At 66.1% G+C, this 230686-nt stretch carries 200 protein-coding genes, 2 tRNA genes and 3 pseudogenes (2 of these 205 running past the window's edge); 112 read left to right on the forward strand and 93 right to left on the reverse strand.

Going from position 1 to position 230686, the window contains the following annotated elements; translation table 11 throughout:
* A pseudogene (locus M1248_RS01420) lies at positions 1–1354 on the reverse strand (helix-turn-helix transcriptional regulator); it reaches 1894 nt to the left of the window's first position.
* A gap of 177 nt (positions 1355–1531) precedes the next feature.
* On the opposite strand from M1248_RS01420, the gene M1248_RS01425 reads away from it, so the two are divergent.
* Positions 1532–2386: a maleylpyruvate isomerase N-terminal domain-containing protein gene (locus M1248_RS01425; protein WP_317147344.1), complete on the forward strand. Its 855-nt coding sequence runs from the start codon at positions 1532–1534 to the stop codon at positions 2384–2386.
* A 114-nt stretch (positions 2387–2500) separates the two neighbouring features.
* On the opposite strand, the gene M1248_RS01430 is transcribed toward M1248_RS01425, so the two are convergent.
* Positions 2501–2574: transfer RNA gene (locus M1248_RS01430), tRNA-Gly, on the reverse strand.
* Between the two features lie 119 nt (positions 2575–2693).
* On the opposite strand from M1248_RS01430, the gene M1248_RS01435 reads away from it, so the two are divergent.
* The 6 genes from M1248_RS01435 to clpX all read left to right on the forward strand — a co-directional run bounded on the left by M1248_RS01435 (position 2694) and on the right by clpX (position 7645).
* A tRNA-Pro gene (locus tag M1248_RS01435) sits at positions 2694–2767 on the forward strand.
* Between the two features lie 51 nt (positions 2768–2818).
* The gene (gene tig, locus M1248_RS01440; protein ID WP_317147464.1) at positions 2819–4219 is read left to right on the forward strand and encodes a trigger factor; all 1401 of its coding nucleotides are present in this window, start codon (positions 2819–2821) and stop codon (positions 4217–4219) included.
* Positions 4220–4326: 107 nt separating this feature from the next.
* Positions 4327–4929 (forward strand): ATP-dependent Clp protease proteolytic subunit, encoded by a 603-nt coding sequence (locus tag M1248_RS01445; RefSeq protein ID WP_163737391.1) that lies wholly within the window; start codon positions 4327–4329, stop codon positions 4927–4929.
* Positions 4926–5609 carry an ATP-dependent CLP protease proteolytic subunit ClpP2 gene (gene clpP2, locus M1248_RS01450; RefSeq protein WP_163729801.1) on the forward strand — a complete coding sequence of 228 codons (684 nt, stop codon included), beginning with the start codon at positions 4926–4928 and terminating at the stop codon, positions 5607–5609. Before M1248_RS01445 ends, clpP2 begins: the two co-directional genes overlap by 4 nt.
* Positions 5610–5672: 63 nt before the next feature.
* A complete protein-coding gene (locus M1248_RS01455; RefSeq protein WP_317147345.1) occupies positions 5673–6062 on the forward strand; it encodes a hypothetical protein in 390 nt (129 codons plus the stop codon).
* Between the two features lie 302 nt (positions 6063–6364).
* The gene (gene clpX / locus M1248_RS01460; protein ID WP_163729800.1) at positions 6365–7645 is read left to right on the forward strand and encodes an ATP-dependent Clp protease ATP-binding subunit ClpX; all 1281 of its coding nucleotides are present in this window, start codon (positions 6365–6367) and stop codon (positions 7643–7645) included.
* Positions 7646–7850: 205 nt separating this feature from the next.
* Here the strand turns inward: clpX and M1248_RS01465 are convergent, their stop codons facing one another.
* Complete coding sequence (locus tag M1248_RS01465) at positions 7851–9155, reverse strand: nucleotide disphospho-sugar-binding domain-containing protein (protein ID WP_317147346.1); 1305 nt, start codon at positions 9153–9155, stop codon at positions 7851–7853.
* Positions 9156–9308: 153 nt separating this feature from the next.
* Here M1248_RS01465 and M1248_RS01470 point away from each other — a divergent pair, with 153 nt between their 5' ends.
* Complete coding sequence (locus tag M1248_RS01470) at positions 9309–9812, forward strand: nuclear transport factor 2 family protein (RefSeq protein WP_317147347.1); 504 nt, start codon at positions 9309–9311, stop codon at positions 9810–9812.
* A gap of 88 nt (positions 9813–9900) precedes the next feature.
* Positions 9901–10965: a dihydrodipicolinate reductase gene (locus M1248_RS01475; RefSeq protein WP_410506601.1), complete on the forward strand. Its 1065-nt coding sequence runs from the start codon at positions 9901–9903 to the stop codon at positions 10963–10965.
* 26 nt (positions 10966–10991) lie between these two features.
* On the opposite strand, the gene M1248_RS01480 is transcribed toward M1248_RS01475, so the two are convergent.
* From M1248_RS01480 to M1248_RS01495, 4 genes are all read right to left on the reverse strand, one after another.
* The gene (locus tag M1248_RS01480) at positions 10992–11618 is read right to left on the reverse strand and encodes a TetR family transcriptional regulator (RefSeq protein ID WP_317147349.1); all 627 of its coding nucleotides are present in this window, start codon (positions 11616–11618) and stop codon (positions 10992–10994) included.
* Between the two features lie 128 nt (positions 11619–11746).
* The gene (gene fdhD / locus M1248_RS01485) at positions 11747–12571 is read right to left on the reverse strand and encodes a formate dehydrogenase accessory sulfurtransferase FdhD (protein ID WP_317147350.1); all 825 of its coding nucleotides are present in this window, start codon (positions 12569–12571) and stop codon (positions 11747–11749) included.
* The gene (locus M1248_RS01490; RefSeq protein ID WP_317147351.1) at positions 12571–14934 is read right to left on the reverse strand and encodes an FdhF/YdeP family oxidoreductase; all 2364 of its coding nucleotides are present in this window, start codon (positions 14932–14934) and stop codon (positions 12571–12573) included. Before M1248_RS01490 ends, fdhD begins: the two co-directional genes overlap by 1 nt.
* Before the next feature lie 83 nt (positions 14935–15017).
* Positions 15018–16421 (reverse strand): HNH endonuclease signature motif containing protein, encoded by a 1404-nt coding sequence (locus tag M1248_RS01495; RefSeq protein WP_317147352.1) that lies wholly within the window; start codon positions 16419–16421, stop codon positions 15018–15020.
* A gap of 209 nt (positions 16422–16630) precedes the next feature.
* Here M1248_RS01495 and M1248_RS01500 point away from each other — a divergent pair, with 209 nt between their 5' ends.
* The gene (locus tag M1248_RS01500) at positions 16631–18805 is read left to right on the forward strand and encodes a glutamine synthetase III (protein WP_317147353.1); all 2175 of its coding nucleotides are present in this window, start codon (positions 16631–16633) and stop codon (positions 18803–18805) included.
* 87 nt (positions 18806–18892) lie between these two features.
* Here the strand turns inward: M1248_RS01500 and M1248_RS01505 are convergent, their stop codons facing one another.
* The 3 genes from M1248_RS01505 to M1248_RS01515 all read right to left on the reverse strand — a co-directional run bounded on the left by M1248_RS01505 (position 18893) and on the right by M1248_RS01515 (position 20705).
* The gene (locus tag M1248_RS01505; protein WP_163729787.1) at positions 18893–19162 is read right to left on the reverse strand and encodes a metal-sensitive transcriptional regulator; all 270 of its coding nucleotides are present in this window, start codon (positions 19160–19162) and stop codon (positions 18893–18895) included.
* 74 nt (positions 19163–19236) lie between these two features.
* Entirely contained in the window at positions 19237–20112 is an 876-nt protein-coding gene (locus tag M1248_RS01510) for a sulfite exporter TauE/SafE family protein (protein ID WP_317147354.1), read from the reverse strand.
* Between the two features lie 5 nt (positions 20113–20117).
* Positions 20118–20705, reverse strand: coding sequence for a rhodanese-like domain-containing protein (locus M1248_RS01515; protein ID WP_317147355.1), 588 nt, complete (start codon positions 20703–20705; stop codon positions 20118–20120).
* A gap of 207 nt (positions 20706–20912) precedes the next feature.
* Here M1248_RS01515 and M1248_RS01520 point away from each other — a divergent pair, with 207 nt between their 5' ends.
* The 6 genes from M1248_RS01520 (at position 20913) to M1248_RS01550 (ending at position 26807) form a co-directional block, all read left to right on the forward strand.
* Positions 20913–22292 (forward strand): MBL fold metallo-hydrolase, encoded by a 1380-nt coding sequence (locus tag M1248_RS01520; protein ID WP_317147356.1) that lies wholly within the window; start codon positions 20913–20915, stop codon positions 22290–22292.
* 21 nt (positions 22293–22313) lie between these two features.
* Entirely contained in the window at positions 22314–23516 is a 1203-nt protein-coding gene (locus tag M1248_RS01525; RefSeq protein WP_317147357.1) for an FAD/NAD(P)-binding oxidoreductase, read from the forward strand.
* 47 nt (positions 23517–23563) lie between these two features.
* Positions 23564–23926, forward strand: a complete 363-nt coding sequence (trxA, locus tag M1248_RS01530; RefSeq protein ID WP_317147358.1) for a thioredoxin — start codon at positions 23564–23566, stop codon at positions 23924–23926.
* Between the two features lie 291 nt (positions 23927–24217).
* Positions 24218–24631 (forward strand): DUF302 domain-containing protein, encoded by a 414-nt coding sequence (locus M1248_RS01540; RefSeq protein ID WP_317147360.1) that lies wholly within the window; start codon positions 24218–24220, stop codon positions 24629–24631.
* 35 nt (positions 24632–24666) lie between these two features.
* A complete protein-coding gene (locus M1248_RS01545; protein ID WP_317147361.1) occupies positions 24667–25440 on the forward strand; it encodes a sulfite exporter TauE/SafE family protein in 774 nt (257 codons plus the stop codon).
* Positions 25441–25460: 20 nt separating this feature from the next.
* Positions 25461–26807: an MBL fold metallo-hydrolase gene (locus M1248_RS01550; RefSeq protein WP_317147362.1), complete on the forward strand. Its 1347-nt coding sequence runs from the start codon at positions 25461–25463 to the stop codon at positions 26805–26807.
* 8 nt (positions 26808–26815) lie between these two features.
* Here the strand turns inward: M1248_RS01550 and M1248_RS01555 are convergent, their stop codons facing one another.
* The 9 genes from M1248_RS01555 to iolC form a co-directional block, all read right to left on the reverse strand.
* Entirely contained in the window at positions 26816–28201 is a 1386-nt protein-coding gene (locus M1248_RS01555; protein WP_317147363.1) for an aspartate aminotransferase family protein, read from the reverse strand.
* Positions 28202–28329: 128 nt separating this feature from the next.
* Positions 28330–29823: a CoA-acylating methylmalonate-semialdehyde dehydrogenase gene (locus M1248_RS01560; protein ID WP_163729776.1), complete on the reverse strand. Its 1494-nt coding sequence runs from the start codon at positions 29821–29823 to the stop codon at positions 28330–28332.
* Entirely contained in the window at positions 29820–30704 is an 885-nt protein-coding gene (locus M1248_RS01565; protein ID WP_317147364.1) for a sugar phosphate isomerase/epimerase, read from the reverse strand. Before M1248_RS01565 ends, M1248_RS01560 begins: the two co-directional genes overlap by 4 nt.
* Position 30705: 1 nt before the next feature.
* Positions 30706–31725: a Gfo/Idh/MocA family oxidoreductase gene (locus tag M1248_RS01570; protein WP_317147365.1), complete on the reverse strand. Its 1020-nt coding sequence runs from the start codon at positions 31723–31725 to the stop codon at positions 30706–30708.
* Between the two features lie 8 nt (positions 31726–31733).
* Positions 31734–32639 (reverse strand): sugar phosphate isomerase/epimerase, encoded by a 906-nt coding sequence (locus M1248_RS01575; RefSeq protein ID WP_317147366.1) that lies wholly within the window; start codon positions 32637–32639, stop codon positions 31734–31736.
* Between the two features lie 14 nt (positions 32640–32653).
* Positions 32654–34600, reverse strand: coding sequence for a 3D-(3,5/4)-trihydroxycyclohexane-1,2-dione acylhydrolase (decyclizing) (gene iolD / locus M1248_RS01580; protein ID WP_317147367.1), 1947 nt, complete (start codon positions 34598–34600; stop codon positions 32654–32656).
* Between the two features lie 2 nt (positions 34601–34602).
* A complete protein-coding gene (iolB, locus tag M1248_RS01585; protein WP_317147465.1) occupies positions 34603–35490 on the reverse strand; it encodes a 5-deoxy-glucuronate isomerase in 888 nt (295 codons plus the stop codon).
* 2 nt (positions 35491–35492) lie between these two features.
* The gene (locus M1248_RS01590; protein WP_317147368.1) at positions 35493–36386 is read right to left on the reverse strand and encodes an aldolase; all 894 of its coding nucleotides are present in this window, start codon (positions 36384–36386) and stop codon (positions 35493–35495) included.
* A complete protein-coding gene (iolC, locus tag M1248_RS01595; RefSeq protein ID WP_317147369.1) occupies positions 36379–37383 on the reverse strand; it encodes a 5-dehydro-2-deoxygluconokinase in 1005 nt (334 codons plus the stop codon). Before iolC ends, M1248_RS01590 begins: the two co-directional genes overlap by 8 nt.
* 154 nt (positions 37384–37537) lie before the next feature.
* On the opposite strand from iolC, the gene M1248_RS01600 reads away from it, so the two are divergent.
* Positions 37538–38269 (forward strand): GntR family transcriptional regulator, encoded by a 732-nt coding sequence (locus tag M1248_RS01600; protein ID WP_317147370.1) that lies wholly within the window; start codon positions 37538–37540, stop codon positions 38267–38269.
* Between the two features lie 13 nt (positions 38270–38282).
* Here M1248_RS01600 and M1248_RS01605 read toward each other — a convergent pair whose 3' ends face one another.
* Both M1248_RS01605 and M1248_RS01610 read right to left on the reverse strand, forming a co-directional pair.
* The gene (locus tag M1248_RS01605; protein ID WP_317147371.1) at positions 38283–39071 is read right to left on the reverse strand and encodes a TIM barrel protein; all 789 of its coding nucleotides are present in this window, start codon (positions 39069–39071) and stop codon (positions 38283–38285) included.
* Positions 39068–40039: a Gfo/Idh/MocA family oxidoreductase gene (locus tag M1248_RS01610; RefSeq protein ID WP_317147372.1), complete on the reverse strand. Its 972-nt coding sequence runs from the start codon at positions 40037–40039 to the stop codon at positions 39068–39070. The genes M1248_RS01605 and M1248_RS01610 overlap by 4 nt, the downstream gene beginning before the upstream one ends.
* 95 nt (positions 40040–40134) lie before the next feature.
* Between M1248_RS01610 and M1248_RS01615 the strand changes: the two genes are divergently transcribed.
* The 5 genes from M1248_RS01615 to M1248_RS01635 all read left to right on the forward strand — a co-directional run bounded on the left by M1248_RS01615 (position 40135) and on the right by M1248_RS01635 (position 44443).
* The gene (locus M1248_RS01615) at positions 40135–41145 is read left to right on the forward strand and encodes a LacI family DNA-binding transcriptional regulator (protein WP_317147373.1); all 1011 of its coding nucleotides are present in this window, start codon (positions 40135–40137) and stop codon (positions 41143–41145) included.
* Positions 41146–41259: 114 nt separating this feature from the next.
* Complete coding sequence (locus M1248_RS01620) at positions 41260–42246, forward strand: substrate-binding domain-containing protein (protein ID WP_163729767.1); 987 nt, start codon at positions 41260–41262, stop codon at positions 42244–42246.
* Between the two features lie 31 nt (positions 42247–42277).
* Positions 42278–43336: an ABC transporter permease gene (locus tag M1248_RS01625; RefSeq protein ID WP_317147374.1), complete on the forward strand. Its 1059-nt coding sequence runs from the start codon at positions 42278–42280 to the stop codon at positions 43334–43336.
* A gap of 3 nt (positions 43337–43339) precedes the next feature.
* On the forward strand, positions 43340–44164 hold the full coding sequence (locus M1248_RS01630) for an ATP-binding cassette domain-containing protein (RefSeq protein ID WP_163729765.1): 825 nt from the start codon (positions 43340–43342) through the stop codon (positions 44162–44164).
* 126 nt (positions 44165–44290) lie between these two features.
* Entirely contained in the window at positions 44291–44443 is a 153-nt protein-coding gene (locus M1248_RS01635; protein WP_163729764.1) for a hypothetical protein, read from the forward strand.
* Here the strand turns inward: M1248_RS01635 and M1248_RS33295 are convergent.
* Genes M1248_RS33295 through M1248_RS01660 form a run of 4 tightly spaced genes read right to left on the reverse strand, consistent with a single transcriptional unit; the run spans position 44440 to position 50859 of the window.
* The gene (locus tag M1248_RS33295; RefSeq protein WP_410506602.1) at positions 44440–47610 is read right to left on the reverse strand and encodes a long-chain-fatty-acid--CoA ligase; all 3171 of its coding nucleotides are present in this window, start codon (positions 47608–47610) and stop codon (positions 44440–44442) included. The genes M1248_RS01635 and M1248_RS33295 overlap by 4 nt on opposite strands.
* A 20-nt stretch (positions 47611–47630) precedes the next feature.
* Positions 47631–48716 (reverse strand): acyl-CoA dehydrogenase family protein, encoded by a 1086-nt coding sequence (locus M1248_RS01650; protein ID WP_317147375.1) that lies wholly within the window; start codon positions 48714–48716, stop codon positions 47631–47633.
* A gap of 1 nt (position 48717) precedes the next feature.
* The gene (locus tag M1248_RS01655) at positions 48718–49959 is read right to left on the reverse strand and encodes an acyl-CoA dehydrogenase (RefSeq protein WP_317147376.1); all 1242 of its coding nucleotides are present in this window, start codon (positions 49957–49959) and stop codon (positions 48718–48720) included.
* Positions 49960–49962: 3 nt separating this feature from the next.
* The gene (locus tag M1248_RS01660; RefSeq protein WP_163729760.1) at positions 49963–50859 is read right to left on the reverse strand and encodes an enoyl-CoA hydratase; all 897 of its coding nucleotides are present in this window, start codon (positions 50857–50859) and stop codon (positions 49963–49965) included.
* A 249-nt stretch (positions 50860–51108) separates the two neighbouring features.
* Here M1248_RS01660 and M1248_RS01665 point away from each other — a divergent pair, with 249 nt between their 5' ends.
* From M1248_RS01665 to M1248_RS01690, 6 genes are read left to right on the forward strand one after another with little or no spacing between them, the layout of a single operon-like run.
* Entirely contained in the window at positions 51109–52218 is a 1110-nt protein-coding gene (locus M1248_RS01665; RefSeq protein ID WP_163729759.1) for an LLM class flavin-dependent oxidoreductase, read from the forward strand.
* A 30-nt stretch (positions 52219–52248) separates the two neighbouring features.
* Positions 52249–54765: an FAD-binding oxidoreductase gene (locus M1248_RS01670; RefSeq protein ID WP_317147377.1), complete on the forward strand. Its 2517-nt coding sequence runs from the start codon at positions 52249–52251 to the stop codon at positions 54763–54765.
* Between the two features lie 46 nt (positions 54766–54811).
* Positions 54812–55867 (forward strand): alpha/beta fold hydrolase, encoded by a 1056-nt coding sequence (locus tag M1248_RS01675; protein ID WP_163729757.1) that lies wholly within the window; start codon positions 54812–54814, stop codon positions 55865–55867.
* A 23-nt stretch (positions 55868–55890) separates the two neighbouring features.
* Positions 55891–56409 (forward strand): flavin reductase family protein, encoded by a 519-nt coding sequence (locus M1248_RS01680; protein ID WP_317147378.1) that lies wholly within the window; start codon positions 55891–55893, stop codon positions 56407–56409.
* The gene (locus M1248_RS01685) at positions 56406–57494 is read left to right on the forward strand and encodes a 3,4-dihydroxy-2-butanone-4-phosphate synthase (protein WP_163729755.1); all 1089 of its coding nucleotides are present in this window, start codon (positions 56406–56408) and stop codon (positions 57492–57494) included. Before M1248_RS01680 ends, M1248_RS01685 begins: the two co-directional genes overlap by 4 nt.
* Before the next feature lie 37 nt (positions 57495–57531).
* Entirely contained in the window at positions 57532–58302 is a 771-nt protein-coding gene (locus M1248_RS01690) for a glucose 1-dehydrogenase (RefSeq protein ID WP_317147379.1), read from the forward strand.
* Here the strand turns inward: M1248_RS01690 and M1248_RS01695 are convergent.
* Both M1248_RS01695 and M1248_RS01700 read right to left on the reverse strand, forming a co-directional pair.
* Complete coding sequence (locus M1248_RS01695) at positions 58263–59492, reverse strand: TetR/AcrR family transcriptional regulator (protein WP_163737375.1); 1230 nt, start codon at positions 59490–59492, stop codon at positions 58263–58265. The genes M1248_RS01690 and M1248_RS01695 overlap by 40 nt on opposite strands.
* Before the next feature lie 127 nt (positions 59493–59619).
* Positions 59620–60012 carry a limonene-1,2-epoxide hydrolase family protein gene (locus M1248_RS01700; protein ID WP_163729753.1) on the reverse strand — a complete coding sequence of 131 codons (393 nt, stop codon included), beginning with the start codon at positions 60010–60012 and terminating at the stop codon, positions 59620–59622.
* A gap of 546 nt (positions 60013–60558) precedes the next feature.
* Here M1248_RS01700 and M1248_RS01705 point away from each other — a divergent pair.
* The 8 genes from M1248_RS01705 to M1248_RS01740 are packed head-to-tail and all read left to right on the forward strand — an operon-like array spanning position 60559 to position 69881.
* The gene (locus tag M1248_RS01705) at positions 60559–61332 is read left to right on the forward strand and encodes an MlaE family ABC transporter permease (protein WP_163737372.1); all 774 of its coding nucleotides are present in this window, start codon (positions 60559–60561) and stop codon (positions 61330–61332) included.
* Between the two features lie 15 nt (positions 61333–61347).
* Positions 61348–62196, forward strand: coding sequence for an ABC transporter permease (locus tag M1248_RS01710; protein ID WP_317147466.1), 849 nt, complete (start codon positions 61348–61350; stop codon positions 62194–62196).
* 4 nt (positions 62197–62200) lie between these two features.
* On the forward strand, positions 62201–63565 hold the full coding sequence (locus M1248_RS01715) for an MCE family protein (protein ID WP_317147380.1): 1365 nt from the start codon (positions 62201–62203) through the stop codon (positions 63563–63565).
* A 51-nt stretch (positions 63566–63616) separates the two neighbouring features.
* Positions 63617–64642 carry a virulence factor Mce family protein gene (locus M1248_RS01720; protein ID WP_163729751.1) on the forward strand — a complete coding sequence of 342 codons (1026 nt, stop codon included), beginning with the start codon at positions 63617–63619 and terminating at the stop codon, positions 64640–64642.
* Complete coding sequence (locus M1248_RS01725) at positions 64639–65955, forward strand: MCE family protein (RefSeq protein ID WP_317147467.1); 1317 nt, start codon at positions 64639–64641, stop codon at positions 65953–65955. The genes M1248_RS01720 and M1248_RS01725 overlap by 4 nt, the downstream gene beginning before the upstream one ends.
* 11 nt (positions 65956–65966) lie before the next feature.
* Positions 65967–67280 carry a virulence factor Mce family protein gene (locus M1248_RS01730; RefSeq protein ID WP_317147381.1) on the forward strand — a complete coding sequence of 438 codons (1314 nt, stop codon included), beginning with the start codon at positions 65967–65969 and terminating at the stop codon, positions 67278–67280.
* A 38-nt stretch (positions 67281–67318) separates the two neighbouring features.
* Complete coding sequence (locus M1248_RS01735) at positions 67319–68434, forward strand: virulence factor Mce family protein (RefSeq protein WP_317147468.1); 1116 nt, start codon at positions 67319–67321, stop codon at positions 68432–68434.
* Between the two features lies 1 nt (position 68435).
* Positions 68436–69881 (forward strand): MlaD family protein, encoded by a 1446-nt coding sequence (locus M1248_RS01740; protein ID WP_317147382.1) that lies wholly within the window; start codon positions 68436–68438, stop codon positions 69879–69881.
* An 86-nt stretch (positions 69882–69967) separates the two neighbouring features.
* Here the strand turns inward: M1248_RS01740 and M1248_RS01745 are convergent, their stop codons facing one another.
* The 3 genes from M1248_RS01745 to M1248_RS01755 are packed head-to-tail and all read right to left on the reverse strand — an operon-like array spanning position 69968 to position 71804.
* Complete coding sequence (locus M1248_RS01745) at positions 69968–70168, reverse strand: ferredoxin (RefSeq protein ID WP_163729748.1); 201 nt, start codon at positions 70166–70168, stop codon at positions 69968–69970.
* Positions 70165–70572 carry a nuclear transport factor 2 family protein gene (locus M1248_RS01750; protein ID WP_163729747.1) on the reverse strand — a complete coding sequence of 136 codons (408 nt, stop codon included), beginning with the start codon at positions 70570–70572 and terminating at the stop codon, positions 70165–70167. Before M1248_RS01750 ends, M1248_RS01745 begins: the two co-directional genes overlap by 4 nt.
* On the reverse strand, positions 70569–71804 hold the full coding sequence (locus M1248_RS01755; protein WP_317147383.1) for a cytochrome P450: 1236 nt from the start codon (positions 71802–71804) through the stop codon (positions 70569–70571). The genes M1248_RS01750 and M1248_RS01755 overlap by 4 nt, the downstream gene beginning before the upstream one ends.
* A gap of 125 nt (positions 71805–71929) precedes the next feature.
* On the opposite strand from M1248_RS01755, the gene M1248_RS01760 reads away from it, so the two are divergent.
* On the forward strand, positions 71930–73117 hold the full coding sequence (locus tag M1248_RS01760; protein WP_232076123.1) for a LuxR C-terminal-related transcriptional regulator: 1188 nt from the start codon (positions 71930–71932) through the stop codon (positions 73115–73117).
* Here M1248_RS01760 and M1248_RS01765 read toward each other — a convergent pair.
* Genes M1248_RS01765 through M1248_RS01780 form a run of 4 tightly spaced genes read right to left on the reverse strand, consistent with a single transcriptional unit; the run spans position 73114 to position 77118 of the window.
* Positions 73114–74076 carry a Gfo/Idh/MocA family oxidoreductase gene (locus tag M1248_RS01765; protein WP_317147384.1) on the reverse strand — a complete coding sequence of 321 codons (963 nt, stop codon included), beginning with the start codon at positions 74074–74076 and terminating at the stop codon, positions 73114–73116. The two genes, M1248_RS01760 and M1248_RS01765, sit on opposite strands and share 4 nt — an antisense overlap.
* A complete protein-coding gene (locus M1248_RS01770; protein WP_317147385.1) occupies positions 74073–74954 on the reverse strand; it encodes a sugar phosphate isomerase/epimerase in 882 nt (293 codons plus the stop codon). The genes M1248_RS01765 and M1248_RS01770 overlap by 4 nt, the downstream gene beginning before the upstream one ends.
* On the reverse strand, positions 74951–75958 hold the full coding sequence (locus M1248_RS01775) for a Gfo/Idh/MocA family oxidoreductase (RefSeq protein WP_317147386.1): 1008 nt from the start codon (positions 75956–75958) through the stop codon (positions 74951–74953). Before M1248_RS01775 ends, M1248_RS01770 begins: the two co-directional genes overlap by 4 nt.
* The gene (locus tag M1248_RS01780) at positions 75955–77118 is read right to left on the reverse strand and encodes a phytanoyl-CoA dioxygenase family protein (RefSeq protein WP_317147387.1); all 1164 of its coding nucleotides are present in this window, start codon (positions 77116–77118) and stop codon (positions 75955–75957) included. The genes M1248_RS01775 and M1248_RS01780 overlap by 4 nt, the downstream gene beginning before the upstream one ends.
* Before the next feature lie 72 nt (positions 77119–77190).
* Between M1248_RS01780 and M1248_RS01785 the strand changes: the two genes are divergently transcribed.
* The 6 genes and pseudogenes from M1248_RS01785 to M1248_RS01810 all read left to right on the forward strand — a co-directional run bounded on the left by M1248_RS01785 (position 77191) and on the right by M1248_RS01810 (position 84188).
* The gene (locus M1248_RS01785; RefSeq protein WP_317147388.1) at positions 77191–78195 is read left to right on the forward strand and encodes a LacI family DNA-binding transcriptional regulator; all 1005 of its coding nucleotides are present in this window, start codon (positions 77191–77193) and stop codon (positions 78193–78195) included.
* Positions 78196–78508: 313 nt separating this feature from the next.
* Positions 78509–80455, forward strand: a complete 1947-nt coding sequence (locus M1248_RS01790; protein WP_163729740.1) for a 2-oxoacid:acceptor oxidoreductase subunit alpha — start codon at positions 78509–78511, stop codon at positions 80453–80455.
* Positions 80452–81522: a 2-oxoacid:ferredoxin oxidoreductase subunit beta gene (locus M1248_RS01795; protein ID WP_163729739.1), complete on the forward strand. Its 1071-nt coding sequence runs from the start codon at positions 80452–80454 to the stop codon at positions 81520–81522. The genes M1248_RS01790 and M1248_RS01795 overlap by 4 nt, the downstream gene beginning before the upstream one ends.
* A gap of 10 nt (positions 81523–81532) precedes the next feature.
* Positions 81533–82123, forward strand: coding sequence for a molybdenum cofactor guanylyltransferase (gene mobA / locus M1248_RS01800; protein ID WP_197905533.1), 591 nt, complete (start codon positions 81533–81535; stop codon positions 82121–82123).
* 1133 nt (positions 82124–83256) lie between these two features.
* Positions 83257–83490, forward strand: a pseudogene (locus tag M1248_RS01805) (transglycosylase family protein); the annotation flags it as partial.
* A 218-nt stretch (positions 83491–83708) separates the two neighbouring features.
* Entirely contained in the window at positions 83709–84188 is a 480-nt protein-coding gene (locus M1248_RS01810) for a transglycosylase family protein (RefSeq protein ID WP_317147389.1), read from the forward strand.
* A 2-nt stretch (positions 84189–84190) separates the two neighbouring features.
* Here M1248_RS01810 and M1248_RS01815 read toward each other — a convergent pair whose 3' ends face one another.
* From M1248_RS01815 to M1248_RS01825, 3 genes are read right to left on the reverse strand one after another with little or no spacing between them, the layout of a single operon-like run.
* Positions 84191–85357: an FAD-dependent oxidoreductase gene (locus M1248_RS01815; protein WP_317147390.1), complete on the reverse strand. Its 1167-nt coding sequence runs from the start codon at positions 85355–85357 to the stop codon at positions 84191–84193.
* A gap of 22 nt (positions 85358–85379) precedes the next feature.
* The gene (locus M1248_RS01820) at positions 85380–85910 is read right to left on the reverse strand and encodes a PaaI family thioesterase (protein ID WP_163729733.1); all 531 of its coding nucleotides are present in this window, start codon (positions 85908–85910) and stop codon (positions 85380–85382) included.
* Positions 85907–86305, reverse strand: coding sequence for a winged helix-turn-helix transcriptional regulator (locus M1248_RS01825; RefSeq protein WP_163729732.1), 399 nt, complete (start codon positions 86303–86305; stop codon positions 85907–85909). The genes M1248_RS01820 and M1248_RS01825 overlap by 4 nt, the downstream gene beginning before the upstream one ends.
* 144 nt (positions 86306–86449) lie before the next feature.
* Between M1248_RS01825 and M1248_RS01830 the strand changes: the two genes are divergently transcribed.
* The 12 genes from M1248_RS01830 (at position 86450) to proB (ending at position 101944) form a co-directional block, all read left to right on the forward strand.
* Complete coding sequence (locus tag M1248_RS01830) at positions 86450–88444, forward strand: S9 family peptidase (protein ID WP_163737357.1); 1995 nt, start codon at positions 86450–86452, stop codon at positions 88442–88444.
* 10 nt (positions 88445–88454) lie between these two features.
* The gene (locus tag M1248_RS01835) at positions 88455–89708 is read left to right on the forward strand and encodes a saccharopine dehydrogenase family protein (protein WP_163729731.1); all 1254 of its coding nucleotides are present in this window, start codon (positions 88455–88457) and stop codon (positions 89706–89708) included.
* An 82-nt stretch (positions 89709–89790) separates the two neighbouring features.
* Complete coding sequence (locus M1248_RS01840) at positions 89791–90405, forward strand: DUF937 domain-containing protein (protein ID WP_163729730.1); 615 nt, start codon at positions 89791–89793, stop codon at positions 90403–90405.
* Positions 90406–90491: 86 nt separating this feature from the next.
* A complete protein-coding gene (locus M1248_RS01845; RefSeq protein WP_317147391.1) occupies positions 90492–93143 on the forward strand; it encodes a valine--tRNA ligase in 2652 nt (883 codons plus the stop codon).
* Complete coding sequence (folC, locus tag M1248_RS01850) at positions 93140–94552, forward strand: bifunctional tetrahydrofolate synthase/dihydrofolate synthase (protein WP_317147392.1); 1413 nt, start codon at positions 93140–93142, stop codon at positions 94550–94552. The genes M1248_RS01845 and folC overlap by 4 nt, the downstream gene beginning before the upstream one ends.
* Positions 94549–94950, forward strand: coding sequence for a DUF4233 domain-containing protein (locus M1248_RS01855; RefSeq protein ID WP_317147393.1), 402 nt, complete (start codon positions 94549–94551; stop codon positions 94948–94950). The genes folC and M1248_RS01855 overlap by 4 nt, the downstream gene beginning before the upstream one ends.
* Positions 94951–94960: 10 nt before the next feature.
* Positions 94961–95380 (forward strand): nucleoside-diphosphate kinase, encoded by a 420-nt coding sequence (gene ndk, locus M1248_RS01860; protein ID WP_163729726.1) that lies wholly within the window; start codon positions 94961–94963, stop codon positions 95378–95380.
* A 266-nt stretch (positions 95381–95646) separates the two neighbouring features.
* The gene (locus tag M1248_RS01865) at positions 95647–98520 is read left to right on the forward strand and encodes an Rne/Rng family ribonuclease (protein ID WP_410506603.1); all 2874 of its coding nucleotides are present in this window, start codon (positions 95647–95649) and stop codon (positions 98518–98520) included.
* A 188-nt stretch (positions 98521–98708) separates the two neighbouring features.
* Positions 98709–99032 carry a 50S ribosomal protein L21 gene (rplU, locus tag M1248_RS01870; RefSeq protein WP_083125208.1) on the forward strand — a complete coding sequence of 108 codons (324 nt, stop codon included), beginning with the start codon at positions 98709–98711 and terminating at the stop codon, positions 99030–99032.
* A gap of 13 nt (positions 99033–99045) precedes the next feature.
* Positions 99046–99312 carry a 50S ribosomal protein L27 gene (gene rpmA, locus M1248_RS01875; RefSeq protein WP_163729725.1) on the forward strand — a complete coding sequence of 89 codons (267 nt, stop codon included), beginning with the start codon at positions 99046–99048 and terminating at the stop codon, positions 99310–99312.
* A gap of 92 nt (positions 99313–99404) precedes the next feature.
* A complete protein-coding gene (gene obgE, locus M1248_RS01880) occupies positions 99405–100850 on the forward strand; it encodes a GTPase ObgE (RefSeq protein ID WP_317147395.1) in 1446 nt (481 codons plus the stop codon).
* Entirely contained in the window at positions 100847–101944 is a 1098-nt protein-coding gene (gene proB / locus M1248_RS01885) for a glutamate 5-kinase (protein WP_163729723.1), read from the forward strand. The genes obgE and proB overlap by 4 nt, the downstream gene beginning before the upstream one ends.
* A gap of 54 nt (positions 101945–101998) precedes the next feature.
* Here the strand turns inward: proB and M1248_RS01890 are convergent, their stop codons facing one another.
* From M1248_RS01890 to M1248_RS01905, 4 genes and pseudogenes are all read right to left on the reverse strand, one after another.
* Positions 101999–102661, reverse strand: a complete 663-nt coding sequence (locus tag M1248_RS01890; protein ID WP_163729722.1) for a hypothetical protein — start codon at positions 102659–102661, stop codon at positions 101999–102001.
* A gap of 8 nt (positions 102662–102669) precedes the next feature.
* Positions 102670–103506 carry an NAD-dependent protein deacetylase gene (locus M1248_RS01895; RefSeq protein ID WP_163729721.1) on the reverse strand — a complete coding sequence of 279 codons (837 nt, stop codon included), beginning with the start codon at positions 103504–103506 and terminating at the stop codon, positions 102670–102672.
* A gap of 129 nt (positions 103507–103635) precedes the next feature.
* Positions 103636–104094, reverse strand: a pseudogene (locus M1248_RS01900) (Hsp20/alpha crystallin family protein); the annotation flags it as partial.
* 120 nt (positions 104095–104214) lie between these two features.
* Complete coding sequence (locus M1248_RS01905) at positions 104215–104754, reverse strand: isochorismatase family cysteine hydrolase (protein WP_317147396.1); 540 nt, start codon at positions 104752–104754, stop codon at positions 104215–104217.
* Between the two features lie 43 nt (positions 104755–104797).
* Between M1248_RS01905 and M1248_RS01910 the strand changes: the two genes are divergently transcribed.
* On the forward strand, positions 104798–106840 hold the full coding sequence (locus M1248_RS01910) for an NAD(+) synthase (protein ID WP_317147397.1): 2043 nt from the start codon (positions 104798–104800) through the stop codon (positions 106838–106840).
* Here the strand turns inward: M1248_RS01910 and M1248_RS01915 are convergent.
* The 5 genes from M1248_RS01915 to M1248_RS01935 are packed head-to-tail and all read right to left on the reverse strand — an operon-like array spanning position 106837 to position 110170.
* Positions 106837–107439 (reverse strand): methyltransferase family protein, encoded by a 603-nt coding sequence (locus tag M1248_RS01915; RefSeq protein ID WP_163729718.1) that lies wholly within the window; start codon positions 107437–107439, stop codon positions 106837–106839. The two genes, M1248_RS01910 and M1248_RS01915, sit on opposite strands and share 4 nt — an antisense overlap.
* Positions 107440–107469: 30 nt before the next feature.
* Positions 107470–108081, reverse strand: coding sequence for a cation transporter (locus M1248_RS01920; protein ID WP_163729717.1), 612 nt, complete (start codon positions 108079–108081; stop codon positions 107470–107472).
* Positions 108081–108410 (reverse strand): ArsR/SmtB family transcription factor, encoded by a 330-nt coding sequence (locus M1248_RS01925; protein ID WP_163729716.1) that lies wholly within the window; start codon positions 108408–108410, stop codon positions 108081–108083. The genes M1248_RS01920 and M1248_RS01925 overlap by 1 nt, the downstream gene beginning before the upstream one ends.
* Positions 108411–108467: 57 nt before the next feature.
* Entirely contained in the window at positions 108468–109292 is an 825-nt protein-coding gene (locus M1248_RS01930; protein WP_163729715.1) for an enoyl-CoA hydratase/isomerase family protein, read from the reverse strand.
* A complete protein-coding gene (locus M1248_RS01935; RefSeq protein ID WP_317147398.1) occupies positions 109289–110170 on the reverse strand; it encodes a ribokinase in 882 nt (293 codons plus the stop codon). Before M1248_RS01935 ends, M1248_RS01930 begins: the two co-directional genes overlap by 4 nt.
* Before the next feature lie 73 nt (positions 110171–110243).
* Here M1248_RS01935 and M1248_RS01940 point away from each other — a divergent pair, with 73 nt between their 5' ends.
* From M1248_RS01940 to M1248_RS01975, 8 genes are all read left to right on the forward strand, one after another.
* Positions 110244–111515 carry a glutamate-5-semialdehyde dehydrogenase gene (locus M1248_RS01940; protein ID WP_317147399.1) on the forward strand — a complete coding sequence of 424 codons (1272 nt, stop codon included), beginning with the start codon at positions 110244–110246 and terminating at the stop codon, positions 111513–111515.
* 14 nt (positions 111516–111529) lie between these two features.
* On the forward strand, positions 111530–112405 hold the full coding sequence (locus tag M1248_RS01945; protein WP_163729712.1) for an AAA family ATPase: 876 nt from the start codon (positions 111530–111532) through the stop codon (positions 112403–112405).
* A gap of 10 nt (positions 112406–112415) precedes the next feature.
* Positions 112416–113864 carry a vWA domain-containing protein gene (locus M1248_RS01950; RefSeq protein ID WP_163729711.1) on the forward strand — a complete coding sequence of 483 codons (1449 nt, stop codon included), beginning with the start codon at positions 112416–112418 and terminating at the stop codon, positions 113862–113864.
* Positions 113865–113972: 108 nt separating this feature from the next.
* A complete protein-coding gene (nadD, locus tag M1248_RS01955; protein ID WP_286201663.1) occupies positions 113973–114593 on the forward strand; it encodes a nicotinate-nucleotide adenylyltransferase in 621 nt (206 codons plus the stop codon).
* Positions 114590–114991, forward strand: coding sequence for a ribosome silencing factor (rsfS, locus tag M1248_RS01960; RefSeq protein WP_163729709.1), 402 nt, complete (start codon positions 114590–114592; stop codon positions 114989–114991). Before nadD ends, rsfS begins: the two co-directional genes overlap by 4 nt.
* Entirely contained in the window at positions 114988–115656 is a 669-nt protein-coding gene (gene gpgP / locus M1248_RS01965) for a glucosyl-3-phosphoglycerate phosphatase (RefSeq protein WP_163729708.1), read from the forward strand. The genes rsfS and gpgP overlap by 4 nt, the downstream gene beginning before the upstream one ends.
* Positions 115646–116374 (forward strand): diglucosylglycerate octanoyltransferase, encoded by a 729-nt coding sequence (gene octT, locus M1248_RS01970; protein WP_163729707.1) that lies wholly within the window; start codon positions 115646–115648, stop codon positions 116372–116374. The genes gpgP and octT overlap by 11 nt, the downstream gene beginning before the upstream one ends.
* Positions 116365–117201 (forward strand): DegV family protein, encoded by an 837-nt coding sequence (locus M1248_RS01975; RefSeq protein ID WP_317147400.1) that lies wholly within the window; start codon positions 116365–116367, stop codon positions 117199–117201. The genes octT and M1248_RS01975 overlap by 10 nt, the downstream gene beginning before the upstream one ends.
* On the opposite strand, the gene M1248_RS01980 is transcribed toward M1248_RS01975, so the two are convergent.
* From M1248_RS01980 to M1248_RS01990, 3 genes are read right to left on the reverse strand one after another with little or no spacing between them, the layout of a single operon-like run.
* Complete coding sequence (locus tag M1248_RS01980; protein ID WP_163729705.1) at positions 117198–118250, reverse strand: dihydrodipicolinate reductase; 1053 nt, start codon at positions 118248–118250, stop codon at positions 117198–117200. The two genes, M1248_RS01975 and M1248_RS01980, sit on opposite strands and share 4 nt — an antisense overlap.
* Before the next feature lie 10 nt (positions 118251–118260).
* Positions 118261–119067, reverse strand: a complete 807-nt coding sequence (locus tag M1248_RS01985) for an SDR family NAD(P)-dependent oxidoreductase (protein ID WP_163737348.1) — start codon at positions 119065–119067, stop codon at positions 118261–118263.
* 31 nt (positions 119068–119098) lie between these two features.
* On the reverse strand, positions 119099–119683 hold the full coding sequence (locus tag M1248_RS01990) for a PaaI family thioesterase (RefSeq protein WP_163729704.1): 585 nt from the start codon (positions 119681–119683) through the stop codon (positions 119099–119101).
* 118 nt (positions 119684–119801) lie between these two features.
* Here M1248_RS01990 and M1248_RS01995 point away from each other — a divergent pair, with 118 nt between their 5' ends.
* Positions 119802–120503 carry a PadR family transcriptional regulator gene (locus M1248_RS01995; protein WP_232076121.1) on the forward strand — a complete coding sequence of 234 codons (702 nt, stop codon included), beginning with the start codon at positions 119802–119804 and terminating at the stop codon, positions 120501–120503.
* On the opposite strand, the gene M1248_RS02000 is transcribed toward M1248_RS01995, so the two are convergent.
* A complete protein-coding gene (locus tag M1248_RS02000) occupies positions 120504–122207 on the reverse strand; it encodes a 3-ketosteroid-delta-1-dehydrogenase (protein WP_317147401.1) in 1704 nt (567 codons plus the stop codon). It lies immediately after the preceding gene.
* A gap of 100 nt (positions 122208–122307) precedes the next feature.
* Between M1248_RS02000 and M1248_RS02005 the strand changes: the two genes are divergently transcribed.
* Genes M1248_RS02005 through M1248_RS02015 form a run of 3 tightly spaced genes read left to right on the forward strand, consistent with a single transcriptional unit; the run spans position 122308 to position 124565 of the window.
* A complete protein-coding gene (locus tag M1248_RS02005; protein WP_163729702.1) occupies positions 122308–123456 on the forward strand; it encodes a Rieske 2Fe-2S domain-containing protein in 1149 nt (382 codons plus the stop codon).
* Between the two features lie 35 nt (positions 123457–123491).
* Positions 123492–123743, forward strand: coding sequence for a ferredoxin (locus tag M1248_RS02010; protein WP_174262243.1), 252 nt, complete (start codon positions 123492–123494; stop codon positions 123741–123743).
* 9 nt (positions 123744–123752) lie between these two features.
* Positions 123753–124565 carry an SDR family NAD(P)-dependent oxidoreductase gene (locus tag M1248_RS02015; protein WP_317147402.1) on the forward strand — a complete coding sequence of 271 codons (813 nt, stop codon included), beginning with the start codon at positions 123753–123755 and terminating at the stop codon, positions 124563–124565.
* A gap of 3 nt (positions 124566–124568) precedes the next feature.
* Here M1248_RS02015 and M1248_RS02020 read toward each other — a convergent pair whose 3' ends face one another.
* From M1248_RS02020 to M1248_RS02055, 8 genes are read right to left on the reverse strand one after another with little or no spacing between them, the layout of a single operon-like run.
* Positions 124569–125351: an SDR family NAD(P)-dependent oxidoreductase gene (locus tag M1248_RS02020; RefSeq protein WP_163729699.1), complete on the reverse strand. Its 783-nt coding sequence runs from the start codon at positions 125349–125351 to the stop codon at positions 124569–124571.
* A gap of 11 nt (positions 125352–125362) precedes the next feature.
* Positions 125363–125794: a nuclear transport factor 2 family protein gene (locus M1248_RS02025; protein ID WP_163729698.1), complete on the reverse strand. Its 432-nt coding sequence runs from the start codon at positions 125792–125794 to the stop codon at positions 125363–125365.
* Positions 125795–125806: 12 nt separating this feature from the next.
* Entirely contained in the window at positions 125807–126883 is a 1077-nt protein-coding gene (locus tag M1248_RS02030) for a hypothetical protein (protein ID WP_163729697.1), read from the reverse strand.
* Between the two features lie 12 nt (positions 126884–126895).
* Positions 126896–127897: an alpha/beta hydrolase gene (locus tag M1248_RS02035; RefSeq protein ID WP_317147403.1), complete on the reverse strand. Its 1002-nt coding sequence runs from the start codon at positions 127895–127897 to the stop codon at positions 126896–126898.
* Positions 127894–128748, reverse strand: coding sequence for an SDR family NAD(P)-dependent oxidoreductase (locus tag M1248_RS02040; RefSeq protein ID WP_163729695.1), 855 nt, complete (start codon positions 128746–128748; stop codon positions 127894–127896). Before M1248_RS02040 ends, M1248_RS02035 begins: the two co-directional genes overlap by 4 nt.
* On the reverse strand, positions 128745–129230 hold the full coding sequence (locus M1248_RS02045; RefSeq protein WP_163729694.1) for a polyketide cyclase: 486 nt from the start codon (positions 129228–129230) through the stop codon (positions 128745–128747). Before M1248_RS02045 ends, M1248_RS02040 begins: the two co-directional genes overlap by 4 nt.
* A gap of 28 nt (positions 129231–129258) precedes the next feature.
* Positions 129259–130836: an acyl-CoA synthetase gene (locus M1248_RS02050; RefSeq protein WP_163737343.1), complete on the reverse strand. Its 1578-nt coding sequence runs from the start codon at positions 130834–130836 to the stop codon at positions 129259–129261.
* Between the two features lie 11 nt (positions 130837–130847).
* Positions 130848–131999, reverse strand: a complete 1152-nt coding sequence (locus tag M1248_RS02055) for an acyl-CoA dehydrogenase family protein (RefSeq protein ID WP_317147404.1) — start codon at positions 131997–131999, stop codon at positions 130848–130850.
* Positions 132000–132099: 100 nt separating this feature from the next.
* On the opposite strand from M1248_RS02055, the gene M1248_RS02060 reads away from it, so the two are divergent.
* Positions 132100–134022, forward strand: coding sequence for an NAD(P)/FAD-dependent oxidoreductase (locus M1248_RS02060; protein ID WP_317147405.1), 1923 nt, complete (start codon positions 132100–132102; stop codon positions 134020–134022).
* Positions 134019–134906 (forward strand): SDR family NAD(P)-dependent oxidoreductase, encoded by an 888-nt coding sequence (locus tag M1248_RS02065; protein ID WP_317147406.1) that lies wholly within the window; start codon positions 134019–134021, stop codon positions 134904–134906. The genes M1248_RS02060 and M1248_RS02065 overlap by 4 nt, the downstream gene beginning before the upstream one ends.
* Here M1248_RS02065 and M1248_RS02070 read toward each other — a convergent pair.
* The 8 genes from M1248_RS02070 to M1248_RS02105 form a co-directional block, all read right to left on the reverse strand.
* Complete coding sequence (locus M1248_RS02070) at positions 134903–135535, reverse strand: Dabb family protein (protein ID WP_317147407.1); 633 nt, start codon at positions 135533–135535, stop codon at positions 134903–134905. The two genes, M1248_RS02065 and M1248_RS02070, sit on opposite strands and share 4 nt — an antisense overlap.
* Positions 135528–135875 (reverse strand): hypothetical protein, encoded by a 348-nt coding sequence (locus tag M1248_RS02075; protein ID WP_163737337.1) that lies wholly within the window; start codon positions 135873–135875, stop codon positions 135528–135530. The genes M1248_RS02070 and M1248_RS02075 overlap by 8 nt, the downstream gene beginning before the upstream one ends.
* Entirely contained in the window at positions 135868–136803 is a 936-nt protein-coding gene (locus M1248_RS02080) for an alpha/beta hydrolase (protein ID WP_317147408.1), read from the reverse strand. The genes M1248_RS02075 and M1248_RS02080 overlap by 8 nt, the downstream gene beginning before the upstream one ends.
* Positions 136800–137618: an IclR family transcriptional regulator gene (locus M1248_RS02085; protein WP_163737334.1), complete on the reverse strand. Its 819-nt coding sequence runs from the start codon at positions 137616–137618 to the stop codon at positions 136800–136802. Before M1248_RS02085 ends, M1248_RS02080 begins: the two co-directional genes overlap by 4 nt.
* Positions 137619–137765: 147 nt before the next feature.
* Positions 137766–139229: an FAD-dependent oxidoreductase gene (locus M1248_RS02090; protein WP_163729689.1), complete on the reverse strand. Its 1464-nt coding sequence runs from the start codon at positions 139227–139229 to the stop codon at positions 137766–137768.
* Between the two features lie 3 nt (positions 139230–139232).
* The gene (gene bphC, locus M1248_RS02095) at positions 139233–140141 is read right to left on the reverse strand and encodes a biphenyl-2,3-diol 1,2-dioxygenase (protein WP_163729688.1); all 909 of its coding nucleotides are present in this window, start codon (positions 140139–140141) and stop codon (positions 139233–139235) included.
* 3 nt (positions 140142–140144) lie between these two features.
* The gene (locus M1248_RS02100) at positions 140145–141323 is read right to left on the reverse strand and encodes an acyl-CoA dehydrogenase family protein (protein ID WP_163729687.1); all 1179 of its coding nucleotides are present in this window, start codon (positions 141321–141323) and stop codon (positions 140145–140147) included.
* Between the two features lie 88 nt (positions 141324–141411).
* A complete protein-coding gene (locus M1248_RS02105; protein ID WP_174262060.1) occupies positions 141412–141681 on the reverse strand; it encodes a 2Fe-2S iron-sulfur cluster-binding protein in 270 nt (89 codons plus the stop codon).
* Positions 141682–141810: 129 nt separating this feature from the next.
* Between M1248_RS02105 and M1248_RS02110 the strand changes: the two genes are divergently transcribed.
* The 3 genes from M1248_RS02110 to M1248_RS02120 are packed head-to-tail and all read left to right on the forward strand — an operon-like array spanning position 141811 to position 145060.
* Positions 141811–143430, forward strand: coding sequence for a flavin-containing monooxygenase (locus M1248_RS02110; protein ID WP_163729686.1), 1620 nt, complete (start codon positions 141811–141813; stop codon positions 143428–143430).
* Positions 143427–144230: a mycofactocin-coupled SDR family oxidoreductase gene (locus tag M1248_RS02115; protein ID WP_317147409.1), complete on the forward strand. Its 804-nt coding sequence runs from the start codon at positions 143427–143429 to the stop codon at positions 144228–144230. The genes M1248_RS02110 and M1248_RS02115 overlap by 4 nt, the downstream gene beginning before the upstream one ends.
* Positions 144231–144232: 2 nt before the next feature.
* Positions 144233–145060: a mycofactocin-coupled SDR family oxidoreductase gene (locus M1248_RS02120; protein WP_163729681.1), complete on the forward strand. Its 828-nt coding sequence runs from the start codon at positions 144233–144235 to the stop codon at positions 145058–145060.
* A gap of 3 nt (positions 145061–145063) precedes the next feature.
* On the opposite strand, the gene M1248_RS02125 is transcribed toward M1248_RS02120, so the two are convergent.
* Positions 145064–145921 (reverse strand): alpha/beta fold hydrolase, encoded by an 858-nt coding sequence (locus M1248_RS02125; RefSeq protein ID WP_163729679.1) that lies wholly within the window; start codon positions 145919–145921, stop codon positions 145064–145066.
* Positions 145922–146036: 115 nt separating this feature from the next.
* Here M1248_RS02125 and M1248_RS02130 point away from each other — a divergent pair, with 115 nt between their 5' ends.
* On the forward strand, positions 146037–146447 hold the full coding sequence (locus tag M1248_RS02130) for a hypothetical protein (RefSeq protein WP_317147410.1): 411 nt from the start codon (positions 146037–146039) through the stop codon (positions 146445–146447).
* A gap of 28 nt (positions 146448–146475) precedes the next feature.
* Here M1248_RS02130 and M1248_RS02135 read toward each other — a convergent pair whose 3' ends face one another.
* A complete protein-coding gene (locus tag M1248_RS02135; RefSeq protein WP_317147411.1) occupies positions 146476–147207 on the reverse strand; it encodes a hypothetical protein in 732 nt (243 codons plus the stop codon).
* 158 nt (positions 147208–147365) lie between these two features.
* Between M1248_RS02135 and M1248_RS02140 the strand changes: the two genes are divergently transcribed.
* Genes M1248_RS02140 through holA form a run of 3 tightly spaced genes read left to right on the forward strand, consistent with a single transcriptional unit; the run spans position 147366 to position 150690 of the window.
* Positions 147366–148190 (forward strand): ComEA family DNA-binding protein, encoded by an 825-nt coding sequence (locus M1248_RS02140; protein WP_163729675.1) that lies wholly within the window; start codon positions 147366–147368, stop codon positions 148188–148190.
* 5 nt (positions 148191–148195) lie between these two features.
* On the forward strand, positions 148196–149731 hold the full coding sequence (locus M1248_RS02145; RefSeq protein WP_317147469.1) for a ComEC/Rec2 family competence protein: 1536 nt from the start codon (positions 148196–148198) through the stop codon (positions 149729–149731).
* Between the two features lie 17 nt (positions 149732–149748).
* Positions 149749–150690 carry a DNA polymerase III subunit delta gene (gene holA / locus M1248_RS02150; protein WP_163737323.1) on the forward strand — a complete coding sequence of 314 codons (942 nt, stop codon included), beginning with the start codon at positions 149749–149751 and terminating at the stop codon, positions 150688–150690.
* A gap of 35 nt (positions 150691–150725) precedes the next feature.
* Here the strand turns inward: holA and rpsT are convergent, their stop codons facing one another.
* Positions 150726–150986, reverse strand: coding sequence for a 30S ribosomal protein S20 (gene rpsT / locus M1248_RS02155; protein WP_083125256.1), 261 nt, complete (start codon positions 150984–150986; stop codon positions 150726–150728).
* Positions 150987–151275: 289 nt separating this feature from the next.
* Here rpsT and M1248_RS02160 point away from each other — a divergent pair, with 289 nt between their 5' ends.
* The 3 genes from M1248_RS02160 to M1248_RS02170 are packed head-to-tail and all read left to right on the forward strand — an operon-like array spanning position 151276 to position 154672.
* Positions 151276–152856 carry a circularly permuted type 2 ATP-grasp protein gene (locus tag M1248_RS02160; protein ID WP_410506609.1) on the forward strand — a complete coding sequence of 527 codons (1581 nt, stop codon included), beginning with the start codon at positions 151276–151278 and terminating at the stop codon, positions 152854–152856.
* Complete coding sequence (locus M1248_RS02165) at positions 152856–153833, forward strand: alpha-E domain-containing protein (RefSeq protein WP_163729671.1); 978 nt, start codon at positions 152856–152858, stop codon at positions 153831–153833. Before M1248_RS02160 ends, M1248_RS02165 begins: the two co-directional genes overlap by 1 nt.
* Complete coding sequence (locus M1248_RS02170; RefSeq protein WP_163729669.1) at positions 153833–154672, forward strand: transglutaminase domain-containing protein; 840 nt, start codon at positions 153833–153835, stop codon at positions 154670–154672. Before M1248_RS02165 ends, M1248_RS02170 begins: the two co-directional genes overlap by 1 nt.
* 2 nt (positions 154673–154674) lie before the next feature.
* On the opposite strand, the gene M1248_RS02175 is transcribed toward M1248_RS02170, so the two are convergent.
* The 3 genes from M1248_RS02175 to M1248_RS02185 all read right to left on the reverse strand — a co-directional run bounded on the left by M1248_RS02175 (position 154675) and on the right by M1248_RS02185 (position 157769).
* Positions 154675–155631 (reverse strand): alpha/beta hydrolase, encoded by a 957-nt coding sequence (locus tag M1248_RS02175; RefSeq protein ID WP_174262058.1) that lies wholly within the window; start codon positions 155629–155631, stop codon positions 154675–154677.
* A gap of 217 nt (positions 155632–155848) precedes the next feature.
* Positions 155849–156712, reverse strand: coding sequence for a ribonuclease Z (locus M1248_RS02180; RefSeq protein WP_083125259.1), 864 nt, complete (start codon positions 156710–156712; stop codon positions 155849–155851).
* A 37-nt stretch (positions 156713–156749) separates the two neighbouring features.
* Positions 156750–157769, reverse strand: coding sequence for an aldo/keto reductase (locus M1248_RS02185; RefSeq protein ID WP_317147412.1), 1020 nt, complete (start codon positions 157767–157769; stop codon positions 156750–156752).
* Between the two features lie 162 nt (positions 157770–157931).
* Here M1248_RS02185 and M1248_RS02190 point away from each other — a divergent pair, with 162 nt between their 5' ends.
* Positions 157932–158360: a CBS domain-containing protein gene (locus M1248_RS02190; RefSeq protein ID WP_163729665.1), complete on the forward strand. Its 429-nt coding sequence runs from the start codon at positions 157932–157934 to the stop codon at positions 158358–158360.
* Positions 158353–158961 carry a GNAT family N-acetyltransferase gene (locus tag M1248_RS02195; RefSeq protein ID WP_163729663.1) on the forward strand — a complete coding sequence of 203 codons (609 nt, stop codon included), beginning with the start codon at positions 158353–158355 and terminating at the stop codon, positions 158959–158961. The genes M1248_RS02190 and M1248_RS02195 overlap by 8 nt, the downstream gene beginning before the upstream one ends.
* A 99-nt stretch (positions 158962–159060) precedes the next feature.
* On the opposite strand, the gene M1248_RS02200 is transcribed toward M1248_RS02195, so the two are convergent.
* Positions 159061–159660, reverse strand: a complete 600-nt coding sequence (locus M1248_RS02200) for a type II toxin-antitoxin system PemK/MazF family toxin (RefSeq protein ID WP_163729661.1) — start codon at positions 159658–159660, stop codon at positions 159061–159063.
* A gap of 95 nt (positions 159661–159755) precedes the next feature.
* Here M1248_RS02200 and lepA point away from each other — a divergent pair, with 95 nt between their 5' ends.
* Genes lepA through M1248_RS02215 form a run of 3 tightly spaced genes read left to right on the forward strand, consistent with a single transcriptional unit; the run spans position 159756 to position 163103 of the window.
* Positions 159756–161603 (forward strand): translation elongation factor 4, encoded by a 1848-nt coding sequence (gene lepA, locus M1248_RS02205; RefSeq protein WP_163737317.1) that lies wholly within the window; start codon positions 159756–159758, stop codon positions 161601–161603.
* A gap of 16 nt (positions 161604–161619) precedes the next feature.
* Positions 161620–162333, forward strand: coding sequence for a sensor domain-containing protein (locus M1248_RS02210; protein ID WP_163729659.1), 714 nt, complete (start codon positions 161620–161622; stop codon positions 162331–162333).
* A gap of 56 nt (positions 162334–162389) precedes the next feature.
* Entirely contained in the window at positions 162390–163103 is a 714-nt protein-coding gene (locus tag M1248_RS02215; protein WP_317147414.1) for a sensor domain-containing protein, read from the forward strand.
* Between the two features lie 101 nt (positions 163104–163204).
* Here M1248_RS02215 and M1248_RS02220 read toward each other — a convergent pair whose 3' ends face one another.
* Positions 163205–165211, reverse strand: a complete 2007-nt coding sequence (locus tag M1248_RS02220) for a glycoside hydrolase family 15 protein (RefSeq protein WP_163729655.1) — start codon at positions 165209–165211, stop codon at positions 163205–163207.
* Positions 165212–165278: 67 nt separating this feature from the next.
* On the reverse strand, positions 165279–166502 hold the full coding sequence (locus M1248_RS02225; RefSeq protein WP_163729653.1) for an FAD-dependent oxidoreductase: 1224 nt from the start codon (positions 166500–166502) through the stop codon (positions 165279–165281).
* A 32-nt stretch (positions 166503–166534) separates the two neighbouring features.
* Here M1248_RS02225 and M1248_RS02230 point away from each other — a divergent pair, with 32 nt between their 5' ends.
* The 6 genes from M1248_RS02230 (at position 166535) to M1248_RS02250 (ending at position 170872) form a co-directional block, all read left to right on the forward strand.
* Positions 166535–166735: a hypothetical protein gene (locus M1248_RS02230; protein ID WP_083125268.1), complete on the forward strand. Its 201-nt coding sequence runs from the start codon at positions 166535–166537 to the stop codon at positions 166733–166735.
* A gap of 136 nt (positions 166736–166871) precedes the next feature.
* Positions 166872–166964 carry an Ms4533A family Cys-rich leader peptide gene (locus tag M1248_RS33300; RefSeq protein ID WP_350310121.1) on the forward strand — a complete coding sequence of 31 codons (93 nt, stop codon included), beginning with the start codon at positions 166872–166874 and terminating at the stop codon, positions 166962–166964.
* 116 nt (positions 166965–167080) lie between these two features.
* Positions 167081–168112: a sulfate ABC transporter substrate-binding protein gene (locus M1248_RS02235; protein ID WP_163729650.1), complete on the forward strand. Its 1032-nt coding sequence runs from the start codon at positions 167081–167083 to the stop codon at positions 168110–168112.
* Complete coding sequence (gene cysT, locus M1248_RS02240; RefSeq protein WP_163729648.1) at positions 168109–168987, forward strand: sulfate ABC transporter permease subunit CysT; 879 nt, start codon at positions 168109–168111, stop codon at positions 168985–168987. The genes M1248_RS02235 and cysT overlap by 4 nt, the downstream gene beginning before the upstream one ends.
* Positions 168984–169796 carry a sulfate ABC transporter permease subunit CysW gene (cysW, locus tag M1248_RS02245; RefSeq protein WP_163729646.1) on the forward strand — a complete coding sequence of 271 codons (813 nt, stop codon included), beginning with the start codon at positions 168984–168986 and terminating at the stop codon, positions 169794–169796. The genes cysT and cysW overlap by 4 nt, the downstream gene beginning before the upstream one ends.
* Positions 169797–169813: 17 nt before the next feature.
* On the forward strand, positions 169814–170872 hold the full coding sequence (locus M1248_RS02250) for a sulfate/molybdate ABC transporter ATP-binding protein (protein ID WP_163729644.1): 1059 nt from the start codon (positions 169814–169816) through the stop codon (positions 170870–170872).
* A gap of 19 nt (positions 170873–170891) precedes the next feature.
* Here the strand turns inward: M1248_RS02250 and M1248_RS02255 are convergent, their stop codons facing one another.
* From M1248_RS02255 to M1248_RS02285, 7 genes are all read right to left on the reverse strand, one after another.
* Positions 170892–172127 (reverse strand): acyl-CoA dehydrogenase family protein, encoded by a 1236-nt coding sequence (locus M1248_RS02255; protein WP_163729642.1) that lies wholly within the window; start codon positions 172125–172127, stop codon positions 170892–170894.
* 13 nt (positions 172128–172140) lie between these two features.
* Complete coding sequence (locus M1248_RS02260; protein WP_317147415.1) at positions 172141–173247, reverse strand: LLM class flavin-dependent oxidoreductase; 1107 nt, start codon at positions 173245–173247, stop codon at positions 172141–172143.
* Complete coding sequence (locus tag M1248_RS02265; RefSeq protein WP_317147416.1) at positions 173244–174485, reverse strand: glutamine synthetase family protein; 1242 nt, start codon at positions 174483–174485, stop codon at positions 173244–173246. The genes M1248_RS02260 and M1248_RS02265 overlap by 4 nt, the downstream gene beginning before the upstream one ends.
* A gap of 108 nt (positions 174486–174593) precedes the next feature.
* Positions 174594–176033 (reverse strand): APC family permease, encoded by a 1440-nt coding sequence (locus M1248_RS02270; protein WP_317147417.1) that lies wholly within the window; start codon positions 176031–176033, stop codon positions 174594–174596.
* Between the two features lie 88 nt (positions 176034–176121).
* The gene (locus tag M1248_RS02275; RefSeq protein WP_317147418.1) at positions 176122–176931 is read right to left on the reverse strand and encodes an ABC transporter ATP-binding protein; all 810 of its coding nucleotides are present in this window, start codon (positions 176929–176931) and stop codon (positions 176122–176124) included.
* A complete protein-coding gene (locus M1248_RS02280) occupies positions 176915–177943 on the reverse strand; it encodes a glycine betaine ABC transporter substrate-binding protein (protein WP_317147419.1) in 1029 nt (342 codons plus the stop codon). The genes M1248_RS02275 and M1248_RS02280 overlap by 17 nt, the downstream gene beginning before the upstream one ends.
* The gene (locus M1248_RS02285; protein WP_317147420.1) at positions 177940–178803 is read right to left on the reverse strand and encodes an ABC transporter permease; all 864 of its coding nucleotides are present in this window, start codon (positions 178801–178803) and stop codon (positions 177940–177942) included. The genes M1248_RS02280 and M1248_RS02285 overlap by 4 nt, the downstream gene beginning before the upstream one ends.
* Before the next feature lie 344 nt (positions 178804–179147).
* Here M1248_RS02285 and M1248_RS02290 point away from each other — a divergent pair, with 344 nt between their 5' ends.
* Complete coding sequence (locus M1248_RS02290; protein WP_163729622.1) at positions 179148–180554, forward strand: aldehyde dehydrogenase family protein; 1407 nt, start codon at positions 179148–179150, stop codon at positions 180552–180554.
* Here M1248_RS02290 and M1248_RS02295 read toward each other — a convergent pair whose 3' ends face one another.
* The 6 genes from M1248_RS02295 to M1248_RS33305 form a co-directional block, all read right to left on the reverse strand.
* Positions 180555–181556 (reverse strand): LacI family DNA-binding transcriptional regulator, encoded by a 1002-nt coding sequence (locus M1248_RS02295; RefSeq protein WP_317147421.1) that lies wholly within the window; start codon positions 181554–181556, stop codon positions 180555–180557. It lies immediately after the preceding gene.
* A gap of 69 nt (positions 181557–181625) precedes the next feature.
* Positions 181626–183092, reverse strand: a complete 1467-nt coding sequence (locus M1248_RS02300) for an aldehyde dehydrogenase family protein (protein ID WP_163729616.1) — start codon at positions 183090–183092, stop codon at positions 181626–181628.
* 118 nt (positions 183093–183210) lie between these two features.
* Complete coding sequence (locus M1248_RS02305) at positions 183211–183957, reverse strand: sirohydrochlorin chelatase (protein ID WP_317147422.1); 747 nt, start codon at positions 183955–183957, stop codon at positions 183211–183213.
* Positions 183936–184640, reverse strand: coding sequence for a phosphoadenylyl-sulfate reductase (locus M1248_RS02310; protein WP_163729612.1), 705 nt, complete (start codon positions 184638–184640; stop codon positions 183936–183938). Before M1248_RS02310 ends, M1248_RS02305 begins: the two co-directional genes overlap by 22 nt.
* A 27-nt stretch (positions 184641–184667) precedes the next feature.
* A complete protein-coding gene (locus M1248_RS02315) occupies positions 184668–186347 on the reverse strand; it encodes a nitrite/sulfite reductase (protein WP_317147423.1) in 1680 nt (559 codons plus the stop codon).
* 105 nt (positions 186348–186452) lie between these two features.
* Positions 186453–186644, reverse strand: coding sequence for an Ms4527A family Cys-rich leader peptide (locus tag M1248_RS33305; RefSeq protein WP_410506604.1), 192 nt, complete (start codon positions 186642–186644; stop codon positions 186453–186455).
* On the opposite strand from M1248_RS33305, the gene hemW reads away from it, so the two are divergent.
* From hemW to M1248_RS02335, 4 genes are all read left to right on the forward strand, one after another.
* Complete coding sequence (gene hemW, locus M1248_RS02320; protein ID WP_317147424.1) at positions 186643–187821, forward strand: radical SAM family heme chaperone HemW; 1179 nt, start codon at positions 186643–186645, stop codon at positions 187819–187821. The two genes, M1248_RS33305 and hemW, sit on opposite strands and share 2 nt — an antisense overlap.
* A 77-nt stretch (positions 187822–187898) precedes the next feature.
* The gene (locus M1248_RS02325) at positions 187899–188414 is read left to right on the forward strand and encodes a sigma-70 family RNA polymerase sigma factor (protein ID WP_163729606.1); all 516 of its coding nucleotides are present in this window, start codon (positions 187899–187901) and stop codon (positions 188412–188414) included.
* Positions 188407–189105, forward strand: coding sequence for a hypothetical protein (locus M1248_RS02330; RefSeq protein ID WP_317147425.1), 699 nt, complete (start codon positions 188407–188409; stop codon positions 189103–189105). The genes M1248_RS02325 and M1248_RS02330 overlap by 8 nt, the downstream gene beginning before the upstream one ends.
* A 175-nt stretch (positions 189106–189280) precedes the next feature.
* Positions 189281–194461: a type I polyketide synthase gene (locus M1248_RS02335; RefSeq protein ID WP_317147426.1), complete on the forward strand. Its 5181-nt coding sequence runs from the start codon at positions 189281–189283 to the stop codon at positions 194459–194461.
* Positions 194462–194473: 12 nt separating this feature from the next.
* Here M1248_RS02335 and M1248_RS02340 read toward each other — a convergent pair whose 3' ends face one another.
* Positions 194474–196126 (reverse strand): (2,3-dihydroxybenzoyl)adenylate synthase, encoded by a 1653-nt coding sequence (locus tag M1248_RS02340; RefSeq protein WP_317147427.1) that lies wholly within the window; start codon positions 196124–196126, stop codon positions 194474–194476.
* 94 nt (positions 196127–196220) lie between these two features.
* Here M1248_RS02340 and M1248_RS02345 point away from each other — a divergent pair, with 94 nt between their 5' ends.
* Together M1248_RS02345 and M1248_RS02350 are read left to right on the forward strand one after the other, a co-directional pair.
* On the forward strand, positions 196221–199700 hold the full coding sequence (locus M1248_RS02345; RefSeq protein ID WP_317147428.1) for an amino acid adenylation domain-containing protein: 3480 nt from the start codon (positions 196221–196223) through the stop codon (positions 199698–199700).
* A gap of 126 nt (positions 199701–199826) precedes the next feature.
* A complete protein-coding gene (locus M1248_RS02350) occupies positions 199827–201347 on the forward strand; it encodes an HNH endonuclease signature motif containing protein (protein WP_317147429.1) in 1521 nt (506 codons plus the stop codon).
* Positions 201348–201362: 15 nt separating this feature from the next.
* On the opposite strand, the gene M1248_RS02355 is transcribed toward M1248_RS02350, so the two are convergent.
* Positions 201363–202223 (reverse strand): LLM class F420-dependent oxidoreductase, encoded by an 861-nt coding sequence (locus tag M1248_RS02355; RefSeq protein WP_163729595.1) that lies wholly within the window; start codon positions 202221–202223, stop codon positions 201363–201365.
* Positions 202224–202528: 305 nt separating this feature from the next.
* On the opposite strand from M1248_RS02355, the gene M1248_RS02360 reads away from it, so the two are divergent.
* The 6 genes from M1248_RS02360 to mbtG are packed head-to-tail and all read left to right on the forward strand — an operon-like array spanning position 202529 to position 218439.
* Positions 202529–203275, forward strand: coding sequence for a thioesterase II family protein (locus M1248_RS02360; protein WP_163729593.1), 747 nt, complete (start codon positions 202529–202531; stop codon positions 203273–203275).
* Positions 203265–204569: a polyketide synthase gene (locus tag M1248_RS02365; protein WP_163729591.1), complete on the forward strand. Its 1305-nt coding sequence runs from the start codon at positions 203265–203267 to the stop codon at positions 204567–204569. The genes M1248_RS02360 and M1248_RS02365 overlap by 11 nt, the downstream gene beginning before the upstream one ends.
* A complete protein-coding gene (gene mbtD, locus M1248_RS02370) occupies positions 204569–207544 on the forward strand; it encodes a mycobactin polyketide synthase MbtD (protein ID WP_317147430.1) in 2976 nt (991 codons plus the stop codon). The genes M1248_RS02365 and mbtD overlap by 1 nt, the downstream gene beginning before the upstream one ends.
* Positions 207537–212741, forward strand: a complete 5205-nt coding sequence (locus M1248_RS02375; RefSeq protein WP_317147431.1) for a non-ribosomal peptide synthetase — start codon at positions 207537–207539, stop codon at positions 212739–212741. The genes mbtD and M1248_RS02375 overlap by 8 nt, the downstream gene beginning before the upstream one ends.
* Positions 212742–212788: 47 nt before the next feature.
* On the forward strand, positions 212789–217090 hold the full coding sequence (locus M1248_RS02380; protein ID WP_317147470.1) for an amino acid adenylation domain-containing protein: 4302 nt from the start codon (positions 212789–212791) through the stop codon (positions 217088–217090).
* Positions 217087–218439, forward strand: coding sequence for an NADPH-dependent L-lysine N(6)-monooxygenase MbtG (gene mbtG / locus M1248_RS02385; RefSeq protein ID WP_317147432.1), 1353 nt, complete (start codon positions 217087–217089; stop codon positions 218437–218439). The genes M1248_RS02380 and mbtG overlap by 4 nt, the downstream gene beginning before the upstream one ends.
* 1 nt (position 218440) lies before the next feature.
* Here the strand turns inward: mbtG and M1248_RS02390 are convergent, their stop codons facing one another.
* Both M1248_RS02390 and M1248_RS02395 read right to left on the reverse strand, forming a co-directional pair.
* Entirely contained in the window at positions 218441–220189 is a 1749-nt protein-coding gene (locus tag M1248_RS02390; RefSeq protein ID WP_317147433.1) for an ABC transporter ATP-binding protein, read from the reverse strand.
* Entirely contained in the window at positions 220186–222786 is a 2601-nt protein-coding gene (locus tag M1248_RS02395) for an ABC transporter ATP-binding protein/permease (protein WP_317147434.1), read from the reverse strand. The genes M1248_RS02390 and M1248_RS02395 overlap by 4 nt, the downstream gene beginning before the upstream one ends.
* A 107-nt stretch (positions 222787–222893) precedes the next feature.
* Here M1248_RS02395 and M1248_RS02400 point away from each other — a divergent pair, with 107 nt between their 5' ends.
* Positions 222894–223637: a DUF998 domain-containing protein gene (locus tag M1248_RS02400; RefSeq protein ID WP_317147435.1), complete on the forward strand. Its 744-nt coding sequence runs from the start codon at positions 222894–222896 to the stop codon at positions 223635–223637.
* Entirely contained in the window at positions 223637–224293 is a 657-nt protein-coding gene (locus M1248_RS02405) for a response regulator (RefSeq protein WP_163729576.1), read from the forward strand. The genes M1248_RS02400 and M1248_RS02405 overlap by 1 nt, the downstream gene beginning before the upstream one ends.
* Here the strand turns inward: M1248_RS02405 and M1248_RS02410 are convergent.
* Positions 224290–224610 carry a type II toxin-antitoxin system VapB family antitoxin gene (locus tag M1248_RS02410; RefSeq protein WP_163729574.1) on the reverse strand — a complete coding sequence of 107 codons (321 nt, stop codon included), beginning with the start codon at positions 224608–224610 and terminating at the stop codon, positions 224290–224292. The two genes, M1248_RS02405 and M1248_RS02410, sit on opposite strands and share 4 nt — an antisense overlap.
* Before the next feature lie 199 nt (positions 224611–224809).
* On the opposite strand from M1248_RS02410, the gene hrcA reads away from it, so the two are divergent.
* The 6 genes from hrcA to M1248_RS02440 form a co-directional block, all read left to right on the forward strand.
* Complete coding sequence (gene hrcA, locus M1248_RS02415) at positions 224810–225841, forward strand: heat-inducible transcriptional repressor HrcA (protein WP_083125294.1); 1032 nt, start codon at positions 224810–224812, stop codon at positions 225839–225841.
* Between the two features lie 51 nt (positions 225842–225892).
* Positions 225893–227035, forward strand: coding sequence for a molecular chaperone DnaJ (dnaJ, locus tag M1248_RS02420; RefSeq protein WP_317147436.1), 1143 nt, complete (start codon positions 225893–225895; stop codon positions 227033–227035).
* A 6-nt stretch (positions 227036–227041) separates the two neighbouring features.
* The gene (locus tag M1248_RS02425) at positions 227042–227785 is read left to right on the forward strand and encodes a 16S rRNA (uracil(1498)-N(3))-methyltransferase (RefSeq protein WP_163729569.1); all 744 of its coding nucleotides are present in this window, start codon (positions 227042–227044) and stop codon (positions 227783–227785) included.
* 105 nt (positions 227786–227890) lie between these two features.
* Positions 227891–228925 carry a PhoH family protein gene (locus tag M1248_RS02430; protein WP_163729567.1) on the forward strand — a complete coding sequence of 345 codons (1035 nt, stop codon included), beginning with the start codon at positions 227891–227893 and terminating at the stop codon, positions 228923–228925.
* Between the two features lie 12 nt (positions 228926–228937).
* Positions 228938–229474 (forward strand): rRNA maturation RNase YbeY, encoded by a 537-nt coding sequence (gene ybeY, locus M1248_RS02435; RefSeq protein WP_163729565.1) that lies wholly within the window; start codon positions 228938–228940, stop codon positions 229472–229474.
* Positions 229471–230686 carry the 5' portion of a hemolysin family protein gene (locus M1248_RS02440; protein WP_317147437.1) on the forward strand. The gene runs 74 nt beyond the window's last position, so only the first 1216 of its 1290 coding nucleotides appear in the window; it begins with the start codon at positions 229471–229473; the stop codon falls past the right edge of the window. Before ybeY ends, M1248_RS02440 begins: the two co-directional genes overlap by 4 nt.

Genomic DNA, 230686 nt, shown 5'->3' on the forward strand with positions numbered 1-230686 from the left:
AATCCGCCCATGAACACCGCGAGCCGGGTGAACAAGACGCGTTCGGGCTCGGTTAACAGCGCGTGGGACCAATCCACCGAGGCGCGCAGGGTCTGCTGGCGCCGCACTGCCGTGCGAGCACCGCCTGTCAACAGCCGAAAGCGGTCGTGCAAGCCGTGGTGAATCTCGGCCAATGAGAGCACACGCACGCGTGCGGCCGCCAGTTCGATGGCAAGCGGCAGGCCGTCGAGGCGCCGGCAGATCTCCGTCACCGCGGCGGAATTGTCCTCGGTGAGGCGGAAGTCGGGCCGAACCTGCCGTGCGCGCTCGGCGAACAATGCGGCGGCCTCACCGTTCAAGGGCAGTGACGGCACCCGCCAACTCACCTCGCCGCTCACGCCGATCGGCTCGCGGCTCGTGGCCAGGATGGTCACCGCCGGACAGCCACGGAGCAGAGCCATGACCAGCTCGGCGCACGCATCCAACAGGTGCTCGCAGTTGTCCAAGACCACTAGCATGCGGCGTTGTCCGACAGATCGCAGCAGCGCGCCCATCGTCGAATGGGCGGGCTGGTCCCGCACGCCCAGCGCCCGGCTCACCGTTACGGGCACCACATCGGGGTCGGTGATCGGCGCCAAATCGACATAACAGACGTCGCCGCCGAGTTCCGCAGCCACCTGGATCGCCAGCCGTGTCTTGCCGATTCCGCCCGCCCCGGTCAGCGTCACCACCCGACTGTCGGTAAGCAACCGGGTCACTTCGCCGATTTCGGCAGCGCGGCCCACGAAACTGGTGAACTGCGTCGGAAGCTGTTGACTGGCAGCGGTTTCTCGGGCACTGAGCGGCGGGAAGTCGTTGCGCAGGTCGGGGTGGCACAGCTGTACGGCGCGCACTGGGTTGGGGAGATCGCGCGGCGGATGCGAACCCAGGTCGATGAGCCAGCTGTCGGCCGGAAGCAGATCAGTGACCAGATCCTCGGTGGTGCCCGATAGGACGGTTTGACCGCCGTGGGCAAGATCGCGCAGGCGCGCTGCGCCACTGACCGTCGTGCCGATGTAGTTGCCCTCGTCGCGCAACTGAACCTCACCGGTATGCACGCCAATGCGCAGCTGGATCGGAAGTAGGGGTGTCCGTTGCAGCGCCAGTGCACACGCCACCGCGTCGCTTGCGCGGGCGAACGCGGCGACGAAGCTGTCGCCTTCGCCCTGCTCGACCGGCCGTACACCGTTGTGCTTCGCAACGAGCTCCCCACGGTGCGGTTCAACCGCGCGACCGCGGCTGTCATCTCCTCCGGTTGGCTCTGCCACAACCGCGTCGAGCCTTCGGCGTCGGCGAGCAGTAGTGTCACCGTCCCCGTCGGAAGCTCTTCCCCCACGTCATCGCTCCTGCCAGTCGCGCTCATGCTAGCCAGCATCGTTCGTCACCCGAGGGGCGAACATCAGCGGAAACGCGTAGATTGCGCCGCCCGGCGGCGAAGGTACGACCTTCTACTCTCCCCGATCTGCGTCGTCCGGCCGATGTTCTCGCGGCAACGATTTCGGATGGTCGAAGAATGAACACGGCAGTAGAGAATCTGGACCGAAGGGCTGCGTGCGCGGCGATCGGGGCGGCAACCGAGCGATTCACCGCTCTGCTGCGGACAACCGCCGACGTCGGGCGCCTCGCGGCGGGCACCGACTGGACTGTGGCCGAAACCGCCGCCCACGTGGCCGTCGTACTCATTGGGTTCAACGCGGCGGTTGCCGCGCAATCCATCGGGCTCACCCCGGATGAGTACGTCGAAGGGGACTTTCCGACCCGGCTGGCGGCGTGCAACGCCGCCACCCTGAACTTCGTCGAGCACACCGATGCGGAAGCACTTGCGCAGCTGATCAACGCTGAGGGAAGACGGTTCCTGAAACTCGTGACGGCGGCGGACCCGGACCAAGAGTGCGATACGCCGTGGTACGGCGCGGGGCGCACCCGCACCGTGGAATGCCTTGCCGCGTTGGCGCTCGGTGAACTGACGTTGCATGGACGCGACATCGCAGCCGGGACGGACCGTCCGTGGCCGATTTCTGCCGACGACGCGACACTGATCCTCGGCACGGTGTGCCCGCACATGTTGCCCCTGGTGGTGCGGCCCAACGCCGGCATGGCCGCACCCGTCATCTACGAGATCCGGCTGCGCGGCGGGCGGCAGCGTCACAAGCAGCGCTTCGTCCTTCGGGTGGCCGACGGTACTGCGCAGGTGCGTGCCCCGGGAGAGCCGGCGGACTGCATCCTGTCTGTGGATCCGGTGACATTCCTCCTCGTTTCCTACGGGCGGATGCCGTTTCGTCGCGCACTGCTGCGCGGTGGGATCGTGCTCAAGGGGCGCCGCCCCTGGCTCGGGCTGCGCTACAAGGACGCGTTCTTCAACCCGTGAAGTCCGCCAATTTGCAGTAGTTATGACTCGACGCGGCCGGGACGTCGGCCTTCAGCGCCATCGGCGCCGCGACGGCCGTGTCGCAGGGGTCCGCTGACCTCTGCGCTGGCCCTGTGGAGCGGGCGACGGGAATCGAACCCGCGTAGCTAGTTTGGAAGACTAGGGCTCTACCATTGAGCTACGCCCGCGTGTGTTGCACCAGGAGACTGTACCGGCGCCCGCGGAATCATCCAATTAAAGGCTGGGCGCGTCCAGGCCGTAGTATCTCGCGTGGTCGTTCTGTGTTTTGAGAGCGACCGCATCGGCGCGGGGTGTAGCGCAGCTTGGTAGCGCATCCGCTTTGGGAGCGGAAGGCCGCAGGTTCAAATCCTGTCACCCCGACTGCACCCTTACATAGGCAAGACCCACCCAGGATCAATGAGGAGCATGAGCGTGAAGAGCACCGTCGAGAAGTTGAGCCCGACCAGGGTTCGCATCAACGTGGAGGTGCCCTTCACCGAGCTCGAACCCGAGTTCGATCGCGCCTTCAAGCAGCTGGCGAGCCAGGTCCGGCTGCCCGGCTTCCGGCCCGGCAAGGCGCCGCGCAAGCTGCTCGAGGCCCGCTTCGGCCGCGAGGCCATGCTGGACCAGGTCGTCAACGATGCACTTCCCGGCCGCTACAGCGAGGCGGTGACGTCCTCGGATCTGCGCCCGATCGGCCAGCCGGACATCGAGGTCACCAAGAAGGAGTACGGCGAGGACCTCGAGTTCACCGCCGAGGTCGACGTCCGCCCCGAGATCGACCTCCCGGACCTTGACGCGCTGGAGCTCACGGTCGACGCCATCGAGGTCAACGACGAAGAGGTGGACGCCGAGCTGCAGAACCTCCGCGCCCGCTTTGGCACGCTCACCGGTGTCGACCGCGCCGCCGAGGATGGCGACTTCGTCTCCATCGACCTGTCCGCGACCGTCGACGGCGAGGACCTACCCGAGGCCAAGACCGAGGGACTCTCGCACGAGATCGGTTCCGGCCAGCTGATCGAGGGCCTCGACGAGGCCATCATCGGCCTCAAGGAAGGGGAGACCCGCGTCTTCACCACCAAGCTGGCCGCCGGCGCCCACGCCGGCGAGGAGGCTCAGGTCACCGTCACCGTGAAGTCGGTCAAGGAGCGCGAGCTGCCCGAGCCCGATGACGAATTCGCCCAGCTGGCAAGCGAATTCGACACCATCGACGAGCTCAAGAACAGCCTCACCGAGCAGCTACGCACCCGCAAGCGCGTCCAGCAGGCCGAGCTGATCCGGGACAAGGTGCTCGAGGCTCTGCTTGACCAGGTCGAGGTGCCGCTGCCCGAGAACGTCGTGCAGGCGCAGGTGGACGAGGCGCTGCACAACGCCATCCACGGGCTGGACCATGACGAGGCGCGGTTCGCCGAGGCGCTCGAGGCTCAGGGCGGCAGCCGGGAGAAGTTCGACGAGGAAAACCGCACCAACGCGGAGAAGGCCGTCAGCACCCAGCTGCTGGTGGACGCGATCGCCGACAAGCTCGACGTCCAGGTCGGTCAGGACGACGTCACTCAGCGCCTGATGCTGATGTCGCAGCAGTACGGCATGGAGCCGCAGCAGCTGCTGGCCGCCCTGCAGGAGAACAACCAGTTGGCGGCGCTGTTCGCCGACGTCCGTCGCGGTCTGGCTGTGGCTCAGGTCGTCGAGGGCGCCACGATCACCGATTCGAATGGTGAGGTCGTGGACACCTCGGAGTTCTTCGGCCGTGGCGGCGATTCCGAGGCGCCTGAAGCATCCGAGGCCTCGGCCGAAACGGCCGAGGCTGACGAGGAAACTGCCGACGCCAAGTGACGCTGTGAGCGAAAGCGGCCTGTCTAGGGAGTGCGCGCTCGCACAGGTTGGTTAGTGTCGGTGAGTGTTAGGACTTGAAAGAAAGCAGGTATCCAGTCGTGACTGACATGCGTGGTGCATCGCCCGGACTGAACCTCGTCGACTCTGTCTACGAACGGTTGCTCTCCGAGCGCATCATCTTCCTGGGATCACAGGTCGACGACGACATCGCCAATAGGCTGTGCGCGCAGATTCTGCTGCTGTCGGCCGAAGATCCCACCAAGGACATCCACCTCTACATCAACTCGCCGGGCGGATCGATCAGCGCGGGCATGGCGATCTACGACACCATGGTCCTCGCGCCGTGCGACGTCGCCACCTACGCGATGGGGATGGCCGCGTCGATGGGTGAGTTCCTCCTCGCCGCGGGCACCAAGGGCAAGCGCTACGCGCTGCCGCACGCCCGCATCCTGATGCACCAGCCACTCGGTGGCATCACCGGCGGCGCCGCGGACATCGCGATCCAGGCCGAGCAGTTCACGGTCATCAAGAAGGAGATGTTCCGGCTGAACGCGGAGTTCACCGGGCAGACCCTTGAGCGGATCGAAGCCGACTCCGACCGCGACCGCTGGTTCACCGCGCAGGAAGCCCTCGAGTACGGCTTCGTCGACCACATCATCACCAGCGCCAGCGTCAACGGCTCTGGCCCGAGCGCAGGACTAGACAAATGACCGACCACTTGCATCCGCAGACTGACCCTCGCCTTGCACCCCACGGCGGTGCCGTGATCCAGCCGCAGGCCCGCTACATCCTGCCGTCGTTCATCGAGCATTCGAGCTTCGGTGTCAAAGAGTCCAACCCGTACAACAAGCTGTTCGAGGAGCGCATCATCTTCCTCGGCGTGCAGGTCGACGACGCGTCGGCGAACGACATCATGGCCCAGCTGCTGGTCCTCGAGTCGCTCGATCCCGATCGCGACATCACCATGTACATCAACTCGCCGGGTGGCTCTTTCACATCGCTGATGGCGATCTACGACACCATGCAGTACGTTCGCGCGGATATCCAGACCGTCTGCCTAGGCCAGGCCGCGTCGGCCGCCGCCGTGCTGCTCGCCGCAGGCAGCCCCGGTAAGCGGCTCGCGCTGCCCAACGCCCGCATCCTGATCCACCAGCCCGCGCTGTCCGGCGTCATCCAGGGCCAGTTCTCCGACCTGGAGATCCAGGCCAAGGAGATCGAGCGGATGCGCACGCTGATGGAGACCACGCTGGCCCATCACACCGGCAAGGACGCTGCGCAGATTCGTAAGGACACCGATCGCGACAAGATCCTGACGGCCGAGGAGGCTAAGGAGTACGGCGTGATCGACACCGTCCTGGAGTATCGCAAGCTGTCCGCTCAGACCGCCTGAGCCCAGCTCCCAGGCCTTACGCCGGCGTCAGTAATGCCGCCGAATCGGGCTCCAGGACCCGTCGTGCATGGCAAGCTGTCGACACCGCGCAACGGGTACGGCGACAGGGGGATTGCCACGATGGTGGGGGTACGACTTCGCGGGGCGGTGCTCGCGGTGCTCGCTTCGGCGGCAGCAGCGGTACTGGTGCAGTTCGGATCTTCCGCGATCGGCGGTGCGCAGCCGCCACCGCCACCGCCGCCACCACCTCCGCCGTGCCCTTACGGCATGTACTGGGACGTGTACACGGTGACGTGCGTGCCTGTCGACGCGACCGTCTACGTGAACCCGCCGAACCCGGTGGTGGGGCCTGCCGGACCCGTTGGTGTCGGCGGAGTCGTCGGTCCGGTGGGACCTGGCCCCGTGGGTCCTGGCCCGGTGGGTCCAGGGCCGGTCGGACCGGGTCGCCGGTAGGGGTTGCGGTATCGGGGACGCGCGGTTGCCGGCAACTCCGACGCGACGGGTACTTTGGTTGCGGACGGCTCCCGAACCGGTAACGGCGGCGACACGCCAGGGGCGCGGCAGCGCGTTCCAGAGGGTTTGCGGGGTGGTTAGGCGATATGTTCTGCCCACACAAGTGAATACCAACTACGCGATTCGGCTTTATCGGTCGCCTCGTGCCGGAACAAGCGGGTAGCGTCGGGATCAACACCCAGTGGGATCTCGAGCGAATCGAATCAGATCTTATTGCGAACAGGAAAGTAGGACTTCACCACATGGCGCGCATCGGAGACGGCGGTGACCTGCTGAAGTGCTCGTTCTGCGGGAAGAGTCAAAAGCAGGTCAAGAAACTCATTGCGGGCCCCGGCGTATATATCTGCGATGAATGCATAGACCTGTGCAACGAGATCATTGAAGAGGAACTTGCTGACGCCGACGATGTGAAACTCGACGAGCTGCCAAAGCCTGCGGAGATTCGCGAGTTCCTCGAGGGATATGTCATCGGACAGGACACCGCCAAGCGCACCCTGGCCGTCGCCGTCTACAACCACTACAAGCGCATCCAGGCCGGCGAGAAGATGCGCGATTCGCGCGCCGAGCCCGTCGAGCTGGCCAAGTCCAACATCCTGATGCTCGGCCCCACCGGCTGCGGCAAGACCTACCTCGCGCAGACGCTGGCGAAGATGCTGAATGTCCCGTTCGCGATCGCCGACGCCACTGCGCTCACGGAGGCGGGCTATGTCGGCGAGGACGTCGAGAACATTCTGCTCAAGCTGATCCAGGCCGCCGACTACGACGTCAAGCGCGCCGAGACCGGCATCATCTACATCGACGAGGTCGACAAGATCGCCCGCAAGAGCGAGAACCCGTCGATCACCCGCGATGTCTCCGGTGAGGGCGTGCAGCAGGCGCTGCTGAAGATCCTGGAAGGCACCCAGGCATCGGTGCCGCCGCAGGGCGGCCGCAAGCATCCGCACCAGGAGTTCATCCAGATCGACACCACCAACGTCCTGTTCATCGTGGCGGGCGCGTTCGCGGGTCTGGAGAAGATCGTGTCCGACCGGGTCGGCAAGCGCGGTCTGGGCTTCGGTGCCGAGGTGCACTCCAAGGCCGAGATCGATACCCAGGACCACTTCGCCGAGGTCATGCCCGAGGACCTGATCAAGTTCGGCTTGATCCCCGAGTTCATCGGTCGTCTCCCGGTCGTCGCGTCGGTGACGAACCTCGACAAGGAGTCGCTCGTCACGATTCTGTCGGAGCCGAAGAACGCGTTGGTAAAGCAGTACACACGGCTGTTCGAGATGGACGGTGTCGAGCTCGAGTTCGACGAAGCGGCGCTGGAGGCGATCGCAGATCAGGCCATCCACCGCGGCACCGGTGCCCGCGGCCTGCGCGCCATCATGGAAGAAGTCCTGCTGCCGGTGATGTACGACATCCCCAGCCGCGACGACGTCGCCAAGGTGGTCGTGACCAAGGAGACCGTCGAGGACAACGTGCTTCCGACGATCGTTCCCCGCAAGCCGCCACGCAACGAGCGTCGCGAGAAGAGCGCTTAGCCCTCACCGCCGCGTTGTGTGGGTCAGCGAGCTCACCAGCCCCCACACGAGGAACGTCGCTACCGCGATGTACTGCAGCTGCTCAACCATGGCTTCACCGTCGTCCGCATGCTCTCTAGCGGCACGCGTAGCCGACTACGCCAGCTGATTTGTGGTGCCTTTTGCGCACGGATGGGTGGGCGGCCGAATGGGTCGGCGCACGGGCTCATCGCTGCACGGCCTGACGCTCGGCGATGACCTCGTCGATCAGCGCGGCGATCTCGGCCACCCCGTCACGTCTCGCGAAGGCCGCCTCCAGCTTCCGCGCGGCACGCAGATAGCTGCCGTCGCCCAGCACCTTGCGGACCGCGGCGCGGATGACCCTCGGGCTCGGCGTCCCGGTCTTGAGGTTGACGCCGGCACCGCTCCACGCAACGCGCGCCGCGACTTCCGGCTTGTCCTCCGTATTGCCGGCGACCACCAGCGGAACACCCATCGACAACGCTCGCTGCACCGCGCCGAACCCGCCGTTGGTGACCATCACGTCGACCTTAGGCAGCAGGACGTCGTGCGGGATGTATTCGGCGACATAGGCATTCAACGGAAGCTGGACCTTCAGCTGGGACACGTCGCGACCACCGGTGGTGGCCACCACGATGACGTCCTCACCGCCGAGCGCATCGATGGTGGGTTCGAGCAGGCGGCCGAGGTCGGCGTTGTCGATGGTGCCCTGGGTGACATGCACGACGGGCCGGTCGCCGTCGAGTTCCGACCACCACGGTGGCGGGTGGAACCCCCGCGCCGGACGGGGATGCACAGCGCCGACGTAGCGCACATTCGAGGGTAGATCACTTCGGGGATAGTCGAATTCAGGCACCGTGGGTGCGATGTAGCGGTCCGCAAGCACACCGGAGTCGAGGATGAACGTCGGCAATTGCCTGCTGTTCAAGCGATCGAGTAGCAGATTGGCCGTGTTCTGGCACTCGCGCAACAGCACCTTGTGCGACAGCGCCGTCAGTGCCCGGTTGCGCAGCCGTCCCAGTGTGGTCGAGGACGGAGTCATGCCCAGACCGAAGGGGGCGGTGTCGCGGCTGCTCAGCATCAGCGGCATCGTGCTGTAGCTCAGCATCGGTGGACGGGCGGCGGAATCACCGAGCAGGAACGGCAGAATCCCGAAGTAGGCGGAATCGGCGAGGATCGCATCGAAGCGCGTCTGTGCCATCGCCTCCGACAGTGCACGCATGAGCAATGGCATCGGCTGAAGGAAGATGCGCTGGATGTCGAAGTTGATTCTTTTGATGCCGGACGTTTCCGCACGACCTGGCAGGTCGAGGTCGAGGCGAGTCAAATCGAAATCGGCCTCCGCGGGAATCGCGGCGGGGATGGCGCCGACGGCTCGAATCTTGTCGGCATGTGCGGCGGCCGTCAGGACGGTGACGCGGTCGCCACGGTCGACCAGACCCCGTGCGACGTTCAGCAGTGGTCCGATGTGGCCGGTGGGGGACAGCGAGGGGATGAGGATTTCTGGCATGCATCGATGCTCGCGATCGGCGCGTGCGCAAGCTTGGAGGTTATCTGGAGAACTGGTGGAGATCGCAGGTAGAAGCGTTAGTGTCGGGCTCTCGGTTGTCGGCGCTGGCTCGTTCTTCGAGTCGGACACTTCACACGCACAGGTAGGGAGACCATGGCAGAGCTGAACGAGCGCGAGCTGGAGGCGCTGGATTCATACCGGCGTTATGTCGCACAGCGTGAACGTTGTGTCGCTGGCGCGGCGCCTTGGTCAACCATCGGCGAGTGGTTCACCGAGGATGCGGTCTTCATCGACCCGGCCTTTGGCCGGGTGCAAGGGCGCGACGAAATCGCGGCGTTCTTCGACCGGTCGATGGTCGGCTTCGAAGGATGGAGTTTCCCAGAGGAATGGACCATGGTCGACGGTGATCGCCTCGTCACGTACTGGTGGAATCGCTTGGCAGGGACACGCGCAGACGGCACGCCATATCAGGCGCCGGCGTTCTCGGTGCTGCACTATGCGGGCGACGGCCTGTTCGACTACGAACTCGACCTGATGAACATCGCCGAAGTGGGCGAGTTGCTGGTCGAGTCCGGCTGGGTGCCGAGTCCGGGTATGGCCGTTCCGGAGCCACACCCCGACCGAAACATCACCCCGCCGCGTCTCGACACCCCATGACGCGGTGAGCCCGAAGTGCCCGCTCTCACTCATGTGATAGTTACTGCTATCTTGACAGTCACTGTCAAACACGACTTGAATGGTCGCCATGGCGATTCGCGTGGTGCAGTGGGCGACTGGTGGCGTGGGACGAGCAGCGATCGAGGGGGTGCTCGTGCATCCCGACCTCGAGTTGGTGGGCGCCTGGGTGCACTCAGAGGGCAAGCACGGCAAGGACATCGGCGAACTCATCGGCCGCGACCCGATCGGTGTCACGGCAACGACCAGTATGGAAGACATCCTCGCTCTCGACGCCGACTGCGTGGTCTACAGTCCGCTGCTGCCGAACGAGGACGAGGTCGTCGCGCTCCTGCGCTCCGGCAAGAATGTGGTCACCCCAGTGGGTTGGGTCTACCCCGATCTGGATAACTGCAAGGCCATCCTCGATGCCTGCGCCGAAGGCGGAAGTACGCTGCACGGCACCGGTATTCACCCCGGTGGCATCACCGAGCGGTTCCCGCTGATGGTCTCGGCGCTGAGTGCTGGGGTGACTCACGTCCGGTCGGAGGAGTTCAGTGATATCCGCACCTACAACGCCCCCGACGTGGTGCGCTACATCATGGGATTCGGCGTCTCGCCCGAAGAAGCGATGGCAGGTCCGATCGTCGAACTGCTGGGCGCCGGATTCAAGGCGTCGGTTCGAATGATCGTGGCGGAGATGGGTTTCGACGTCGATCCCGAACTCGAGTCGGTGCAGGAGGTTGCCGTGGCGACTGCGCCGCTCGATACCCCCGTCGGGGTCATCGAGCCGGGTCAGGTCGCCGCCAGGAAGTTCCACTGGCACGCCGTCGTAGATGGGACACCGGTCGTCACGGCGACAGTCAACTGGTTCATGGGGGAGGAGAACTTCGACCCGGCCTGGAGTTTCGGACCTGAGGGAGAACGCTTCGAGGTCGAGATCACCGGCGACCCTGACGTGTTGCTGACGTTCAAAGGTCTGCAGCCCGACACCATCGAGCAGGGCCTCGTGCGCAACCCCGGTATCGTCGCCACCGCCAACCACTGCGTCAGCGCGATCCCGTACGTCGTCGACGCCGAACCCGGTATCAAAACGTATCTCGATCTGCCCTTGTTGGCCGGCCGCGCCGCGCCGCAGTTCGGCGCTCATCGATGAGAACTATTGAAAGACAGAGGTTCTTGCTATCGCCGACGCCGTGTGGTCCGCGCCGGACTGTCGAGTCCACGGGTGACCAGCTGGAGAGCCCGCTCCGTGAGGGTGTGTAGTGACTCGTTCTGGTCGTAGGTGAGCCACCACTCATAGGCATATTCGGCCGCAGCGACGGTGGCGCGGACGAGTACGCCGGCCCGGATGTCGGACCCGGCGGCGGTGTCGTTGAGACGGAGGGCAACTGCGTCGATGAGCTCGTCGCAGTCTTCGCGACTCAGTAGGGAGGCTCGCCGCAACTCTGCCGGGGCCGACGCCATCGCCCGGCGCCACAGTTCGAGTGTCTCGTCGTCGTCCAGGAACTGCGAGGTGCGGGCAAGGATGGCCGCGGCGATGGAGTCCGCGACGTCCTCGCCGGCGGGGCGGGCACGAAAGTTGGCGACGATTTGCTCGCGTCCACGCTGGGTGGCGCCCAGTAAAAGGTGTTCCTTGCTCGGGACGTGCCGGAAAAAGGTACTCGGCGAAATACCCACCTCTTCGGCGATCGCCTCGGTGCTGACGTTGTCGAAACCCTTTGCGGCGAACAGTCGCAGGGCAGCATGCTGAATGTCGGCGCGCAGTGCGTTGCGTTGCCGCTCGCGCAGCGGAATCGAATCGGGCATGCACACCTCTCAACAGACCGAATTCCTGCCCGGGAGCCACAGTCTTCAGAAGATGACAGTGACTGTCAAGTTAATTGTCACTATTATCCTGGGCGATTTGTGATGCGCTGGTTGCGCTTTCGAGCCGCCTAGTGCGTCACGCGGTCCGGTCTCGTATAGACGTTCATCGACTCACCGCGGAGGAAGGCGACGAGTGTCAGCCCGGACTGGCTGGCGAGGTCGACGGCCAGTGACGACGGCGCGGAAACCGCAGCGAGCACTGGGATGCCGGCCATCACTGCTTTCTGGGTGAGTTCGAACGACGCGCGCCCGCTGACCAGGAGAACGGTGGCGCTCAGGGGTATCCGGTCGTTCTCCAGTGCCCAGCCGATGACCTTGTCGACGGCGTTGTGACGGCCGATGTCTTCCCGCACCACCAACGTGGTGCCGTCGACGTCGAACAGCGCCGCACCGTGTAGTCCGCCGGTGCTGGCGAACACCTTCTGTTCGTCGCGCAAGCGGTCGGGAAGGTCGGAAAGTGTTTCGGCGGCGACCGTGGTCGGGTCGTCGCCGGGGCCGTGCTTGCTGATTGTTCGGACCGCATCCAGTGAGGCCTTACCGCACACGCCGCACGACGAGGTCGCGTAGAAGTTCCGGGTCATATCAACGTCAGGCGGCGGGACCTCCTGCGCCAGGGTCACGTCGAGCACGTTGTATGTGTTGACCTGGTCGGGGCCCGCTCCCTTGCAGTAGCGCACCGTCAGCACATCGTCACGGTTTGCGATGATGCCCTCAGTGAGCAGAAAGCCTTGGGCGAGTTCGATATCCGAGCCCGGGGTGCGCATCGTGACTGTCAGCGGTTTGCCGTCGATCCGAATCTCGAGCGGCTCCTCGACCACCAGGGTGTCGGGCCGGGCGATGGTGTCGCCGGCGGTGACGTGATGGACGCGGCGGCGCGCTGTCACGCGGCCCACTAGCTGACCACCCGATCTTCGGCGCGGACGCCGGCGGAGCGCTCCAGGCGGATCACCACGGCCTTGGACACCGGTGTATTCGACTTCTCGGCAACGTGATCGAGCGGAACCAACGCGTTGGTCTCCGGATAGTAGGCGGCGGCATTACCAACCGGGGTCTCGTACGCCACCACCATGAAGTCCTTGGCGCGGCGCTCCTGGAGTTCGCCGTCGCCCCCGGGGAATTCGGACACGAGGTCGACCCGGTCACCCTCACACAATCCGAACCGCTCGATGTCCGCCTTGTTGACGAACACGACTCGGCGGCCGCCCTTCACGCCTCGGTAGCGATCGTCGAGGCCGTAGATTGTGGTGTTGTACTGGTCGTGGCTGCGCAGAGTCTGCAGAATCAGCCTGCCCTCGGGGATCGGCACCCACTGCAGCGGATTCACGGCGAAGTTGGCTTTGCCTGTGCTCGTGGGAAATATGCGAGAATCACGAGGGCCGTGCGGCAACTGGAAGCCATCGGGTGCGCGGACCTTGTGGTTGTAGTCGTCACAGCCGGGCACCACGGCGGCGATCGCACCGCGGATGGTGTCGTAGTCGTCGTTGAACACTTCCCATGGCACGGGGTGGCCGGGTCCGAGCAGCGTGCGTGCCAGTTGGCAGACGATCGCGACCTCGCTGCGGACGTGATCAGACGGCGGGTTCAGGCTGCCGCGCGACAAGTGCACCATCGACATCGAATCCTCGACGGAAACTTGCTGTTTGACGCCGCGCTGAATATCGCGGTCGGTGCGGCCCAGTGACGGCAGGATCAATGCCGAGCGGCCGTGCACCACGTGGCTGCGGTTGAGCTTCGTCGAAACCTGCACGGTAAGTGAGCAGTTGCGCAGTGCGGCCTCGGTGACGGCGGTGTCGGGAGTCGCCGTCGCGAAGTTACCGCCCATGCCCATGAAGACTTTCGCGTGACCGTCGCGCATGGCGCGGATCGCATCGACGGTGTCGACGCCGTGCTTGCGCGGGCTGACGATACCGAAGTGCTTGTCGAGCGCGGCCAGAAAACTCTCGGGCATCTTCTCCCAAATGCCCATTGTGCGGTCGCCCTGCACGTTGGAATGCCCACGCACGGGGCACAATCCGGCACCGGGCTTACCGATCATGCCGCGCATCAGCAGCACGTTGGTGATCTCCGAGATCATCGGAACAGCGTGCTTGTGCTGGGTCAGTCCCATGGCCCAGCACGCGACGATACGTTCGGAGTCGATCATCATTTGCGCGACCTTCTCGAGTTGCGCACGCTCGATACCGGTCGCCTCCAGCACAACGTCGAGGTCGACGGCCCGCGTCTGGACTTCGTACTCGGCGAAATTCGCGCAGTGCTGCTCGATGAATTCGCGGTCGACAATCTGGACGCGCGGACCGGCCTCGTCCTGGGCCTCCAGTAGCAGGCGGCCCAGCCCCGCAAAGAGCGCCATGTCGCCGCCGAGGCGGATCTGCACGAACTCGTCGGCGATGGGCACCCCGTGGCCGACGACGCCGTGCACCTTTTGCGGGTCCTTGAATCGGATCAGCCCGGCCTCTGGTAGCGGATTGATCGCAATGATTTTCGCGCCGTTGGCTTTCGCCTTTTCCAGCACCGACAGCATGCGGGGATGGTTGGTGCCGGGATTCTGACCCGCGATCACGATCAGGTCAGCGTTGGCGATGTCTTCGACGGTGACCGAGCCCTTGCCCACGCCGATGGCTTCGACCAATGCCGCGCCCGAGGATTCGTGACACATGTTGGAGCAGTCGGGCAGGTTGTTCGTGCCGAAGCTGCGGACCATCAGCTGGTAGAGAAACGCCGCCTCGTTGCTGGTGCGCCCAGAGGTATAGAAGACGGCTTCGTCGGGGTGATCGAGTTCGCGCAACTCGTCGGCGATCAACTGGTAGGCCTCGTCCCATTCGATGGCGCGGTAGTGTTCGTCGCAAGGGCGCAGCACCATCGGGTGGGTGAGTCGGCCCTGCTGCGAGAGCCAGTACTCGGGTCGACCGTCGAGGTCGGCGATCGAGTGCCGCGCGAAGAAGTCGGGGGTGACGACGCGCTTGGTCGCCTCTTCGGCGACGGCCTTCGCACCGTTCTCGCAGAACTCGGCGAACTTGCGGCCGCCATGCTCCTCGGGCCATGCGCAGCCGGGGCAGTCGAAGCCGTGGCGTTGGTTGAGTCGGATCAGCGACGCGCCTGTGCGCCACACTCCCATCGAGTTGAGGCCGCGTTGCAGTGACACCATGACTGCCTTGACTCCGGCCGCCTCCTGCACGGGGCCGGTTGCGACGACCGCATGCTCGTCGTAACTCGCATCGAAGTCACGGGTGACGTCGCGTCGTCTGCCTAACCGCATAAAACCAGCCTAGGTCGTGGTGTCCTCGTCGCTGGCTACCCATGCAACCTCGGGTGTATGCGGGGCCTCGTTCACAGCGGACGCTATGGTCCGCGTTCGTTGTTGCCGTCCCTGTCTGGTGGGCGGAGGAGTAGTTCGGGGCGGTGGTAGTAGTTGATGCGGGTTTGGCCGGTGTCGAGGCCTGGTGGTGGGTGCCATTCGGCGTCGCCGTGGTCGTTGATGGTGGTGGTCCAGCCGTTGTCCTTGTCGACGAGGCGGTTATCCGGCCCACAGGCCAGGGTCATCTCGTTGACGTTGGTGTGGCCGCCGTCGGCCCAATCCTGCAGTGCGTGATGCACCTGGGCGCCGTAGGCCGGCACCGCGCAGCACGGTTTGGTGCAGCCCCCGTCACGGGCGATCAACATGATCCGCTGCGCCGCCGACGCGGTGCGTCGCGCGCGGAACAGGTCCAGGGCTTGTCCGGTGGATTTGTCGAACACCGCCAGCCAGTGGTGGGCGTGGGCGGCCAGGCGGATCACATCTGTGATCGGCATGAGGCTGCCGCCGCCGGTGGTGCCCACCCCGGCGCGGGACTCGAGGTCTTGGAGGGTGGTGCGGATGATGATCGAGGTCGGTAGCCCGTTGTGCTGACCCAACTCGCCGGATTCCAACGCGTTGCGGCCCAGGGCGAGCAGGGCGTCGTGTTGGCGTTGGGCCAGGGTGCGGTGATCGGTATCGATCTGCTCCTGTGAGGGGGTGCCGCTGATGCACGGGGTGTCGTCGTCGGGGTTGCACATGCCCGGTGCGCCCCATTTGGCGAAGATGGGTTCGAGCACTGCCCACGCTTCCGGCGTCAGGTCGCCTTTGATGGAGACCATGCCGTCACGGCCCTGCGGGCCACAAATGAGACCGCGTTTGCGCTGTCGTTCGGTGTCCTCGGGTTCCGGGCCGTCCTGATCCAAGAGGAACAGCATCGTGGTGGCGGCCCTGCCCAGCTCGTAGGGTCCGACACCGACCGCGATACGCACCAAGTCCTGTTCGATCTCCTCACGCGTGGCGGCATCCACGAACCCGGGAAGGCGTCCCATGGCGTCGCGGATCTTGTCCACATGTTCACCGGTGATCTGCCCGGCGGCTTGGGCGGCGGCGGTCGCCGCGAGCACCGGCGCCAACGGTTGACCGGTCAACGCCCGTCGCGGCCCGAGTACTTCGGCTTCGGCCAGGCGGCGGTTGGCCTCGGTCGCTGAGATCCGCCACCGGATCCGCAGCACGTCTTTCCAGTTCTTGGCGCCCAACTCCTTGGGCGTCGTTTCGGTCTGTAGCCGGGCCAGCGCACGATGCCACTGCGCGGGCAGTTGGCACGACAACATCTCCAGCTCGTCGAGGACGTCGAGCAGTTCGCGGTGGGTGAGCATGTCCAGGTCGCAGCCGGCCAGCGACTCGTGGGCGGACCGCAGCGCGGCCATCGCCACCTGAACCGGAGTCGCCAACATGACTCGAACATACATTCGACCACCGACAGCCAGTCGCAATGTGACTGCAGAAACCAAAGTGATGCAACGGGTTTGAGTGAAGTTGTGCGGCGGAGACCCCGAAAGGGTGCGAGCAAACAACTTCTGTCGTTGACGGCGGCGTAACAATCCCGGAACGCGACGTTCCTACTGTGGGCCGGTCACGGTCCGCAAAGAGTGCGGGCAAGAGCGATAGGAAGTTTTCAGTGAGCGGAAATGCAGTGCGTCTGCAGGCGATCAACAATGTCGAGGCGTACGTGCCTCCAGCGATCAGCTTCGTGCCCGGCGAAGAACCGGGTGCGATCTTCGGCTCGAACGTCTTCACCATGGCCGAGATGCGGCTGCGGTTGCCCAAGTCGGTGTACAAATCCGTCGTCGCCACCATCGAGAAGGGCGCGAAGCTGGATCCGGCGGTCGCGGACTCGGTCGCGTCGGCGATGAAGGACTGGGCGCTGTCGAAGGGTGCCACGCACTACGCCCACGTCTTCTACCCGATGACCGGGCTGACGGCTGAGAAGCACGACAGCTTCCTCGAGCCGGTCTCCGATGGCCAGACGCTTGCGGAGTTCGCGGGTAAGACGCTGATCCAGGGGGAGCCGGATGCATCCAGCTTTCCGTCCGGCGGCCTGCGAAGCACGTTCGAGGCCCGCGGCTACACGGGTTGGGACGTCACCAGCCCGGCGTACATCCTGGAGAACCCGAACGGCAACACACTGTGTATCCCGACGGTGTTCGTGTCGATGACCGGCGAGGCGCTGGACTTCAAGACTCCGCTGCTGCGCAGCCAGCAGGCGATGGGTGCCCACGCCGAGCGGATCCTGAAGCTGTTCGGCCACGACAACGTGGCGAAGATCGTCGCGTTCTGCGGCCCGGAGCAGGAGTACTTCCTGGTCGACAGGCACTTCTTCTTGGCGCGACCCGACCTGGTCAACGCGGGCCGCACGTTGTTCGGTGCGAAGCCACCGAAGGGTCAGGAGTTCGACGACCACTACTTCGGTGCGGTACCGGAGCGGGTGCTGGGCTTCATGATGGACACTGAGCGCGAACTGTTCAAGCTCGGCATCCCCGCCAAGACCCGCCACAACGAGGTTGCGCCAGGACAATTCGAGATCGCCCCGATGTTCGAGCGCGGCAACGTCGCCTCGGATCACCAGCAGCTGTTGATGACCGTCTTCAAGACGATCGCCAAGAAGCACGGCATGGAGTGCTTGTTCCATGAGAAGCCGTTCGCCGGCGTCAACGGGTCGGGTAAGCACGTGAACTTCTCGCTGGGCAACGCGGACCTGGGCTCGCTGCTCGTGCCTGGCGATACCCCGCACGAGAACGCACAGTTCCTGGTCTTCTGTGCCGCGGTGATCCGCGCTGTCCACAAATACGCGGGCCTGCTTCGGGTTTCGGTGGCGTCGGCCACCAACGACCACCGTCTCGGCGCCAACGAGGCACCGCCGGCCATCATCTCGATCTTCCTGGGCGATCAGCTGGCCGACGTGTTCGAGCAGATCGCCAAGGGCGCGGCGACGTCGTCAAAGGGCAAGGGCAGCATGATCATCGGCTGTGACACGCTGCCGGTGTTGCCGACCGATGCGGGTGACCGAAACCGCACCAGCCCGTTCGCCTTCACCGGAAACCGGTTCGAGTTCCGCGCGCCGGGATCGAGTCAGACGGTGGCGGTGCCGATGATCATGCTCAACACGATCATGGCCGAGGCACTCGACTATATGGCGACCATCCTGGAGAAGGCCGTCGAGGACGGCGAGGACTTCGACGAGGCCGTCCAGAAGCTGCTGACCGACATCATCACCGAGCACGGCGCGGTGGTGTTCAACGGCGACGGCTATTCGGAGAACTGGCAGATCGAGGCCGCCGAACGGGGCCTGCCGAACCTGAAGACCACGCTGGATGCACTGCCCGAGCTGATCAAGCCCGAGTCCATCGAGCTGTTCGAGAAGTACGCCGTGTTCAACGAGCGCGAGCTGCACAGCCGCTACGAGGTCCGCCTCGAGATGTACGCACTGACCATCGGTGTGGAGGCCAAGCTCGCGCTCGAACTCGGGTCGACGGTCATTCTGCCTGCGGCCGTCCGTTACCAAACCGAGCTGGCGCAGAACGTCGCCGCGCTCAAGGCTGCGGGTGTCGAGCCGGACTTGACGCTGCTTCAGGACGTCAGCACGCCGATCTCGGAGCTGACGGCGGCGCTGGCGGCGCTGAAGGCGGGCTTGGCCGAACACGGTGGAGACTCCGCCGCCGAGGAAGCCGCCCACGCGCAGAGCCTGTTACCGAAGATGGACGCAGTTCGCGCCGCCGCCGACACGCTGGAAAGCACTGTGGCCGACGATCTCTGGCCGCTGCCGACCTATCAGGAGATGCTCTACATCCTGTGAGACTCGCCGAGTGTGGGGGTCCAGTCCGAGCCACTCGGGCATTGGTAACCGCAACCCCCACACTCGGCGACCAACCGGACAAGCGCGTCAGGCTAGTGCCAGGAAGAGCTTCTCGAGTTCTGCCTCACTCATCGGCGGGTCGCCATCGGCGGTAGCCCCCGTGACGCATTCACGTAGGCCGGTGGCAACGATCTTGAAGCCTGCACGGTCGAGGGCCTTGGACACCGCGGCCAGTTGCGTGACCACGTCTTTGCATTCTCGGCCGTCCTCGATCATCGCGATTACCCCGGCCAGTTGCCCTTGGGCGCGTCGGAGCCTGTTAAGCACTGCGGCGATGCTGTCTTGATCACCCACCATTGAAGTGCCCTTTCATTCGCGTGAATCGGTTCATCTCATCGTACCCTCCGGGGTATACCGCGGCTGGTCGCGCGTCAGCCTGTCGCTAGCCCTATTCGGCTCCTGCCGGCGAGTCGGCGCAGTGGACAGAAATCCTGTCGGGTGCATGCGAGGTACAGCGCACCGGCGACGGCCGTGGATACCGCAGCGCCGACACCCACCGCAAGGTGGATCTCTTGGGCCAGGATGACCGAGGACATCGCCAGGACGAACCAGCCGAACGCCTTGCGTAATGCATCGGGGTTGACCCTTGCCGTCAGTCGTGCGCCGACCAGCGCACCGACCACCGCCGCGGCGGTGACCATCAGCGCCGCGGTCCAGTCGATCTGAACGCTCGACAGGTAGCCACCGAGTCCTGCGAAAGACTTCATCGCGATCACCACCAACGAGGTGCCCACGGCAATCGGCATCGGCAATCCTCCGAGGAGCGCCAGGGCCGGCACGACGAGGAACCCGCCGCCGGCGCCGACGAGCCCCGTCACCAACCCAACGCCGAGGCCTTCCGCAACGACCTTGACGACTGGAATGCGACGCGGGGCATTGGATTCCGCGATGTTCTTCCGTCCACGAAGCATGGCAACCGCGGTGGCGATCATCATCAGCGCGAACCCGATGAGTAGTACCGAGCCCGGAATGAACCGGGCCAGGACCCCGCCCAGGTAGGCGCCGGCCATGCCCGCGGCGCCGAATATCAGGCCTGTTCGCCACTGGACGCGGCCGGCGCGTGCGTGCGAGACGGCGCCAACCGCACTGGTGACGCCGACCACCAACAACGACGTTGCGATGGCCTGTTTGGCGTCCATGCCCGCGACGTAGGCGAGCAGGGGGACGGTCAGGATCGAGCCGCCACCGCCGAGCAGACCCAGTGCGATGCCGACGAAGACCGCGAGCGCAACCGTCACGGCAATCATGTCGGCTACCCGACCTTCTGGTCTGGTGACCCGACGAGCTGCGCCACGACGGTCTGGGCGTCACAGGTGGCTCCACGGTTGTAGGGCAGCTTCGACAGCAGCATGCCCATGGCGCAGGTGTTGGACAACGCCGCGAAGGCGAGCCCGCCGCCGACGCCGGCGGCCAGCCACTTGAGCTTGGGGGCGGCAATGCTGCCGAGGATGCTTGTCAGCACGAGAGAGCCGGCGACAAGGCGCACCTGGCGCTCGAGGTCCCAGCGCTGCGCGCCGCGGTTGACCGCGAAACCCTTTGCTTCCCAGGCGGTGATGCCGCCGTCGAGGATGTGCACATTGTCGAGGCCCGCTGTGCGCAGGGTCTCCTCGGCCTGTGCGGCGCGTTGACCCGAACGGCATACCAGCACGACATCTTCGTCGAGGTGCCTGATGATCTCGTCGCGGTGTTCGCGTAGCAGGTCCAGCGGAACGTTGTAGGCGCCTGCGATGTGCGCGGTCTCGAACTCGCCCGGGGTCCGGACATCGAGAACCCGCGGCGGCGCAGCCGAAGTGAGGCGTTCGCTGAGGTCTTGCGAATCGATGGTGGTGGGAGCGGTCATGGTGTTCAGCGTCCTTCCGGCTAGCCGGCGGTGACCAAAGCCTCTAGGACTCTTGATACCGCCGGGGGTATCTTTAGTCATCATGGTAGGCATACCCCCGCGGGTATTGTCAAGTATGGAATAAGATACCCCCCAGGGCACTTGACATACCCATAGGGGTATATGTCAGGATGGCTCTACCCGCAACGGAACGAAAGGACTCGCGCCATGAAATTCGTCCAGTACTACCTGGATTGTCTGTCCCACGCCTCATACCTGGTGGGCGACGAAACAACAGGCCGCGCAGTCGTCGTCGACCCGCAACGCGACATCGCCGAATACCTGGCCGACGCCAAGGAACTGGGTCTGACGATCGAACTCGTCATCGAGACCCATTTCCACGCCGACTTCCTGTCCGGCCACCTCGAGTTGGCCAAGGCAACAGGCGCGAAAATCGTGTTCTCCTCCGTCGCGGAAACCGAGTTCGAGTCGATGGGGGTGGCCGACGGTGAACGCTATTCGCTCGGTGACGTCACACTGGAGTTCCGGCACACCCCGGGCCACACGCCGGAGTCGATGTCGATCGTGGTCTATGAGCACGCCGACGACGAGATTCCCTACGGCGTCCTCACCGGCGACGCCCTCTTCATCGGCGACGTCGGCCGCCCGGATCTGCTTGCCTCGATCGGCTTCACCCGAGAGGAACTGGCGGACAAGCTCTACGACTCGCTGCACAACAAATTGATGACGCTGCCTGACGCCACCCGGGTCTATCCCGCCCATGGCGCGGGCTCCGCGTGCGGTAAGAACCTCTCGACCGACCTGTGGTCGACGATGGGTGACCAGAAGGCGACCAATTACGCACTGCGGGCTCCCGACAAGGCAACCTTCATGAACCTCGTCACCGAGGGGCAGCCGCCAGCGCCTGGCTACTTCGTCTACGACGCGATCCTCAACCGTAAGGACCGCGAACTGCTGGATGAAACCAAGATGCCGGCGGAGATGAGTTACGAGCAGGTCCGCAAGGCGATCGACAACGGCGCCGTCCTGGTCGACGGGCGGACCCCCGAAGAGTTCGCCCTGGGCCACTTGCGTGGCGCGATCAACATCGGCCTCGAAGGCCGTTACGCCGAATTCGCCGGATCGGTGCTGCCGTCCGACGTCGACATCGTCCTGTTCACCGAACCTGGCCAGGAGCTCGAAGGCAAGACCCGGCTGGCCCGGATCGGGTTCGACCGGGTGATCGGCTACGTGGCTGACCCGTTCGAGGTGATGCTCTCGCACCAGGACGACGTCCAGGTGGCCTCTCGATTGACCGCGAAAACGTTCGACCAACGGGCATCTGAGCTCACCGACCTGCAGATCGTCGACGTCCGCAACCCGGGCGAGGTCGAGGCAGGCACGATCCCGAACGCGATCCCGATACCGGTGGGCCAGTTGCCTACTCGGCTGGGCGAGCTCGACGCCACCAAGCCAACCGTCGTCTACTGCGCAGGAGGCTACCGGTCGTCGGTCGCGGCGAGCCTGCTGCGGCACAACGGCTTCACTGACGTCAGCGACATCCTGGGCGGCTTCGGCGCCTGGGACGAATCCCACCAGAACGCCTGAGCAACAAAGGAGACGAACACCATGACCACCACCGCCAAGCACCAGATCCTGATCGTCGGCGGCGGAACGGCGGGCATCACCGTCGCGGCCCGCTTGTTGCGCAAGGGCTACCGCGACGTCGCGGTGATCGAGCCGTCGAGCACGCACTACTACCAGCCGCTGTGGACGCTGGTTGGCGGCGGGCAGGCGAAGGCCTCCACCACCGAGCGTGCCGAGTCATCGGTCATGCCGAAGGGCGCGACATGGATCAAGAAGGCCGCCAACGCCTTTGATCCAGAGAACAACACGGTCACATGCGCGGACGGAGCCACCTACGGCTACGACGTGCTCGTGGTATGTCCCGGCATTCAGCTCGACTGGAAGGCCACCGAAGGATTGGAGGAAGCCCTGGGCCGCGACGGGGTGTCGTCGAACTACCGGTTCGACCTCGCGCCGCGTACCTGGGACTTCATCCGCACCCTGAGGTCGGGCACCGCAGTGTTCACAGTTCCCTCCGGCGCGATCAAGTGCGCGGGCGCCCCGCAGAAGATCGCGTACCTGGCGGCTGACTACTGGCGAAAACAAGGCGTGCTCAAGGACATCGACGTCCACCTGGTCATGCCGGGACCGCGGCCCTTCGGCATCCCCGCGATCGCCGACAGCCTCGATGCGGTCATCGCCGACTACGGGATCCATCTGCACAGCAGCTCCGAGGTGACCTCCGTCGACGCAGCGTCGCACAAGGTCGGCATCACCAGCGTCGGCCCCGGCGGCGCCGACACGATGCTGCCCTACGACGTGTTGCACGCCGTCCCGCAGCAGTCGGCGCCGGACTGGGTCAAATCCAGCCCGCTGTCGACGGGCGACGCGGCGGGCTACGTGGAGATCGACAAGCACACCATGCAGCATGTGCGCTACGCCAACGTGTTCAGCCTTGGTGACGCAGGGTCGTCGCCGAACTCGAAGACAGGCGCCGCAATTCGCAAGCAGGCCCCGGTCGTCGTCGACAACGTCGACTCGTTCCTGAAGAACCAGCCGCTGCAGGCATCGTACGACGGTTACTCGTCGTGCCCCATCGTCACCTCGTCACACGCGATGTTGCTCGCCGAGTTCGACTACGACCTGAACCTCGAACCCTCGTTCCCGATACTCGACCCGACGAAGCCACACCGGGCGTACTGGTACCTCAAGAAGTACGGGCTCCCGTTCATGTACTGGAACCTGATGCTCAAGGGTCTTGCCTAGCAATTCGACTGTGCCACTTGTAAAGAAGAATAAGAACGGAGACTGCAATGACTATCAAGAACCTATCCGGAGCCGACTTCGAGGCCACGATCACCGACAACCCGATCGTGTTGGTCGATTTCTGGGCCTCGTGGTGCGGACCGTGCCGATCCTTCGCCCCGGTCTTCGACCGCTCGGCACAGTCGCATCCGGACGTCGTGCACGCCAAGGTCGACACCGAAGCGGAGGGGCAACTTGCCGCGGCGTTGGAGATCCAGTCGATCCCGACCGTCATGGCCTTCCGTGACGGCGTGCTCGTCTACCGCCAGCCGGGCGCCCTGCCTGCGGCCGCGCTCGAGGACCTGATCACCCGGGTCAAGGCGCTCGACATGGCCGAGGTCCGCGCGAAGATCGCCGCGGCGAAGGCCTGATCCACAAAAGGAGGAACGTAGAAATGTGTTACCCCGAGAAGTGCCCCCGCTGCGGGAAGACGGGCTGGGCCGGCTGCGGTCAACACGTCGACGAGGTGATGCGCGCGGTGCCCGCGGCTCAACGATGCACCTGCGACGGCGATTCCGCGTTCACGCCCAGATCCACCAACACCACCTCGCCATTTCACCGCCGACCAAGGTAGAGGTACCGACATGACCACCATCAAAGGCAGGCTGGACATCGAATACCCCCATGGGTAACCTGGGTCCAGGCAGTGAAAGGAGGCAAACATGGCGCTGGCCATATCGACCACGCTGCGGGCATCGTTCGAGGACGCGGTAGCGATGACCCGAAAGGCGCTTTCCGACCAGGGGTTTGGAGTTCTCACCGAGATCGATGTCACGTCCACGTTGAAAGAAAAGTTGGGCGAAGACATGGAGAACTATCTGATTCTCGGGGCGTGCAACCCGCCACTGGCACACCGCGCGGTCAACGTCGATCGAAAGATCGGGTTGTTGTTGCCGTGCAACGTGGTGGTTCGCTCGGATCCGGCTCACGAGGGCTCCGTGATCGTCGACGCGATGGACCCCCAGATCATGGTTCAGGTGGCTGACGAGCCGGGCCTGCGTGAGGTCGCCGACGACGCCGCCGCAAAGCTGCACGCCGCGATCGACGCGCTGTCCCAGACCGCGCCCGCGAAATAATCGGGCCCCGCGATGTGCGGGCGAAGGTCTAAAAAGTGAACATCGGAATCGCCCTCGCGCTCGGCGCCGTGATCGGTGTCTTGTTGGGTTTGCTCGGCGGTGGCGGATCCATCCTTGCGGTACCGGCACTGGTCTACGTATTGGGCCTCGGTGTCGAACAGGCGATTCCGATGTCGCTGATAGTGATCGGCATCGCCTCCGCGGTAGGTGCGCTACCCAAGATCCGGGCACACCAGGTGCAGTGGCGACTGGCAGGAATCTTCGCGGCTGCCGGTATCCCGGCCACGTTCATCGGAACCGCGATCGGCAAGCATCTGCCGCAGTCGGTCCTACTGATCGGCTTTGCGTTGGTGATGGTCGTGGCCGGAGTTCGGATGCTGAAGGATGCGGGGGACACCGGAACTGCCTGCAGTGTGGGTGAATCCGGAATCAACTGGCGTCGCTGCGCCCCGCGGTCGATCCCCGCCGGATTCGCCGTTGGTCTGTTGACAGGGCTGTTCGGTGTCGGGGGTGGCTTCCTGATCATCCCAGCGTTGGTGCTGATGCTCGGTGTGGAGATGCCGATCGCCATCGGCACGTCACTCCTCATCATCGTCGCCAATTCCGCTGCCGGTGTGATTTCCCATCTGGGCGGGGCCGGCATCGACTGGTCGATCACTGCCGCGTTCGTCGGCACCGCGATTGTCGGCTCGCTCGTCGCCGGTCATTTCGGCACCAAGCTGGAAACGGCCCGACTCCAGCGCTGGTTCGCTTACCTCGTGTTTGTTGTGGCGGCCTACGTGCTGCTGGACACCATCGTTCTTCGCTGAGACCTCTGAAAGGAGATCCCATGAAAATATCCATCATCGAAACCTCTGGGCTGGGCGACCGCAGCTATCTGGTCGACCAAGGTGACACTGCCGTCGTCATCGACCCCCAGCGGGACATCGACCGAGTCCTGTCGCTGGCCCGCGACCGCGGGGTGACGATCACCCATGTGGTGGAGACCCATATCCACAACGACTACGTCACCGGCGGACTGGAGTTGGCGCGCACTGTCGGGGCGGAGTACGTGGTTCCCGCCGGTGACGACGTCGCCTACGACCGCAGGCCCGTCCGCGAGGGCGACGTCGTCGATGCCGGGCCAATTCAGTTGCAGGTCATGCATACTCCGGGCCACACCCACCACCACGTCAGTTATGTGTTGCGCGACAAGACAGGGAACGTCCACGGTGTGTTCACCGGCGGATCGATGCTGCACGGCACCACCGGTCGCACCGACCTGCTTGGTGCCGAACACACCGACGCGCTGACCCATGCGCAATTCCACTCGGTGCGGCGCCTCGCAGATGAGTTGCCAGCCGACACAAAGGTGTTCCCGACCCATGGGTTCGGCAGCTTCTGTTCCGCGACACCGGCGAGCGGTGACGACTCCACCATCGCCGACGAGCTCGTCACCAACCCGGCGTTGACCCAAGACGAGCAGACCTACGTCAACGATTTGCTCGCGGGACTCACCGACTACCCCGCCTACTACGCGCACATGGGTGTCATCAACAAGGCCGGGCCAGCGCCGGTGGACCTGTCGTTGCCCGACCCGGTAGACCCTGACGAACTGCGTGAGCGCATCGAGGCTGGAGAATGGGTTGTCGACCTACGCAACCGCACCGCGTTCGCTGCCGGTCATCTCGCCGGCACCCGTGGCTTCGAGCTGTCGGACTCCTTCGTCGCCTACCTGGGCTGGCTATATGACTGGGGCGAACCACTCACCTTGATAGGTGAGAGCACCGACCAGATTGCCGAGGCCAGAAGGGAACTCGTGCGTATTGGTATCGACGAGCTCGAAGGTGCGGCGGCCGGGGAAGTCGGCAGCCTGAGCGCCGGGGCCGAGCTGCGCTCCTACCGCGTCGCGTCCTTCGCCGACCTCGCCGAAGTCGTCGAATCCGCTGACCTCACCATCCTCGATGTCCGCCAGCAGCCGGAATTCGAAAGCGGCCACATTCCCGGCGCGGTGAACATACCGCTGCACAAGCTCATCGAGCGGATGTCCGACGTGCCCGAAGGCGAGGTCTGGGTGCACTGCGCATCGGGCTACCGGTCCTCGATCGCGGCCTCCTTGATCGACCGGCCGGGGCGCACCGTCGTGCTCGTCGACGACGAGTACGAAAACGCCGAGAAGCTCCAACTCACCACCTGATCGTCCAGTCAGGTGGTGTGGCCGTCGGCAACAGCCAGTGCCGCGTCGAGCATGCGCAGCCCGTCCGCCACCTCGGCTTCGCTGACGTTGCACGGCGGCACCGCGTGGATACGGTTGAAGTTCGCGAAGGGGAGCAGACCGTTGGCCTTGCACGCCGCGAGCGTTTCGCCCATCGCGGGGCTCGACCCGCCATACGGCGCCAATGGTTCGCGGGTCTGCCGGTTGGTGACGAGCTCGATCGCCCAGAACACACCGAGGCCGCGCACCTCGCCCACCGACGGGTGCTTGGCCGCCAGCTCACGCAGGCCCGGGCCGAGCACGTCGCCGCCGATGCGCGCGGCGTTGCCGACCATGCCCTCGTCCTCCATCGCGTTGATGGTGGCGACTGCGCAGGCTGTCGCCAGCGGATGACCCGAGTAGGTCAGGCCGCCCGGATAGGGACGGTCGGCGAACGTCTTGGCGATCGACTCGTTGATCGCCACGCCACCGAGCGGGACGTAGCCTGACGTGACTCCCTTGGCGAACGTGATGAGATCGGGCACGACGTCGAAATGCTGGATGGCGAACCACTTTCCGGTGCGCCCGAAGCCCGCCATCACTTCGTCAGCGATGAAGACGATGCCGTAACGGTCACAGATCTCGCGGACACCCTTCAGGTAGCCGGGTGGCGGCACCATGATGCCCGCGGTGCCGGGCACCGATTCCAGGATCAGGGCGGCGAACGACAGCGGGTTCTCCATCTGGATCAGCCGCTCGAGGTGTTCGAGTGCTCGCTGCGTCTCCTGCTCCTCGTTGTCCGAATGAAACGAGGAGCGGTACAGGAACGGGCCGTTGAAGTGCACGACACCGCTGGTGCCGTAGTCATTGGGCCAGCGGCGTGGGTCGCCGGTCAGGTTCACCGCGGTATCGGTGCCACCGTGGTAGGAGCGATAGCGGGCCAGCACCTTGTACCGGCCGGTGTGCAGCCGGGCCATGCGAACGGCGTGTTCGACGGCGTCGGCACCGCCGTTGGTGAAGAACACCCGGTTGAGATCGCCGGGCGTCCGTTCCGCGATGAGCCGTGCGGCCTCCGAGCGGGCGGCATTGACGTGCGCGGGCGCCACGGTACACAGCTTCGCGGCCTGTTCGGCAATGGCGGCAATGACTTTCGGGTGCTGGTGACCGATGTTCGTGTTGACCATTTGCGACGAGAAGTCCAGCAGCTTGTTGCCGTCACCATCCCACACGTAGGAGCCTTGTGCGGCGAGCACGGTCATCGGTTTCAGTGCGGCCTGCGCCGACCACGAGTGGAAGACGTGGGCGCGGTCGAGTTCGTGTGCGCGCACGCCCTCGGCGATCGCTGTGGCAAGGTCCTGTCCGTTGGGTAGCTGTTGCGGCGCGGTGGACCCTGTCATGGCTGTGCCTGTCTCTGTATCCCCGTGTGTATTGCGGGAAGCCTAGCCCGGCGCCTGCACCGAAAGTACGGTTGTTGACGGCCTTACTCGGACGATGCGTACAACAACCGTACGTTCGGCGTCATTGGCTACTGGTTCTGGGGAAAGCCCAACTCGATGCCGCCGTGGCTGGGGTCGAGCCAGCGGCTGGTGATCGCCTTCTGCCGGGTGAAGAACTGCACGCCGTCCATCCCGTGCGCGTGGCTGTCGCCGAACAGCGACGCCTTCCATCCGCCAAAGCTGTAATACGCCATCGGCACCGGGATCGGCACGTTGATGCCGACCATCCCGACCTGGACCTCGTTTTGGAAGCGCCGCGCGGCCCCACCGTCGTTGGTGAAGATCGCCGTGCCGTTGCCATACGGGTTGGAGTTCACCAGGTCCATTGCGTCGTCGTAGCTCTCGACGCGGATCACCGACAGCACCGGGCCGAAGATCTCGTCGGTGTAGACGCTCATCTCGGGGGTGACGTTGTCGATCAGGGTGGGGCCCAGCCAGAACCCGTCCTGTCCACCGTCGGCCTTGACGTTGCGGCCGTCGACGACGATCTTCGCGCCATCGGCCTCGCCGGCGTCGATGTAGGACGCCACCTTGTCGCGGTGGGCCTTGGTGACCAACGGTCCCATATCGGAATCCTTTGTGCCGTCCCCGGTCTTGATACCTGCCGCGCGCTCGGCGATCTTGGCGACGAGGTCGTCGGCGATCGGTCCGACGGCGACGCACGCGGAGATCGCCATACAGCGTTCGCCTGCCGAACCGAAGCCCGCGTTGACCATCGCGTCGGCCGCCAGGTCCAGATCTGCGTCCGGCAGGATGACGGCGTGGTTCTTCGCGCCGCCGAGGGCCTGCACACGCTTGTCGTGTGCGGTGCCGGTGGCGTAGACGTATTTCGCGATCGGCGTGGAGCCAACGAACGACACCGACTTGACCTTCGGATTGGTCAGTAGCTCGTCGACCGCTGTCTTGTCGCCCTGCAGTACGTTGAACACACCCGGCGGCAGACCGGCTTCGGCCCACAGTTCGGCAATCCACAGCGACGCGCTCGGGTCTTTCTCCGACGGCTTGAGCACGACGGTGTTACCCGTCGCGATCGCGATGGGGAAGAACCACATCGGCACCATGGCGGGGAAGTTGAACGGGCTGATCACACCCACGACACCCAGCGGCTGGCGGATGGAGAAGACGTCGACCTTGGTCGACGCGTTCTCGGTGAAACCGCCCTTGAGTAGATGCGGTATACCGCAGGCGAACTCGACGACTTCCTGGCCTCGGCTGACCTCGCCGAGCGCATCGGAGACAACCTTGCCGTGCTCGCTGGTGATGATCTTGGCCAGCTCACCCTTGCGCGCGTTGAGCAGTTCGCGGAAGTTGAACAGAATCTGCGTGCGCTTGGCCAGCGAGGTATCGCGCCAGGCGGGGAATGCCTCGGCCGCAGCGTCGATCACCGTGCGCGCATCTTCGATGGTGGCCAGCGCCACCTCGCCGGTGACGGTTCCGGTGGCCGGATTGGTCACCGGGGCGGTGGCGGTGCTTGCGCCTGCGAAGGCCTCGTTGTTCATCCAATGGCTGATGGTCTTGCTCATATTTGTCTTTCCGTGAATTTGGAGACGTACTCGGTCATGGTCTTGAGTTGGTAGCGGGAGACGTCGTGGGCGGCCTCGTCCTCGGCGAACACCGACGACACCATCACGGTGTCCGGCCGGTCGTAGAAGCCGATTTCGGCCAGGCCGCCGAAGAACCCGTCCCAGTCGATGTCGCCGTCGCCGATTTTCAGGTGCTGGTGCACCCGCACCGGATTGCCCGGTGGATTCGTGATGTAGCGCAGGCCGTGGCTGCGGTGGTGGTCCATCGTGTCGGCGACGTGCACCAGTCGCAGGCGGTCACCGGCGGCGCGCATGATCTCCGTCATGTCGCCGCCCATGTGAAAAGCGTGGCACGCCACGAAGACCATGCCAATGTTCGGCGAGTTGACGCCACGGATGATCCGGAGCGCTTCCATGCCGTCTTCGACGAAATCGTCTGGGTGCGGGTCGATTCGGACGTCGATGCCTTCGCGTTCGAAGATCGGTACGAGTTCTTCCATCGACCGGAAGAAGGCCCGCTCGGATTCCTCGGGCTTCTCGGGACGTCCGGAGAACTCGGTGTTGATCACGTTGACCCCGAGGTCGACGGTGATCTGCACGACGCGTTTCCAATTGCGCACCGCAGCCTCGCGGGCGTCCTCGTCGGGCCCCGACCACCGCAGCACCGGCAGCACCGACGCGATACCCACACCGGCATCGCTACATGCCTTGCGAAACTTCGCGACCAGATCGTCGTCGGCGCGTGGATGATTGAAGAACGGGATGAAGTCCCGGTGCGGCGTCAGCTGCAGGTACTCATAGCCCAACTCCGCGACCAGCTTCGGGAAGTCGAGCAAGTCATAGTCGTGGTGGAACGGCGTGGGATCGAGCGCGATTTTCATGTCAGGCTCCCGGGATCGAGGCGCGGTCGACCATCGTGACCTCGACGGGCAGCCCGCTGTCGAGCGACTCGACGCCGGCCTCGCAGACCGCGGCGGCGGCGTAGCCGTCCCATGCTGTCGGACCATCGACGTTGAAGCCTGAGCGCACCGCGTCGACCCAGCGCTGAAACTCGGTGTCGTACGCCTGTCCGAACCGCTCCCGGAAACCGGGAGTGATCTGGCCGCCCCAATGGCCGGGGGCACTCTTGCGCACCAGCCCGACATCGAGTCCGATCATGGCACTGCCCTTTTCGGCCACCACCTCGGTGCGCACCTCGTAGGCCACCCCGGTCGTGACGAACAGTTCGACGTCCACGTGCTTGCCGGACACGGTGCGCATGATCGCGATCTGTGGATCGGCAAGCCCCAGTGGCGCAGCGGGGTTCGCCGCGGGCTTGACGATCTGGATGGACGCGATCTCCTCGTCGAACAGGAAGCGCGTGACGTCTACTTCGTGGACGAGGGAGTCACGCACCACCATGGCGCTATCGAACGTCGGGGGTACTGCCGGGTTGCGGTGCGCACAGTGCAGCACCAGGGCGCGGCCGAGTTCGCCGCCGTCCAGCAGTGCCTTCAGCCGGGCGTACTCGTGGTCGAAGCGGCGCATGAAACCTACCTGAATCAACCGCTTGCCCAGCTCGGCCTCGCGCTTCACGACGGCCAGCGAGGTTTCGATGTCGGTGGTCAGCGGCTTCTCGCACAGCACGGGTTTGCCGTGCTCCAGGCAGGCCAGCAGTTGTTTCTCGTGCGTCGGACCCGGCGTGGCGAGGACGACCGCGTCGACGTCCGGGTCGGCGATCGCGTCGAGCGGGTCGACGATGGCACGGCACCCTGGGATGTCTGCGGCGATCTGTTCGGCCTTCTCGGTGATGTAGTCGTTGACCACCGAGACGCGGGCCCCTGAGATCCTGCTGGTGAGGCGGGCGACGTGATCGGCGCCCATCACGCCGACCCCGAGGACGGCTACACGCAAGTCTGACACCGCTTCTCCTAGCTGAATCGAATGGTCCGGACGCCGCACGAATCCAGATAGGACCGGGTGCGCTGGGCGATGGGCAGGGGTGCGTCGACCTCGCAGGGGTACATGTCCTGCTCGACGATCGCGAACACGTCGATGCCGAGCTTCTCGATCTCGGCCAGCAGCGGCGGCATCTCCGGAATGCCAAGTGGTGGTTCGATCATCGCGCCGAGCTTGACGGCCTCGCCGAACGGAAGGTCCTCGGCCTCCACCTTCGCGCGGACCTCGGGGTCGACCTGCTTGAGGTGCAGGTAACCGATGCGCTCCGGGGCACGTCGGATGATCGCGATGTTGTCGCCGCCGCAGTAGCTGATGTGGCCGGTGTCCAGGCAGAGGTTGACGAACTCGCCGTCGGTGCCGTCGAGGAAGCGGTAGACGTGCTCCTCGGTATCGACGTGGCTGTCCGCGTGCGGGTGGTATTGGGCACGCACGCCGTACTTCTCGAACATCGCCCTACCGAGCTCGTTCATGCCCTCGGTCTTCTTGCGCCACTGTTCGGTCGTGAGGTTGCGGTCTTCGAGCACAGCCCCTGTCGACGGGTCGCGCCACATCTCCGGAATAACGACGACGTGCTTGCCGCCGACTGCTGCGGTCAGTCGCGCGACGTCCTCGATCTGCCCCCACACTGCATTCCACGAATCGTCCTGGTGCAGATGCTCGAAGACGGTGCCCGCCGACAGCTTGAGGCTGCGCTTGGCCAACTCGTCCGACAACTGCTTCGGGTCGGTCGGCAGGTATCCGTAGGGTCCCAGTTCGATCCACTGGTAGCCGGACTCGGCGACCTCGTCGAGAAATCGGGTGTACGGCGTCTGGCCTGGATCGTCGGGGAACCATACGCCCCACGAGTCGGGTGCCGATCCAACAAGTATGGTGCTCAACGTCATTCGTCCTATCAGTCACTAGGCTTGATCAAGGGGCGTTGGATCTTCTTCCATTCGGCGTACTTCTCGTACGCCTCCTGGGTGGAAGTCAGGGTAGATACCTCGGATACCGGCACGTCCCACCAGGACTCGCTGTCCGGTGCGCCGATCAGCGGATCGGTTTCGACGTGGATCACCGTGGTGCGCTCGCTGGCTTTGGCCACCTTCACGGCGTCGGCGAACTCCGCGGCGGTACCGACCTTGATGACGTCGGCGCCCAGGCTGGCCGCATTCGCCGCGAGATCCACCGGCAACGTGTCGCCATCGAGACGGCCGTCGCTGGTGCGGTAACGGTACGCCGTACCGAAACGCTGAGATCCCAGTGCCTCCGACAGCGATCCGATCGATGCGAAGCCGTGGTTCTGCACCAGAACGACGATGACCTTGATGCCCTCCTGTACTGCGGTGACCAGCTCGGTAGCCATCATGAGGTAGGAGCCGTCGCCGACCATGACGAACACGTCGCGGGTTTCGTCGGCCATCCGCACCCCAAGGCCCCCCGCGACCTCGTAGCCCATGCAGGAGTAGCCGTACTCGACGTGGTATCCCTTCGGATCCCTTGTCCGCCAGAGCTTGTGCAGGTCACCCGGCATCGAGCCGGCGGCGCAGACGACGACGTCGCGTGGGTCGCTCAGCGTGTTGGCCAAACCAATGACCTGGCTCTGATTGAGCGCCGCGCCGTCCTCGACCGCGTACGCGGCCGAGACGGTGTCGTCCCACTCCTTGGCCAGTGCCGCGGCGCGAGTCCGGTAGTCGTCGGATACCTGGTAGTCGCCGAGCGCCGGGCCCAGTGCTTCAATGGCCTCGCGGGCGTCGGCCACCACACTGATTCCGCCCTGTTTCACCGCGTCCAGCGACGCCACGTTGATGTTGACGAACTTGACATCGGGGTTGTTGAACGCGGTTCGCGATGCGGACGTGAAATCGCTGTATCGCGTGCCGATTCCGATGACGACATCCGCCTCGGTGGCCAGCGCGTTGGCCGCCGTCGTGCCGGTCGATCCGATGGCGCCGACACATTGCGGATGGTCGTACGACAGCGCGCCCTTGCCTGCCTGGCTCATGCCCACCGGGATGCCGGTCTGCTCGCACAACGCGGCCAGCGCCTCGGTCGCAGCGGAATACACGACGCCACCGCCTGCGACGATCAGCGGCTTGCGGGCCGTACGGATCACCTCGGCCGCCCGTGCGATGGCCGACTTCTCGGGCAGCGGCCGCGGGACATGCCAAGTGCGTTCGGCGAAAAGCGATTCCGGCCAGTCGTGGGCCTCGGCCTGCACGTCCTGGGGGATCGACACCGTCGCCGCGCCGGTCTCGACCGGATCGGTGAGCACGCGCATCGCGCCGAGCAGCGCGGCGGGAAGTTGCTGGGGGCGCCACACCCGGTCGAAGTAGCGGGACAGCGGTTTGAAGGCGTCGTTGACCGTCACATCGCCGGACGACGGTAGCTCCAGCTCCTGCAACACCGGTGCGCTGACGCGAGTCGCGAAGGTGTCGGCAGGCAGCAGCAGAACCGGCAGCCGATTGATGGTCGCCAAGGCCGCGCCGGTGAGCATGTTCGTCGAGCCGGGTCCGACACTCGCGGTGACAGCCCACGTCTGCAGCCGGTCCTTCTGCCGCGCATAAGCGACGGCGCTGTGCACCATGGCCTGCTCATTACGGCCGAGCACGTACTTCAGCCCCGGTTCTCTGCCGGCTTCGAAGGCCTCGATCTCGTCCTGCAGCAGTGCTTGGCCGAGGCCCGCGACGTTGCCGTGTCCGAAGATGCCGAAGGCGCCCGCAAAGAACTTGGTGCGCTCACCGTCGCGTTCGACGTACTGGTTGGCTAGGAAGCGAATCGTCGCCTGCGCCACGGTAAGTCGGACGGTGCCCTCGGTGTCGGGCGTCTTCTCGGCCCGCTTCGGTGCGGTGGAGACCACGGCTACGCTCCTGTCTTGTGTAGCGGGAGGCGGGAATCTACGGCCTGGTCTTCCCAGGTGCCGCGGAGCCAGGCGTGCTCCGGGTCGTCGACAATCTTCCAGGCACGCTCGGCGCCGGGTCCGGCCATGACGTTCAGGTAGTACATGTGGTACCCCGGCGCCGCGACCGACGGTCCGTGATATCCGTGGGGCACCAGCACCACATCGCCGGTCCGCACCTCTTCGAGTACCTCGATCGGACGGTCCGGTGTCCCGTACACGCGGTGGTAGCCGAATCCGCGTGAAGCTGTGCCTTCTATGGAAGGGCCTGGCGAAAACTCGAAGTAGTAGATCTCCTCGAGTTCGGTTTCGGTGGGCGTGGTTTCGTCGTGCTTGTGCGCGGGATAACTCGACCAGTTGCCGCCGGGAGTGATGACCTCACACGCGATCAGCGAATCTGCCTCGAAAACCCCTGCGGTGCCGAAGTTGTGGACCTGGCGACTGCAGTTGCCGGTGCCGCGCAGTTCGACCGACACATCGGCGGCGGCAACGCGGCGGTTGGGAAACGACGTCTTGGCCCGGGCGCCGCAGATCGCGAACCGGCCTTCGCCGGCGATGACATACGTCTGGTCGATGCCGATGTAGACCATGTCGGACGGCCCGTCGAACACCGACGCCCGAGGCGCCAGCTCGAATACCTCACCGTTGCACTCGACGGCGCCGCCGCCCGCCAGCGGCAGAATCATCACCTCGGTGTCACCGGTGGTCAGTTCGGCACGGTCAGATGCCCAGTGCCCACCTATTTCCAAGACCTGTAGGGAGGATTCGGACCAACCGGCGGACTCCGGCGTGATGTCGACCGTGAACGGCGGCGTCGCGCTGCGCGCCGGAATGTAGAGCTTGCTGTGCATGGTCACCTCACCATCGATACGGCGGTCGCGACGGCGGAGGCCACGTCGTCGTCCGGGGGATAGAGCAGCGTTCGTCCGACGATGAGCCCCCGCACCGACGGCAGCGCCAGTGCCTTCTCCCAACTCGCGAATGCTTCGTCGGGATCGGTCGGGTCGCCGCCCAGCAGCAGTGTGGGCAGCGTCGTCGCCTCCATCACGCGGTCCATCTCGTCGACGACCGGGAGCTTCATCCACGTGTAGGCCGAGGTCGAGCCGATGCCCTGGCCGATGTGAATCGACTTGATCACTGCGTCGGGGGACAGGTCGTTGCGGACCTTCCCATCGACGCGGGACGACATGAACGGTTCCAGCATCGCGATGAGTCCGTTCGCGGCCAGCTCGTCAACGGCGCGTGCGCACGCCGCCATGGTCGCGACGGTGCCAGGGTCATCGAGATCGATGCGGCACAACATCTTTCCGCCGTTCATCTTCGCCGCGGCGGTGGACGCCGCTGTGGCGGCCGTCATCCTGTCGTCGAGTTCGAAGGACGCGCCGGCCAGCCCGCCGCGATTGAACGACGAGAACACGACCTTGTCCTCGAGCGCGCCGAGCAACACCAGGTCGTCGAGGATGTCGGAGGTGGCCAGAACGCCGTCGACGCCGGGATCGGCGAGCGCCGCGCGCAGCCGGTCAAGCAGGTCGGTGCGGCTGTTCATCGCGGTCTGGCGGGTGCCGACGGCGAGTGCACCGCGGGCGGGGTGGTCGGCGGCCACGATCATCAGGCGACCGTTGCCCCTGATGGTCGGGCGCGTGACGCGGTTCTGCCATGCGCGGGCTATCGCCCCGGGATCGCTGGCACGCAGCTCGGTGATCGCCGCGTAGTCGGTGCATAGTGCGCCGGGCAGTGATCTAGACATTGACCGCCTCCGCCGCTGTACGTTCGGCGAGTTCGGCCACCTCGGCGGCGGTCGGCATCGCTGTCGAGCACTCCAGCCGGGAGGCGACGATGGCACCCGCGGCGTTGGCGTAGCGCAGGGTCTTCTCCAGCGACCAGCCGTGCAGCAGGCCGTGACACAGGCTGCCGCCGAACGCATCCCCGGCGCCGAGGCCGTTGACGACGTCGACCTCGTTGGGTGGCACGGTCACCGAGCTGCGCTTGGTCTTGCCGAGGACACCGCGCGGCCCCTGCTTCACGACCGCCAGCTCAACGCCGAGGTCCAGTAGCGCATCGGCGGCCTTGTGCGGGTTGGATTCCCCGACGGCGATCTGGCACTCCTCGCGGTTGCCCACCGCGACGGTGACATGCTGCAGGGCCCGCTGGACCTGCTCGGTGGCGGCGGCAGGGGAGTCCCAGAACATCGGGCGGTAGTCGAGGTCGAGCACCGTCAGCGGCGCCCGGTCGCGGTGCTGATCCTCTTCGCGCGAGCGCTCATCGCGAGCCGACCATGCCGCGAAATGCGCGCTGCGGCTCGGCTCTTCGGACAGCCCGGTCACGGTCGACCAGTAGAGCCGCGCCGAGTGTACGGCGTCGGTATCGATGTCATCGGCACTGATCTGCAGGTCCGGTGCCTTGGGGCGACGGTAGAAGTACAGCGGGAAGTCGTCGGGTGGGAAAATCTCGCAGAAGGTAACGGGCGTCGGGTATTCGTCGTTGGTCACCACGTGGCGGTTGTCGACGCCGAGGCGGGCCAATTCGTTGCTGACGAACTTGCCGAACGGGTCGGCGCCCACACCGGAGATCAGCGCCGAGCGGTTACCGAGGCGTGCGGCGGCCACCGCGACGTTCGCGGCGCTGCCGCCGAGGAACTTGCCGAAAGTCTCGACATCCTGCAGGCCCACCCCGATCTGCAGGGGATAAACATCGACGCCGCAGCGCCCGATGGCGAGTACGTCATGTGGCTGTGTAGTCGTCAAGGGTCGGCTCTCCACGAGTAGGGGATGGCTGTATATGACTGTGCCCGTCATCACTCGGCCATGTCAATAGTTTGTCCTGACATTCTATCTTTCGATCATAGGGTGCTAGGATTCAGCTACTCTTTGTCTGATCCCTCAGCAGATCGGAGACAACGTGTCCCTGACAGTGGAGCTCGACAGGTCAAGCCCTGTTCCTCTCTACTATCAGCTCGCTCAGGCCATCGAGGCGGCGATACGCGATGGCGAACTCGCGCCCGGTGACCGTTTCGAGAATGAGCTGGCGTTGGCGAAGAGATTGACGCTTTCGCGGCCTACGACGAGGCGTGCGATCCAGGAGCTCGTCGACAAGGGACTGCTGGTTCGCAAGCGCGGTGTTGGCACGCAAGTCGTACAGAATCCGGTTCACCGGCGCGTCGAGCTGACAAGCCTTTTCGACGACCTCGCCCGCGCCGGCCAGGAACCGACAACTCAGTTGCTCGAGTACTCCGTTGGCAAGCCCGACGAGGAGATCGCGCGCGAGCTCAGCATCTCCGAGGACCGCGAGGTCGTCACCATCCACCGACTGCGATGTGCCAACGGCGAACCGCTCGCGGTGATGATCAACCACCTTCCGGTCGAGATCGCGCCCGAAGCGGACGAGCTCGAGACCGTCGGCCTGTATCAGTCGCTGCGTTCGCGCGGCGTGCACATCCGCCTGGCGCGTCAGCGCATCGGGGCAAAGGGTGCCTCGCGCACCGAGGCTCGCCTGCTCGGGGAGAAACTCAACGCTCCCCTTCTGACCATGGCGCGGACCGCGTTCGACGACTCGGGCACTGCGGTCGAGTTCGGTACACACTGCTACCGCGCGTCGCGGTACTACTTCGACACGACCTTGGTCGACCGCTAGCTTTTCTCGCGGGTCACGAGAACGCGGCCCGAAAAGCTTCCAGTGCCGCTTCACTGCCTTCGATGCTGTCGACGGATGCCCACGCCTCCATGCCGATGGTGCCGGTGTAGTTGATACCCCGCAGCGCCTTCGCGATGGCGGGGTAGTTGATCTCGCCGGTTCCAGGCTCGCAGCGTCCGGGGACGTCGGCCACCTGGATCTCGCCGATGGCATCGCCGCAGCGCCGAACCAATTCGATGAGATTCCCCTCGCCGATCTGTGCGTGATAAAGGTCGAGCATCATCTTCACGTTCGGATGCGCGATGCCCTCGATCAGGGCCAACGTGTCCTTGGCGCGGGCCAGCGGGATGCCGGGATGGTCGACGATCGTGTTGAGGTTCTCGACGCAGAACTGCACGCCGGCCTCAGCTCCGAGATCACCGATGCGCTGAAGGGTGCGCAGCGCGGTCAGCCGCATCTCGCCGGTCGCGCGCTGGCGCGGTCGCACGGCGTTTCCTTCGCCGTCGAGTTCGGCGGAATGCAGGTTGAGTCGCGAAACGCCCAGTGTCTCAGCGGCTTTGATGGAGAGCTCCGCGGTGCGGACCACCTCGTCGCAGGTGGACGGATCGATCAGGTCACCGTGGAGGTAGCCCGTCATCGACGTGAAGCGGGCGCCGGTGGCCGCCAGCGCATCGAGGTCTTTGTCGTGCCAGCTCCAGATCTCGACGGCGAAGCCCATCTCGTGGATTCGGCGCACCCGTTCGAGGATCGGTAGCTCCGTGAAGACCATCTCCGACGACACGGCAAGCTCGAAGGTGCTCATGACATCACCGCGTTGAGGACGACCGGTTGTCCCGTCTCCACGGATTCACGTGCCGCCAGGGCGACCTCGAGCGCCACGCGTGCGTCCGCACCGCTCACCGAAGGTTCGCTGCCTGTCGCTACGCAGTCGACGAAATGGGCGAACTGTGCGACGTAGGCGTCGGCGAACAATTCGGTGTTCACTCGGCCGGCATTCTCGGGTGAATTGCCTGCCAGCAGCACCCCATCGGATCCGAACACCTCGCCGCGGATGTCGTAGCCGTAGACCGCCTGGAAGCTCGCCTCCGCGACGGCGAAAGCACCGTTGTCGAACCTGATCTGGACGACCGATGTGTCCAGGAAGCCGTTGTCCGCGAATTGTGGGTGCACCAGAGCGTCGGCCTGAGCGAAGACCTGAGTGACGCGCGCGCCCGGATTGAGCCAGCACAACGTGTCGAAATCGTGAATCAGCGTCTCGTTGAATATCGTCCAAGGTTTCACGCGCGCCGCGACGTCGACCGCGATACCGGGGTCGCGGGTCAGCGACCGCAACATCTGTGGCCTGCCGATCGCACCGTCGACGATTCGGGCGTGCATGTCGGCGAACTCGGCGGCGAATCGCCGGTTGAAACCGACCTGCAGCGCGACGCCGGTGGACCGTGCCGCGCTTATTGCGCGGTCAGCATCGTCGAGGGTGAGGGCCATCGGCTTCTCGCAGAACACGTGCTTGCCTGCGTGGGCCGCGGCGACGACGAGATCGGTGTGAGAAGCGGCCGGCGAGCAGATCGCGACTGCTTCGACAGCCGGATCGGCGATCAGCTCCAGCGGATCGAGGTACGGCCGCACCCCTGAAAAGCCCTCAGCCGCACCGGGAACCGGGTCGGCGACCGCGACGAGCCGGGCATTCGGCAGTCGGCTGGCCAGGGTCTCAGCGTGATAGCTGCCGATCCAGCCTGCGCCGATGAGCCCGAAGGACAGGGAATTGGACATAGTGACTCCGATCGCGACTAGAACGTTCTAGTAGACGGTAGCGATATGGCTGATTCTCGTCAACGAATTCACTAGAACGATCTAAAGTTCATCCCGTGCAGCCCCGACCGACGCTCGCCGATGTGGCCGAACGCGCCGGTGTCTCGCGCGCACTGGTGTCCATCGTCATGCGGGACGCGCCCGGTGCCAGCGAGCAGACCCGAGAGCGAGTGCGCCGTGCGGCCGACGAGATCGGCTATCGGCCCGACCCGCACGCACGCAGACTGCGCCAGCACCGGTCGAAGCTTCTCGGCGTGACGTTCACCGCGGGCGCCGAGTTCCACGCCGAACTCGTCGACGGCGTGTATGTCGCAGCGGACGAACTGGGCTACGACGTCGTCCTCAGTGCGGTGACTCCGCACCGTGACGAGGCGCGCGCGCTGCGGACCCTGGTCGACGATCGCTGCGAAGGTCTGGTGATGATCGGGCCCGATCTACCTGCCGGCGACCTAGCGGAGGTGGCCGTCAAGGCCCCGCTGGTCGTGGTGGCCCGGCGAGTGCGCGGAGTGGATGCGGTACGCAGCGACGACGCCGCAGGTGCGGTTATGGGCATGGAGCACCTGATCGGACTTGGCCATCAGCGCATCCTGTTCCTCGACGGCGGGCGGGCGCCGGGCGCGGCGGAGCGGCGGCGTGGTTACCGCCAAACCGTTCACGCGAGCGGTTTGTCGGAGATGACGTTCCAGGGCGGCCTGACGGAGCGAGAGGGTGCGGCGGCCGCGGTCGCCATGCTCCAGTCAAAGCCTTTGCCGACCGCAGTCTTTGCGTTCAACGACCGCTGTGCGGTCGGCTTCATCGACATGCTGATCAGATCCGGAGTGGCTGTCCCGCAGCAGGTTTCAGTCGTCGGCTTCGACGACAGCCCACTCGCCGGGTTGGCGCATATCGACCTCACGACAATTCGCCAGGATTCCGCGGGCCTGGCGCATCAGGCGGTGCGGCGGTTGGTGGCGAGGCTTGACGATGCCAACCAGGGAACCGCGGCCGCGGGGCCGGTCGACATCACCTGTGAGCCGACCCTGGTGATTCGCGGATCGACCGCATCACGGTCTGACCTCGACCGATAGGTCCGACGTATGACCTGCAGTCCTAATGTCAGGACAAACTATTGACTTTCTGTTGTGAGGCGTATTACATCGACAAAGAGAGGTGCTGCGTCGCACTCGAAACAAGGAGATTCAATGAGGATTAGTCGGCTCGCGGCGATGGCCGGGGTGACCGTGCTCGTACTGGGAATCGCGTCGTGTTCGTCCACCGGCGGTAAGCCGCGGGAGAGCGAAGGCGGGATGGGCGGCGGCACCGTCGACACACCGCGCGCGACGATCGCGATGATCACCCACGAAGTGCCGGGTGACTCGTTCTGGGATCTGATCCGCAAGGGCGCAGAGACCGCGGCGAAGAAGGACAACATCGAGCTGCGCTATTCGAACGATCCTGAAGCGCCCAACCAGGCCAACCTCGTACAGACCGCGATCGACAGCGGAGTCGATGGCATTGCGCTCACGCTCGCCAAGCCCGATGCGATGCGTGCCGCCGTCGCGGCCGCAGAGGCCAAGGGCATTCCTGTCGTCGCGTTCAACGCAGGCGGCGACGCCTGGCAGCAAATGGGTGTCAAGGAGTTCTTCGGGCAGGACGAGTTCATCGCGGGCCAGGCCGCTGGGGACCGGCTCAAGCAGGACGGCGCGAAGAAGGTGCTCTGTGTCATTCAGGAACAGGGGCACGTCGGCCTCGAAGACCGCTGTGCCGGTGTGAAGAGCAATTTCCCCGCGACCGAGAACCTCAACGTCAACGGCAAGGACATGCCGTCGGTCGAATCGACGATCACCGCGAAGCTGCAACAGGACCCGAGCGTCGACTACGTGGTGACGCTGGGGGCGCCGTTCGCGTTGACCGCTGTGCAATCGGCGAAGAACGCGGGCAGCAACGCCAGGATCGGCACCTTCGACACCAACGCCGCGCTCGTCAGCGCGATCCAGGACGGCAGCGTGCAATGGGCCGTCGATCAGCAGCCGTTCCTGCAGGGTTATCTGTCGATCGACTCGCTGTGGCTGTACCTGAACAACGGCAACGTGATCGGGGGCGGCAAGGAGACCCTGACCGGTCCGGCGTTCATCGACAAGACGAACGTCGACGCCGTGGCCGAGTTTGCGAAGGGCGGAACCCGCTGATGAGGACTTGCGCGAAGAAGGAAGTGCACTGATGAGTACCAGTACCGGAGTCGACCTCGCCGAACGTAAGGTCGTTCGCGACGAACGTGTCAAAGAACGAAACCGCATACAACGGATGCTGATTCGCCCCGAGATGGGTGCGCTGATCGGCGCGGTCGTCATCTTCATCTTCTTCTTCATCATGGCGCCGCCGTTCAGGTCGGCCGAATCGCTGGCCACAGTTCTCTACGGCAGCTCGACCATCGGAATCATGGCGTGCGCAGTCGCCCTGCTGATGATCGGCGGTGAGTTCGACCTGTCGGCCGGCGTCGCGGTCACCACAGGTTCCCTGGCGGCGTCCATGCTGGCCTGGAACTTTCATCTGAACCTGTGGGCGGGGGCGGGTTTGGCGCTCATCCTGTCGCTCGCCGTCGGATTCTTCAACGGGTACATGGTGATGAGAACCAAGATCCCGAGCTTCCTGATCACGCTGGGGACCCTGTTGATGTTGACCGGTGCGAATATCGCCGTGACCAAATGGGTTTCCGGGGCTGTCGCCACGCCCAGCGTGAGCGATATGCAGGGCTGGGAGTCCGCCCGTGCCGTGTTCGCGTCGACGCTGACGATCTTCGGGGTGCCCGTGCGCATCACGGTGCTGTGGTGGCTGCTGTTCACCTTGATCGCGACCTACGTGCTGTTCAAGACCAAGATCGGTAACTGGATCTTCGCCGTCGGTGGCGACGCGGAAAGTGCGCGTGCTGTCGGCGTGCCCGTCACCGCGGTGAAGATCGGGCTTTTCATGTTCGTCGGGTTCGCGGCATGGTTTTCCGGCATGCATCTTCTGTTCTCGTACAACACTGTTCAGTCCGGCCAGGGAGTGGGGCAGGAGTTCATCTACATCATTGCTGCCGTCATCGGCGGGTGTCTGCTGACGGGCGGATACGGGACGGCCATCGGTGCCGCGATCGGCGCGTTCATCTTCGGCATGGTGCAGCAGGGCATCGTTTATGCAGGCTGGGAACCAGACTGGTTCAAGTTCTTCATGGGCGTGATGCTGCTGTTCGCGGTCATCGCCAACAACGCATTCCGCAACTACGCCGCTAAGAGGTGAACCATGACCGCAACCGTTGACCAACATGTCGAAGAAGCTCCGTCCGGAGGCAAGGTGCCGCTGGTCGAGCTGAAGAGCATCGGCAAGATGTACGGCAACATCACTGCGCTGAAAGACATCTCGCTGCGTGTGCACGCCGGTGAGGTGACGGGGATTCTCGGCGACAACGGCGCAGGCAAGTCGACGCTGATCAAGATCATCGCCGGGTACCACCCGCCGAGCGAGGGCGAACTGCTCGTCGACGGTGAGCCCGCCCGCCTCGCATCACCGAAAGATGCACTGGGCAAGGGAATCGCGACGGTCTATCAGAATCTGGCCGTCGTGCCGCTGATGCCGGTGTGGCGCAACTTCTTCCTCGGCCAAGAGCTTCGGAAGAAGTCCTTTCCATTCTCGTTGGACTCGAACGCGATGCGTGCCACCACGTTGTCCGAACTTGCGAAGATGGGCATCGAACTGCCCGACGTCGACGTGCCCATCGGCTCGCTCTCCGGTGGTCAGCGGCAATGCGTGGCGATCGCGCGGGCCGTGTTCTTCGGTGCGCGAGTGCTCATCCTCGATGAGCCGACCGCGGCACTGGGTGTCAAGCAGTCAGGGGTGGTGTTGAAGTACATCACCGCCGCCAAAGAGGCCGGTTTCGGCGTGGTGTTCATCACACACAATCCGCATCACGCGCACATGGTGGGTGACCACTTCGTGCTGCTCAACCGGGGTCGTCAGAAGCTGGACTGCACATACGACGACATCACGCTCGAGCACCTCACACAGGAGATGGCCGGCGGTGACGAGCTCGAGGCGTTGTCGCACGAACTGCGCGGTAAAGGCGCATAACCGCGCTCAGAAGAGCCCCGCGACGGAGGTCACGGGGCCCTTCGCGGATTACAGTTCGGTCGCTGTTCACCTCGTAGGCAGTGCGCCGCGAATGACGGCTGCGGGCACAGACGGCACAATGGATTCGTGCATATCGAACCCGATCCGAAACGGCACGCGCCGGTCTGGCGCGACCCGCTGTCTGCGGGGTGGCGTGCGCACCGGGGCCTGCTGATGCTTCGGTTGCGGTGGCATGCGCGCCGCGACGCGCCCGCCCGGCCGCCGCAGCCTTCGAACTAGGTTTCCAACCCCAAGAGCCGTACCGTCTCGGTCCGCATCTCGACCTTGCGGACCTTGCCGGTCACCGTCATCGGGAACTCGTCGACGACGTGTACATAGCGCGGAATCTTGAAGTGCGCGAGCTTTCCGGATGCGAACGCCCGCACGGCGTCGGCGTCCAGTGGTGTGCGGCCGGCCCGCATCCTGATCCAGGCGCAGATCTCTTCGCCGTACTTCTCGTCGGGAACGCCGATCACCTGAGCGTCATCGATGTCGGGGTGGGTGTGCAGAAACTCCTCGACCTCGCGCGGATAGACGTTCTCGCCGCCGCGGATCACCATGTCCTTGATGCGACCGATCACCATGCAGTACCCGTCGTCCCGCATCACCGCCAGATCACCGGTGTGCATCCAGCCGTCGACATCGACGGCCTCGCGCGTGCGGTCGTCGTCGTTCCAATAGCCCAGCATCACCGAATAGCCCCTGGTGCAAAACTCGCCCGGCTGACCACGTTTCACGGTGTGACCGGTTTCGGGGTCGACGATCCTGATCTCTACGTGCGGATGCGCCCGCCCCACGGTGGAGGTGCGGCGGTCTAGGTCGTCGTCGATCAGCGTCTGGCAGGACACCGGCGACGTTTCCGTCATGCCGTAGGCGATCGCCAGCTCGGACATGTTCAGCTCGTTGACGCACCGCTTCATCAGCTCCATCGGGCAGGTCGCCCCGGCCATGATGCCGGTCCGCAGCGATGAAAGGTCACGCTCGCCGAGATCGGGGTGGCCGAGCATTGCGATGAACATCGTCGGTACGCCGTAAAGGGCGGTGCAGCGCTCCTTTTCGATCGCCTCCAACGTCGCGGCCGGGTCGAATCCTGCCGCGGGAATGACCATCGTGGCGCCGTGGGTGGTGCACCCGAGATTGCCCATCACCATGCCGAAGCAGTGATAGAAGGGCACCGGGATGCAGAGCCGTTCGCCGGGGCCGAGGTTGATCAGCTCGGTGACGAAGAACCCGTTGTTGAGGATGTTGTGGTGTGACAGGGTGGCGCCCTTGGGGGAACCCGTTGTCCCCGAGGTGTATTGGATGTTGATCGGATCGCTGGGCTGCAGGCTGTCCATTCGCGTCCGCAAGTCGGCCGCCGACACCTGACTGGCGCGGGCCCGCAGGGCGTCCCAGTCGCCGGTGTCCAAGAAGACGACCCCGGTCACGTCGGGTGTTTCCGGCAGCACTTCGCCGACCATGCTGCGGTAGTCGGAGGTCTTGAACGCGCTCGCTGACACCAAGAGTCGCGTGCCCGACTGGCGGAGCACATACGCCAGCTCGTGGGTGCGGTAGGCGGGGTTGACGGCGACCAGGATCGCGCCGATCTTGGCGGTCGCGTACTGGAGGATGGTCCATTCCGGGCAGTTGGGCGCCCAGATGCCGACGCGATCACCGCGCTCGATACCGCTTGCGATCAACGCCCGTGCGACCAAGTCGATCTCGGCGTTCAGTTCGGCATAGGACCAGCGCCGGCCGCCTGCGACGTCGACCAGGGCCTCCGCGTCGGGATACGTCGTGGCGGTCCGCTCGAAGTTCGCCCCGATCGTCTCGTCAAGCAGGGGAGTGTCGGTCGGTCCCATGGCATACGCCTGGGTACCGGACTCGGCGGCACCGTATTCCTCGCGCAGCCGAGTCTTCAGGACCTTCCCGCTTGCGTTGCGCGGCAACGTGTCGACGATCGCGAGGCGACGCGGGCGCTTGTAGGGGGCGAGGTGCTGCCGGCAATGCGCTTCGATGTCGTCGTCGGTCGGAGGATCGGCAGCGTCGCGCGGGACGATCACGGCCAAGGGCGTCTCGCCCCACTTCACATCGGGTACCCCGATGATCGCCACCTCGGCGACCTTGGGACAGGTGGCGAGCACGTTCTCCACCTCGGCGCAGTAGATGTTCTCCCCGCCGGAGATGATCATGTCCTTCTTGCGGTCGACCACATAGATGTAGCCGTCGGAGTCCTGGCGGACCAGGTCGCCGGAGTGAAACCACCCGCCGCGGAACGCTTCTGCCGTCTCGTCGGCCTTGTTCCAGTACTCCTTCATGACCAGTGGGCCCAGATAGACGATCTCGCCGACCTCGCCCTGGGCGACATCGTTCATCTGGTCGTCCACGATCCGCGTCTCCACGTTGAGCATCGGCGTGCCCACCGAGCCGATCTTGCGCAGCGCGTCCTCGCCACGGAGCAGACACGTGATGGGGCTGCATTCGGTCTGACCGAACGCGGCGATGATCTCGGCGTGCGGGAACACGTCGATCATGGTTCGCAGCAGCGTCGTCGACGCAGGCGCGGCACCCCACCACACGCGGCACAGGCGGGACAGATCCCGGGAGCCGAGATCGGGCATGGCGCAGACGATCTGCCACTGAGCCGGCGTCATCCAGCACGAGGTGACGCGTTCCTCGACGATCGTGGCGACGATCGCGGCGGGGTCGAACCCGCCCGAGGGGGGAATGACCGCGGTGCGGCCGTTGAGGAACATCGGCAGCATCCCGGACACACCGGCCGTATGAAACAGCGGCGCCACTGCCATCCAACAGTCGTCGTCATCGCGGTTTCCCAGGGTGGCGATCGAACTGAAGGCGTGCAGATAAAGGTTGCGGTGGGTGAGGACAGCGCCCTTGGGGAAGCCTGTCGTCCCCGACGTGTACATGATGAAGGCGGGCGCCTCGTCGTCGACCGTGACCTCGGCGACAGCACTGTCGGCGGCGGCGATGATGTCGTCCATATCACCGCCGATGGTGATGACCGTGTCTACCGACGGAGCCTTGGCACATGCCTCTTCCACCGCCGGCGCGAGCGCGATGTCCACCAACACGGCCGCCGCACCGCTGTCCGAGAGCACATATGCGATCTCTTCGGCCACCATCCGGAAGTTCACGGGTACCGCGATGGCGCCGAGACGCAATGCGGCAAGCCAGGACTCGACGAGTTCGATGCTGTTGTATCCGAGGACGGCCACCCGATCGCCATGGCCGATACCGCGGGCGGACAGCGCGTTGGCCAGCCGTGTCACCCGGTCGTCCAGCTCGAAAAAGGTGCACCGTCGTCGCGGATCGACGAACGCGACCTTGTCGGGTCGGACACCGGCATGCCTGCGCAGGACATCGCTGAGCGTGATGCCGGTGCAGGGGGATACGAGCGTGGTCATCATTGCTCCTTTGCGAGTGAGGATCAAAGACCCGCGCGGTCGGCGAGCAGCAGGCGATGATGTGTGCTTCCACCGAACAGCGCCTGGGTCGTCTTGGCGCGTCGGAAGTACAGGTGCAGGTCGTGCTCCCAGGTGAAGGCGATACCGCCGTGCACCTGGATGGCGGAACCGGCGCACAGCGCGAAGGTGTCGGCGGCCTGCGCCTTCACCAGCGGGCCGACGATCCGCAGTTCCGCGTCGTCCGCGGCACTCATCGCGGCGTACATCACAGCCGTGCGCGTCGCATCGATCTCGATCATCATCTCGGCGCAGGCGTGCTTGACCGCCTGAAAGGATCCGATCGGGCGGTCGAATTGCTTTCGGGTGCGGGCGTATTCGACCGCCATCGTGAGACAGGCCTCGGCGCCGCCGAGCATCTCCGCGGCGAGCAGCACCCGTGCGATGTCCATCACCCGCTCGATATCCTCGGGTGATCCCGCGGACAGCGCTTCGGCGGGGGCGTGCGCCAGTTCCAGCCTGGCGACGGGTCGCGTGACGTCGAAGGACGGCAGGTTCACGAGAGTCACCCCCGGCGCATCCGCTGCGACCACGTGCAGGGCGACCACACCGTCGGCTACCGCGGGCACGATGAACAGGTCCGCGACCGAACCGTGCAGGACCGGCCCGCATACGCCGGTGAGGACGGTGCCGCCCTGCCATTCGGCGCGCACCCGTGCCGTCGCGGGGTCGGTGTCGCCATGGGCTGCCACCGCGAGCGCGCCGACCTGGTCTCCGCAGAGCATTCCCTTCAGCAGTCTGCGACGCTGCTCCTCGTCACCGGTGCGGAACACCGCTTCGACTGCAAAGGTCGTGGCCGCCAACGGAACCGGCGTCAGTGCCCGGCCGAGCTCGGAGAACGCGACCGCCGCCTCGACCAAGGTGCCACCCGCACCGCCGTATTCGAGCGGAACGTGCAACCCCGGCAGCTCCAGCTCGTTGCACATCCGCTTCCAGAGCTGGGGGTCGTGGCCCGCGGCGCCGCGGATCATGGCGGGCGGTGCGGCGTCACGGAGAAAACCGTTCAGTGATGCGCGAAAGTCGTCTTGTTCTGTGCTGTAACGAAAGTCCATGTCACCGATTCCCGCCTGCGGCCGCGTGAGGCCGTGGTTCTTTGGGCAGCCCGAGCAGTTGCTCACCGATCACATTGCGCTGGATCTGAGAACTACCGGCGTAGATCGTCGCGGCGCGCGCGTAGAGCAATTCGTCCATCCAGCAGGCCGCCGAGTTGGGTGTGCCCGCCTCCGGAACTATCAGCGCCGCACCGTTGCCCGGACCTTCCGGCCCGAGTGTCTCGACGCCGAGGATCTCGGCGGCCAGCTCGGTGTGGTGCCTGAAGTACTCGCTCCAGATGACCTTGCTGATCGCGGCGTCGGGGCCGGGACGCTGGCCGTCCAGCAGCTGCGTCAGACCGCGGTAGCCCTGGTAACGCATGATCTGGACCCGCGAATAGCACCACGCCAGTCCGTCGCGGATATGCGGGTCGGTGTGCAATCCACGCGCTCTGGCGAGGTCGTTCAACCGCTCGAGGTCCCTCCCGAAGTCGATGGCCGCGGTGGTGATCTGCGCGCCGCGTTCGAAGCCGAGCAGCGTCATCGCGGTCGGCCACCCGTGGCCGATCCCGCCGACCACGTTGGCTGCCGGGGTTCGGGCGTCGGTCAGGAACACTTCGCTGAACGAGGCATGCCCGGCCGCGTTGACGATCGGGCGTACGTCGACGCCCGGTTGGCCCATGGGGACCAGCAGCAGTGAAAGTCCCTTGTGCTTCGGCGCATCGGGAGCTGTGCGCGCCAGAACGAAAATCCAGTTCGCGCATGCGCCTGCGGATGTCCAGATCTTCTGGCCGTTGACCACCCACTCGTCGCCGTCGAGCACGGCCCTCGTCCGCACCGACGCCAGGTCGGAGCCTGCCTCGGGCTCGGAGAAACCCTGACACCAACGGTCCTCGCCGGACAGGATCCGCGGCAGAAAGTGCCTCTTCTGCTCCTCGGAACCAAGTGCGATCAGCGTGTTGCCGATCAGCTCGATTCCGAACCGGTCGTTCTCCGGAGGTTCCGGTGCGCCGGCGCGGGCGAATTCCTCTGCCAGGACGACCTGTTCGATGACGGACAGGCCGGCTCCGCCATATTCCCTCGGCCAGGACACGGCGACCAGTCCGCGGTCCGCGAGGATCTGGCGCCACCGATGTGCGAAAGTCTCCCGGTCTTCCGGCGCCAGCGCACCGCCGCCCGGCCAGCTCTGCGGAAGGTGCTCGGCGAGGAACGTGCGGATCCGGTCCCGGAACGCCTCTGCTTGTTGCGGGTACTCGACGTCCATCGATCAGGGCCGCCGCTTGGCCGCGGGCAGGATCTCGGGTGCGATGCGCCAGTCCTCGAGTCCGTAGTCGACCGTCCCGTAGGACAACTCCCCGCCGGTCACTTCGCTCCAGTGCGCGTGATTGAGCTGATGGATCTTGAAGCAGGCGTCGAGCGCCGTCGAAAAGCCCATCGCGTCGACGGTCTGATTCACCGATTCCTTGATCAGGAGGGCCGCGAGGGTCGGCAACTTGGCGATGCGGCGGACGAACTCGACGGTGCGATCGGCCAGCTCGTCGTTGGGGAACACCTTGCTCACCATGCCGATGGCGTGGGCTTCGTCGGCATCCAGCGAGTCGCCGGTGAGCAGCAGTTCCTTCGCCTTGCGGGGCCCGAACTCCCACGGGTGGCCGAAGTACTCGACGCCGCACATGCCCAGCCGCGTGCCGACGACGTCGGCGAAGACGGTGTCCTCACCGGCGACGATGAGGTCACAGCACCATGCCAGCATCAGTCCCGCCGACAGGACCATGCCGTGGACCTCGGCGACAGTGATCTTGCGCAGATTGCGCCAGCGCTTGGTGTTCTCGAAGAAGTAGTGCCACTCCTGACGGTTGCGGGACTCGACTCCGCCGTACGTTCCGCCGTTGCACTGGTAGGTCGGGTGCTGGTCGGGGCCTGGTGAGCGTTCCCGGACATCGTCGGTGGAGCCCAGGTCGTGACCGGCGGAGAACGACGACCCCGCGGCCCGCAGCAGCACCACTCGCACCTCGTCGTTCGATTCGGCCAGCTCGAATGCGCAGCCCAGCTCGACGAGCATTCCGCGGTTCTGCGCGTTGCGCTGCTTGGGCCGATCGAGCGTGATGACGGCGATCTGCCCCCCGTCGATGACCTCGTATCCGATGTAGTCGAAATCCGACACGGATCACTCCCTTCTTTCGGTGCATCAGGCCGCGCGGCCGCTCGATCGCGGTGACCAGGCGTTTGGGTGCTTGACGTTGGCGAGATTACGCGGCGCGACCGCAATATGTCCATAGCCAATACGCGCTATCAAAAACTTCAGAGACGTAAATCACGATGCAAACTGATGCTTGCGCTCAATGATGTATCTTGCTAGTACTGTGTTGTACATCGCAGTCGGCGGTACCGAAGCATCCCAGAAGGGTTGAAGATGGAGATCGGAATTTTCCTCATGCCGGCACACCCGCCGGAGCGAAGCCTGTTCGACGCCACCCAGTGGGATCTCGACATAATCGAGCTCGCCGACCAGCTGGGTTACGTCGAGGCGTGGGTCGGTGAGCACTTCACCGTGCCGTGGGAGCCGATCTGTGCGCCGGACCTGCTGCTGGCGCAGGCGCTGCAACGCACGAAGAGGATCAAGCTGGCGCCGGGTGCGCACCTGTTGCCGTACCACCACCCGGTGGAATTGGCGCATCGCGTCGCATATTTCGACCATCTCGCGCAGGGCAGGTTCATGCTCGGTGTCGGCGCCAGCGGCATCCCAGGGGACTGGGCCCTGTTCGACGTGGACGGCCACAACGGTGAGCATCGCGAGATGACGCGTGAGGCGCTCGAAATCATGTTGCGCATCTGGACCGAGGACGGACCGTGGGAGCACCGCGGAAAGTACTGGAACGCCAACGGGATTGCGCCGATGTACGACGGCCTGATGCGCCGTCACATCAAGCCGTTCCAGTCGCCGCACCCGCCGATCGGTGTCACCGGCTTCAGCGCCGGTTCGGAAACCCTCAAACTCGCGGGCGAACGCGGCTACATACCGATGAGCCTCGATCTGAACACCGACTACGTGGCCACCCACTGGGATGCCGTGCTGGAAGGGGCGGCCCGCAGCGGGCGTACTCCCGATCGCCGTGAATGGCGACTGGTGCGCGAGGTCGTTGTGGCGGAGACCGACGAGAAGGCGTTCCGCTACGCCGTCGACGGCATGCTCGGCCGCAACATGCGCGAGTACGTACTGCCGACCTTCAAGACGATGGGCATGACGAAGTTCTACAAGCACGACCCCGCGGTGCCCGATGCCGACGTCACGCCGGAGTACCTGGCCGAGAACACATTTGTGGTGGGTTCGGTCGAGACGGTCGTGGACAAACTGGAGGCGACCTACGACCAGGTCGGCGGTTTCGGTCACCTGCTCATCCTCGGGTTCGACTACAGCGAGGACCCCGGACCGTGGAAGGAGTCGATGCGGCTACTCGCGGAGGAAGTCATGCCACGGCTGAACGCGCGCATCGCGAAAAAGCCGGCGGGCGCGGTCGTCTGACGTCGAGCACGGGTAGGAAAGGGCACTGGCGTGGAAGCTCATCAGATCACGGTGCGATATTCGGACGGCACGCAGAAGACGATGCCGGGACGGCCAGACCAGTCGATTCTCGATGCGGCGGAAGAGCACGGTGTCTCGATCGTCAACGAGTGCCAGAGCGGCATCTGCGGAACGTGCGTCGCCACGTGCGCCTCGGGTGACTATCAGATGGGGCGCACTGAAGGCCTGTCGGACGTCGAGCGCTCAGCGCGAAAGGTCTTGACGTGCCAGACGTTCGCCGATACCGATTGCGTCATCGATCTGCAGTATCCGGCCGATGACAACGCGGCGCGACTGGTCACCGGAGAGGGTGTGGTGACCAGTGTGCAGCGGCTGTCGGGCACCACCGCGATTCTGCGGATCGATACCTCGGGCATCGACGACTCGATCACGTTCAAGGCGGGCCAATTCGCTCAGCTGCGGGTCCCGGGAACCGATGTGTGGCGAAATTACTCCTTCGCGCATCCCGACGACGGCCGCACCGAACTGGAGTTCATCATTCGGTTGCTGCCCGACGGCGTGATGTCGAACTATGTGCGCGATCGCGCCAAACCGGGTGACCGAATCGCGTTGCGGTGCAGTAAGGGCGGCTTCTATCTGCGGCCGATCGTGCGGCCCGTCATCCTCGTGGCCGGCGGCACCGGGCTGTCGGCGATCCTGGCCATGGCTCAGAGCCTCGACAGTGACATCGGGAAACCGGTGCATCTGCTGTATGGCGTGACCGCCGCCGAGGACCTTTGCAAGCAGGACGAACTCGACGAACTCGCGCGACGCATCCCCGGCCTTCGGCTGCACACCATCGTGTCCCAATCCGACGCCGGCTGGGACGGCCCCGTCGGGCTGGTCACCGATCTGCTCGACGAATCCATGCTGAGTGACGGCGACGCCGACGTCTACCTCTGCGGCCCAGCACCCATGGTCGAGGCGACGCGAAACTGGCTCGACAACAATGGTATTCATCGCGTCGGTCTGTATTACGAGAAGTTTGTGGCGAGTGGGGCTGCGCGCAGGCGTACCCCGGCGCGCCTGGACTACGCCGAGCTCGACCTGACGCAGGTGCGACGTGACGGTCGCGGCACCGCCGTTGTCATCGGCGGTAGCATCGCCGGTATCGCGGCGGCCAAGGTGCTGACTGAGACGTTCGACCGGGTGATCGTGCTCGAGAAGGACGGCCGTCACTCCCGCCGTGAGGGCCGGCCTGGCGCGGCCCAAGGCTGGCACCTCCATCATCTGCTCACCGCGGGACAGATCGAGCTGGAACGGATTTTTCCGGGCATCGTCGACGACATGGTGGCCGAGGGTGCATTCAAGGTCGATATGGCAGACCAATACCGCATCCGGCTCGGTGGCACCTGGAAAAAGCCCGGCACCAGTGACATTCAGATCGTGTGCGCCGGCCGCCCGCTGCTCGAATGGTGCGTGCGGCGTCGGCTCGACGACGAACCCCGCATCGAGTTCCGATACGAGGCCGAGGTCGGTGACCTCGTCTACGACCGCGACGCCAATTGCGTCATCGGTGTCGCGGTGGACCGTGACGGCGTCCTTGATGTGGTGCCGGCCGAGTTCGTTGTCGACGCATCCGGGAAGAACACGCGCATACCGGAATTCCTGGAGCACGTAGGGATCGGCGCCCCTGAGGTCGAGCAGGACATCATCAACTGCTTCTACTCCACCATGCAGCACCACGTCCCGCCGGAGCGGCAGTGGGACGACAAGGTGATGGTGATCTGTTACGCCTACCGCCCCTACGAGGACACCTACGCCGCGCAGTACTACACGGACAGCTCACGCACCATTTTGTCCACGTCTCTTGTCGCCTACAACTGTTACTCGCCACCACGTACCGCACGCGAGTTCCGCGAGTTCGCCGACCGGATGCCCTCACCGGTCGTGGGTGAGAACATCGACGGGCTGGAGCCCGCGTCGCCGATCTACAACTTCCGCTACCCCAACATGCTGCGGCTGCGGTACGAGAAGATGCGCAACCTCCCGCGTGCCCTGCTGGTCGTCGGCGATGCCTACACCAGCGCCGACCCCGTGTCGGGGCTGGGTATGAGCCTGGCGCTCAAGGAAGTCCGCGAGATGCAGCTGTTGCTCGCCAAATACGGCGCGGGACATCACGACCTGCCGCGCCGCTACTACCGCAAGATCAGCAAGATGGCCGATACGGCCTGGTTCGTGATCCGCGAGCAGAACCTGCGCTTCGACTGGATCAAGGGCGTGCGTGACAAACGCCCGTTCTATTTCGGTGCGCTCACCTGGTACATGGACCGCGTCCTCGAACTGGTACACGACGACCTCGATACCTATCGTGAGTTCCTCGCGGTCGTTCACCTCGTCAAACCGCCCGCGGCCCTGATGATGCCGAAGGTCGCGGGCCGTGTGCTCGGCAAATGGGCGCGCACGAGGTTGTCAGGGCAGCAGACGCTGATCGCGCGCAACTACTCCGATCGGACCGTGCCCGTCGCCGATCGGCTGGACCGTCCCGAGGAAATCGCCGTCGGGTAGGCGGCAACCCCCACACACTGAACCACAACAAGGAGAGGCGACTCGCATGCCGCAGATTCATCGGATGCTCGACTGCCGTGGCACCCGGATCCACGCCGTGGAAGAGGGCGAGGGTCCGTTGGTGGTGCTGGTCCACGGCTTTCCCGAGTCGTGGTACTCGTGGCGCCATCAGATACCCGCGCTCGCGGCGGCGGGGTACCGCGTGGTGGCGATCGATCAGCGAGGCTACGGGCAATCGTCGAAGTTCCGCGTGCAGTCCGCTTATCGCATCAAAGAACTCGTCGGCGACATCCTCGGCGTGATCGACGCGTACGGCGAGAAGCAGGCGATCGTGGTCGGACACGACTGGGGCGCCCCGGTCGCGTGGACGTTCGCCTGGCTGCACCCAGACAGATGTGCCGGAGTCGCCGGGCTCAGTTGTCCCTTCGCCGGACGTGGTGTCATTGCCCTGCCGGGCAGCCCTTTCGGAGAGCAACGCCCGAACGATTATCACCTCGAGATCGCCGGACCGGGCAGGGTGTGGTACCAGGATTACTTCTCAGCGCAGGACGGCATCATCGCGGAGATCGAAGAGGACCTGCGCACCTGGCTCCTCGGACTCACCTACACGGTCTCGGGCGATGCCGTGAGCGCCGCCACGCGTGCCGCCGAGGCGGAGGGGATCGATCTGGCGGCCATGGATCCGCTCGACGTGATCCGCGCGGGCCCGTTGTGCATGCCCGAGGGGGCGCGCCTCAAGGACGCCTTCGTGTATCCGGAGAAGATGCCGGACTGGTTCACCGACGAGGATCTCGATTTCTACACAGGCGAATTCGAGCGCTCCGGCTTCGGCGGGCCGCTGAGCTTTTATCACAACATCGACAACGACTGGCACGACCTGGCCGACCAGGCCGGCAAGCCACTCACCCCGCCCGCCGTCTTCATCGGCGGGCAGTACGACGTCGGCACCACATGGGGAGCCGAAGCGACCGAACGGGCCGAGGAAATGATGCCGAACTACTGCGGCACCCACATGGTGGCCGAGGTCGGACACTGGATTCAGCAGGAAGAGCCCAAGGAGATCAACCGGCTGCTGCTCGACTTCCTGCACGGGCTGCGCTAACGGCAAGGCACGGACGAAAAGACATGCATCCAGTCCACTCCCGCCAACTCGACGACTCGACATTGCGTCGCGTCTTCGGGTGTTTCCCGTCCGGGGTGATCGCCGTCTGCGCGAGCATCGACGGTGAGCCGGTCGGCATGGCGGCCAGCTCGTTCACCACGGTTTCGGTGGCCCCGCCGCTGGTGTCGATTTGCGTGCAGAACACCTCGACCACATGGCCGAGGTTGCGCGAGTGCGAGAGGCTTGGTGTCAGTGTGCTGGCCGAGCACCACAGTGACGCCTGCCTTTCGCTGTCACGCAAGGTCGGGGACCGGTTCGCGGGGGTGCGCTGGACTGAACTGTCCAAGGGGGCGGTGTTCGTCCACGGGGCCACGGCGTGGCTGGACTGCCGCCTGCACTCCGAGCTCCCTGCGGGCGACCACACCATCGCGCTACTGGAGATCTGCGAACTCAGCGCCGATCCGGACACCCCACCACTTGTTTTTCACGGCAGCCGGTTTCGCCGACTCGCCGTCGCGGCAACAGCGGGGGAGCGCGGATGAGAACCTCAGATGTACGGGTGCGGCGCGCGATCGCAGCCGTAGGCGCGGGCCGTCCTGTCGTGGTGACAGACGATGCCGCGCAGGGCTACCTCGTCTTCGCCGCCGAGACCGCGACCTCCACACTGCTCGCCTTCACCGTCAGGCACACCTCCGGCTATGTCCGAATCGCCTTGCCGGGCACCGAGTGCGACCGGCTCGACCTGCCGCCGGTGTGCAACGGCGGCCACCTCGGCGCCACGCAGCGTGTCGCGGTCGATTGGGGCGGGGTTGGCACCGGCATCTCGGCGACCGACCGCGCCGCTACCATCGTGGCGCTCGCCGCGCAGGCGTCGTCACCCTCGGATTTCCGGCGTCCCGGCCACGTCGTGCCCGTCCTGGCCGATGCGGACGGCGTGTTGGCACAACCGGCGGTGGCGGAGGCGGCGGTGGACCTCGCCCGGCTCGGAGGCCGGCGACCCGCGGGCGTCCTCTGCGAGATCGTGTCGGGCGAGCGCGTCGGGGCGATCGCCGACGAGGCCGAGTCGATCGAGTTCGCCGACAGGCACGGGCTCGGTGTGATCTCGATCCCCGATCTCGCACAGTTCCGGCGGCGCACCGAACCGCAGGTCGTCCGGTCAGCCGAAACCCTGCTGCCCCTGGGTGCAGTGACGTCGCGCGCCATCGGTTTTCGTGACACCCACGGCGGCGGCGAACATCTCGTGGCGATCATCGGCGCCGCCGATTCGGATCGCCCGATGCCGTTACACGTGCACGTCGAATGTCTGACCGGAGACGTGTTCGGGTCGTTGGGTTGTTGCTGCGCCGACGACCTCCATCGCGCGGTGACGACGATGACTGCTCGGGGCAGCGGCATGATCGTGTACCTGCGCCCACCGGGTCCGGTCGGCGCCTGCGGATTGTCGACGCGCGACGCGTTGGGTGCGGAGCGGGTTTCGCAGATCGTGGCATGGATATTGCGCGATCTGGGCGTGCATTCGGTCCGGCTGTCCGATGATGCTCCGGGGTTCGGCCTCGTGATGTTCGGTGCCATCCGCGAACACGGTTTGGTCGCCGGGCAACACCGGGTTCTTGCCGTCGCGGGGTGAGAATCGTTATGGCTCAAACACACTCACAAGGAGTCACATGACGCATCCGGACCTTGCTGGCAAGGCCGCCATCGTCACCGGCGCAGGCGCCGGCATCGGTCTCGCGATCGCAGCGCGCCTCGCCGACGAGGGCTGTCACGTGCTGTGCGCGGACATCGACGGCGCCGCCGCCGACGCCGCGGCGATGAAAATCGGCAGCGGCGCGGTCGGTTTCCGGGCCGACGTCAGCGACGAGGAACAGGTGATCGCGATGGTCGAGGCCTGCACAACCGAGTTCGGCGGAGTCGACAAACTCGTCGCGAACGCCGGAATCGTTCATTTCGCGCCCCTGACCGAAACGACCGTCGAGGACTTCGACCGGGTCATCAAGATCAACCTGCGCGGCGCGTGGTTGTGCACCAAACACGCCGCACCGAAGATGATCGAGCGCGGTGGCGGAGCGATCGTGAACATGTCGTCGCTGGCGGGTCAGGTGGCGGCGGCCGGGTCGGCGGCGTACGGCATGTCCAAGGCGGGGATCATCCATCTCAGCCGCGTGACCGCCGCCGAATTACGTTCGGCCAACGTGCGTTCCAATGCAGTGTTGCCCGCGTTCGTCGACACGCCGATGCAGCAGACCGCGATGGCGACGTTCGACGAGGTGCTCGGCGAGCGCGGCGCGGACAACATGATCGCCCGGCTGCAGGGCCGCATGGCCGGCCCGGAAGAGATCGCCGGAGTCGTCGCCTTCCTGCTGTCCGACGATGCGTCGATGGTGAACGGGACAGCTCAGATCGCGGATGGCGGAACCATTTCCGCGCTCTGGTGACCGCGGCTGGTCAGGATCGACAACACGATCGCGGTGATCTCTTCCGCGACGCCCGAATACCGGGTCAGGTGCCAGGTGCGCACGGTGTCGTCGATGAAGCTGATGGCCGCGGCGACGAGGAGTCGTGCCTGCGCGGCCGTGGTTTCGGGCACCAGTCTGCAGATGAGGTCGATCCATACCGCTTCGCGGTCGACCTGGTTGCGTGTGTATGTCTCGCTGACCTCGTCAGAGGCGTGGGAAAGTTCGGTGATCGACACCGACACCAGGTCGGGATCGTCGAGGCTGATGCGGACCCGCCCGGCGACCAGCGTGCGCAGACAGTCCGCCGTGTCGTTGTCGCTGCGCAACGCGCGAATGGTTTCCAGGCTCCACCAGTCATCCAGACGCCCGATGAGGGCGTCGAGGATGGCCTGCTTGGACGAGAACGTGCGATACAAGCCCGGACCCGCAATGCCGGCGCCCTTGCCGATCTCACTCGTGCTGACGGCCGGATAACCCTGAGCGCGGAAGAGACGCGCACCGGTGGCCAGCAGGGTTTCGTGCCGGGAGAACAATGCGCGCCCGTCATCGGGCGTTGGGTCGAGAGGTTTCAGCGCGCTGACGACAGGCGTCCGTGCAGCCGCCATGCTGGCCCGGTTCAGCAGTTCGGACAGCTCATCTCCCGGCAGGCTCAGGTTGTGTCTACCCAGGCTGGTGATGGTGCTGGACACCGCCCAGGCGCGCAATTCGAGATGCTGCGGGCTGAGGTCGGTCACCTCGAGCCGCACGCTGTCGCGAATCCCGGCCACGATGGCGTTGATGCGACGGCGCACCTCGGACCGCTCGACGTCGTCGAGGTAGCGGGCCTCGCGCTGCCAGAGCACGGTCAAAGACCGCGATGCGACGGCGGCCGCCGTCAGGTCGGGCAGTTCGACGCTCAACGGCCGCGGCGCCGACGCTGTCTCGCCCTCGGAGAGCTGCCGTGCGCTCTGATACTGCTCCTGGCCGGTGCGGATAGCGGCGGCGAGCAGAGCCTGCTTGTTGTCGTAGTGCCGATAGACCGCGCGGGCGGTGACACCCGCCGCCTCGGCGATGTCCTCCAGCTTGACCGAATGAAAGCCACGTTCGATGAACAGCCGAACCGCCTGCTCCAGGATCTGCTGCTTGCGGTCCTTCGGCCTGCGCTTGACGGTTGACACCGCAGGCTCCACCACCGCCCGTCGCCTCCCCTCTTGCTCACTCGAACCACCAAATCCTGCCAGACGCCTGCGCTTTGCGGCGGAGACGACATGCGGTGGGACTGCGGACGAGTCGCTGACCATGTCGGGGACCGGTGATCTAGAGCTTGAAGCCGCTCTGGCGCTCAAAATCGGCGAGGTCGAAATAGTCGGTGAAGCGGGTGATTTCACCGTTCTTGACGACGAAAACACCGGTGACGGGCAGCTCGACCTTGCGGCCGTCGTTCATGGTGAAGTAATCGATCCGCTCGGCCAGGACAAGGCCCGGCTCGGCCGCCAGGGTCACGATATCGAGCTTGGCGTACGAGAACGCGTCGAGGAACGCGCGGAAGATCTCTCGGATGCCGTCGATGCCCTCGATCGGCGCCACGGGCGTGTTGTGGTAAACGGCGTCGGCGGCGAAGGCGCCGCAGATGGTTTCGAGATCGCGGCCCTCCCAAGAGCCCAGGAAGTCGCGTACGAGCTTCTCGCTCGCCTCTTTGGTGTCGGTCATGCAACCCCTCCTCGGGTATCGCTTCGCGCACGGCAGCGTCAAGCTCACCGTCCTGCATGTGACGTACAGAACAGTACTATCAAGATACATCCATGAGCACAAGCCGCACTCTTCATCGTTCTTTGTCTATCCTGTGCATTCTATTAGGCGTATCGACTATGGACATAACTGACATCGGCCGCGTACCCTCTCGGATGTCACCGCACAACTTCGACCTGTCGGGATGGCCAACATGAGCAGCTCCACTCGTCGCCGCGGCGCCGAGCCCATGCGGGTCACGCGGGTGCTGCCAGTCGTTGCCGCGGTGGCGCCGCGGGCATCACAGCAAACTGCGCTGACCGTCGCGTGCAGCGGCGTATGCCTCGTAAGGGGGAGACTTATACCTCTTTTTGGAAGCAGCAATCGGACCGTAGGGGTCGATAGCGTTCCGTCTATGCCCTCCATCGATGGCGATTTCCGGCAAACGCACAGGGCACGGATGGTCGAAGCCTCGGCCGGTTGTTTGCAGGATCGCCGCCTCCCGGCAACCGCGCCGTTGGGCTCAGCATGCTGATCTCGGCGCAAACGGCGACCAGGCCCGTGCGTGCGGTCGGCGGGTTCTTGGCCATGTCGATGGACACCTTGGTGTTGATGTTCAAGCCACCGTTCGCGTGGCGTGAGTATCTGGCTCAGTGCTGGTTCGTGGCAAGGGTTTCGACGCTGCCCGCGGTACTGATGACAATCCCGTGGGCAGTGATATCGGGGTTCCTTTTCAACGTCTTGTTGGCCGATATCGGCGCGGCAGACTTTTCCGGTACCGGTGCCGCGATCTTCACGGTGTCCCAGAGCGGTCCGATCGTGACGGTGTTGGTGGTGGCGGGTGCGGGTGCCACGGCGATGTGCGCCGATCTGGGTGCGCGGACGATTCGCGAGGAACTCGATGCGCTACGGGTCATGGGTATCAACCCGATTCAGGCGCTTGTCGTTCCGCGCGTACTGGCGGCCACGACCGTGTCGCTGGCGCTGAGCTCGGTGGTGATCATGACGGGCCTGGTCGGCGCGTTCGTTTGCTCGGTGTACCTGATGGACGTTTCGGCGGGCGCGTGGGTGGCGGGGTTGACCACGCTGACCCATATGGCCGATGTCATCATCTCGATGGTCAAGGCGACCCTGTTCGGATTGATGGCGGGCTTGATCGCTTGCTACCAAGGCATTTCGGTGGGTGGTGGTTCCGCCGGTGTGGGCAGGGCGGTGAATGAAACGGTGGTGTTCGCCTTCCTGGTGTTGTTCTTGATCAATATCATCGTCACCGCTGTCGGCGTCCCGTTCATGGTGTCCTGAGGTGGAGCCGTGACGTTGGGTGTTCCGAGCGGACTTCATCCCCGCTTACAGCGGGCGAGGAAGGCAGTGGTAGCCGGATGGGACCAGATTGATTCGCAGACAAGGTTTTACGCCACCACGCTGGCTGGTATTCCGGATGCCGTCATCAACTACCGCGGCGAGCTGTTGCGAGTGATCGCACAGATGGGATTGGGCAGCGGGGCGCTTGCGGTGATCGGCGGGACGGTGGTCATCGTGGCGTTCTTGACGATGACGACGGGCGCGATTGTCGCGGTGCAGGGATACAACCAGTTGGCTTCGGTGGGTGTGGAGGCGCTCACTGGCTTCGCGTCCGCGTTTTTCAATACCCGCGAGATTCAGCCGGGCACGGTGATGGTGGCACTGGCCGCCACCGTCGGCGCCGGCAGTACAGCTCAGCTGGGGGCGATGCGAATCAATGAGGAGATCGACGCGCTCGAGGCCATCGGTATCCGCAGTGTGAGCTACTTGGCCTCCACCAGGGTGGTGGCCGGAGTGATCGTGGCGATCCCGTTGTTTTGCATCGGGCTGATGACGGCTTTCTGGGCCGCTCGTATCGGCACCACTGCTGTGTACGGCCAGGGGTCAGGTGTCTACGACCACTACTTCTATACGTATCTGAGTCCATCCGACGTCTTGTGGTCGTTGGCCGAGGTGGCTGCGGTCGCGTTGATGATCATGCTGCTGTGTACCTATTACGGTTACACCGCGCGCGGTGGGCCCGCAGGCGTAGGTGAGGCCGTGGGCCGAGCGGTGCGTGCCTCGATGGTCGTCGCATCGGTCCTGATCGTGATCATGACGCTGGCCATCTACGGCCAGTCCGGCGATTTCCACTTGGCCGGTTAGTGGCATGAAGCGAAGGGCAGGGACATACCGCATCGCCACCGGGTGGTGGACGGTGATCTTGTTGACGGCAATCGTGCTGTTTCTGTCCGTAACGGCGGCATCGTTCGGGGAAACATTCAGATCGTATGTGCCCGTGACGCTTTCGTCGGAGCGAGCCGGATTGGTGATGGAAACCAACGCAGATGTCATGATGCGCGGTGTCCAAGTCGGCCGGGTCAGCCAGATCGGCGGCGGGGGCGATCGAGCCAGCTTGAAGCTGGAGATCGACCCTGACCAGATCCGCTACATCCCGGCCAACGTGGAAGCTCAGATCAGTGCCACAACCGCATTCGGCACCAAGTTCGTCGAGCTCGTCTATCCGCCGAATCCGAGCCCCAAGCGGCTGGCCGCCGGCGCCGTGCTGCATTCAAAGAATGTCAGCACAGAGATCAACACGGTCTTCGAAAACGTCGTCGAGCTGCTCAAGATGATCGACCCGCTGAAGCTGAACGCCGTGCTGACCGCAGTCGCCGACGGCGTGCGTGGACAGGGCCAACGGATGGGCCAGGCCACCACAGACCTCAATGAGGTCTTGCTGGCACTGAACGCGCGCGCCGAGACCATGCAAGAGAACTGGCGCTCGCTCAAGAACGTCGCCGACACCTATGACGCCGCAGCCGACGACATCGTGTCCATCCTGGACGCCGTCAGTACCACCAGCACGACGATCAGCGACCAGGCGAGCGCACTAGATGGGTTGTTGTTGAACGTCATCGGTCTGTCGACGGCAGGCACGAACCTGCTTGCCACGAGCAAGGACGATCTCGTCGAGGCGGTCAACACCCTTGAGCCGACGACGAACCTGCTGCTGCAGCACAGCCCCGTGTACGAGTGCTTTTTGAAGGGCGCCACGTGGTATCTCGACAACGGCGGCTATGCGGCGTGGGGCGGCGATGGTCGCACTCTTCAGCTCGACGTCGCCTTGTTGCTGGGAAACGATCCCTACGCCTACCCGAACAATCTGCCGATAGTGGCCGCCAAGGGCGGACCCGGCGGTGCGCCGGGGTGCGGCTCGCTACCGGACGCGACCAAGAACTTCCCCGTGCGCCAACTGATCACCAACACCGGCTGGGGGACCGGCCTGGACATTCGGCCCAACCCCGGTATCGGACATCCCTGCTGGGCGAACTACTTCCCGACGACGCGTGCCGTGCCGGAGCCGCCAAGCATTCGTCAGTGCCTGCCCGGCCCGGCAATCGGGCCGGTTCCCTACCCCGGGGCGCCACCGTACGGCGCGCCGCTGTACGGGCCGGGCGGCGTGCCGCTGTGGCCGGGGGTCCCCCCGGCGGCCCCGGCGCCGCTCGACCACAACGGGCAGGGCCCACCGTGATCGCACTGGTCATCATCACCGCCGACCATCCGCACAAGGAGGAGAGCCTCCGTGGCTGACTTCAGGGGCACCATCTGGCGCCTGGGCGTTTTCCTGGCTGTCTGCCTGTTCGTCGCATTCCTGACGCTGACGATCTTCGGACAGTTTCGCTTCGGCGCGGGCAACAGCTACTACGCCGAGTTCAGCAACGTGTCCAACCTGAGGAACGGCACGATAGTGCGGATCGCGGGCGTCGAGGTCGGCAAGGTGGAGAACATCTCCATCAACCCGGATGCGACTGTGCGCGTGCAGTTTTTCACCGAAAAGTCGGTCGTGCTCACGCAGGGCAGCAGGGCGGTGATCCGGTATGACAACCTGTTCGGCGACCGGTTTCTGGCCCTCGAGGAAGGCACCGGCGGACTCAAGACGCTGAGTCCCGGGCAGACCATCCCACTGACTCACACTCAGCCCGCGCTGGATCTGGACTCGGTGATCGGTGGCTTCAAGCCCCTGTTTCGGGCGCTGGACCCCCAACAGGTCAACGACCTGACTCAGCAGTTGATCGAGGCGTTCGAGGGTCAGGGTCCCGCGATTGGGTCTTTCCTGCAGCAGGCCGCGGTGGTCACCAACACGTTGGCCGACCGCGATCTGCTGATCGGGCAGGTCATCGACAACCTCAACGTGGTACTCGGGTCGTTGGGCGGGCAGAGTGAGCGGCTGGACAAAGCCGTGACATCACTTTCGGAGCTGATTGGCGGGCTGGCCGAACGCAGAACCGACATCTCCAACGCGGTGGCTTACACAAACGCCGCCACCGGTTCGCTCGCCGACCTTTTGGCCCAAGCCCGGGCGCCGTTCCGCGAGGTGGTCGCGCAGACCGATCGGGTGGCGGGCATCGCCGTGGCCGACCACGAATATCTCGACAATCTGCTCAACACGCTGCCGGACAGATACCAGGCCCTGGTGCGGCAGGGGATGTACGGCGACTACTTCAGTTTCTACCTGTGCGATGTCGTGCTCAAGCTCAACGGCAAAGGGGGCCAACCGGTGTACGTCAAAGTGGCCGGCCAGAGCACGGGGCGGTGCGCGCCCAAGTGAAGTCCTTCTCCGAACGCAGCCCCTTGGTCATCGGCACCGTCGGCGTCGCGACGGTTGCCGTGATGGTGCTGGCCGCCTTGCAGTACCAAAACCTGCCCTTCCTCAACTCGGGTAGGGAGTACTCGGCGTACTTCGCCGACGCCGGCGGGCTGAACACCGGTGCCGGCGTGGAGGTTTCCGGCTTCGTGGTGGGCAACGTCTCGGACATTGTTCTCGATGAGGCGGGCGTGCTCGTCACGTTCAAGATCGACAGCGATGTGCGTCTGGGGGACCGCACCGAGGCCGCGATCAAGACCAAGAGCCTGTTGGGCGCCAAGATCGTCGATGTGACGCCGCGCGGGAGCGGGCAGATGGACGGCACCATTCCCCTCGACCGGACGGTTTCGCCCTATCAGCTGCCCGACGCCCTGGGTGACCTGGCCACCACGATCAGCGGCGTGAACACCGACCAGCTCTCGAACTCGCTGGCCACTTTGGCCCGGACCTTTTCGGACACACCGGCGGATCTGAAGGATGCGGTGGCGGGCGTGGCGCGGTTTGCACAAGTGCTCGACACTCGCGATGCCGAGTTGCGCAGGCTGCTGGACAACGCGGCCCAAGTGACGGGGGTGCTGGCCAAACGCACCGACAACATCGTGAGTCTGGTGAAAGACACCAATGCACTACTGGCGGCGTTGCGGACGCAAAGCTCGGCATTGGACCAGATCTGGGCGAACATCTCGGCGGTGTCGCGACAGCTGCACGCGTTCATCGGCGAGAACCGTCAGCAGCTGCGGCCGGCGTTGGAAAAGCTCAACGGAGTGTTGGCGATCGTCGATGACCGCAAGGAGCGTGTGCAGCAGTCCATCAAATTGATCAACACCTACGTCATGTCTCTTGGTGAATCGCTTTCCTCCGGCCCGTTCTTCAAAGCCTATGTGGTCAACCTGTTTCCGGGTCAGTTCGTGCAACCGTTCGTCGACGCGGCGTTTTCGGATCTGGGGTTGGATCCGGCTACGTTGCTGCCGTCACAGCTGACGGACCCGCAGACCGGCCAACCGGGGACGCCTGCGTTGCCGGTGCCTTTCCCGCGGACCGGTCAGGGCGGGGAACCGAGATCGCATCTGCCCGACGCGATCACCGGCAATCCCGGGGACCCGCGCTACCCCTACCGCGAGCCGCCCCCGCCACCACCGCCTGGCGGTCCGCCGCCGGGGCCGCCCGCGCTGCCGCCGCCGGCGATGGCCTCGGTGCCCGAGCCGACTCCAGCGCCGGTCTACCTGCCGGCGCCGGGCGAGGCGCCGCCCCTCCAACAACCGGGAGTAAGGCCATGATTCCGGCTGCGATGAGGTCGCCACGTACCGCGAGGGTCGTCTTGGCGGTGGTGCTTGTGCTGGTGTTGGGTGCGGGCCTGATCGTCGTGGCACGTATGCCCGCGCAGATCGCCCGGACGGTGGTGGTCGCCTACTTCGAGAACAGCACAGGGGTATTCGCCGGCGACCACGTGCTGGTTCGCGGCGTGCCCGTCGGCAAGATCGAATCGATCGAACCGCAGCCCGAGCGGGCCAAGATCACATTCTGGTTCGACGGCAGGTACAAGGTTCCTGCCGATGCCAAGGCTGTGATCCTGTCACCGCAGCTGGTCACCGGCCGCACGATCCAGCTCACGCCGCCCTACACCGGTGGACCGACGATGGCCGACGGCGCGGTGATTCCCGAGGACCGCACTGCGGTGCCCGTCGAATGGGACGACCTACGTGCGCAACTCGAGAGGCTGACCGACCTGCTCAAGCCCACCGGGCCCGATGGTGTGAGTACGTTGGGTGCACTCATCAACACCACCGCGGACAACCTGCGCGGTCAGGGTCCGACGATCCGGGACACCATCATCAAACTGTCGCAGGCGGTTTCGATCCTCGGTGACCACAGCAGTGACATCTTCGCCACGTTCAAGAACCTCTCGACGCTGGTGTCTGCGCTGAGCGACAGCGCCGATCTGCTCGAATCGCTCAACCGCAACCTCGCGGAGGTGACGTCCCTACTGGCCGACGATCCGAACAAAGTCGGTCAGGCGGTCGAGGATCTCAACGCGGTCGTGGGTGACGTGCAGGACTTCGCCGCCGACAACACGGAGGCGATCGGTACGGCATCGGACAAGATGGCGTCGATCACTCGCGTGCTCGTGGAAAGCCTCGACGACATCAAACAAACGCTGCACATCGCCCCGACGGTGTTGCAGAACTACAACAACATCTACGAGCCGGCCAACGGTTCATTGACCGGCGCCCTGGCCATCAACAACTTCGCGAACCCGATCTCGTTCCTGTGCGGCGCGATTCAGTCCGCATCCCGCCGGGGAGGTGAGCAATCGGCGAAACTGTGCGCGCAGTATCTGGCGCCCATCGTGAAGAACCGTCAATACAACTTTCCGCCGTTGGGAGAGAACCTGTTCGTCGGCGCGCAGACCCGCCCGAACGAAGTCACCTACAGCGAGCCCTGGATGCGCCCCGACCACGTACCGCCCGCCGTCGATCCGCCGCCGGACGTCCCCTTGGCCGCCGAAGCCTCGGCGCCTGACCCGGCATTCACCGCGCCGCTGGCCACGAACCCCACCGACGGTCTGCAGGGCATGATGGTTCCTCCCGGAGGTGCCCCGTGACTCGGCGACGCTGGCAACACGTCGCGGCCAACGTGACGATGGTCCTGATCGTGGCCGCGATGCCCGGTTGCGGTTGGCGCGGGCTGAACTCACTACCCCTGCCCGGCACACAGGGAACCGGCGCCGGCTCGTTCGTGATCCAGGCACAAATGCCTGACGTCAACAACATTGAGCCGAACTCGCGCGTGCGTGTCGCAGACGTCACGATCGGCCATGTCACCAAAATCGAGCGCCAGGGCTGGCATGCGCTGCTGACCATGCGCCTGAACGGCGACGTCGACCTGCCCGCCAACGCGACGGCCAAGATCGGCACCACAAGCCTGCTGGGTTCCTTGCACATCGAGCTCGCGCCGCCGACGGGCGAAGCGCCACACGGACGGCTGCGCGCCGGATCGGTCATCCCGCTGCCGGACGGCGGCGCCTACCCGAGCACCGAACAGACGCTGGCCGCGCTGTCGATGTTGCTCAATGGTGGTGGCCTGGGCCAGGTTCAGGACATCACCGAGGCGTTTTCCACCGCGTTTCGGGGCCGCGAGCAGGACGTGCGAAGCTTGATCACGCAGCTTCGGGAATTCACCGGCCACCTCGACGACCAGACCGGCGACATCATCGCGGCCACCGAGAGCCTCAACCGCCTGGTCGGGAAATTCAGTGCACAGCAGCCCGTCCTGGACCGGGCACTGGCCACCGTCCCCGACGCGTTGGCTGTGCTCAACTCCGAACGAGACAACTTGGTGCAGGCGGCCGATCAGCTCGGCAAGTTCAGCGCTCTGACCGTGGACACGGTGAATCAGACGAAGGAAAACCTGGTAAAGGAGTTGAGACAAGTCGGCCCCGTGTTGGAGTCGCTGGCCAACGCCGGTCCCAGCCTGACGCGATCCCTGAGCCTGCTTGCCACCTTCCCGTTTCCCAACGAGACCTTCGAAAACTTCCAACGCGGTGACTATGCCAATTTGACCGCCATCGTCGACCTCACGCTCAGCCGTATCGACCAAGGGATCTTCACCGGCACTCGATGGGAGTGCGATCTGACCTGGCTCGAGCTGCAGTGGGGCCGCACCATCGGCCAGTTCCCCAGCCCTTGCTTGGCTGGTGGCCCGAACGGTCCCGGGAATCCGCTGACGATCCCCTATCAATGGAATCAGGGCCGCTAGCATGCATTTGACCGGACGGGTACGAATTCAGCTGGCCATCTTCACGATCGTTGCCCTTGCCACGGTGGCGGTGATGGCCCTGCACTTCATCAACCTGCCCGCCATGTTCGGCGTCGGCCGGTACACGGTGACGGTGGAACTGCCGAGATCCGGCGGGCTCTATGAATCGGGCAACGTGACCTATCGCGGCTCCAAGGTCGGCAGGGTGGAATCGGTGCGTCTGACCGATTCCGGTGTGGCGGCGGTGCTCTCGCTGCAGTCCGGAATCGACATCCCCTCAGACCTGAAGGCCGAGGTGCACAGTCAATCCGCGGTCGGCGAATCCTATGTCCTACTGTTGCCCCGTAACGGCACCTCGCCGCCGCTGAAGAACGGTGACGTGATCGCCCTCGCTGACTCGTCAGTGCCGCCGGACGTCAACGCTTTGCTCGCTGCGGCGAACACCGGTCTGCAGGCCATACCCCGCGACGACCTCAAGACCGTGATCGACGAGGCCTACACGGCGGTCGGCGGGCTCGGTCCAGAACTGTCGCGTGTGATCGAAGGTGCATCCACGCTGGCGATCGACGCGCGCAAGAATCTCGATCCGCTGACCACGCTGATCGACAAGGCCGATCCGGTGTTGGATTCGCAGACGAACACCTCTGATGCGATCCAGGCGTGGGCGTCCCATGTAGCCACGGTGACCGCCGAATTGAAGACCCACGACGAGGCAGTTGCCGGCGTCATCGTCAAAGGTGGCCCGGCGGCCGCGCAGGTGCGGCAACTGGTCGAACGCCTGCAGCCCACCTTGCCCATCCTGCTGGCCAACCTCGTCAGTGTCGGGCAAGTCGCGCTCACCTATCAGAACGACATCGAACAGCTCCTCGTGGTGTTTCCCCAAGCCATCGCGGCAAACCAGGCCGGCATCCTCGCCAACCTCAACACCAAACAGGACTACAAGGGCCAATACCTGAGCTTCAACCTGAACCTCAACCTGCCGCCACCTTGCACCACCGGGTTCCTGCCTGCCCAGCAGCAACGCGTTGCCGCGCTCGAGGATTATCCGCAGCGGCCGCCCGGTGACCTCTATTGCCGGATCCCGCAGGATTCACCGTTCAATGTGCGTGGCGCACGCAATATTCCGTGTGAAACCGTGCCGGGGAAACGCGCGCCCACGGTCAAGTTGTGCGAAAGCGACGAGGTCTTCGTACCGCTCAACGACGGATTCAACTGGAAGGGGGATCCCAACGCGACGTTGTCGGGTCAGCCCATTCCACAGTTGCCGCCCGAAGCTGCGCCTCCACCGCCGCCCGCTGCGCCGCCGCCGATCGCTGCGGCCGAATACGATCCCGCGACCGGTAGCTATATCGGGCCGGACGGCCGCCGGTACACGCAATCGGATCTCGCCGCAGGCGCGCCCGAGAACAAGACCTGGCAGACGATGCTGCTGCCGCCGGGGAATTGACCAATCGTTTGGGGGATCGAGGAATCCGGCCGCGTGAACGATGACAAATTGCAGTTCACCCGCGGGCGCTACAGCGCGTTGCTGGGTTAAACGATGTCGCTCACGATACGGAGTGCGCCCGACGGGCACATCCTGACGGCGTTGCGCACGGCCTTCTCCTCGCCGGCGGACACTCGATCCGAGGCGAGGACCACGATCCCGTCGTCATCCTGATCGAATGTCTTGTCGGCCGTCATCACGCAAACCCCTGCGCCCATGCAGATCTCGCGGTCACCCGCGACCCTCATCGGGTGAACGCCTGCAGCGTCAGGGCGGAGTTCATGAAGTCGCGGAAGTAGAGCCAGCGACCGCCACGCAGCGTAATGATGTGCGCAAACTCCGACTCCCATTCGTAGCCTGTGTCGAGTCGCCGGAACCGTTGCCTGCCCCACGACGCCAGCTCGTCACCCTGGGCGATGAACTTCCACGCCTCCATCTCGGTGATCGCGATCGATTCCCCAACCTTGGTGAAGAACGTCACGGCCTCGTCAAACCCCCGGTAATCACCGGCATAGGGAATGCCTTCGGTGCCGTAATAGGTGATACGCACGTCGGGGTCGAGCAGTTCCAGTGCGGTCTGCAGATCACCGGCGGGCACAGCGGCGTAGATGGCCTTCGTCGCCGCGATATTGGCTGCCTCCTCCGGGGTCATGAGAGGTGAAGGGGGAGACGCACATAGGCGTGGGTCAGCAGGCTTGCGGTCTGCTTTGTGCCGGGATCATCGGTCAGCGCGATCGTCTGATAGCGGTCGAGTACCGCGTTCACCACGGCGACCACTTCCAGGCGGGCCAGTGATGCACCGAGGCAGAAGTGCAGACCGTGCCCCATCGACAGCTGCTGGCGGATGTTGGGCCGATCGATGTCGAGCTTGTCGGGGTCACCGAACACCTCGGGGTCACGATTGGCAGAGCCGAAAAACAGTGCCACCCAATCACCTTTGCGGATCAGCTTGCCGCCGACCTCGACATCGCGGGTGGCGATGCGGAACAGCCGCTGCGGCGGTCCGTCGACACGCATGGCCTCTTCGACGAAGACGTTCACCAAGGTGCGGTCGCTGCGCATCCGCTCGGTGATCGCGGGTTCGCGCGCCATCGCATGCAGCAGATTGCCGATCAGGAACGTGGTGGTCTCGCTGCCGGCGACGACGAGCGTCACGCAGAACCGGACGATCTCCTCGGGGGTCAGCCGCTGCCCGTCGACCGCGGCGCGCAGCAGGGCGGAGATGAGATCCTCGGCGTCTTCGACATCGTCGGTGGGGGTGCGCTCCGCCAGCCGGACGGTGTGCTCGGCGAGCCGGGTCGCGAACGTGGTCACCATCTCCTCATTGCTCGCGATGCGCTGCTCGGGTGTGAGCGACGACGACAGCATGAACGCGTTGGCCCACTTTTTGAATCGGACGTGATCGCCGTCGGGCAGGCCCAGCAATCGCACCATGGCGCGGGTGGGGATCTCGGCGGCGAATTCCATCACCTCGACGTCACCGCTGCCCAGGTCGTCCAGCAGATGCGGCACCAACTCGTTCAGCCAGCCCTCCAGGCGCTTCACCCGGCGCGGGGAGAACGCCTGGCTGACCAGCTTCCGTTCGACTTCATGCTTGGGCGGGTCGGTGTTGACGAGCATCAGGCTCGGCGCAGACGACGCCTCCTGCAAAGGATCCCGCGACGAGAACGTCGCGCTGTCCCTGGCCGCCTCGAAGATCTGGTCGTAGCGGAACAGCGCCCACGCGGTGACGGGTTCGTCCGCCCCCGGAATGGTCCCCGGCGGCCAGTCACGGTATCCGGGCACGGGTGAGAGTGCCCGGAGCTGCTCGTACAGCGGATACGGGTTCGCGATGCCCTGGGGCGTGGTCAGCAGTTCCAAGGCCGAGACGGTCGTAGATGACATGACAAATAGCCTGTGCCAGCTCACCGGGCAAATCGATCCCCCGTTGGGGAGGTCTCGTACCCCCTTACGAGGTGAATTGGCGGTTCCGGCCGCACCTGAGCATCGATCGGAGGACAGTCTTGGTGGTGAGCGTTGTGAGCGAGAAGCCCGAGACGCCCGCGATCGGCAGCCTGTCCGACGGTGACCATCCCGGCTGGGCGTCGCGCCCTGTCAAGGACACCGAAGCCGCGCGCCGCTACCGGGAGGCATTTCAGGACTGCGAGATCGACCCGTCCGAGGACCCCATGGCGGTGGTGGCCGAGGCGGTCGACGCCAAGGCGACCGTGGTGCGCAACGCGTTGGAGGGACTCGGCGACGAGAACGCGCTCAATGCCCTCGACTCCCTGCTTGATCTGTCATCGCTGGAACGCGAGCTGATCGAGGATGGGGCGCGGCGGCGCACGTTTGCACTCCTCTCGGTACAGGAGGCGCTGAGCAAGCTGCGTGTCGTAGACGATGTCGCGACGATCGTCGACCGTGCGCCACGCGAGCTGGTCGAGTCGTGCGGCTTCGACCGCGCCGTGCTCTTTCGTGTCCACGAGGGCCGAATGGTCATGGAGGCAGCCTATTTCGGCGAGGACACCGAGGGTGCCGAGAAGATGGTGGCTTTCGCGCAATCGGTGGCGCCGCCCCTCAACCACATGCTGCTCGAGACCCAGATGATCCGCCGCCGCGCGCCCGCCATCGTGCGCGACGCCCGCAACGATCCGCGCGTCAACCGCCCGATCATCGATTTCTCCCTGACCCACGCCTATGTGGCGGCACCGGTGATGCCGACGGGCAAGGTGATCGGCTTCCTGCACGCCGACCGGTTGTACTCGGGCCGCATCGTCGACGAGATTGATCGAGACACGGTGTGGGCGTTCGCGGAAGGCTTCGGATACGCCTACGAGCGCACCGTTCTCCTCGAGCGCATGCGCCGTCAACGCGCAGACGTCCGTCGCGCGTTGGCGTCTGCCGACGAAGCCGCACGGGCGCTGCAGGACGCGGATCTGGACCTTGCCAAGATCGAACCGGTCGAACGCAGTCCGGCGGCGCAATCGCTGGCCGAGGTGCAGACGCGTGTCATGGCAATCCTGACCCGTCGCGAGATCGAGGTCCTTCGCCTGATGGCGGCCGGCCGCACCAACCAGCAGATCGCCGACGAGCTGGTGATCTCGGCGGGCACGGTGAAGTCCCACGTCAAGCGAGTGCTGCGGAAGCTGCACGCCACCAACCGCGCCGAGGCGGCCTCGGCGTATGTGCGGCTGGCGAGCGTGCCGAGCGTGGGCTAGCGGGGTTCCATTCCGCCCGCCCGGTATGCGGCGTCGACGTAGGCCATGTTCTCCACCGCGTCGACCGTACTCACCGGCAGCGGTGCGCCGTGCAGGACGTGCGCGGCGAACGCCTCCAGTTGGTACGTGTACGACGTGCGCGTGCCCAGATGTTCGACGCTACTGCCCGCGGGCGTCCGGACGGTGACACGGTCGTCGGCCTGGGGCTTGATGAAGTTGTGCACCAGGGCATCTCCGTCGGTGCCGACGATCTGAATCGTGAACGTGTAGTCATCGGCCACCATCGAGTTTGTGCTGAAGCCCGTTGCGCCGTTGGGAAAGCCGAGTTCGACATCGCACCACGCGTCGACGCCGGGGCTGCGTTCTTTCGCGTTCACCCGCACAATCGACGGACGACCCAGCTGACGCATGACGTGCAGCCCGTAACAGCCGAGGTCCATCAACGCGCCGCCGGCCAACTCGAGCGACCATCTCGGATCCCCGTCGGCAGGCTCGGGCATCGCCATGCGCACCTCGACATGTGTGATGTCACCGAGGGTGCCGGCACGCGCGAGCTCCAGGGCACGCCGCGTCACGGGGTGGTACAGGTAATGGAAGGCCTCCACCACAGGCACACCCGCACTCTCGGCGGCCTCGGCGACTTGCTCTGCCTCAGTCCGGTTGCGGGCGAACGGCTTTTCGGTGAGCACCGGTTTGCCCGCCGCGACCGCCGCGAGATTCCACGGCGCGTGCAGTGCGTTCGCCAACGGGTTGTAGACGACGTCGACCTCGGGGTCGTTGATCACGTCCTGGTACGACGGCACGACGCGCTCAACGCCGTACTTGTCGGCGAAAACCTGCGCGCGCTGCGGATCGCGCGCGGCCACCGCGACCAGCCGATGACCCAGCTTGTGTGCGGGCCCGACGATCGCAGGCTCGGCGATGCGGGAGGCCCCGAGCACGCCGATGCGCAAGCTCACACCGTCACGCGGCCACTGACGTCGTGCATGAAAGCCACGCTGGTCCGCACGTCGCGTAGGGGTCCCTCATCGGTGGGTTCACCGTCGAGGATCGTGTCCTGTTCCATGACGAACCAGCCGTCGAATCCATTGGCGCTCAGCGCAGTCACGATGCCCGCGATATCGACGTCACCCGCGCCCAGCGGGGTGTACATGCCGGCGCGCACCGCCTCGGTGTAGGTGAGTTCTCCGGCCTGAACGCGAGCGGCGAGCGCCGCGTCGACGTCCTTGAGATGTGCGTGCGCGATCCTGCCGGGTACCTGCAGTGTCAGAGCGAGTGGATCCGTACCGCCGATCAGCAGATGGCCGGTGTCCAGACACAGCTTGATGGTCGAACCCTGCAGCACCCGGTCGACGTCGCCGCGGGTCTCTACCATGGTCCCGACGTGTGGATGCAAGACGGCGAGTGCACCGCGGTCGGCGGCCGCCGCGGCGAGCCGGTCGAGATTGGCCAGTAGCGTGGCCCATTGGCTGTCGTCGAGCGTCGGCCTCGAGTCATAACCGTCGGAACCCGTCGCAGCGGCGAGCACGAGAACGTCGGCTTCGCAAGCGATCAGCGCGTCAAGCGGGCCCTTGATATCGGCGAGCGGGTCGTAGTCGGGGTCGTGCAGCAGCACGGGTACGAACATGCCGACACAGCGCAGACCGTTCGACGCGAGCAGGGCGGTCAACTCCTCGGGGTCTGATGGCAGGAAGCCCTCGGGACCCAACTCGGTGGCGGACAGGCCGACATCCCGCATCTCGGTGAGCACCCGCTCGGCGCTGAGCTGGTGACCCCAGCCGGGTACCTCGCACACTCCCCACGAAATCGGTGCACCGGCGATCTTCAGGGATTTCATCGTGACCTCACGTCCTTGATGCTCACCGGCACGCGGCGCTGCAACGACTCGGTGGCCGCTTCGGCCAGCCACGCGACCTCGACCGCGTCGGCCACCGTGCATGCCGGGGCGGCGTTTCCCTTGACCACATCAACGAACGCACTGAGCTCCGCGCGGAATGCCTCGTTGAAGCGGTCCATGAAGAAGTGGTGCGCCGGTCCCTCGGGAAAGCTGTTGGCGGGGTCGACATTTCGCACCGGAACTCCCTGATCCCAACCGGCGACCACCGTGTCGTGGAAGCCGTGCACTTCGAGGCGGCAGTCGTAGCCGTGGGCGTTGTACCGCGCCGCCGAGACCACGCCGAGCGTCCCGCCTTCGAAGGTGACGACCACGGCGGCGGTGTCCACATCGCCGAACTCAGCGAACTTCGGGTCTCCTTGGACGCTGCCAGTGGCGTACACCTCGACGGCCTGCTGGCCTGTGATCCAGCGGATCACGTCGAAATCGTGCACGGCGCAGTCGCGGAAGATCCCACCCGAACCCGCGATGTACTCCATCGGCGGGGGAGCCGGGTCCATCGTCGTGCTGCGCACGGTGTGCAGGGCGCCCAGCGAGCCGTCGTCGACCGCGCGCTTGGCGGCCGCGAAGGCGGCGTCGAACCGCCGCTGATAGCCGATCTGGACCGGCACACCCGACCGCGCGATCACGTCGGCAACCCGCGCGCTCTCGACCGCTGTGGAGGCGATCGGCTTCTCGCAGAACGTGGGCAGGCCGCGCTCGACTGCGGCCAGCGTCAGCTCGGCGTGTGCGGGTGTCGCGGCGGACACGATGACCCCGTCCACTCCGGACGCCAACAGGGCGTCGACCGAGTCGACAGCTCTCGCATCGTGTTTGGCGGCGACGGCCGCGACGACGTCGGGCCGCTCGTCGGTGATGACCAACCCGTCGATGCTGTCGAGGCCCGAGAGGGTTTCGGTGTGGAACGCACCGATGCGGCCCAGTCCGATGACGCCGAGCGTGGTCATGGCATTCTCCGTTCTTGGTGGGCGCGCAAGATGACGTCGAGTTCGTCCGCGCTGAGGTTCGAGTCCAGCGCCGCCAGCACCGAGTCGACCTGACTCGGTGGGGCGAGGCTGCCGATGGGTTGATCGCTGTCGAGGTTGGTGGGGAACGCGTAGCCCTCCGCGGTGGCGACCACCGCGTTGTGCAGGTCGCGCTGCGGGCGTCCGGCAGCCTTCATCGCCAGCAGTGCCGGATAGATCGCGCGGACCATCGCCGTGCGGTCCAGCGCCTCCATCGCCCGGCCGAACGGCGAGGACACCTGAAGCAGGTTCGCGATCCGCCGGATGTCACCCGAAACATTCGATCCCGCAGCGTGATACAGCGCCGGGTTGAAGAACATCGCATCACCTTTGTTCAGCGGCAGCTGCACGTGATGGTCGGCAAAGAAGTCCACGAACTCGGGCCGATTGAAGGCGATATAGCCGCCCGCGAACCGCTGCGAATGTGGCAGCAGCATCGTGGGGCCGCTTTCGACCGGCATATCGCAGTGGGCGACGGCGCCCTGCAGCGTGAGCACCGGTGAGGTCCGGTGCAGATGCGCCGGATACTGCGCAAGGTGTTCGTCGGGGACGAAGCCGAGGTGATAGTCGCGGTGCGGAACCTGGGCGTTGCCACCGGGATTGACGACGTTCACCTGAGAGGTGACCTGGTAGCGGGGACCAAGCCAGGCTTGGCAGACGACGGCGAGGGTGTCGTTCGCGTAGTACTCGGCGAACACGTTCGGCGCGTGCAGCGCGAGCTTCTGGGCGGCGTTCCAGATCCGGTCGTTGGCGCCGGGCCTGCCGAAGTGGTCGCCCGCGGCCCTGCCCGCCGCGCGCTGTGCGGCGATGATCGCGAAGAAGCCCTCGTTCGCGCGGTCGACGAGGTCGGACGAGAAAGCGCCTTCGAACAGTACGACGCCCGGACCATCGGCGAGCGCGCGGATCAACTCCGCTTGCAGCTCGCGCCGGTCGCCGCCAGCCACCGCGGCCGCCGAGTACACCGGCACGTTGCTGCGCACTTCGGTGGCGTTCGGGTAATCGGCGCGTTCGGTGTCACGGAGCACCTGCGGCCGGAAGTCGTCGATCCGGCATTCGGACTCGCCGATCCACGGCGGGTCTGTCGTCCTCACCGGTGCGGTCATGCCAGTTAGTCTTGCTGTGACAGTCGCCGCAATCAACGCCAGAAATCCATCAAAAACACCTCAGGAAGATCGATGCCGCACCGCTATAAGGTCCGCGAGATCGCCCAGCAGGCCGGGCTGAGCGAGGCAACTGTCGATCGCGTCCTCAACCAACGGCCCGGCGTCCGCGCGAACACCAGGGCCGAAGTCGAGCAGGCGATCGCGGATCTCGACAAGCAGCGGGCCCAGCTGCGCCTCAACGGCCGCCGCTACCTCATCGACGTCGTGATGCAGACGCCGGCGCGGTTCTCCGATGCGTTTCGCGCCGCCATCGAGGCCGAGTTGCCCGCCTTCGCACCCGCCGCGCTGCGCGCCCGCTTTCATCTGTGGGAGTCCGGGTCAACGGAACAGATGGTGGAGGCGCTCGGCCGCATCAAGGGCAGCCACGGCGTCGTGCTCAAGGCCCAGGACGACCCCGCGGTGGCCGAGGCCGTCGACCGCCTGGTCGAAGGCGGTGTGCCGGTGGTGACGTATACGACCGACATTCCCGCGAGCGCGCGATGCGCGTACGTGGGCATCGACAACCACGGCGCCGGGGTGACGGCGGCCTATCTGATGCGGGAGTGGCTGGGGTCGGCGCCGTCGGACATTCTCATCACGCTGAGCCGCGCGGTGTTCCGCGGCGAGGGTGAGCGCGAGGTCGGCTTCCGCTCCGCGATGCGCGGTACCGGGCGCACGATCGTGGAAGTCAGCGAAAGCGACGGGCTGGACTCGACGAACGAGCGGTTGGTTCTCCAGGCGCTCGAGCGCCATCCAGAAGTCGGAGCCGTCTATTCGGTGGGAGGTGGCAACACCGCGACGATCGCGGCCTTCGAACGATTAGGGCGGGTGTGCAGGGTTTTCGTTGCCCATGATCTGGACGTCGACAACAGACAGCTCCTGCGGGACGGGCGCATCTCGGTCGTCCTGCACAACGATCTTCGCGCCGACGCGCGCCTGGCGATGCGGCTGATACTCCAACAGCAGGGCGCGTTGCCGGTCGAGCCGACGCGGCCGGTGCCGATCCAGGTCATCACGCCCTACAACCTGCCGCCGTAGGCGGCGCGCGAGTGCTAGCAGCGGGCTACTGATCGGTAGCAATTTCCTTATTAATGACACTCAGTGCCACGTGACGCAAAACACATTTTTGTCTCGCGGCGGGCATCGGCACACGCGCTGATCAGGGCGTTCGTTTGGTAGTTACCAGTGCGTACCCCGCGAGTCGTGTGAAGGGCCACCTAAGAGAAGTGCCATAATCGGTACTGCCAGTGACATCAAATTTCTGTGGACGTCCAACGACGGCGCGTCGCTTCGACCGCGACTCCGAGGACTGTTCGCCGGAACGGCTTGACTCAGACGGAAGGCGGTCGCAGTGGGGGCCAACGGCAACGGGGCCAACCCGGGCACCAGACAGAAGCTCGAAAAGGTCGTCATTCGTTTCGCGGGCGACTCCGGTGACGGCATGCAGCTCACTGGTGACCGCTTCACCTCCGAGGCCGCGCTCTTCGGCAATGACCTTGCGACGCAACCGAATTACCCCGCCGAGATCCGCGCACCACAGGGCACGCTGCCCGGGGTGTCGTCCTTCCAGATCCAGATCGCCGACTACGACATCCTGACCGCGGGTGACCGCCCCGACGTGCTCGTCGCGATGAATCCCGCCGCGCTGATGGCCAACGTTTCCGACCTGCCCCGCGGTGGGCTGATCATCGCCAACTCGGACGAATTCACCAAGCGCAATCTGGCGAAGGTCGGCTACGAGGGCAACCCGCTGGAGAACGACGACCTGTCCGACTACGTCGTGCAGGCCGTGCCGATGACCACGCTGACGCTGGGTGCGGTCGAAGAGATCGGCGCGTCGAAGAAGGACGGCCAGCGCGCCAAGAACATGTTCGCCCTCGGCCTGCTGTCGTGGATGTACGGCCGCGAGCTCGAACACAGCGAAGCGTTCATCCGCGAGAAGTTCGCCCGCAAGCCCGATATCGCCGAGGCGAACGTGCTGGCGCTGAAGGCCGGCTGGAACTACGGCGAGACGACCGAGGCCTTCGCGGGCAGCGTCTACGAGGTCGCGCCCGCCAAGCTCAAGAGCGGTGAGTACCGCCAGATTTCGGGTAACACCGCGCTGGCCTACGGCATCGTGACGGCGGGCCAGCTGAGTGATCTGCAGGTGGTGCTCGGCACGTACCCGATCACCCCGGCCTCGGACATCCTGCACGAGCTGTCCAAGCACAAGAACTTCAACGTGCTGACCTTCCAGGCCGAGGACGAGATCGCGGGCATCGGTGCGGCGATCGGCGCGTCGTACGGCGGCGCACTGGGCGTCACCAGCACCTCCGGACCCGGCATCTCACTGAAATCCGAGGCCATGGGGCTCGCGGTGATGACCGAGCTGCCGCTGATCGTCATCGACGTGCAACGCGGCGGCCCCTCGACGGGTCTGCCGACCAAGACCGAACAGGCCGATCTGCTGCAGGTGCTCTTCGGGCGCAACGGCGAATCGCCGGTCGCGGTGGTGGCGCCGAGGTCCCCGTCGGACTGCTTCGACGTCGCCGTCGAGGCCGTCCGCATCGCCATCAACTACCACACCCCCGTGGTCATCCTGTCCGACGGCGCGATCGCGAACGGCTCTGAGCCGTGGCAGATTCCGGACGTCAGCACCTACGAGAAGATCGAGCACACCTTCGCCAAGACGGGTGAGCCCTTCCAGCCGTACGCGCGTGACCCCGAGACGCTGGCCCGCCAGTTCGCGGTGCCGGGCACTCCAGGCCTCGAGCACCGCATCGGCGGGCTGGAGGCGGCCAACGGCTCGGGCAACATCTCCTACGAGCCGAAGAACCACGACCTGATGGTGCGGCTGCGCCAAGCCAAAGTCGACGGCATCACCGTGCCGGACCTCGAGGTCGACGACCCCACCGGCGACGCGGAGCTGTTGATGCTCGGTTGGGGGAGCAGCTACGGCCCCATCGGCGAAGCATGCCGTCGCGCGCGCCGTAAGGGCATCAAGGTGGCCCAGGCGCACCTGCGCAACCTGAGCCCCTTCCCCGCCAACTTGGGCGAGGTGCTGCGGCGCTACCCCAACGTGGTGTTGCCGGAGATGAACCTCGGCCAGCTGGCGCTGCTGCTGCGCGGCAAGTATCTGGTCGACGTTCAGTCCGTGACCAAGGTGGAGGGCATGGCGTTCCTCGCCGACGAGGTGGAGGGCATCATCGATGCCGCGCTCGACGGAACGCTGGGCGACAAGGAAATTGACAAGGCCAAGTTCGCGCGGCTCGCTGCGGCCACCATCGAAACCGAAACTGGCGTGGGAGCAATCGCATGACCGACCTGATTGGTGCAGATCTCGGACTGACGGCCGGAACCGGCCTGGTCCCGACGACCGACGAGCCGCAGAAGTCGAAGGACTTCACCAGCGACCAGGAAGTCCGCTGGTGCCCCGGTTGCGGCGACTACGTCATCCTCAACACCATCCGCAACTTCCTGCCCGAACTCGGGCTGCGTCGCGAGAACATTGCGTTCGTCAGCGGTATCGGCTGCTCGAGCCGATTCCCGTATTACCTGCAGACCTACGGGTTCCACTCGATCCACGGCCGTGCGCCGACGATCGCGACGGGGCTGGCGCTGGCCCGCCAAGACCTGTCGGTGTGGGTCGTCACCGGTGACGGCGACGCGCTGTCGATCGGCGGCAACCATCTGATCCACGCGCTACGTCGCAACGTCAATCTGACGATCCTGCTGTTCAACAACCGGATCTACGGGCTGACCAAGGGGCAGTACTCGCCGACGTCAGAGACGGGCAAGGTCACCAAGTCGACCCCGATGGGTTCGCTGGACTACCCATTCAATCCGGTGTCGTTGGCGCTCGGTGCCGAGGCGACATTCGTTGGCCGCGCCTTGGACTCCGACCGCAAGGGCCTGTCCGAGGTGCTTCGTGGCGCTGCTGAGCACCGCGGCGCCGCGCTCGTCGAGATCATGCAGGACTGCCCGATCTTCAACGACGGCTCGTTCGACGCGCTGCGCAAGGAAGGCGCCGAGGAGCGGCTCATCAACCTGACCCACGGCGAGCCGATCACCTTCGGCGGCGACGGCGAATACTGCGTCGTCAAATCGGGCTACGGGCTCGAGGTCGCCAAGACCGCCGATGTGTCGGCCGACGAGATCGTCGTCCACGACGCGCAGCTGGAGGACCCGGCATATGCGTTCGCGCTGTCGCGGCTGTCCGAGCAGAACCTCGACCACATGGTGATGGGGATCTTCCGGAAGGTCAGCAAGCCGACCTACGACGACGCTGCCCGCCAGCAGGTCGCCGCGGCGCGCAATGCCAAGCCGCACGACACGGCCGCGTTGCAGTCGCTGCTCCGGGGCAAAGACACCTGGACCGTCGACTAATCTCACTGACGTGACGTCCCCCGTACCGCTTGCAGCGGTCATCCTGGCCGGCGGGGCATCCCGTCGAATGGGCCGCGACAAGGCCACCGTCATGTTCGACGGCCAAACGCTCGTCGAGCGGATGGTGTCAGCCGTCAGCCCGAGATGCGCGCCCGTGTTCGTCGTCGCCGCCCCGGGTCAGGCGCTGCCGACCCTGGACGCGCACATCCTGCGGGACGACATCCGGGGCGTCGGGCCACTGCTGGCAACAGGGCGCGGGTTGCGTGCCGCTGCGGAAGCCGGACGTGAGCTCGCCTTCGTCTGCGCCGTCGACATGCCCCTGCTGTCGGCCGATCTGATCGACGAACTCGAAGGTCCGGCTGTCCGACTCGGGGCCGACGTGGTGCTGCCGTGGGACGGTCGCACCCACTATCTCGCCGGGATCTACCGCACGAGCCTGCATGAGCGGGTGTCCGAACTCGTCGACGCGGGGGAGCGCAGCATGCGCGCCCTGGTCGAGAGTGTCGACACGCAGCGGGTTGTCATGCCCGAGCAGGCCTCGCTGACCAACGTCAACACGGTCGCCGAGCTGCGGGCCACGGCGTCCTCGCGAATCGCTTAGCAAATTCGCAAATTCACGTCCATTCAATTCTTCGCTTATCGAATTCAATTCGGTGCACCGAATTGGCTCGATATTTCTCCGTGATATAGACCGCGTCGACCTTGACGCCGAGTCGCCAATGACTGTCGAGTATCTCTGGGCGGTAGCTCAGATGTCCTGTCCAACAGGAACGTTCGAATTCGTCGGCCGGCGGCAGGCGCCAATTCGATCGCGGATCGGGTCGAATTTCGTTCTCGGGCAGCGCCGGGGGTGAAATGGGACGTCGCTTACCCGTGACGTCCTTTGTCCGTTCCGCCCGCGGCCGGGCAAAGATGAGCGTGTCCATAACACATCGTAGGCTGGGCCGGATTCGAAGCGCACGTAATATGCTGTAGCACAGTAGTTTTGGCCTATCGAATGTTTTGAATCCGGCTCGCCCATTGATTGGTGGATGCAGCCTGCGGGACGACGCTGTGTATCAAATATCAAGGGGCACCGGGCATTGGCGCTCATCCGCTGCGCTCTGGCGTCATCGGTGATACCAGCGAACCGATCGACCGACACTGGCGTCTACCGGCGACTTCTGCACTCACGCCAGATGTTTCGCAACCAAACCTGGGGTTTCACGCGTCGGGAATGGTGGGCTGGGTCACAAAATACCAGTGAGATGGCTCACGGCAATATGCCGAAGCTGTGAAAACCTCAGCTTCGGGGACTTGCGGATGACCTGCGCAGACGTTCGACTCTGCCCGGCGTGATCAGTCCGTGATCTGGCCGCTGCACGATCTTGACCGAAATGACTTTCGCCGAATCGGTTTGTACGGTCCTAATCGGCTTCTCAGGGAGCAAATAATTTCAAAAACCACGAACCTGCGTGTGAGTGGGGCCGAGCGGTCATTACGCACCCGACGGCCGCCGGACGTGATCGTCCGGTGAGGCGCTTTTCGCTTCCCACTGCTGCACCTACCCGAGACGGTGCGGCCCAAAACCCCGGCCTGTGATCAGGCATGTGCCCTGTGCGTCCTCGCACGGGCCTGGTTGGCGCGCGCACGTCGAAAGGATCGAAGTTGAAGAACATCCGCAAGACGATTGGTCTGGCGACCTTCGCCGGCGCGCTCGCCGTGACGCCGATGGCGCTGGCAGGCACCGCCAATGCGGACAGCGTCAACTGGGATGCGGTCGCGGCTTGTGAGTCCGGCGGCAACTGGGCGATTAATACGGGTAACGGCTACTACGGCGGCCTGCAGTTCAGCATGGGCACCTGGAAGTCCAACGGCGGCAGCGGCTCGCCGCACAACGCCAGCCGTGAAGAGCAGATCCGCGTCGCGGAGAACGTTCTGCAGTCGCAGGGCATCGGCGCATGGCCGAGCTGCGGCGGACGCGGTTAATCAGTAGGACCTTTGCAGAGGCGGTGTTCAGGCGAAATGCCTGGACACCGCCTCTTCTTTCTCAGAGGCCTCTTACGCCAATTAAGTAACGATTAAAACTTTTGACGCTTACGTAACAGGTGACCTTCCTCACCCGAAACACCGGATAGCCGCATCGAAGCACGCACAGGGCTTCACGCGGGCCTTGAGTTCCAAACGGTCGGGGAAGGACCGCAGAAATGAAGTTTTCGAAGATTGTCGCCAAGGGCATGCTGACCGCCGCGATCTCCGGCGCGCTCGCCCTCGTGCCGATGACCATGTCCACCGCCACCGCGAGTGCGGATTCGGTCAACTGGGACGCCATCGCCGAATGTGAGTCGGGTGGCAACTGGTCCATCAACTCCGGCAACGGCCACTACGGCGGCTTGCAGTTCAAGCAGGCGACGTGGAACTCCAACGGCGGCAGGGGTAACCCCGCGACGGCCTCTCGCGCCGAGCAGATCCGGGTGGCCGAGAACGTCCTGCGCACCCAGGGCCTCAAGGCGTGGCCGAAGTGCGGTCCCCGCGGTGCGTCGCCTGCCATCTGGAAGACCCCGGGCTCAGCGCCATCGATGCCGGCTGTGCCCGCGGCCGCGGGCGGCTGCGCCTCGATGCCGTCGAGCGCGTTCCTCGGCTTCCTCAATCCGCGCCAGATGTGCGCCACGCTGTTTGGCGGCTGATCTCAGGCCGGCTGGACGTCGCGGTCGGTAGGAAGCGCGAAAGCCGAGCGAGCCGCGACCGTGGCCAGGTGCCGCGTGACCAGCGCTTCGGGGCCCAGCACGCTCGCCCGGGTGATCGCAGCGCTGAGCAACGGCGGCAAGTTCACAATCCGGCCGATCATCTTGGACTCCCGCACCAGCGAGCGCACCCTCGGGCGGCGGAACGCGGCGAACCGGCTGAACGCGGCACTCAGATCGGCGCTCCTGTGGACGAAGGAAGCCAGGATTGCCGCGTCCTCGAGCCCCTGGCAGCCGCCCTGACCCAGATGCGGCCGCATCGGATGAGCCGCGTCACCGACCGCCACGATCGTTCCCCGGGCCCACTGCCGCGCCGGGTCGCGGTCGTACAGGTCGTTGCGCAACACGCGGTCGGGATCCGTGGCGGCCAGCACTGCGGGAATGGGCTCTGCCCACGCACCGAATTTGTCCTTGAGGTAGTCGAGCTCGCCCTGCGGCGCGCTGCGCCCCTCCGACGTGCGTTCGGTGGCGAACCAATAGGTCCTTTCCCCGCCGAGGGGCACGTGGCCGAACTCGACGGCGGGGCCGAGGACCTCGCCTGCGAAGTCGGCGTCGATCGTGCACTCGGCCACCCCCCGCCACGCCGTGTAGCCGACATAGCGGTTAGCCAATGGGCCGTTCAGATGGCGAGCCACCATCGAGTGCGTACCGTCCGCGCCGACGACCGCATCGACCTGAATCGTCGTCGAGTCCGACAGCCTCACCTGTACACCGTCGGCGGTGGCCACCAGGGAGCGGGCCGCGAGCCCGTATCGCAGGGTGCCCTCGGCAAGCCGGCCGGCCAGCACCGATGTCAGGACATTCCGGTGGATCACCACCAGCGGTTCGCCGAGCGCCTCGACGAGTCGCTGCGGCGACGGGTGGCGCAGCCAGGTCCCGTCACGCCAGCGCATCGCCCCACCGGTGATCCGGCCGCCCGCGCCGCGGACCGCGTCGCCTAGGCCGATTTCGTCGAGGGCGGCCAGTGCGTTGGGCCAGATGCTGATGCCCGCGCCGGACGACGTGTCGGTGCGCTCGTCGATGACCGAGACGTCGTGGCCGTGTTGTTGGAGCGCGTTGGCGGTCGCCAGTCCGGCGATGCCCGCGCCGATCACCAGGATCCGCTTCGGCATCCGTCGAACGTATCGCGTGCGCCTAGAGATCGAAGATGAGGAGCGTGCTGGTCGCGGTGGCGACAATCGCTCCGGATTCGTCGGTCACAACGCCTTCGGAGAAGCCGACCCGCGATCCGGTCTTCACCACTGTGCCCACGGCGGTGAGGGCGCCGCTGCTCAGGCGTACCGCCTTGAGGTAGTTCACCTTGATCTCGATCGAGGTGTAGCCCTTGCCCGCGGGAAGGGTGCTGTGGACGGCGCAGCCTGTCACCGAGTCCAACAGCGTGCAGATCAGCCCGCCGTGAATCGCGCCGATCGGGTTGTACGCGGATTCGTCTGGCCGGCAAGTGAATACGACTCGACCTTCTTCGGCGTCGGCTATGGCGAACTCCATCAGACCGCTGATCGGCGGTTGCGGTAGACGGCCCTCGGCCATCGCCTGCAGGTAGTCCAGGCCGGCCATCGTCAGTCCCTTGGCGGTGCTCGGGCCCGGCTCGTGCCACGTGATGGTCTTCGAGCGTTGCGGGCCCCAGTCTGTGCTGGCGTCGGTATCGGCCAGGTCTGCGGTCATCGCTTGTCCTTCCACGTCGTCATCGAGGGGTAGTGGCGCTGGCGGTCGGGGTCGTCGAGGGAGACGGCGTGCGCCTTGCCCCACTCCAGGAGTGCGTCGAGAACGGGAATCAACGCCTGGCCGGACGCGGTGAGGCGGTACTCGTAGCGCGGGGGAGCGCCTTGGTACTGCGAGCGGGTGACGACATCCGCGTTCTCCAGCGCCTTCAGTCGGGCCGCGATGCGGTCGCGCGGTGCGCCGGTGCCACGCACGATGTCGGTGAAGTGGGTGGCGCCCAGCGCGATCTCCCGGATGACGAGCAGCGCCCAACGTTCTCCGACGAGCTCCAGCGCCGCCGCGATCGGACACGGCCGGCCGGGAAGTTCTGCCAGGGGCAGGGCACTCGGCGAGGTCATGCTTCGAGCCTGCCACGAGTCAGTTTGAAAATCAAACTGACGGCTCTGGACCTGCCCCGGTGCCGAGACTGCGGGCAGATCGCCAATCTGCAGAAAAACCCGATCTGGCAGCAGGCTCGGTGGGTCTCGGCGTGTGCTACCAACATGGGCATGACGCAGCCGACGCCGTTCGACGACCTCGACGCCTACGTCGCGTTGCCTCGCGTCTCGGGGCTGGCGGTGTCGGCGGACGGCACCCGGGTCGTGACCACCGTCGCCGAGCTCAACGAGAAGCGCACCGAGTACGTCAGCGCCGTATGGGAGCTCGACCCCGCCGGCGGGCAGCCTGCGCGACGGCTGACCCGCGGGGCCAAGGGTGAGTCGTCGCCGGTGTTCACCGCCGACGGCGACGTGCTGTTCGTGGCTTCCCGGCCGACCGAGGGCGACGACAAGCCGCCCGCGGCGCTGTGGCGTCTACCTACGGCGGGCGGTGAGGCTTTCGAGGCGCTCGCATTGCCCGGCGGGATCGAGACCGTGCGCACCGCCGCCGAAGCGAACCTCGCCGTGGTGCGCGCGCCGGCGATGCCCTCGGCCCGCAGTGTCGACGACGATCGACGTCTTCGGGAGCTGCGCAAGGACACCAAGGTCACGGCCATCCTGCACACCGGTTACCCGATTCGCCACTGGGACAAGGACCTCGGACCGGGAGTGCCGCACCTGTTCGGCATCGATCTCGATGACGACACCCCGAAGGACCTGACCGAAGCGCCGGGAAGCGCGTTGTGGGACACGGACTTCGATGTCAGTCCCGACGGCCGGTTCGTCGTCACCAGCTGGCAGCAGCCGGCCGCGGGTGCTGCCAAACATGCCGTTCTGGTGCGAATCGATACCGACAGCGGTGACCGGACCGTGATCGCCGACGACCCCGACGGTGACCTGTGGAGCCCGGTGATCGCGCCGGACGGAGCGTCGGTCGTATACGTCCGCGAATCGTATTCGACGCCCGAGATTGCACCACGGATCACGCTGCATCACTTGAGATTCGGTGATGATCCGATCGATATCGCGCCGGACTGGGATCGCTGGGCGACGTCGGTGAATTGGTCGCACGACGGCGCAGCGCTGATCGTCACGGCTGACCAGGACGGCCGAGGTCCGGTCTTCGCGATCGATCCGGCCGACGGCGCCGTCACGCAACTGACGCACGACGACTACGCCTACAGCGACGTCAACACCGCCCCCGACGGGGTGATCTACGCGTTGCGCAGTTCCTATGCGGCGCCGCCCCACCCGGTGCGCATCGATCCCGACGGGTCGGTCACCGAGTTGCCCTGTGTCGACGTGCCGCCGCTTCCCGGCACGTTGACCGAGGTCGAGGCGACGGCGGCCGACGGCACCAGGGTCCGTTCGTGGCTCGCGTTGCCGGAGGGCGCCAGGCCGGCGCCGCTGCTGGTGTGGATTCATGGCGGCCCGCTCGGCAGCTGGAATGTCTGGTCGTGGCGATGGAACCCCTGGTTGTTGACCGCGCGGGGCTATGCGGTCTTGCTCCCTGACCCCGGGTTGTCGACGGGATACGGACAGGACTTCATCCAGCGAGGGTGGGGCGCGTGGGGAAGCGCGCCGTACGAGGATCTGATGGCGGCTACGGACGCGGCTTGTGAGCATCCGCGTGTCGATGCCGACCGGACCGCGGCGATGGGCGGATCTTTCGGCGGCTATATGGCCAATTGGGTTGCCGGACATACCGATCGGTTTGATGCGATCGTCACGCATGCGAGCCTGTGGGCGCTCGATCAGTTCGGGACCACCACCGACGCGTCGTACTACTGGGTGCGGGAGATGACGCCCGAGATGGCGGCGGCGAATTCGCCACACCTCCATGTCGGCCAGATCGCCACCCCGATGCTGGTCATCCACGGCGACAAGGACTATCGCGTACCCATCGGCGAAGCACTGCGCCTCTGGTATCAACTGCTCACCGAATCGCGTCTGCCCGCCGCCGACGACGGCACCAGCCCGCACCAATTCCTGTATTTCCCGTCGGAGAACCACTGGGTGCTCACCCCCGCGCACGCCAAGGTCTGGTATCAGGTGGTGACGGCTTTCCTCAGCCGTCACGTGCTCGGTGAGGACATCGAGCTGCCGGAGACGCTCGGGTAGCGTCGCGACCATGGGTACCGATCGCGAATTCGACATCGTCCTGTACGGCGCCACCGGCTTCGTCGGCAAGCTGACTGCCGAGTATCTGGCCCAGGCGGGGGGTGACGCGCGCATCGCACTGGCGGGCCGGTCCCAGGACAAGTTGCTCGCCGTGCGGGAGACGTTGGGGGAGGCGGCGCAATCCTGGGAGCTGATCGCGGCCGACGCTTCACAGCCGTCATCTCTGAACGCGATGGCAGCCAGGACGCAGACGGTGGTGACGACCGTCGGGCCCTACCTGAAGTACGGGTTGCCGTTGGTGGCCGCGTGCGCTGCCGCGGGCACCGATTACGCCGACTTGACCGGGGAGGGCCTCTTCATCCGTGAATGCATTGACCTGTATCACAAACAGGCCATCGACACCGGTGCACGTATCGTCCACTCGTGCGGATTCGACTCCATCCCTTCGGATCTCACCGTATTCGCACTGCACCGCCGCGCAGAACAGGACAAATCGGGTCAGCTCGCCGACACCAACCTCGTAGTGCGAACTTTCGCCGGAGGAGTGTCAGGTGGCACGGTCGCCTCGATGCTGGAACTGATGCGCGCGGCGTCGACCGACCCCGAGGCCAGGCGTGTGATGAACGACCCCTACACCTTGACGCCCGATCGAGCCGCGGAACCCGAACTCGGCGGCCAACCGGACCTGCGCTGGCGTCGTGGCGGTGACATCGCTCCCGAGCTCGACGGCTATTGGGTCGGGCCGTTCGTGATGGCCGCAGCGAACACGCGAATTGTCCGCCGCAGCAATGCATTACTGAATTACGCCTACGGTCGACGGTTCGAGTACGCCGAGCAGATGAGTATGGGCCGCTCCCTTGTCGCACCAGTGACGGCCGCAGTGAGCGCAGGGGCGAACAATGTGATCATGGCGCTGGGGAGCCGCTACTTCAACCGGCTGCCGGGCAAGCTCATCGAGCGCATCGTCCCGAAGCCGGGCACAGGACCCAGTGAACGCACACGCGAACGCGGCCACTACACCGTTGAGACGTACACGACGACGACAACGGGTGCACGCTATCGAGCGACGATGTCGCAGCAGGGCGACCCTGGGTACAAGGCCACCTCGGTGCTGCTCGGCGAATGCGGTCTTGCGCTGGCCTTCGACCGTGACCGACTATCCGACTTGCGAGGTGTCCTGACGCCCGCAGCGGCGATGGGCGATGCGTTGCTGGCCCGATTCCCTGCGGCCGGAGTGTCGCTGGAGACAACGCGACTGAATTGATCTGCCCGCGCAGAACGTCTGTGTACCAATGGCATTTCGACTAGCGTCGCTTCCAATATCCCAGCGACGAAGGTGGGCAGTCATGGCTGGTCTTGATGATCTCTACGCGCAAATCCCCGTACGGGACATCGCCACCAAAATCGGTGCCGATGAAGGCGAAGTGAACAACGCGATCCGCACCCTGGTGCCCGCGCTGGTCGGCGGTCTGGCCGAGAACGTGCAGGCCGATCAGATCGACTCGAGCGACCTCGAATCCGAGGTGGCCCGGCAGGGCGCGAGCGGCCTGCTCGATGGCGGCGTCAGCGTCGACCAGGTCGACGAAAAGCAGGGCGACCAATACGTCGCGAAGATTTTCGGCGGCAACGACAGCGGGGCGGTCGCGTCCGCGCTCGCCGGTAAGGGTGCCGGTGGCGGTGACCTGATCAAGCAACTTCTGCCGATCCTGGCACCCATCGTGCTGGCCTACATCGGCAAGCAACTCACCAAGGGTTCGGCGCCGGCCGAGGCCCAGCAGGCGCCCGCGGGCGGCGGGGGAGGACTCGGCGACATCCTCGGCAGCATCCTCGGCGGCGCTGGTGGTGGCGGTGGCGGCAACAACCCGCTGGGCAGCATCCTGGGCAGCGTGCTGGGCGGCAGCGGCGGTCAGAGCAACCCGATGGGCGAGATTCTGGGCGGATTGCTCGGCGGCAAGAAGTAGGCCATCGGCAAGAATGACGCCCGGGCTGACGTGTGCCCGGCAATCCGCCTGAACGGCCACCACGCTGGAGTTCATAGAATGGCGCGGTGACCGACAGCTCCCACCCCGGCCTCGACGCCCTGCCCAAATCCTGGGATCCCGGCGCGGTCGAGAGCGATCTGTACGAGGGCTGGGTCAACGCCGGCTACTTCAAGGCCGACGCCGCAAGCGAGAAGCCGCCGTACTCGATCGTTCTTCCGCCGCCGAATGTGACGGGCAGCCTGCACATGGGCCACGCGCTCGACCACACGCTGATGGACGCGTTGACGCGCCGCAAGCGCATGCAGGGCTACGAGGTGCTGTGGCTGCCCGGCATGGACCATGCGGGCATCGCGACCCAGAGCGTCGTCGAAAAGCAGCTCGCCGTCGACGGCAAGACCAAAGAGGACTTCGGCCGCGAGCTGTTCATCGACAAGGTCTGGGACTGGAAACACGACTCCGGCGGCACGATCGCCGGCCAGATGCGGCGCCTCGGCGACGGCGTCGACTGGAGTCGCGACCGGTTCACCATGGACGACGGCCTGTCCCGCGCGGTGCGCACCATCTTCAAGCGGCTGTTCGACGCGGGGCTGATCTACCGCGCCGAGCGGTTGGTGAACTGGTCGCCGGTGCTCGAGACCGCCGTCTCCGACCTCGAGGTCAAGTACGAAGACGTCGAGGGTGAGCTGGTGTCGTTCCGCTACGGCTCGTTGAACGACGACGAGCCGCACATCGTGGTGGCCACCACCCGTGTGGAGACGATGCTGGGCGACACCGCGATCGCGGTGCACCCCGAGGACGAGCGCTATCGCGATCTGGTCGGCAAGACCCTGCCGCACCCGTTCGTCGACCGCGAGATGATCATCGTCGCCGACGAACACGTCGACCCCGAGTTCGGCACGGGCGCAGTCAAAGTGACCCCGGCGCACGACCCCAACGACTTCGAGATCGGCCTACGCCACCAGTTGCCGATGCCGACGATGTTGGACACCAAAGGCCGGATCGCCGACACCGGAACCGAATTCGACGGTCTCGACCGTTTCGACGCACGTGTCAAGGTCCGTGAGGCGCTGGCCGAACAGGGCCGCGTCGTCGCCGAGAAGAGGCCGTACCTGCACAGCGTCGGGCATTCCGAGCGCAGCGGCGAACCCATCGAACCGCGGCTGTCGCTGCAGTGGTGGGTCAAGGTCGAATCGCTGGCGGCCGCGGCCGGGGATGCCGTGCGTGACCACCGCACCGTGATCCACCCGCCGAGCCTGGAGCCGCGCTGGTTCGCCTGGGTGGACAACATGCACGACTGGTGCATCTCACGCCAGCTGTGGTGGGGCCATCGCATCCCGATCTGGCACGGCCCCGACGGCGACATGGTGTGCGTCGGCCCGGACGAGACCCCGCCTGCGGGCTGGGAGCAGGACCCCGACGTGCTGGACACCTGGTTCAGCTCGGCGCTCTGGCCGTTCTCCACCATGGGCTGGCCCGAGCACACGAAGGAACTCGAGAAGTTCTACCCCACAACGGTTCTGGTCACCGGGTACGACATCCTGTTCTTCTGGGTGGCCCGGATGATGATGTTCGGCACCTTCGTCGCCGACGACCCGGCCATCACCAGTGGGGGGACGCGCGGGCCGCAGGTGCCGTTCGAGAACGTGTTCCTGCACGGGCTGATCCGCGACGAGTTCGGCCGCAAGATGAGCAAGTCGCGCGGCAACGGCATCGACCCGCTCGACTGGGTCGACAAGTTCGGCGCCGACGCGCTGCGGTTCACCCTTGCCCGCGGTGCGAGCCCCGGCGGCGACCTGTCGATCGGCGAGGATCACGCCCGCGCGTCGCGCAACTTCGCCACCAAGCTGTTCAACGCGACCCGATTCGCGTTGATGAACGGCGCCGCACCCGCTCCGCTGCCCGACACAAGCCAGCTGACCGACGCCGACCGGTGGATACTCGGGCGGCTGGAGGAAGTTCGCGCCGACGTAGATGATGCGTTGGACAGCTACGAGTTCAGCCGCGCGTGCGAGTCGCTTTACCATTTCGCCTGGGACGAGTTCTGCGACTGGTACGTCGAATTGGCGAAGGTGCAGCTCGCCGACGGTATTCAGCACACCACGGCCGTGCTGGCATCGGTGCTCGATGCGCTGCTGAAGCTGCTGCACCCGGTCATGCCGTTCGTCACGGAAGTGTTGTGGAAGACGCTGACCGGTGGCGAGTCGCTGGTCATCGCCGACTGGCCACAGCCGTCAGGTTTCGCGGTGGATCAGGTTGCGACACAGCGAATCACCGATATGCAGAAGCTGATCACCGAGATCCGCCGATTCCGCAGCGATCAGGGCCTCAACGACCGTCAGCGGGTGCCCGCGCGGCTCTCCGATGTCGAGAAGGCGGGCCTCGAGGCCCAACTGCCCGCCGTCACCGCGCTGGCCTGGCTGACCGAGGCCGAAGACGGCTTCGATCCGTCGGCCGCGGTCGAGGTGAGGCTGTCGCAGGCCACCATCGTGGTCGAACTGGACACCTCCGGCACCGTCGACGTCGCGGCCGAACGGCGCAGGCTCGAAAAGGATCTGGCCGCCGCGCAGAAGGAACTCGCGGGCACCGAAGGCAAGCTCGGCAACGATGCGTTCCTCGCCAAGGCCCCGGCCGACGTGGTCGACAAGATCCGTAACCGCCAGCAGGTGGCCCGCGAAGAGGTCGACCGGATCACGGCCCGCCTAGCCGGCATGAAATGACCGGTCCCACCCCGGACGAGATCGCGTCGCTGCTCCAGGTCGAGCATCTGCTCGATCAGCGTTGGCCGGAAACGAAACTCGAGCCCAGCACCACCCGCATCTCGGCGCTGATGGAGTTGCTCGGCTCACCGCAGCGGAGCTATCCGTCGATCCACATTGCCGGAACGAACGGTAAGACGTCGGTGGCTCGGATGGTGGATGCGCTGTTGACCGCCTTCAGCCGTCGCACCGGCCGCACCACCAGCCCGCATCTGCAGTCCGCGGTCGAGCGCATCTCGATCGACGGGAAACCGATCAGCCCGGCGAAATACGTCGAGACCTATGGCGAGATCGAACCGTTCGTGCACCTCGTCGACCAGCAGTCCGAAGCGGCGGGCGGTCCTGCGATGAGCAAGTTCGAAGTCGTGACCGGGATGGCCTTCGCCGCCTTCGCCGACGCGCCGGTCGATGTGGCCGTTGTCGAGGTCGGTCTCGGCGGGCGGTGGGACGCCACCAACATCATCGACGCGCCCGTCGCCGTAATCACCCCGATCGGGGTCGACCACGCCGACTATCTGGGCGACACCATCGCCGAGATCGCCGGGGAGAAGGCGGGGGTCATCAAGAAGCAGGAGGACGATCTCGTTCCCATCGATACCGTCGCGGTGATCGCGCGTCAACTGCCCGAAGCGATGGAAGTGCTGCTGGCCCAGACGGTACGGGCCGACGCCGCCGTGGCGCGCGAGGATTCGGAATTCGCCGTGCTCGGCCGGCAGGTCGCCGTTGGGGGACAGCTGCTCGAACTGCAGGGCCTCGGCGGGGTGTACAGCGAGGTGTTCCTGCCGCTCCACGGTGAGCATCAAGCGCACAACGCGGCGGTGGCGCTCGCCGCCGTCGAGGCATTCTTCGGCGCAGGCGCGCAGCGACAGCTCGACATCGACACGGTGCGCGCCGGTTTCGCATCCGTAACCAGCCCCGGTCGGCTCGAGCGGCTGCGCAGTGCGCCAACGGTTTTCATCGACGCCGCACACAATCCCGCGGGTGCCGTTGCACTGGCGCAGGCGCTGCAGGAAGAATTCGACTTCCGGTTCCTGGTCGGCGTCGTCGCGGTGATGGCCGATAAGGACGTCGACGGGATCCTCACCGCGCTCGAACCCGTGCTCGACCAGATCGTGGTGACCCACAACGGTTCGCCGCGCGCGCTGGAGGTCGAGGCGCTGGCGATCCGCGCCGAGGAGCGGTTCGGCCCGGAACGGGTGATCGCCGCACCGACGTTGCCCGACGCGATCGAGACCGCCACGGCACTCGTCGAGGAGGCCGGAAATGAAGGCGAGGGCCTCGGCGGCTTCGGAGGGGTGGGCATGGTGATCACCGGTTCGGTCGTCACGGCAGGCGCGGCGCGGACGCTGTTCGGCAGGGACCCCGAATGACCGAGCAACCGCAGGGCCAGCCCGACCCCTGGAAGAGCTTTCGCGGCGTGATGGCAGGCACGCTGATCCTGGAGGCGATCGTCGTACTGCTCGCGCTGCCCGTCGTGGCGCGTATCGGCGGCGGGCTGACGGCCGTCAGCGGCGGATATCTGGTCGGGCTCGCCGCGGTGCTGGTGCTGTTCGCCGGAATTCAGGGGCGGGCGTGGGCCATCTGGGCCAACCTGGCATTGCAGCTGGTGGTGATCGCAGGAGTTTTCGTGCACGGCGCCATCGGCTTCATCGGCCTGGTGTTCCTCGGCGTGTGGCTGCTGATCGCCTACCTGCGCGTCGAGGTGTTGCGCAGGCAGAAGCGGGGACTGCTGCCCGGCCAGCAAGGCCCCCCGGACCAGTCCAGCTAGGCTGGCCCGCGTGACTGAGCCGACCGAGCGCACCCTCGTATTGATCAAGCCCGACGGCGTCAAGCGACAGCTGATCGGCGAGATTCTCAGCCGAATCGAACGCAAGGGGCTGACCATCGCGGCTATGCAGCTGCAGAACGTCAGCGACGAGCGTGCCCGCCGGCACTACGCCGAGCATGAGGGCAAGCCGTTCTTCGGGTCGCTGCTGGAGTTCATCACCTCCGGGCCCGTCGTCGCGGCCATCGTCGAAGGCCCGCGGGCCATCGCGGCGTTTCGTCAGATCGCGGGCGGAACCGACCCTGTCGAGAAGGCCGCGCCGGGCACAATCCGCGGCGATTTCGCGCTGATCACCCAGGACAACCTGGTGCACGGCTCGGATTCGCCGGAGTCGGCCGCGCGCGAGATCGGCCTGTGGTTCGCCGGCGCATAGGGCCCGCAAATAACCAGCTCGGCCAGCTTGGTCGGGCGCGGCGGCGTGATGTGGGATACTGGGCGCGGGTAACCGGCCGATTAACCAGCGGGTGGATGCCCGAATGAAGACTTTGACGTGCGCGACCATCGCCACGCGCGGTGCGGCGCAGACCGTCCAGCCATCATTCAGACCGGCACTGACGGTCCCCAACCTGGGGATTGATCGGAGCGAGACCATAACAAGCTCGGGCGAAGTGAACCCGGGTCAATAGCGGAAGCCCTCGCGTGGCCGCGTCAAACAGGACGCGCCCGGGGGCTAAAGGAGAATACGTGGCCGACGATGCCCATACCGAAGCCCCATCAGAAGAATCGCAGCACGCGGAGGATGTTCAGCCAGAGACGCTGACCGTCCCGCCGCCCGCTGAGCAGCCCGAAGAGCCCGACGCTGGGGTCGGTGCGGAGGCTGTCGCGGAGGACGTCGAGGCCGAGGAGCCAGCGGCCGAGGCTGATGATCGCGACGGTGAGGACGCCGACGGTGACGACACCGACGGTGACGACACCGACGGTGAGGACGCCGACGAGCCCGAATCCCGGCTGATGCTCGACACCACCCAGGAAGTGCCCGAGCGTGCGCACTACCAGCCGCTGTTCATGGCGCCTCAGCCGATCCGGGTCGAATACGACTCGGACGATGATGACGATGACGACGACGAGACCGACGACGACTCCGGTCCGGATTCCGACGACGAGCAGCCCGACAAGCCGTCCGCTCGGCGCAGGCGTCGCGGGCGTCGCGGACGTGGGCGTGGTCGTGGCGAACAAAATGGCGAAGACTCCGACGAGGGCGAGTCCGACGGTCGCAGCCAGGACTCCGGCGACGATTCAGACGACTCCGACGATTCCGATGACTCCGACGACGACAGCGGCGATGACGACAGCGCGGGCGGTGAAGGCGGCACACGTCGCCGTCGCCGGCGCCGGCGACGCAAGTCCGGCTCCGGGGACGACAGCGAGGGCGGATCGTCGGACGACCCGCCGAACACCGTCGTCCACGAGCGCGAGCCGCGTAAGTCCGGCCGCGGCGACAAGTCGGGCAAGTCCGGTGACGGCGAGATCCAGGGCATCAACGGGTCGACCCGGTTGGAGGCCAAGCGGCAGCGCCGTCGGGACGGACGCGACGCCGGACGCCGCCGGCCGCCGATCCTGAGCGAGGCGGAGTTCCTCGCCCGGCGCGAAGCCGTCGAGCGGATGATGGTCGTGCGCGACAAGGTCCGCACCGAACCACCACACGAGGGCGCGCGCTACACGCAGATCGCCGTACTCGAAGACGGCGTCGTCGTCGAACATTTCGTGACGTCGGCGGCGTCGGCGTCGCTGGTCGGCAACATCTATCTGGGCATCGTGCAGAACGTGCTGCCCTCGATGGAGGCCGCATTCGTCGACATCGGCCGCGGTCGCAACGGCGTGCTCTACGCGGGCGAAGTGAACTGGGAGGCAGCCGGTCTCGGCGGCGCCGCCCGCAAGATCGAACAAGCGCTCAAGCCCGGCGACTACGTCGTCGTGCAGGTCAGCAAGGACCCGGTCGGGCACAAGGGAGCTCGCTTGACCACGCAGGTCTCGCTGGCCGGCCGGTATCTGGTCTACGTGCCGGGTGCGTCGTCGACCGGGATCAGCCGCAAGCTGCCCGACACCGAGCGGCAGCGGCTCAAGGAGATCCTGCGCGAGGTCGTGCCGGCCGAGGCGGGCGTGATCATCCGCACCGCGTCGGAGGGCGTCAAGGAAGAAGACATCCGCACCGACGTCAACCGGTTGCAGGAACGCTGGACGCAGATCGAATCCAAGGCCGTCGAGACCAAGAAGAAGGCGGCCGGCGCTGCCGTCGCGCTCTACGAAGAACCCGACGTGCTGGTGAAGGTGATCCGCGACCTGTTCAACGAGGACTTCACCGGTCTCATCGTCTCCGGCGACGAGGCCTGGAACACCATCAACGAGTACGTGAATTCGGTAGCGCCCGAGCTCGTTCCGCGGATGAACAAGTACGAGACCGCCGCCCCCGACGGCCCTGACGTGTTCGCCGTGCACCGCATCGACGAGCAGCTGGCGAAGGCCATGGACCGCAAGGTGTGGTTGCCGTCCGGTGGAACGTTGGTCATCGACCGCACCGAGGCCATGACGGTGGTCGACGTGAACACCGGAAAGTTCACCGGCTCGGGTGGAAACCTGGAGCAGACCGTCACCCGCAACAACCTCGAGGCCGCCGAGGAGATCGTCCGCCAGCTGAGGCTGCGCGATATCGGCGGCATCGTGGTCATCGACTTCATCGACATGGTGCTGGAGTCCAACCGCGACCTCGTGCTGCGGCGGCTGACCGAAGCGCTGGCACGCGACCGCACCCGGCATCAGGTGTCCGAGGTGACGTCGCTCGGTTTGGTGCAGCTGACGCGAAAGAAGTTGGGCACCGGGCTGATCGAGGCTTTCTCGACGACCTGCTCGGAATGTGGCGGCAGGGGAATCCTGTTGCACGGCGACCCCGTCGACTCGACGTCCAACGGTGGTGGGCGCAAGGCCGAGACGGGCGGGCGTCGGGGCAAGCGCGGTAAGCGTGGCGCCAAGGCCGAGGATGTTCCCGTCGCCAAGGTGCCACCGCATCCCGCCGGCGAGCATCCGATGTTCAAGGCGATGGCCGCGGCCAACGGTCGTCATGAGGACGACGAGGACGAGGTGGACTCGGAGGCCGCTCCCGAGGAAGTCGCCGAAGTCGATTCGGAGACCATTCGCGAAGCCGTCGCCGAGGCCCCGGAGGAGGACTCGGAAGAGGACTTCGACGACACCGACGACGATTCGGATGACGAGTCCGATGAGGACGACATCGACCTGGATGACGACGAGGACGACGAGGACGACGACGACATCGAGGTCATCGGCGCTGACTCCGACGACGACGACGATGACGAGGACTCCGACGACGAGGACTCTGACGACGACGACGATGACGAGGACTCCGACGACGACGAGGACTTCGAGGACGACGAGGACTCCGACGACGAGGACGACGAGGACTTCGAGGAGCCCGAACCGGCTCAGGTCGTCGTTCCGGCCGGTCGGCACCGTCGCCGCGCGGCGGCCAGGCCTGCGGGACCGCCGATCAACGAGGACTGACCGCACGCGCTGACCTGGGGTGGCGTGACCTGCGGTGATTTGACCCTCGCCGCGCGACTCAAGTAATCTTGGGCAGTTGTCGCCAGGCCCGGAGGCCGGCGGCTCGGAAAGAACTAGAAAGACCCAGCAACCCAGACATGCGCAGCCACCAGTAGCGCGCGCCCGGAGACGAGAAGAAGAAGGACCTGATGGCAGGCGATAAGGCCACGTACGCGATCGTCAAGACCGGCGGCAAGCAGTACAAGGTCGCGGTTGGCGACGTGGTGAAGGTCGAGAAGATCGAGGCCGAGGCCGGCGCGAGCGTGTCGCTGCCGGTGGCCCTGGTGGTCGACGGTGCGAAGGTCACCACCGACGTCAAGGCGCTGGAGAAGGTCGCCGTCACCGGCGAGGTGCTCGAGCACACCAAGGGTCCCAAGATCCGCATCCACAAGTTCAAGAACAAGACCGGCTATCACAAGCGGCAGGGTCACCGTCAGCAGCTGACGGTCCTCAAGGTCACCGGAATCAAGTAGTAGGAGGCGACACATGGCACACAAGAAGGGCGCTTCCAGCTCACGTAACGGTCGCGACTCAGCCGCCCAGCGGCTCGGCGTCAAGCGGTTCGGCGGCCAGATCGTCAAGGCCGGCGAGATCATCGTCCGCCAGCGCGGTACTCATTTCCACCCCGGCGTGAACGTCGGGCGCGGCGGGGACGACACCCTGTTCGCCACGGCTCCCGGTGCGGTCACTTTCGGCACCAAGCGTGGTCGCAAGACGGTCAGCGTCGTGCGACCGGTCGCTTCGGAGGCCTAGTACTCGCTCCTTGATGTCGCAATCGACGTTTTGCAGCTGGGTACTCGCACTTTCTCTGCAAAACGTAGATTTCGACATGGAAAGGAACACCGATGCCCCGGTTCGTCGATCGTGTCGTGATTCACGCGAAGGCGGGCAACGGCGGTAACGGCTGCGCGTCGGTTCACCGCGAGAAGTTCAAACCACTGGGCGGACCCGACGGCGGAAACGGCGGGCGCGGCGGCAGCGTCGTGCTGGTCGTCGACCCGCAGGTGCACACCCTGCTCGACTTCCACTTCCACCCTCATGTCGATGCGCCGTCCGGCAAGCAGGGCATGGGCGGCAACCGCGACGGGGCCGCAGGCGCCGACCTCGAGGTCAAGGTGCCCGACGGCACGGTTGTGCTCGACGAGAAGGGCCGGCTGCTCGCCGACCTGGTCGGCGCGGGCACCCGCTTCGACGCCGCGGCAGGCGGGCGCGGCGGGCTCGGCAACGCCGCATTGGCGTCTCGCGCGCGCAAAGCGCCGGGATTTGCGCTGCTCGGGGAGAAGGGTCAGGTCCGCGACCTCACCCTGGAGTTGAAGACGGTTGCGGACGTAGGGCTGGTCGGATTTCCGTCAGCTGGTAAGTCGTCGCTCGTCTCGACAATCTCGGCGGCCAAACCCAAAATCGCCGACTACCCGTTCACCACGCTGACGCCCAACCTGGGCGTGGTGTCGGCAGGGGAGAACACCTTCACCGTCGCCGACGTTCCCGGCCTGATTCCCGGGGCATCGGAGGGCCGTGGTCTCGGCCTGGAATTCCTGCGCCATATCGAGCGGTGCGCGGTCTTGGTGCACGTCGTCGACTGCGCAACGCTGGAACCCGGCCGTGATCCGGTATCCGACATCGAGGCACTGGAAGCCGAGCTGGCCGCGTACACCCCGACGCTGCAGGGTGATACGACCCTGGGCGACCTGGCATCCCGGCCGCGCGCGGTGGTGCTGAACAAGATCGACGTGCCGGAAGCACGCGAGCTCGCCGACTTCGTCCGCGAGGAAGTCATCCGCAGGTTCGGCTGGCCGGTGTTCGAGGTGTCGACGGTATCCCGAGAAGGATTGCGGCCGTTGACGTTTGCGCTGTGGGACATGGTGTCGGAATATCGCAAGGCGCAGCCTGCCGCCGTGCCCCGCAGGCCGGTGATCCGGCCGATCCCGGTGAACGAGAGCGGCTTCACTGTGGCGTCCGACGGGGAGGGCGGTTTCGTCGTACGCGGTGCGCGGCCCGAACGGTGGATCGCCCAAACGGATTTCACCAACGACGAGGCCGTCGGCTACCTCGGCGACCGGCTGGCACGGCTCGGCGTGGAGGACGAACTGTTGCGCCTGGGCGCCAAGCCTGGCTGCGCGGTCACCATCGGCGACATGACATTCGACTGGGAGCCGCAGACGCCCGCCGGTGTTGACCTGCCGTTGTCCGGTCGCGGAACCGACGTGCGACTGGAGCAGACGGATCGGCCCCGCGCCCCTGAGCGGAAGGCCGCCCGCCGCGAGCGACGCAAACCCGGCGGTGATGCGTGACTCACCGGGAAAGCATCCGGACCGCACGAAGCGTCGTCGTCAAGATCGGCACGACCGCGCTGACCACGCCATCCGGGGTCTTCGACGTGGCCCGGCTGGCGACGCTGGCCGACGCGATCGAGGCCCGCATGGAGGCCGGTTCGGACGTGGTGATCGTGTCGTCGGGTGCGATCGCCGCCGGCATCGAACCGCTCAAGCTGTCCCGACGGCCCGCCGACCTGGCCACCAAACAGGCGGCCGCCAGCGTCGGGCAGGTGGCGCTGGTCAACGCGTGGAACACGGCGTTCGCCCGTTACAACCGCACCGTCGGGCAGGTGCTGTTGACCGCGCACGACATCTCGATGCGGGTGCAGCACACCAACGCCCAGCGCACGCTGGACCGTTTGCGCGCGCTGCATGCCGTCGCGATCGTCAACGAGAACGACACCGTCGCCACCAACGAGATCCGGTTCGGTGACAACGACCGGCTCTCCGCGCTGGTCGCCCACCTCGTCGGGGCCGACGCGTTGGTGCTGCTGTCCGATATCGACGGCCTGTACGACTCCGACCCGCGAAAGGGTAACGCGCGCTTCATCTCCGAGGTGTCCGGCCCTGACGACCTCGAAGGGGTTGTCGCCGGACGCAGTAGTCATCTGGGTACCGGCGGGATGGCGTCGAAGCTGTCGTCGGCGCTCCTGGCCGCCGATGCCGGAGTTCCGGTGTTGTTGGCCGCCGCGAGCGATGCCGCCACCGCGCTGGTCGACGCATCGGTCGGCACGGTGTTCGCTCCGCGACCCGAACGCATGTCGGCGCGCAGGTTCTGGGTCCGCTACGCCGCCGAGGCTTCCGGGGCGCTCACGCTCGACGATGGCGCGGTGCGAGCCGTCGTCAGGCAGCGACGGTCGCTGCTGCCGGCGGGTATCACCGCGGTGTCAGGCCGCTTCTTCGGCGGCGATGTCGTCGAGTTGCGTTCACACGATGCGACGATGGTGGCGCGCGGCGTGGTGGCCTATGACCACGCGGAGTTGGCCACGATGCTGGGCCGGTCAACGTCGGATCTGCCCGCCGAGATGCGCCGTCCCGCGGTCCACGCCGATGACCTGGTCGCCGTTTAACTGCGATTTGTGCACGTTGGGGAGCGGTGAGCGCTCCATAACGTGCACAAATCGCTAATGGAGGCGGGCGTGGAGCTTGGAAAGCACCGACTTGATCTGGTCGGCCCGCTCGTCGGCGTCCTGCATGACGTCGTCCTCCGCGGCCACCACGGTCACACCGTTCGCCTGTGCCGTCGCCTCGAAGCACGCACGTACCGCGGGGTCGGCCAGTATCAACGCGGCGAGCATGCCCGGCGCAAGCTCGCGCGACCGCAACATGCCGCGGTAGTGCACCTCGGCGGGTATGCGAATCTCCATCGCGCCGCCCTCGAGCTGCTGTTTCGCGGCGGCCAGCAGCAGAGTGAGCGCCGCGCGTGAGATGGCGCCGATCACTTTTCTGCGGAACGGGAACCACGGCACCGGCAGCCTGTCGATCTGGCTGTCCAGGCCGCCGGTGAACATGTACTCGATGAGGCTGCGGGTCCGCACCTCTTCGACGTCGGCCCACTCGACCTTGTCGCCGTCGAACTCGACGGTGTCTTCGCTGATCGCGACGCCACCGAAGTAGTTGAGCTTGCGCACCAGTCCGCGCAGCTTGCTCGGTGTCAGCGAGTGATTCGCGATCATGTCGCCGACGCCCAGAGCCCATCGGCCGGAAACGGGTCCGGGACCGGGGCGGTGGCTCTCTAGCAGCGACTGCAGCCAGGAGGCGTCGTCGTCTTTGGTGTCTGTGGACACAAGTTCATCTAAGCGGAGTTGGCGACGGCGGGCAGTTCATCGGCCAGCAGCGCGAGCATCTCCGAGCAGCCGGCGTCGATCTTGACTGTCGCATGGTCGTCACCGCGGGTACGTCCCCGGTTGATGATCGCAACCGGGATGCCCCGCGATGCCGCATGGCGGACGAACCGGAAACCCGAGTAGACCGTCAGCGACGACCCCGCGATCAACAGGGCATCCGCATCATCGACGAGTGAATACGCTTGTTCCACTCGCTCTTTGGGCACGCTCTCACCGAAGTAAACGATGTCGGGCTTGAGCATGCCTTCGCAGCGAAGACAGTCGACGATCGTGAACGTAGCGGTGTCGCTGACGACCGCGTCTGCGTCGGGGGCCACCGCGATGCCGCCCACCGCCTCCGCGCGCTCGAGGAAGCCCGGGTTGGCCGCTTCCAGAAGTTCGGCGAGCGCGGCGCGCGGCATCGTGAAACCGCAGTCCAGGCAGATCACGCCGGCGTACGTGCCGTGCAGGTTGACGACGTTGCTGCTGCCGGCCTTGGTGTGCAGGAGGTCGACATTCTGGGTGATCAACCCGGACACGACGCCCGCACGTTCGAGTGCGGCCAGCGACCGGTGTCCGGCATTGGGCATCGTTTCGTGCATGTGGCGCCAGCCGATGTGATTGCGCGCCCAGTAGCGCTGCCGAAACTCGCGGTCGGACGTGAACTGCCGAATGGTCATCGGGTTGCTCGGCGGCGAATCGGGCCCGCGGTAGTCGGGAATCCCGGAATCCGTGGACATTCCCGCTCCGGAGAGCACTGTGACGCGACGACCTCTCAGCAGGCGTACGAGCTCGGGGGCGTCCACCCCTTCCAGGGTAGTTCAGCCGGCGGGCTGCTCCTGGTTCTCGCCGGCCGGGAGCTCAGCCTGCGCATGCTCGTCGTGCTCGTCGTCATCGTCGTCGTCGTCAAAATCGTCATCGTCCTCGTCGACCAGAATCGTCTCGATGACCTCGACGTGCTTCTCGATCGGCGCGTCGTCCGAGAGGGTGACGGAGACGGTGAGGATGCCGCGGTCGTAGGTGGCGTGGATGTCGTCCTCGTCGGCGCCGACGGGCAGCGCGATAGTGCGCGCGAACGATCCGTACGAAAACTCCGAACGACCGTCGGTGTCGGCCGACTGTGTGCGCTCGGCCTTGATGGTCAGCGCGCCGTCGCGGACGGTGACCTCGATGTCCTCGATCGGGTCGACTCCGGGAAGTTCGACGCGAACCTGGTAGCGGCCGTCAGCGGTCTCGTCCTCGATGCGCAGCAGGTTGTTGTCGAAAAAGGGGCGCAGGCCAGCGATCGACGGCAGGCTGGAAAACGTTGAAAAACCAGGGAAAGGCCTGAAGAGTTCGGACAGCTCGAGGAGCACGGGGCGTGACTGACGTTGCACGGCAAGCTTATTCACGATTCCTCCAGGTGGCGCGCGGGCGAAAGGTCGACGATTCACGATGCGCGACGCAGGAAAAATCGCCGAAGCCGCAGTGGTGCATGTGGGCGAACTGCAGGCCAACACAAGGGTGCGGATTCGTCAGCGCAGGCACTTCTCAGCCGGTACCAGCTCTGCGTGCATGTTCTTGTTCATCATGGTCAGTGCGGCATCCCCGAGTTCGGGATCGATATGGGCCACGCAGTCCGGGGGGACGATGAACGAGAAATGACGCACATAGGCGTCGAGCGCGCTGTAGAGAATGCACTGTTCGGTCACCTGCCCGGTGATGATCAAACGCTCGGTCTCCAGTCGGCGGAGTAGATACGCGAGCGAGCTGGCGTAGAACGCGCTGTGGCGCACCTTGGTGACTCGCAGGCTGTCCTTGTCGGGGGCGACGGGTGTCACCAGATCTGAACGTTCGCTGTCCAGGGCGGCCTTCACGACGTCGTCGAAGTCCGCCGTGAAGTCGCCGTAGTTGTCGTTGACGTAGACCAGGTCGACGTCCTCGCGGTCACGGGCGCGCGAAATGAGGCCCGCCAGCGGATCCACGATGTTCTCGACGTTGGGCACCAGCGCGTCGGCATCCTCGTGTTGATAGGTGTTCATCATGTCGATGACCAGCAGAGCAGTGTCACTCATGGGGAGTTGCATACCCCGATCTGTTTTCGGGCAACAATGAACCATGGATTTCTACTCGGCGTACGGGCAGGGCTTCTTCCGTGTTGCCGCCTGTACCCACCAGACGACCCTCGCCGACCCCGCCGCCAACGCGGAGTCGGTGCTGCGGATCGCGCGGGGCTGTCACGACGACGGGGTCGGCCTGGCGGTGTTCCCCGAGCTGACGTTGTCGGGATACTCGATCGAGGACATCCTGCTGCAGGACACCCTGCTGGACGCGGTCGAGGATGCGTTGCTGGATATCACGGCGGCGTCGGGCGATCTGCTGCCCGTCCTCGTGGTGGGCGCACCGCTGCGCTACGCGCACCGGATCTACAACACCGCGGTCGTGATCCATCGCGGCCGCGTGCTCGGCGTCGTGCCCAAGTCCTATCTGCCGACCTACCGCGAGTTCTACGAGAAGCGCCAAATCGCGGCGGGCGATCTGGTGCGCGGCGCGATCCGGATGGGCGACGCGGATGTGCCATTCGGACCCGACCTGTTGTTCACGGCAACCGACATACCTGGCTTCGTCCTGCACGTCGAGATCTGCGAGGACATGTTCGTGCCTGTGCCGCCGAGCGCGAAGGCCGCGCTTGCGGGTGCGACGGTGCTGGCCAACCTGTCCGGCAGCCCCATCACGATCGGCCGTGCCGATGACCGCTGCCTGCTGGCCCGCTCCGCGTCGGCGCGCTGCCTCGCCGCGTACGTCTACGCCGCGGCCGGTGAAGGCGAATCGACCACGGACCTGGCCTGGGACGGCCAGACCATGGTGTGGGAGAACGGTGTCTGCCTCGCGCAGTCCGAGCGCTTTCCCAAGGGAGAGCGCCGATCCACGGCCGACGTCGACCTGGAACTGATTCGCTCCGAGCGGCTGCGGATGGGCACGTTCGACGACAACCGCATCCATCAGGGCATCACCCCCGAGTCGTTCCGGAGGGTGGAGTTCACGCTCGATCCGCCTGCCGGGGACATCGGTTTGCTCCGCGAGGTGGAGCGCTTCCCGTTCGTGCCCGCGGATCCCACACGGCTGGAACACGACTGCTACGAGGCATACAACATTCAGGTCGCCGGACTGGAGCAGCGGCTGCGCGCACTGAACTACCCCAAGGTGGTGCTCGGACTCTCCGGCGGACTGGACTCGACGCACGCGCTGATCGTCGCCGCCCGCGCCATGGATCGCGAAAACCGCCCACGTAGTGACATTCTCGCGTTCACGCTGCCCGGCTTCGCGACCGGTGAGCACACCAAGAACAATGCCAGCCGGCTCGCGGATGCACTCGGAGTCACGTTTGCCGAGATCGACATCAAGTCAACGGCGGAGTTGATGCTCAAGGAGATGGATCATCCGTTTGCGCGTGGTGAGAAGGTCTACGACGTCACCTTCGAGAACGTGCAGGCCGGTCTTCGCACCGACTACCTGTTTCGGTTGGCCAACCAACGCGGCGGAATCGTGCTGGGCACAGGCGATCTCTCCGAGCTCGCACTCGGCTGGTCCACCTACGGCGTCGGCGACCAGATGTCGCACTACAACGTCAACGGCGGAGTGCCCAAAACACTGATTCAGCATTTGATCCGGTGGGTCATCTCGTCGAACCAGTTCGACGACACCGTGAACGAGGTGCTGCAGTCGGTTCTCGACACCGAGATCACACCGGAACTGGTGCCCAGCGGTGAGGACGAGGAGATTCAGAGCAGCGAGGCCAAAGTCGGACCGTATGTGCTGCAAGACTTTTCGCTGTTCAGCGTGCTGCGGTACGGGTTCAGGCCATCGAAGATCGCATTCATGGCGTGGCACGCGTGGAGTGATCCTGAGCGTGGCGACTGGCCGTCCGGCTTCCCGCTGGACAAGCGGCCCGCTTACTCGCTGAAGGAGATTCGTCACTGGCTGCAGGTGTTCGCGCAGCGGTACTACTCCTTCTCTCAATTCAAACGGTCGGCGCTGCCCAACGGGCCGAAGGTGTCGCACGGTGGATCGCTGTCACCGCGGGGTGACTGGCGGGCGCCGTCGGACATGTCGGCGCGTATCTGGCTCGACGAGATCGAACGCGAGATCCCCGAGGACTAAGTGCGTCCCACTCCGGGGATGAACCGGCCGACAGCAGCGAGGTAATCGCGATAGGCCTCGCCATGCGCGGTCAGCAGGTAGGGCTCCTCGACCACGCGCACTTGAAGCTCGATCGTGACGATCAGCAGAGCGAATCCGATGACGGCGACCGGATTCGGTGTGATCAGGGCGAGTCCGAGGCCAAACGTCATCATCGCGGTGAAGATCGGGTTGCGCACCCACCCGAAGACGCCGGTGCGCACCAGTGTCGTCGTCTCGCTCTTGTCGACGCCGATCCGCCACGAGTCACCCATGTCCAGCTGCGCGTACACGGTGGTGGCGATACCGATCACGGCGATGACGGCGCCCGTGATTTGGATCCACGGCGCGTGCAGGAAATTCACCGGCGCGACCACGCGGAGCATCTGCAGGATGGGCGCGAAGACCGCGATACCCATGGAGATGATGAATCCCACTCCGGCGAACCACTCGACCGATCCGGGGCGGCCGCTGATGCCGCGGAATCCGGTGGATCCGGTGCGCCGCCGCTGTTCCCAACTGCGCCAACCGAATCCGAGTAGCGCGAACACCGCGAAGAGCACCAGCGCGATGGTGGGCATGACCATTTTATTCGGGTCCTTTCAGGACGTTCATGGACAGCATGGGTCTCCGCGCCAGGCGTTGACGCCTTCGCGCACGGCGATCGCGGCGATACCGAGCGCTGCGACGGGGTCGGCCCACGACCAGCCGAGCACGCTGTTGAGCAGCAGACCGGCCAGCAGAATCGCCGACAGGTAGGTGCAGAGCAGTGTCTGCTTGGAATCCGCTACGGCTGAGAGCGATCCGAGCTCACGGCCGGCGCGCCGTTGGGTCAATGACAGTACCGGCATGATTGCCAGGCTGAGCGCGGCAAGCACGATGCCGACGGTCGACGGGCGCGCCTCACCGATGCCGGCCAATGCGCGCACCGCGTCGACGGTGACGTAGGCCGCGAGCGCGAAGAACGAGAACGCGATGAAGCGCAGCGCCGTCTTCTCCCGCGCTTCCGGGTCGGCGGCCGAGAACTGCCACGCGACCGCAGCCGCCGACGAGATCTCGACAACGGAGTCGAGGCCGAATCCGATGAGCGCCGAGGACGACACTCTGGTGCCTTCGGCCAGCGCCACCACCGCCTCGACCACGTTGTAGGCGATGGTGGCGGCCACCAGAAGTCGGATCCGACGGGTAAGCACTGCCCGCCGCGCCTCGGTCAGGGCGGTCATCAGCAGCAGTCGTCGGTTTCGGCGGCCGGGCAGCACGCCGGATCGACGGCGAGGACCAGGCCGACCAGATCGTCGAGGGCGTGCGCGATCCGCTTGTCGGCCAATTCGTAGCGGCTACGCCTGCCCTCGGGTTGGGCGACCACCAGACCGCAGCCGCGCAGGCAGGCGAGGTGGTTGGACAGGATCTGACGCGACACCCCGATCTTGTCGGCCAGGTCGGACGGGTAGCCGGGCGCGTCGCGCAGCATCAACAGGATTTCGGCGCGGGTCGGATCGGACAGTGCGTATCCGAAGCGTGAGAGCGCGTCGCTGTGAGTCACCGCCTGCATGGGACTGACGGTACATCAGATTCTGTATTCAGAAAACCCTGAACTATTAAATCGCGTCTAGAGGCGGCCGTCGAGGCGCAGGTCGGGGTGCACCCAGTTCGGCGAACGCCGCTCCTTGAACGACATGAAGCCCTCCAGGGCCTCGGGCCCGGACAGGCCGGCCTGCATGCCGATGCGGTCGAACAGTCCCAGGTAGTTGTCCAGGCTGGACTTGACCAAGCCCCTGGCCGCGGGTGCGGTCCGGCAGCATTGACCGAGCACTTCGCGGGCGGAATCGAGGAGCTCGTCGTGCGGGACGATCCGCGCGACCATGCCCCACTCGTGGGCCTCCTGCGCGGTCAGCGTGCGGCCGGTGAACATCAGATCGCGGGTGCGGACCGGGCCGATGAGGCGCGCCAGCATCTGGCTGTAGTACGTGTCGGCGATGCCGCGCAGCAGCTCGGGTACTCGGAACGTCGCCCGATCGCTCACCACCGTCATGTCACTGCACAGCGCGATCTGCAACCCGCCGCCCTGACACAACCCGTTCACCGCCGAGACCACGGGCTTCACCGACTGGCGCAGCGTCTCGAACGGCGTGACGTCCATGCCAAGCGCCGAACCGAACGTCAGCCAATCGTCGCTGCCGTCGCCGCCGCCCATGTCGCCGCCGGGGGCGAACACGTCACCGGTGCCGGTGATCAGCAAGCCGGCCAGATCCGGGTCGGCGTCGACGTGCCTGACCGCGTACCGAATACCGAAGTACATCGCGGGTGTCATCGCGTTGCGTGCCTCGGGCCGGTCCAGCGTGCACACCCCGAACGCACCCTCACGGGTGAAGCGCAGGTACGGGGTGCCCAGCCAGTCGCCCTCGGGTGGCCGCGGTGGCCCGGTCTTCGTCATAAATGTCCCTCGCTCGCTTTTCTGTTGGAAACCGCATCATCGATGGCCTCGGCGTACGGCGCGCAGTCGCCCGCGCCCGGCACCAGCGTCGACAGTGCCCCGGCCGCGCATGCCCGGCGCAGGGCGACCTCGTGGCCGGTCGGCCAGCCGGCGGCCAGCACGCCGGCGAATACGTCGCCCGCACCCGTGGTGTCGACGGGCGTGACCCGCGGCGCGGGGACATCGAAGCGTTCGTCCTCGCCGAGGTAACTCGCGCCTCGCCTGCCGCGGGTGATCACAAGATGGGCGACGGGCCAGTGCCATTCACGAGCTTCCGCTTCGTTGACGACGACGACGTCGGCCAGTTCGGACAGTGCGAGCAGATCGTGCGGCCGCGCGCCGGACGGGGAGGCGTTGACGATGACTGTCGCGCCGGCGGCCCGGGCGACGCGTGCGGCAGCGATCGCGGTGGCGATCGGGATCTCCAGCTGCAGCAGAACGACATCGCTGTCGGCGATGACTGCCTGGACGTCGGCGGAGTCGACAGACAACTTGGCGTTGGCGCCGGGGGCGACCACGATGTTGTTCTCGGCCGCGGCGTCCACCACGATGGCCGCCGTGCCGCTGGGCCCGGCCACCGACACCAGCCCGTCGAGCCCTACGTCGTTCGCGGACAGGTGCGCGCGCAACTGCTCGGCGGTCGCGTCGCTACCGAGAGCGGCGACAAGCTGCACCGATGCGCCCGCGCGCGCCGCGGCCACCGCCTGATTTCCGCCCTTGCCCCCTGGTGAGGACAGCAGTGCGGACGCCAGCACCGTTTGGCCGGGCCGCGGTAACGCGTTCACGGTGAACGTCAGATCGGCGTTGACACTGCCCACAACACAGACCCGTGCGGCCATAACAGCCAAGCTAGCCCAGGCCCGCTACCTGACACGTGTCGAACTGCCCAGAGAGGTTCGATACGCTGGCTCAATGAGTGTGCAGGCTGCAGCCTGGAGTGAAGCGACAGATGGGCCTGGGTCCGACTTGCGCTCGCAGGTCCACGACGCCGCCCGCCGGGCCCGCGTCGCCGCCCGCACCCTGGCCACGCTGTCCACCGAAACCAAGAACCGCGCGCTGCATGCCGCGGCAGACGCGGTGCTTGCGCGGGTGCACGAGATCCTCGCCGCCAACGAGCGCGATCTCGAGGCTGCCAGAGCCGCAGGCACACCGGAGGCCATGCTCGACAGGCTCGCGCTGAATCCTCAGCGTGTGGACGGCATCGCCGCCGGACTGCGACAGGTCGCCGGGCTGCCCGACCCCATCGGCGAGGTGCTGCGCGGGCGCACGCTGCCCAACGGCCTGCAGTTGCGCCAGCAGCGCGTCCCGCTCGGCGTGGTCGGCATCGTCTATGAAGGCAGGCCGAACGTCACCGTCGACGCGTTCGGGTTGACGCTGAAGTCCGGCAATTCGGCGCTGCTGCGCGGAAGCTCGTCGGCGGCCCAGTCCAACGAAGCGCTCGTCACCGCGCTGCGGGCAGCGATGGTCGGTGAGGGGCTCGAACCCGACGTCGTGCAGCTGCTTCCCAGCGCCGACCGCGCCAGCGTCACGCATCTGATCCAGGCCCGCGGTCTCGTCGACGTCGTGATCCCGCGTGGGGGAGCAGGGCTGATCGACGCCGTGGTGCGCGACGCGATGGTCCCCACCATCGAGACCGGTGTCGGCAATTGTCATGTGTACGTGCACGAATCGGCCGATCTCGATGTTGCCGAACGCATTCTGCTCAACGCCAAGACGCGCAGGCCCAGCGTGTGCAATGCCGCCGAATCGCTGTTGATCGACGCCGCGATCGCCGACACCGCGCTGCCGCGGCTGACGAAAGCGCTGCGCGACGCTGGCGTCACGCTGCACGAGAATCCGTCGGACGACGAACTTCGAGCGGAGTTCCTGTCGATGGACATCGCGGTCGCGGTGGTCGACGGTCTCGACGCCGCGATCGAGCACGTCAACGAATACGGCACCGGTCACACCGAAGCCATCGTGACAACCAATCTTGCTGCTGCACAACGGTTCACAGAGCAGGTGGACGCCGCGGCGGTGATGGTGAACGCATCGACGGCGTTCACCGACGGCGAGCAGTTCGGGTTCGGCGCCGAGATCGGCATCTCGACCCAGAAGCTGCACGCCAGGGGTCCGATGGGCCTGCCAGAACTGACATCGACCAAGTGGATTGTGTGGGGCGACGGCCAGACCCGTCCCGCCTGATTAGGAGTAGCCGAGTGAGCGTCCCCGCGCGCCCAGCACCGTTGTTCGCAGACATCGACGATGTCGGCAAGAAGCTCGCCGAGACGGGCTACCTTCCCGACACCGCAACCGCCACAGCGGTATTCCTTGCCGACCGGCTGGGCAAGCCGTTGTTGGTCGAAGGTCCCGCCGGTGTGGGTAAGACCGAACTGGCCCGCGCGGTCGCGCAGGCGACCGGCTCAGGTCTGGTGCGGCTGCAGTGCTACGAGGGCGTCGACGAGGCCCGCGCGCTGTACGAGTGGAACCACGCCAAGCAGATCCTGCGCATCCAGGCCGGCTCCGGTGACTGGGACCAGACCAAAACCGATGTGTTCAGCGAAGAGTTCCTGCTGACGCGTCCGCTACTGACCGCGATCCGACGCACCGAGCCGACGGTGCTGCTAATCGACGAGACGGACAAGGCGGACATCGAGATCGAGGGCCTGCTGCTGGAGGTGCTCAGCGACTTCGCGGTGACGGTGCCCGAACTGGGCACCATCGTCGCCGAGCGCAAACCGTTCGTCGTGCTGACCTCCAATGCCACTCGTGAACTGTCAGAGGCGCTCAAGCGCCGGTGTCTGTTCCTGCACATCGACTTTCCCGATGCCGAGCTGGAACGGCGCATCCTGTTGTCCCGCGTGCCCGAACTGCCCGAACACCTCGCCGAGGAACTGGTCCGCATCATCGGCGTGCTGCGCGGTATGCAGCTCAAGAAGCTCCCCTCGGTGGCCGAGACCATCGACTGGGCCCGCACCTTGCTGGCACTGGGGCTGGACACGATCAGCGATGCGACCATCGCGGCGACTCTCGGAGTGGTGCTCAAACACCAGTCCGATCAGATCAAAGCCTCCGGCGAGCTACGCCTGAACTAGGAGAGAACTGATGGCAGTCCGCCGAACCCGCCCACCGCAGCCGTTGGCGCCGCACGGAATACCCGGCCACCTGGTCGAGTTCGTGGAAGCGCTGCGCGGGCAGGGGATTTCGGTGGGTCCGTCGGAAACCGTCGATGCCGGGCGGGTGATGTCGGTACTGGGGCTGCAGAGCCGGGAACAGCTGCGCGAGGGACTTGCATGCGCGGTGCTGCGCCGCCCCGATCACCGCGAGACCTACGACGCGATGTTCGATCTGTGGTTTCCCGCGGCGCTGGGCGCGAAGACCGTCTTCGTCGACGATGACGACGAAACGGGCGGCGAGCCCGAGGGATTGCCGCCCGAGGATGTCGACGCCATGCGGCAGGCGCTGTTGGACCTATTGGAAGCCAACGAGGATCTGGCCAATCTGGACGAGCGGCTCCAGCGGATGATCGCCCAGATCGTCGAGGCGCACGGGCGGTACAACTCCAGCCGCGGCCCGTCTTATTCGTCCTATCAGGCGCTCAAGGCCATGAACCTCGACGACCTGGAAGGCCGGCTGCTGGCCGGCCTGCTCGCCCCCTACGGCGACGAACCGACGCCAACCCAGGAGCAGATCGCCAAAGCGATGGCGGCGCAACGCATCAATCAACTGCGTCGAATGGTCGAGGCGGAAACGAAACGTCGCACCGCTGAACAGCTGGGCCGCGACCACGTGCAGATGTACGGCGTGCCGCAGCTCGCGGAGAACGTCGAGTTCCTGCGTGCCTCAGGCGAACAGCTGCGTCAGATGCAACGCGTCGTGAAGCCGCTGGCGCGTACGCTGGCGACCCGGCTGGCCGCCCGGCGGCGCCGGGCGCGACAGGGTGAGATCGATCTGCGCAAAACACTGCGCAAATCGATGTCCACCGGCGGCGTGCCGATCGACGTGGTGCTCAAGAAGCCGCATCCGGCGCGGCCCGAACTGGTGGTGCTGTGCGACGTATCCGGGTCGGTTGCCGGTTTCAGTCATTTCACGTTGATGCTCGTGCACGCGCTGCGCCAGCAGTTCTCCCGGGTTCGGGTCTTCGCGTTCATCGACACCACCGACGAGGTGACCGAGTTGTTCGGGCCGGACGCCGACCTGGCGGTCGCTGTGCAGCGGATCACCCGCGAAGCCGGGGTGTACACCCGCGACGGCCACTCCGACTACGGGCACGCGTTCGCCTCGTTCATGAACACCTGGCCGAATGTGCTGTCGCCGCGCAGCTCCCTGCTGGTGCTCGGCGACGGGCGCAACAACTATCGCAACCCCGAGATCGAGCTGCTGGCGCACATGGTCAACTCCAGCCGGCACGCGCACTGGCTCAACCCCGAGCCGCGGCACCTATGGGGCAGCGGCGACTCGGCGGTGCCGCGCTATCAGGACGTCATCACGATGCACGAATGTCGGTCCGCCAAGCAGCTCGCCTCGGTCATCGATGCGCTGCTGCCGGTCTAGGGTCGGCGCGAACGTGGGTTACCCGCACACTTTGTCGGCCGAAACCGTGCGTCAAGCCCACGCTCGACGCGGGAAGTAAGCTGGTCAATCGTGGTTTCGCGACGCAGGCTGGGCGTGATGGGTGGGACGTTCGATCCCATCCACAACGGCCACCTGGTCGCAGCAAGCGAGGTCACCGACTTGTTCGAGCTCGATGAGGTGGTTTTCGTCCCGACCGGTCAGCCGTGGCAGAAGCATCACCGCCACGTCACCGCCGCCGAGGACCGCTATTTGATGACCGTCATCGCCACCGCGTCGAACCCGAGGTTCTCGGTCAGCCGCGTCGACATCGACCGCGGCGGTCCGACCTACACCAAGGACACCCTGCGCGACCTGCGTGCGCTCAACCCGGACGCGGACCTGTACTTCATCACCGGAGCCGACGCGCTGGCGTCGATTCTGTCCTGGCAGAACTGGGAGGAGATGTTCTCCATCGCCAAATTCGTCGGAGTCAGCCGGCCCGGTTACGAGCTCGACGGTCAGCACATCAAGGCGGCCATGGCCGAGCTGCCGCCTGAAGCGCTGAGCCTCGTGGAGGTTCCCGCGCTGGCGATCTCGTCGACCGACTGCCGTAGGCGCGCCGAAAAGGGCAGGCCCATCTGGTATCTGGTGCCCGACGGTGTGGTGCAGTACGTGGCCAAACGCAAGCTGTACGAGGCCAATTCGTTGGCGGAGGAGTCCCCCCGATGAGCGCATCCCAAGAGGCGATCGACATGGCGACGGTGGCCGCGCGGGCGGCGTCGTCCAAGCTCGCCGAGGACGTCACCGTGATCGACGTTTCGGGGCAGCTGGTCATCACCGACTGCTTCGTCATCGCGTCGGCGTCCAACGAGCGGCAGGTCAACGCGATCGTCGACGAGGTCGAGGAGAAGATGCGGCTGGCGGGGCACAAGCCGGCCCGGCGGGAAGGCGGCCGCGAGGGACGGTGGACGCTGCTCGATTTCGTCGACATCGTTGTGCACATCCAGCATCAGGACGAGCGCGATTTCTATGCCCTCGATCGGCTGTGGCGTGACTGCCCCGTCATCGCGGTGGATCTGGAATCCGATGAGCCGCTTGCGCGAAGAGCGGAGGAATCCGACTCGTGAGGATCCGCCGACTGGTCATGCTGCGTCACGGGCAGACCGAGTACAACGCGGGCAGCCGCATGCAGGGCCAACTGGACACCGAACTGTCCGATCTGGGCCGGGATCAGGCCGTTGCCGCGGCCGAGGTGCTGGCCAAGCGGCAGCCGTTGCTCATCGTGTCCTCTGACCTGCGACGGGCGCTGGACACCGCGGTCAGCCTGGGGGAGCGCGCCGGAATGCCAGTGCAATTGGACACCCGGCTTCGCGAGACGCACCTCGGCGACTGGCAGGGGTTGACGCATCTCGAGGTCGACGCCCAGGCGCCGGGCGCCCGGCTGGCGTGGCGCGAAGACGCCCGCTGGGCACCGCATGGCGGAGAGAGCCGGGTCGACGTGGCCGCGCGCAGCATGCCGCTGGTGAACGAGCTGCTCGCCGAGCATGCGGATTGGGGTGTCGACGATCCGGAACGGCCGGTGGTGCTCGTCGCTCACGGCGGGCTGATCGCCGCGCTGACCGCTGGATTGCTCGGTTTGCCCGTCGACAATTGGCCGATCCTCGGCGGCATGGGCAACTGCAGCTGGGTGCAGTTGTCCGCGCACAGCGACGTCGACGCCGCGCCAACGGACATTCGCTGGCGGCTCGACGTGTGGAACGCCTCGGCGCAGGTTGCCAACGATGTCCTCTGATCCCGTCCGCCCGACGCTGCTGCTGTTCTGCGACTCGCTGTCGTACTACGGCCCGACCGGCGGGCTGCCGTCCGACGACCCACGTATATGGCCTAATATCGTTGCTGCACAGCTTGATTGGGATGTCGAGCTCATCGGCCGGATCGGCTGGACCTGCCGCGACGTGTGGTGGGCCGCCACCCAGGACCCGCGGGCCTGGGCGGCGCTGCCGCGTGCGGGTGCGGTGGTGTTCGCGACATGTGGGATGGATTCGCTGCCGTCGCCGCTGCCCACCGCGCTGCGCGAGCTGATCCGGTACATCCGTCCGGCGTGGCTGCGGCGCTGGGCGCGCGATGGGTACGGCTGGCTTCAGCCGCGCCTCTCGCCGGTGTCCCGTGCGGCGCTGCCGCCCCACGTGTCAGTCGAATACCTCGAGATGACGCGTGGCGCCATCGATTTCAACCGTCCCGGAATCCCGGTGGTGGCGTCGTTGCCTTCGGTGCACATCGCCGAGACCTACGGAAAGGCGCACCACGGCCGCGAAGGCACGGTGAAGGCGATCACCGCATGGGCGGCCGAACACGGCATTCCCCTCGTCGACCTGAAGGCCGCCGTCGGCGACGAGGTCATGAGCGGCCGGGGGAATCCAGATGGCATCCATTGGAATTTCGAAGCGCACCAGGCCGTGGCCGACCTGATGCTCAAGGCGCTCGCGGAGGCCGGCGTGGCATGTCCGTGATCGTCGTGACGGACTCGTCGTCCCGTCTGACGGCAGATGAGCTGAAGCAGAACAACATCCGTCAGGTGCCGCTGCATGTCCTGGTGGACGGCGCCGATCTCCGTGACGGTGTCGACGACGTGCCCAACGACATTCACGACCGCCCGCGCGCGACGACCTCGGGGGCATCGCCGGCGGCGCTGACCGAGACGTACCGGCAGGCGCTGGCCGACAGCAACGGCGACGGTGTCGTCGCAGTCCACCTCTCCGCCGCGCTGTCGAGCACCTTCAGCACGGCGGTGCAGGCGGCCCGCGAGTTCGGCCCCTCGGTCCGCGTGGTCAATTCACGATCGGCGGCGATGGGGGTCGGGTTTGTCGCGTGCGCCGCGGCAGACGCGGCAGCTGCCGGCGAGGATTTGGAAGCCGTTGAGGCGGAAGCCCGTTCGGCGGTGCCGCGCACTCACGCGTTCATCGTTGTGCACCGACTGGACAACTTGCGGCGCAGCGGGCGGATCGGCACGGCGGCGTCGTGGCTGGGCACGGCGCTGTCGCTCAAGCCGCTGCTGTGTCTGGATGTGGACGGTCGACTCGTGCTGGATCAGCGGGTGCGCACGCTCACCAAGGCGCACACCGCCATGGTCGAGCGGGTCGCGGAGATCGTCGGCGAGGGCGGCGCGAGGATCGCCGTCCACCACGTCGACAATCACGATGGCGCAGACGAAATGGGCGCCGCGCTGACCGCGCGCTTACCGCAGATCGACTCGCTCACCGTCACCGACATGGGCCCGGTGTTGGCGATTCACCTCGGCGCCGGCGCCATCGGCGTCGTCGTCCAGACCGCCGATTAGCGGGCCACCCGGCCGGTGACCGGCGGGAGGTCCTTGAGCGTGACGATGCCTGGTGCGGCCGCGACGACTGCGGGCACGGCGTTGGTGACCGGCATCGCCGTGTAGATCATGCCGAGGCCCATGAATCCGGGCTCGGTCCAGTCCTTGGGCGGCAGGCAGTGCAGCACCGTGCGCATGTTCGGCAGGCCGAACACTTGGATGACGTGACCGTGTTCGAGCGGCTTGGGCGGGGTGACGTGGCTGCCCATGATCCAGTTGAATCCGACGCTGACGACGTTCTTGTCGCCCACCCAGCCGCGGTGATAGCCCATGACACCGCCGACGGTGCCCGAGGGGATCTGCATGAATCCCAGATCGCTGTCGCCGGTCGCGGGCGTGAACGTCACGTCGAACGTCATTCTGTCGAGCTTGGCGCCGATGGCGTCGGCCATCATCGCGGCGGATTCGGCGAACACCTCGCTCTCGCGTCGCACGCTCTCGGCCAGACCCGGGGTGTCGGGGTCCTGCGAGAAGCCCATCGCCGTCTGCGTTCCCGCCGACTCGTACGTCGAGCAGTCGACCGATTCGGTGATCCGGATTTCGTCGACCCGCTCGCACGAGCCTGACAGCACCATGCCCACCATGTTCGTCATGCCCGGGTGGGCGCCATTGCCGAAGATCGTGGAATTGCCTTTCTCGCAAGCTTTCCGGATGCGCGTCAGATCCTCGGGTGTCTGCTTGCCGCCGGTGATCCAGGCGGCGCTGGTGCACACGTTCACGCCGGCTTCGAGCAGTGCGACGAGTTCATCGATGCTGGGCCACAGCGGGTTGTAACAACAGGCGTCGGGTGCCAACGCGATGAGCTCCGCGATGTCGTTGGTGGCCTTGATGCCGGTGGGTTCGGGCCAGCCCGACAGCTCGGCCGCGTCGACTCCCACCTTGTCCGCGCCGTGGGCGTAAACGCCGACGAGTTCCATGTCATCGCGGCCGATGATCGCGTGCAGCGATCGTCGGCCGATGTTGCCCGTGGTCCACTGAATCACACGGAGGGGCCGCTCGGGGGTCGTCATTGAAAGCACGTTACATGTGGGTTCCGCCGTCGACTCGCACCTCGGTCCCCGTCACGAAATAGGCATCCGAGGAGGCGAGCATCGCCACCACAGCGGCGACGGCGTCCGGCCTGGCGAACATGCCGCCGCCGTCCACCGGGAGGGTCGGCATGATCTTGCCGAACAGCGAGAAGTCGGCGTCGGCTGGCAGTCCGGGACCGACGCTCTGTTTGGATTCGCCGGTGCCGTCGGTCATTCCGGACGAGATCGAGCCGGGCTGAACCGAGTTGAACCTGATCCGCTCCTTCGCGAACTCCAGCGCGAGCGTGTGGGTCATCGCTTGAACCCCGCCCTTCGACGCTGCGTAGGCGGACATGTAGGGGTGCGCGAAGGCCGCGGAGGTGGAACTGAAGTTGACGACGGCAGGGTCGGTGCCGTTGCGCAACGCGGGGATGGCCTCTCGCGTCATCAGGAACGTGCCGATCAGATTGATCCGCAGCACCTGTTCGAAATCGGCAAGCGTGGTTTCGAGAAAATGCACCGACCGCAATATCCCCGCCGCGTTCACCAGCGCGTCGAGACCTCCGAGCGCTTCGACGGCCTGGGCCACGCCCTGCTTCACAGACTCCTCACTGGAGACGTCGAGGACCACCGCCGTCAGCCGGTCGCGGTGCGGTTCGGCCTTGGCGACGGTGTCCTTCAAACCGGACTCGCTCACGTCCGCCGCCGCCACCCGGCCGCCTTCGTCCAGGATCCGCAGCACGGTCGCCTGACCGATCCCGGAGCCGCCACCGGTGATCAGGACTCGACGATCGTTGTATCGCTGAAGAGGTGCCATAGGCAGATACTGCTGGGTCGGACCAGAATTGTCAGCCATCTGCCCGACCTCGCTTCGGATGGATGAACACGCCCTCCGCCTCGACGGTGATCCCACCGGGGCCGGCGATGTGGCCGACGGCAAACGTTTTCGCACCCTCGATGCGCTCGACATGCGCCTGGGCGCGCAGCGGCCGCCCCAGGGGGGTGCCGCGGAGGTAGCGCAGCGTCAGCGTGCCGGTGACGGCGGGCTTACCCGGCTGGTGCGCGGTGGCGCCGAGGACGTGGTCGAGGATCATCGCGCACACACCGCCGTGGACATGACCCGGCGGCCCCTCGTAGGCGGCGCCGAGAATGAAGTCCGTGTGCACCACGCCGTCCGTGCCGTGATGAACAGCCAGGGGAGGCGCGACGGGATTGCGGATCCCGATGACGACGTTGCCCCACGCGATCGGGTGACCGTCCGGTCCGGTTTGCACACCGAACGATCCCGGTAGGAGTGATTCGCTCAGATGCGCCGTGGCCGCCTCGATCCTTTCGGTTGCGGCTGCGATGGCGGTCGAGTCGACTTCCGTGCGGATGGTGGCGTCGATCAGACGGCGCACAGCCGCGGTCAGCAGTTCGTGAGTTTCTGTCATCGCCTTCCCAAGTCGCGGTGCACGCAACTTTCAGCCTTGAGGAGTCCGACCGCAACCAGGTCTCCCGCCCAGTGGTCAGTTCGCGTTCGAGTGTGACCTGGGTTGTTAGTCTGAGCTGGTGAAAGACAGCGACCAGCAGGGGAAGCCGAACCTTGCGGCGACCAGCTGGGCGCTATTGGGCATGCTGTCGTACGAGTACGAGCTGTCGGGATATGACATCCGGAAGTGGATCGATTGGAGTATGCGGTTCTTTTACGGAAGCCCTGCGTACAGCCAGATCTACTCCGAACTCAAGAAGCTCGAGCAACTCGGCTTCGTGACATCGCGTGTCGATAGCGACGGCAGCCCTCGCAGTCGCAGGCTGTACAAGATCACTGAAGAGGGCATGGAGGCGGTGACCCGGTGGGCAAACGACGCTCCGCTCGATCCGCCGGTGCTCAAGCACAGTCCTCTGCTGCGGGTGACGCTGGGGCACCTCACCAACCCCGCCAGGCTGCGCGAGATCCTGCAAGAACACCTGGCTTACGCCGACGAGATGCATCGCAGCGCGGCCAAGGACGCCAAATGGGCGGGAGCCGACACGACATGGGCCTATGCGCGAGTAGCGCTGAACTGGGCCGAGCGGTACTACGCCAACGAGCGCGAGCTGACCCTGAAGATGATCAAGGAGCTCGACGAGGCCGAGGCCGAGTTCCCGCGTGTCGGTGACGGTGGACGAACGAAAGTCCCTTGGCCTGCACCGGAATACTGGTACGAGATCGAGAAGAAAGCCGAGGCCGACGACGGAGCCGCCCCGGCGGCGACATCAGACCACGCGTGATCACGTCGCGGCGGCGTCGCGGGCGGCAATGTATCCGTACACCAGACCCTGCGCGATCGTCGCGCCCGCACCGGGGTAGGTGGCGCCGAACGCGTTCGCGGCGGTGTTGCCGATCGCATACAGCCCCGCGATGGCGGTGCCGTCTTCGCGCAGCACCCGGGCGCGCTCGTCGGCGCGCAGGCCGCCGCACGTACCGAGGTCGCTGAGCGCCATCTTGACCGCATAGAACGGGCCGTGGTCGAGCGGGCGCAGATTCGGGTTCGGAGTGATCGTGGGGTCGCCGTAGTAGCGGTCATACGCGCTGCGTCCGCGACCGAAGTCGGAATCGTGTCCAGCGCGCGACATCTCGTTGAATCGGCCGACGGTGGCGACGAACTCCGCCTCGGGCACCTTCATCATGCGCGCGAGTTCGGCCAGATCGTCGGAGCGGTGGGCAATCCCCGCGTCGTACCACGACTGCGGCAGACTCATTCGCGGAAAGCGGTCCGCGGCAAAGACATAGCTGTTGCGGTACTGCTGATCGAAAACGATCCACATGGACTCGACGGGGTTACCGGCACGCTCCCTTTCGAGCACGCACTGGCCGAACGACATGTAATCGGACGACTCATTGGTGAACCGCCGGCCCGTCTGGTCGACGATCAGCGAGCCCGGCAGGGATCGTTCGGCGAGCATGACCAGCGGATCGCCCCCCGGCACCGGTGCCACCGCAGGGAACCACCACGCCTGATCCATCAGATCGATTGCGGCACCAGCATCTTGAGCGATGCGGATCGCATCACCGGTGTTGGTCTCGGCACCCAGGCTGGTGTGCTCGCCGAGTGATTCGGACTGGAACTTCCACCGCATGTCCATGTTGTGGTCGAAGCCGCCCGCGGCCAACACGACGCCGCGCCGTGCTTGGATGGTGACCTCGCGTCCGTTGTGGGTGACGACGGCTCCGGTGACCCGGTCGCCGTCGGTGATCAGCCGCACCAGCGTGGTCTGCGTCCACACACCGATGCCCGCGCGCAGGACGCCTGCGAACAAGCCTGCGGCCAGCGCCTGTCCGCCTGCGGTGTACCGTCGTCCGAGCATCAGGCCGCCGATGCCCTGAGCCAGTCGTTTGGCGATGAGCGGCAGGCCTTTTCGAGGTACCCGGACCATCAGGTTCATCCAGCGATAGTCCGCACTCGTGGTCGGCATCGGGATCGTCGGCTCCATCAACCCCGGGCGCAGCAACGAGCGGTACCGGCCGAGAAGCGAGGTGTTGAACGGTCTGCACTCACACGTCCGCCCGTCGGCACTTCCCCCGGGTTGCTCGGGGTGGTAGTCGGAGTAGTCGCGTGCCCACGTGAACCGCATGGGCGTGGTGCGGCGCAGCATCTGGACTGTCGCCGCGAGGTGGGTGACGAACTCCGCTGACCGTTGCGGCGGAGCGGTGCCGGCGACGACCGAGTCCAGGTAGGTCCGTGCCTTCTGCGCGGTGTCCCCGGCTCCGTTCTCCTCGAGCACCGGGCTCGCGGGAATCCACAGGGCCCCGCCGGACCTCGCGGTGGAACCGCCGACGTATGGCGATTTCTCGACGATCAGCACGTTGAGTCCGTGCTCGGCGGCCGCCAGCGCGGCGGCCATGCCGGTGCCCGATCCCACCACGAGCAGGTCGACGGACGTATCGCGCAGGGGCTTCCCGGCGGGAACGGTGGTGGGCGCAGCAGTCGTCACGGCTTCGACAGTAGGTCGGGGCGGTCACTGTCGCGGAGGATCTTCCCTCCCAGCGGGACGATTCGCGCCACGAGCCGCGCCGCGGGCGTACAACGAGGGCATGACGTTGCAGCCAGGGACCGCAGAAACCGACGAGATTCGGCAGATCGAAGCCGCAGCAGCGCCGACCCGATTTGCCCGCGGATGGCACTGCCTGGGTCTGATCAGGGACTTCGGCGACGGCGAGCCACACTCGGTGAGCGCGTTCGGCCAGAAGCTGGTGGTGTTCCGCAGCGGCGACGGCAAGATCAACGTGCTCGACGGCTACTGCCGTCACATGGGCGGGGATCTGAGTCAGGGCACCGTGAAGGGCGACGAGATCGCCTGCCCGTTTCACGACTGGCGATGGGGCGGCGACGGCCGATGCAAGAAGGTGCCCTACAGCAAGCGGACGCCGAGGCTGGCCCGCACCGCGACGTGGACCACCCTGGAACAGGACGGCATGCTGTTCGTCTGGAACGACCCCGAGCGCAACCCGCCGCCGCCGGAAGTCGCCATACCCCGGATCGAGGGTGCGGCGAGCGACGACTGGACCGACTGGCATTGGTACACCACCGTCGTTCACACCAACTGCCGCGAGATCATCGACAACGTCGTGGACATGGCGCACTTCTTCTACATCCACGGCTCGATGCCGACGCAGTTCAAGAACATTTTTGAAGGACACCTCGCGACGCAGTACATGAACAGCGGCTCTCGCGGGGACATACCGGATCCGGAAGGCCAGCCACGACTGCTCGGCACGACCTCAGTGGCGTCGTACTACGGCCCCTCGTTCATGATCGACGACCTGACCTACCACTTCGAGAACGACGACCAGAAGACGATTCTCATCAACTGCCATTACCCGATCGATGCCAATTCCTTTGTGCTGCAGTACGGAATCATCGTTAAGAAGTCGGCTCACTTGCCCGAGGAAGCGGCAATGCAGGCCGCCATCGCGCTTGGCGACTGGGTCAAGGTCGGCTTCGAGCAGGACGTGCAGATCTGGAAGAACAAGGTGCGCATCGACAACCCGTTGCTGTGCGAGGAGGACGGGCCGGTGTACCAGTTGCGCCGGTGGTACGAGCAGTTCTACGTCGACCTCGCCGACGTAGAACCCGACATGGTAAACCGGTTCGAGTACGAGATCGATGTCACGCGCCCACGCGAAGCCTGGCAGCAGGAAGTCGAGGCGAACATCGCCGAGCGTTCGGGCGCGACAGGGTGACCCTTCGGGCCGACAACCGGCTCGCCGACGTGCCGATGGTGCCCGTGGCGTGCCGGACATGCGGTGCGGAAGTACTGGCCCGCAAGAGCAGTTGGGAGCAGACGAGCGTGCAGTGGGACGCCGACGCGATGGCTCGCTGCCCGCAGCGGCGTAATGCCGCGCTACTGGATACTCCTGGCCGGCCCACGCTGTTCTTGTCCTGCTCCGAGCTGACGGAATCGATCCACGACGCGGTGGCCGCGCGCCGATTGCCCATAGTCGATGAGACGGTGCGCGCCGCACCGTAATCTCGTCTCGTGAGCGGTCACATCGATTCACCGGTGGGGGTCGTGACCGGTGCCAGTCGCGGCGCCGGCCGTGGCATCGCTTCCGCGCTGATAGCTGACGGTTGGCGGGTCTATCTGACCGGCAGGACCGTGACTGATCCTGGCGACGGCGGCATCGCCGTGAGTGTCGACCACCGCGACGACGATGCGGTTGCCGCATTGTTCAAGCGGGTCGACGACGAAAACGGCGGGTTGGATCTGTTGGTGAACAACGCCGCGGCCATTCACGACGATCTGGTCAGCCCAAAGCCGTTCTGGGAGAAGCCACTCGAGCTGGGTGACGTGCTCGACGTCGGGTTGCGGTCGGCGTATGTGGCGTCCTGGTATGCCGCGCCGCTGTTGGTGCGGCGGGACCGAGCTTTGATCGCGTTCACGTCGTCGCCGGGATCGGTGTGCTACATGCACGGCCCGGCGTACGGCGCCCAGAAAGCGGGCGTGGACAAGATGGCCGCCGACATGGCGGTCGACTTCCGTGGTACCGGTGTGGCCACGGTGTCGATCTGGATGGGCATTCTGCTCACCGAGCGCTTCCGCAGTGCGTTCGCCGGACATCCGGACGCGCTGGCCAAGACGGCGGAGCATGCCGAAACCCCGGAGTTCACCGGCCATGTGATCGACGCGCTGTATCGCGATCCCGATCTCGCCGAGCTGTCCGGCCACACCGTCATCGGCGCCGAGATGGCGCAGCGCTACGGCATCATCGACGAGGACGGCAGGCAGCCGCCCTCGCACCGCGACATGATGGGCGCACCGCGCGAGCCCAGCTCGGTGGTGGTGCGCTGAGCGTCAGGCGTGCGCGCCGCCGTCGACGCGGATCTCGGTGCCGGTGATGAACGCTCCGTCGTCGGAGGCGACCATCGCGATCACGGCCGCGACGGCGCTGGGGTCGCCGAGGATTTCGTTCTCCTTGCCGTGCAGCAGCGGAGTCTGCTTGGCCCACAGTGCCAAGTCGTATCCCTCGGGCATCTTGTCGAGGGTGCTGTTGGCCAACGCCGTCGACACCCCACCCGGCTGGATGTTGACCGCTCGAAGCCCCTGTTTCGAGTATTCCAGCGCCAGTGCGTGGGTGAATGCCAGCACGCCGCCCTTGCTCGCGGCGTACGCGGCCATGTATGGATGCGCGAAAGTGGCTGCGGTGGAGGTGAAGTTGACCACCACGCCGCGACCGGAGTCGATGAGCGCGGGAAGCGAAGCGCGCGTCATCAGGAACGTGCCCGTCAGGTTGATCGCCAGTGTGGTGTTCCAGTCGTGCAGCGTGTGTTCGTGGGTGTGGGCACAGAGCTGAATGGCCGCGGCATTGACGAGCACATCCAGCCCGTCGAGGGTGTTGACAGCGGCAGCGACCTCGCTGCCAACCGCAACCTCGTCGGAGATGTCCAGGACGGCGGTCGTCAATCGCTTCGCCGTGCCCGCGTCCTCGGCAGCAGCCGTTGTCCTCGCGAGCCCTTCGGCGGCGACGTCGATCGCGACGACTGTGCCGCCCTCCTCGAGGAGACGGGCGACGGTGGCCTGCCCGATACCCGAGCCGGCACCGGTGATGACGATCCGGCGGTCATCGAACCTCTGCATGATCGCTCCTTTCAAGCCGGCCGCAGGACGTTGATATCGCCCATGGCGATCTGGACATCGAAGTGACGGTGGATGATTCGCCATCCGTCGGCTGTACGCAGATGTCGATCCCGGTAGACGCCGATCGCTTCATACGGGGTCAGCTGCGCGCGGTCCCCGGCCCCGACGTGTAACACCCGCGCCTTGGTCACCGAGCGCGCCTCATCGCCGTCGATCGCAATCTGATAGTTGCCGAGAAGATGCTGCGACGGCCCGCAGCCGTCGAGAAAACTGCGGATCGATTCGACGATGGCCGCTCGCCCAGTGAGCGTGGCAGCGTAGTTTCCTACCGCTTCCGGGTGAAATACGTCATTCAGGCCCAACCAGTCTCGCGTGTCCAGACACGTCGCGTATCTGTTGAGAACATCGATGATCGCTTGGCGCTCGACGCACTCGCATTCCATCGCCCGCAATCCTCAGGTCAGCTGGAAGGCGCTGATCGGTGCCTCATCCGGGTATACCGCCGGGCCGCCGAGGTCGTAGGCCGCGTTGAGCGCGCCGATGAATTCCGGATCGTGCAGCGGCTCGCTCGGCACATCGAGTCTGATGCCTTTGCGACTGAGATCGTCGACCATCATGTCGATGGCCTTGTCGGCGGTGAGATCGTCCGAGCCGTCCATGTTCTTCTTCAGTTCGTCGAAGTCGGAGAACACTTCGGCCGACCAGTGCACCAGGAAGCGCAGATCGTCGGTGTGGTGCCGGGCGATCACGTCCTCGCCGTTCTTGAGCAGCCAGTGGTCGCGATCGCTCGGGTCGCCGGTGAACAGCGTGTCGAAGGCGAGCCCGGCCGGAGTCTGCTGTTCGAGGGGACCATTCGCCTCGCCGCGGTGCACCATCATCTCGTTCTGGACCACCACACCCCGGTTGAACACCGGAGGCAGCAGTCGCTGCGGTGCCTTCAGTGGGCCGTCAGGCCAGTAGGTGAAGCCGCTTCCTTCGTCGAGCGAGAACCACGTGATCACCTGAGCCATCTTGATCAGGTAGTCCTGGAACAGGCCGGACTTGCCCATCACACTGCACAGCCATGTCGGCGCATTCTCGTGACGGACGCCGCGAAAGCTCGGGGAGTCAAGGTGGCCGGGGTCGCGGTTGGCGCACGGGCCGTTGATGTTGAACAGCATCAACTCGGGCTTGGCGTAGTCGGCGTTCCAGTAGCTCTTTGCAAGTTCGACGAATCGCTGGTTGTAGAAGCAGTCGTGCAGTTCGGGATAGAGGACCGTGCCGTAGTTGGCGAGGTAGCCGCGAAAGGTCGGTGTCAGGAACAAGTCGAGCGACGGTTCGAAACCCTCGGGGAATGCGCCGCTCATCGTCGCCATCAACTCTTCTGCGGAGGCGAAGTGCTGGGCAATGATCAGCTTCCATGGCCCCTGCGTGCGGACGACGTCGAGTAGTCGCTCCTTCTGGTCGGCCGTGTAGACATTGTCGATCTCCCGTGGCGGCGCGGCGGGACGCAGCACATCGGAAAGCTCCATTCGCCGCTCGTCCGTGAGCATGTCATGGTCTCCTTACTGACTTTGTTCGCTCGATTGTGGGCTGCACCGCTCTGCGGGCGGACCAGGGTGTCCGGTGATCGGGAAGTTCACCGGGTTGTCGAACTTCGCCCGCAGCAGGGCGCCCACCTCAGCGATCGCCAGCCGTCCGCGAGCGGTGGCGTCCGACCGCATCAAGAACCCGTGATAGGCGCCGGGATAGCGCGTGAGTGTGGTTTGCACGCCGGCGTCGCGCAGCCGTGACGCGTAGCGCTCGCCCCAGTCGCGGATCGGATCGCATTCTGCGGTAACGACTATGGCGGGCGGCAGTGCGCTCAAGTCGGCCGCATGGGCCGGCACCCGGTACTGGTCGTGCGGCGCGCCGCTGCCTGCGTCGGCCAGCTCATGCATGTAGACGATGTCGTCGTGGCTGAGCATCGGCGCATCGGGAAGTCCGACCATCGATTCCACCGTCATGTCGCGGTCGAGGCCCGGGTAGAGCAGCACCTGGCACGCGATCGTGGGACCGCCGCGATCGCGGGCCGCGAGCGCCACCGCCGCAGCGAGTGAGCCACCGGCACTGTCTCCGACGACCGCCAGTCGTGTGACGTCGACGTCTATGCGCTGTGCGTGCTCCGCAACCCACTCGGTGGCCGCGTATGCGTCGTCGAACTGAGCGGGCGCGGCGAACTCTGGAGCCAGCCGGTAGTCGACCGACATCACGGTGGCGTTGGACTGGGCGGCAAGGGTTCTCGCCAGTGGCTCGAATGAATGGTTGGACCCCATCACCATGCCGCCGCCGTGGAAGTAGACCAGCACGGGCGCGTCCGTCGTGTCCGTGGGGCGGTAGATCCGAACGGGAATTCGGCCGGCGGGCCCGGGGATCGCGCAGTCGTCGACGTTCGCCATGACAGGCATGTCGTCGGGATGCGGTGCGGACTCGATCGCGTGTCGCACCGCCGCCAGGCCGCGCTCTCGCATCGGCGGGATCGGACCAAACGACGCGACACGCGCGGCGGCATCCGGGTCGAGCGTCATTGCTGTTCGGGGTCGAACCGACGGCCCGACCGTAGTGCCGGCGGACGTTGGGAGACCAGGGCTTCCGCGCGTTCCGCCATCGCCGAGCCGACGTAGTCGGGTTGGGTCAGAAGGTAGAACCGCCCCTGGGCAGCTTGGTCGAAGACGACTTCGGCCGCCGCGAGCGGGTCCATGGCGTCGGCCTTGATGTCGAGCATGGCGCCGCGCTGCGACTCCGCGGCGGCGACGTCACCGGTGTCCACACCACCGGCGGATTCGAAGATGTTCGACACCACGGCACCCGGCAGGACCGCTTGGACGTGAATGTGGTTGTGGCCGGCCAGTTCGACCTCGAGGCGTAGGCACTCGGTGAGCGCCAGCACCGCGTGTTTGCTCATGATGTACGGCGTCTGCAGCGGCACCGAGGCGACGCCGCCGATCGACGAGAGGTTCCACACCCACGCCGGTTCACCGGCGGCGATCATCGGCGGCAGAAATGCTCGCACGCCGTGGAAGACTCCACTGATGTTGATGTCGACCAGTCGATTCCAATTCTCGACGGGGGTGTCCCATAGGAACCCGAACTGCTCGACACCTGCGTTGTTGACGAGCAGCCGCACCGGTCCGACGTCCCGGTACGTGCGTTCGGCGAGTGCGGACACCGCCTCCGGATCACGGACGTCGCACACGACGTCGATAGCGCCCGCGCCCGCTGCTACGAGCTCGTCACGAAGCGCCGCAACCGCATTGGCATCGATGTCGGCCAGCACCACCGTCATGCCCAGCGAGCCGGCATGTCGGGCAAGACCCGCGCCGATGCCTGCGCCTGCACCGGTGATAACGGCGACGCCACCGTCGAAGGGTGTGCTCACGTGCCTGCCGTGGCGGAACTCTTGGCGCTGTGTTCAGCGAAGGGAATCGAATCCTCGGCGTCGAGCACCACACTCATCGACGTGAAAACCAGGCCATGGTCGGCCCGCCGTATCCCGACATCGACGACGCCACTGGACACATCGAACGGGACGTTGTTGGTGATCTGGTTGACATACAGATAGAAGCGCACGTTGGTCACGGCGCCTTCGCTGCCTGTGCGGAAGATGTTGGTCGCGTGATGGCGCAACGGGTAGGGGTTCTCGTTCCGGTGCTGCGTCAGCCACGCCAAAGTCTCGGCACCGCCGTGCAGCTCGGCGGCCAGCAGATGCTCGAACGGGCACTGGCCCGAATCCGAACGACTGAGGTACTCCATTTCGTCACCGATCCGGGTGGCCAGCTCATCGAAGTGGCCCTGGTCGTAGTGGTACCAGAAACCCGCGATGAACTCCTGGACGTCGGTCAACGTGATGGCTTCGCTCATGGCCACCAGTCAATAGCCGCCACCTGCGCTACGGCGCGAAGGCGTCCGGTGAGTGGAACGGTTTTTCTGACCCGAAACGGGTGCGAAGATCACGCTTGAGCAGCTTGCCGCTGGGGTTCTTCGGTAACGCATCGACGAAGTGGAGCCGTTTCGGCGTCTTGTACCCGGCCAGGTGGCTGCGGCAGTGGGTGAGCAGTTCGGCCTCGGTCGGGCTCGCGCCGTCGCGCGGGACGACTGCCGCGACAACAGCCTCCACCCAGACCGGATGCGGGACACCGAACACTGCGACTTCTTCTACGCCCGGATGGCCGTACAGGACTTCTTCGACCTCGCGGCTGGCGACGTTCTCGCCGCCTGTCTTGATCATGTCCTTCTTGCGGTCGACGACGTGCAGCAGCCCGAATTCGTCGTAGAAGCCGAGGTCTCCGGAATGGAACCATCCGCCTCGGAACGCTTCCGCGGTGCGTATCGGGTCGTCGAGGTAACCCAGCATGAGCTGCGGTCCGCGGTGCGCGATCTCTCCGACCGCTCCGGCCGAAACGGGGGTATCGGTGTCGTCGAGGATGGTGGTCTCGACGTTGATCGCGGGCCGGCCCGCCGCACCGCCGTGGTCTGCCTGATCGGCCGGACCCAATGCGCTTGCCAAAGGGGCCATCTCGGTCTGGCCGTAGAAGTTCCACAACTGCAGGTCAGGCAGGCGCTCGCGGAGCTCGAGCAGGATTTCTGTGGGCATCGCCGATGCGCCGTAGTAGCCCTTGCGCAGGCTGCTCAGGTCGACTTCGTCGATGATGGGCGAGCGCAGCAGGCTGATCCAGATGGTCGGCGGGGCAAAGAAATTGGTCGCCCCGTGGTCCTCGATGCTGCGCAAGATCACCTCGGGATCGGGACGCGGAAGGATGATGCTCGTAGCGCCCAGGTAGATATCGGTCGCCAGGAAATTGTCGAGCTGGGCACAGTGGTAGAGCGGCATCGAGTGAATCTCGATGTCGTCCTCCGACATCGACCCGGCCACGATGGTGCTGACGTAGTTGGACACCAGGCTTCGGCTGGAGTGCATCACGCCCTTGGGGCGCGATTCGGTGCCGCTGGTGTACATCAGGCGAAGCAACTGGTCATCGGCGATCTCGACGTCGGGTGGCAGAGTGGTGGTGGTCAGCCAGTGCGCGAAGTCTTGCCAGCCGTACGGTGCGCGTTGCCCGTCGGCGTTCAACGCTACGGTGGTGAGCGACGATCCGTTGCCGGCCATCGCTGCGTCCGCCGTGGGGATCAGGTCGTGCTCGACGATGAATCCGCGGACCCCGCTGTGGCCGAGGATGTAGGCGATCTCGTCGGCGGTGAGCATGAAGTTGATCGGCACGAGCACGACACCCGCCCTCGCGGTGGCGAACGCAAGTACCGCGTACTGCCAGCAGTTGTGGGCCAGCAATGCCACGCGGTCACCGGGCGAAAACCCGTTGTCCCGCAGCGCCGCCGCGGCGCGGTCGACCAGCTCGTCGAATTCGGTAAAGGTCAACGTGACGTCGCCGTCGATGAGGGCGACCTTGCTGGGATGCCTGCGGGCGGTCCGGCGCGGGATGTCGCCCAGGGTGTGGCTGCGCACCTGCATGCGGTCGTCCTTCACTGCGCGAGCTTCAGTTCGCGGCCGATGATCTCGCGCATGATCTCCGAGGTGCCGCCGTAGACACGGGTGACCCTGGCGTCCATCGCGGAGCGGGCGATCGGGTACTCGCGCATGAACCCGTAACCGCCGAACAGCTGCTGGCAGGAATCGAGGCACCGAAACTCCATCTCCGTCGCCCACAACTTGGCCTTCGCGGCGTCAGCGGGTGACAGCCGCCCGGCATTGAGCTCTATGACGCAGCGGTCGACGAACGCCTCCGCCACCGACACCTCGGTGGCGACATCGGCGAGGACGAATCGGGTGTTCTGCAATGCGCCGATGGGTTTGCCGAATGCGGTGCGGTCGCGCACGTAATCGATCGTCCAGCGCAACGCCGCGCGGGCGCGACCGAGGCTGCCGACCGCGATCTGCATCCGTTCCTGCGGCAGATTTTTCATCAGATATTTGAATCCGCGCCCCACCTCGCCCAATACGTTCTCTTTCGGCACCATCACATCGGTGAAGATCAGCTCCGACGTGTCCTGGCAGTGCAGTCCGAGCTTGTCCAGGTTGCGGCCGCGCTCGAAGCCGGGCATCCCGCGCTCGAGCACGAGCAGCGTCAGGCCGCGGTGCCTGTCGGCTGAGGTGCGCACGCAGGTGATCACCAGATCGGCGTTCTGTCCGTTGGTGATGAACGTCTTGGCGCCGTTGACGCAGAAGTGATCTCCGGCGTCGACGGCCGAGGTGCGGATTCCGGCCACATCAGAGCTGGCGCCGGGCTCGGTCATCCCGATGGCCGCGATGAGGTCTCCGGCGACGAAGCCCGGCAGCCACCGAGCGCGTTGTTCGGCGCTGCCCAGGTCGGCAAGATAAGGCAGGCAGATGTCGTTGTGAACCGCGAAACTCAAACCGACGGCACCGCAGTCTGCATCCATGAACGATTCGATCAGGACCTGGTTGTAGCGGAAATCGTGCGCTTCGACGCCACCGAATTGTTCGCCGGCCGCAAAGCCCAGCAGCCCAACGGCTCCGGCTTTGGCGAACACCTGACGTGGGATGATGCCGTCGTCCTCCCAGGCGGCGATGAACGGTGCGACCTCCTTGCGTGCGAAATCGCCGGCGAGTTCTCCGAATGCGCGGTGGTCGACTTCGTAATGCACGCGATCCATTGCCGCAGAGTAGGCACGTGTGCACTGCGGAGACGATGAGTGTCCCGCTCAGTAGACATGACGACCCGCGGCCATCGTCACGGCATCGATACTCCGTTGTGTGATCACTGATGCCGAAACCGTTCGGGCGACCACCGGTTCCGGGTTCGATCCTGTCGAGCTCCGAGCGAACCTGCGACAGGCCGACCCGGGTGTGCTGGTTGCGGTGCTGGCTCAGCTCACCGGCGACGCGTCGGTGATCGACAGGTTCGGGCCGGCGATCACACACGTGCCCGACCCGCCCGAGCGTGCGGGTGTCACCGACGCCGAGACCGCGGAGGCATTGGCATCGGCAGTCCTCGACGCGCTCGACAACCCGTCGGCTCATCGTGTTGCCGACGACCCGGAACGGTTCACCCGGCTGCTGCCGCTCGCGCTCGGCTCTGAGGTCGACGACGAGTTCGTTCCGCTGTTGCTCGAACAGGGCGGCTTTCAGCTGTCGCAGCCGACATTGCCACGCACTGTGCCGATCCCGGCGACGACGAGTGTGGCGATCATCGGCGCGGGTCTCGCCGGGATGATCGCTGCGTTCGCTGCCGCGGACGCCGGCGTCGCGTACGAGATCTTCGACCGCAACGACGAAGTCGGAGGGACCTGGCTGACGACGACCTACCCGGGGATCGGTGTGGATACGCCGTCGGCGTACTACTCGCTGTCGCGTGAGGTGAATCCCGACTGGACGAGCTACTACCCGCAGGGTGCGGAGTACCAGGCGTACCTGGTGTCGCTGGCCGACAAGTACCGACTGCGCGACCACATCCGGTTCGGCACCGAGGTCGAGGCGCTGACGTGGGAGGAAGACCGACGGCAGTGGCGCATCGAGACGGTGGATCGCGACGGCCATCGTGGGATCAGCTATGCCCGCGTGGTGATCACCGCCGCCGGATACCTCAACCGTCCACGATGGCCGGAAGTCGGCGGCCGAGAAACATTCGCGGGCACGAGTATTCATTCGGCGCAGTGGGACTCGTCGCTGGATCTCACCGGTAAGCGGGTCGCGGTCGTCGGCGCCGGCTGCACGGCCGTGCAGATCGTCGACGCCTGCGTCGATGAGGTCGCGCACTTGACGGTCTTTCAACGTCAGCCGCACTGGGTGGCGCCGCGTAAGCGGCCGACCGACGATGTGCCCGAGTTTCGGCGCTACCTGGGTCGCCATCTGCCGTACTACGCGAACTGGCACCGGCTCAAGTCGTACTGGGCCACGTCCGACAACAACTATCCGGTGATACTGCAAGATCCGGAATGGGCAAGTGAGCACCTGTCGATCTCACCTGCCAACGACGTGCTGCTGCAGATGTGCCTGGAGTACATCGACCGGACCTTCGGGGCGGACAGCGAATTGGCGAAGAAGGTGACTCCTGATTTCGCACCGTACGGCAAGCGCATCATCCGGGATCCGGGTGGCTACTACGCGGCACTGACCCGCAGTCACGTCGACGTCGAGGCCAGCGAGCCCGCCGAAGTCAACGAGCGGGGGATCGTCACGGCCGACGGCCGCCAAATCGATCTCGACGTCATCATCTACGCCACCGGCTATCACCTGGACTTCCTGTCGACCATCGACATTCGTGGTCGCGATGGTCGCACTCTCGCCGGGGAATGGGGCGACAGTCCCCGCGCCTATCGCGGTGGCACGGTACCCGGCTTCCCCAATCTGTTCATCAACTCGGCACCGAATTACAGTCCGGGTCACGGTGCGGGTGCGAACTTCTCGATGGAAGTGATGGCGCACTACATCATCGAATGCCTGCAACTCATGGCACTGCGCGGGGCGACGGCGATCGAGGTGACGCAGCAGGCGCACGACGACTACGTCGCCGCGATCGACGAGGCGATGGCGGGCACAGTGTGGTGTCACACGCCGAATGCGCACACGTATTACCGCTCCGGGTCGGGCCGTGTGGTGGTGGCCACTCCGTACCGTCTGGTCGATCTATGGCATCAGCACCGGGCGCCCATCGAAGAGCATTTCGAACTGCGATGACTCAATTGCTGAGCGGAAAAACGGCTTTGGTCACAGGCAGTAGCCGGGGGATCGGTCGGGCGATCGCGCAGCGCTTGGCGGCCGAGGGCGCGACGGTCGTGGTGACGGCGCGTTCGTTTGAGCCGTCGCAGTCCTTGCGTTGGGGATCGTCCGCGGCGCTACCCGGCACGATCGGCGAAACCATCGAGCTCATCGAGGGGGCGGGGGGACAGGCGATCGGGCTGGCGGCGGATCTGGAGAATCCCGATGATCGCGACCACCTCGTACAGCGGGTAATCGAGCGCACCGGCCGGCTCGACATCCTGGTCAACAACGCTGGTTTCGCTGACTATTCGATGGTCGAGGACATGTCGCTGGACACCTTCGAACGCACAGTGGAGCACTATCTACGGGTGCCGTTCGTGTTGACCAAGGCGGCGGTGCCCGGTATGCGCGCACAAGGCGCGGGCTGGATCGTCAACATCGGATCGGTGACCGGGGTCGCGCCGGTACGGCCGTACCGCGAGTACAACAAGACCTCGGGCGACGTGGTCTATGCGTCGGTCAAGGCGGCCTTGCATCGGTTCACGCAGGGGGTCGCCGCCGAACTGCTCGACACGAACATCGCGGTCAACTGTGTTGGTCCGTCCACTGCAGTGCGCACACCCGGTGCCTCAGCGCTGATTCCGGACACCTTCCCGACGGAACCAGTCGAGTATCTCGCCGAGACCGTGTTGGCGATGTGTCACCGGCCCGCTGCCGAGCGCACGGGGTTGGTGGCTTTCAGCCTGCACTACCCATGGTCTCAGCAACTCGCGGTACACACCCTCGACGGCAGCTCGGTGCTGCCGCCGTTGGAGCCACCGAGCACCGCGAACCCGAACATCCTGCCGGCCGGAGCCTAAGCCAAAACCACGGTGTCACTGCGGCAGAAGCTGTGACACACCCGGTCCCGGACGATCACTTCGGGACACTCCGGATCGAACCATCGGTCCACATGGGCCCAGTGGATCGGGTGCATCAAATACGGTCCCATCAGGCCGTCGACGTCGGTGAAATGTTGCTCGAACACGTGGGTCCATTGCGACGCACCGATAGCGCGCTCCACCCGGCTCAACTGCCATGCCGTGATCGTGCGCACATAGTCCGGCATCAGATTGAGGTCGCTCTCGAACCGCTCGACGAGGGCCTCATCGGCTTCGGGCGACACCCGCAGCAGCAGGGTCCGATAGACACTCGCGGGCTGCTCAACCGCGGTTTTGCTTGCCGCACCGCGATATTCGACACCGTCGACGTGTTCGACCGCGGCGGACTCGAGCGCACGGTCGAGTTCGGCGGTTGTGTCGGTCCGCCTCTCTAGATCGGAGAAGCGGAGGTGCACCAGAATGTCGCCGCCGTTGCGGACACCGGGCAGCGTCGGTTCGATGAGGACGTGCGCTGCCGCCGATGCGTCCGCAACGGCACGGAGGGCGGGAATCAGTGCATGGGGTTCATCGCCCGGTGCCAGGTGGATCAGCCTGGTGAGATTAAACATCGCAGAGTTCGTCGACATCGTCGGCAGCGGCGGCCACGCTGCGCGACCGTTGACACACCAGCTCGCCGATCGTCGTCCACCATCGGCCGACGCTGGCGTCGGGCCTGCCCTTCCACGTCATCTCCCACCACGCCTGCGCACTCGGCAGCGACCAGCGGACGGTGACCGTGTTGGACTGATCGGTGAACCAAATGGGTGGGCTGACGAGGATGTCGCGCAACGTCATTCCGCGTTCGCGGGCTCCAGGAGCGTATTCAGCGAGGTATCGGTCGATGAATTCTTTCGCCCGTCCCGGCTGCGTCACCACATGGTCGACGACATAGACCGCACCGTCAGACATGCGCACCGGCGAGAATCGTGGACAGGTCTTCGCCCGCTCGCCTTCGTGCCTGCTGGGCAAGCTCGAGCACGGGCATGGTCATGAACCCGTGAACGGCGCCCTCGTAGTGACGATGCGTCAATCGAACGCCTGCAACTTTGAGCGCCTCGCCGAATGCGATTCCTTCATCCCGCAGTGGGTCGTGACCCGCCGTCACGACTACGGCGGGTGGCACACCGGACAAGTCGGCGGATAGCGGTGCAGCGTATCGATGTTCGCGGTCGACGGGGGAGGGCACGTACTGGTCCCAATACCACTGCAATGCGGGTCGGGGGTTGTAGTACCCTTCGCCGAACAAGCGATACGACTCCGTGTCGAATCGCGGAGAGATCATCGGGTACAGCAGCAACTGCGCCGCGAGCGTCGGTGCTCCGCGATCGCGTGCCATCAGCGCGACCGTTGTCGCGATATGGCCACCCGCACTGTCGCCACCCACAACTATTCGGCCCGGATGGCCGCCGAGGGCGTCCGCGTTGCGGGCAGCCCAGTGCGTCACCGCGAACACGTCTTCAGCGGCCGCCGGCCATGGCGCTTCCGGCGCCAGCCGGTATGCGACGGAAACCACTACGGCGGGAATCAGATTCGCCAAGCTGCGGCACAGTCCGTCGTGGCTGTCGAGGTCGCAGAACACAAACCCGCCACCGTGGGCGTACACCATCGTCGGCACCGGCCCGGACGCTGAAACGGGGCGATAGATGCGCACCGCGATATCGCCCGCGGGCCCGTGCACGGATACGTCGCGGACGTCGCCGACCTCTTCGGATGTCGCCGGCGCGACGAATCGGGACCTGATCGTCGCCCGCGCCGTCGCGCCGGTCATCGTGTGCACGGGCGGAAATCCGGCGTCGAGCGCTTCGATCATCTCGGCGATCTGCGGATCGAGCGTCATGCGTACTGCAGCTCCGCGACCGGGCGCGCGGCGCTGCGCAGTGGCCGCGCGTGTTGCAGGGTTGGTGCCACTCGCCGCGGCCCGTCTTCGACGTCGCGCCATATCCCCATCGCGGTCATGCGCACCGGCGCCGCGAGACGCTGGTCGAACGTCATTCGGCTGACAGGGCCGCACACCGATACCGCCGCGACAGCTTCTCCCGGGCCGCCGATGGGCGCTGCGACACAACCGAATCCGGGCACCGACTCTTCGCGGTCGAACGCTACGCCGCGGCCGCGAACGTTGGCCAGTTCAGCGCGCAGCTGCGCGGGCGTGCTGATCGAGTACCTGGTCTTGCGGGTACTGAGATCGACGACGTCGGCCTCGCTGTTATAGGCCAGCATCGCCTTGCCCACCGCCGCGCAATGCGCGGGCTGACGACCGCCCACGCGGGTGGGTATCGCTGCCACCATCCGGTCGCCGATCTTCTCCAGGTAGACCACGTCGGAGCCGTCCAACACGGCGAGATGGACGACCAGTCCCGTCGCGCGATGCAGATCATGCAGCAACGGGATCGCTGCCCGGTGCAGCCGGTCCTGGTGCACGGCGAGCGAGCCGAGCTCCACGAGCCGCATCCCCAGCTCGTAGTCGCGGCCGTTGCGGCGCAGCCAGCGCAGCGCGACCAATCGTTCGAGCATCCGGTGCGCCGATGACCGGGGCAGGCCCGTGCGACGAACGATCTGGGCCAGGTTCAGGCGTCCGGGTCCGTCGAAGGCGTCCAACACGAGCGATACCCGATCGATCACAGCACTCGGAGTTTCGACAGCCCCGGACATCGTGGTCATGACGCCTCCTCGCATATGACTAATAGGAATATGCCTATTTGTAGCATATTGGTGTGGCGGCTGTCACGTAGGCACGCGGAAAATGACGCAGACCACCACCGATGTGCGGTGGTGGCCTGCGGGAATGCTGGAAGTGCCTTACCCCTCGGCTGCAGCGCGGCCTGCGCGGCGGCCGTAGAAACTGCCGTCACCCAGCGAGATTCCGCTGGCATAACCCCACGCCGCGACACCCGCAGTGCAGCGCCCCGCGGCATACAGGCCGGGAATCGGTGCTCCGCTGACGTGCAGCACCTCGGAGTCCAGCGTGGTCTGCAGGCCGCCCAGCGTGAACCCGGCGCAACTGCCCCGGAGATCGATGGCGCCGACGGGCGTTCCGATGGGCTTGAGCCATTCGGGCTTCTTGTGCAGCAGCGGATCCTCGCGGCGCGCAGCGGCCTCGTTGTACGCGCTGACGGTGGCCTGCAACGAACCAGGCGGAAGGCCGATCTCGCCCTCGAGTTCCGCGACGCTGTCGCAGACCCACGTCGCCGGACGTTTGAGGAACGGTGTCGGAGAGGTCGCGGCCATCGCCTCCTCCTGCGCGTCACCGTCGATGATCAGGTACGCGGTGTCGTCCTGGTGATACAGCGTGAGCTGACCGATGCGGCCGGAGTACATGTCCTCGGGGACATAGCGCTGCCCGCGCCCGTTGACGAGGATGCCCCGCACGGTCTGCTGCGGGTCGACGAGGAATGCCACTTCGGTGGCGTCCATGTGCGCGAGATCGGCGCCCAAAGCCTGCGCCATCCGGATCGCTTGGCCGTCATGCTGTTCGATAGATGCCGCGGGCCGCCCGACGAGCTTCGGCGCGTACTGAGCCAGCATGGCGTCGTTGTAGGCGAAGCTGCCGGCCGCAAGCACGACGCCGCGCCGCGCGCGGATCGCGACCGGTTTGCCGTACTGGCGGGCGATGAGCCCAACGACGCGGCCGTCGGACTGCACGACCAACGAGGACGCGTGGACGTCATACACAGCGCGAACGCCGAGCGATGTCGCAGTGTCGACGAGTGGCTTCATCAGCATGTAACCGGCGCTGGCCTCGCCGGCCTTCTTGTTCGACATCTGCGGAATATGGCCCCGCGGAGCGGGTTTCGCGATGGTGTTGAACGGGAAGGCGTTCTCGCCGCCGGTGAACATGAGGCCTTCGTCGCCGGGCGGCTCCCAGCCGGGCTCGCCCCAGAACACCGGTTTGAACGGCACACCGCAGCGCACCAGCCAGTCGAAGTGGTCGACGCTTCCGGCGCAGTAGTCGCCGACGCGGTTCGCGTCGGCGCCCGGGCCCATCGCCACGTTGAGGAATGCGACCATGTTGTCGACGGAATCGTCGAAGCCACAGGCTTTTTGCAGGTCGGTGCCGCCGCCGAGGTAGATGAACCCGCCCGCCATCGCGGCGGCCCCACCCCAGCCGCCGGTCCGCTCGAGGACGAGGACGTCGGCGCCGGTCGAGGCGGCTTCCACCGCCGCGGCCGCACCGGCGATGCCGTACCCCGCGATCACGACATCGGCTTCGTAGTCCCAACTCTCGATCTCATCAGCAGACCTGGGGTAGACGTCGGTATCCATCGGCTACATCCGCATCGCGGCTGGCGGTTCGCCCATCCACTGGTGACCCCAGTAGCTGTCGGCGGTGATTTCCTCTGCGGTGTAATACCGTTCGTCCACCCGCATGCCTTCGGTGCCGAACTCGATGTCCCAGTCGCCGGGTGCACGGACGTAGAAGGACACCATCTTGTCGTTGGTGTGACGCCCCAGCGTCGAGGACAGCTGGAAACCCTCCGCATTGACGCGGTCGAGCGCTTGCCCGACCGCGTCGAGACTGTCCACCTCCACCATGACGTGGACCAGGCCGGGTTTGTCCTGGTTCATCGATGGGCAGATGGCCAGGCTGTGGTGCCGCTCGTTGATGCCCAGGAAGCGAACCCGTATGGGACCGAACTCCGGCGGGGCGGGGACCCGGAAGGCTCCGCGCGAGCGGAAACCCAAGACGCCGGTGTAGAAGTCGAACAGGCCGTTGGCATCCATCGCGGGAACCACCACGTGGCCGAGACCCTGGTCGCCGGTCACGAACCGCGCGCCGAACGGGGTGATGACCGGGCTGTGGTCGAGCACCGCGCCGTGGAAGACCTCCAGCGTCGTACCCGCTGGATCGGAGAACGTGATCACTTCCTCCACGCGCCGCTCGTCGGCCTCGGCGGGGGACAGGTCCTTGAACGCGATCGACGCGGCGTCCAACGCGGCTTTGACTTCCACGAGCGCGGCGTGGTCGCGCACCTCCCAGCCGACCGTCAGAACCCGGTCGACGTCGCCGGGTACGACGATGATGCGCGCTGCGCGCTCGTCCATCCGCAGGTACAGGGCAGAGGGATCGGGACCCGATCCCTCGGCGAATCCCAGTACGCCGAAAGCGAACTGACGCCACCGATCGATATCGCTGGCCGCAACGGTAATGTAGCCGAGACTCCTGAGAGTGCTCATCGGTCAGATCAGCGCCCGCAGCGGACCCTCGGGGTCGACGCCGAACGAGCTCAGCGCCGACGCGTGATATGGCGTGCCGGGAATGTGGATCGCGTGGGCCAGACCGGCGTGCGCGTCACGCCAGTACCGTTGCAGCGGTTTGTCCATCCGCAACGCGTTACCGCCCGATCGGGCGAAGATCTGGTCGACGGCGGCGACCGCGCGCCACGCCGCGCGCACCTGTGTCCGTCGTCCGGCGGCACGGTCTTCGAAGGACACCTCCTTGCCGGTGTCGACGATGTCGTAGATGCGGTCGACGTTGGCCAGCAGTTCCTGGCGGGCGGCGTTGATGTCCGCGGCGGCCTCGCCGATGGCGTACATGACGTACGGGTCGTCCTTGACCGCACCGTAGGCGCCGACGCGGTCACGCTGGTAATCGAGGTGGGCGGCCAGCGCTCCCTCGGCGATGCCGACCACCGCGGACGTGATGCCCAGCGGGAACATGGTGGACCATGGCATGAGGTACAGCGTCGACGACATCCCGGCCTTGCGCTGGGCGGTGCCGTCCATCACCTCGGTGGCGTCCATCGTCCGGTAGTCGGGGACGAAGGCGTCACGCACGATGACGTCCTTGGACCCGGTGCCACGCAGACCCACGACATTCCAGGAGTCCTCGACGATCTCGTAGTCCTTGCGCGGCAGGATCATGTGCAGCATCTGCGGCGGCATCAGCGGTTTGCCCTCGGCGTCACCGAGCATCGCGCCGAGGATGATCCACTCGCATTGGTCGGTGCCCGAGCTGAACTGCCAGCGGCCGTTGAAGATGTAGCCCCCGTCGACCGGCCTGGCCACACCCTGCGGCGCGTAGGGCGACGCGACCCAGGTGTCGACGTCGGCGCCCCAGATCTCCTCGGCCACCCTGGGATCGGCGTAGGCCAACTGATAGGGGTGCACGCCGACGACGCCGTTGATCCATCCCGCAGCGGGATCGAGCGTCGCCGTCGCCATCACGGTCTCGGCGAACTCGCGCGGATGGACCTCGTAGCCGTTGTACTTGGCGGGTTGCAGCAGCCGGATATTGCCGGCCGTCTTCATCGCCTTGGCTGTCTGGTCGGTGAGTTGGCCGATCTTCTCGGCCTCGGCGCCCTGCTCACGCAGTTGGCCGGCCATCTCCATCACTCGGTCGATTACCCGCTCGGTCATGCTCTCGTCCTTACTGTGTGGGCTTGATTCATGGTCTACCTCAGGTCGCCCCGACGCCGCAGGCAATCCCGGTCAGTGGACTGCGCCGTCAAAACTGGATGTGCACCGAGGCGGAGACGGGTCTTGTCTGACACGCCAGGATCAGGCCGGCCCGCCGGTCCTCGGGTTCGAGGACATCACTGTGCGCCATGTCGACCTCGCCGGAGACGACGCTGCACACGCACGAGCCGCACCGCCCCTCGCGGCATGAGTGGGGCACGTCGATGCCCGCGGCGAGCAGTACGTCGACAAGTGTGGACTGCGCCGGCCAGTCGATGCGATGCAGTTTTCCGTCGAGATCCACGTCGGCTCTGGCCATGGCGGACAGTGTCGGCCCTGGGCGGCTGAGACGGACAGCTGCCGTCCGGTGTCCGGGATCCGAAATCCTGAGCGTCCGGTCACCGGGAAACCGCCCGGCTCGGCGGCCGCGACGACCTACCGTGTGGTCGTGAGCACCGAGGCAGACGTAGACGTCGTCATCGATGTCGTCATCGTGGGCGCAGGTTTCGCCGGAATCTACGCCCTGCACAAATTCCGGTCGCTGGGATTGACGGCGCGGGTGTTCGAGGCCGCGCCGGAGGTTGGCGGCACGTGGTACTTCAACCGGTACCCCGGTGCGCGCTGCGATGTCGAAAGTGTCGACTACTGCTACTCGTTCTCCGACGAGTTGCAACAGAAATGGTCGTGGACCGAGAAATATGCGACGCAGGCCGAGATCCTGCGGTACCTGAACTGGGTCGTCGACGAGCTCGATCTGCGTGACGGCATCACGTTCGACACCCGTGTGACATCGGCGGTGTTCGATGACGCCGCTGTGCGCTGGACGGTGAACACCGACACGGGGGAGTCGGTCAACGCACGATTCTGCGTGATGGCAACGGGACCGTTGTCGGCCGCGTTGACGCCGGACTTCCCAGGCCTGTCCACGTTCGAAGGCGACGTTTACCACACCGCGCACTGGCCGAAGGAGACCGTCGACTTCACCGGCAAGCGCGTCGCGGTGATCGGCACCGGATCATCCGGCATCCAGTCGATACCGATCATCGCCGACCAGGCGGAGAAGCTCGTCGTCTTCCAACGCACCCCGAATTACAGTGTCCCTGCAGGTAATCGAGCCTTGACGGACGATGACGTCGCCGACTACAAGGCTTCTTACGACGAGCGCCGGCGGTTGTCGTGGCGCAGCGGCGGAGGCTCACCACACATTGCGCACCCCAAGCTGACGATGGAGGCCACCGCTGAGGAGCGCAGGGCGGCATTCGAAAAGCGTTGGGAACTCGGCGGCGTGTTGTTCTCCAAGACCTTCAGCGACCAGATGACGGATATCGAAGCCAACGACGAAGCCCGAAAGTTCTACGAGGAAAAGGTCCGCGCCGTCATCGATGATCCCGAGGTCGCCGACCTGTTGATCCCGAACGACCATCCGATCGGCACCAAACGGATCTGCACCGACACCAACTACTTTCAGACTTTCAACCGGTCACACGTCGAGCTCGTCAGTGTCCGCAAGACGCCCATCGAGTCCATCGACGCCACCGGCATCACCACCTCCGACGCACGTTTCGACGTCGATGCGATTGTGCTCGCGACCGGGTTCGATGCGATGACGGGCGCCCTGGCAAAGATCGACATCGTCGGGCGTAACGGCCACACGCTTCGCGACGACTGGGCGCACGGGCCACGCACTTACCTCGGGTTGGCGGTGGACGATTTTCCGAATCTGTTCCTGGTGTCCGGCCCCGGCGCCCCCGCGGTGCTGGCCAACATGGTGCTGCACGCAGAAGCGCACGTGAACTGGATCGCCGATGCCATCACCTACCTCGACGACCACGGTCACACCGCCATCGAGGCCACGGCGGACGCCGTCGAGGACTGGAACGCCGAACTGAACCGACGGGCGGACGCGTCACTGTTCACCCGGGCGAATTCCTGGTACATGGGGGCGAACGTGCCTGGAAAGCCACGGGGCTTCATGCTTTTCATCGGCGGGTTCGCCGCCTACCTCGACATCTGCCGCGAGGTCGTCTCCGCGGGCTACAAAGGGTTCGAACTCGTGACGGCGCCGTGAGGTCCGGACTCGACGGCAAGGTGGTCGTCGTCACCGGCGCCGCTCAGGGAACGGGACGCGTGCACTGCCAACGGTTCGCCGATGAGGGCGCAGATGTGATCGCTCTCGATACTGCTGTAGTCGCCGACGAATTGAACAACACGGCAACGCAGGTGCGCGATCGAGGCCGGCGATGTGTCGCCGCGACGGTCGACGTACGCGATGCCGACGCGATGTCAACCGCGATCGACGCCGCCGTCGGCGAACTGGGTCGGCTCGACGTCGTCGTGGCCAATGCCGGCGTACACACCGCAGGCGCACCGACATGGGAACTCAGCGACGAAACCTGGCAGAACACGCTGGCCATCAATCTGACCGGGGTGTTTCACACCGTGAAGTCGGCGGTGTCACACATCGGTGAGGGCGGGGGATCCGTGGTGATCATCAGTTCCACGAATGGATTACGTGGTACTCCCAACACCGCGCACTACACCGCCAGCAAGCATGCGCTGGTAGGCCTTGCCCGCACACTGGCCAATGAGCTTGGACCGCAGCGGATTCGGGTCAACACGGTTCATCCGGGCGCAGTCGGTACAGCGATGGTGCTCAACGACGCGACATTCCGGCGGCTCTGTCCCGAGGTGCCCAACCCCACGGCGGCCGACGCCGCTGAAGTCCTCAAGGCCCGCAACCTGCTGCCGGTGGGATGGGTCGAGCCCGTCGACGTCGCCAACGCCGTCGTGTTCCTGGCCTCCGACGACGCCCGCTACATCACCGGAACCCAACTCGTGGTCGACGCCGGTCTGACACAGAAGGTGTGAAGATGGGTCGACTGCAGGGGAAGGTCGCACTGATCACCGGTGCGGCGCGGGGTATCGGACGCGCGCAGGCGGTTCGGTTCGCCCAGGAGGGTGCCGACGTCATCGCCCTCGACATCTGCGGCCCGGTGGACACCGTCGTCACACCGCCGGCGACGCCCGCCGATCTCGACGACACGGCCCGGCTGGTATCCGAAGCCGGCGGCCGTGTCGTCACCGAGGTCGTCGACGTCCGTGACAGCGCTGCTGTGCAGGCCGCAACGGACCGCGGCGTCGAGTTCCTCGGTGGTCTGGACATTGTGTGCGCGACCGCGGGGATCACCTCGCGCGGGATGGCCATCGAGATGTCCGAGATCGCCTGGCAGACAATGTTGGACGTCAACCTGACCGGTGTCTGGCGGACCTGTCGTGCTACCGCACCGCATCTCATCGAACGCGGAGCGGGTTCGATGATTCTGATCAGCTCCATCGCGGGCCTGCGTGGTTTGGTCGGGGTTGCGCACTACACCTCGGCCAAACACGGCGTGGTTGGGCTCATGCGCACCCTCGCCAATGAGCTTGCACCGCACAATATCAGGGTCAACTCGGTGCATCCGACCAATGTCGATACGCCGATGATCCAAAACGACAACGTCCGCGCCGCGTTCCGGCCGGACCTCGAGCATGTCTCCCGTGAGGAGTTCGCCGAGGCGGCGTGCTCGATGAACATGCTGCCGATTCCGTGGGTCGACGCCGTCGACGTCGCCAACGCATGCCTGTTCCTGGCGTCGGACGAGGCCCGCTACATCACCGCCGTCACGCTGCCCGTGGACGCGGGCAGCACTCAGCGCTGAGTCTCAGCGGGTCAGGAACGCCAGCACCGCGCTTTCGAACGCGTCCTTGGCCTCGATCATCGCCCAGTGTCCGCAGTTCGGGAACACGTGCAGCTCTGCGTTGGGAATGGTGCGCATCGGGATCAGGGCCATGTCCAACGGGCTCACCCGATCGTCGCGGCCCCACGTCAGCAGCGTCGGAGCGGCCACCTTGTGCATCGTCGCCCAGGGCAGTGGAGCATCCGATGCCCGCATCGCCGCCATCATCTGCGTGAACGCCGCCTTGCCGTACATGCGGCGGGCGCTTTCCAGCGTCGGTGGGTCTGTCGCCAGCGCCCACCGTTCCTCGATCAGTTGCTCGGTCACCAGTGCCGGGTCGTACACCATCGAGTGCAACCAGTCGACCAGTCGCTGCCGCGTCGGGTTCTCGGTGAATTCCTGCAACAGCCGGATGCCCTCACTGGGGCCCGGCGAGAAGATGTTGGTGCCGATCCCGCCGATGGTGACGAGGCGCCGCACCTTCGCCGGCTGATGGGTCGCGTAGTTGATGCCGACGGCGCCACCCATCGAGTTGCCGATGATGTCGACGGAGTCGAGTCCCAGCGCGTCGATGAACGTGCCCACGGCGCCGAATGCGGTGAGCATCGGGTGGCCACCGAAGTCGTCGCTCACGCCGAAGCCGGGGAACTCCAGCACGAGGCAGCGAAAGCGCTCGGCGAATGTGCCCAGGATGCCGCGGAAATTGCGCCAGCCCGTCACCCCGGGACCGGACCCGTGCAAGAGCACCAGGGGAGGACCATCACCCGCTTCGTGGTAGCGAAGAACGCCCGCCTCGGTGGGCATCTCGCGAAGCGTGTCGTCATAGGTCAATTCCGCTGTCATCACCGATCCCGTCGCCGACAATTGGGCAATACCTCAGACTGGCATCGTGACATACGGCGTCGCGGCCGCCGTCCCGGTGAACGGGCCATAAGCACGGCCGGTCCGGAAAGGAGTCATGATCGCCATGCCCGTGGACGCGAAAGCGGTCAGCCACTTCCTTGCCGAATACTTCGAGGCCTTCGCGGCATGCGTGCGCGGCGAGCGGGAGATCGCCACGCTACTGGCCTGCTACGCGGTACCGCTGATCATCACCAGCGACGACGGCGTCACAGGGCTCACGACGAACAGCGAGGTCGCGACGGTCATCCAGGGCCAGGTCGACGGGTTGCGGGCCCTGCGGTACAGCGGGACCCGGCTGCTTCAGTCCGAGGTCATCGGTCTCAACGCGACGTCAGCGCTGTTTCGCGCCAGCCTGTCGCGATACGACGACCAGGGCGATGAAATCGACTGCCCGACAATTACTTACGTCATAACCAATATCGATGACGGCCTGCGGATATCGATGCTCGCCGCCCTCGGCGACTAGTGCGGCACATCGGCGCGAAGAGTTCCGATCATTCAACGGTTTCTTCGACGGGTTTCAATTCCTCGGCCGAGTCCGGTTCGGTCGCCGGGTCCCTCGCGTCGGGGGCGTCGGCGGTGGCGGGCCGCTTGTCGCGTTGCGGCTCCGCAGACAACGCGGCGCCGAGCGCCAAGAAGAACAGGATGAGCAGCGGTGCGCCGAGATAGGTGTTCATCGGGCCGCCGGGCGAGATGAAGCTGCCGGGGGGACCGATGATCGTGATCGTCTCGATCAGCTGCTCCACCGCGAACACGGCGGCGACGATCCCAAGCCAGCGAGGGAACTGACCGGCATTGGCGGCCAACAGAATCGGTACAGCCATCATGAGGTTCGTGATCGTCAGCATCGGAGCCGACATGGTCACGATGTCGGTGATCGTCCGTGCGGTCGCCGAGCCGAGCTGTTCGGGGTGCAGTGCCAAACCCGCGGCGAACCACGTGGCGATGAACACCTGCGCCAGCAACGCCGCGGCACCGACGGTGAAAACGTAGCCGGCCGGGCCTGACAACCGCTCACGCGCATACCCGAGTAGCGCCACCAGCGCCAGAGACCCGAATGCGAGCAGCAGTGCCTGTGCGCGCATCGCCCCCGAGTGCTCATTGACATGCGCGACGATCGCCGAGCCCGGCTTGTCGATGCCGGGAAATCTTGGCGCCAGCACCAGTGCAACGGCGTACAGCACCGCGAACGCAATACCGGCCGTCATCGGGGTTCGACGATCCATATTGCACCCCCTCGTGCCGCGGTGAGACTCATCGATGCGGACACCGGACATCAACCCTAGACAACGCACCTATCCACAACCGTCATTTGATCCCCAGCGCGCGTCGCGTGTCCCTGTTCGCGGCAAGTGCGGTCCGACGTCGGGCCTACTTTCGGCTCATGCGAACGGAATTGCCCGCCGAGCGTCTGCATCGCCGTCTCGGCGCAGAGAGTGAGCCCGATACCGATGCCGACAGCGAGCCCCGGCCCGACACGTTGTTGTCGCGGTGGTTACCCGACTCCAATGCCGGCGGAACGCCGAGTTGGCTGGCGGCCGTGCGAGCAGATCCGGGCAGGGCGGGGGTCATCGCATTGGGTGTCGTGGGTGTCATCGCGGTTCTGGTCACACTGTTCACGCTGGCGCGCGACGACTCGCCGCCGGTGACTTCGGCGAAACTGCCGCCGGTGCAGATGGTTTCGTCGGCGAGTCCGACCCCATCCGCTGGTGCGCCCGCACCCGATACACCCGTCGTGGTGAGCGTGGTCGGCCTTGTCGGTAAGCCTGGCCTGGTGACGCTGGACCCGGGGGCTCGGATCGCCGATGCGCTCGCTGCCGCTGGCGGCGCGCTCGACGGCGCGGATCTGTTGGAACTGAACATGGCACGACGAGTCGCAGACGGCGAGCAGATCGTCGTCGGCATCGCTCCGGTACCGGGGGAGCCGGCGACGATGGGCAGCTCCATCAGCCCGGGAGCGGCCCCGGCCGCGTCATCGGAGGTGCCTTCGATTCCCGGCGATCCCGCAGCGCCGGACGGTCTGGTGGACCTCAACAGCGCAACCGTCGAGCAGCTCGACGGCCTGCCGGGGATCGGTCCGGTGACCGCGGCAGCGATCGTCGCGTGGCGTGACGCCAACGGACGCTTCAGTAGCGTCGACCAACTCGGCGACGTCGACGGCATCGGGCCTGCGCGGCTGGAAAAGCTGCGCGATCGCGTCCATGTGTGACCACGATGGACCCGGGCGTCACGAGGCTCGACCTGCGCCTGGTACCGGCGGCGCTGACCGCCTGGTCGGTGACAGCTGCCGGAATCCTCTGGCCCACAACAGGTGTGATCGCCATGTCGACGGTTGCGGTCGCGGGGACCGCAGCGGCGGGGTGGTGGGGCCGTGGCCGCGGCGGCGATGATCGCACCTTCGGTGCAGGGGTGCTCGCCGTCGCGGTGGTCGGTGCAGCGTTCGCCATCGCGATCGGACTTCGCGTCGACGCGATGGGGCAGCATCCGGTCTCCCAGCGGTACGGCACGGTCGCCTCCGTCCTCGTCACACCGGTGGAAAGCCCTCGCGAACTGGGCGGCAACCGGGTGATGTTCCGCGCGACGTTTCAGGAACTCGACGGTCGCGAGGTGAGCGGAAGGCTTGTTGTATTCGCCTCGGCCGCTGCCTTTTCGGAGCTGACTGCGGGCCGACCCGTCGCATTCCGCGCCCAGATCGGCCGACCGACGCGCAACGATTTGACGGTCGCCGTGCTGTCGGCGACAGGTACGCCGACGTTGGGTGAGGCGGCAACCGTGCTGCGCGCCGCACATGACGTCCGCGCGGGCTTCGCCGAGGCGGCGCGCGGCGCCCTGCCCGCGGATCAGGCGGCGATGTTGCCTGCGCTGGTCCTCGGCGACACCTCGACGCTGTCGCCGAAGACGACCGAGGAGTTCCGGGCATCGGGCCTGACGCACCTGACCGCGGTGTCCGGCGCCAATGTGACCATCGTGTGCGGGGCGGTGCTGTTGAGTGCCGGTGTCGTCGGACCACGGATGGCGGTAGTGCTCGCGGCGTTCGCGCTGCTTGGTTTCGTCGTCGTGGTGCAGCCCTCGGCGAGTGTGTTGCGCGCCGCGGTCATGGGCGCGGTCACGCTGTTGGCGTTGGTGTCGCACCGCCGTCGGCAGGCGATTCCAGCACTGTCGGCGACGGTTCTGGTGCTGATGATCGCCTCGCCCGAACTCGCTGTCGACCTGGGGTTCGCCCTGTCGGTGTCGGCGACCGCGGCGTTGGTGGTCATCGCCCCTGTGTGGTCGCGGCGCCTGGTCGGGCGTGGCTGGCCCAAGCCGCTCGCCGACGCGGTGTGCGTCGCTGTCGCCGCCCAACTCGTCACCGCACCTCTCATCGCGGGGATATCGGGCACCCTCAGCGTAATGTCGGTGGCCGCCAATTTGGCTGTCGCCGTGGTCATTCCGCCGATCACCGTCGTCGGCACCGCCGCCGCGGCCGTGTGCCCGGTCTGGCCTGCGGGAGCGGATCTGCTGATCAGGTTCACCGGACCCGAACTGTGGTGGTTGCTTCGCGTTGCGCACTGGTCGGCACGTGTTCCGGGCGCGTCGATCGCCGTGCCGTCAGGGCTGCTGGGTGTCGTCGTCGTCGCTGCGGCGGGAGGCGCGGTCGTGGTGCTGTGGCGCCGGCGCTGGACCCGCATGGGCGTATGTGTGGCGCTCGTCGTCGGGCTGGCGTGGACGGTGGCGGGTCTGTCGGGTGGCCATGACACGATCGTCGGGTGAGTGACGATGCTGCACGCTTGCACCTGGTGCTCGGAGACGAAGAGCTGCTGGTCGAACGGGCGATAACCGCGGTGCTCAAAAGTGCCCGCAAGCGGGCGGGCACCGAGGACGTCCCCGTGGACCGGCTGCGCGCCGGTGAGGTCAGCACCAGCGAGCTCGCCGAGCTACTGAGCCCGTCGTTGTTCGCCGAAGAGCGGGTCGTGGTGCTGGAGTCCGCAGCCGAGGCGGGCAAGGACGCGGTCGCGCTCATCTCCGAAGTCGCCGCCGACCTGCCGTCAGGAACCGAGTTGATCGTGGTGCACTCCGGTGGTGGCCGCGCCAAGGCGCTGGCGGACAAGCTCAAAGGCCTTGGCGCACAGGTCCATCCATGCGCCAAGATCACGAAATTCGCCGAGCGTGCCGACTTTGTGCGGCGCGAGTTCCGCTCACTGAAGGTCAAAGTCAGCGACGACACCGTGACAGCGCTGCTGGACGCCGTCGGCTCCGACATCCGCGACCTGGCCTCGGTGTGCTCGCAGTTGGTGGCCGACACCGACGGCGAGGTCGACGCCGCGGCCGTTCGTCGATACCACTCGGGAAAGGCCGAGGTGAAGGGCTTCGACATCGCGGACAAGGCGGTCGTCGGCGACGTCGCGGGCGCCGCCGAGGCGCTGCGCTGGGCGATGCTGGCCGGCGAGCCCCAGGTGGTGTTGGCCGACGCACTGGCCGAGGCCGTCCACACGATCGCCCGGGTGGCGCCGCTGTCCGGCGATCCCTACCGGCTGGCATCGGAGCTGGGCATGCCGCCGTGGCGGGTGCAGAAGGCGCAGAAGCAGGCGAGACGGTGGTCGCGCGCCTCGGTCGCGGAGGCGATGCGGCTCGTCGCGGCGTTGAACGCCGACGTGAAGGGAGCCGCAGCGGACGCCGACTACGCGTTGGAGTCAGCGGTGCGAAAGGTCGCCGAGCTCGTCGCGGACTAGTTGTCCGAAGTTCAGACTGAAGCGGACGGGCGGAATCAGATCTTGTTGAACGCGCGCGACAGCGCGGACTTGCGGTTGGCCGCCTGGTTCTTGTGGATCACGCCTTTGCTGGCGGCCTTGTCGAGCTGACGGCTGGTCTTCAGCAGCAACTCGTTGGCCTTGTCCTTGTCCCCGGCCTCGACGGCCTCCCGGAATCCGCGGACAGCCGTGTGAAGAGACGACTTCACCGACTTGTTGCGCAGTCTGCGGCGCTCGTTGGTCTTGATGCGCTTTTCCTGCGACTTGATGTTGGCCACGCGTGTTTTCCTTCGTAAATCCAGGTTGGTTGAATGCAAAGACGTTATTGGGCCCCCGACCTGCGGGCAGCGAGGGTTCAGATTACCAGCGCAGTGGGTAAATGCCCAAAGTGACGTCGCTGGCCTGCCGAAACGCCGCACTTGGTGCAGCATGTCAATGGTGAGTCTTCGAACACTTCCCGCCGACACCGCACGATCGTCGCGAACCCGCTCGACAAAGCCCCGACGTCACGACGGCGTTTTCGAGGGCTACAACAGCCTGGGCAGCTATTCGAAGGCGTTCGACGAGATGTTCGACGCCCAGGGCAACGTCCGGGGCCCCTACAAGGGCATCTTCGCCGAGCTGGAGCCGACTGACGCCTCCGAGCTGGCGGCCCGCGCCGAGGCCCTCGGGCGTGCCTTCATCGACCAGGGCATCACGTTCTCGCTATCCGGTCAGGAGCGGCCGTTTCCGCTGGATCTCGTCCCGCGGGTGATTTCGGCGGCGGAGTGGACTCGGCTCGAGAAGGGGATCACCCAGCGGGTCAAGGCGCTCGAGGCCTATCTCGACGACATCTACGGCGAACAGGAGATCTTGCGCGACGGGGTCATTCCGCGCCGGCTGGTGACCTCATGCGAGCACTTCCACCGTGAGGCGGTGGGCATATCCCCGCCCAACGGCGTCCGTATCCACGTCGCAGGCATCGACCTCGTTCGCGACGCGCAGGGCGCCTTCCGCGTGCTCGAGGACAACCTGCGCTCACCGTCGGGAGTCTCCTACGTGATGGAGAACCGGCGGACGATGGCGCGGGTCTTCCCCAATCTGTTCGCCACTCACCGGGTGCGGGCCGTCGGCGACTACTCGTCACATCTGTTGCGGGCACTGCGCAATGCGGCCGCCTCCAACGAGGCCGATCCGACCGTCGTCGTGCTGACGCCCGGCGTCTACAACTCGGCGTACTTCGAACATTCGCTGCTCGCCCGTCAGATGGGCGTCGAACTCGTCGAGGGTCGCGACCTGTTCTGTCGCGACAACACCGTCTACATGCGCACCACCGAGGGCGAGCGCCAGGTCGACGTCATCTACCGGCGCATCGACGACGACTTCCTCGACCCGATGCAGTTCAATCCCAACTCGGTACTCGGCGTTGCCGGCCTGCTCAATGCCGCGCGGGCGGGCAACGTCGTCATCTCCAGCGCAGTCGGCAACGGCGTCGGCGATGACAAGCTCGTCTACACCTACGTCCCCACGATCATCGAGTACTACCTGGGCGAAAAGCCGCTACTGGCCAACGTCGACACCTTTCGGTGCTGGCTCGACGAGGAACGTGAGGAAGTCCTCGATCGAGTGGATGAATTGGTCATCAAACCGGTCGAAGGCTCGGGCGGCTACGGCATCGTGTTCGGCCCCGATGCGTCGGAGAAGGAACTCGCTGCGATCAGCAAGAAGATCCGGAGCGACCCGCGCGGCTGGATCGCGCAGCCGGTGGTTCAGCTCTCCACCGTCCCGACCCAGATCGGCGACAGCCTGGCGCCCCGGCACGTCGACCTGCGTCCGTTCGCCGTCAACGATGGTGACGATGTCTGGGTGCTGCCCGGCGGCCTGACGCGAGTGGCCCTGCCCGAAGGGTCGCTGGTCGTCAACTCCAGCCAGGGAGGGGGATCCAAGGACACCTGGGTGCTGGCGTCGCGCACCTCGGTCGCCGACCGTGAGCTCGCCGCGGCCGAAGTGGTGCGGTCGCTGCCCAAGGCGCCGAAGGCGCCGAAGAGCGACAACGGTTCCGAGAGCTCACAACAGCAGCAACAACAGCAGTCGCAGCCGACGGGCGCCACGAACGGATCCCAGACTCAGCAACAGCAACAACAGCAGCAAGCGCAAGGGAGCCAATGATGTTGGCCCGCAACGCTGAATCGCTGTATTGGATCGGACGCTATGTCGAGCGGGCCGACGACACCGCCCGAATCCTCGATGTGACGGTCCACCAATTGCTCGAGGACTCCAGCGTCGACCCCGATCAGGCGTCACGGACTCTGCTGCGCGTGCTCGGCATCGAGCCGCCCGAGGAGTCGCTGGACGTGTGGTCGTTGACCGACATCGTCGCCTTCGGCCGGGACTCACACGGAGCGTGTTCGATCGTCGAGGCCATCTCGGCCGCGCGCGAGAATGCCCGCGGTGCTCGCGAGGTCACCTCAACGGAGATCTGGGAATGCCTCAACACGACCTACAACGCACTCGCTGAACGTGAGCGCGCAGCGAAACGTCTTGGGCCACATGAGTTTCTGTCATTTGTCGAGGGCCGCGCGGCAATGTTCGCCGGTTTGGCGGATTCGACGTTGAGCCGCGACGACGGCTACCGCTTCATGGTCTTGGGCCGCGCGATCGAACGGGTCGACATGACCGTCCGGCTGCTGCTGGCCCGTGTCGGCGACAGTGCGTCCTCACCGGCGTGGGTGACGGTGCTTCGTTCTGCGGGCGCGCACGACACATATCTACGCACCTACCGTGGCGTGCTGGATGCGGGCCGTGTCGTCGAGTTCATGCTGCTGGACCGGCTTTTCCCGCGATCGGTCATGTATTCGCTGCGGCTGGCCGAACACAGCCTCGACGAACTGCGCCACCGCGCCCTCAATCGCGTCGGTGCGACCGCGGAAACCCAACGGCTGCTGGGCCGCGCGCGCAGCGAGCTGGAGTTCCTGCGCCCCGGACTGCTCCTGGATTCACTCGAGGAGCGTCTCGCCGGGCTGCAGAAGGTCTGTGCCGATGTCGGGGAAGCGTTGGCGTTGGAGTACTTCCACTCCGCCCCGTGGGTCGCATGGACGGACGCGGGACATAACGGCTCTCTGGTCATCGAGGAAGGCGAAGTCTGATGTGGCGGCTGAGAGTGGTCCATTCCACCGGCTACGCCTACAAGTCACCGGTGACTGCGTCGTTCAACGAGGCCAGGCTGACTCCACGCTCGGACGCCCGGCAAAACGTCATCTTGAACCGTGTCGAAACCGTGCCCGCGACAAGGTCATACCGCTACGTCGACTATTGGGGCACGGCGGTTACGGCGTTCGACCTGCACGCGCCCCACACCGAGCTGGAGGTGACGTCGTCGTCGGTGGTGGAGACCAACCGCGGCGCCATGCCGAAAGAGGATGTCAGCTGGGAGGATCTGCGGTCAGCGGGGGCGATCGACCGGTTCGACGAAGTGCTCGGCCCGACGCACTACACACCGGAGAGCAAGCGAATTGCGCGGGTGGGGCAGCGCATCATCAAGGACCACGATCCGCGTGAGGCCGTTGTCGCGGCCGCCAACTGGGTGCACAGTGAACTCGAGTACGTTCCCGGAACCACCGGCGTGCATTCGTCCGGGCTGGACGCGCACCGCGAAGGCAAGGGGGTCTGCCAAGACTTCGCCCATCTGACGCTGATCCTGCTGCGCAGCATGGGAATTCCCGCCCGCTACGTGTCCGGGTATCTGCATCCGAACAAGAAGGCCAAGATCGATGACACCATCGACGGGCAGAGCCACGCGTGGGTGCAGGCGTGGACCGGTGGTTGGTGGAACTACGACCCCACGAACGACGCCGAGATCAACGAGCAGTACATCAGTGTCGGTGTCGGCCGCGACTATTCGGATGTCAGCCCACTCAAGGGCATCTACTCCGGCGAAGGCTCGACCGACCTCGACGTCGTCGTGGAGATCACCCGGCTGGCTTAGGGTTACGCGCCGAGGGTGGCCTGGATGTCGCCCTTCATCGCCCTCAGCTGAGAACCCCAGTAGGCCCAATCGTGGATGCCGTTGGGCGGGAAGTTGAACGTCCCGTTGTTGCCGCCGTCGGCGACGTAGAGCCGCTGGAAGTTCTTGTTGCTGTCCAACGTGATGCTTTCGAGGACCTGACCGGGAAGACCCGTGTCACCCAACTCGCCGGGCCTGCCGCTGCCGCAGTACACCCAGATCCGGGTGCCATTGTTGACCAGCCTCTGAACGTTGACCGTCGGGTCGTTGCGCTGCCAGGCCGGCCCGCCGCCGGGTCCCCACATCGCGCTCGCGTCGAATCCGCCGGCGTCGCGCATCGAGATTCCGACCAGCGCCGGCCAGATGCCTTCGGACAGGTTCAGGAACCCCGACAGCGATCCCGCGTAGACGAACTGCGCTGGGTGGTACGCGGCCAGGATCAACGCCGAGCTACCCGACATGGACAGTCCCACCACGGCGTTTCCGGTGGGGGAGATGCCTTTGTTGGCAGAGAGGTAGGCGGGCAGCTCCGAGGTCAGAAACGTCTCCCACTGGTAGTTGTAGGTGGTGCCGTTGCCGACCGCCGGACCCTGCCAGTTGGTGTAGAAGCTCGACATTCCGCCGACGGGCATCACGACGGACAACCCGGACTGGTAGTAGTCCTCGAACGCGGCGGTCTCGATGTCCCAGCCGCTGTTGTCATCGCGGGCGCGAAGACCGTCGAGAAGGTACACGGCGCGCGTGCCGCCACCTTGGAATCGCACGGGGATGTCGCGTCCCATCGCGGCGGACGGCACCATCAGCGTCTCGACGGGAAGTCCGGGCCGGGAGTAGGCGGCGGCCGATCCGGTTTGGCCTGCGACCGCGATCAAACCTGGCAGGACGAGGGCGGCCAGGGCGGCTGCACAGAATCTGCGCGCCATTGTGCTCACTGATGTCATGTGTATCGCACATCTTTCGGGTAATGCCGCAGTGTTTGCGGTCTTCGATTTCCGAGCTACGGGCCGGCGTTCCCGACGATGCCGGTTCAGGTGCTTCTGCTTCACACCTGCCGCAGAGGTCAGCGCTGACCAACAGCGCCGCCATTCAATTCGTCGGCAGCCGACACCGCCACGTTACGGACGCCGGCGTGGTCGCGCCGGAAGCGTCACTGTTCGGTCATGAACCCGCGGGCTTGGCGCAGACGCCGGGGTGGACCTCGACGCGATGCAGGTCGTCACCCACCTCGATCTGGCGATCGAACGCCGTCGCCGCCAATGCACGCCACTCGTCTTCGGCGCCGGGCGCGATCGCGGGCACGTAGTGGGTGAGGATGAGAATGCCCACACCGGCTCGTGTCGCAGTCTCCGCGGCCTGCTCGACAGAGGAGTGGTAGTCGCAGATATCCCTGATGCGCTGCATCGGCATGGCGTCGATCAGGTCCTTGCGAATCACTGTGTGCACCAACGCGCCAGCGCCGGATGCCAGAGCGTCGAGGCTCTCACACGGCACGGTGTCGCCGGCCAGCACGACCGAGGCCCCGGCATGCTCGATACGAAAGCCGATGGTGGGCGCCACCGGGCGGTGGTCGGTCGGTGCGACGCGAATCTGCACACCGTCGCGATCCCACACCGGGCCGTCGGTGTACTCGAAGACCTCTACCGGCGGCGGTGAGTTCAGGTCCGCATGGTGAGCGATGCGGTACCCGATGTCGAACCCGAACGCCTTGAGCGTGTTCTCGACCACCTCGGCGGTGCCGGGGGGACCGATGATGGGCAGAGGTGCGGGATCGGGGGTGAACGTCGATACCCAGCGGGTGATGATCACGTCGCCAAGATCGGCGATGTGGTCACTGTGCAGGTGGGTCAGCAGCAGCGCCGTCAACGCATTGGCTCCGGTGCCCGCGCCGGTGAGCCGTTGCTGAACGCCGCGGCCGCAGTCGATCAGGAACGTCTGACCGCCCGCTCGGACAAGCGTCGACGGGCCCGCGCGGTTCGCGTCGGGGATGGGGCTTCCGGTGCCGAGCAGCGTCACCTCGATCATGGGCCTAGGTATACCCGTCGAGCCGGACCGATGGGCGTTATTCGCGGCCCGCGGACACCCAGCTGAGGTTTCCGAAGCGGTGCCCCGTGACCGCGGCCGCCGCAGCATCCAGTGCGTCGAGCTGTTGCGCCGTCAGCGTCACCGACAGCGAGCCGAGATTCTCTTCGACGCGAGCCGCCCGCCGGGTGCCTGGGATCGGCACCGCCGCGACACCGAGCGTCTGTGCGCGATACCGCAGCCACGCCAGCGCCACCTGCGCGGGCGTCGCGCCCTGTTGAGCGGCGACACCTTTCACGAGCTCCACCACCGCCAGATTCGCGTCCAGCGCACCGTCGCCGAATCGGGGCATGGTGCGCCGGAAATCCCCGGACGGCAGGTCGTCGCTAGACGTGATCGTGCCGGTCAGGAAGCCGCGGCCGAGCGGTGAGTAGGGGACGAACCCGACACCGAGTTCGGCGGCGGCCGGGACGACGCTGGCTTCCACGTCGCGGCTCCAGATCGACCATTCGCTCTGTACCGCCGCGATCGGGTGCACGGCCACCGCGGCCCGCAGCTCGTCGGCGGTGACCTCCGAGAGCCCGAGGTGGCGAACCTTGCCCGCCGTCACCAGCTCGGCCATGGCGCCCACCGTTTCTTCGATCGGCACGCTCGTATCGCGCCGGTGCATGTAGTAGAGGTCAACCGCGTCGGTCTGCAGCCGCTGCAGGCTCTCGTCGATGCACGCGCGGACGTACGCGGCATCTCCGCGTGCCGCGAGTTCTTGCGCCGCGCGATTGGCCGGATTGCCGGTGATGCCGAACTTCGTTGCCAGGGTGACCTCGTCCCGACGGTCGGCCAACAGCTGGGCGATCAGCCGCTCGTTTTCGCCGCCGCCATAGACGTTCGCGGTGTCGATGAAGGTCACACCCAGGTCAATACAGCGATGCAGGGTGGTCAGCGACTCGGTGTCGTCGACCTCGCCGTATACGGGAGTCAGCGCCATTGCACCGAAACCGATTGCGCTGACTGATAGTTCGTCGCCCAGCGCGACGGTGGGCACGGCGTTGTCCGCTGCCATGTTCGTTCCTTCCGCGTCGACTGTCGAAAGTCAAAGGGTCCAGCCGCGCCTACCACCGTTCTATTCCTCGGAAGGGCACTTTGGGACAGCTATGCCAAAACCTTTCGCGCGGCGCGAGTCGGACCTAGCCTGAAGTGAGCCAGGTCACGAGCGGAGGCAACGATGCGGATCGCGGACGTATTGCGGAACAAGGGTGCGTCGGTGGCGACCATCACCCCGGAGACCTCGGTGTCCGGGCTGCTCACCGAACTCTCCGTGCACAACATCGGCGCGATGGTGGTGGTCTCGCCCGACGGCGTGATCGGCATCGTCTCCGAGCGCGACGTCGTCCGCGCGCTGCACCAGCGCGGCGCCGACCTGCTGCGGATGCCGGTTTCGGAGATCATGACGACGTTCGTCGCCACATGCACCCCGACCGACACGGTGGACAGTCTCAGCGCGCTGATGACCACCAAGCGGGTCCGCCACATCCCGGTGATGGAGAACGGCAGGCTCACCGGGATCGTCAGCATCGGTGACGTCGTCAAGACACGTATGGAAGAGCTCGAAGCGCAGCAGGAGCAGCTGCAGGCCTACATCACACGTGGCTGAGATCGAGGTCGAGGCGGCGCAGCGGCGCGACGCACGACGGATCGGCACGGTGCTGGCGCGCGCGTTCTACGACGACCCGGTGACGTCGTGGATGCTGCCCGACGACCGAACCCGATTGAAGGGGCTGACCCGGGCGTTCACCGGCTTGGCGCGGCACCACTTCCTGCCGCGTGGGGGTTCGGAGGTCGGCAGGCGCGGCGGGCCCGTCGGTGCAGCCACGTTGTGGGATCCGCCGGGTCAGCGCAAGACGTCGTGGTTCGAGGAGCTGCGGATGGCCCCCGTGATGCTGTGGTCGCTGCGGTCCCGTGTACCCGCGAGCGTGCGGCTGCAAGAGATCATGGAGGAGCACCATCCGGAAGAGCCGCATTGGTACCTGATGCTGATCGGCAGTGACCCGTCAGTGCGCGGGGCGGGCTTGGGCCAGGCGTTGATGCGGTCGCGGCTCGACCGCTGCGACGCCGAGCGTGTGCCCGCGTATCTGGAGAACAGCAACCCGAAGAACGAGGCGTACTACCTGCGGTTCGGGTTCGAGGTCATCGGCGAGATCAAGGTGCCCGACGGGGGACCGTCGATGTGGCCGATGTGGCGCGAGCCTCGCTGACCTGATCCGCGAGGGCCCGCCAGAAGCCGCGAACGACCCCAAAATGCACGCGGTATGCGGCGTGTTGCTGTGCAAACACGGTCGCTCGCGAGGGAGAAATCAGCTCCAGGAGTACTCGGCGCGTAGCCGCGCGGCCACGACCTCGAACTTCTCCCGCGCCAGGATCGCGCCCTCGCGGCGGATGCCCTCTTCCGGCACGTCGAGCACGCGGTCCAGCCGCACCCAGCTCGCCCTGCTCTCGTAGTCCCAGGTGCCGGTGCCGATGCTGACCCAATTGGGGTCTTCGCGGTGATGTTCCTGGCTGGAGAGCATCAGGCCGAGCAGCACGGCCCGGTCACGCCCGACAATCAGCACCGGCCGGTCCTTACCCTTGGTCGGATCGTCTTCGTAGACCACCCACGTCCACACGATCTCTCCGGGATCGGCCTGGCCGTCGAGGTCGGGCGCGTAGGACAGCTTGCGGGCCCGGTGTGCGGTCGGGACGAAGTTCTGGCTTACCGGCCGGCCCGCGGTGATCGCGCGGGGCTCAGCAGCCGGCGCGCCGACGATGGCGTCGATACCGAGCTTGATGCCGTATTGAAGACCGCGCGCGACGGTCTCGGGTTGCAGCTGCTGGCGGATGAACTTCGGCGCCTCGTTGAACACCAGGTTCTCCGCAAAGCGCTGGAAGGTCTGCAGCCCTTTCCAGGGGGGAGCCATATCGACGAGCTTAAGGGAAGGTCCGTTCCCACGATTGTGTCGCCGGGGGCCTCGCTAGATACCCTGGTAGCGCACCATCCGACCCGGCTCAGGAGATTCCCATCAGCAGTTTCGCCGACAAGACGTTCACCGCGCCGGCGCAGATTCGGAACTTCTGCATCATCGCCCATATCGACCACGGCAAGTCGACGCTGGCCGACCGGATGCTGCAGCTGACCGGCGTGGTCGCCGATCGTGATATGCGCGCCCAGTATTTGGACCGGATGGACATCGAGCGCGAGCGCGGCATCACGATCAAGGCGCAGAACGTCCGCTTGCCCTGGAAGGTCGGTGACGAGGAGTTCGTGCTCCATCTGATCGACACTCCGGGCCACGTCGACTTCACCTACGAGGTGTCCCGGGCGCTGGAGGCGTGCGAGGGCGCGGTGCTGCTGGTCGACGCCGCTCAGGGCATCGAGGCCCAGACGCTGGCGAACCTCTATTTGGCGCTGGACCGCGATCTGCACATCATTCCGGTGCTCAACAAAATCGACCTGCCGGCCGCCGACCCGGACCGCTACGCGGCCGAGATCGCCCACATCATCGGTTGTGAGCCCACCGATGTGCTGCGGGTGTCGGGCAAGACGGGCGACGGCGTTGCGGACCTGCTCGATCACGTCGTGCGCGAGGTGCCGCCGCCGACGGGCGACGCCGACGCGCCGGCCCGCGCGATGATCTTCGACTCCGTCTACGACACCTACCGCGGTGTGGTGACGTATGTGCGCGTGGTGGACGGCAAGATCGTGCCGCGTGAACGCATCAAGATGATGTCCACCGGTGCCCACCACGAGCTGCTGGAAGTGGGCATCGTCTCGCCCGACCCGAAGCCGTCGGTGGGTCTCGGCGTTGGCGAGGTCGGCTACCTGATCACCGGTGTGAAGGACGTGCGCCAGTCAAAGGTCGGTGACACCGTCACGAGTGCGAAACACGGCGCGACGGAACCGTTGACGGGATATCGCGAGCCGCGCCCGATGGTTTACTCCGGGCTGTATCCGGTCGACGGCTCGGATTACCCGGATCTGCGCGATGCGCTCGAGCGGCTGCAGCTCAACGACGCCGCGCTCTCGTGGGAGCCGGAGACGTCGGTGGCGCTGGGGTTCGGCTTCCGCTGCGGCTTCCTCGGGCTGCTGCACATGGAGATCACCCGTGAGAGGCTCGAGCGCGAATTCAACCTCGACCTCATTTCGACCTCGCCCAACGTTGTCTATCGCCTGGTACAGGAAGACGGCAGCGAGATGGTCGTCACCAACCCGTCGGATTGGCCGGAAGGCAAGATCCGCACGGTGTTCGAGCCAGTGGTGAAGACCACCATCATCGCGCCGAGCGAGTTCATCGGCACGATCATGGAACTGTGCCAGTCCCGACGCGGCGAGCTCGGCGGCATGGACTACCTGTCGCCGGAGCGCGTCGAGCTGCGCTACACAATGCCGTTGGGAGAGATCATCTTTGACTTCTTCGACGCGCTGAAGTCGCGCACCCGTGGCTACGCCAGCCTCGACTATGAGGAGTCCGGCGAGCAGGAAGCGGATCTGGTGAAGGTCGACATCCTGTTGCAGGGCGAGGCCGTCGACGCCTTCAGCGCGATCGTGCACAAGGACGCGGCGTTCGCCTATGGCAACAAGATGACGACCAAACTCAAGGAGCTGATTCCGCGTCAGCAGTTCGAAGTTCCGGTGCAGGCCGCGATCGGTTCGAAGATCATTGCTCGCGAAAACATCCGCGCGATACGCAAAGACGTGCTATCGAAGTGTTACGGCGGTGACATCACGCGCAAGCGCAAGCTGCTCGAGAAACAAAAAGAGGGCAAGAAGCGAATGAAGACCATAGGTCGGGTTGAAGTGCCTCAGGAGGCATTCGTCGCGGCTCTGTCCACCGACGGCCCGGCCGACAAGACGAAGAAGTAGGTTCCACCAGAAGATGATGCGCTCAACGACTCGCATAGTGGGTGCGTTGAGCGCGTGCGTCCTGCTGGCGGCGTGTGGCGCTCCTGTCCAGGACGCGCGGCCCACGGTTCGCATCGCCGAAGCCGTCCAACCTTCTCCTGCGCGTGCGCTCGACAAGATTTTGCCCACCCAGGAAGAGCTGTCCGTCCTGGGGCCCAACGGCATGATGGGGCAGCGCGTCCAGGGCGGTCCGAGCATGCTCCTGGCCACCATCGGCGAAGCTGACGCCACACCCGCCGACTGCGTCAGCCCGACGTACCGGCTGCAACGGGTGGTCTACGACACCGCTGCGGTGCAATCGGTCGCCAGCCAGTCGTGGACAGGCGGATCGTTCGACGCGCCCCCGGTGTCGGGGTTCTTCGGCGTGGTGCAGTTCTCCTCTGAGGCCGACGCGCGCGCGTTCTTCGCCGACGCGGCGGACAAGTGGCATCGGTGCAACGGACAGGCGCTGGTACTGAATCAGCCCGACCACGGTGCGCAACGCACGAGCAGGATCACCGACGTGACCGTCGACGGCCGGATGGTCTCGGCGATGGTGATGCAGGACTCCGGTTCGATGTCCCAGCGCGCGCTCGGGGTGGCGGCGGATTGTGTTGTGGACGTGGAGGTTTCCGACATGAACGGCTTGGGCGGCCCGCAGGCGGCCGCGACGTTGGCCCGGGTGATGCTGGAGAAGGTCGGCACCGCGTAGCCGCCGGAATTCGCCGGTGGTGCCCGCATTCGCCGTCAGTCGGTCACAATAACGCGGTGACCTACATCGGTACGGCCAAGCGGAGACACGCCGCCGCGGCCGTGATCGCAGCATCCGTCCTGCTCACCGGCTGCGTGAGCACCGTGGCGGGTACCGCGGTGCGTCCACCGAACGCCGGGCGCAGCGACGTGCCCCCGCTGGACGAGTCGAAACTCGACGACCTGGTGCTCCCGATCGGGGAGATCAACGCGATCATGGGCTCGTCCGCGATGGAGGTCACCAGCGAGCTGGACGAGATGACCGACCATTCGGACGCGGTGTCGGACCCGGACTGCCTCGGCGCGATCTACGGGGCCGAGGAGCCCGTGTACGCCGGCAGCGGCTGGACCGCGGTGCGGGACCAGATATCGCGCGAAGAAGGCGACGACAACGAGCACTGGGTCGAGCAGACCGTCGTGCTCTATCCGTCAGCCGACAAGGCGCAGGATTTCTTCGAGAAGTCCAAGGCGCAGTGGGAGAGTTGCAACGAATCCACCGTTTCGGTAGGCAACGGCGGCGACGCATATGACTGGGATATCGAGGAGTTCAATGCCGAAGACGCCCTGGTCACTCAGGTGACGACGCAACGGGACGCCGCCGGATGGGCATGCCAGCACGCGCTTTCACCGGTTTCGAACGTCACGGTCGAGGTGTGGGCGTGCAGCTACTCACCAGGGGACGAGGCCGAGACCATCGTCACCGACATCGTCGCCAACGCCGCCGAGAAGTAACCGGCCGACCGCCTGGCCCGGTTTCGACCGGGCAACTCGAGGCGGTATGCGTTGCCTGGCAGGAGTACGCAACGCGCGTAACAGTGCTCGCGGCGGGGTGTCTAGGACGGGGCATTGGCCGGCACGAAAACCCCTGAGCTGTCAGCCTCCTCCTCGGCGCGGATCACGTGGACGACGGCGTTGATCAACGCCAGGTGGGTGAATGCCTGCGGGAAGTTGCCGAGATGCCGTCCGGTCCTCGGCTCGATCTCCTCCGCGTAGAGGTGCAGCGGGCTGGCGAACGACAGCAGCCGTTCACACAGGTGCTTGGCGCGGTGAATCTCGCCGATCTCGACCAGTGCGGACACCAGCCAGAACGAGCAGATCGTGAATGTGCCTTCCTCACCGGACAATCCGTCGTCGGTTTCCTCGACGCGGTACCGCAGCACCAGGCCCTCTTCGGTGAGTTCGTCGGCGATCGCGAGCACCGTTGCGCGCACGCGCGGATCGTCGGAGGGCAGGAACCGGGTCAGCACCGCCAGGAGCAGCGAGGCGTCGAGCGCATCGTCGCCGTAGCGCTGCGTCAGCACGCCGCGGGAGTCCACACCCTTCTTGAGGATGTCGGCCTTGATCTCCTCGGCGATCACGCGCCATTGCTGCGCGTAGGACTTCTCGCCCTGCAACTCCGCAAGTTTGGAGCCTCGGTCCAGTGCGACCCAGCACATGATCTTGCTGGACGTGAAGTGCTGCGGCTCGCCGCGCACCTCCCAGATTCCGCGGTCCGGTTCCTTCCAGTGCTTGATCGCTTCCTCGACCTGTTGCTTGAGCACCGGCCACAGCGTGTCGGAGATCTGCTCACGCGACTTGGCATGCAGATACACCGAATCCAGCATCGTGCCCCAGATGTCGTGCTGCATCTGGTTGTAGGCGCCGTTGCCGATCCGCACCGGGCGGGCGTTGTCGTACCCGGACAGGTGGTGAAGCTCCTCCTCGACGAGGCTGCGTTCACCGCCGACCGCGTACATCACCTGAAGTGGGTGGCGCTCACCGTTGTTGGCGCCGGACACGTCGGCGATGAACGCGAAGAAGTCATCGGCCTCACGGTCCAGACCCAACGTGTACAGACCCCACAGCGCGAACGTCGAGTCACGCACCCAGGCGTAGCGATAGTCCCAGTTACGTTCGCCCTGAGGGGTTTCCGGCAGCGATGTGGTGGGCGCGGCGAGCAGCGCGCCGGTCGGCGAATACGTCAGGCCCTTGAGCGTGAGGGCGCTGCGCTGCAGGTAGGCGCGCCATGGATGATCGGGGAATTCGCCGATGTTGATCCACTGCCGCCAACACTCGCTGGTCGCCCACATCTTATCGGCGGCTTCGTCGTACGTCTGCGGCGCCGGATGCTTGGACCAACTCAACGCCACATAGGCGTTGTCACCCTCCTTCATCCGGGTGCGCGCCCGCGCCTCGTGCCCTTCCAGTCCCAACCGCAGATTGGTCGTCAGCCGCATCGTCGGGTGGGCGTCAGGATCGCGGCTGGCGCGGGCGATCGCCTCGCTGTATGCCTGGGCCGAGTACTCCCATGTCGCGGCGACCCGGTGGTAGTCGAACGCGGGCTCGCAGTTCATCACCAGTTCGACGGTGCCGCTCACACATCGCACGGTGCGCAGCAGAATGTGCTCGGCGTCCCAGTCCATCGGGGTGCGACGGTGCGTCCGCGACCGGGTCTCGAGGTCGTGCCAAGGACCCATCACGAGCGCGTCGCGCACGATCACCCAGCCGGTGTGGGTTTGCCAGGTGGTTTCCAAAATCAGGCTGCCGGGCAGGTAGCGGCGTGCGGCAGGCACCGAAACCCCGTACGGGGCGAGACGGAAATGGCCGGCGCGACGGTCCAGGATGGCGCCGAACACGCTGGGGGAGTCGGGGCGCGGGACACACAACCATTCGACAGACCCCGCCGATGAGATCAGGCAGGTGGTTTCGCAGTCCGACAGGAACGCGTAGTCGGCGATGGGCGGGAACGGGTTCCGCAGGGACCCGCCGGTGGTGTACGGCACCGGGGCCGTCACCGACAACGGGGCGTTGTAATCGATGTCCTTCGATGGCCCACCGGAGGCGGCGTCTTGCAGAACCATCCCGACATCATCGACTGCCGACGTGCCTGGCGTCCACTTATCGCCTGCGTGTCCTGCGAAGGCGCGGTCAGCGCCGAGCAAACTCCGGCACGTGTTCGGGCAGGGGGCCGATGGCGATCCCGTACCCAGCCACAGTGCGCAGCGGGCGAACCCGCGCCGCCATTCGGATGAGCAGCGGCGGTTTGGCCGGCCGGGTCGAGGTCACAGCCACCGCGATGACGCGATTGTGGACGACGCGTTGCACCGCTTGAATGAGCGCCGCCGGCAGCCAGCGCCGGGCCTGGACGCGGGCCAAGGTCTTGGTGGAGACGGCGCCTTCCCGCAGCGGACTCGCCAGCATCCCCGCCGCCGCGACGGCATCTGCCACCGCAAGGTTGATCCCCACCCCACCGACCGGGGACATGGCGTGGGCGGCGTCGCCGATCAGCAACAGGCCGTCGCAATACCATCGCCGCAGCCGGTTGAGCTGCACGTCGAGCAGCTTGACATCGTTGAACGACGTCAAGGAGGCGACGTGGTCGGCCAACCACGGGACGAGGCCCACCACGCCGCGGTGTAGTGCCTCGATGCCCTGCGCCCGAAGTTCGGCATCCCGGCCCTTGGGGATCACGTAGGCGCACTGGTAGTAGTCGCCGCGATCGATCACGATCTGCGCCGCCCCGGCGCCGAGGACACCGGCCAGGCCGGGCGGATCGCCGGCCGCACGGGGGAGCCTGAACCACCACACATCCATCGGCGCCCCGAAGCTTCGGGGCCGCAGACCCATCGCCGCGCGCAGCGTCGACGAACGGCCGTCGCACGCCACCGTCAGAGCGGCACGCATCTCGCGAGTCTCGCCGTCAGCGCCGCGGTAGCGCACCCCGACCACCTTCTCGTCGCTGAGCATCGGCCCGAGCACTTCGGTGCTGCGAAGCAGGCGAAACGTCGGCTCCTTCTCGGCGGCGGCGGCCAGCAACTCGAGGAAATCCCACTGCGGCACAAGCGCAATGTGCTTGTGCGGACCGGGAATTCGGCCCAGATCGATGCCCACCTCGGTGCCCTGGACGCTCATGGTCAGGGTGTCGATCTCACGGTGCGGAACTTGCGCGAACTCCGATGTCAGCCCCAGTTCGTCCAGCAGGCGCAGGGTGCTGGCGTGCACGGTGTCACCGCGGAAGTCGCGCAGAAAATCGGCATGCTTCTCCATGACTGTGACGTTCACGCCCGCACGGGCGAGCAGGAGTCCGAGCATGATGCCCGCGGGACCGCCACCGGCGACGATGCATGTGGTTTCTGATTTCTCGCCCGGCACGACGTCATCTTCGCATCGAATAGTCTGGCCGCATGGGCGGCTTCCTCAGTTGGTGGGACGGTGTGGAGCTGTGGCTCTCCGGACTGCCGTTCGTCGCCCAGACCGCGGTGGTGATGCCGGTCGTGCTGGCCCTGGCCTACGGGGTCGCAGTGGTACTCGACGGAGCACTGGGGAACGGGATACGGGTCTTGCGCCGGGTCAAGCACGACGACGAAGACGTGGACCAGCGATGAGAGGTGGCATGCCGAGGTCGAGGGTGACGTTGGTGCTGGTCATCCTCATGGTGCTGGTCGTCGTCATGTGGTGGCTGACGCGCTAGCGGGCAAACGTGAGCGGAGAACCTGGGAAGACTCTGTTATTGTTCGCGCCATGCGTACGGCATCCGGCAACAAGAGTGGTCATGTCTTGACCCTCATTGCCGTGGGTTTCACCGCCGTCGCTGATGTCTGTTGTTGTCGCTGACTCCACACCCGTCCCGCGGTCTGGTGTCGGTAGCGGCTGAACAGTGCCGACATACTGATGCATAACCTTGCTGTCGTGACGGGATCACCACGTAACTCCCGCAACGAAAGGTCATCATGGTCAACATTCGTAAGACGTGGCGCACCGCCGCCGTCGCGGCGGCATCCGCGGCACTGCTCGCCGCGTGCGGCGGGGGATCCAGCGACGTCGCGGGCGGCGACGGTGAGCAAGGGGCCGCCGACACCACCCTGACGGTGGTCGCCTACGCCGTGCCCGAACCGGGCTGGAGCAAGATCATCCCCGCGTTCGCGGCGACCGAAGAAGGCAAGGGGGTCGCGGTCACCACGTCCTACGGCGCCTCGGGCGACCAGTCGCGTGCCGTCGTCGACGGCAAGCCGGCGGACCTGGTCAACTTCTCGGTCGAACCCGACATCACCCGTCTGGTCAAGGCCGACAAGGTGGCCAAGGACTGGAATGCCGACGCCACCCAGGGCATCCCGTTCGGTTCGGTTGTCTCGCTGGTCGTGCGCAAGGGCAACCCGAGGAACATCAAGGACTGGGATGACCTGCTGCAGCCGGGGCTCGAGGTCGTCAGCCCGAGCCCGCTGAGTTCGGGGTCTGCCAAGTGGAACCTGCTGGCGCCGTACGCCGCCAAGAGCAACGGCGGCCAGGATCAGCAGGCGGGGCTCGACTTCGTCAACAAGTTGGTCACCGAGCACATCCGGACGCGGCCGTCGTCGGGTAGGGAGGCGACCGACCTGTTCCTGCAGGGCACGGGTGATGTGCTACTGAGCTATGAGAACGAGGCGATCAACATCGAGCGCCAGGGTAAGCCGGTCGAGCACGTCAACCCGCCGCAGACCTTCAAGATCGAGAACCCGGTCGCGGTGGTTACGTCCAGCGCGCATCAGGAGCAGGCCAACGCGCTGAAGAACTTCCTCTACACCCCTGAGGGCCAGAAGATCTGGGCCCAGGCCGGCTTCCGGCCGGTTGACCCCGCGGTCGCCGAGGAATTCTCGACCGACTTCCCGACTCCGGAGAAGCTGTGGACGATCGCGGATCTGGGCGGCTGGAGTGAGGTCGACCCCGCGCTGTTCGACAAGGACAATGGATCGATCACCAAGATCTACAAACAGGCCACCGGATGACAGCTGCTCTTGACGACGAGGCGACCCGGCCGAAATCCACCGGGAGTGGTGGAGCCGGGCCGCCTCGCGGCTTCTTCAGGAGCCGCTACGGCAGCACGCGGCTGCGCGTCGGCGTCGCGACGACATGGCTGTCGGTCATTGTGCTGCTGCCGCTCGCCGCGATCGTGTGGCAATCGGCAGGCGGCGGCTGGGCCGCGTTCTGGCAGGCGATCACCTCCAACGGCGCGCTCGAGTCGTTCCGTGTCACGTTGACGGTGTCGCTGGCGGTCGCGGTCGTCAACCTGTTCTTCGGATTGATCGTCGCGTGGGTGCTGACACGCGACGACTTTCCCGGAAAGCGCTACGTCGACGCGATCATCGACCTGCCGTTCGCGCTGCCGACCATCGTCGCCAGCCTCGTGATGTTGGCCCTGTACGGCCCCAACAGTCCGGTTGGCATCTCGCTCCAGCAGACCATCTGGGGCATCGGCATCGCGCTGGCGTTCGTCACGTTGCCGTTCGTCGTTCGTTCGGTGCAACCGGTGCTGCTGGAACTGGACCGGGAGGTCGAGGAGGCGGCGGCGTCGTTGGGTGCCGACAACTTCACCATCTTCCGGCTGGTGATCCTGCCCGCGCTGCTGCCGTCGCTGCTGTCAGGAGCGGGCCTGGCTTTCTCCCGCGCGATCGGCGAGTACGGTTCCGTCGTGCTCATCGGCGGTGCGGTTCCGGGCGAGACAGAGGTCTCTTCCCAGTACATCCGCCAACTCATCGAGTTCGACGATCGGACCGGCGCCGCAGCGGTATCCATTGTGCTGCTGGTCATTTCGTTCGTCGTCCTGTTCATTCTTCGCACCATCGGATCGCGGGCGGCGAAGCGGGAGGAGCTGGCCGCATGATCCTGTCCCGCACCACGCGGTACCTGCTCCGATTCCTGGCGCTCGGGTATGTCTTGGTCCTGCTCGTCGTGCCGGTCGGACTGATCCTCTGGCGGACGTTCGAGCCCGGAGTCGGCGCCTTCTTCGAGTCGATCACCACTCCGGCTGCCATTTCGGCACTGCAACTGTCTTTGATCGTGGTCGCGATCGTGGTGCCGCTCAACGTCGTCTTCGGGGTGCCGACCGCGCTGGTGTTGGCGCGCAACAAGTTCCGCGGCAAGAGCGTGTTGCAAGCGGTCATCGATCTGCCGTTCGCGGTGTCACCCGTGGTGGTCGGCGTGGCGCTCATCCTGCTGTGGGGCTCGACCGGTGTGTTCGGCTTTCTCGAGAACGACTTCGGTATCAAGATCATTTTCGGCTTCGCCGGGATCGTGCTCGCCAGTATTTTCGTGACGATCCCGTATGTCATCCGTGAGGTCGAACCGGTGCTGCACGAGTTGGGTACTGACCAGGAGGAAGCCGCGTCGACACTGGGTTCCAGTGGGTGGCAGACGTTCTGGCGGATCACGCTGCCCTCGATCAAATGGGGCCTCATGTACGGCGTCGTCTTGACCGTCGCGCGCACGCTCGGCGAATACGGCGCGGTGATCATGGTGTCGTCGAACCTGCCCGGTATCTCCCAGACCCTGACGCTGCTGGTATCCGACCGTCATGCACGCGGTGCGGAGTACGGGGCGTACGCGATCTCCACACTGCTCATGGCGGTGGCCGTCGTCGTCCTGATCGCCCAAGTGATTCTCGACGCCCGCCGCGAAAATACAAGCAAATAGGCTTGAGGAGCCCTGATATGACGAACGCGATCACCGTACGGAACGCGAACAAGCGCTACGGCGACTTCGCAGCTCTGGACAACATCGACTTCGACGTTCCCGCGGGTTCGCTGACCGCGCTGCTCGGCCCCAGCGGTTCGGGCAAATCAACGCTGCTGCGCGCGATCGCGGGACTCGACCAGCCAGATACCGGGACCATCACCATCAATGGCGAGGACGTCACCGGCGTCCCGCCGCAGCGCCGCGGCATCGGCTTCGTCTTCCAGCACTACGCGGCGTTCAAGCATCTGTCCGTCCGCGACAACGTCGCCTTCGGCTTGAAGATCCGAAAGAAGTCGAAGGCGGAGATCGCCGAGAAGGTCGACAACCTCCTTGAAGTCGTTGGGCTCGCCGGTTTTCAAACTCGCTACCCCAACCAGCTCTCCGGTGGGCAGCGCCAGCGTATGGCGCTGGCCCGGGCACTCGCCGTCGACCCGCAGGTGCTGTTGCTGGACGAGCCGTTCGGCGCCTTGGACGCCAAGGTCCGCGAAGACTTGCGGGCGTGGCTGCGACGACTGCACGACGAAGTACACGTCACCACTGTGCTGGTGACGCACGATCAGGCGGAGGCGCTCGACGTCGCCGACCGGATCGCGGTGCTCAACAAGGGCCGCATCGAACAGGTCGGTTCGCCAACCGATGTCTACGACAAGCCGGCCAACGCATTCGTGATGTCGTTCCTCGGAGCGGTCTCATCCCTCAACGGCAGCCTGGTCCGGCCGCACGACATTCGCGTCGGCCGCAATCCCGATATGGCGATCGCGAACTCCGACGATTCTGTTCAGACCACTGGAGTGCTGCGAGCCACCATCGACCGAATCGTCATGTTGGGCTTCGAGGTCCGCGTAGAGCTGACCAGCGCCGCGGACAAGACCCCGTTCACGGCGCAGATCACGCGTGGTGACGCTGAGGCGCTCGGCCTCAAGGAGGGGGACACCGTGTACGTGCGTGCGACGCGGGTTCCGGCGCTGCCCGGCGGTACCGACCTTCCCGCCGCCGACAAAGCTGACGAGGACGAGTCGCTGACATCGGCCTGATCCGGCTGCTCCGCCCAGCTCAGAAGTAGCCGTTCGCAGGTGGGCTCACGCCGTTGACCGCGTAGTTGCCCGCCGCATACGCCTTGTACGCCAACGGGCTGTGCGTGGCGACGGTGCGGGCGTTGCGCCAGTGCCGGTCCAGGTTCAGCGCGCGGGCGGTGGCTGACGCGCCGCCGGTGTCGAACAGCCGCTCCGCGGCCGAGATGGTCAGCTTTTCGGCCACCAACTGCGCCTTGGCGACCGTGACGGCGACGTCGGTGACCGCGTGCTGGTCGTGCTCCAAACCGTGACCGACGAGCCGGTCGATCGAATCAGCTGCCGCCAACACGATGGCTTCGGCCGACGATGCGGACGCCGAGATGTCCCCGACAGCCTGCAGGACAAAGGGATCCGTCGCCGCGCTGTCAGCCACCGAATGTGACGCCGGACGCGCCTTTGTGCGGACGTAGTCGACCGCGTCGTCGAAGACGGCGTAGGCGATACCGACCGCCACCGACGCCAAGTACAGCTGCAGGAACGCGGTCCCGTGTCCCAGCGTGGTGCCCTCGGATACGGTGACGACCTCGTTGGGCCGAACCTCGACCTCGGTGAACCGCGTTCCGCCGCTGGCGGTGGTGCGCTGGCCGAATCCGTCCCAATCGTCGAACAAGTCGACCCCCGTGCGGTCCGCCGGGACGATCACCTGCACATCGCGGCCGTCGGCGTCCAGGGCCGATACCGCGATCACATCGGCGAACAACGTGCCGGTGGAGTAGAACTTGTAGCCGTTGAGCCGCAGCACCCCCGAGGTGTCGGGCAACACCTTGGTGTCGGCGCTCGACGGCGCCCTGCCCGCGGCGTCGGTGATCGCGTTGCCGACGACGAGCCCCGCGTTCACGCGCGGAAACCACTCGCTGCGCTCACCGGGTACCGCGCGGTTACTCAGCAGACGTTCGGAGAAGCCGAAATGCGCCCGCAGCGCCTGGGCGACATTGGAACTGCCGCGGCCGATCTGAATCACCGCGGTCAGTACGTCGCGCACCGTGCCACCGGGGCCGCCGAACTCGGTCGGCACCCGTAGTGCGAGCACGCCCGTCCGCCGGATCGCTTCGACGGCGGCGTACTGCAGCACCCGCTCGCGTTCGGCGGCCGGGTCTTCGCGCCGCAACGTGGCGACGACATCCGTGAGTCGGGCCAACCGTTCGTCGACCGAGCCGCCGAGTGGCTGGGTAGAGAACGGCGTGCGCGGTGCGACGGGTTCGCGGGTGACGGTCAAAGCAGCTCCATGTTTATCGGAAGTGGGGAATGATCTTGTCCGCGAACCGGTCCAGTTCCGACTCGATGGGCTGGAACTGGAGCATGAACAGCTCGATGCCGGCGTCGTGGAACACGTCGATGCGCTCGATCACCTGGTCGTAGGAACCGACCAGGCCGGCCAGCGTCCCGCCGTTCGAGCCGATGCGCTTGGTGCCGGAAAGGACCTTGTACATCTGGGTCTTCGGGTCGGTGCCGCCGGAGATCTCAGGGCGGGTCTCGGCATCGTCGAGCGAATGAAGATAGTCCAGCTCTGCGATCGCCTCCTCCTCGGTCTCCCGCGCGATCACAAAGGCGGACAGGCCGAATCGCAGCGGTGCACCGTGGCGCGGCCGGCTGCGCAGGTCCTCGACGACGTCTATGGTCTCGAGAAGCGGACGGCCGTTGATAAAGAACACGTCCGCGTGTTCGGCGGCCAGCTCCCGGCCCGGTTCGGATTCTCCGCCGACGTATAGCGGTGGCGGGTCGGCCGGCGCGGGGCGGATCACGGCGGGGTGACCGCCACGGTCGCCGATCGCGACGTGCTTACCTGCCCATAATTCGATGACGCTTGCCAGCCACTCGTGCGAATATGCGTACCTGTCATCGTGTTCCAGCGGATCGAGCCCCAGGCCTTCGAGCTCGGGCAGAAACCATCCGGTGACGAGGTTGACCGACAGGCGACCGTCCGCGATGTCGGCGACGTTGGCGGCGATCTTCGCGAAGACCAACGGGTTGAACAACAGCGGTTTGACCGCACCGATCAACTCGATGCGTGACGTCGCCTCGGCAAGTGCCGCGATCGTGGACCACGTTTCGAGGACGTCGTCCTCGGTGTTGCTCGGGTGGATGACGTGCTGCGCCAGCAAAGTGGAGTCGAACCCGGCCGATTCGGCGCGCAGCAGCAGATCGCGGGTGCGGCGGTAGCTCGCGTCGGGCGGGTCATGGGGGTGCAGGCGGGCACCGTGGTTGCCGTAGACGGGCGCCCACACCCCGAAACGCGGAGCCGGAAGGCCGGCGACATTGGAACGCGGAGCCGGAAGGCCGGCGACATTGGCAGGCGGAGCCGGAAGGCCGGCGACATTGGTAGGTGGTGTGCTCACGAGCGGGTCAGGTAGCGCTCGCGTTCCCAGTCGCTGACCTCATTCGAGTACTCCACCCATTCGCTGCGGGCCAGTGCCGCGAAGTCGCGTACCGAATCGGCGCCGAGGATGTCTGCGATGGTGTCGTCGCGGGTCGCGAGTTCCAGTGCCACACCGAGTGATTCGGGCAGCGGAACACCTTTGATGTACAGGTTGCCGCCCTCGGCCGGCGGGGGATTGGACTTCGCTTCCAGTCCCGCGATCACCGCAGCCAGCGCCGAGGCGATCAGCCAGTACGGGTTGGCGTCCGACGCGCCGCTGCGCAGTTCGATACGGGTGGCCGACGGGTTGGTTTCCACCAGTGAGCGCACCGCGGCGCTGCGGTTGTCGCGGCTCCATGTCACGGTGGCCGGTGCGAACGAGTCGGGTACGAAGCGCCGGTATGCGTTGACCGAATGCGCCCCGAACAAGGTGATCGACGGAAGATGCTCGAGCAGACCCGCGATCGCGTGCAGGGCGGTCTGGCTCTCGGCGCCGTCGTTTGGAGCGAAGGCCGGTTCGCCGTCGCGCCACAGCGAGATGTGCAGATGCTGGCTGCTGCCGGAGCGCTCGGTGAACGGCTTGGGCATGAAAGTGGCGAGCTTGCCGTGCTTTCGGGCCACCTCCTTGGCGGCATACTTGAGCCGAACAGCATCGTCCGCGGCTTCCAGCGCATCGGTGTAGACCAGGTTGGTCTCGATCTGGCCTGGGCCGTACTCGGTTTGGATGCCCTCCAGGCGGGTGAAGACACTCAGCGTCTCGTAGAGATCGGTGAGTAGCGGATCGAGTGCGTTGGCGTTTTCCAACGAGTAGGCGTGGATGTCGTCCTGGAACGGTGATCCGTCGGTGTTGAGCAGGTACAGCTCGAACTCCACGCCGATCTTCGCGGTGTAGCCCAGCGATCCGAGCCGCGCCAGGACTTTCCGTAGGACTGCGCGAGGGTCGAGCAGCGACGGACTGCGGTCGTGGGAGACGATGTCGGAGATCACGTGACCTACTCGCGGGCGCCACGGCAGGGGCCGGTAGGTCGCGAGGTCGGGCACCGCGAACACGTCGGGGTAGCCGCCGATCCAGTTCGTGAGATCGAGTGAGTCGACGACTGCACCCTCGGTGTTCCAGCCCAAAGACGCTTCGCAGAAGGCGAATCCACTGCCCAGTGCAGCGGTTGAGGAACTGCGACGCCGGAATCCGTTTGCCCTGCGCATGGCCGAACGGATCACTCCACGCCACCTCGATCTCGTGGAGTGAGCCGTCGCCGAGGGCATGGCGCAGTTCGCGCTCCTTCGCCGAAGTCGTGCGCGGGAACGCCGGCGCATCCACCGTCTTCGTCATGACTGTGCGACGGTGCTGTAGCGCACCCTCGTTCCGACGACGGCGCCCGCCGCGAACGCCGCGACGAGCAAGCCGACGATGACCCAGGCCAGCAGGCTGGAGCCGCCGACGAGGGTGTCTAGATTGGCGAGGATGAGCACCAACGATCCGACCAACCCGACCAGCCCGAGCGCCGGGGCGATGCGCACCCGCCACTGCGAGTGCCCACGGCGGTCCTTCCCGAAGAAGACCAGGACCGCAACGCTGGTCGCGATCAGCAGCACGATGACACCGACGGTCGTCGCACCGGCGAACCAGGTGTAGAACTGCGCGGCAGGGTCGAGCTGGAACACCACGGCGAGTGCGACGCTGACCGCGACGACGCCGGAAATCCACAGCGACGCCTTGTGCGGCGAGCCGTGTTTGACATGCGGGCGGCTCAGCGACTCCGGTAAGACGTCGCGCTGCGACAGGGCGAAAAGGTAGCGCGATGCGATCGTGTGGAACGCGAGGATGCAGGCGAACAGGCTGGTGAAGTAGAGCACGGTGATTATGTCGGCACCCACGATGCCGATGTAGCGCGACGCGGTGTCACCCAGGAAAGTGCCTCCCGAATCGGTGGCGCGTGCCACCGCCGCCGCGTCACCCCAGCCCGAGATCAGTGCCCAGCTGGTGACCGCGTAGAAGACGCCGATCAGGATCAATGCGACGTAGGTGGCCCGCGGGATGGTGCGTTCGGGTGTGCGGGCCTCGTCGCGATAGATCGCCGTCGCCTCGAAGCCGACATAGCTGATGATCGCGAAAAGCAGTCCGATGCCCAGGGATCCGGAGACGATGGCACTCGGATCGATGATCCCCGTCGACAAACCTTGGTCACCGCCGCGGGCGACGATGACGAGATCGAGAACCACGACAATCGCGATCTCGGCGGTCAGCAGCACCCCGAGCACCTTGCTGGACAGTTCGATGTTGCGGTACCCGAGGAACGTCACTACGGCGAAGGCGAGCGCAGCGAACAGCCACCACGGCAGTGCGGGCCCGCCGACGAGTTCGACGACGGCGGCGCCTGCGGGTCCCAGCAGACCGTAGACACCGGCCTCCAGCGCCACGTAGCTGACGATCGCGACGAAGGCGATGCCGATACCTGCGGGCATCCCCAATGACTTTCGGACATAAGAGAAGAACGCTCCGGCCTCGTCGACGAACGGCGTCATCGCCGTGAATCCGACCGCGAACAGCAGCAGGATGATCGTCGAGATGATGAACGTCGCAGGGAAGCCGGCTCCGTTGCCCGAGGCGAGGCCCAATGGAACGACGCCGCCGATCACGCCCAGCGGCGCGGCCGCGGCCACCACCAGGAAGACGATGGACGCCACCCCGAGATTGCCGCGCAGCTGGCGTGCCGGTGCCGGCGGATCATCTCTCAAAGAATCTGGCGCAGCTGTTATTTCGGACATGGTGCCATCCTTCGATGAGTCGATAGGGTTATTGGACGCTAGGCCGATACGCGATGGGTCACCACATCTGAAGTCAGCGTGAGTCTTATTACGCGGCCGCGGCCTTGACCGCGCGGCCTACCTCGGTGCGAATCGCCGTGTACTCGGGTGAGCGGCGGAGTTCGTCGACGTCGACGCCCGTGCGGGGAAGGTCGACTGGAAGGTCCAAGGCCACTTGTCCCGGGCGGCGCGTGAGCACCACGATGCGTGAACCGAGGAAGGCGGCCTCGTCGGCACTGTGCGTTACGAACACGGTGGTGCGGCCCGATTCCGCGCTGACCTGGCGGACATCTTCCTGCAGTCGCTCCCGGGTGAGCGCGTCGAGCGCCGCGAACGGCTCGTCGAGCAGGAACAGCGGGGTCTCGGCCGCCAGTGCGCGGGCGATCGCGACGCGCTGCTGTTGGCCACCGCTGATCTCCCAGATCTTGCGGTCGGTAGTCCCTTCCAGACCCACTCGCGACAGCAGTTGGTCGCGGCGAGCGGCCCGGCGTTCGCGAGGCACTTTCGCGTACTTGAGTGCCAGGTCGATGTTTCCGCAGACCGTGCGCCAGGGGAACAGTCGCGGCTGCTGAAACACCACACCGGCCGTCACCCCCGGTGTCGGTGGTGTGCCCGATACCTGCACCTGCCCTTCGCTGGGCGACTCGAAGCCGGCCAGCAGCCGCAACAGCGTGCTCTTTCCGCAGCCCGACGCGCCGACCAGCACCAGGAACGATCCGGGGTCGATGCTGAGGTCGACCGGACCCAGCGCGGTGACCGCGTTGCGCCCACTGCCGTAGCGATGCGACACTCCGGCTATCCGGATGGCCGCGTTGTTGTTCTGTCGGACAACGTCTTTCAGATCACTGACTGAGGACACCGGGCAAACCCTTGGTGTAAATCGCATCCTGGAACGTCTGCAGCGGTGCCGCCGACGGAATCTGCTTCTGATCAGCCAGGAACTGCGATGCGCTCTGCAGGTTGTTCGCGAGGTTACCCGGCTTGCCTTCGCCACCAAGCCACTCAGCAGAGGCGACCTCCTCAGGCGTGAGGAACACTCCCTGCTTGATCTGACCCTCGGTCTCCTCGGGCGACAATCCGATCTCGGCGGCGACGGCCTTGGCGGCTGCGGCGGGATCATCGTGAATCAACGTCAGTGCGCGTGCCTCCTGCTGGCGCCAGGTGTCGACGACCTCCGGATGTGCAGCGGCGAATTCGTCGGACACCACACCCAGATCCAGCGTCGGCTTCCCGTCCTTCGCCAGTTGGCGGCTGGTGATGAGGTCCTTACCGCTCTTGCGCAGATCGTCCAGCGTGGGCAGCCATGTGTACGCCGCGTCGATGTCGCCACGGTCCCATGCGGCCAGAATCGCCTGGGGCTGCAGGTCGACCAGCTGAACATCGTTGGGAGACAGCCCATGCTGGGCGAGTGCGGCCAGCACGCTGTAATGCGCCGTCGAGGCAAACGGAGTGGCGACCCGCTTGCCCCTCAGCTGCGCGATGGTGTCGATACCGCTGCCGTTGCGTGCGACCAGCGCCTCGTTGTCACCGGCCACGTCGAGGACGAACGCGACCTTGTACGGGATGTTCAGTGGCGCCGACAATCCGCGGGCCACCGGGCTGGATCCCAGGGCGCCGAAGTCGAGTTCCTTGGCGATGAACGCGGTGTTCACGTCGGCGCCGGAGTCGAACTTCGTCCACTTGATGTTGTAGTCGGGCAGCGCTTCTTCTAGCCAGCGGCTGTTCTTCACGATCAGGTCACCGCTGGGGAAGGTCTGATACCCGATTCGGATTGTCGGCTTGTCCGCCTGCTGTCCCGACTGGTCGACGGAGCAACCGGCCAGCGCCAGTGTGGCAACAACCAATGCAGCGAATACGGTTTTCAATCTCATATCTTTCCTCTCCAGGGGACAGCGCGCCGTTCGATGGCACGGAGCAGACCGTCGATGATTAGTCCGGAGATGCCGATGGCGAAGATGCCGACGAGCACGACCGGAGTGTTGTTGTAATTGCTTGCGTCCTTTACCAATCCGCCGACACCGGGGATGCCGTTGAACAGTTCGGCGGCCACCACGGACGAGTAGGCCATGCCGACCGCCAGGCGGATGCCGGTGAACGTCTCGGGCAGCGCCGAGGGGACGACGACGTCACGGATGACCTCGGTGCGCGAAGCGCCAAGTGCGCGAGCGGCTTCCTGCAGACCCACCGGTGCCGCGACGACGGCTGCGGTGGTCGCCACCGCCGCGGGCGGCAGCGCGGCCAGCGCCAGTAGCGTGATCTTGGGTGCCTCGTCGATGCCGAGCCAGATGACGAGAAGGAAGAAGTAGGCCAGCGGGGGCAGTGCGCGCAGGAACGTCAGCCAGGGTTCGAGCACACTGCGTACCCAACCGATCGAGCCCATGATCAGGCCGAGCAGCACTCCGAGCGCTACACCGATGACGACACCGGCGAGCACCCGGCGCAACGTCATGTAGAGGTGTTCCCACAACAGGTAGCCGGCGTATCCACGGACTCCGTCGTGGGTGGTCGACACGTCGACGAAGGCCTGCCACACCGTGCTGGGGTAGGGCACAAACGTCTGATTCCAGATGCCACTGGCCGCCGCCAGCTGCCACACGACGAAGAAGACGATCAACGACAGCAGGGGGAGTGCCGCGCGGGTGAGCCTGCCGCGCCACTTGCCTGCGGGCGGCGCGGAAGCCGGCGAGCCGACCTGCGGCTCGTCGGGAGCGATATCTACAAACACCGACACTGTGTGCGACCTTCTGTTGCTGAGATGGAACGGAAATGGCTCAGCGACAGCAGAAGTCGTCAGACAGCGCGGTGGTCATTCCGCTATTACTACCGGCTTCCGCGTGCGGCGTGCAGGGCTAGGCTCAGTGCGAATTTAAGTGTCGGCGGCTTGGCGATCGTTGGAGCGCCTTTTCGGCCTGCGCGGACCGCTCGCCGACTTCGTCGCGACAGCGCGGCCGCAGGCGGCCGTCGTACCCCTTAGTGGACATCGACCCGACTGGACGCATAACCTAGCCTGGTTATGCGCTTAAGCACGGCATGGACAACGGTGTTCCCGGGGCGCGGCGAAAGGTTTGACGGACAGTGACTACGACCATTCCGGTGTTCAACCCCTCGACAGAAGAACAGATCTTCGAGGTCGTCGACTCAGACCAGGCAGCCGTCGACGCGGCAGTCGCCCGGGCCCGCGAGACCTTCGAATCCGGGGTGTGGCGCAAGCTGCCCGCCGCGCGACGCGCGGAGGTGCTCTTCCGAGCCGCCGAGATCATCAGGGAACGTACCGACGAGCTCGCCTTGCTCGAGGGCCGTGACAACGGCATGAACAAGGTGGCGGGTGAGCAGATCATCAAGGTGTCGATGGAGATGCTGCTGTACTACGCAGGTTGGGTCGGCAAGATCCACGGCGAGTCCAGCAGCGTCGTATCCGATGGCCTGCTCGGACACTACGAGAGCTTTCACAACTTCACCCAGCTCGAACCGGTCGGGGTGTGTGGCCTCATCATCCCCTGGAACGGGCCGTTCTTCGTCGCGATGCTCAAGGTCGCGCCCGCGCTGGCGGCCGGGTGCTCCTGCGTACTGAAGCCCGCCGAGGAGACGCCGCTCACCGCGTTGAAGCTGGAGGAGATCTTCCGCGAGGCAGGCCTGCCTGACGGCGTGCTCAACGTCATCACCGGTTACGGCGAGACCACCGGTGCGGCGCTCACCGCGCATCCGGACGTCGACAAGATCTCGTTCACCGGGTCGACAGAGGTCGGCAGGCTGATCGTCAAGGCGGCCGCCGGGAACCTCAAGCGCCTCACGCTCGAGCTGGGTGGAAAGTCGCCCCTGATCATGTTCGAGGACGCCAATCTCGACAAGGCGATCATGAACGCGAGCCTTGGACTGCTCGCCGGATCGGGGCAGAACTGTTCCTGTACCTCGCGCATCTACGTTCAACGCGGCATCTACGACCAGGTGGTCGAGGGAATCGCGGGGTTCGCCAAGATGCTGCCGATGGGAGGCAGCGAGGACCCCGATTCGGTACTCGGACCGCTGATCAGTGACAAACAGCGCCAGCGTGTCGAAGGCATTGTGCAAGAGGGTGTTTCGAAGGGCGCCGAGATCATCACCGGCGGCAAGTACCTGGACCGCAAGGGCTACTTCTACGAGGCGACCGTCATCACCAACACCACGCCCGATATGCGGCTCATCCGCGAGGAGATCTTCGGGCCCGTCGGCTGCGTCATCCCCTTCGACGAGGAAGAGGAGGTTCTGGCCGCCGCGAACGACACGGAGTACGGCCTGGCCGGCGCCATCTGGACGGAGAACCTGGGGCGTGCCCACCGAGTCGCGAACGAGCTTCACGCAGGGCAGGTCTGGGTCAACTGTGCGCTTGGGGCGGATCCATCGATGCCGATCTGCGGGCACAAGCAATCGGGTTGGGGCGGCGAGCGAGGTCGCAAGGGCATCGAGGAGTACTTCAACACCAAGGCGGTCTACATCAGCCTCTGATCAGGTCGAGGCCCGCACGACCAGCCGGGTGATGTCGGCCGGCTGCGGCGGTGGCGACGACGGATAGTTCAGTTCGGCGAGCAACGCGGCGGTGGCCACGTCGGCGACCGCGGTCGGATCGAACTCGACCGTCGTCAAGGGCGGCGAGCTCAGCGCTCCGATGGGCGCGGCGTCGACCCCGATGACCGCCAGATCGGCGGGGCACGTCAAGCCCGCCTCCCGTACGCCGAACAGGATCAAGCACGCGACCTCATCGCTTTGCGCGCACACCGCGGTGACGCCGTCGCGCACCCACGAGGTGACCACCTCCACGACGTTCTCCTGGGTGACGTCGGCGACGCGGACCGGCGGCAGCTCCCTCGCCGTGGCCGCTGAGAGGATGCCGCCCAGCCAGTAGTCGCCCAGAGCGCGCCACCTCTTGGCGCCGGCGCGGGCGAAGGCGATCTCCCGGTGGCCGCGTGACACGAGATGGTCAATTCGCATCTCGCCCACAGACTCTGGTGGATTGCCCAGTGCGGGCAGCGTCCCGATCTCGATGTGCGGGATGTCCGCCGCCTTCATGGCGCGCACGACTCGATCGGGCAACGGGAACAGGCTCGTGACGGCGACGGGATCGATGTTCTCGATCGCGTCGACGATGTTGCGGTCGTCTTCGGTTTCGAAGATCTGGATCTGGAGCAGCCCTGCCCGTGCCAGATCGGCTGTCATCCGGCTGCCCGCCTGCAGCGGCATGTCGCCGACGGCGATGCGCGGAACCACGTAGAGCACGGCCCCGCTCCTGCCTCGCGCCAAGTTGCGGGCGGCCAGGTTGGGTCGGTAGCCCAACTGCTGGGCGGCGCGGATCACGGCGTCGCGAGTCCGCTCGGAAATCCGGTGCCCCTCGACGTCGTTAAGGACGTAACTCACCGTGGCAGTCGACACGTTCGCCAGACGCGCGACGTCAGCGGTGGTGGGCCTGGGCAGTCGCGTTTCGCCGGCTGCCGCGCCACGGGGACCGGCCATGCCACATCGTGGCATGTTCAGTCCCCGGGTTCGCGCATAGTCCGCGGCGTGGTCACCGCCGCATCGGTGTCAGAGCTGTGCCCAGACCGACTTCGTCTTCAGGTACGCGTCGATACCTTCCTGGCCGAACTCGTGTCCCCAACCGGACTGCCGGTACCCGCCGAACGGCACCGCGTGGTCGAACACCAACTGGCAGTTGATCGTTACGGTTCCGGCTTGCAACCGCTTGCCGAGACGATGCGCACGGCTGAGGTCGTTGGTCCACGCGGTGGCCGCCAGGCCGTAGGTCGTGTCGTTGGCCATCGCGACGGCCTCGTCGTCGTCGTCGAAAGGCAGGACCGTGACCACGGGCCCGAAGATCTCCTCCTGATACAGCCGCATGTCACGGTTGACGTTGGTCAGGACGGTCGGGTGCACGAAGTAGCCCTTGCGATCGAGCCGGTGGCCGCCCGTGACGACCTCGGCACCCTCGGACTTGCCCTCGTCGATGTAACCCATGACCCTGGTCAGCTGCTTCTGACTGATCAGCGGGCCGCTCATGCATCCCTCCTCATCAGGTCCGCCGAGCTTGACGAAGTTGGCCATGTTGGAGATGCCTTCGAGCACCTCGTCGTAGACGCCGCGCTGGACGAAAACGCGCGAGCCGCACACACAGCCCTGGCCGGAGTGCACGAAGATTCCCATCGACGCCATGAAGATGGCCTTCTGCAGGTCCGCGTCGTCGTAGATCAGCACCGGCGACTTACCGCCGAGCTCGAGCATGACCTTCTTGAGGTTGCCCGCCGATGCCCGCACGATCTCCTTGCCGATCTCCGTCGAGCCGGTGAAGGCGACCTTCTCGACGTCAGGATGCGCGGTGATCGCCGCGCCCGCGGTGTGGCCGTAGCCGGTCAGCAGGTTGACGACACCCTCGGGCACGCCTGCCTCGTGGATCAACCGGTTGAGCAGGATCGCCGACAGCGGCGTCTCCTCTGCGGGCTTGACCACCATGCTGCAGCCTGCGGCCAGCGCAGGCGCGAGCTTTGCGCATGCGTTGAAGATCGGGCCGTTCCACGGAAAGATCAGGCCCACAACGCCGTACGGCTCCTTGAGCGTGTAGGTGTGCATGTCGACCCACGTGTCGGTGGCGATGCCCGCGGTCTTCACGTCGTACGCGTTGCCGCTGATCTTGGTACACCAGCCGGCGTAGTAGCGGAAGAACTCGGCGCAGTTGGGCAGGCCAAGCGTCGCCTGCATCAGCGGCATGCCGGTGTTGAGCGAATCGAGGTGTGCAATCTCGTCGGCGTGCTCGTCGATGAGATCGGCGATCTTCCACATGATCTTGGCCCGCGCCCGTCCGGGCAGCTCCGACCACACGCCCGCCTCGAAGGAGGCCTTGGCACGCGCGACGGCCTCATCGACGGCTTGCGCGCCGCAGTCGGTGAACTCGACGATCTGCTCCTCGGTCACCGGGTTGATCACCGAGATCTTCTCACCCGTGCCCGGCCGTGCGGTGAGTTCGTCCAGAACCGTCTGCAGTGTCGCCGTCGATGTCATCGTTGACCTTTCTCGTCGCCCACGGGGAGCGCGTCGCCCACCATGCTGAGCAACTGCTTAGCATGGTGGCGACGCGAGGGTCAAGGCAGGCGCGAGCGGATGCGAAAACGATTACCGTTCAGGCGGCGGCGGAGACGACGCTCATCGCGTCGAAACGGTCGAGCACCGTGGCGGCGACCAGGTTGTGTGAGCCCAACGGCTCGGCCATCTGAATGCCGTGAGCTGCCGCATAGGACGCCACGCGGTCGGTGATGATGCCGTGCGCCAGGAACCATGGAGCGATCACAAGATTGCGGGCGCCGTCGGCCCGCAGCCGCTCCACCGCGTCGGCGACGTTCGGCCGCGGTCCGGTTGCGAACGCGACTTGGGCACCGGCCCAACGGGTTCCGGCGCTGAGCGCACGCGCCACGTCCCCGGTTCGCGCGTTGGCCGCCTCATTCGACGATCCGACGGCCGCGACCACAACGCCGAGGCCGTCCTCGTCCGGCGACACCCCGGTCTCGGACAGCCGCTGCCGCAACACGGACAGCAGGGCGGGATCTTCCCCGAGCACCTCGGCCTGCTCGACCCGCGCACCCGACTGCCCGATCATCTCAGGGATGTCGACGCGCGCGTGATACGCGTCGGCCAGCAGGAACGGCACCACGACGCCGTCGGGAAGGCCGGTCAGCACGTCACGCAGGTTCGGGTCGGTCTTCTCCAAAAACGCGGCACGGACGTCGAGCCAGGGCCGCAGCCGCCGGATGCGGCCGGCAACGGCATGTGTCACCGCGGCCGACCGCGGGTCGACGCTGCCGTGTGCCGCCAGGACGAGCGTCGGGCGGCTGGTGGGAGCCGGAGCCGTCACGACGCGTGCAGTCCGCATTCCGTCTTGGTCTGGCCCGCCCAGCGACCGCTGCGCGGATCGGCGCCCTCGACGGGCTTGGCGGTGCACGGTGCGCAGCCGATCGACGGATAGCCCTCGAAAACCAGGGGATTGACCAGCACATCGTGGGCGTCGATGTACGCCTGCATGTCCTCGTCGGACCACGCCGCGATCGGGTTGATCTTCACCAATCCGAAAGCCTTGTCCCAGCTGATGAGTGGCGCGTTGGCACGGGTGGGCGCCTCGACGCGGCGGATGCCGGTCACCCATGCCGAGTATCCGCGCAACGCCTTGGACAGCGGCTCGACCTTGCGCATCCGGCAGCACTCGCTGGCCTCGCGGGCGAACAGATCCTTGCCGAACAACTCGTCCTGCTTGGCGACCGTGTTCTCCGGCGTGACGTTGACGACGTTGATGTCGTAGACCGCCTCGACCGCGTCACGGGTGCCGATGGTCTCGACGAAGTGGTAACCGGTATCGAGGAACAGCACGTCGACGCCCGGGCGTACCTTGGCCGCCATATCGACGAGGACGGCGTCCTGCATGTTCGACGCGACGACGTAGTTGCCGCCGAAGTTCTCGTCGGTCCAGCGCAGCAGTTCGTCGGCGTTCGCACCCTCGAGTTCCGCCGCACCGCGTTCTGCCAACGCGATCAGGTCAGCCTCTGAAATGACGTCAGTCATCTGTGCCCTTCCTCTTCGCGCAAGCGCTCATCGCAGATCCGCCTCGTCTGCTCGTACGGCCCACGTAGCGAAACGCTCGCCGTCCTCGCGATGTTTCACGAAGTTGCGAACGACTCGTTCGATGTAGTCAGCCAGCTCGGTCGAGAGCACCTTGTGCTGACGCAATTTGCGGCCGAACCCGCTGTCCAGACCCAGGCTTCCCCCGAGGTGGACCTGAAAACCCTCCTCGGGCCCATCACCCTCGTCGACCATCTGGCCCTTGAAACCGATGTCGGCGACCTGGATGCGCGCGCACGAGTTCGGGCAGCCGTTGATGTTGACGGTGATCGGCACGTCGAGCTGGGCGTTGATGTCCTCGAGGCGCTTCTCCAGCTCCGGGACCAGCACCTGCGAACGGCTGCGGGTCTCGGCGAAGCTCAGCTTGCAGAACTCGATGCCGGTGCAGGCCATGAGGTTGCGCCGCCAGTGCGACGGTTGCGCCGGCAGCCCCAGCGCGTCCAGGCCGTTGCGCAGCTCGTCCAGCTTGTCGTCGGGAACATCGAGGATGATCAGCTTCTGGTACGGCGTGAATCGGATCCGATCGCTGCCCGCGGCCTCGGCCAGGTCGGCCACCTTAGTCAGGATGGTGCCCGAAACGCGGCCCGCGATCGGTGCGACGCCGACGGCGTTCAGGCCGTTCTTCAGTTTCTGCACGCCGACGTGGTCGATCGGTCGCGTGACCGGGATCGGTGCGGGTCCGTCGATCAGCGGCCGCTTCAGGTACTCGGTCTCGAGAACTTCACGGAACTTCTCGACACCCCAGTCCTTGATCAGGAACTTCAGCCGGGCCTTCGACCGCAGCCGCCGGTATCCGTAGTCACGGAAGACGCTGACCACGCCCTCCCATACGTCGGGCACCTCGTCGATCGGCACCCACGCGCCGACCCGCTGACCGAGCATCGGGTTGGTAGACAAGCCGCCGCCGACCCACAGGTCGAAGCCCGGACCGTGTTCGGGATGCTCGACGCCGATGAACGCCACGTCGTTGACCTCGTGCACCACGTCCTGCAGGCCCGAGATCGCGGTCTTGAACTTGCGCGGCAGGTTCGAGTACTCGGGCTTGTTGATGTAGCGCTTGACGATCTCGTGAATCGCCGGAGTTCCGTCGATAACCTCATCGAGTGACTCGCCGGCCAGCGGGGAGCCGAGGACGACGCGGGGGCAGTCGCCGCAGGCCTCGGTGGTCTGGAGTCCGACCTCGTCGAGCCGCCGCCAGATCTCGGGCATGTTCTCGACCTCGATCCAGTGGTACTGGATGTTCTGCCGGTCGGAGATGTCGGCGGTGTCGCGCGCGAACTCGGTGGAGATGCCGCCCAGCGTGCGCAGCGCGGCCGCGGTCAGGGCACCGCCGTCGCTGCGGACGCGCAGCATGAAGTACTCGTCCTCGAGCATGTCGGTGTTCTCGTCACCGGTCCAGGTGCCGTCATAGCCCGGCTTGCGCTGGGTGTACAGACCCCACCAGCGAAAACGGCCGCGCAGGTCGCCCTTGTCGATCGACTCGAAGCCGTTCTTGGCGTAGATGTTCTCGATGCGCGCCCGCACGTTGAGCGGGTTGTCGTCCTTCTTGGACTGTTCGTTCGGGTTGAGCGGCTCGCGGTATCCGAGTGCCCACTGGCCCTCGCCACGTGGGCGCTTGACAGGCTTGGGCTTTGATTCGGCTGTTGTCATATGGTTTGGCTCCTTTGTGGAGCCGGACCGCGCGTCTCACCGGTGGGCTGACCGGCGGCGCAGATCCGGCGGCCAGCTGCAAGTACAGGTGGGCAGGTCAGCGCGTCAGGGCAGACAACAACAGGTACATACGCGCTTGAAGTCGACGTGACGCCGCACCACCAGCGATACGCGGTGGGGGAAGATGCGGCCGGACTTCACGTTGCCAATTGTGCCACGGGCACCGACAGATGCCCTAACCGGGGCAGATTTGCGCTCACCGTGAGCAAAAGGCGCGATCTGGGAAACTGGCTGCATGACAGTCCCGACGGCAGGCGTGCGCGAGCTGCCCGATCTGGCGCCGACGCCGGGCCGTCCGTTCGGCGTCTACGTCCATGTGCCGTTCTGCGCTGCCCGCTGCGGCTACTGCGACTTCAACACCTATACCCCCGCAGAGCTGGGCGGAACGAATCCCGACAGCTGGCTGGCGGCGCTGCGTACGGAGCTCGCACTGGCCGCCGATCGGCTGGGCTCCACGCCCGTCGTCGACACCGTCTTCGTCGGAGGCGGCACCCCCTCGCTGCTCGGTGGCCCCGGTCTGACGTCGGTGCTGGCTGCGATCCGCGCGCATTTCACGCTCGCAAATGAGGCCGAAATCACGACGGAGGCGAACCCCGAGTCGACGTCACCCCAGCTGTTCGAGCACCTGCGGACGGCCGGCTTCACCAGGGTGTCGCTGGGCATGCAGTCAGTGGCACCGCACGTGCTGGCGGTGCTGGATCGGGTGCACTCGCCGGGGCGGGCTCTGGAAGCGGCGGGCGACGCCCGCGCTGCGGGCTTCGAGCACATCAACCTCGACCTGATCTACGGCACGCCCGGGGAGACCGACGACGACCTACTGCGCTCGGTCGATTCCGCCGTCGAGGCGAAGGTCGACCACGTGTCCGCCTACGCGCTGGTGGTCGAGGACGGTACGGCGCTGGCCCGCCGCGTGCGGCGCGGCGAGGTTCGTCCACCCGACAACGACGAGCTCGCGCATCGGTACGAGTTGATCGACGCGCGGTTGTCGGAAGCGGGTCTGGGTTGGTACGAGGTTTCGAACTGGTGCTTGCCCGGTGGTGAGTGCCGGCACAACGTCGGCTACTGGAACGGTGGTGAATGGTGGGGCGCCGGGCCTGGTGCGCACGGTTACGTCGGCACCACCCGATGGTGGAATGTTAAGCATCCCAACCCATACGCGCAAACGCTGGCCGAGGGGACGTTGCCGGTGGCCGACTTCGAGCGGCTCGACGCGGGCGCGCTGCACACCGAGGACGTCATGCTGCGGGTGCGCTTGCGCGAAGGGCTTCCGGTGGCGACGTTGAACGAGGCCGAACAGAGTCGCGCCCAGACCGCGATCGAGGACGGGCTGCTGACACGAGCCGGCGACCATTTGATCCTCACCGACCCGGGTCGCCTGTTGGCCGACGCGGTGGTCCGCACTCTGCTTGACTGACGATTGAACGATTCTGCGGTGGTAATCCGTTGTGTTGTGCGACGACGGAAAGCGAGGAATGCGCCGGTGCATCGCATATGACCGATCCTGATCAGGGCGAGCTGCTGCGGGCGATCCACGACGCCCACAGCAGGGATCTGCAGCGCTATGTAATGCGTCTGACGCGGGGCGACATGCCGTTCGCGGAGGACGTGGTGCAGGAATCGCTTTTGCGGCTGTGGCGAAAGCCCGAGATTCTCGAACAGCCCAGCGAATCGGCGCGGGCGTGGCTGTTCACCGTCGCCCGCAACCTCGTCATCGACGACCGCCGCAGCGCGCGCTTCACCCGGGAACTGCAGAGCGACGACCTCCCCGAGCGTCCGTCGCTGGATGCGATCGGACCCGCGGTCGACAAGTGGGTCCTGGCCGACGCGCTGAAGTCGTTGTCCAGCGATCATCGCAACGCCATCGTGCGCGCGTACTACCTCGGCCAGACCGTTGCCGACATCGCCCAGCAGGAACAGGTTCCCGAGGGCACGGTCAAGTCCAGACTTCACTACGCGCTACGCGCGTTACGAATCGCGTTGCAGGAAAGGGGGGTTGGCCGTGACTGAGAACAAGCCCGACGACGATCTCGCGGAATGGGATGCCGCCTACGTGCTCGGCGCGCTGAACCCAGACGATCAGCGGATCTACGAGAACTATCTCGCCACGAACCCCGAGCGGAACGCCGAGTTCGGCGAACTGGCCGGGATGCCCGACATTCTCGGTGTGCTCAGCCCCGAAGAGGCCTTGGCTTTGACCGACCTCGCGGGCAGTCCGCCGACCGCGGATCGCCCCGACAACGTCGCGTCGTTTTCCGCCGCCTCGGCGAAGCGGCAGCGGCGGTCCGGGCGGGCCATCACGGTCGTGGTGGCGGCCGCCGCGGCGTTGGCGATCGTCGGCGGCGTAGTCGGGGCGACGGTCTTTCCTCGCACGACGTCGGTGGAGACGGTGGCGATGTCACCGATGCAGCCTGGGTCGCGTCCCGGTCTCACCGCCCAGCTCGCCGTCACGGAGAAGAAGTGGGGGACCGAGCTCAACTGGGCCTGCGAGTACACCAAGGATTGGTCGCGCGACGTCGAGAGCTACGACATCGTCGTCACGACGAAGAGCGGCGGGCAGACGGTCGTGGGTTCGTGGCGTCCCGCCGGGGACGAAGCCGCCGGATTGTCAGCGGCGACGAGCATTCCGACATCGGAGATCGCCAAGGTCGACATTCGGGTGACCGGCACCGATGAACCGCTGGCCGTCACCACTCTTTGAGGGTCACCGGCGAGTTCGACGACGGCGGAAACGTGATCGGCGCCACGCTCATGATCACTGTGTAGGCCCTGCGTAGGGACCAATTCCGGCGCCTGGTGTGCCAGGATGGCGACCATGACGCGGGGTTTGTTAGGCAAGGCTATCCAGACTTTCAAGCACGCAGGGCTTCGTTGACGTGGCAACTACCCCTGAGCCGGTCGCGATCGTCGGCATCGGCTGCCGGCTGGCGGGCAGCATCAACGACCCGGCGCAGTTCTGGACGTTCCTGATCGAAGGCCGAAGCGACGTACGAGAGGTGCCGGAGGAGCGCTGGGAACCGTATCTGCGCCGGGATCCCCGCAACGCGGCGGTGTTGAAGGAAACCACGCGCTGGGGCACCTTCCTCGACGACCTGGCCGGGTTCGACGCCGAGTTCTTCGGGGTGTCACCGCGCGAGGCGGAACTGATGGATCCCCAGCAGCGGCTGGCGCTCGAAGTGAGCTGGGAAGCGCTCGAACACGCCGGTGTGCCGCCGCGCACGTTGGCGGGAACCGACACCGCCGTGCTCATGGGCGTCAACTCCGACGACTACGGCAAGCTGATCATGGAGGACCTGCCCGGCATCGAGGCATGGACCGGGATCGGCACGTCCCTGTGTGGCATCGCCAACCGGGTGTCGCACCTGCTCGATCTGCGCGGGCCGAGCGTCGCGCTGGACGCCGCGTGCGCCGCATCGCTGGTGGCCGTGCACCAGGCCTGCCAGATGCTTCGCTCCGGTGAGACGTCGCTGGCGCTGGCCGGCGGTGTCAGCGCCCTGATCGGCCCTGGGCTGACGCGTGTGCTCGACGAGGCGGGGGCGACGGCCCCGGATGGGCGCTGCAAGACGTTCGACGCCAGTGCCGACGGTTACGGGCGCGGCGAGGGCGCGGCGGTGGTCGTGCTCAAACGCCTCACCGACGCGGTGCGCGACGGTGATCGGATCCTGGCCCTGGTGCGCGGCGGTGCGATCGCGCAGGACGGTCGGACGGTGGGCATCATGTCGCCCAACGGCGATGCTCAGGCCGACATGTTCGCGCGGGCGTGCAAATCAGCCGGCGTGCCACCCGCGAGTGTCGACTTCGTCGAGGCGCACGGAACCGGCACGCCGACAGGCGATCCCACCGAGGTGCGGGCGTTGGCGTCCGTCTACGGAGTCGATCGACCGGCGGACGCGCCGTGCCGAATCGGATCGGTGAAGCCGAACGTCGGCCACCTGGAAGGCGGCGCGGGCGTGGTCGGCCTCGTCAAGGCGGCGCTGGCGCTGTACCACGAAGCGATCCCGCCGACCGCCGGGGTGAAAACGCTGACCCCCGCCGTTGATTGGGCGAACAGCGGCCTGCGGGTGCCGACCGTCGTCGAGCCGTGGGAGCGCACCGGCGACGCACCCCGTCGCGCCGCGGTGTGCAGCTACGGCTACGGCGGGACGATCGCCCACATACTGCTCGAGGAAGCCCCCCGTCCCGAGACTCCTTCTGCTGCCGAGGTTTCAGCCACGCCGACGGTCGTGCCGATATCGGCGCGCTCAACGGCCCGGGTGCGCACCCAGGCGCGGGCCCTGGCCGACCATTTGCGCGCCGGCGACAAGGGACTGGATCGCGTCGCGGCGACGGCGTGGGTGCGCCGCTCGCACGAACCGGCAAGGGCCGCGGTGGTGGCGGAGAACATCGACGGTTTGGTGGCCGGGCTGGACTCGCTCGCCAACGACGAACCCGATCCAATGGTCGTGACCGGCAACGCTCTCGCGACAGAAGGTGCGGTGTGGGTGTTCTCCGGCCATGGATCGCACTGGGCCGGCATGGGACGACAACTGCTCGAACGTGCGCCCGCATTCAGCGCGGTCATCGACGCGATCGATCCGGTGTTTCGCGAAGAGCTGGGGTTTCGTGCGCGCGATGCGCTGCGCACCGGCGAACTCGGCGGCACAGACCGCGTGCAGGCGTTGACGTTTGCGATGCAGGTGGGTCTGGCCGCGGTGCTACGCGAGCGGGGCGTGACGCCCGCCGCCGTGATCGGGCACTCGGTGGGTGAGGTCGCCGCGTGTGTGACGGCAGGTGTGTTCGACCTGACGGTGGGCGCCGCGGTGGCGTGCTACCGGGCGCGTGGATTCCAGTCGGTGATGGGCGACGGCGCCATGGCACTGGTGCGCCTACCTTTCGCTGAAGCCGAACGGAGACTCGAGGGACGTCGCAGTGTGGTGGCGGCGATCAGCGCTTCACCCGCATCGACCGTCGTGTCCGGCACCGTCAGCGCCGTCGAGCAGATCTGCCAGATGTGGACCGACGAAGGCGTGATGATCCGCCGCGTCAACACCGACGTGGCGTTCCATAGTCCGGCGATGGATGCGCTGACCGCGGAACTCGGCCGGCTCACAGCAGAGCTGCCGCCGCCACGTCCCGCCGAAATCCCGCTGTACACAACTGCACTGACCGATCCGCGGTCGACGGCACCTCGCGACCAGCACTACTGGGTCAGCAACCTTCGTGATCGCGTGCGCTTCGCGGAGGCGGTGACCGCGGCGGCCGAGGACGGCCATCGGCTGTTCCTGGAGGTGTCCGCCCACCCTGTCGTCTCACATTCGATCGTGGAGACGTTGACGTACGCGGGCATCGACGAGCATGAGGTGGTCCCGGTGCTGCGCCGCGACCGTCCAGAGCTGCAATCGGTGGCCACTGCGGTGGGCGCCCTGTACTGCAACGGCGCCCCCGTACGCCACGGCATCGATGCCCGCACACCGTGGGCCGACTCGCTGCCCGTGACGCAGTGGCAGCACCGCCGCTTCTGGCGCACGCCGACGCCGCCGCCCGGTGGTCGCGGTGTGCATGACGTCGACACTCACACCCTGCTGGGCGGGCGGATGGACGTGACAGGCGCCGTCGCATCCACCATGTGGCACACCCGCCTGGATATGGACAACCGGCCGTATCCGGGCAACCATCCTGTGCAGAATACGGAAATCGTCCCTGCCGCAGTCATTTTGAACACCTTCCTAGGCGCGGTCGCCAATCTGAACACGCGCTCTGACCGGTCGAGTACCGACCTCGTGGACGTCCGCCTGCGCACCCCGGTGGCGCCGAGCCGCGCCCGCGATGTGCAGGTGGTCCTGCAGGACCGCGGGCTGACGCTGTCGACACGGCTGGTGGACGACGACGACACTGCCGACGACGGCGGGTGGCTCACCCACAGCAGCGCGGTCGCCGCCGCCGACGACGACATCGAGGATCTTCTCGGACAGGTGCTCGACGAGTCTGCCGCGCGTCAGCGGTGTGCCGACGCCCTTGCGCCGAACCACATCGTGGACACCCTGGCGACGCTCGGTGTGGCGGCGATGGGATTCGATTGGGAGATACTCGATCTGCACCGCGCCGATTCAGAGCTGATCGCGCGGGTCGCCGCCCACGGCGACCGGACCGCGCCCGCGACGTGGGCGGCGCTGCTCGATGCCGCGACATCCGCGGCTTCCACGATTTTCGACGGACCACCGCGGCTGCGGATGCCTGCCCGAATAGAGCGGGTGCAGGTGTACGGCCGTCCGCCGGCGGTCGCGGTGCTGCAGGTTCGACGCCGGCCCGACACCACCACGACCGATGTGCTGATCGCCGACGAGTCGGGCACTGTGCACGCATCGCTCACCGGGATGTCGTTCGAGGAACTCCAAAGCCCTGCCGGAAGCGATCTTTCGCGGATGCTTCACCACGTCACGTGGCATTCGGTCCCGTGGGACCAGGGCGAACGGCCGTCCGCGGTGTTCGTCGTCGGCGGTGACGCCGACACCCAACGCTTCGTGACCCGCGATCTCGCCGGCGCTGACGTGCCGTATGTGACCTACGCCGAACCGGGCGAGATCGCCGAGGCCGCCGTCGAACTGGACCGCGACGCTGTGGTGCTGGTCCTGGCCCGCGCGCACGACACCCCGCAGAAATCGGTCGAGGTCGTCATGCGTACGTTGCGGCACCTGCTCGATCGCGGCGCGAAGGCACGCATATGGGTGCTCACCCAGGGTGTGCACGAAGGCGGCAATGTCGTCCACGCTCCGCTGTGGGGGCTTGCCCGCGTCGCGGCCGCCGAGCATCCCGAGATCTTCGGCGGTGTCCTCGACGTGGGCAATGCGCATCTGCCCGTCGGCGCTCTCGCGTCCCTTCGCGGTCATCCCGTCGTCGTGCTCCGCAATGGCGACACGAAGGTCGCGAGGTTGGCTTTCGCCGGCCGGGGGACCGGCACGCCCATGCAGTGTTCGCCGGGTGGTACCTACCTGATCACCGGCGGCACAGGCGTTCTCGGCCTGAGGATGGCGCAACGACTCGCCGATATCGGTGCTCGGCGCATCGTTCTGCTGTCTCGCTCAGGCATGTTGGACCGTGCCGATTGGCGGGACGCGGCGGAATCCGAGCTGATTCGCACAGTGGCTGCGCTCGAGGAGCGGGGGGTGTCGGTCCACGTCATGCCGCTCGACGTCGGCGCGCCCGACGCCGTCGAGGCGCTGCGGGTCGCGCTGCGGCATCTGCCACCCGTGCGGGGTGTCATTCATGCCGCTGGTGTGGAAGCCGGTGCACTGCTTGTCAATACGAGTGCCGAGGATTTCGAGATGGCCATGCACCCCAAGGTCGACGGGACCTTGACATTGCACGAGGTCTTCCCGCCGGAGCAGTTGGATTGGATGATCTTGTTCTCGTCGTGCGGTTACCTCGCGGGCTTCCCCGGACAGGGTGCCTACGCGTGCGCGAACTCGTTCCTCGACGTCATGGCCCGTCATCGCCGTCGTCTCGGCGACCGCACGGTGAGCATCGCGTGGACGGCGTGGCGAGGTTTGGGGATGGGCTCGACGTCCGGCTTCGTCGCCGCTCAGCTCGACGCGCTCGGCATGGGCACCATCGGTGCCGACGAGGCGGTCCGTGCGCTTGATCTGGCGATGCGCGATGATCAGCCGAATGTCGTTGTGCTTCCCGTGCTCCCGGGAGCCACCGCCGTCCCGATGCTCGCCGATGTCGCGCCCGTCGAGAACGACGAGTCGGCGCTGGCGGATTCGGTGGCGGGCAGTTTTGTGGGGGACGACGGCGAACCCGACCCGAAGCGCGTCATCGAGTGCGTCGTCGGCGCTGTCTCGGCCCAGCTGGGTCTCGCGGAAAACGATGTGGACACCGGGTTGCCTCTGGTGGAGATCGGTGTCGACTCGATCATGACCGTCGGACTGTTACGTCAGCTCGAGAAGCAGACCGGGCTGCCGCTGCCGCCAACGCTGCTGTGGGAATACCCCTCCGCAGCCGCGGTGTCGGAGCGAATCACCGAGCTGCTCGCATCACCGGAAGCCTCGCAGGAGTCCTGCGAAGTCCCGGTGTCCTGATCGCCGGGAGGGTCAGGACGACGCGAGCTGCGCCACGACCTTCTTCTTGTCGACCTTGCCCACCGCGGTCTTGGGCAGTGCCGGCATCGGCGCGAGCACGTCGGGGCGTGAGTGTGCGGAAACGCCCCGTTCATCGAGGAACTGGTTCAGCTCGGCGAGCGTGACCGCGCGTCCGCTGAAGACGACTGCAGCGCAGATCTTTTCGCCGAGGTAGTCGTCGGGTAACGCAACCGCGGCCGCGGCGTCGATCGCCGGATGTGCGAACAGGTGCTCCTCCAAGTCGGAAGCGGATACGGTTTCACCGCCGCGGTGAATGACATCCTTGATCCGCCCGGTGACCTCCACGTAGCCCGCCCTCGGGCCGTCGGTGAAGATGCGCACCCGATCCCCGGAGCGGTAGAAACCGTCGGGGCTGAACGACCGTGCGTTGGCCTCCTCGGCGCGGTAGTAGCCGTTGAGCGTGTAAGGGCCGCGCACCAGCAGCTCGCCCTCCTCGCCCGGGGCGACTTCGCGGCCCGCCTCGTCGACCACTCGCATCTCGTCCAAGGGTGACATCGGCTTTCCCTGGGTGTTGACAACGACGTCGACGGGATCGCCGATGCGGGTGAAGTTGAGCATTCCTTCTGCCATGCCGAAGATCTGGGACAATCCGGGGGTCAACCCGTCGAGGATGTAGCGGGCCTCCTCGGGCGTCATCCGTGAGCCGCCGACCTGGACTACGCGCAGCGATGTCGGCAGCACAGGCTCCCACTCACACGCCTGCGTCCACACCTTGGCGAGTGCGTTGACGAGTCCGGTGACGGTGATCTTGTGTTGGTCGATCACCGCGAACGCCGACTCGGGGCTTGGATCGGCGGTGAACACCGACGTGGCCCCTACGGTCATCGAGCCCAGCAGGCCGGGGCAGCCCAGCGGAAAGTTGTGCCCCGCTGGCAGCGCGACGAGATACACGTCCTCGCCGGTCATCTCGTACGCTTGCGCGCACGCGGTCGCGTTGTAGACGTAGTCGTCGTGCGTGCGGGCGATCAGCTTCGGCAGGCCGGTCGTGCCACCCGACACCAGCAGCAGGGCGGGGTTACCCGGGTCGACCGGCGCCTGATCGCGGATCGGACCGTCGAAATCGGCCAGCTCCGGCCATGATTGGAACGGACCGGGGTCGCCATCCACGAACACGTGGGCCAGCCGGGGATGTTCGTTCACCAGGGCCTGGGCCAGTTCCCGGTAGTCGAAACCGGCGACCCGGTCGGCGACGACGAGGCCGACTGCACCGCTCACGTCGGCGAAGTGGCTGAGTTCGGCATGGCGATGACCCGGCAGACACATCACCGGGACGGCGCCCGCACGCAACAGACCGAACAACGCGACGGCGAACTCAGCCGAATTGGGCAGCTGCAGCATCATGCGGTCACCGGGGGCGATACCGCGTTCCGCCAGTGCCGACGCGATCCGATTGGCACGCGCGTCCAGTTCGGCGAAGGTATAGGTGGTGTCCGGATCGATCACCGCGGCGCGGTCCGGCCAGTTCGTCGCGGCATCGCTGAGGATCGAATCGAGCCGGCGGCCGGTCCAGAGCCCGGCGCGGCGGTACTCGTTCGCGCGGTCGGCGGGAAATGGCACGAAACCGGTGGTGAGATCGCTGTGCTGAGAGTCGAGACCGGTGCTCATTGTGGGTAGGACCCCTCCGGGTAGGTGTGTTCGGCACCTCGAATATAAGGTAGCCTCGCCGAGTTAGTTAGGGCAGCCTAATTTGGAGGAGAGCGTGGCTTTTGCGGGTGGGGCGACAGACAACAGAGGTGCCGCCGTTCACGCCATCCGGGAGGAAGTCGCCGAACTTCTCGGCGTGAACCCCGACGAGGTCGACCCCGAGGGCGACCTGATCGCGTCCGGGCTCGACTCGATCCGCATGATGTCGCTGTCGGGTCGCTGGCGTAAGCGGGGGATTCCGGTCAACTTCGCCGCGCTGGCGGAGAACCCGACGGTGGCAGCATGGTCGGCGCTGGTCGCGCAGCACTCCGGTGATCCCGCCGAGGCCGCGGACACGGCCGTCGAGAGCGACGATGACGACGACGGTGTTTTCCCGCTCGCACCGATGCAGCACGCGATGTGGTTGGGCCGCAACGACGATCAGCAACTCGGCGGCGTCGCGGCACACCTTTACGTGGAGTTCGACGGCGCGGGCGTCGACCCGACCCGTCTGCGTGAGGCGGCAGCAAAACTTGTTGCACGCCATCCGATGTTGCGGGTGGAGATTCTGCCGGACGGTACCCAGCGGATCGGTGATCGCGGCCTTCCGGTCACGGTCTACGACCTGCGCGAGATGGACGCCGAAGGGGCTGAGCAGCGACTGGAGACCATTCGGCAGCAGAAGTCGCACCAACTGCTCGACGGCGATGTGCTCGAACTGAGCCTGTCGTTGCGCCCGGACGGGCGGACGCGGCTGCACGTCGACATGGACATGAACGCCGCGGACGCGGTGAGTTACCGCAAGTTCATGGCCGACCTCGCGGTGTTCTACCGCGGCGGCGAACTGCCCGAGCTGGGCTACACGTACCGCCGATACCGTGCCGCGTTGACGGCGACCGATCCCGGGCCCTCCGACGAGGACCGCCGGTGGTGGGCAGAGCGCCTGCCCGAACTCCCCGAATCGCCTGCGCTGCCACTGGTTCCGCTCGCCGAGCAAGCCGACCCCCGCAGCAGCGTCCGACTTTGGCACATCTTCCATGTCGAGACGCGCGATGCACTCTTCGCCGCAGCACACCGTCGCGGGTTCACCCCCGCGATGGCCGTCGCGGCGTCGTACTCGAATGCGTTGGCGCGCTGGTCGAGCGGCTCACGGTTCCTGCTCAACCTGCCGATGTTCGGTAGGGAACCGTTCCACCCCGACGTCGAGAAACTGGTCGGCTGCTTCACCTCGTCACTGATGCTCGACATCGACCTGACGCGCACCAGCACACCCGCCGAGCGGACCCGTGCCGTGCAGGAGACGTTGCACAACACCGCTCGGCACTCGAGCTACTCGGGTCTGTCGGTGCTGCGCGACCTGGGACGCCACCGCGGCAACCAGACGCTCGCGCCGATCGTCTACACCAGCGCGCTCGGACTCGGCGATCTGTTCGCCGGTGAGGTCACCGAATTGTTCGGCGCTCCCGTATGGACCATTTCGCAAGGCCCGCAGGTGCTCATCGATGCGCAGGCGACGCCGCTGGCGACCGGTCTGATGATCAACTGGGACGTCCGCGTCGACGCGTTCCGTCCCGGTGTCGCCGACGCGATGTTCGCCTACCACCTGGCCGAGTTGACCAGGCTGGCCGCCGACGACGCGGCGTGGGACGCAAGCGATCCGCCCGCGGTGCCCGCGGCGCAACGAGCCGTCCGCGCCGCGGTGAACAGTGCGACCGCACCGCCGAGCGGGGAGACGATCCACCAAGGGTTCTTCCGCAATGCGGTGGCTGCGCCTGACGCGCCCGCGGTGTTCAGCGACGACGGCGACCTGACCTATGGCGCGGTACGCACCCGGGCGCTTGCGGTCACGGAAGCCCTACGCGGCAGTGGGGTTCGTCCCGGCGACCTGGTGGCGTTGATCGGTCCCAAGTGCGCCGAGCAGATTCCCGCGACGCTCGGAATTCTCGCCGCCGGTGCCGCCTACCTTCCGATCGGTGCCGATCAGCCGACCGACCGCACCGCCCGCATCCTGGAATCGAGCGGTGTGGCGGCCGTCCTGCTCTGTGGTGGTGCCGATCCGGTCGAGACCGCGGTGCCGGTGATCACCGCCGCGACGGCAATGCAACATGCCGTCGATGTTGAACCCACCCCGGTCGAACCGCACGACCTGGCCTACGTGTTGTTCACGTCGGGCTCGACCGGTGAGCCCAAGGGCGTAGAGCTGACACACGACGCGGTGATGAACACCATCGAATTCGTCAGCGGCCGCTACGAACTCGGTCCGTCCGACCGGAGTCTGGCTCTGGCGTCGCTGGAAGCCGACATGTCGGTGCTGGAGATCTTCGCGATCCTGCGGACCGGTGGTGCCGTCGTCGTGGTGGACGAGGCGCACCGTCGGGATCCCGACGTCTGGGCGGGGCTGATCCACAAGCATTCGGTGACGTTCCTCAACTGGATGCCGGGCTGGCTGGACATGCTCCTCGAGGTCGGCGGCGATCGGCTGGACACGCTGCGGGTGGTGTTGCTCGGAGGCGACTGGGTGCGGCCCGAACTCATTCGGGGACTCCGCAAGTCAGCGCCCACAGTGCGCGCCGCGGGGCTGGGCGGGGCGACCGAGACCGCGGTGCACGGCACGATCTGCGAGGTCGATGTTCCGCCGGCGCACTGGACCTCGATTCCTTACGGCATGCCGTTCCCGAACAACGTCTGCCGGGTGGCGGCCGCCGACGGATCGGACTGCCCGGACTGGGTACCGGGCGAACTGTGGTTCGCAGGGCGCGGCATCGCACGCGGGTATCGCGGGCGACCGGACCTGACGGCCGAGAAGTTCGTCGAATACGACGGTCGAACCTGGTACCGGACAGGTGATCTCGTCCGATACCAGCCTGACGGAACCTTGGAGTTCGTCGGCCGCATCGATCACCGGGTAAAGATCAGCGGTTACCGCATCGAGCTCGGCGAGGTGGAAGCGGCCCTCAAGCGGGTGCCGCACATCGACGCGGCGGTGGCCGACGTGATCCCGGGCGATCCGGATGTACTTGCCGCGCTGGTCCGTACCGACGACCCGAGTGTCGAATCGCACGCCGTCGCGGCCGCGCTGGCCGAGCTGGTTCCTGCGCACATGATTCCCAAGATCATCGTCGTGAGCGATCAAATCCCGTTCACGGTGAACGGCAAGCTCGACCGCAAGGCCGCCGCCCGGGTGTTGGCGCAAGCCGAACTGCCGGCCGCCAACGCTTTCCGCCCGGCATCCACGCCACTGGAGTCGGCGCTCGTCGCGATCGTCGGCGAGGTGCTCAACATCGCGGCCGACAAGATCGGCATCGATGACGACTTCTTCTCCCTCGGTGGCGATTCCGTGCTGGCTACCCAGGTGATCGCGCGGGTCCGGGACTGGCTCGATACGCCCACGGTGCTCGTCACGGACATGTTCGCGGCGCGATCGGTGTCGAAGTTGGCAGAACGACTCGTCAGTCGGGAACCGGATGCGGATCGGCTCAACATGGTCGCCGAGGTGTATCTGGAGGTGGCTGCGATGGACACCGCCGACGTACTCTCTGAATTGGCGGGCGGCTAGTTCACGGACGGCTCTGAATCCCCTGCGTCACAACAGTTTCAGAAGTCCGCGCTTTGGCGGAGACCCTTAGAGATCTCTTCGGATTATTTCTAGAGGTTTCTTAGGTTTCGAACGTATGTTCGAGTCATGAGTGCGGAGGCGCTGCGGGAAGCGATCGCAGCCCTGCGTGCCGCGCATGATCACTTGGCCGCGCTGCCCATCGACGTGCTGACGAAGTCCGAATTGGTTGATGCTCTTGATGAACTGGAGGCGCTGTCGTGTCAGTTGCCGACTCAGGGCCACCGGATGTTGGCCCGCGTGCAGATCGAGGCGACGGCCAAGGAGATGGGCGCGAAGTCCTGGCGTCAGGTGTTGGCGACGCGATGGCGCATCTCGACGTCGGAGGCGGGGCGTCGCCTCGATGAGGCGGCGCTGTTGGGACCGCGCCGCGCGTTGACCGGAGAGCCGCTGGACCCGGTGCTGCCGTGTGTTGCGCTCGCGCAGGCGCGCGGAATGATCAACGGCGAGCATCTCGAGGTGCTGCGGAAGGCGATGGACCGTATCCCGCCCGCGATCGACACCCTGACCCGCGCGCAGATCGAAGTCGATCTGGTCGGCCACGCGGTCGGATTGGGACCCAAGGAACTCAGGGATCAGGCCGAGCGCACCCTGTTCCTGCTGGACCAGGACGGTCCCGAACCCGACGATGCCGAACGCGCACGTCGCCGCGGCGTGTCAAAGGGCCCGCAGGGTTCGGACAAGATGAGCCCGTTGAGGGGCAATCTCACCCCGGAGTTGGCGGCCACGCTGGAGGCGATCTACGCCAAGTGGGCCGCGCCTGGGATGTGCAATCCCGATGATGAGAGCCCCTGCATCTCGGGCACTCCGAGCCAAGCCCAGATCGACAACGACCAGCGGACGCTTGCACAGCGCCAGCATGACGCGCTGCTGGCGGTGGGGCGCAGTGTGTTGGCCAGCGGGGTGCTGGGACAGCACAACGGGTTGCCGACCTCGATCATCATCCGCACCACCCTGCAGGATTTGGAGAGCCGCGCGGGGGTCGGCGTCAGCGGCGGCGGCACGGTGGTGCCGATCCGCGATGTGATCCGCATGGCCGCGCACGCCAATCAGTTTCTGGCGGTGTTCGACGAGGCGACTGGTTCGGCGTTGGATCTGTTTCGGGCTCGGCGGGTGGCGTCCCCGGCGCAGCGGCTGATGCTGATCGCCCGCGATGGGGGGTGCACGAAACCGGGGTGCACCGTTCCGGCGTATGGCAGCCAGGTTCATCACGCTGCCAAGGATTGGGCCGATGACGGGTTGACCAATGTCGATGAGCTCGGGTTGGCGTGCGGGCCGGATAACCGGATGGTCGGCGCGGGCGGGTGGACCACCCAGATGAACGAGGACCACGAGGTGCAATGGATCCCGCCCGCGCACTTGGACACCGGCCAAGCCCGCGTCAACGACTACCACCGCCCCGAACGGCTACGCCCACCCAGCGACGAACCCATCGAGGAACCGGCAATACGGGCCGATGACACACCCTCAGACGATGTCCCACCATTCGAAAACGCGCGATTCGACGACGAATGGCTCATCGGACCACCCGATTACGAACCGATCCTCAACCCGCACGAACCCGGCGGCCCAGAACCCAACGCCGCCTGAGGCGCTGGCGGGTGGCTAGTTCAGCGCGGCGGCCAGTCGGCGCCACTGATCGCGGGGGAATTCCCTGGGATCGGCGGTGAGCACCTGCACGCAGACATGGTCGGCACCCGCAGAGAGGTGCTCGTTCACCCGGCCGAGCACGGTCGCTTCGTCGCCCCACGCGATGATCGCGTCGAACAGCCGATCGCTGACCGACGCCAAGTCCTCCTGGGTGAAGCCGGAGCGCAGCAGGTTGTTGGCATAGTTCGGCAGCGCCAAATACGAACGCAGCCAATCCGTTCCAAGCGTCCGCGCCTCGTCCCTGTCTTCGCTGAGCAGCACCGTCTGCTCGGGCAGCAGCAGCGGGCCTTCGCCGAGATGCTCACGGGCGTAGCGGGTGTGGTCCGGCGTCACCAGATAGGGATGAGCGCCGCGGGCCCGTGTCGCAGACAGTTCGAGCATCTTCGGACCCAGCGCGGCGAGCACCCGGTTCGCGACGGGCACCGGGTTGTCGGTCGCGTCGATCGCATCCAGGTAGGCACGCGTCGCGGCGAGCGGCTTCTTGTAGAGGCCCGGTTCCTTGGAATCGATGAGTGGAGCGTGGCTCACGCCGATGCCGAGCAGAAAGCGTTCACCATGTTGAGCCGTCAACTCTGCATACCTGGTAGCCACGTCCGCGGGCTCGTGCATCCACAGATTCAGGATCCCGGTGGCGATCACGACGCTCTTGGTCGTCGCCAGCAGATTGCTCACTGAGTCGAGCACCGGACCGCCCACGTCCGGGATCCACAGCGCGGTGAACCCGAGCTCCTCGAGCTCGGCCGCGGCCTCGGCGGCCTCTCCGGCGTCGCCGTAGCGCAACTGAGAACTCCACACTCCGACGCCTGCCAGATCCATCCGTTGATCCTTTCCCGGGCAACTAGCCACTCACGCTACCGTCGGCGCCCGGCAACCCATCGTCGGGGGCCACGGACTCACGCCGACCGTGTCTGCCCAGGTGGCAAGCCATCCGAACGTGCGTGAACGTGGTCGAGCTCACCCGCTCGGACCCCGGACGTACGAGTCTCCGACACGCTCAATTAGGGTAACCTCACCAACCTAGGACAGCCTGCGCTAATTCATGCTGGGAGGGTTCGTGCGTTCTCGCTGCGGTGCTGCAGGCCGTCCCGAACGACCGACCGAAAACCATCGCCGAGCCGCCGATGATTGACGAACAGAGCCAGCTGACCTTCCAGCCCTGGATCAAACGATCCCCGGGTCGAAAGAGCGACGGCGCGACCGTGGTGTTTCCCCACGCGGGGGGCGCCGCCGCGGCCTACCGGGGCTTCGCCGCGGCGTTGGCTGCCGGCGGCGCCGACGTCTACGTCGTGCAGTACCCCCAGCGAGCGGACCGGCTCACTCACCCCGCCCCGGACACCGTCGAAGACTTGGCCGCGCAACTCTTCGACGCCGGCGAATGGACCCGACTCGGGCCGATGAAACTGTTCGGCCACTGCATGGGCGCCGTGATCGCGTTCGAGTTCGCTCGCGTCGCCGAAGCCAAGGGTGCCGACGTGAGCAGCCTCTGGGCGTCGGCGAGCCAGGCGCCCTGCACGATCGCCACCTCACCACGGCTACCCACCGCCGAGGCGGAGGTGATCGCGAACATGGTCGACCTGGGCGGCACCGATGAGCGGCTGCTCGCCGACGAGGACTTCGTCGACCTGCTCGTTCGCGCCGTGCGCGCCGACTACCTGGCGTTCAACCGTTACGCGTGCGGCGACGATGTCCAACTGCGCGCCGACATCCACACCATCGGCGGCCGCAACGACCACCGGGTGAACGAGGACATGCTGCGCCGTTGGACCACACACGCCGGCGGGGCGTTCACACTGTCGCTTTTCGATGGTGGGCACTTCTACATCAACGACCATCTCGACGCCGTTGCGGAGCTCGTCAATGACGTCTAGCGACGCGGACGCCGTCGTGATCGCCGGGATGGCGATTGAAGCGCCCGGCGGAATCGATACCGCGGACGCCTACTGGTCGTTGCTGTCCGAGCGACGCGAGGCGTTGAGCCCGTTTCCGCGGGACCGCGGCTGGTCAGTCCGCAAGGTGCTCGACGGGTCACACCGCGAGGGGTTCAAGCCGATCCACGATCTCGGCGGATTCCTCTCCGGTGGCGCGACTTTCGATGCGGAATTCTTCGGTATCTCGCCGCGCGAGGCCGTAGCGATGGACCCGCAGCAACGGGTCGCGTTGCGCGTGGCCTGGCGTGCACTAGAGAACACCGGGATCAACCCCGACGACCTCGTCGGTCACGATGTGGGCTGCTACATCGGTGCGTCGACAATGGGTTACGGTCCCGATCTCGCCGAGTTCACCAACCTCACGGGCCATTTGATGGCCGGTACCGCCCTCGGACCTGTTTCCGGGCGGATCGCCTACACGCTCGGGCTGGCCGGACCGGCGATGACGATCGATACCTCATGCTCCTCGACATTGACCGCAATTCATCTAGCCGCGCAGGCGATTCGGTCAGGGGATTGCGACATGGCGATCGCCGGCGGGGTCTGTGTGATGGGGTCACCGGGATTCTTCGTCGAGTTCTCCAAGCAGCACGCGCTGTCCGACGACGGTCGCTGCCGCCCGTACAGCGCGCACGCAAGCGGCACCGTATGGGCCGAAGGCGCGGCGATGTTCGTGCTGCAGCGACGTTCCGCCGCACTTCGCGATGGACACCACGTACTCGGCGAACTTCGAGCGACATGTCTCAACCAGGACGGTCGCTCCGTCGGGTTGACGGCGCCGAGCGGCCCCGCGCAGACGCGGCTGTTTCAACGTGCGCTGCGCCAAGCCGGAATCCGTGCCGAACAGGTCGGCATGGTCGAAGGTCACGGCACCGCAACCCGACTCGGCGACCGCACCGAACTCACCTCCTTGGCCCAGACCTACGGGGCCACCGAACCTGGCCGCGGCGCACTGCTCGGATCGGTGAAGTCGAACATCGGCCACACTCAGGCCGCTGCGGGCGGGCTCGGCCTGGCCAAAGTGCTCATCGCCGCTGCGCGCGAAGCCGTGCCCGCGAGCCTGCACACAGCCGAGGCAAGTCGCGAAATCGATTGGGAAAAGCAAGGTCTGCGGCTGGCAACCGAACTCACACCGTGGCCCGCGACGGATGGGCACCGGTTGGCCGCGGTGACGGCGTTCGGGATGAGCGGCACCAACGCGCACGTCATCGTCTCCGTACCGGAAGCCGCGTGATGCCCACCAACGGACTTCCCGACGGCCGCGAGCTCGTTGTCCTCAGTGCGCACGCCGAGGAACTTCTCACCACCGATGCCGACGCGATCCTTCGGTACCTGCGCCCCGGCACGGACGTCTCTGCCGTTGCGGCCACGCTCCTCCGCACGCGCAGGCTGCGGCGGCACCGCGCCGTCGTCCGCGCGGCGAGCATCGCTGAATTGGTCGAAGGCCTGCAGGCGCTCAGCGCCGGAAACGAACATCCGATGGTGGCGACATCGTCGGAAACAAGCACCGGTAAAACGGTTTTCGTCTTTCCCGGCCAGGGCAACCAATGGCCGTCGATGGGAGCCGATGCTTACGATCGGTCACCGGTGTACCGCGCCCAGGTAGATGAATGCGTGGCGGCGTTCGCCGCCGCCGGCCACGTTTCGCCGCTGCCGTACCTCACCGCGCACACCGGTGGTGGCGACTGGTCGCAGGTCGAGATCCAGGGCGCGCAGTTCGTCCACGCCGTGTGTGTGGCTCATATCTGGCAATCCTGCGGGGTGACACCCGACATCACTGTCGGCCACAGCCTGGGTGAAGTGGCAGCGGCATACGTCGCCGGTCGAATAACACTCACCGATGCGGTCGCCGTGGTCATCGCGCGTGCGAAAGCGGTCGACCGCCTGCAGGGCGACTATCGCATGGCCGCGCTGGGCATTTCGGTCGGGGAGGCCGAGCACCTGATCGCCACCGTCGAAGGCTGGCTCGAGGTGTCGGCGGTCAACTCGAAGTCGTCGGTCGTCGTCTCGGGCCAGCGCGATGCCGTCACCGCTCTGGTGGCCACCGCATCGGATCGGGGTCTGTTCGCCCGCGAGCTCGGCGTGAATTATCCAGGCCACACCACCGCGCTGGAGGCGCTGCACGACGACCTGTCGGCCCTCTTGCCCAAGGGTCAGTTCGGCCCTGCACCAGTGCAATTCATCGGGTCGGTCACCGGTCAAGCCGTGCCGGCAGGGACCGGTTTCGCGCACTACTGGTACCGCAATCTGCGCGATACGGTGCGTTTCGACCGCGCCGTCGACGCGGCTCGCAGACAGGGCGGAGCCCGGTTCATCGAGATGTCGGCGCACGCGTCGCTGCTGTTCGCGTTGGAAGATCTGACCGGCGACGGGCCTGAGCCCCCGCTCATCGTCGGATCTGGTCGACGCGACGAACCGCTCATCGACACTTTGTCGGCCGGCATCGCCGCCGTCGCGGTCGCCGATCCGGGGTTCGGATGGTCCGTCTTGGCCGACACGGGGATGCCAGTGCTCCAGGGCTTTCCCAATGCGCCGATGAGTGAGGTACACGTATGGGCCGAACCCGAACCGCTGGCACCCGTGTTCGGGTTGACCGTTTCGAGTGAGAAGTGGAAGCAGAGCGCCGTATTCGCCACAACGGGTGCGCACCGGCGAATCGCAGTCGTCGACCTGGTGGGTCCGGGCAGTTCGCTGTCGGCGCAATTGAGGACCGCCATCGCGCGGCACGGCGACGCGGAACCAGCCCAGCCGGGCGAGGCCGACCTCGTCCTCGCGATCGCCCCGCTGCTCGACCACCCCGACGCCGAGGTCGCCGCTGCGCAGATCGCACGAATCGTGGGCGAGGGTCTGTTCGACTATGCCGATGCCGGGGGATCGGCCTGCCGCGACCTATGCCTTGTGACGGTCGGCGGCGAACACGTACTTCTCGATGAGCCCGTTGCGCTACCGGCGCAGGCGGCACTGGCCGCGATGCACCGCAGCATCGGTTACGAACGACCCGACCAAGCGTTCCGCCATCTGGATCTGCCGTCCTGGGAGATCGACGACGCCACCGCGACGGTGGTCATCGACGCCGCGCGTGGCCGTGTGCACGAGGGAGCGGTCCGCGACAGCGCCTCCGGCCCTGCCCTTTTCGTCCGCACGCTATCCGAGTCCGATGCTCCCGCCCTGGACTGGAAGCTCGACGACGGACTGCTGGACAACGTGGTGATCACCGGTGGAACCGGGGCGGTCGGACTGCACTTCGCGCGGTATCTCGCAGAGCAGGGCGCTCGCCGCATCGTGCTGCTCAGCCGAACGGGCGTCGACGCGGCGATCGTGGCCGAACTGACGGGTGTCGCTGGCTTCGCCGGTGTCGAGATCGTCGCCCCTCCGTGTGATCTGCGCTCCGCCGAGCAGGTCTCGGCCGTCGCGCGGGATCACGGCGCCACAGGGGCGTCGCTCCTCATCCACGCGGCGGGGGCTGCGAGCTTCGACGACTTCGCAGATATCTCCTCGGAGTCCTTCTCCGATACCGCGGCGGCCAAGATCGGCGGCTTCGCGCGCATGACCGATTTGTGGCCACTGCGTTCTGATACGCGAATCCTGGTGTGCTCCTCGGTGTCCGGTGTGTGGGGCGGCCGCGGCCACGCAGCGTACTCGGCTGCCAACCGGATGCTCGACGTGATGGCTGGTCAGCTGCGGGCCAAGGGCCAGCATTGCGTCGCCCTCCGATACGGGCTATGGCGCACGGATCCTGGCCGCGACAGCGGTATCACGGCTCGTGCCGGCGTGAGCGCCATCGAGCGCTCGGGACTGCTGCCGATGGCGCCCGGGTCTGCAGTCGCCGCCAGCCTGCGTGAGCACGAATCCGATCCGATGATCATGGCCGCCGACCCCGACCGGCTGCGAAAGTTCCTCGACAGCCAGACCGTCGAGCAATCCGGCGCGGCGGCCCCCTCGGCCAGCACCCGCAGCGGCGAAGGGCCGACCAGAGTCATCGCCGAAGTTGCTTCGGTGCTCGGCATCGACGCCGCGACGATCGACCGACAGACATCGCTGCTCGACCTCGGCTTGGATTCACTGCTCGCCCTTGATCTGCGCAAGCGGTTGCGGCGGGTGACCGGTGCATCGGTGCCGCTGGGCGCCCTGCTCGGTGGCATCACCAGCGCTGAACTCATCGCCGACCTCGACACCCGATTACAGAAGGTGGAAACGACGCGTGACTGACATCGCCGATATTCGCGAACACGCCGATGAGCGCCGGCTGGAGCTGTTGCGGCGCAGGCTTTCCGAGAAGGGCCTTCGGTCGGATGAGCAGACGCCCGTCGAGCCGACGAACACCGAACTGTCTGACGGGCAGCGTCGCATGTGGTTCGTTCAGATGGCCGACCCCACCGGCGCGATCCTCAACATCTGCCTGTCCTATCGGATCAGGGGGGCGCTGGACGTCGCGCGGCTCCGCGACAGCGTGAACGCGGTGGCCGCGCGGCATGTGCTGCTGCGCACCACGTACAGCGCGGATTCGGACGGCGAGCCGCAGCCGACCGTCCATGACGACCTGATGCCGGGCTGGTCGGCGCACGACCTGTCCGAGCTGTCCGAGCACTCCAGCAGATTGCGGCTGGAAGTGCTGGCGCAGCGTGAATTCGGCGCACCCTTCGACCTGAGTTCGGATTCGCCGCTGCGCCTGACCGTCGTGCGTACCGGTGCCGACGAACACGTCATGCTGCTCGTCGCGCACCACATCGCCTGGGACGACGGCTGCTGGCAGGTGTTCTTCGCCGACCTCACCCGCGCCTACCGCGGTGAGCAGCTCGGCGCGCCGACTCCGATCCCAACGCCGGTGTCGGGTGCCGTCGACGGCGATCTCGAGTACTGGCGCAACGTGATGGCCAATCCGCCGGAACCGCTGGAGTTGCCCGGCCCCAACGGATCTGCGATCCCGACGAACTACCGTTCGCAGCGCACCACGCTGCGGCTGCCCGACGCGACGGTGGAGCGCGTGGCCGCCGTGGCCAAGGAGTCCGGTGCCACCCCGTACATGGTGCTGCTGGCCGCATTCGGTGTGCTGATCCAGCGCTACACCCACTCCGACGACTTCCTCGTCGCCGCGCCGGTGCTCAACAGGACCGCCGACCTCGACGACGTCATCGGGTACTACGGCAACACGGTCGCGATGCGGCTGCGTCCACAGCGGGGTCAGACATTCCGTGAGGCGATTGCCGACGCCCGCGACACCGCAGTCGGTGCCTTCGCTCATCAGGGGGTCAACCTGGACCGAGTGGTCGCCGAGATCAACCCCGACCGCAGTCACGGTGTGGAGCGCATGACGCGGGTTACGTTCGGGGCGCGTGGCGCCGACGATCACGGCTTCAATCCCGACGGAATCACCTGTGAGCGAGCCGAGTTGCGCGGCCAGTTCACCCAGCTGCCGTTCGGTTTCATGGTCGAGTTCGACGGTGCGGGTATCGAGATCGAGGCCGAATATCTCGTCGAGGTTCTCGACGGCGGACTGGCCCGGCAGCTGCTCGAGCACTACGTGGTGCTGCTCGACAGCGCGCTGGCCGACCCCGGGACGCCGATCAGCGATCTCGACCTGATGGGACCCGCCTACGCCGACTGGCTGCGGAAGGTCTCAGCCGGTGAGGAATACGACACCCCGGCGACGACATTGGCCGCGTTGGTGGAGGCGCAGTCCGCCCGGACACCGGATGCGACCGCCGTGGTCTTCGAGGGACGCCATTACACCTATCGCGAGATCAACGAATCGGCGAACCGATTCGCACACTGGTTGATCAAACAGGGAATCGGCACCGAGGATCGTGTCGCCGTGCTGCTGGACCGTTCCCCAGAACTGGTGATCACCGCCCTGGGGTTGATCAAGGCCGGCGCGGTCTACCTACCCGTCGATCCGACCTATCCCGAGGATCGGTTGAACTTCATCCTGTCCGACTCCGATCCCAAACTCGTACTGCGCGAGGCCGTCGGCGGGCTCGACGGCTATTCCGCGTCGAACCCGACCGACGCCGATCGGGTCCGTCCGCTCGGACCCGAGAGCACCGCCTACCTGATCTACACGTCGGGCTCCACCGGGCTGCCCAAGGGTGTCCCCGTCCCGCACCGGCCGGTCGCCGAATACTTCGTCTGGTTCAAGGGTGACTACCAAATCGACGAGCGTGAGCGGCTGCTCCAGGTCGCCTCGCCGAGCTTCGACGTGTCTATCGGCGAGATCTTCGGCATGCTGGCATGCGGTGGACGACTGGTGATTCCGCGTCCGGACGGTCTCCGCGACGTCGGCTATCTCACCGATCTGCTGCACGACGAAGGCATCACGTCGATGCACCTCGTCCCGTCGCTGCTGGGTTTGTTGATGTCGCTGCCGGGCGTGAACCAGTGGCGCACCCTGCAACGGGTACCGATCGGCGGCGAAGCGCTCCCCGGTGAGCTCGCCGACAAATTCCACGGCACGTTCGACGCGCTGCTGCACAACTTCTACGGCCCCACCGAGACGGTGATCAACGCCAGCCGTTACAAGGTGGAGGGCAAGCAGGGCACGCGCATCGTGCCGATCGGCACGCCGAAGATCAACACCCAGATTCACCTGCTCGACGATGCGCTGAAGCCGGTCCCGGCCGGCGTCATCGGCGAGATCTACATCGGTGGAACGCATGTGGCGCGGGGTTATCACCAGCGGCCCGGGCTGACCGCCGAACGGTTCGTCGCCGACCCCTTCACCCCCGGCGCCAGGATGTACCGGTCCGGCGACCTGGCTCGCCGCAACGCCGACGGGGACATCGAATTCGTCGGCAGGGCAGACGAACAGGTGAAAATCCGCGGCTTCCGGATCGAACTCGGAGAGGTCGCCGCCGCGATCTCCGTCGACCCCAGCGTGGGTCAGGCGGTGGTCGTGGTCAGTGAGCTGCCGAACCTCGGTAGAAGCCTCGTCGGGTACCTCACGCCCGCCGACACATCCCCCGGAGCCGCCGACGACGTCGACATCGAGCGTATCCGCGCTCGGGTCGCGGCGGCACTGCCGGACTACATGACGCCGGCGGCCTACGTGGTGATCGACGAAATCCCGATCACCGCGCACGGCAAGATCGACCGCGCCGCGCTCCCGGAACCCGACGTGGACTCCTGGGCCGGCGCGGCGGCCGAATACCGCGAACCCGCCGAGGGGACGCAGCGGCGCGTCGCCGGCCTGTACGCCGAACTGCTCGGCCGCGACCGGATCGGTGCCGACGACTCGTTCTTCGACCTCGGCGGTCACTCGCTGCTCGCCACGAAACTGGTTGCCGCGGTGCGGTCGCAGTGCCACGTGGACATCGGCGTCCGCGAGGTCTTCGAACTCGGCACGGTCGCGAAGCTGGCCGAGCGCATCGACTCGATGTCGGCATCCGACTCGCGGCGCCCGCGGATCGCCGCGCTCCCACACGACGGGCCGATGCAGATGTCGGCCTCGCAGCTGCGGATGTGGTTCCAGTACCGCATCGACGGTCCCAACCCCGTCAACAACATCCCGTTCGCCGCGCGGCTCACCGGGCCGTGCGACGCCGATGCGTTCGTCCACGCGGTCCGCGACGTCGTCGCCCGGCACGAGGTCCTGCGTACCACCTACCGCGAAATCGACGGCGTGCCTTACCAGATCGTGAACGCCGCCGAAGAGGACTCGGTCTCGGTGCGGCGGGCCCGCGGTGACGACGAGGCATGGCTGGACGCCGAACTCGACCGCGAGCGGCGGCACATATTCGACCTCGAGGGCGCGCTGCCGGTCCGCGCGGCCGTGCTGTCGACACCCGATGCGCATGTGGTGTCGCTCGTGGTGCATCACATCGCGGCGGACCACTGGTCGGCCATGGTGTTGTTCAACGATCTGCTCGCCGCCTACCGGTCCCGCCGCGCCGGTGAGGCGCCGACCTTCGCGCCGCTGAACATCCAGTACGCGGACTACGCGGCGTGGCAGGCGGCACTGCTGGCCGACACCGGCGGACCCGTTGTGGCGCAACGTGACTACTGGCGCGGACGGCTGGAAGGTCTGCCCGAGGATCCGGGGCTGACCCCCGACCTCGAGCGCCCGCCGGTGCTCAGTGGTGAGGGCGATGCCGTCGAGTTCGGCATCGACGGCGCGATCCGCGCGCAGCTGACCGAACTGAGCCAGCAGGTCGGCGTCACCGAGTTCATGCTGCTGCAGCTGGCAGTCGCCGTGGCACTGCACAAAGCTGGTGAGGGCAACGACATTCCGCTGGGCACTCCGGTGGCCGGCCGCACCGAGGCCGAGCTCGATCACCTGGTCGGGTTCTTCATCAACATCGTCGTGCTGCGCAACGATCTGACCGGCAACCCGACACTGCGCGAACTGCTGCGGCAGGCCCGCGACACCGCGCTGGGCGCCTACGCCCACCAGGACCTGCCCTTCGACCAGGTGGTCGACGCAGTCCGGCCGGCGCGGTCGCTCTCTCGCAACCCGCTTTTCGGTGTCGTGGTGCACGTGCGCGAGGCCCTGCCCGCCGGGCAGGTCGTGGAGTCCTCGGCCGAGGGTGACACCGTGTTCACTGCGCTGGAGCCGCCGTTCGATGTCGCGCACGCCGACCTGTCGGTCAACTTCTTCGCCGCCGCTAAAGTTGCCGGCTCAGCCGGCGGTGCTCGGATTGCCGGCTCAGCCGGCGGTGCTCGGATTGCCGGCTCAGCCGGCGGTGACGGCGGTTATCGAGGGCACGTCATCTACCGCACCGACCTGTACCGGCGCACGACCGCGGAACGGTTGGTCCGCTGGCTCGGCCGTGTGCTGGCCGCGTTCGCCGACGATCCCGATCAGCGGCTGCGCGACATCCAGATCGCCGATCGCGAGGAACGTCAGCGGGTGTACGGGTTCAGCGTCGCGGCGGGCGTCAGCGTGCTCGACCAGTGGCGGGATCCCGTGGCAGTCGGTGTCATCGGCGACGTATACGACCACCACATCGACGAACAGGGCGCACACCTGCGACCTACAGGGAAGCGCGCGCGCTGGTCCGACAGTGGCGAGGTTGAGTACATCGAAGCCGCCATGCCGACGGCGCCGGCAGGTCCGGCTGGGCCGTTTGAGGCCGCCCGCACCGAAACTGAACGCGTCCTCGCCGCATTGCTCGCCGATGTACTCGAACTGCCCGACGTCGGTCGCAACGACGACTTCTTCAGCCTCGGCGGCGACAGCATCCTCGCGGTGCAGGTGGCCGCGAGGGCGCGCGATGCGGGATTGGCGCTGACCGCGCGAATGGTGTTCGAGCATCCTGCGATCCGGGAACTGGCGGCCACCATCGATGCGGGGGGCAGTGCGCCAGAAACCGCCGCTATCCGCCACGAGCCGATGGCCGCCTCGGGCCTGTCGCCCGACGAATTGGCGGCGGTGACATCGATGTTCCACTCGTCCCGCGACGGTGCGCAGTGACCCAAACCAGCACCAAGACCGATGCCGAGGTGGCCGTCGAAGATGTGATGGCGCTCAGCCCGCTGCAGCAGGGGTTGTTCTCGCTGGCCCAACTGAGCAGCGGTGACGCCGGTGACGACCCGTACGTCATCGCGATGTCCGCCGACATCTTCGGCGAACTGGATCCGGAGTTGTTGCGCACCTGCGCCGCGCACCTGCTGGCCCGGCATCCCAACCTGCGCGCCAGCTTCTTTCGCGGTGACCTGAGCCGCCCCGTCCAGGTCGTCCCCACCCGCGTCGACCTGCCGTGGCGCACGATCACCGCCACCGCCGACGAGGTCGACGCGCTGGACTTCGACGAACGATTGCGCCCGTTCGACCTCGAGCACGGACCCGCGATCCGCTTCGTGCTCATCGAGGTGCCCGAATCGCGTTGGCGCTTCGTGGTGGTCGCCCACCACATCATCATCGACGGCTGGTCGCTGCCGCTGTTCGTCGGTGAGCTGATCGGCATGTACCGCGCAGGCGGGGATGCCGCTGTCCTGCCCCCGCCGCCGCGGCCGTACCGCGACTACATCGGTTGGCTCGCAGCGCGAGACCAGGAGGCCAGCCGCACACTGTGGCGCGAACACCTCGCCGGCATGGATGGTCCGACCCTGCTGTCGCCTACCCTTTCCGCGGGCGAGCCCGACGGCGGGTCGCCGCGTCGCACCGAGCTGAAGCTTGACACCGGCACCACCGCCGCGCTGGCCGAAGCGGCGCGTGCGCACGGGGTCACCGTGAACACCCTGGTGCAAATGGCCTGGGCGACTTTGTTGTCCGCGTTCGCGGATCGCAGTGATGTGGTGTTCGGCGTGACGGTGTCGGGTCGCCCCAGCGAGCTGGCCGGGGTTGAGACCATGGTCGGACTGTTCATCAACACCGTGCCGCTGCGGGTGCGGCTGGATCCCGCGACCTGCGCGGGCACGCAATGTGTTGCACTGCAACGGGAGGCGGCGAAGCTTCGTGACCACAGCTACCTGCCGCATGCCGAACTACGATCGCTCGGCGGCATCGGCGAGATGTTCGACACCCTGCTGGTGTATGAGAACTTCCCGCCCGGTGGACTGGTCGGCGGCGGGGAGTTCACCGCCAACGGCGCGACGTTCCGCCCGGCGGCGCTGGAGAGCCTGTCGCACTTCCCCGTCACCGTCGCCGCCCATATGGTCGACGACCAGCTGACGGTGCTCGTCGAGGTGGTCGACGGGGCACTCGGGTCGATGACGCCCGACAGCCTGGGTCGACGACTGCTCAACACCGTGCAGCTGTTGATCACCAAGTGGGACAGCCCGCTTCGCGATATCAGTGTCCTGCTCGACGGGGAGCAACCGCGAACCGAGATCGTTGAGGCACCCGAACACACCGGGGTGCACACCAGGTTCACCGACGTCGCCTACACCCGGCTGGCATCGCGGGCACTGAGCTGGTCCGGCGGCGAGCTGACCTATCGCGAGCTCGATGAGGCCGCCGACCAGGTGGCCGCCCTGCTAGTCGGTAGGGGGGTTCGCGTCGAGGACCCGGTGGCGATCAACCTTTCACGCGGCCCGCAATACGTGATGGCCATGCTGGGGGTGCTGAAGGCCGGTGCCGTCATCGTCCCGCTCGACCCCGCTATGCCTGCCGACCGGATCGCTGACATCCTCGCCCAGTGCGGTGCGGCGGTGATCGTCGACGATCTGTTGATGTCGGCCGCTGCCGCCGGGCAATCCGACGGATTCCAGCCCGTCGCAGCACATCCCGGCCAGGCTGCGTATGTCGTCTTCACGTCGGGCACCACGGGACGGCCGAAGGGCGTCATCGGTACCCACCAAGCGCTGCTCGCGTACGCCGAGGATCACGCCCAGCACATTCTGCGGCCCGCCGCGGCCCGGTTGAGCCATCCGCTGCGCGTCGCGCATGCCTGGTCGTTCACCTTCGACGCGGCCTGGCAACCGCTGGCGGCGCTGCTCGACGGGCACTCGGTGCACATCGTCGACGACGACGTCCAACGGGATGCCGAATCGTTGGTCGAGACCATCGCACGGTACGGAATCGACCTGATCGACACCACCCCGTCGATGTTCGCCCAGCTGCACGCGGTCGGACTGTTGACGACGGTGCCCCTTGGCGTGCTCGCGCTGGGGGGTGAGGCGATCGGCATTCCTTCGTGGAACCTGATCCGCGACGAATGCTCTCGCACCGGCATGACGGCCTACAACTGTTACGGACCAACAGAATCGACGGTTGAGGCCGTGGTCGCGCCCATCGCCGATCATCCCGAGCCGACGATCGGTGTGCCCACGTCGGCGACCCGCGCCTACGTACTGGATTCGTGGCTGCGGCCCGCACCCGACGGCGTGCCCGGCGAGCTCTACCTGTCCGGTCGCCAATTGACCCGCGGCTATCTCGGCAGGCCCGCCGAGACCGCGGGCCGATTCGTGGCCGACCCGTTCGTTCCCGGCGAGCGGATGTACCGGACCGGTGACGTGGTGCGACGCCAGCCCGACGGGGCGCTACAGTTCCTCGGCCGCTCTGACGCGCAGGTCAAGATCCGTGGGTTCCGTGTCGAGCCCGCCGAGATCTCGGCCGTGCTGCACACACACCCCGCGGTGCGTCACGCACATGTCGCGGTACGGGAGCGGGTTCGCGGCGGGCCGCGATTGATCGCCTATGTGGTCGCGGAACCAGCGCCTGACCTCGCCGAGTTGCGGGGCATGCTGTCAAAGCGGTTGCCGCGCTATATGGTTCCGCAGAGCATCGTCTTCGTCGACCAGATGCCGCTGACGTCGCACGGCAAGATCGACGAGCCCGCGCTGGCCGCGCTTCCCGTAGCCGACGCTCCTTCGGCGGCAGCGGAAACCGAAACCGAGGCCGCGCTCGTCGCTGTGTTGACCGAGCTACTCGACGGCGTCGAGATCGATGTCACCGCGGAGTTTCTTCAGCTCGGCCTCGACAGCATCGTCGCGCTATCGGTGGTGCAGGGCGCCCGCAGGCGCGGCATTCCCCTGCGGGCACGGCTGATGTTGGAGTGCACGACCATCCGCGAACTGGCCGCCGCGATCGACAACGAGTCTGTCACCGTCGACAGCCGGGGTGACGAGGGAACCGGGCCGATACCAGTGCCGCCCAACGTGCACTGGCTCTACGAGCACGGCCAACCGCGGCGGCTGGCGCAGACCGAGACGGTACGGCTGCCCGAGGGGATAACCCGCGCGGACCTGGACCGCATGCTCGATGCCGTCGTCGACGGGCACGAGGTCCTGCGCAGCCGCCTGGACATCGAAACGATGACGCTCGTCGAACACGAGCCCACCGGCTTTCTCACCGAGGTGTGGGTAGAGGGTGACATGGTCGACGCGGTCGCCGAGCATTCCGCACATGCGGTGGAACGGATTGACCCGCAACGGGGATCGATGATGTCGGCGGTGTGGCTGCGAGAGTCCGACGGACCGGGCGTGCTCATGCTGGTCGCACACGTGCTTGCGCTGGATCCCGCATCGTGGCGGATCGTGCTGGGTGAGCTCGACGCATCGTGGCACACCATCACATCGGGTCTGGATCCGCTGGCCACGACGGAGCACACCAGCTATCGGCGGTGGTCGCGGATGCTCGCCGAGCGCGCCGCCCGACTGGACACATGCGACTTCTGGGCGGCCCAACTCGAGGGTGCCGATCCGGTGCTCGGCACCCGACGCCTCCGGCCGGAGATCGACCGGATCGGCGACGTCGTCGTCACCATGTCGCTCACCGAGCCAGAGGTGTCGGCGCGTGTTCTCAGTGGTGCCGTGCCCGCGCAGAAGATCCTTGCGGCCGCGGCCGCAAGGACCATCGATCGGTGGCGCGAGCATCGGGGTCAGGACCAGGCGCCGCCCCTGCTCGCACTGGAGACGCACGGCCGCGCGGACGGAATCATGGACGACACCGACACTTCCGACACAGTGGGTCTGCTCACCGCCATCTATCCGCTGCGGATGAATGTGCCAGGCGCGATCGACGCGGTGCCGGGCGACGGTATCGACTTCGGGCTGCTGCGCTACCTGCGTCCGGATACCGCGGAGCGGCTGCGGGGGTACGCCGAGCCGCAGGTGCTGCTGAACTTTCTCGGCAGGGTGCACGTCGGCACCGGCGGCGAGCTGATCCCCGATCGCTCACTGTTGGCGCGCGTTTCGCCGCGGCCGGAACCCGATCTCGCTGTACGACATGAGTTGACCATCCTGGCCGCCGTGATCGGCGACGCGGACAGGCCGGTCCTGGGCACCCAGTGGCGCACGCTGCCGGAGATCCTGTCCGCCGACGACGTCGCCACCCTGCAGTCGATGTGGCAGGACTCACTACGAGAGGTTGCACCATGAGGCCTACCCTCGCCGTCGTCGGCGCAGGAGCCAAGGCCATTGCCGTCGCCGCCAAAGCGGCCGAGCTGAACGACATGGGCGTCGACGTGCCCAAAGTCGTTGCGGTGGAACGCACGGGCGTTGCCGCCAACTGGCAGGCCGAGGGCGGCTGGACCGACGGCCAGCACCGGTTGGGTACCAGCCCCGAGAAGGATGTCGGCTTCCCGTACCGCTCGTCGTCCCCTGCCCTGCGGGCGGGGGCCCAGGCGCCGGGCCGCAACGCCGAACTCGACGAACGCATGACGCGGCACAGCTGGCAGGCATACCTGATCGCGACCGGCCAGTTCGCCGAATGGGTAGACCGCGGCAGGCCCGCTCCCACACATCGCAAGTGGAGTCAGTACCTGCGCTGGGTCGCGGGCAACTGTCGGATGAACATCGTCTCCGGTGAGGTCACCGGGATCTCCGTCGACAGCACCGCCGCCACACCCCGCTGGGCACTGCACACGTCCGAGAAGGCGGTGCTCGCGGACGGCGTGATGATCACCGGTCCCGGCCAGCCCGAGCGGTCCATTCTGCCCGGCAACCCGCGGGTGCTCTCGATCGCGCAGTTCTGGCACCGGGCCGCGGGCAACGAGCTGATCACCGCGGAGCGGGTCGCGGTGATCGGGGGAGGCGAGACCGCCGCATCGATTCTCAATGAGCTGTTTCGGCACCGGGTTTCGACGATCACCGTCATCTCGCCCGGAGTCACCCTGTTCACCCGCGGCGAGGGATTCTTCGAGAACAAGCTGTTCTCCGACCCCACCGGCTGGACCAGCCTCACACTGAACGAGCGCCGCGACGCGCTGGCACGTACCGACCGCGGCGTGTTCTCCGCGCGGGTGCAGGATGCGTTGCTGTCCGACGACCGAATTCGCCACCTTCGCGGCCGCGTCGCGCACGCGGTGGCACGGGACAGCCGAATCCGCCTGACGCTCAGCACGAATCGGGGAAGTGAGAATTTCGAGACCGTGCACGGATTCGATCTCGTGATCGACGGTTCGGGCGCCGACGCGCTGTGGTTCCTGCCGCTGCTGGGCCAGGATGCGCTGGATCTGCTCGAACTGAGCCTCGGCGGCCCGCTGACCGGTGACGCGCTCCAGGAGTTCATCGGCGACGACCTGGCCGTCGCCGGCGTCACGCCAAAACTGTTCCTGCCCGGACTGTCCGGGCTCACCCAGGGGCCGGGTTTTCCCAACCTGTCCTGCCTCGGACTGCTGTCGGACCGGATACTCGGTTCCGTTTACGCCACGGAGCGAGGCCCGTCCGAGCGACCACCCATGACTGTGACGGACGACGCACTGGAGAGAAGCGAATCCGTGGGCTGAGCTAGGCGTCGGCCGCGATGCGCCAGCCGGCGCTCTGCTGTTGCCGGCGCCAGAACTCGGCGAATCGTCCGCCGCGTCCGGTCAGCTCATCGATGGCGCCCTGTTCCACGATTCGCCCGGAGTCGACGAACAGCACATTGTCGGCGTTGCGGATCGCTCCCGGCCGGTGCGCGACGATGACGCGGGTGCGGCCGCGTGGATCGTCTCTGATCGCGTCGGTGACGGCCGTTTCGTTCTCGGTGTCCAGCGCGCTGGTCGCTTCGTCGATCAGTAGGACGCCAGCCGGTTTCACGAGGGCTCGTGCAATGCTGACCCGCTGACGTTCACCTCCGGACAGCGCCGCGCCCGCCTCACCCACCCGGCTGGACTCGCCGTCAGGTAGGCGCGAGACTATTTCGTCGACGCGGGCCAGCGCCATGGCGTTTCGGAGATCGTCGTCGCGGGCGTCGGGGTGTCCGGCACGGACATTGTCCTTGATCGGGCCGTCGAACAGATAAGGATGCTGGAACACCATGCTCACCAGCGCCCGCCGCGTGGCCGCATCGAGTTCGTCGATATCGACGCCATCGACGAGGATCTGGCCGTGGGTGGGAGCATGCAATCCCGCGATGAGCGAGAGGATCGTGCTCTTACCCGACCCCGATGGGCCCACGATCGCGGTCGTCGTTCCGGGTTCGAGCACGAAGTTGAGCTCGGCGAGCACGTCACCGGCGTCTGCGGCACCGTCGTAGCGGAAAGCCACGTCGCGGAACTCGATTCGCGGCGCGCGGTTTGCGGTGGCGGCAACGCCGCCGCCGACCGCCGCGCGGGGGGCGTCGATGATGCTGCGCAGCCGGTTGAGCACGCCGCGTGAGTTCTCGACGGCTCCGGACAGGTCGGCGAGCGCGTTGAAAGGTTCGAGGAACCGCACCGTGACGATCAGCAGCGCGACGGCCTCCGGGGCGCCGATCTGACCTCGCACCGCCAGGGTCGTGATCATGCCCGCCAGCACGATCAGCGCGAGTTGGCTTGCCACGCTGAACATCAGCTGCCCGGGAATCTGGAACAGCAGCAGCCTCATCGCGGCACCTCGTGCGGTCGCCACCGCCTCGCCGGTCTGGCTGCGCGCTGCCGTCGCCCGCCGGCTGGCCCGCAGCGCCTGCTGCGTCCTGGCGAATTCGAGGATGCGTTCGGTGAGCGCGCTGTGTGCGCGACCGTCGGCGGCGTCAGCTGCCCGCACTATCCGCTGGCTGGCCACCAGCGCACCCAGCATCAGGGGCAACGCGATGGCCGCGGCCACGCCCAACTGCCATGAGACGAAGAACAACCCGAGTGCGATCGCCGCGGGCAGCAGTAGCGCGCCGAGGAACGGTGTGAGCAGGTTAGCGACGAAGGACACCAGATCCGGTGCACTGGCGGCGATGGCCTGACGCGCCATCGCGGTGTTGTCGGTGGTGAACCATCCGAGCGGGACGTCGGTGAGCCGGTCGGCCATCCGGTGCTGAGTGTCGTTCGCCAACGCGAAACCGATGCGATAGCCGATGCGCGCCTGGATCATCTCGACGATCCAGCCGCCGACGGTGGCCGCGGTGAGCGCGCCCAGCCACGGCAGGGCATCGGCGGGTGCCGAGCTGAACAGGGCGGCCAGCAGCGGTACCAGCAGCAGCGCGCTGGTGGCGCGCAGGATCACCGAAACAAGGCTCAACACTGCGTAACCCGTGAGTGCGCCGCGGTACCCGGCGGGGACCAGCCGGATCAAATTACCGATCATCGGGTGGCCTCTCCGGTGAGTACTTCCGCGTGTGTTCCGGTCTCGCCTCGGCTGTCCCACAGTTGGCGGTAACGGCCGTCGGCGGCGAGCAGTTCGGTGTGCGAGCCGATCTCGGCGATACGCCCGCCGTCGAGCACGACGATCTGGTCGGCTTCGGTGACGGTGTGCAGCCGATGGGCGATCACCAGTACCGTGCGGTTGTGGATGAGGCGGCTCAATGCCTGTTGCACCAGGTATTCCGATTCGGGATCGGCGAACGCGGTCGCCTCGTCCAGGATCAGGATCGGCGTGTCGGCGAGCAACGCCCTGGCGATGGTGAGCCGTTGACGCTCGCCTCCCGACAGCTGGCTGCTCGCACCGAGCTCGGTCTGGTATCCGTTGGGCAGCCGCATGATCCGGTCGTGGATCTGTGCGTCCGTCGCCGCCGCCTCGACGTCAGCGTCGCTCGCATCCGGTCGGGCCAACGCGATGTTGTCTCGGACCGTGCCCTGGATGAGCTGGACATCTTGGAACACGAAACCGACCTGCGTGTACAACTCGTCGGGCTCCAACGTGCGCACATCGTGCCCGTCGATGCTGATCGAGCCGAAGTCGACGTCGTGGAATCGTGCGAGAAGTGATGCCAGCGTGGACTTTCCGGATCCGGAAGGGCCCACCAGCGCGGTGACGGTCCCCGGCCGCAGTGCCAGCGTGACGTCGTGGATGACGGGAACTCCCGGGCGGTAGCCGAAGCCCACGTTGTCGAAGGTGACCGTTCCCGGGTCGGCGGCAGGCGTCTTCGCCGCGGCGTCGTCTGCGTCCATGGTGGCCAGTTCGTCCTCGTCGAGGGTCACGGCGATGCGACGGGCGGCCTGCATCCCGTCGCGCAGACCGGCGAATCCGAAGGCGATGCCGAGCAGGCGGGTACCGAACGTCGTTCCGAGGATCAGGAACGGCAGCAGGGTCAACGGCGCCATCGCGCCGGAGACGACGAACAGGGTTCCCGCGGAAGCGATGAGCCACAGGAACGTTGACGGCCGAGTGGTCAGATCCATGAACGTCTTCTTGCCGATGAACGGCCGCTGCCAGACGTTGATGAAGTCTATGTACTCGTCGAGGCGACGACGGAATGACGACGCCGCCGCGCCGCCGAAGACCCGGATCACCGGCTGACCCTCGAGGTAGGCGGCGGCCTCGCCGTTCATCCGCTCGGCCCACCTCGACGCCTCGGTGATCTTCGGACCGCTCTGGTACACCATCGTCCACGTGGTGACGAGGTACACCAGGATCGGCAGCAGTAGCACCAATGCCAATCGCCAGTCGACGACGAACAGGTAGACCAGCACCGCGATCGGCGCGACGACGGCGGCGACGGCATCGGACACCGCATGGGTGACGAGGTAGTGCAACGACAGGGTGTCGTCCTGGATCAGTTTCTTGACCGCGCCGGATCCGCGTTGGGTGAACCATCCCAGCGGTACCCGTGCGAGTTTGTCGATCAGCCGTCGACGAACAGTGGCGTTGAAACGCATGTCAACGGCGTGCAGCCACAACAGCAGTGCGGCGCTGAGCGCGGCGCACGTTCCGAGCAGCACCACGAAGACGATCAGGGTGCTGCGCAATGCGGACTCACCCGCGCCCGCCAGCAGCTGCCTGGCCAGCTCGACGAGAACGATGAAGGGCGCCAACTGAATCAGCGTGATCAGCGTTTCGAGAATGCCGGTCGCGATCAGCTGCGGCTTCACCGGCGCCAACAGATCCTTGGCGGCCTGCGAACGCCACCGCCCCCTGGGTGCCTCCGCGGGGACCGGTGCCGCCGTGCTCTTCTCGACCGCACCGGTTTCGGACTCCACGGCCGAGGGCGTGTCCTCGTTGTCGCGGCGGCTGCCCATCTCGCGGCCCTGCGTCCAGTACGCCTGTGCCTGCAGGTCGGACTTCGGGAATCCGAACACGTCGCGCATGCGCTTACGCAGGTGCTTGAGCGACCCTGCCTCCGGTCCCGCCCACGCCGACCAGTTCGACCAGTCGCGGTCCTCGATGGCCGCGGCGAGGGCGAGCTCGTCGGTCCTGTCCACCCAGTGCAGTGCCCGACGTGGATGGTCGTTGATCGGGATGAGTTCGTCGTCATGGGAGTGCCGTTCGAGGTACACCTCGACGTCCACATCGTCTGGCAGCGCCGCGAGAATCGAGTTGATCGCGGGTATCGACGCCGAGTCGCCGATGAGCAGATAGCCGGCGGGCAATTCCTCGGGGACCGCGAATCCTTTGGACCCCAACGCGACGACGGGAAGGGTCATCCCCGGTTCGGCTCTGGCCGCCCAGTGGCTGGCCGGACCGGACGGCTCGTGGAGGACCATGTCCACCGCGAATTTGCCTGACTCCGGCTCGGTCCAGACGAGCGTGTAGATGCGCTGGAACTCGCTGTCGCCGCCCTCGGGGTCGGGAAACCAGAAACGCAGAAACGCCGTCGGCTCGACAACGACGTCCTGGAAGATCGTCGGTGAAGACATGGTGATTCGGACGAAGTGCGGCGCCACCCTCACGACGTCGGTGACGGTGGCCCGGTGGTCACGCCCCCCAAAGCTGCGCAGCAGGGCTCCCTGCAGGCCTCTTCCCATGTCCAAAGTCCTTTGCTCGGCAATGTCCGATCACGACAAGCCCCCGCCGTGCCCGACCTCGACAAGGTGGCGAGAAGCCCGCAGTTAGTTAGCCTAGCCTAACCTGCATGCGAGGCGAGGCGTCCCGCCCGGCGGGTGCATTCCGCCCCGCTGACATACCCCAGCTGATCTACCGTGTGGCGGTGACCACCCGGCGCGCGCTGAGCGTTGTCGCCGCGCTGTGGATATCGGCGGCCGTCATCTTCATCGGTTTCGAGGCCATCGCGGCGGCCGCGATCCCGTCCTACAGCTACACCGCGAAGTACATAAGCGTGTTGGGCGTCCCCGAATGGTCACCGCGCGCGACGCTGATGAACTGGGGTTTCTATCTTCAGGGCGCGCTGTTCCTCGCCGGTGCTGTGGTCGCGGTGCGCGCCGTTCATCGTCGGCGGACCGGCGTGGCATTGCTGTTGCTGACAGCCACGAACGCCGTCGGGAATTTCCTCGTCGGATTCGTGCACGGCTTCTCGCCGTTGTGGAACGACGGCTACGAATGGCTGCACGGGTTCGGCGCATTTCTCGCGATAGGCGGTGGAAATGCGGCGATCGTGGTGGGTTCGGTGGTGGTTGGCCATGCCGTGTCGGCTCGCTGGTATCAGCCGATCGGGGTGATGATTGGAGTGGCGGGCCTGGTGTCCGCCGCGTTGCTGCACACGTACACCAGTTGGGCAGTGGATTTTTCGCACATCGGCCTCGTCGAACGGGCCTGTGTGTACACGATCATCGGCTGGCAGGTTTTCACCGGCATCGTCCTATTGGCACGACCTCGCAACGACGTTGCGGCGCCACGCGTAGAAGAAGGAGTGGCTTGATGGCCGAGACGACGCGAGTGGTGCTGGCTGACGACGACGTCCTGCTGCGGGCCGGTTTGGCCAGCCTGCTCGAGGGCGCCGGCTTCGAGGTCGTGGGCCAGGCCGACGACGGCGGGCAGTTGCTCGACCTGGTCCGCGCGATGACGCCCGACCTCGTGGTGACCGATATCCGGATGCCACCCACCAACACCAGCGAGGGCCTGGACGCCGCCCGACAGATCCGGCAGGAACTGCCGGATACCGCGATCATGGTGCTGTCCGCACATGTCGCCGTCGACGATGCGATGGATCTGCTGGCCGCGGGGGACCGCATCGGTTACCTGCTGAAGAGCCGCGTCACCGATGTCGCCGATTTCATCGACTCGCTGGAGCGTGTCGCGCGGGGGGCGTCGCTCGTCGACCCGGCTCTGGTGCGCGAACTCGTCTCGGCGCGCAAGCGGGACGACCCGCTGAGCGTGCTGAGCGAGCGCGAGAGCGAAGTCCTCGCGTTGATGGCCGAGGGTCGATCCAATGCCGGTATCGCGCACCGTATTTGGGTCACCGAGGGCACAGTGGAGAAGCACATCCGCAGCATCCTGAACAAGCTGAGCTTGCCCGAGACGGGTGAGGATCACCGCCGCGTACTCGCGGTGCTCGCCTTCCTCGACGCCCGCTAGATCGACACCTGTTCGGACATGGGTGCATCCATGTCGAACACCCGCGCGTGCAGCACGATTCGGTTGCGCAGCGCCGAACGCACGGCGCGGTGCAGCCCGTCCTCGAGGTAGACGTCGCCGTTCCACTTCACCGCGTGCGGGAACAAGTCGCCGTAGAACGTCGAGTCCTCCGATAGCAACCGATCGAGCGCCAGCACGGTCGTCGTCATCACCAGTTCGTCGAGCCGGATCTGTCGGGGCGGGATCTGCGCCCACTGTCGATGCGACAGCCCGTGATCGGGGTAGGGCCTCCCGTCGAGCACGCCCTTGAAGATCACCGGAGCCGCCCCGGCTTCGATTTCTGGGACTTCTGGCTCCGCGCCGCAACCCACCCCCGCGTCGTCCCCCGAGGCAAACGCATCACTCGCAGAGGCTATCGCAAACGGCTAGTTCGCAACGCAATCATCCGCCGTGCGGTATCGCCGCTGATGATGCCCGTAAAATGAATCAACCGGTACGGGAAAGGTAGGTGAACGCATGGGTAGCGCCGAAGATCGACGATTCGAGGTGCTGCGCGCGATCGTCGCCGACTTCGTAGCCACCAAGGAGCCTATCGGCTCGAAGTCACTCGTCGAGCGCCACAATCTCGGCGTCTCCAGCGCGACCGTCCGCAACGATATGGCGGTCCTGGAGGCCGAGGGTTACATCGCCCAGCCGCACACAAGCTCGGGCCGAGTGCCGACCGAAAAGGGCTACCGCGAATTCGTCGACCGGCTCGAAGACGTCAAGCCGCTGTCCTCGGCCGAACGCAGCGCGATCCTGGGGTTCCTGGAATCCGGCGTCGACCTGGACGACGTGCTGCGCCGCGCGGTGCGGCTGCTCGCTCAGCTGACCCGCCAGGTCGCGATCGTGCAGTACCCGACGCTGTCGACGTCGTCGGTGCGCCACCTCGAGGTGGTTGCGCTGACACCGGCACGGCTGCTGCTGGTCGTCATCACCGACACGGGTCGCGTCGACCAGCGCATCGTCGAACTGGGCGACCCCCTCGACGAGCATGACGTGGCCAAGCTGCGCGATCTGCTGGGCCAGGCGCTGGAGGGCAAGCCGCTGGCCGCCGCGTCGATCGCGGTCGCCGATCTGGCGTCGCAGCTCAACGGCAACGGCGGGCTGGCAGACGCGGTCGGGCGGTCGGCCACGATGCTGGTGGAGACGCTCGTCGAGCACAGCGAGGAGCGGCTGGTGCTGGGCGGAACGGCCAACCTGACCCGCAACACCGCTGACTTCGGCGGGTCGCTGCGGTCAGTCCTCGAAGCGCTCGAGGAGCAGGTGGTGGTGCTACGACTGCTGGCCGCGCAGCAGGAGGCCGGCAAAATCACCGTGCGAATCGGCCACGAAACCGAAGCCGAGGCAATGGCCGGAACTTCGGTGATTACCACCGCATACGGAAGTTCGGGCAAGGTGTACGGCGGCATGGGTGTGCTGGGCCCCACCAGAATGGACTATCCCGGAACTATCGCCAATGTCGCCGCGGTTGCTCTCTATATCGGGCAAGTGTTGGGTAGCCGGTAGTACCGGCGACGAACAGACACGAACCAGCAGGAAAGGTCAGGCAAGGTCAGCGTGGCACGCGATTATTACGGGCTGCTCGGCGTGAGCCGAGATGCGAGTGATTCGGAGATCAAGCGCGCGTACCGAAAGCTGGCCCGGGAACTGCATCCCGACGTCAACCCCGACGAGGAGGCGCAGGCGCGGTTCAAAGAGATCAGCGCCGCCTACGAGGTCCTCAGCGATCCCGAGAAGCGCCGCATCGTCGACCTCGGTGGCGATCCGCTGGAATCGGCCGCGTCCGCAGGAAACGGCTTCGGTGGTTTTGGGGGGCTCGGCGACGTGTTCGAGGCGTTCTTCGGCGGCGGAGGCACCTCTCGCGGGCCGATCGGCCGCGTTCGGCCGGGTTCGGACTCGCTGCTGCGGATGCGGCTGGACCTTTCCGAGTGCGCGACGGGCGTGACCAAGCAGGTCACCGTCGACACCGCCGTCCTGTGCGACCTCTGCCAGGGCAAGGGCACCCACGGCAACTCCAAGCCCGTCACGTGCGACACCTGCCACGGAAGCGGTGAGGTGCAGACCGTGCAGCGCTCGCTGCTCGGCCAGGTGATGACGTCCCGGCCCTGCCCGGTGTGCGGCGGGATCGGCGAGGTCATCCCGGACCCGTGTCATCGGTGCGGTGGCGACGGTCGCGTGCGGGCTCGACGCGAGATCAGCGTCAAGATCCCCGCGGGCGTCGGTGACGGCATGCGCGTCCGGCTGGCCGCACAGGGCGAGGTCGGACCCGGCGGCGGGCCTGCTGGTGACCTCTACGTCGAGGTGCACGAGAAGGCCCACGACGTGTTCGTGCGCGACGGCGACGATCTGCACTGCACCATCTCGGTGCCGATGGTCGACGCGGCGCTGGGCACCACCGTCACCGTCGACGCGATCCTCGACGGCCCGACCGAGATCACGATCGCGGCGGGCACCCAACCGGGACAGGTCACGACGCTGCGCGGACATGGGATGCCGCACCTGCGGTCCGGGGTGCGCGGAGATTTGCACGCCCACATCGACGTCGTGGTGCCGTCGCGATTGGACCACGAGGACATCGAGCTGTTGCGCAAGCTGAAGGAGAAGCGCAGCCGCGACATCGCCGAAGTGCGTACCGCGCATGCGAATTCATCCGGTGGCGGACTCTTCAGCCGCCTGCGCGAAACGTTCACCGGTCGCTGAGAGACCGTGACCGAGGCGCTCTTCTACGTCGATGCGCTGCCCGCAGAAGGTGATCTCGCCGTCGTCGACGGTGACGAAGGCTTCCATGCGGCCAATGTCCGGCGCATCCGACCAGGCGAGGAACTCGACCTGAGCGACGGAGCCGGCGCGGTGGCCCGGTGCGTTGTCGAAGATGTCGGCAAGGGCATGCTGACCGCCCGCGTGCGCGACCGCAGGACCGTTACGGCACCCACTCCGAGCATCACCGTCGTGCAGGCGCTCCCGAAGTCGGACCGCTCCGAGCTGGCCGTCGAGCTCGCCACCGAGGCAGGTGCCGACTCGTTTGTCGCATGGCAGTCGGCGCGTTGCGTGGCGCGATGGGACGGACAGGCCCGCGTGGACAAGGGGCTGCGCCGGTGGCGGGCCGTCGCCAAGTCGGCGGCACGGCAATCGCGGCGGCCGTACATCCCCGATGTCAGCGGCGTGGTATCGACTAAGGAGCTGGTGGAGCGAGTGCGCGACATGGCGACCACGCCGGTGCTCGTCCTCCACGAATCCGCGACGCAGCCGATCACCGAGGTGCCCGTCGCCGATGCCGAGACGCTGCTGCTGCTCGTCGGCCCGGAGGGGGGCATCGACGACGAGGAGATCGCCGCCCTGTCCGGGGCGGGGGCCACGGTCGTGCGGCTCGGGCCAACGGTGTTGCGTACGTCGTCGGCGGCGGCGGTCGCGCTGGGGGCTCTCGGTGTGCTCACCCGGCGCTGGTCATGAGCCGGCCCGCGGCCTAACCATTGGGTTGCATCGGTACCCGGCGGTAAACTGGGTACTCCCAGGCAAACAAGCAGGCGAAACCAGGAAGCAGGCAGAAAACCGCACGTGACGCCCAGCGAAACGAACGCTGACTCCGACGCGACCGTTCGCAGCAGCATCGATGTTCCGCCCGACCTCGTCGTGGGCCTGCTTGGATCCGCCGACGAAAACCTGCGCGCACTCGAACGCATCCTCGCTGCCGACATCCATGTCCGCGGTAACGCGCTGACCCTGTCCGGTGAGCCCGCCGATGTGGCGCTGGCCGAGCGGGTGATTTCCGAGCTCGTCGCGATCGTCGCCAGCGGACAGCGGCTCACCGCCGATGCCGTCAGGCACAGCGTCGCCATGCTCACTGGAACCGGCAATGAATCACCCGCCGAAGTACTGACCCTCGACATCCTGTCGCGGCGCGGCAAGACCATCCGCCCGAAGACGTTGAACCAGAAGCGTTATGTCGACGCCATCGACGCGCACACCATCGTCTTCGGCGTCGGCCCCGCAGGCACCGGTAAGACGTATCTGGCAATGGCCAAGGCGGTCAACGCATTACAGTCGAAACAGGTCAACAGGATCATCCTCACCCGCCCCGCGGTGGAAGCCGGTGAGCGCCTTGGGTTCCTGCCCGGCACGCTGAGCGAGAAGATCGACCCTTATCTGCGGCCGCTGTACGACGCGCTCTACGACATGATGGATCCCGAGTCGATCCCAAAGCTGATGAACGCCGGCATCATTGAGGTTGCCCCGCTGGCGTATATGCGTGGCCGCACACTTTCGGATGCGTTCATAATTCTGGACGAAGCGCAGAACACCACCAGCGAGCAGATGAAGATGTTCCTGACCCGTCTGGGTTTCGGGTCGAAAATCGTTGTCACCGGGGATATCACGCAGGTGGACCTGCCCGGTGGGGCATCGTCGGGACTGCGGACGGCGATGCGGATTCTCGATGGCGTCGACGACATCCACTTCGCCGAGCTCACCAGCGCCGACGTGGTTCGCCACCGGTTGGTGGCCGACATCGTCGACGCGTATGCGAAGTCCGAGGAGCCGGATCTGATGAACAGGGCGCAGCGACGTGCTTCCGGTAGTCGGCCGCGGCGGTAACGGAATTCAACGATGAGTATTGAGGTGTCCAACGAATCGGGCATCGACGTTTCCGAAGAGGAACTGATCAGCATCGCCCGATTCGTCATTCGCAAGATGAAAGTCAACCCGGCCGCCGAACTGTCGATGGTGCTGCTCGACACGGCAGCGATGGCAGACCTGCACATGCGGTGGATGGACCTGCCCGGTCCCACCGACGTGATGAGCTTCCCGATGGACGAGCTCGAGCCGGGCGGGCGGCCCGACGCGGCCGAACCGGGGCCGTCGATGCTCGGCGACATCGTGCTGTGCCCACCGTTCGCCGCCGATCAGGCTGCCGCGGCAGGTCATTCGCTTGGCCAGGAACTGGCGTTGTTGACGGTGCACGGCGTGTTGCACCTGCTCGGGTACGACCATGCCGAACCCGATGAGGAGAAGGAGATGTTCGCGCTGCAGCGTCAACTGCTTGAAGAGTGGGTCTCCGACCAGGTCGAGGCGTACCACCAGGACCGCCAGTCCGAGAAGGATCGGCGCCTACTGGACAAGTCCCGATTCTTCGACGAACAGTGAACAATCTCGGTCAGTTGATCAGCGTGATCGTATTGGTCGGCGTGGCCGGTCTTTTCGCGGCGACCGACGCGGCGATCAGCACGGTGTCGATGGCGCGCGTCGAGGAACTCGTGCGCGACGAGCGTCCCGGTGCGGTGCGGCTGGCGAGGGTGATGGCCGAGCGTCCGCGCTTCATCAACCTCTGCGTCTTGCTCCGAATAGCCTGCGAGGTCAGCGCGACGGTGCTGCTGGCCGCCTTCCTGGACGACTATTTCGGGGTGAGCTGGGGACTGGTCTCGGCCGCGGCGATCATGACGGTGGTCAGCTTCGTCGCGATCGGTGTCGGCCCGAGGACCGTCGGCCGGCAGAACGCCTATTCCATCTCGCTGGTGGCTGCGCTTCCGCTGCAAGCGATTTCGATCGTGCTCACCCCGGTGAGCCGCCTGCTTGTGCTGCTCGGTAACGCGCTGACCCCGGGCCGCGGTTTCCGCAACGGGCCGTTCTCGTCCGAGATCGAGCTGCGTGAGGTCGTCGACATGGCGCAGCAGCGCGGCGTGGTGGCCGACGACGAGCGGCGGATGATCCAGTCGGTGTTCGAGCTCGGCGACACCCCGGCTCGCGAAGTCATGGTGCCACGCACCGAAATGGTGTGGATCGAGGGTGACAAGACGGCGGGTCAGGCGACCTCGCTGGCGGTGCGCAGCGGACACTCGCGCATCCCGGTGATCGGCGAGAACGTCGACGACATCGTCGGTGTCGTCTACCTGAAAGACCTTGTCCAGCGGACGTATTACTCCAACAACGGCGGACGCGACACCAAGGTGTCCGAGGTGATGCGGCCCGCAGTGTTCGTACCGGACTCCAAGCCGCTGGACGCGCTGCTGCGGGAGATGCAGCTCGACCGCGTTCACATGGTGCTGCTGGTCGATGAATACGGTGCGATCGCCGGGCTGGTCACCATCGAGGATGTGCTCGAGGAGATCGTCGGTGAGATCGCCGACGAGTACGACACCGACGAAGTCGCGCCCGTGGAAGAACTGGGCGACCGTCGATACCGCGTGTCGGCGCGCCTGCCGATCGAGGATCTCGGCGAGCTGTACGACATCGAGTTCGACGAGGACCTCGACGTCGACACGGTCGGCGGGCTGGTGGCCTTCGAGCTGGGCCGTGTCCCGTTGCCGGGTGCCGAGGTGACGTGGGACGGGCTGCGACTGCTCGCCGAGGGCGGGCGGG

Origin of the sequence: Mycobacterium sp. 29Ha (assembly GCF_032883055.1) — a bacterium.
GTDB classification, from domain to species: Bacteria; Actinomycetota; Actinomycetes; order Mycobacteriales; family Mycobacteriaceae; genus Mycobacterium; species Mycobacterium gallinarum.

Bases quoted from the DNA above. Each gene is read 5' to 3' on its own strand.
- M1248_RS02380 (WP_317147470.1), top strand. From the start codon at position 212,789: ATGGCGCTCAGCCCGCTGCAGCAGGGGTTGTTCTCGCTGGCCCAACTG.
- M1248_RS01650 (WP_317147375.1), bottom strand. From the start codon at position 48,716: ATGGACTTTCGTTACAGCACAGAACAAGACGACTTTCGCGCATCACTG.
- M1248_RS02130 (WP_317147410.1), top strand. From the start codon at position 146,037: ATGATCGCCATGCCCGTGGACGCGAAAGCGGTCAGCCACTTCCTTGCC.
- M1248_RS01855 (WP_317147393.1), top strand. From the start codon at position 94,549: ATGACCGAGCAACCGCAGGGCCAGCCCGACCCCTGGAAGAGCTTTCGC.
- M1248_RS02100 (WP_163729687.1), bottom strand. From the start codon at position 141,323: ATGACCGAGCGGGTAATCGACCGAGTGATGGAGATGGCCGGCCAACTG.
- ybeY (WP_163729565.1), top strand. From the start codon at position 228,938: ATGAGTATTGAGGTGTCCAACGAATCGGGCATCGACGTTTCCGAAGAG.
- M1248_RS01490 (WP_317147351.1), bottom strand. From the start codon at position 14,934: ATGCGGTTAGGCAGACGACGCGACGTCACCCGTGACTTCGATGCGAGT.
- M1248_RS01925 (WP_163729716.1), bottom strand. From the start codon at position 108,410: ATGCAGGCGGTGACTCACAGCGACGCGCTCTCACGCTTCGGATACGCA.
- M1248_RS01840 (WP_163729730.1), top strand. From the start codon at position 89,791: ATGGCTGGTCTTGATGATCTCTACGCGCAAATCCCCGTACGGGACATC.
- M1248_RS02390 (WP_317147433.1), bottom strand. From the start codon at position 220,189: ATGATCGGTAATTTGATCCGGCTGGTCCCCGCCGGGTACCGCGGCGCA.
- bphC (WP_163729688.1), bottom strand. From the start codon at position 140,141: ATGAGCACTCTCAGGAGTCTCGGCTACATTACCGTTGCGGCCAGCGAT.
- octT (WP_163729707.1), top strand. From the start codon at position 115,646: ATGTCCTCTGATCCCGTCCGCCCGACGCTGCTGCTGTTCTGCGACTCG.
- M1248_RS01810 (WP_317147389.1), top strand. From the start codon at position 83,709: ATGAAGTTTTCGAAGATTGTCGCCAAGGGCATGCTGACCGCCGCGATC.
- M1248_RS02310 (WP_163729612.1), bottom strand. From the start codon at position 184,640: ATGACTGACGTCATTTCAGAGGCTGACCTGATCGCGTTGGCAGAACGC.
- M1248_RS02170 (WP_163729669.1), top strand. From the start codon at position 153,833: ATGTGGCGGCTGAGAGTGGTCCATTCCACCGGCTACGCCTACAAGTCA.
- M1248_RS01940 (WP_317147399.1), top strand. From the start codon at position 110,244: ATGAGTGTGCAGGCTGCAGCCTGGAGTGAAGCGACAGATGGGCCTGGG.
- M1248_RS01525 (WP_317147357.1), top strand. From the start codon at position 22,314: ATGACCACCACCGCCAAGCACCAGATCCTGATCGTCGGCGGCGGAACG.
- M1248_RS01775 (WP_317147386.1), bottom strand. From the start codon at position 75,958: ATGACCACGCTCGGCGTCATCGGACTGGGCCGCATCGGTGCGTTCCAC.
- M1248_RS01985 (WP_163737348.1), bottom strand. From the start codon at position 119,067: ATGGCACCTCTTCAGCGATACAACGATCGTCGAGTCCTGATCACCGGT.
- M1248_RS02360 (WP_163729593.1), top strand. From the start codon at position 202,529: ATGATTGACGAACAGAGCCAGCTGACCTTCCAGCCCTGGATCAAACGA.
- M1248_RS01605 (WP_317147371.1), bottom strand. From the start codon at position 39,071: ATGAGCACCTTCGAGCTTGCCGTGTCGTCGGAGATGGTCTTCACGGAG.
- M1248_RS02220 (WP_163729655.1), bottom strand. From the start codon at position 165,211: ATGGTTCTGCAAGACGCCGCCTCCGGTGGGCCATCGAAGGACATCGAT.
- M1248_RS02230 (WP_083125268.1), top strand. From the start codon at position 166,535: ATGGGCGGCTTCCTCAGTTGGTGGGACGGTGTGGAGCTGTGGCTCTCC.
- M1248_RS01815 (WP_317147390.1), bottom strand. From the start codon at position 85,357: ATGCCGAAGCGGATCCTGGTGATCGGCGCGGGCATCGCCGGACTGGCG.
- M1248_RS01785 (WP_317147388.1), top strand. From the start codon at position 77,191: ATGCCGCACCGCTATAAGGTCCGCGAGATCGCCCAGCAGGCCGGGCTG.
- M1248_RS02005 (WP_163729702.1), top strand. From the start codon at position 122,308: ATGACGTTGCAGCCAGGGACCGCAGAAACCGACGAGATTCGGCAGATC.
- M1248_RS02300 (WP_163729616.1), bottom strand. From the start codon at position 183,092: ATGACATCGACGGCGACACTGCAGACGGTTCTGGACGAACTCACCGCA.
- M1248_RS01835 (WP_163729731.1), top strand. From the start codon at position 88,455: ATGGGTACCGATCGCGAATTCGACATCGTCCTGTACGGCGCCACCGGC.
- M1248_RS01920 (WP_163729717.1), bottom strand. From the start codon at position 108,081: ATGACCGCCCTGACCGAGGCGCGGCGGGCAGTGCTTACCCGTCGGATC.
- M1248_RS33300 (WP_350310121.1), top strand. From the start codon at position 166,872: ATGCGTACGGCATCCGGCAACAAGAGTGGTCATGTCTTGACCCTCATT.
- M1248_RS01610 (WP_317147372.1), bottom strand. From the start codon at position 40,039: ATGTCCAATTCCCTGTCCTTCGGGCTCATCGGCGCAGGCTGGATCGGC.
- mbtG (WP_317147432.1), top strand. From the start codon at position 217,087: ATGAGGCCTACCCTCGCCGTCGTCGGCGCAGGAGCCAAGGCCATTGCC.
- M1248_RS02405 (WP_163729576.1), top strand. From the start codon at position 223,637: ATGGCCGAGACGACGCGAGTGGTGCTGGCTGACGACGACGTCCTGCTG.
- M1248_RS01590 (WP_317147368.1), bottom strand. From the start codon at position 36,386: ATGTCTAGATCACTGCCCGGCGCACTATGCACCGACTACGCGGCGATC.
- M1248_RS01625 (WP_317147374.1), top strand. From the start codon at position 42,278: ATGAGTACCAGTACCGGAGTCGACCTCGCCGAACGTAAGGTCGTTCGC.
- M1248_RS02200 (WP_163729661.1), bottom strand. From the start codon at position 159,660: ATGGCTCCCCCCTGGAAAGGGCTGCAGACCTTCCAGCGCTTTGCGGAG.
- M1248_RS01685 (WP_163729755.1), top strand. From the start codon at position 56,406: ATGAGAACCTCAGATGTACGGGTGCGGCGCGCGATCGCAGCCGTAGGC.
- M1248_RS02235 (WP_163729650.1), top strand. From the start codon at position 167,081: ATGGTCAACATTCGTAAGACGTGGCGCACCGCCGCCGTCGCGGCGGCA.
- M1248_RS01700 (WP_163729753.1), bottom strand. From the start codon at position 60,012: ATGACCGACACCAAAGAGGCGAGCGAGAAGCTCGTACGCGACTTCCTG.
- M1248_RS02250 (WP_163729644.1), top strand. From the start codon at position 169,814: ATGACGAACGCGATCACCGTACGGAACGCGAACAAGCGCTACGGCGAC.
- clpX (WP_163729800.1), top strand. From the start codon at position 6,365: ATGGCGCGCATCGGAGACGGCGGTGACCTGCTGAAGTGCTCGTTCTGC.
- M1248_RS02020 (WP_163729699.1), bottom strand. From the start codon at position 125,351: ATGCAGAGGTTCGATGACCGCCGGATCGTCATCACCGGTGCCGGCTCG.
- M1248_RS01830 (WP_163737357.1), top strand. From the start codon at position 86,450: ATGGGCATGACGCAGCCGACGCCGTTCGACGACCTCGACGCCTACGTC.
- M1248_RS01770 (WP_317147385.1), bottom strand. From the start codon at position 74,954: ATGAAATCCCTGAAGATCGCCGGTGCACCGATTTCGTGGGGAGTGTGC.
- hemW (WP_317147424.1), top strand. From the start codon at position 186,643: ATGACAGTCCCGACGGCAGGCGTGCGCGAGCTGCCCGATCTGGCGCCG.
- M1248_RS02175 (WP_174262058.1), bottom strand. From the start codon at position 155,631: ATGACATCAGTGAGCACAATGGCGCGCAGATTCTGTGCAGCCGCCCTG.
- M1248_RS02125 (WP_163729679.1), bottom strand. From the start codon at position 145,921: ATGACAGCGGAATTGACCTATGACGACACGCTTCGCGAGATGCCCACC.
- M1248_RS02305 (WP_317147422.1), bottom strand. From the start codon at position 183,957: ATGCGGACTGCACGCGTCGTGACGGCTCCGGCTCCCACCAGCCGCCCG.
- M1248_RS01540 (WP_317147360.1), top strand. From the start codon at position 24,218: ATGGCGCTGGCCATATCGACCACGCTGCGGGCATCGTTCGAGGACGCG.
- M1248_RS02050 (WP_163737343.1), bottom strand. From the start codon at position 130,836: ATGCAGGTGCGCAGCCACACCCTGGGCGACATCCCGCGCCGGACCGCC.
- M1248_RS01560 (WP_163729776.1), bottom strand. From the start codon at position 29,823: ATGAGCAAGACCATCAGCCATTGGATGAACAACGAGGCCTTCGCAGGC.
- M1248_RS01550 (WP_317147362.1), top strand. From the start codon at position 25,461: ATGAAAATATCCATCATCGAAACCTCTGGGCTGGGCGACCGCAGCTAT.
- M1248_RS02085 (WP_163737334.1), bottom strand. From the start codon at position 137,618: ATGTCCGGGGCTGTCGAAACTCCGAGTGCTGTGATCGATCGGGTATCG.
- M1248_RS01750 (WP_163729747.1), bottom strand. From the start codon at position 70,572: ATGACCCCGGAGGAGGCAGCCAATATCGCGGCGACGAAGGCCATCTAC.
- M1248_RS02210 (WP_163729659.1), top strand. From the start codon at position 161,620: ATGCGCTCAACGACTCGCATAGTGGGTGCGTTGAGCGCGTGCGTCCTG.
- M1248_RS02160 (WP_410506609.1), top strand. From the start codon at position 151,276: ATGTTCGACGCCCAGGGCAACGTCCGGGGCCCCTACAAGGGCATCTTC.
- cysT (WP_163729648.1), top strand. From the start codon at position 168,109: ATGACAGCTGCTCTTGACGACGAGGCGACCCGGCCGAAATCCACCGGG.
- M1248_RS02140 (WP_163729675.1), top strand. From the start codon at position 147,366: ATGCGAACGGAATTGCCCGCCGAGCGTCTGCATCGCCGTCTCGGCGCA.
- M1248_RS01735 (WP_317147468.1), top strand. From the start codon at position 67,319: ATGGTCCTGATCGTGGCCGCGATGCCCGGTTGCGGTTGGCGCGGGCTG.
- M1248_RS01680 (WP_317147378.1), top strand. From the start codon at position 55,891: ATGCATCCAGTCCACTCCCGCCAACTCGACGACTCGACATTGCGTCGC.
- hrcA (WP_083125294.1), top strand. From the start codon at position 224,810: ATGGGTAGCGCCGAAGATCGACGATTCGAGGTGCTGCGCGCGATCGTC.
- folC (WP_317147392.1), top strand. From the start codon at position 93,140: ATGACCGGTCCCACCCCGGACGAGATCGCGTCGCTGCTCCAGGTCGAG.
- M1248_RS01470 (WP_317147347.1), top strand. From the start codon at position 9,309: ATGGCAGAGCTGAACGAGCGCGAGCTGGAGGCGCTGGATTCATACCGG.
- M1248_RS01505 (WP_163729787.1), bottom strand. From the start codon at position 19,162: ATGGTGGGTGATCAAGACAGCATCGCCGCAGTGCTTAACAGGCTCCGA.
- M1248_RS02355 (WP_163729595.1), bottom strand. From the start codon at position 202,223: ATGGATCTGGCAGGCGTCGGAGTGTGGAGTTCTCAGTTGCGCTACGGC.
- M1248_RS02055 (WP_317147404.1), bottom strand. From the start codon at position 131,999: ATGGATCGCGTGCATTACGAAGTCGACCACCGCGCATTCGGAGAACTC.
- M1248_RS01935 (WP_317147398.1), bottom strand. From the start codon at position 110,170: ATGGCCGCACGGGTCTGTGTTGTGGGCAGTGTCAACGCCGATCTGACG.
- M1248_RS01755 (WP_317147383.1), bottom strand. From the start codon at position 71,804: ATGTCATCTACGACCGTCTCGGCCTTGGAACTGCTGACCACGCCCCAG.
- M1248_RS02035 (WP_317147403.1), bottom strand. From the start codon at position 127,897: ATGACGCTCGACCCGGATGCCGCCGCGCGTGTCGCGTCGTTTGGTCCG.
- iolB (WP_317147465.1), bottom strand. From the start codon at position 35,490: ATGCACAGCAAGCTCTACATTCCGGCGCGCAGCGCGACGCCGCCGTTC.
- M1248_RS02025 (WP_163729698.1), bottom strand. From the start codon at position 125,794: ATGGAATGCGAGTGCGTCGAGCGCCAAGCGATCATCGATGTTCTCAAC.
- cysW (WP_163729646.1), top strand. From the start codon at position 168,984: ATGATCCTGTCCCGCACCACGCGGTACCTGCTCCGATTCCTGGCGCTC.
- M1248_RS01620 (WP_163729767.1), top strand. From the start codon at position 41,260: ATGAGGATTAGTCGGCTCGCGGCGATGGCCGGGGTGACCGTGCTCGTA.
- M1248_RS01980 (WP_163729705.1), bottom strand. From the start codon at position 118,250: ATGACGACCCCCGAGCGGCCCCTCCGTGTGATTCAGTGGACCACGGGC.
- M1248_RS01425 (WP_317147344.1), top strand. From the start codon at position 1,532: ATGAACACGGCAGTAGAGAATCTGGACCGAAGGGCTGCGTGCGCGGCG.
- M1248_RS01445 (WP_163737391.1), top strand. From the start codon at position 4,327: ATGCGTGGTGCATCGCCCGGACTGAACCTCGTCGACTCTGTCTACGAA.
- M1248_RS02105 (WP_174262060.1), bottom strand. From the start codon at position 141,681: ATGGCCAGAGCCGACGTGGATCTCGACGGAAAACTGCATCGCATCGAC.
- obgE (WP_317147395.1), top strand. From the start codon at position 99,405: ATGCCCCGGTTCGTCGATCGTGTCGTGATTCACGCGAAGGCGGGCAAC.
- M1248_RS01950 (WP_163729711.1), top strand. From the start codon at position 112,416: ATGGCAGTCCGCCGAACCCGCCCACCGCAGCCGTTGGCGCCGCACGGA.
- M1248_RS33295 (WP_410506602.1), bottom strand. From the start codon at position 47,610: ATGATGACCACGCTCGTATCCCCCTGCACCGGCATCACGCTCAGCGAT.
- M1248_RS01715 (WP_317147380.1), top strand. From the start codon at position 62,201: ATGAAGCGAAGGGCAGGGACATACCGCATCGCCACCGGGTGGTGGACG.
- M1248_RS02270 (WP_317147417.1), bottom strand. From the start codon at position 176,033: ATGTCCGAAATAACAGCTGCGCCAGATTCTTTGAGAGATGATCCGCCG.
- M1248_RS01630 (WP_163729765.1), top strand. From the start codon at position 43,340: ATGACCGCAACCGTTGACCAACATGTCGAAGAAGCTCCGTCCGGAGGC.
- M1248_RS02350 (WP_317147429.1), top strand. From the start codon at position 199,827: ATGAGTGCGGAGGCGCTGCGGGAAGCGATCGCAGCCCTGCGTGCCGCG.
- clpP2 (WP_163729801.1), top strand. From the start codon at position 4,926: ATGACCGACCACTTGCATCCGCAGACTGACCCTCGCCTTGCACCCCAC.
- M1248_RS01975 (WP_317147400.1), top strand. From the start codon at position 116,365: ATGTCCGTGATCGTCGTGACGGACTCGTCGTCCCGTCTGACGGCAGAT.
- M1248_RS01465 (WP_317147346.1), bottom strand. From the start codon at position 9,155: ATGCCAGAAATCCTCATCCCCTCGCTGTCCCCCACCGGCCACATCGGA.
- M1248_RS01510 (WP_317147354.1), bottom strand. From the start codon at position 20,112: ATGATTGCCGTGACGGTTGCGCTCGCGGTCTTCGTCGGCATCGCACTG.
- rplU (WP_083125208.1), top strand. From the start codon at position 98,709: ATGGCAGGCGATAAGGCCACGTACGCGATCGTCAAGACCGGCGGCAAG.
- M1248_RS02395 (WP_317147434.1), bottom strand. From the start codon at position 222,786: ATGGGAAGAGGCCTGCAGGGAGCCCTGCTGCGCAGCTTTGGGGGGCGT.
- M1248_RS02340 (WP_317147427.1), bottom strand. From the start codon at position 196,126: ATGAGCACCGGTCTCGACTCTCAGCACAGCGATCTCACCACCGGTTTC.
- M1248_RS02190 (WP_163729665.1), top strand. From the start codon at position 157,932: ATGCGGATCGCGGACGTATTGCGGAACAAGGGTGCGTCGGTGGCGACC.
- M1248_RS01520 (WP_317147356.1), top strand. From the start codon at position 20,913: ATGAAATTCGTCCAGTACTACCTGGATTGTCTGTCCCACGCCTCATAC.
- M1248_RS02315 (WP_317147423.1), bottom strand. From the start codon at position 186,347: ATGACAACAGCCGAATCAAAGCCCAAGCCTGTCAAGCGCCCACGTGGC.
- M1248_RS01825 (WP_163729732.1), bottom strand. From the start codon at position 86,305: ATGACCTCGCCGAGTGCCCTGCCCCTGGCAGAACTTCCCGGCCGGCCG.
- M1248_RS02295 (WP_317147421.1), bottom strand. From the start codon at position 181,556: ATGGCCGGTCCCCGTGGCGCGGCAGCCGGCGAAACGCGACTGCCCAGG.
- M1248_RS02090 (WP_163729689.1), bottom strand. From the start codon at position 139,229: ATGGATACCGACGTCTACCCCAGGTCTGCTGATGAGATCGAGAGTTGG.
- M1248_RS01820 (WP_163729733.1), bottom strand. From the start codon at position 85,910: ATGACCGCAGACCTGGCCGATACCGACGCCAGCACAGACTGGGGCCCG.
- M1248_RS01930 (WP_163729715.1), bottom strand. From the start codon at position 109,292: ATGACGAAGACCGGGCCACCGCGGCCACCCGAGGGCGACTGGCTGGGC.
- M1248_RS02165 (WP_163729671.1), top strand. From the start codon at position 152,856: ATGTTGGCCCGCAACGCTGAATCGCTGTATTGGATCGGACGCTATGTC.
- mbtD (WP_317147430.1), top strand. From the start codon at position 204,569: ATGCCCACCAACGGACTTCCCGACGGCCGCGAGCTCGTTGTCCTCAGT.
- M1248_RS02030 (WP_163729697.1), bottom strand. From the start codon at position 126,883: ATGCTCACGGACGAGCGGCGAATGGAGCTTTCCGATGTGCTGCGTCCC.
- trxA (WP_317147358.1), top strand. From the start codon at position 23,564: ATGACTATCAAGAACCTATCCGGAGCCGACTTCGAGGCCACGATCACC.
- M1248_RS01910 (WP_317147397.1), top strand. From the start codon at position 104,798: ATGGATTTCTACTCGGCGTACGGGCAGGGCTTCTTCCGTGTTGCCGCC.
- M1248_RS01515 (WP_317147355.1), bottom strand. From the start codon at position 20,705: ATGACCGCTCCCACCACCATCGATTCGCAAGACCTCAGCGAACGCCTC.
- M1248_RS02075 (WP_163737337.1), bottom strand. From the start codon at position 135,875: ATGTCTGACGGTGCGGTCTATGTCGTCGACCATGTGGTGACGCAGCCG.
- M1248_RS01655 (WP_317147376.1), bottom strand. From the start codon at position 49,959: ATGGACGTCGAGTACCCGCAACAAGCAGAGGCGTTCCGGGACCGGATC.
- M1248_RS01990 (WP_163729704.1), bottom strand. From the start codon at position 119,683: ATGACAGAAACTCACGAACTGCTGACCGCGGCTGTGCGCCGTCTGATC.
- M1248_RS01795 (WP_163729739.1), top strand. From the start codon at position 80,452: ATGACCGACCTGATTGGTGCAGATCTCGGACTGACGGCCGGAACCGGC.
- M1248_RS33305 (WP_410506604.1), bottom strand. From the start codon at position 186,644: ATGCAGCCAGTTTCCCAGATCGCGCCTTTTGCTCACGGTGAGCGCAAA.
- M1248_RS02080 (WP_317147408.1), bottom strand. From the start codon at position 136,803: ATGACGCTCGATCCGCAGATCGCCGAGATGATCGAAGCGCTCGACGCC.
- M1248_RS02325 (WP_163729606.1), top strand. From the start codon at position 187,899: ATGACCGATCCTGATCAGGGCGAGCTGCTGCGGGCGATCCACGACGCC.
- M1248_RS02010 (WP_174262243.1), top strand. From the start codon at position 123,492: ATGGTGCCCGTGGCGTGCCGGACATGCGGTGCGGAAGTACTGGCCCGC.
- M1248_RS01555 (WP_317147363.1), bottom strand. From the start codon at position 28,201: ATGACAGGGTCCACCGCGCCGCAACAGCTACCCAACGGACAGGACCTT.
- M1248_RS01740 (WP_317147382.1), top strand. From the start codon at position 68,436: ATGCATTTGACCGGACGGGTACGAATTCAGCTGGCCATCTTCACGATC.
- M1248_RS01745 (WP_163729748.1), bottom strand. From the start codon at position 70,168: ATGAGGGTCGCGGGTGACCGCGAGATCTGCATGGGCGCAGGGGTTTGC.
- M1248_RS01475 (WP_410506601.1), top strand. From the start codon at position 9,901: ATGGCGATTCGCGTGGTGCAGTGGGCGACTGGTGGCGTGGGACGAGCA.
- M1248_RS01915 (WP_163729718.1), bottom strand. From the start codon at position 107,439: ATGCCCACCATCGCGCTGGTGCTCTTCGCGGTGTTCGCGCTACTCGGA.
- M1248_RS02180 (WP_083125259.1), bottom strand. From the start codon at position 156,712: ATGATCGAGGTGACGCTGCTCGGCACCGGAAGCCCCATCCCCGACGCG.
- M1248_RS01665 (WP_163729759.1), top strand. From the start codon at position 51,109: ATGGAGATCGGAATTTTCCTCATGCCGGCACACCCGCCGGAGCGAAGC.
- M1248_RS02045 (WP_163729694.1), bottom strand. From the start codon at position 129,230: ATGAGCGAAGCCATCACGTTGACCGACGTCCAGGAGTTCATCGCGGGT.
- M1248_RS02070 (WP_317147407.1), bottom strand. From the start codon at position 135,535: ATGTTTAATCTCACCAGGCTGATCCACCTGGCACCGGGCGATGAACCC.
- M1248_RS01705 (WP_163737372.1), top strand. From the start codon at position 60,559: ATGCTGATCTCGGCGCAAACGGCGACCAGGCCCGTGCGTGCGGTCGGC.
- M1248_RS02185 (WP_317147412.1), bottom strand. From the start codon at position 157,769: ATGGCAGCGGACAACGCCGTGCCCACCGTCGCGCTGGGCGACGAACTA.
- M1248_RS01690 (WP_317147379.1), top strand. From the start codon at position 57,532: ATGACGCATCCGGACCTTGCTGGCAAGGCCGCCATCGTCACCGGCGCA.
- M1248_RS01480 (WP_317147349.1), bottom strand. From the start codon at position 11,618: ATGCCCGATTCGATTCCGCTGCGCGAGCGGCAACGCAACGCACTGCGC.
- M1248_RS01780 (WP_317147387.1), bottom strand. From the start codon at position 77,118: ATGACCGCACCGGTGAGGACGACAGACCCGCCGTGGATCGGCGAGTCC.
- M1248_RS02400 (WP_317147435.1), top strand. From the start codon at position 222,894: ATGCGAGGCGAGGCGTCCCGCCCGGCGGGTGCATTCCGCCCCGCTGAC.
- rpmA (WP_163729725.1), top strand. From the start codon at position 99,046: ATGGCACACAAGAAGGGCGCTTCCAGCTCACGTAACGGTCGCGACTCA.
- M1248_RS01730 (WP_317147381.1), top strand. From the start codon at position 65,967: ATGAGGTCGCCACGTACCGCGAGGGTCGTCTTGGCGGTGGTGCTTGTG.
- M1248_RS02065 (WP_317147406.1), top strand. From the start codon at position 134,019: ATGACTCAATTGCTGAGCGGAAAAACGGCTTTGGTCACAGGCAGTAGC.
- rsfS (WP_163729709.1), top strand. From the start codon at position 114,590: ATGAGCGCATCCCAAGAGGCGATCGACATGGCGACGGTGGCCGCGCGG.
- M1248_RS01495 (WP_317147352.1), bottom strand. From the start codon at position 16,421: ATGTATGTTCGAGTCATGTTGGCGACTCCGGTTCAGGTGGCGATGGCC.
- M1248_RS02280 (WP_317147419.1), bottom strand. From the start codon at position 177,943: ATGAGATTGAAAACCGTATTCGCTGCATTGGTTGTTGCCACACTGGCG.
- M1248_RS01675 (WP_163729757.1), top strand. From the start codon at position 54,812: ATGCCGCAGATTCATCGGATGCTCGACTGCCGTGGCACCCGGATCCAC.
- M1248_RS01905 (WP_317147396.1), bottom strand. From the start codon at position 104,754: ATGAGTGACACTGCTCTGCTGGTCATCGACATGATGAACACCTATCAA.
- M1248_RS02135 (WP_317147411.1), bottom strand. From the start codon at position 147,207: ATGGATCGTCGAACCCCGATGACGGCCGGTATTGCGTTCGCGGTGCTG.
- M1248_RS02145 (WP_317147469.1), top strand. From the start codon at position 148,196: ATGGACCCGGGCGTCACGAGGCTCGACCTGCGCCTGGTACCGGCGGCG.
- M1248_RS01565 (WP_317147364.1), bottom strand. From the start codon at position 30,704: ATGAAAATCGCGCTCGATCCCACGCCGTTCCACCACGACTATGACTTG.
- M1248_RS02365 (WP_163729591.1), top strand. From the start codon at position 203,265: ATGACGTCTAGCGACGCGGACGCCGTCGTGATCGCCGGGATGGCGATT.
- M1248_RS02120 (WP_163729681.1), top strand. From the start codon at position 144,233: ATGGGTCGACTGCAGGGGAAGGTCGCACTGATCACCGGTGCGGCGCGG.